The 230,686-nt window shown below is 67.4% G+C and carries 204 protein-coding genes, 7 tRNA genes and 1 other RNA gene (1 of these 212 running past the window's edge); 97 read left to right on the forward strand and 115 right to left on the reverse strand.

The features are described 5' to 3' along the window. The 9 genes from AC5RWG_RS02855 to mptB all read right to left on the reverse strand — a co-directional run. A protein-coding gene (locus AC5RWG_RS02855) for a hypothetical protein (protein WP_494073826.1) crosses the window boundary here: on the reverse strand, positions 1-63 show its start. It extends 1,608 nt beyond the left edge of the window; only the first 63 of its 1,671 coding nucleotides appear in the window; its start codon is at positions 61-63; its stop codon lies beyond the left edge, outside the window. Positions 64-69: 6 nt separating this feature from the next. Then, complete coding sequence (locus AC5RWG_RS02860; protein WP_494022958.1) at positions 70-1,854, reverse strand: accessory Sec system protein Asp2; 1,785 nt, start codon at positions 1,852-1,854, stop codon at positions 70-72. Positions 1,855-1,951: 97 nt separating this feature from the next. Beyond that, entirely contained in the window at positions 1,952-2,851 is a 900-nt protein-coding gene (locus tag AC5RWG_RS02865) for a glycosyltransferase family 2 protein (RefSeq protein WP_494023301.1), read from the reverse strand. Positions 2,852-2,856: 5 nt separating this feature from the next. Continuing rightward, positions 2,857-3,681, reverse strand: coding sequence for a CDP-alcohol phosphatidyltransferase family protein (locus AC5RWG_RS02870; protein WP_494022957.1), 825 nt, complete (start codon positions 3,679-3,681; stop codon positions 2,857-2,859). Further along, entirely contained in the window at positions 3,678-4,751 is a 1,074-nt protein-coding gene (locus AC5RWG_RS02875) for a glycosyltransferase family 2 protein (RefSeq protein WP_494022956.1), read from the reverse strand. The genes AC5RWG_RS02870 and AC5RWG_RS02875 overlap by 4 nt, the downstream gene beginning before the upstream one ends. Continuing rightward, positions 4,751-5,542, reverse strand: coding sequence for an ABC transporter ATP-binding protein (locus AC5RWG_RS02880; RefSeq protein ID WP_493999919.1), 792 nt, complete (start codon positions 5,540-5,542; stop codon positions 4,751-4,753). Before AC5RWG_RS02880 ends, AC5RWG_RS02875 begins: the two co-directional genes overlap by 1 nt. Further along, positions 5,526-6,374 (reverse strand): ABC transporter permease, encoded by an 849-nt coding sequence (locus tag AC5RWG_RS02885; RefSeq protein WP_494022955.1) that lies wholly within the window; start codon positions 6,372-6,374, stop codon positions 5,526-5,528. The genes AC5RWG_RS02880 and AC5RWG_RS02885 overlap by 17 nt, the downstream gene beginning before the upstream one ends. 85 nt (positions 6,375-6,459) lie before the next feature. Beyond that, positions 6,460-6,888: a DUF3224 domain-containing protein gene (locus AC5RWG_RS02890; protein ID WP_493999921.1), complete on the reverse strand. Its 429-nt coding sequence runs from the start codon at positions 6,886-6,888 to the stop codon at positions 6,460-6,462. Between the two features lie 36 nt (positions 6,889-6,924). Continuing rightward, positions 6,925-8,457, reverse strand: coding sequence for a polyprenol phosphomannose-dependent alpha 1,6 mannosyltransferase MptB (gene mptB / locus AC5RWG_RS02895; RefSeq protein ID WP_494022954.1), 1,533 nt, complete (start codon positions 8,455-8,457; stop codon positions 6,925-6,927). 210 nt (positions 8,458-8,667) lie between these two features. Between mptB and orn the strand changes: the two genes are divergently transcribed. The 3 genes from orn to def all read left to right on the forward strand — a co-directional run bounded on the left by orn (position 8,668) and on the right by def (position 10,192). Next, positions 8,668-9,282, forward strand: a complete 615-nt coding sequence (orn, locus tag AC5RWG_RS02900; protein WP_493999923.1) for an oligoribonuclease — start codon at positions 8,668-8,670, stop codon at positions 9,280-9,282. Between the two features lie 151 nt (positions 9,283-9,433). Further along, a tRNA-His gene (locus AC5RWG_RS02905) sits at positions 9,434-9,506 on the forward strand. Positions 9,507-9,619: 113 nt separating this feature from the next. Continuing rightward, entirely contained in the window at positions 9,620-10,192 is a 573-nt protein-coding gene (gene def / locus AC5RWG_RS02910) for a peptide deformylase (RefSeq protein WP_494022953.1), read from the forward strand. A gap of 68 nt (positions 10,193-10,260) precedes the next feature. Here the strand turns inward: def and AC5RWG_RS02915 are convergent, their stop codons facing one another. From AC5RWG_RS02915 to AC5RWG_RS02925, 3 genes are all read right to left on the reverse strand, one after another. After that, positions 10,261-10,461, reverse strand: coding sequence for a hypothetical protein (locus AC5RWG_RS02915; protein ID WP_493999925.1), 201 nt, complete (start codon positions 10,459-10,461; stop codon positions 10,261-10,263). A gap of 188 nt (positions 10,462-10,649) precedes the next feature. Then, on the reverse strand, positions 10,650-12,110 hold the full coding sequence (locus tag AC5RWG_RS02920; protein WP_494001266.1) for a glyceraldehyde-3-phosphate dehydrogenase: 1,461 nt from the start codon (positions 12,108-12,110) through the stop codon (positions 10,650-10,652). A 356-nt stretch (positions 12,111-12,466) separates the two neighbouring features. Further along, the gene (locus AC5RWG_RS02925; RefSeq protein ID WP_494022952.1) at positions 12,467-13,897 is read right to left on the reverse strand and encodes a L,D-transpeptidase family protein; all 1,431 of its coding nucleotides are present in this window, start codon (positions 13,895-13,897) and stop codon (positions 12,467-12,469) included. 656 nt (positions 13,898-14,553) lie between these two features. On the opposite strand from AC5RWG_RS02925, the gene AC5RWG_RS02930 reads away from it, so the two are divergent. Next, positions 14,554-15,315 carry a glycerophosphodiester phosphodiesterase gene (locus AC5RWG_RS02930; protein WP_494022951.1) on the forward strand — a complete coding sequence of 254 codons (762 nt, stop codon included), beginning with the start codon at positions 14,554-14,556 and terminating at the stop codon, positions 15,313-15,315. Between the two features lie 845 nt (positions 15,316-16,160). Here AC5RWG_RS02930 and rnpB read toward each other — a convergent pair. After that, positions 16,161-16,550, reverse strand: an RNA gene (gene rnpB / locus AC5RWG_RS02935) — RNase P RNA component class A. Between the two features lie 128 nt (positions 16,551-16,678). Between rnpB and AC5RWG_RS02940 the strand changes: the two genes are divergently transcribed. Continuing rightward, the gene (locus AC5RWG_RS02940; RefSeq protein WP_494022950.1) at positions 16,679-17,443 is read left to right on the forward strand and encodes a YaaA family protein; all 765 of its coding nucleotides are present in this window, start codon (positions 16,679-16,681) and stop codon (positions 17,441-17,443) included. A 146-nt stretch (positions 17,444-17,589) separates the two neighbouring features. After that, positions 17,590-19,353 (forward strand): hypothetical protein, encoded by a 1,764-nt coding sequence (locus tag AC5RWG_RS02945; RefSeq protein WP_494022949.1) that lies wholly within the window; start codon positions 17,590-17,592, stop codon positions 19,351-19,353. 111 nt (positions 19,354-19,464) lie between these two features. On the opposite strand, the gene AC5RWG_RS02950 is transcribed toward AC5RWG_RS02945, so the two are convergent. After that, complete coding sequence (locus tag AC5RWG_RS02950; protein WP_494022948.1) at positions 19,465-20,205, reverse strand: zinc ribbon domain-containing protein; 741 nt, start codon at positions 20,203-20,205, stop codon at positions 19,465-19,467. 74 nt (positions 20,206-20,279) lie between these two features. Further along, positions 20,280-21,335 (reverse strand): Nif3-like dinuclear metal center hexameric protein, encoded by a 1,056-nt coding sequence (locus AC5RWG_RS02955; protein ID WP_494022947.1) that lies wholly within the window; start codon positions 21,333-21,335, stop codon positions 20,280-20,282. A gap of 97 nt (positions 21,336-21,432) precedes the next feature. Here AC5RWG_RS02955 and msrA point away from each other — a divergent pair, with 97 nt between their 5' ends. The 7 genes from msrA to AC5RWG_RS02990 all read left to right on the forward strand — a co-directional run bounded on the left by msrA (position 21,433) and on the right by AC5RWG_RS02990 (position 27,924). Continuing rightward, complete coding sequence (msrA, locus tag AC5RWG_RS02960) at positions 21,433-21,957, forward strand: peptide-methionine (S)-S-oxide reductase MsrA (protein WP_494022946.1); 525 nt, start codon at positions 21,433-21,435, stop codon at positions 21,955-21,957. An 85-nt stretch (positions 21,958-22,042) separates the two neighbouring features. Further along, positions 22,043-22,978, forward strand: coding sequence for a cysteine synthase A (gene cysK / locus AC5RWG_RS02965; RefSeq protein ID WP_493977396.1), 936 nt, complete (start codon positions 22,043-22,045; stop codon positions 22,976-22,978). Between the two features lie 47 nt (positions 22,979-23,025). Continuing rightward, positions 23,026-23,613, forward strand: a complete 588-nt coding sequence (gene epsC / locus AC5RWG_RS02970) for a serine O-acetyltransferase EpsC (RefSeq protein WP_493977395.1) — start codon at positions 23,026-23,028, stop codon at positions 23,611-23,613. Between the two features lie 47 nt (positions 23,614-23,660). Beyond that, on the forward strand, positions 23,661-24,647 hold the full coding sequence (locus tag AC5RWG_RS02975; protein WP_494166384.1) for a diaminopimelate dehydrogenase: 987 nt from the start codon (positions 23,661-23,663) through the stop codon (positions 24,645-24,647). Between the two features lie 255 nt (positions 24,648-24,902). After that, positions 24,903-26,225: a hypothetical protein gene (locus AC5RWG_RS02980; protein WP_494022943.1), complete on the forward strand. Its 1,323-nt coding sequence runs from the start codon at positions 24,903-24,905 to the stop codon at positions 26,223-26,225. Between the two features lie 243 nt (positions 26,226-26,468). After that, positions 26,469-27,218, forward strand: a complete 750-nt coding sequence (locus tag AC5RWG_RS02985; RefSeq protein ID WP_493999935.1) for a sunset domain-containing protein — start codon at positions 26,469-26,471, stop codon at positions 27,216-27,218. A gap of 181 nt (positions 27,219-27,399) precedes the next feature. Beyond that, the gene (locus AC5RWG_RS02990; protein ID WP_494022942.1) at positions 27,400-27,924 is read left to right on the forward strand and encodes a DUF1360 domain-containing protein; all 525 of its coding nucleotides are present in this window, start codon (positions 27,400-27,402) and stop codon (positions 27,922-27,924) included. A gap of 95 nt (positions 27,925-28,019) precedes the next feature. On the opposite strand, the gene gnd is transcribed toward AC5RWG_RS02990, so the two are convergent. The 6 genes from gnd to AC5RWG_RS03020 form a co-directional block, all read right to left on the reverse strand. After that, positions 28,020-29,456 (reverse strand): NADP-dependent phosphogluconate dehydrogenase, encoded by a 1,437-nt coding sequence (gene gnd / locus AC5RWG_RS02995; protein WP_494022941.1) that lies wholly within the window; start codon positions 29,454-29,456, stop codon positions 28,020-28,022. Between the two features lie 126 nt (positions 29,457-29,582). Next, positions 29,583-29,888: a hypothetical protein gene (locus AC5RWG_RS03000; RefSeq protein ID WP_494166385.1), complete on the reverse strand. Its 306-nt coding sequence runs from the start codon at positions 29,886-29,888 to the stop codon at positions 29,583-29,585. Positions 29,889-30,810: 922 nt separating this feature from the next. Then, a tRNA-Val gene (locus AC5RWG_RS03005) sits at positions 30,811-30,883 on the reverse strand. A gap of 194 nt (positions 30,884-31,077) precedes the next feature. After that, entirely contained in the window at positions 31,078-31,911 is an 834-nt protein-coding gene (locus AC5RWG_RS03010; RefSeq protein WP_494166386.1) for an NAD-dependent protein deacetylase, read from the reverse strand. Between the two features lie 5 nt (positions 31,912-31,916). Continuing rightward, entirely contained in the window at positions 31,917-32,381 is a 465-nt protein-coding gene (locus AC5RWG_RS03015; RefSeq protein ID WP_493999940.1) for a peroxiredoxin, read from the reverse strand. Next, on the reverse strand, positions 32,378-32,800 hold the full coding sequence (locus AC5RWG_RS03020) for a DUF3052 domain-containing protein (RefSeq protein WP_493986977.1): 423 nt from the start codon (positions 32,798-32,800) through the stop codon (positions 32,378-32,380). The genes AC5RWG_RS03015 and AC5RWG_RS03020 overlap by 4 nt, the downstream gene beginning before the upstream one ends. Positions 32,801-33,185: 385 nt before the next feature. Here AC5RWG_RS03020 and aceE point away from each other — a divergent pair, with 385 nt between their 5' ends. From aceE to fabF, 6 genes are all read left to right on the forward strand, one after another. Next, on the forward strand, positions 33,186-35,927 hold the full coding sequence (aceE, locus tag AC5RWG_RS03025) for a pyruvate dehydrogenase (acetyl-transferring), homodimeric type (RefSeq protein ID WP_493999941.1): 2,742 nt from the start codon (positions 33,186-33,188) through the stop codon (positions 35,925-35,927). A 128-nt stretch (positions 35,928-36,055) separates the two neighbouring features. Continuing rightward, positions 36,056-37,387 carry a PucR family transcriptional regulator gene (locus AC5RWG_RS03030; RefSeq protein WP_494022938.1) on the forward strand — a complete coding sequence of 444 codons (1,332 nt, stop codon included), beginning with the start codon at positions 36,056-36,058 and terminating at the stop codon, positions 37,385-37,387. A gap of 95 nt (positions 37,388-37,482) precedes the next feature. Then, positions 37,483-38,448, forward strand: coding sequence for an ACP S-malonyltransferase (locus tag AC5RWG_RS03035; protein WP_494166387.1), 966 nt, complete (start codon positions 37,483-37,485; stop codon positions 38,446-38,448). Continuing rightward, a complete protein-coding gene (locus tag AC5RWG_RS03040; RefSeq protein WP_494012291.1) occupies positions 38,445-39,512 on the forward strand; it encodes a beta-ketoacyl-ACP synthase III in 1,068 nt (355 codons plus the stop codon). Before AC5RWG_RS03035 ends, AC5RWG_RS03040 begins: the two co-directional genes overlap by 4 nt. Positions 39,513-39,623: 111 nt before the next feature. Further along, positions 39,624-39,869, forward strand: coding sequence for an acyl carrier protein (locus AC5RWG_RS03045; RefSeq protein WP_136786952.1), 246 nt, complete (start codon positions 39,624-39,626; stop codon positions 39,867-39,869). A gap of 106 nt (positions 39,870-39,975) precedes the next feature. Further along, positions 39,976-41,211, forward strand: coding sequence for a beta-ketoacyl-ACP synthase II (gene fabF, locus AC5RWG_RS03050; RefSeq protein ID WP_493999945.1), 1,236 nt, complete (start codon positions 39,976-39,978; stop codon positions 41,209-41,211). Between the two features lie 108 nt (positions 41,212-41,319). Here the strand turns inward: fabF and AC5RWG_RS03055 are convergent, their stop codons facing one another. The 5 genes from AC5RWG_RS03055 to AC5RWG_RS03075 form a co-directional block, all read right to left on the reverse strand. Then, positions 41,320-41,823: a DUF3145 domain-containing protein gene (locus AC5RWG_RS03055; protein ID WP_493977382.1), complete on the reverse strand. Its 504-nt coding sequence runs from the start codon at positions 41,821-41,823 to the stop codon at positions 41,320-41,322. A gap of 249 nt (positions 41,824-42,072) precedes the next feature. After that, positions 42,073-43,026: a tyrosine recombinase XerC gene (locus AC5RWG_RS03060; protein WP_494012292.1), complete on the reverse strand. Its 954-nt coding sequence runs from the start codon at positions 43,024-43,026 to the stop codon at positions 42,073-42,075. A 90-nt stretch (positions 43,027-43,116) separates the two neighbouring features. Beyond that, the gene (dprA, locus tag AC5RWG_RS03065) at positions 43,117-44,322 is read right to left on the reverse strand and encodes a DNA-processing protein DprA (RefSeq protein WP_494166388.1); all 1,206 of its coding nucleotides are present in this window, start codon (positions 44,320-44,322) and stop codon (positions 43,117-43,119) included. Between the two features lie 38 nt (positions 44,323-44,360). Then, positions 44,361-45,899, reverse strand: a complete 1,539-nt coding sequence (locus AC5RWG_RS03070; protein WP_494166389.1) for a YifB family Mg chelatase-like AAA ATPase — start codon at positions 45,897-45,899, stop codon at positions 44,361-44,363. Next, positions 45,899-46,255, reverse strand: coding sequence for a YraN family protein (locus tag AC5RWG_RS03075; protein WP_494166390.1), 357 nt, complete (start codon positions 46,253-46,255; stop codon positions 45,899-45,901). The genes AC5RWG_RS03070 and AC5RWG_RS03075 overlap by 1 nt, the downstream gene beginning before the upstream one ends. A gap of 51 nt (positions 46,256-46,306) precedes the next feature. Here AC5RWG_RS03075 and AC5RWG_RS03080 point away from each other — a divergent pair, with 51 nt between their 5' ends. Further along, the gene (locus tag AC5RWG_RS03080; protein WP_494167092.1) at positions 46,307-47,641 is read left to right on the forward strand and encodes an NAD(P)/FAD-dependent oxidoreductase; all 1,335 of its coding nucleotides are present in this window, start codon (positions 46,307-46,309) and stop codon (positions 47,639-47,641) included. A gap of 62 nt (positions 47,642-47,703) precedes the next feature. Here the strand turns inward: AC5RWG_RS03080 and AC5RWG_RS03085 are convergent, their stop codons facing one another. Beyond that, positions 47,704-50,178, reverse strand: a complete 2,475-nt coding sequence (locus AC5RWG_RS03085) for a GcvT family protein (protein ID WP_494073811.1) — start codon at positions 50,176-50,178, stop codon at positions 47,704-47,706. Between the two features lie 143 nt (positions 50,179-50,321). Here AC5RWG_RS03085 and AC5RWG_RS03090 point away from each other — a divergent pair, with 143 nt between their 5' ends. From AC5RWG_RS03090 to AC5RWG_RS03125, 8 genes are all read left to right on the forward strand, one after another. After that, positions 50,322-50,942, forward strand: coding sequence for a TetR/AcrR family transcriptional regulator (locus tag AC5RWG_RS03090; RefSeq protein ID WP_494012296.1), 621 nt, complete (start codon positions 50,322-50,324; stop codon positions 50,940-50,942). 163 nt (positions 50,943-51,105) lie between these two features. Further along, positions 51,106-51,669: a helix-turn-helix domain-containing protein gene (locus AC5RWG_RS03095; protein ID WP_493999953.1), complete on the forward strand. Its 564-nt coding sequence runs from the start codon at positions 51,106-51,108 to the stop codon at positions 51,667-51,669. Between the two features lie 69 nt (positions 51,670-51,738). After that, positions 51,739-52,860: an ABC transporter substrate-binding protein gene (locus tag AC5RWG_RS03100; RefSeq protein ID WP_494166391.1), complete on the forward strand. Its 1,122-nt coding sequence runs from the start codon at positions 51,739-51,741 to the stop codon at positions 52,858-52,860. After that, on the forward strand, positions 52,860-53,789 hold the full coding sequence (locus AC5RWG_RS03105; protein ID WP_494025726.1) for an ABC transporter permease: 930 nt from the start codon (positions 52,860-52,862) through the stop codon (positions 53,787-53,789). Before AC5RWG_RS03100 ends, AC5RWG_RS03105 begins: the two co-directional genes overlap by 1 nt. Further along, positions 53,786-54,583 carry an ABC transporter permease gene (locus AC5RWG_RS03110; RefSeq protein WP_494073808.1) on the forward strand — a complete coding sequence of 266 codons (798 nt, stop codon included), beginning with the start codon at positions 53,786-53,788 and terminating at the stop codon, positions 54,581-54,583. The genes AC5RWG_RS03105 and AC5RWG_RS03110 overlap by 4 nt, the downstream gene beginning before the upstream one ends. Beyond that, positions 54,573-55,685: an ABC transporter ATP-binding protein gene (locus AC5RWG_RS03115; RefSeq protein ID WP_493999957.1), complete on the forward strand. Its 1,113-nt coding sequence runs from the start codon at positions 54,573-54,575 to the stop codon at positions 55,683-55,685. Before AC5RWG_RS03110 ends, AC5RWG_RS03115 begins: the two co-directional genes overlap by 11 nt. An 11-nt stretch (positions 55,686-55,696) precedes the next feature. After that, positions 55,697-57,100, forward strand: coding sequence for an NAD(P)/FAD-dependent oxidoreductase (locus AC5RWG_RS03120; RefSeq protein ID WP_494073807.1), 1,404 nt, complete (start codon positions 55,697-55,699; stop codon positions 57,098-57,100). A gap of 76 nt (positions 57,101-57,176) precedes the next feature. Beyond that, positions 57,177-57,539, forward strand: a complete 363-nt coding sequence (locus AC5RWG_RS03125) for a cupin domain-containing protein (protein ID WP_493999959.1) — start codon at positions 57,177-57,179, stop codon at positions 57,537-57,539. Positions 57,540-57,543: 4 nt separating this feature from the next. Here AC5RWG_RS03125 and AC5RWG_RS03130 read toward each other — a convergent pair whose 3' ends face one another. From AC5RWG_RS03130 to ffh, 15 genes are all read right to left on the reverse strand, one after another. Continuing rightward, positions 57,544-57,867 (reverse strand): DUF2469 domain-containing protein, encoded by a 324-nt coding sequence (locus AC5RWG_RS03130; RefSeq protein WP_493999960.1) that lies wholly within the window; start codon positions 57,865-57,867, stop codon positions 57,544-57,546. A gap of 33 nt (positions 57,868-57,900) precedes the next feature. Continuing rightward, the gene (rnhB, locus tag AC5RWG_RS03135) at positions 57,901-58,599 is read right to left on the reverse strand and encodes a ribonuclease HII (RefSeq protein ID WP_494022923.1); all 699 of its coding nucleotides are present in this window, start codon (positions 58,597-58,599) and stop codon (positions 57,901-57,903) included. Next, complete coding sequence (gene lepB / locus AC5RWG_RS03140) at positions 58,596-59,405, reverse strand: signal peptidase I (protein ID WP_494128255.1); 810 nt, start codon at positions 59,403-59,405, stop codon at positions 58,596-58,598. The genes rnhB and lepB (AC5RWG_RS03140) overlap by 4 nt, the downstream gene beginning before the upstream one ends. Before the next feature lie 5 nt (positions 59,406-59,410). Then, entirely contained in the window at positions 59,411-60,121 is a 711-nt protein-coding gene (lepB, locus tag AC5RWG_RS03145) for a signal peptidase I (protein WP_493999963.1), read from the reverse strand. A 32-nt stretch (positions 60,122-60,153) separates the two neighbouring features. After that, positions 60,154-60,513, reverse strand: a complete 360-nt coding sequence (gene rplS / locus AC5RWG_RS03150) for a 50S ribosomal protein L19 (RefSeq protein ID WP_493941266.1) — start codon at positions 60,511-60,513, stop codon at positions 60,154-60,156. Between the two features lie 248 nt (positions 60,514-60,761). Further along, positions 60,762-61,631 carry a tRNA (guanosine(37)-N1)-methyltransferase TrmD gene (trmD, locus tag AC5RWG_RS03155; protein WP_494128256.1) on the reverse strand — a complete coding sequence of 290 codons (870 nt, stop codon included), beginning with the start codon at positions 61,629-61,631 and terminating at the stop codon, positions 60,762-60,764. Further along, entirely contained in the window at positions 61,632-62,180 is a 549-nt protein-coding gene (gene rimM / locus AC5RWG_RS03160) for a ribosome maturation factor RimM (protein ID WP_494128257.1), read from the reverse strand. 110 nt (positions 62,181-62,290) lie between these two features. Then, the gene (locus AC5RWG_RS03165; protein ID WP_493977361.1) at positions 62,291-62,530 is read right to left on the reverse strand and encodes an RNA-binding protein; all 240 of its coding nucleotides are present in this window, start codon (positions 62,528-62,530) and stop codon (positions 62,291-62,293) included. Next, positions 62,530-62,958, reverse strand: a complete 429-nt coding sequence (rpsP, locus tag AC5RWG_RS03170; RefSeq protein ID WP_493977360.1) for a 30S ribosomal protein S16 — start codon at positions 62,956-62,958, stop codon at positions 62,530-62,532. Before rpsP ends, AC5RWG_RS03165 begins: the two co-directional genes overlap by 1 nt. A 229-nt stretch (positions 62,959-63,187) precedes the next feature. Continuing rightward, the gene (locus tag AC5RWG_RS03175; RefSeq protein ID WP_493999966.1) at positions 63,188-63,673 is read right to left on the reverse strand and encodes a hypothetical protein; all 486 of its coding nucleotides are present in this window, start codon (positions 63,671-63,673) and stop codon (positions 63,188-63,190) included. A gap of 69 nt (positions 63,674-63,742) precedes the next feature. Then, complete coding sequence (locus AC5RWG_RS03180; RefSeq protein ID WP_494128258.1) at positions 63,743-64,630, reverse strand: VOC family protein; 888 nt, start codon at positions 64,628-64,630, stop codon at positions 63,743-63,745. A gap of 64 nt (positions 64,631-64,694) precedes the next feature. Further along, positions 64,695-65,954, reverse strand: a complete 1,260-nt coding sequence (locus AC5RWG_RS03185; protein WP_494166392.1) for an eL24 family ribosomal protein — start codon at positions 65,952-65,954, stop codon at positions 64,695-64,697. Beyond that, on the reverse strand, positions 65,951-66,691 hold the full coding sequence (locus AC5RWG_RS03190) for an alpha/beta hydrolase (protein ID WP_494129099.1): 741 nt from the start codon (positions 66,689-66,691) through the stop codon (positions 65,951-65,953). Before AC5RWG_RS03190 ends, AC5RWG_RS03185 begins: the two co-directional genes overlap by 4 nt. Positions 66,692-66,701: 10 nt before the next feature. Then, positions 66,702-67,259 carry an NUDIX hydrolase gene (locus AC5RWG_RS03195; RefSeq protein ID WP_494129100.1) on the reverse strand — a complete coding sequence of 186 codons (558 nt, stop codon included), beginning with the start codon at positions 67,257-67,259 and terminating at the stop codon, positions 66,702-66,704. A 294-nt stretch (positions 67,260-67,553) separates the two neighbouring features. Beyond that, positions 67,554-69,140, reverse strand: coding sequence for a signal recognition particle protein (gene ffh, locus AC5RWG_RS03200; protein ID WP_493999971.1), 1,587 nt, complete (start codon positions 69,138-69,140; stop codon positions 67,554-67,556). A 311-nt stretch (positions 69,141-69,451) separates the two neighbouring features. Here ffh and AC5RWG_RS03205 point away from each other — a divergent pair, with 311 nt between their 5' ends. Then, positions 69,452-70,846, forward strand: coding sequence for a glucose-6-phosphate dehydrogenase (locus AC5RWG_RS03205; RefSeq protein WP_494129102.1), 1,395 nt, complete (start codon positions 69,452-69,454; stop codon positions 70,844-70,846). 42 nt (positions 70,847-70,888) lie between these two features. Here the strand turns inward: AC5RWG_RS03205 and AC5RWG_RS03210 are convergent, their stop codons facing one another. The 3 genes from AC5RWG_RS03210 to AC5RWG_RS03220 form a co-directional block, all read right to left on the reverse strand. After that, positions 70,889-72,745 carry an HNH endonuclease signature motif containing protein gene (locus AC5RWG_RS03210; protein ID WP_494166393.1) on the reverse strand — a complete coding sequence of 619 codons (1,857 nt, stop codon included), beginning with the start codon at positions 72,743-72,745 and terminating at the stop codon, positions 70,889-70,891. Positions 72,746-73,144: 399 nt separating this feature from the next. Continuing rightward, entirely contained in the window at positions 73,145-73,483 is a 339-nt protein-coding gene (locus tag AC5RWG_RS03215) for a P-II family nitrogen regulator (RefSeq protein WP_493977352.1), read from the reverse strand. Beyond that, positions 73,480-74,784, reverse strand: a complete 1,305-nt coding sequence (locus tag AC5RWG_RS03220; RefSeq protein WP_494166394.1) for an ammonium transporter — start codon at positions 74,782-74,784, stop codon at positions 73,480-73,482. Before AC5RWG_RS03220 ends, AC5RWG_RS03215 begins: the two co-directional genes overlap by 4 nt. A gap of 271 nt (positions 74,785-75,055) precedes the next feature. On the opposite strand from AC5RWG_RS03220, the gene AC5RWG_RS03225 reads away from it, so the two are divergent. Beyond that, a complete protein-coding gene (locus tag AC5RWG_RS03225) occupies positions 75,056-76,321 on the forward strand; it encodes an MFS transporter (RefSeq protein WP_494012313.1) in 1,266 nt (421 codons plus the stop codon). Between the two features lie 91 nt (positions 76,322-76,412). Next, on the forward strand, positions 76,413-77,225 hold the full coding sequence (locus AC5RWG_RS03230; protein ID WP_494166395.1) for a hypothetical protein: 813 nt from the start codon (positions 76,413-76,415) through the stop codon (positions 77,223-77,225). An 82-nt stretch (positions 77,226-77,307) separates the two neighbouring features. Here the strand turns inward: AC5RWG_RS03230 and ftsY are convergent, their stop codons facing one another. Then, a complete protein-coding gene (ftsY, locus tag AC5RWG_RS03235; protein ID WP_494012982.1) occupies positions 77,308-78,516 on the reverse strand; it encodes a signal recognition particle-docking protein FtsY in 1,209 nt (402 codons plus the stop codon). 112 nt (positions 78,517-78,628) lie between these two features. On the opposite strand from ftsY, the gene AC5RWG_RS03240 reads away from it, so the two are divergent. Together AC5RWG_RS03240 and AC5RWG_RS03245 are read left to right on the forward strand one after the other, a co-directional pair. Beyond that, positions 78,629-79,405: a glutamine amidotransferase gene (locus AC5RWG_RS03240; RefSeq protein ID WP_494166396.1), complete on the forward strand. Its 777-nt coding sequence runs from the start codon at positions 78,629-78,631 to the stop codon at positions 79,403-79,405. Beyond that, a complete protein-coding gene (locus tag AC5RWG_RS03245) occupies positions 79,402-79,869 on the forward strand; it encodes a GatB/YqeY domain-containing protein (protein WP_494166397.1) in 468 nt (155 codons plus the stop codon). Before AC5RWG_RS03240 ends, AC5RWG_RS03245 begins: the two co-directional genes overlap by 4 nt. Before the next feature lie 16 nt (positions 79,870-79,885). On the opposite strand, the gene AC5RWG_RS03250 is transcribed toward AC5RWG_RS03245, so the two are convergent. Further along, positions 79,886-80,386: an ASCH domain-containing protein gene (locus AC5RWG_RS03250; protein WP_494012317.1), complete on the reverse strand. Its 501-nt coding sequence runs from the start codon at positions 80,384-80,386 to the stop codon at positions 79,886-79,888. A gap of 65 nt (positions 80,387-80,451) precedes the next feature. Continuing rightward, positions 80,452-80,958: a flavin reductase family protein gene (locus AC5RWG_RS03255; RefSeq protein WP_494166398.1), complete on the reverse strand. Its 507-nt coding sequence runs from the start codon at positions 80,956-80,958 to the stop codon at positions 80,452-80,454. 193 nt (positions 80,959-81,151) lie between these two features. Here AC5RWG_RS03255 and AC5RWG_RS03260 point away from each other — a divergent pair, with 193 nt between their 5' ends. Together AC5RWG_RS03260 and AC5RWG_RS03265 are read left to right on the forward strand one after the other, a co-directional pair. Further along, the gene (locus AC5RWG_RS03260; RefSeq protein ID WP_494025712.1) at positions 81,152-82,447 is read left to right on the forward strand and encodes an ATP-grasp domain-containing protein; all 1,296 of its coding nucleotides are present in this window, start codon (positions 81,152-81,154) and stop codon (positions 82,445-82,447) included. Between the two features lie 196 nt (positions 82,448-82,643). Continuing rightward, positions 82,644-84,680, forward strand: coding sequence for a CocE/NonD family hydrolase (locus AC5RWG_RS03265; RefSeq protein WP_494166399.1), 2,037 nt, complete (start codon positions 82,644-82,646; stop codon positions 84,678-84,680). Positions 84,681-84,771: 91 nt separating this feature from the next. Here the strand turns inward: AC5RWG_RS03265 and surE are convergent, their stop codons facing one another. Together surE and AC5RWG_RS03275 are read right to left on the reverse strand one after the other, a co-directional pair. Beyond that, entirely contained in the window at positions 84,772-85,554 is a 783-nt protein-coding gene (gene surE / locus AC5RWG_RS03270; RefSeq protein ID WP_494166400.1) for a 5'/3'-nucleotidase SurE, read from the reverse strand. Beyond that, positions 85,551-86,534 (reverse strand): PfkB family carbohydrate kinase, encoded by a 984-nt coding sequence (locus tag AC5RWG_RS03275; RefSeq protein ID WP_493999984.1) that lies wholly within the window; start codon positions 86,532-86,534, stop codon positions 85,551-85,553. The genes surE and AC5RWG_RS03275 overlap by 4 nt, the downstream gene beginning before the upstream one ends. Positions 86,535-86,917: 383 nt before the next feature. Here AC5RWG_RS03275 and AC5RWG_RS03280 point away from each other — a divergent pair, with 383 nt between their 5' ends. Further along, entirely contained in the window at positions 86,918-87,367 is a 450-nt protein-coding gene (locus tag AC5RWG_RS03280) for a hypothetical protein (RefSeq protein ID WP_493999985.1), read from the forward strand. Positions 87,368-87,391: 24 nt separating this feature from the next. Here AC5RWG_RS03280 and AC5RWG_RS03285 read toward each other — a convergent pair whose 3' ends face one another. Genes AC5RWG_RS03285 through smc form a run of 3 tightly spaced genes read right to left on the reverse strand, consistent with a single transcriptional unit; the run spans position 87,392 to position 92,495 of the window. Next, on the reverse strand, positions 87,392-88,093 hold the full coding sequence (locus AC5RWG_RS03285; protein ID WP_494073791.1) for an esterase/lipase family protein: 702 nt from the start codon (positions 88,091-88,093) through the stop codon (positions 87,392-87,394). After that, complete coding sequence (locus AC5RWG_RS03290) at positions 88,090-88,866, reverse strand: alpha/beta fold hydrolase (protein ID WP_494166401.1); 777 nt, start codon at positions 88,864-88,866, stop codon at positions 88,090-88,092. The genes AC5RWG_RS03285 and AC5RWG_RS03290 overlap by 4 nt, the downstream gene beginning before the upstream one ends. Before the next feature lie 17 nt (positions 88,867-88,883). After that, positions 88,884-92,495, reverse strand: a complete 3,612-nt coding sequence (gene smc, locus AC5RWG_RS03295; protein WP_494166402.1) for a chromosome segregation protein SMC — start codon at positions 92,493-92,495, stop codon at positions 88,884-88,886. Positions 92,496-92,710: 215 nt separating this feature from the next. Here smc and AC5RWG_RS03300 point away from each other — a divergent pair, with 215 nt between their 5' ends. The 6 genes from AC5RWG_RS03300 (at position 92,711) to AC5RWG_RS03325 (ending at position 100,899) form a co-directional block, all read left to right on the forward strand. Further along, positions 92,711-93,721: a glycosyltransferase gene (locus tag AC5RWG_RS03300; RefSeq protein WP_494166403.1), complete on the forward strand. Its 1,011-nt coding sequence runs from the start codon at positions 92,711-92,713 to the stop codon at positions 93,719-93,721. Positions 93,722-93,876: 155 nt separating this feature from the next. Further along, positions 93,877-95,223 carry a hypothetical protein gene (locus tag AC5RWG_RS03305; protein ID WP_494166404.1) on the forward strand — a complete coding sequence of 449 codons (1,347 nt, stop codon included), beginning with the start codon at positions 93,877-93,879 and terminating at the stop codon, positions 95,221-95,223. 179 nt (positions 95,224-95,402) lie between these two features. Continuing rightward, on the forward strand, positions 95,403-96,428 hold the full coding sequence (locus AC5RWG_RS03310) for a 3-oxoacyl-ACP synthase III (protein ID WP_493999991.1): 1,026 nt from the start codon (positions 95,403-95,405) through the stop codon (positions 96,426-96,428). Continuing rightward, a complete protein-coding gene (locus tag AC5RWG_RS03315) occupies positions 96,422-99,064 on the forward strand; it encodes an alpha/beta fold hydrolase (protein ID WP_494166405.1) in 2,643 nt (880 codons plus the stop codon). The genes AC5RWG_RS03310 and AC5RWG_RS03315 overlap by 7 nt, the downstream gene beginning before the upstream one ends. A 44-nt stretch (positions 99,065-99,108) precedes the next feature. Next, a complete protein-coding gene (locus tag AC5RWG_RS03320) occupies positions 99,109-100,074 on the forward strand; it encodes an NAD-dependent epimerase/dehydratase family protein (protein ID WP_494167093.1) in 966 nt (321 codons plus the stop codon). Positions 100,075-100,083: 9 nt separating this feature from the next. Further along, positions 100,084-100,899, forward strand: coding sequence for a serine hydrolase domain-containing protein (locus AC5RWG_RS03325; RefSeq protein ID WP_494025706.1), 816 nt, complete (start codon positions 100,084-100,086; stop codon positions 100,897-100,899). Between the two features lie 4 nt (positions 100,900-100,903). On the opposite strand, the gene mutM is transcribed toward AC5RWG_RS03325, so the two are convergent. The 6 genes from mutM to coaD form a co-directional block, all read right to left on the reverse strand. Beyond that, positions 100,904-101,899: a bifunctional DNA-formamidopyrimidine glycosylase/DNA-(apurinic or apyrimidinic site) lyase gene (mutM, locus tag AC5RWG_RS03330; protein ID WP_494166406.1), complete on the reverse strand. Its 996-nt coding sequence runs from the start codon at positions 101,897-101,899 to the stop codon at positions 100,904-100,906. Next, on the reverse strand, positions 101,892-102,611 hold the full coding sequence (gene rnc / locus AC5RWG_RS03335; protein ID WP_493999996.1) for a ribonuclease III: 720 nt from the start codon (positions 102,609-102,611) through the stop codon (positions 101,892-101,894). Before rnc ends, mutM begins: the two co-directional genes overlap by 8 nt. Positions 102,612-102,622: 11 nt before the next feature. Further along, positions 102,623-102,826, reverse strand: a complete 204-nt coding sequence (gene rpmF / locus AC5RWG_RS03340; protein WP_127511582.1) for a 50S ribosomal protein L32 — start codon at positions 102,824-102,826, stop codon at positions 102,623-102,625. Positions 102,827-102,828: 2 nt separating this feature from the next. Beyond that, positions 102,829-103,392: a YceD family protein gene (locus AC5RWG_RS03345; RefSeq protein WP_494012331.1), complete on the reverse strand. Its 564-nt coding sequence runs from the start codon at positions 103,390-103,392 to the stop codon at positions 102,829-102,831. Between the two features lie 119 nt (positions 103,393-103,511). Beyond that, the gene (galU, locus tag AC5RWG_RS03350; RefSeq protein ID WP_494166407.1) at positions 103,512-104,444 is read right to left on the reverse strand and encodes a UTP--glucose-1-phosphate uridylyltransferase GalU; all 933 of its coding nucleotides are present in this window, start codon (positions 104,442-104,444) and stop codon (positions 103,512-103,514) included. Between the two features lie 58 nt (positions 104,445-104,502). After that, a complete protein-coding gene (gene coaD, locus AC5RWG_RS03355; protein WP_493999999.1) occupies positions 104,503-104,985 on the reverse strand; it encodes a pantetheine-phosphate adenylyltransferase in 483 nt (160 codons plus the stop codon). Between the two features lie 63 nt (positions 104,986-105,048). Here coaD and AC5RWG_RS03360 point away from each other — a divergent pair, with 63 nt between their 5' ends. Both AC5RWG_RS03360 and AC5RWG_RS03365 read left to right on the forward strand, forming a co-directional pair. Next, the gene (locus AC5RWG_RS03360) at positions 105,049-106,290 is read left to right on the forward strand and encodes an aminotransferase class I/II-fold pyridoxal phosphate-dependent enzyme (RefSeq protein WP_494166408.1); all 1,242 of its coding nucleotides are present in this window, start codon (positions 105,049-105,051) and stop codon (positions 106,288-106,290) included. Between the two features lie 3 nt (positions 106,291-106,293). Further along, positions 106,294-107,064 carry a spermidine synthase gene (locus tag AC5RWG_RS03365; protein WP_494049797.1) on the forward strand — a complete coding sequence of 257 codons (771 nt, stop codon included), beginning with the start codon at positions 106,294-106,296 and terminating at the stop codon, positions 107,062-107,064. Here the strand turns inward: AC5RWG_RS03365 and rsmD are convergent. The 4 genes from rsmD to AC5RWG_RS03385 all read right to left on the reverse strand — a co-directional run bounded on the left by rsmD (position 107,047) and on the right by AC5RWG_RS03385 (position 111,956). After that, complete coding sequence (gene rsmD, locus AC5RWG_RS03370; RefSeq protein WP_494166409.1) at positions 107,047-107,637, reverse strand: 16S rRNA (guanine(966)-N(2))-methyltransferase RsmD; 591 nt, start codon at positions 107,635-107,637, stop codon at positions 107,047-107,049. The genes AC5RWG_RS03365 and rsmD overlap by 18 nt on opposite strands. A gap of 3 nt (positions 107,638-107,640) precedes the next feature. Beyond that, complete coding sequence (locus AC5RWG_RS03375; RefSeq protein WP_494166410.1) at positions 107,641-109,836, reverse strand: ATP-dependent DNA helicase RecG; 2,196 nt, start codon at positions 109,834-109,836, stop codon at positions 107,641-107,643. Next, positions 109,826-110,764, reverse strand: a complete 939-nt coding sequence (locus AC5RWG_RS03380) for a DAK2 domain-containing protein (protein WP_494025787.1) — start codon at positions 110,762-110,764, stop codon at positions 109,826-109,828. The genes AC5RWG_RS03375 and AC5RWG_RS03380 overlap by 11 nt, the downstream gene beginning before the upstream one ends. A 148-nt stretch (positions 110,765-110,912) precedes the next feature. Continuing rightward, positions 110,913-111,956 carry an LCP family protein gene (locus tag AC5RWG_RS03385; protein ID WP_494166411.1) on the reverse strand — a complete coding sequence of 348 codons (1,044 nt, stop codon included), beginning with the start codon at positions 111,954-111,956 and terminating at the stop codon, positions 110,913-110,915. Positions 111,957-112,081: 125 nt separating this feature from the next. On the opposite strand from AC5RWG_RS03385, the gene AC5RWG_RS03390 reads away from it, so the two are divergent. After that, a complete protein-coding gene (locus tag AC5RWG_RS03390) occupies positions 112,082-112,561 on the forward strand; it encodes a DUF3515 domain-containing protein (protein WP_494000005.1) in 480 nt (159 codons plus the stop codon). A gap of 36 nt (positions 112,562-112,597) precedes the next feature. Here AC5RWG_RS03390 and AC5RWG_RS03395 read toward each other — a convergent pair whose 3' ends face one another. The 6 genes from AC5RWG_RS03395 to leuC all read right to left on the reverse strand — a co-directional run bounded on the left by AC5RWG_RS03395 (position 112,598) and on the right by leuC (position 119,191). Further along, positions 112,598-113,734, reverse strand: a complete 1,137-nt coding sequence (locus AC5RWG_RS03395) for a D-alanine--D-alanine ligase family protein (RefSeq protein WP_494167094.1) — start codon at positions 113,732-113,734, stop codon at positions 112,598-112,600. Between the two features lie 11 nt (positions 113,735-113,745). Continuing rightward, positions 113,746-114,780 (reverse strand): NAD(P)H-dependent glycerol-3-phosphate dehydrogenase, encoded by a 1,035-nt coding sequence (locus AC5RWG_RS03400; protein WP_494022893.1) that lies wholly within the window; start codon positions 114,778-114,780, stop codon positions 113,746-113,748. Continuing rightward, positions 114,777-115,562, reverse strand: a complete 786-nt coding sequence (locus tag AC5RWG_RS03405) for a lysophospholipid acyltransferase family protein (protein ID WP_494022892.1) — start codon at positions 115,560-115,562, stop codon at positions 114,777-114,779. The genes AC5RWG_RS03400 and AC5RWG_RS03405 overlap by 4 nt, the downstream gene beginning before the upstream one ends. A gap of 6 nt (positions 115,563-115,568) precedes the next feature. Beyond that, a complete protein-coding gene (gene murA / locus AC5RWG_RS03410) occupies positions 115,569-116,885 on the reverse strand; it encodes a UDP-N-acetylglucosamine 1-carboxyvinyltransferase (protein WP_494000008.1) in 1,317 nt (438 codons plus the stop codon). A gap of 224 nt (positions 116,886-117,109) precedes the next feature. Next, the gene (gene leuD / locus AC5RWG_RS03415) at positions 117,110-117,709 is read right to left on the reverse strand and encodes a 3-isopropylmalate dehydratase small subunit (RefSeq protein WP_494166412.1); all 600 of its coding nucleotides are present in this window, start codon (positions 117,707-117,709) and stop codon (positions 117,110-117,112) included. Positions 117,710-117,724: 15 nt separating this feature from the next. Further along, complete coding sequence (leuC, locus tag AC5RWG_RS03420) at positions 117,725-119,191, reverse strand: 3-isopropylmalate dehydratase large subunit (RefSeq protein ID WP_493986902.1); 1,467 nt, start codon at positions 119,189-119,191, stop codon at positions 117,725-117,727. Positions 119,192-119,339: 148 nt separating this feature from the next. Here leuC and AC5RWG_RS03425 point away from each other — a divergent pair, with 148 nt between their 5' ends. Beyond that, on the forward strand, positions 119,340-120,059 hold the full coding sequence (locus AC5RWG_RS03425; protein ID WP_493977303.1) for an IclR family transcriptional regulator: 720 nt from the start codon (positions 119,340-119,342) through the stop codon (positions 120,057-120,059). Positions 120,060-120,066: 7 nt separating this feature from the next. Here AC5RWG_RS03425 and AC5RWG_RS03430 read toward each other — a convergent pair whose 3' ends face one another. The 10 genes from AC5RWG_RS03430 to AC5RWG_RS03475 all read right to left on the reverse strand — a co-directional run bounded on the left by AC5RWG_RS03430 (position 120,067) and on the right by AC5RWG_RS03475 (position 128,481). Beyond that, positions 120,067-121,098 (reverse strand): thiamine-phosphate kinase, encoded by a 1,032-nt coding sequence (locus tag AC5RWG_RS03430; RefSeq protein WP_494166413.1) that lies wholly within the window; start codon positions 121,096-121,098, stop codon positions 120,067-120,069. A gap of 21 nt (positions 121,099-121,119) precedes the next feature. Beyond that, positions 121,120-122,730 carry a GTPase gene (locus AC5RWG_RS03435; RefSeq protein ID WP_494000012.1) on the reverse strand — a complete coding sequence of 537 codons (1,611 nt, stop codon included), beginning with the start codon at positions 122,728-122,730 and terminating at the stop codon, positions 121,120-121,122. Further along, positions 122,727-124,517 (reverse strand): dynamin family protein, encoded by a 1,791-nt coding sequence (locus tag AC5RWG_RS03440; protein WP_494166414.1) that lies wholly within the window; start codon positions 124,515-124,517, stop codon positions 122,727-122,729. Before AC5RWG_RS03440 ends, AC5RWG_RS03435 begins: the two co-directional genes overlap by 4 nt. Positions 124,518-124,616: 99 nt before the next feature. Then, positions 124,617-124,692, reverse strand: a tRNA-Glu gene (locus AC5RWG_RS03445). Between the two features lie 49 nt (positions 124,693-124,741). Then, positions 124,742-124,814, reverse strand: a tRNA-Glu gene (locus tag AC5RWG_RS03450). A 63-nt stretch (positions 124,815-124,877) separates the two neighbouring features. Further along, positions 124,878-124,949 (reverse strand) — tRNA-Gln (locus tag AC5RWG_RS03455). A 142-nt stretch (positions 124,950-125,091) separates the two neighbouring features. Beyond that, entirely contained in the window at positions 125,092-126,591 is a 1,500-nt protein-coding gene (gene gltX / locus AC5RWG_RS03460) for a glutamate--tRNA ligase (RefSeq protein WP_494166415.1), read from the reverse strand. Positions 126,592-126,647: 56 nt separating this feature from the next. After that, positions 126,648-126,848 carry a hypothetical protein gene (locus AC5RWG_RS03465; protein WP_494166416.1) on the reverse strand — a complete coding sequence of 67 codons (201 nt, stop codon included), beginning with the start codon at positions 126,846-126,848 and terminating at the stop codon, positions 126,648-126,650. A gap of 4 nt (positions 126,849-126,852) precedes the next feature. Beyond that, on the reverse strand, positions 126,853-127,626 hold the full coding sequence (locus tag AC5RWG_RS03470; RefSeq protein WP_494166417.1) for a fumarylacetoacetate hydrolase family protein: 774 nt from the start codon (positions 127,624-127,626) through the stop codon (positions 126,853-126,855). 63 nt (positions 127,627-127,689) lie between these two features. Continuing rightward, the gene (locus AC5RWG_RS03475) at positions 127,690-128,481 is read right to left on the reverse strand and encodes an MBL fold metallo-hydrolase (RefSeq protein WP_494166418.1); all 792 of its coding nucleotides are present in this window, start codon (positions 128,479-128,481) and stop codon (positions 127,690-127,692) included. Between the two features lie 215 nt (positions 128,482-128,696). Between AC5RWG_RS03475 and AC5RWG_RS03480 the strand changes: the two genes are divergently transcribed. Beyond that, positions 128,697-129,128 (forward strand): DUF7793 family protein, encoded by a 432-nt coding sequence (locus AC5RWG_RS03480; RefSeq protein ID WP_494166419.1) that lies wholly within the window; start codon positions 128,697-128,699, stop codon positions 129,126-129,128. A 63-nt stretch (positions 129,129-129,191) separates the two neighbouring features. After that, positions 129,192-129,812 (forward strand): hypothetical protein, encoded by a 621-nt coding sequence (locus AC5RWG_RS03485; protein ID WP_494025693.1) that lies wholly within the window; start codon positions 129,192-129,194, stop codon positions 129,810-129,812. A gap of 105 nt (positions 129,813-129,917) precedes the next feature. Here AC5RWG_RS03485 and AC5RWG_RS03490 read toward each other — a convergent pair whose 3' ends face one another. The 3 genes from AC5RWG_RS03490 to AC5RWG_RS03500 form a co-directional block, all read right to left on the reverse strand. Next, positions 129,918-130,292, reverse strand: a complete 375-nt coding sequence (locus AC5RWG_RS03490) for a DUF1304 family protein (protein WP_494166420.1) — start codon at positions 130,290-130,292, stop codon at positions 129,918-129,920. 64 nt (positions 130,293-130,356) lie between these two features. Beyond that, the gene (locus tag AC5RWG_RS03495; RefSeq protein ID WP_494022884.1) at positions 130,357-131,460 is read right to left on the reverse strand and encodes a branched-chain amino acid aminotransferase; all 1,104 of its coding nucleotides are present in this window, start codon (positions 131,458-131,460) and stop codon (positions 130,357-130,359) included. Positions 131,461-131,524: 64 nt separating this feature from the next. Next, on the reverse strand, positions 131,525-132,589 hold the full coding sequence (locus AC5RWG_RS03500) for a 3-isopropylmalate dehydrogenase (protein WP_494166421.1): 1,065 nt from the start codon (positions 132,587-132,589) through the stop codon (positions 131,525-131,527). 332 nt (positions 132,590-132,921) lie between these two features. Here AC5RWG_RS03500 and AC5RWG_RS03505 point away from each other — a divergent pair, with 332 nt between their 5' ends. Continuing rightward, positions 132,922-133,782: a DUF2382 domain-containing protein gene (locus AC5RWG_RS03505; protein ID WP_494166422.1), complete on the forward strand. Its 861-nt coding sequence runs from the start codon at positions 132,922-132,924 to the stop codon at positions 133,780-133,782. A gap of 89 nt (positions 133,783-133,871) precedes the next feature. Here AC5RWG_RS03505 and AC5RWG_RS03510 read toward each other — a convergent pair whose 3' ends face one another. Then, on the reverse strand, positions 133,872-134,993 hold the full coding sequence (locus tag AC5RWG_RS03510; protein ID WP_494166423.1) for an LCP family protein: 1,122 nt from the start codon (positions 134,991-134,993) through the stop codon (positions 133,872-133,874). Between the two features lie 236 nt (positions 134,994-135,229). Further along, a complete protein-coding gene (locus AC5RWG_RS03515) occupies positions 135,230-135,556 on the reverse strand; it encodes a cupin domain-containing protein (RefSeq protein ID WP_494000025.1) in 327 nt (108 codons plus the stop codon). A gap of 182 nt (positions 135,557-135,738) precedes the next feature. Here AC5RWG_RS03515 and AC5RWG_RS03520 point away from each other — a divergent pair, with 182 nt between their 5' ends. Both AC5RWG_RS03520 and AC5RWG_RS03525 read left to right on the forward strand, forming a co-directional pair. Next, positions 135,739-137,145, forward strand: coding sequence for an APC family permease (locus AC5RWG_RS03520; protein ID WP_494049787.1), 1,407 nt, complete (start codon positions 135,739-135,741; stop codon positions 137,143-137,145). 209 nt (positions 137,146-137,354) lie between these two features. Beyond that, on the forward strand, positions 137,355-137,873 hold the full coding sequence (locus AC5RWG_RS03525; RefSeq protein WP_494166424.1) for a hypothetical protein: 519 nt from the start codon (positions 137,355-137,357) through the stop codon (positions 137,871-137,873). A gap of 156 nt (positions 137,874-138,029) precedes the next feature. On the opposite strand, the gene metG is transcribed toward AC5RWG_RS03525, so the two are convergent. Beyond that, positions 138,030-139,589 carry a methionine--tRNA ligase gene (gene metG / locus AC5RWG_RS03530; RefSeq protein ID WP_494166425.1) on the reverse strand — a complete coding sequence of 520 codons (1,560 nt, stop codon included), beginning with the start codon at positions 139,587-139,589 and terminating at the stop codon, positions 138,030-138,032. 224 nt (positions 139,590-139,813) lie between these two features. Here metG and AC5RWG_RS03535 point away from each other — a divergent pair, with 224 nt between their 5' ends. After that, positions 139,814-140,770 carry a type IV toxin-antitoxin system AbiEi family antitoxin domain-containing protein gene (locus AC5RWG_RS03535; protein WP_494166426.1) on the forward strand — a complete coding sequence of 319 codons (957 nt, stop codon included), beginning with the start codon at positions 139,814-139,816 and terminating at the stop codon, positions 140,768-140,770. Positions 140,771-140,929: 159 nt separating this feature from the next. Here AC5RWG_RS03535 and AC5RWG_RS03540 read toward each other — a convergent pair whose 3' ends face one another. The 8 genes from AC5RWG_RS03540 to AC5RWG_RS03575 all read right to left on the reverse strand — a co-directional run bounded on the left by AC5RWG_RS03540 (position 140,930) and on the right by AC5RWG_RS03575 (position 153,104). Continuing rightward, positions 140,930-141,631 (reverse strand): ABC transporter ATP-binding protein, encoded by a 702-nt coding sequence (locus AC5RWG_RS03540; protein ID WP_494000030.1) that lies wholly within the window; start codon positions 141,629-141,631, stop codon positions 140,930-140,932. Continuing rightward, positions 141,628-144,441, reverse strand: coding sequence for an ABC transporter permease (locus tag AC5RWG_RS03545; protein ID WP_494166427.1), 2,814 nt, complete (start codon positions 144,439-144,441; stop codon positions 141,628-141,630). Before AC5RWG_RS03545 ends, AC5RWG_RS03540 begins: the two co-directional genes overlap by 4 nt. A gap of 165 nt (positions 144,442-144,606) precedes the next feature. Then, complete coding sequence (serA, locus tag AC5RWG_RS03550; protein ID WP_494000032.1) at positions 144,607-146,196, reverse strand: phosphoglycerate dehydrogenase; 1,590 nt, start codon at positions 146,194-146,196, stop codon at positions 144,607-144,609. 281 nt (positions 146,197-146,477) lie between these two features. Beyond that, positions 146,478-147,503 (reverse strand): ketol-acid reductoisomerase, encoded by a 1,026-nt coding sequence (gene ilvC, locus AC5RWG_RS03555; protein ID WP_494025684.1) that lies wholly within the window; start codon positions 147,501-147,503, stop codon positions 146,478-146,480. A 35-nt stretch (positions 147,504-147,538) separates the two neighbouring features. Next, entirely contained in the window at positions 147,539-148,051 is a 513-nt protein-coding gene (gene ilvN, locus AC5RWG_RS03560; RefSeq protein WP_493979937.1) for an acetolactate synthase small subunit, read from the reverse strand. Between the two features lie 2 nt (positions 148,052-148,053). Next, on the reverse strand, positions 148,054-149,955 hold the full coding sequence (locus AC5RWG_RS03565; protein ID WP_494166428.1) for an acetolactate synthase large subunit: 1,902 nt from the start codon (positions 149,953-149,955) through the stop codon (positions 148,054-148,056). A gap of 352 nt (positions 149,956-150,307) precedes the next feature. Further along, positions 150,308-152,011, reverse strand: a complete 1,704-nt coding sequence (gene ilvD / locus AC5RWG_RS03570; protein ID WP_494139464.1) for a dihydroxy-acid dehydratase — start codon at positions 152,009-152,011, stop codon at positions 150,308-150,310. A 175-nt stretch (positions 152,012-152,186) separates the two neighbouring features. Beyond that, positions 152,187-153,104, reverse strand: a complete 918-nt coding sequence (locus AC5RWG_RS03575; protein ID WP_494166429.1) for a LysR family transcriptional regulator — start codon at positions 153,102-153,104, stop codon at positions 152,187-152,189. 72 nt (positions 153,105-153,176) lie between these two features. On the opposite strand from AC5RWG_RS03575, the gene AC5RWG_RS03580 reads away from it, so the two are divergent. The 5 genes from AC5RWG_RS03580 (at position 153,177) to AC5RWG_RS03600 (ending at position 155,941) form a co-directional block, all read left to right on the forward strand. Beyond that, positions 153,177-153,332, forward strand: a complete 156-nt coding sequence (locus AC5RWG_RS03580) for a hypothetical protein (protein ID WP_494166430.1) — start codon at positions 153,177-153,179, stop codon at positions 153,330-153,332. Positions 153,333-153,480: 148 nt separating this feature from the next. Next, positions 153,481-153,906, forward strand: coding sequence for a hypothetical protein (locus tag AC5RWG_RS03585; RefSeq protein WP_494012359.1), 426 nt, complete (start codon positions 153,481-153,483; stop codon positions 153,904-153,906). Between the two features lie 156 nt (positions 153,907-154,062). Beyond that, on the forward strand, positions 154,063-154,674 hold the full coding sequence (locus AC5RWG_RS03590; RefSeq protein ID WP_494166431.1) for a hypothetical protein: 612 nt from the start codon (positions 154,063-154,065) through the stop codon (positions 154,672-154,674). Between the two features lie 3 nt (positions 154,675-154,677). Then, a complete protein-coding gene (locus AC5RWG_RS03595; RefSeq protein ID WP_494000039.1) occupies positions 154,678-155,757 on the forward strand; it encodes a PQQ-dependent sugar dehydrogenase in 1,080 nt (359 codons plus the stop codon). A 111-nt stretch (positions 155,758-155,868) separates the two neighbouring features. Continuing rightward, a tRNA-Lys gene (locus tag AC5RWG_RS03600) sits at positions 155,869-155,941 on the forward strand. A gap of 106 nt (positions 155,942-156,047) precedes the next feature. Here the strand turns inward: AC5RWG_RS03600 and AC5RWG_RS03605 are convergent. After that, positions 156,048-157,115: a Gfo/Idh/MocA family protein gene (locus tag AC5RWG_RS03605; RefSeq protein WP_494166432.1), complete on the reverse strand. Its 1,068-nt coding sequence runs from the start codon at positions 157,113-157,115 to the stop codon at positions 156,048-156,050. Positions 157,116-157,244: 129 nt separating this feature from the next. Here AC5RWG_RS03605 and AC5RWG_RS03610 point away from each other — a divergent pair, with 129 nt between their 5' ends. Continuing rightward, entirely contained in the window at positions 157,245-158,465 is a 1,221-nt protein-coding gene (locus tag AC5RWG_RS03610; RefSeq protein ID WP_494012363.1) for an ROK family protein, read from the forward strand. A gap of 47 nt (positions 158,466-158,512) precedes the next feature. Here AC5RWG_RS03610 and AC5RWG_RS03615 read toward each other — a convergent pair whose 3' ends face one another. From AC5RWG_RS03615 to xylA, 3 genes are all read right to left on the reverse strand, one after another. After that, positions 158,513-159,556 (reverse strand): aldose epimerase family protein, encoded by a 1,044-nt coding sequence (locus AC5RWG_RS03615; RefSeq protein WP_494166433.1) that lies wholly within the window; start codon positions 159,554-159,556, stop codon positions 158,513-158,515. Further along, on the reverse strand, positions 159,553-160,992 hold the full coding sequence (locus AC5RWG_RS03620; protein ID WP_494166434.1) for an FGGY family carbohydrate kinase: 1,440 nt from the start codon (positions 160,990-160,992) through the stop codon (positions 159,553-159,555). Before AC5RWG_RS03620 ends, AC5RWG_RS03615 begins: the two co-directional genes overlap by 4 nt. 89 nt (positions 160,993-161,081) lie before the next feature. After that, the gene (xylA, locus tag AC5RWG_RS03625; RefSeq protein ID WP_494025678.1) at positions 161,082-162,269 is read right to left on the reverse strand and encodes a xylose isomerase; all 1,188 of its coding nucleotides are present in this window, start codon (positions 162,267-162,269) and stop codon (positions 161,082-161,084) included. Here xylA and AC5RWG_RS03630 point away from each other — a divergent pair. From AC5RWG_RS03630 to AC5RWG_RS03670, 9 genes are all read left to right on the forward strand, one after another. Further along, positions 162,244-164,145: a sugar ABC transporter ATP-binding protein gene (locus tag AC5RWG_RS03630; RefSeq protein WP_494025677.1), complete on the forward strand. Its 1,902-nt coding sequence runs from the start codon at positions 162,244-162,246 to the stop codon at positions 164,143-164,145. The genes xylA and AC5RWG_RS03630 overlap by 26 nt on opposite strands. Further along, complete coding sequence (locus tag AC5RWG_RS03635; protein ID WP_494025676.1) at positions 164,145-165,236, forward strand: ABC transporter permease; 1,092 nt, start codon at positions 164,145-164,147, stop codon at positions 165,234-165,236. The genes AC5RWG_RS03630 and AC5RWG_RS03635 overlap by 1 nt, the downstream gene beginning before the upstream one ends. A gap of 2 nt (positions 165,237-165,238) precedes the next feature. Further along, positions 165,239-166,276 (forward strand): ABC transporter permease, encoded by a 1,038-nt coding sequence (locus tag AC5RWG_RS03640; RefSeq protein ID WP_494166435.1) that lies wholly within the window; start codon positions 165,239-165,241, stop codon positions 166,274-166,276. A 63-nt stretch (positions 166,277-166,339) separates the two neighbouring features. Beyond that, the gene (locus AC5RWG_RS03645; protein ID WP_494000048.1) at positions 166,340-167,524 is read left to right on the forward strand and encodes a sugar ABC transporter substrate-binding protein; all 1,185 of its coding nucleotides are present in this window, start codon (positions 166,340-166,342) and stop codon (positions 167,522-167,524) included. Between the two features lie 37 nt (positions 167,525-167,561). Beyond that, positions 167,562-169,217 carry a GMC family oxidoreductase gene (locus tag AC5RWG_RS03650; protein ID WP_494025674.1) on the forward strand — a complete coding sequence of 552 codons (1,656 nt, stop codon included), beginning with the start codon at positions 167,562-167,564 and terminating at the stop codon, positions 169,215-169,217. A 46-nt stretch (positions 169,218-169,263) separates the two neighbouring features. Further along, a complete protein-coding gene (locus AC5RWG_RS03655) occupies positions 169,264-170,058 on the forward strand; it encodes a gluconate 2-dehydrogenase subunit 3 family protein (RefSeq protein ID WP_494012370.1) in 795 nt (264 codons plus the stop codon). Between the two features lie 10 nt (positions 170,059-170,068). Then, the gene (locus AC5RWG_RS03660) at positions 170,069-170,842 is read left to right on the forward strand and encodes a cysteine hydrolase family protein (protein WP_494012371.1); all 774 of its coding nucleotides are present in this window, start codon (positions 170,069-170,071) and stop codon (positions 170,840-170,842) included. Positions 170,843-170,974: 132 nt separating this feature from the next. Then, entirely contained in the window at positions 170,975-172,009 is a 1,035-nt protein-coding gene (locus AC5RWG_RS03665; protein ID WP_494166436.1) for an aldo/keto reductase, read from the forward strand. Between the two features lie 36 nt (positions 172,010-172,045). Next, entirely contained in the window at positions 172,046-172,450 is a 405-nt protein-coding gene (locus tag AC5RWG_RS03670) for a GlcG/HbpS family heme-binding protein (protein WP_494128156.1), read from the forward strand. A 147-nt stretch (positions 172,451-172,597) separates the two neighbouring features. Here AC5RWG_RS03670 and AC5RWG_RS03675 read toward each other — a convergent pair whose 3' ends face one another. Further along, positions 172,598-173,056: a MarR family winged helix-turn-helix transcriptional regulator gene (locus tag AC5RWG_RS03675; protein WP_494000054.1), complete on the reverse strand. Its 459-nt coding sequence runs from the start codon at positions 173,054-173,056 to the stop codon at positions 172,598-172,600. A gap of 113 nt (positions 173,057-173,169) precedes the next feature. Between AC5RWG_RS03675 and bcp the strand changes: the two genes are divergently transcribed. The 5 genes from bcp (at position 173,170) to AC5RWG_RS03700 (ending at position 177,894) form a co-directional block, all read left to right on the forward strand. After that, entirely contained in the window at positions 173,170-173,643 is a 474-nt protein-coding gene (gene bcp / locus AC5RWG_RS03680; RefSeq protein WP_494166437.1) for a thioredoxin-dependent thiol peroxidase, read from the forward strand. An 85-nt stretch (positions 173,644-173,728) separates the two neighbouring features. Continuing rightward, positions 173,729-173,813 (forward strand) — tRNA-Leu (locus tag AC5RWG_RS03685). Between the two features lie 275 nt (positions 173,814-174,088). Then, the gene (locus AC5RWG_RS03690) at positions 174,089-175,780 is read left to right on the forward strand and encodes an ABC transporter substrate-binding protein (protein ID WP_494000056.1); all 1,692 of its coding nucleotides are present in this window, start codon (positions 174,089-174,091) and stop codon (positions 175,778-175,780) included. Positions 175,781-175,926: 146 nt separating this feature from the next. Next, entirely contained in the window at positions 175,927-176,928 is a 1,002-nt protein-coding gene (locus AC5RWG_RS03695; RefSeq protein WP_493979914.1) for an ABC transporter permease, read from the forward strand. Next, entirely contained in the window at positions 176,929-177,894 is a 966-nt protein-coding gene (locus AC5RWG_RS03700; RefSeq protein ID WP_494012376.1) for an ABC transporter permease, read from the forward strand. It begins immediately after the preceding gene. 13 nt (positions 177,895-177,907) lie between these two features. On the opposite strand, the gene AC5RWG_RS03705 is transcribed toward AC5RWG_RS03700, so the two are convergent. Continuing rightward, a complete protein-coding gene (locus AC5RWG_RS03705) occupies positions 177,908-178,219 on the reverse strand; it encodes a hypothetical protein (RefSeq protein ID WP_494166438.1) in 312 nt (103 codons plus the stop codon). Next, positions 178,209-179,939, reverse strand: coding sequence for an ABC transporter ATP-binding protein (locus AC5RWG_RS03710; protein WP_494022862.1), 1,731 nt, complete (start codon positions 179,937-179,939; stop codon positions 178,209-178,211). Before AC5RWG_RS03710 ends, AC5RWG_RS03705 begins: the two co-directional genes overlap by 11 nt. Before the next feature lie 127 nt (positions 179,940-180,066). On the opposite strand from AC5RWG_RS03710, the gene AC5RWG_RS03715 reads away from it, so the two are divergent. The 9 genes from AC5RWG_RS03715 (at position 180,067) to AC5RWG_RS03755 (ending at position 193,890) form a co-directional block, all read left to right on the forward strand. Beyond that, positions 180,067-181,746, forward strand: a complete 1,680-nt coding sequence (locus AC5RWG_RS03715) for an ABC transporter substrate-binding protein (protein ID WP_494166439.1) — start codon at positions 180,067-180,069, stop codon at positions 181,744-181,746. Positions 181,747-181,921: 175 nt separating this feature from the next. Next, complete coding sequence (locus AC5RWG_RS03720; protein ID WP_494139453.1) at positions 181,922-183,415, forward strand: malate:quinone oxidoreductase; 1,494 nt, start codon at positions 181,922-181,924, stop codon at positions 183,413-183,415. Positions 183,416-183,457: 42 nt separating this feature from the next. Further along, complete coding sequence (locus AC5RWG_RS03725) at positions 183,458-186,760, forward strand: efflux RND transporter permease subunit (RefSeq protein ID WP_494166440.1); 3,303 nt, start codon at positions 183,458-183,460, stop codon at positions 186,758-186,760. Between the two features lie 33 nt (positions 186,761-186,793). Beyond that, positions 186,794-187,933 (forward strand): FUSC family protein, encoded by a 1,140-nt coding sequence (locus AC5RWG_RS03730; RefSeq protein WP_494000063.1) that lies wholly within the window; start codon positions 186,794-186,796, stop codon positions 187,931-187,933. 341 nt (positions 187,934-188,274) lie between these two features. Further along, positions 188,275-190,677 carry a family 1 glycosylhydrolase gene (locus tag AC5RWG_RS03735; protein ID WP_494166441.1) on the forward strand — a complete coding sequence of 801 codons (2,403 nt, stop codon included), beginning with the start codon at positions 188,275-188,277 and terminating at the stop codon, positions 190,675-190,677. Then, positions 190,674-190,982, forward strand: coding sequence for a hypothetical protein (locus AC5RWG_RS03740; RefSeq protein WP_494000065.1), 309 nt, complete (start codon positions 190,674-190,676; stop codon positions 190,980-190,982). The genes AC5RWG_RS03735 and AC5RWG_RS03740 overlap by 4 nt, the downstream gene beginning before the upstream one ends. After that, positions 190,976-192,142: a UDP-galactopyranose mutase gene (gene glf / locus AC5RWG_RS03745; protein WP_494166442.1), complete on the forward strand. Its 1,167-nt coding sequence runs from the start codon at positions 190,976-190,978 to the stop codon at positions 192,140-192,142. Before AC5RWG_RS03740 ends, glf begins: the two co-directional genes overlap by 7 nt. Positions 192,143-192,329: 187 nt before the next feature. Next, on the forward strand, positions 192,330-193,439 hold the full coding sequence (locus AC5RWG_RS03750; RefSeq protein WP_494000067.1) for an LLM class flavin-dependent oxidoreductase: 1,110 nt from the start codon (positions 192,330-192,332) through the stop codon (positions 193,437-193,439). Then, a complete protein-coding gene (locus tag AC5RWG_RS03755) occupies positions 193,432-193,890 on the forward strand; it encodes a MarR family winged helix-turn-helix transcriptional regulator (protein ID WP_494166443.1) in 459 nt (152 codons plus the stop codon). Before AC5RWG_RS03750 ends, AC5RWG_RS03755 begins: the two co-directional genes overlap by 8 nt. Positions 193,891-193,915: 25 nt before the next feature. Here the strand turns inward: AC5RWG_RS03755 and AC5RWG_RS03760 are convergent, their stop codons facing one another. The 6 genes from AC5RWG_RS03760 to AC5RWG_RS03785 all read right to left on the reverse strand — a co-directional run bounded on the left by AC5RWG_RS03760 (position 193,916) and on the right by AC5RWG_RS03785 (position 200,703). Then, on the reverse strand, positions 193,916-194,692 hold the full coding sequence (locus AC5RWG_RS03760; protein ID WP_494166444.1) for a hypothetical protein: 777 nt from the start codon (positions 194,690-194,692) through the stop codon (positions 193,916-193,918). 98 nt (positions 194,693-194,790) lie between these two features. Continuing rightward, a complete protein-coding gene (locus AC5RWG_RS03765) occupies positions 194,791-195,933 on the reverse strand; it encodes a cysteine desulfurase family protein (protein ID WP_494166445.1) in 1,143 nt (380 codons plus the stop codon). Then, positions 195,930-196,832, reverse strand: coding sequence for a carboxylating nicotinate-nucleotide diphosphorylase (nadC, locus tag AC5RWG_RS03770; RefSeq protein WP_494166446.1), 903 nt, complete (start codon positions 196,830-196,832; stop codon positions 195,930-195,932). Before nadC ends, AC5RWG_RS03765 begins: the two co-directional genes overlap by 4 nt. Continuing rightward, complete coding sequence (gene nadB, locus AC5RWG_RS03775) at positions 196,829-198,535, reverse strand: L-aspartate oxidase (RefSeq protein WP_494166447.1); 1,707 nt, start codon at positions 198,533-198,535, stop codon at positions 196,829-196,831. Before nadB ends, nadC begins: the two co-directional genes overlap by 4 nt. Continuing rightward, on the reverse strand, positions 198,532-199,860 hold the full coding sequence (nadA, locus tag AC5RWG_RS03780) for a quinolinate synthase NadA (protein WP_494166448.1): 1,329 nt from the start codon (positions 199,858-199,860) through the stop codon (positions 198,532-198,534). Before nadA ends, nadB begins: the two co-directional genes overlap by 4 nt. A 135-nt stretch (positions 199,861-199,995) precedes the next feature. Further along, entirely contained in the window at positions 199,996-200,703 is a 708-nt protein-coding gene (locus tag AC5RWG_RS03785) for an NUDIX hydrolase (protein ID WP_494000074.1), read from the reverse strand. A 263-nt stretch (positions 200,704-200,966) separates the two neighbouring features. Between AC5RWG_RS03785 and AC5RWG_RS03790 the strand changes: the two genes are divergently transcribed. Next, on the forward strand, positions 200,967-201,542 hold the full coding sequence (locus AC5RWG_RS03790; protein ID WP_494166449.1) for a hypothetical protein: 576 nt from the start codon (positions 200,967-200,969) through the stop codon (positions 201,540-201,542). Here AC5RWG_RS03790 and AC5RWG_RS03795 read toward each other — a convergent pair. Then, entirely contained in the window at positions 201,481-201,954 is a 474-nt protein-coding gene (locus AC5RWG_RS03795; RefSeq protein WP_493979767.1) for an Lrp/AsnC family transcriptional regulator, read from the reverse strand. The genes AC5RWG_RS03790 and AC5RWG_RS03795 overlap by 62 nt on opposite strands. A gap of 100 nt (positions 201,955-202,054) precedes the next feature. On the opposite strand from AC5RWG_RS03795, the gene AC5RWG_RS03800 reads away from it, so the two are divergent. The 6 genes from AC5RWG_RS03800 (at position 202,055) to AC5RWG_RS03825 (ending at position 208,012) form a co-directional block, all read left to right on the forward strand. After that, the gene (locus tag AC5RWG_RS03800; protein ID WP_494139443.1) at positions 202,055-203,461 is read left to right on the forward strand and encodes an amino acid permease; all 1,407 of its coding nucleotides are present in this window, start codon (positions 202,055-202,057) and stop codon (positions 203,459-203,461) included. Between the two features lie 182 nt (positions 203,462-203,643). After that, positions 203,644-204,690, forward strand: coding sequence for a thiamine pyrophosphate-dependent enzyme (locus AC5RWG_RS03805; protein WP_494139442.1), 1,047 nt, complete (start codon positions 203,644-203,646; stop codon positions 204,688-204,690). A gap of 118 nt (positions 204,691-204,808) precedes the next feature. Further along, positions 204,809-205,783 carry an alpha-ketoacid dehydrogenase subunit beta gene (locus AC5RWG_RS03810; RefSeq protein WP_494001271.1) on the forward strand — a complete coding sequence of 325 codons (975 nt, stop codon included), beginning with the start codon at positions 204,809-204,811 and terminating at the stop codon, positions 205,781-205,783. Beyond that, the gene (locus AC5RWG_RS03815) at positions 205,776-206,108 is read left to right on the forward strand and encodes a biotin/lipoyl-containing protein (RefSeq protein WP_494000078.1); all 333 of its coding nucleotides are present in this window, start codon (positions 205,776-205,778) and stop codon (positions 206,106-206,108) included. Before AC5RWG_RS03810 ends, AC5RWG_RS03815 begins: the two co-directional genes overlap by 8 nt. A 2-nt stretch (positions 206,109-206,110) precedes the next feature. Next, entirely contained in the window at positions 206,111-206,917 is an 807-nt protein-coding gene (locus AC5RWG_RS03820) for an alpha/beta fold hydrolase (protein WP_494000079.1), read from the forward strand. 87 nt (positions 206,918-207,004) lie between these two features. Then, positions 207,005-208,012: a serine/threonine-protein kinase gene (locus tag AC5RWG_RS03825; protein WP_494000080.1), complete on the forward strand. Its 1,008-nt coding sequence runs from the start codon at positions 207,005-207,007 to the stop codon at positions 208,010-208,012. 88 nt (positions 208,013-208,100) lie between these two features. On the opposite strand, the gene AC5RWG_RS03830 is transcribed toward AC5RWG_RS03825, so the two are convergent. Continuing rightward, positions 208,101-209,069 carry a zinc-binding dehydrogenase gene (locus AC5RWG_RS03830; RefSeq protein WP_494000081.1) on the reverse strand — a complete coding sequence of 323 codons (969 nt, stop codon included), beginning with the start codon at positions 209,067-209,069 and terminating at the stop codon, positions 208,101-208,103. A gap of 299 nt (positions 209,070-209,368) precedes the next feature. On the opposite strand from AC5RWG_RS03830, the gene AC5RWG_RS03835 reads away from it, so the two are divergent. From AC5RWG_RS03835 to AC5RWG_RS03855, 5 genes are all read left to right on the forward strand, one after another. After that, positions 209,369-210,841 (forward strand): fumarylacetoacetate hydrolase family protein, encoded by a 1,473-nt coding sequence (locus AC5RWG_RS03835; RefSeq protein ID WP_494001272.1) that lies wholly within the window; start codon positions 209,369-209,371, stop codon positions 210,839-210,841. Then, complete coding sequence (locus tag AC5RWG_RS03840; protein WP_494000082.1) at positions 210,817-211,506, forward strand: GntR family transcriptional regulator; 690 nt, start codon at positions 210,817-210,819, stop codon at positions 211,504-211,506. Before AC5RWG_RS03835 ends, AC5RWG_RS03840 begins: the two co-directional genes overlap by 25 nt. A 110-nt stretch (positions 211,507-211,616) precedes the next feature. Beyond that, complete coding sequence (hpaE, locus tag AC5RWG_RS03845) at positions 211,617-213,146, forward strand: 5-carboxymethyl-2-hydroxymuconate semialdehyde dehydrogenase (protein ID WP_494000083.1); 1,530 nt, start codon at positions 211,617-211,619, stop codon at positions 213,144-213,146. Between the two features lie 31 nt (positions 213,147-213,177). After that, positions 213,178-214,275, forward strand: a complete 1,098-nt coding sequence (gene hpaD, locus AC5RWG_RS03850; protein WP_494000084.1) for a 3,4-dihydroxyphenylacetate 2,3-dioxygenase — start codon at positions 213,178-213,180, stop codon at positions 214,273-214,275. Between the two features lie 181 nt (positions 214,276-214,456). Further along, entirely contained in the window at positions 214,457-215,305 is an 849-nt protein-coding gene (locus tag AC5RWG_RS03855; RefSeq protein ID WP_494075436.1) for a Rieske (2Fe-2S) protein, read from the forward strand. A gap of 5 nt (positions 215,306-215,310) precedes the next feature. Here AC5RWG_RS03855 and AC5RWG_RS03860 read toward each other — a convergent pair whose 3' ends face one another. After that, positions 215,311-216,855 (reverse strand): MFS transporter, encoded by a 1,545-nt coding sequence (locus AC5RWG_RS03860; RefSeq protein WP_494000086.1) that lies wholly within the window; start codon positions 216,853-216,855, stop codon positions 215,311-215,313. Between the two features lie 369 nt (positions 216,856-217,224). Between AC5RWG_RS03860 and AC5RWG_RS03865 the strand changes: the two genes are divergently transcribed. Further along, the gene (locus AC5RWG_RS03865; RefSeq protein WP_494000087.1) at positions 217,225-217,893 is read left to right on the forward strand and encodes a phosphoribosyltransferase; all 669 of its coding nucleotides are present in this window, start codon (positions 217,225-217,227) and stop codon (positions 217,891-217,893) included. 117 nt (positions 217,894-218,010) lie between these two features. Here the strand turns inward: AC5RWG_RS03865 and AC5RWG_RS03870 are convergent, their stop codons facing one another. After that, positions 218,011-219,402 (reverse strand): MFS transporter, encoded by a 1,392-nt coding sequence (locus AC5RWG_RS03870; RefSeq protein WP_494000088.1) that lies wholly within the window; start codon positions 219,400-219,402, stop codon positions 218,011-218,013. Positions 219,403-219,734: 332 nt separating this feature from the next. On the opposite strand from AC5RWG_RS03870, the gene AC5RWG_RS03875 reads away from it, so the two are divergent. Beyond that, complete coding sequence (locus tag AC5RWG_RS03875; protein WP_494000089.1) at positions 219,735-220,448, forward strand: IclR family transcriptional regulator; 714 nt, start codon at positions 219,735-219,737, stop codon at positions 220,446-220,448. A 72-nt stretch (positions 220,449-220,520) separates the two neighbouring features. Here AC5RWG_RS03875 and AC5RWG_RS03880 read toward each other — a convergent pair whose 3' ends face one another. The 4 genes from AC5RWG_RS03880 to AC5RWG_RS03895 all read right to left on the reverse strand — a co-directional run bounded on the left by AC5RWG_RS03880 (position 220,521) and on the right by AC5RWG_RS03895 (position 227,256). Beyond that, a complete protein-coding gene (locus AC5RWG_RS03880; protein WP_494000090.1) occupies positions 220,521-221,837 on the reverse strand; it encodes an MFS transporter in 1,317 nt (438 codons plus the stop codon). Between the two features lie 82 nt (positions 221,838-221,919). After that, a complete protein-coding gene (locus tag AC5RWG_RS03885; protein ID WP_494166450.1) occupies positions 221,920-224,958 on the reverse strand; it encodes an AAA family ATPase in 3,039 nt (1,012 codons plus the stop codon). Next, positions 224,955-226,115, reverse strand: coding sequence for an exonuclease SbcCD subunit D (locus AC5RWG_RS03890; protein WP_494166451.1), 1,161 nt, complete (start codon positions 226,113-226,115; stop codon positions 224,955-224,957). Before AC5RWG_RS03890 ends, AC5RWG_RS03885 begins: the two co-directional genes overlap by 4 nt. A 91-nt stretch (positions 226,116-226,206) precedes the next feature. After that, a complete protein-coding gene (locus AC5RWG_RS03895) occupies positions 226,207-227,256 on the reverse strand; it encodes an MIP/aquaporin family protein (protein WP_494166452.1) in 1,050 nt (349 codons plus the stop codon). A 146-nt stretch (positions 227,257-227,402) separates the two neighbouring features. Between AC5RWG_RS03895 and AC5RWG_RS03900 the strand changes: the two genes are divergently transcribed. After that, positions 227,403-228,620, forward strand: a complete 1,218-nt coding sequence (locus AC5RWG_RS03900; RefSeq protein WP_494166453.1) for an ADP-ribosylglycohydrolase family protein — start codon at positions 227,403-227,405, stop codon at positions 228,618-228,620. Positions 228,621-228,624: 4 nt separating this feature from the next. After that, positions 228,625-229,551 (forward strand): SDR family NAD(P)-dependent oxidoreductase, encoded by a 927-nt coding sequence (locus AC5RWG_RS03905; protein WP_494166454.1) that lies wholly within the window; start codon positions 228,625-228,627, stop codon positions 229,549-229,551. Between the two features lie 27 nt (positions 229,552-229,578). Here the strand turns inward: AC5RWG_RS03905 and AC5RWG_RS03910 are convergent, their stop codons facing one another. After that, on the reverse strand, positions 229,579-230,595 hold the full coding sequence (locus tag AC5RWG_RS03910) for a 3'-5' exonuclease (RefSeq protein WP_494166455.1): 1,017 nt from the start codon (positions 230,593-230,595) through the stop codon (positions 229,579-229,581). Between the last annotated feature and the right edge of the window lie 91 nt (positions 230,596-230,686).

The following is a 230,686-nucleotide window of genomic DNA, read 5'->3' on the forward strand; positions in this document are numbered from 1 at the left end:
TCGAAACTTATATTTGATGTCATAACCGGCGTGTGAATAGATCATCTGCTGAATGTCGGTCATTGCGGCCTAGCTCGTTCCACCGATGGGCCCACTAGTATGAAAATCAGTTCGACTGCCCGTAGAAACTTTGACAGCGGAAGACGACAGTGTCGGCTCTGGCATAGTAAAAGCTTCGTGGTCTGCGACCCTTTCACCAAGCAGCCCGTCCGTTGCTGCTAGCCATATATCGGCGTCTTTCTTCATGAAGGTCGATGAGACTTCAACCGAGTAGACGGAACTTCCATGAACTAGGGTTACTCGTACACGGTACGATCCCGACGGCAAGGCACTGAGGTCAACCCCCGAAAAGCCTGGAGTGGCGTAGTAGGCTCGGGTATAATCTGCGATTCCGTCCGCAAAAAGCCCTCTTTGATCGCTTCGCCGAGCAGTCCCTAGCTGATAAGAGTACGTCCCTTGTTCGGTTTCAAATACAAGAAAGTAGTAAGCAGCCCTGGGGTGATGGATTTCGTGACCTTTGACGGCGAAGACGCCCTCGAGATGCATTGAGGTATTTTCAATCCAGGCTCTTCTAACCGAGAAAACTGAGTCCGTGGGCGAGGCACCGATGATTGAACGCTTCTCGAAGTAAGCGCCGGCCGAAGATGCGCGGACACGATATAGATATTCGCCCTCAGCCGAGGCTTCGTCCAAAGTACTAGACGCGCGCAATCGCGTCTGCTTTGTTTCACCCGCGACGGTCTGCGAAATTAGTACTTCATAAGTACCCGCGGGAATTTCCCTGAGATCGACGCCCCGATGTTTGCGCGACGCGAATCCTGCATACCGATAATCACAATAGACAGTGTCATAGAATTTGGAAGTCGCCCATTTGCTGAGGACAGCTCCAAGCTTGTGACGTACCTTGATACTTTCGCTTCGAAAGACAATACTCCGGGACACAGACTCGAACGACGAAAGCTCGTACCCTGGACGAAAAGCCACCCCTGCCGGAAATGCCAAGGCCCCCGAGAGCCTAAAAGCGCTCAAACTTGCATGATCCGTTCGCGGTGCTGTGGAGGGCTCCAGGGCCGTTAAGCCATACTGGCGCTCTATTGCCGGTCCGCCATTGATAGCTTTCCCGTACTTCGGAACAATCATATCCGTGAGCAGGAAGATGACTCCGAGAATCGAAGGAAGATTATATTTGATTACTTCGTTATGAGCGTCGACGATAGGAGACTCAGTTAAGACGAGGTTCATATTCGAGTACTTGTCAAACAAAGAAACAAAAGGCTGAATTTGGCTGGCGTATTCCTTGTCCTGAGGCGACGACCAAATATAGATATTGCGCTGCAGGTTAGCGTCGTTGACAATGAGTGACGGGATCAGTGCGTCCAAGTAGGCGACTTCCGCCTCCGATTTCGATTTCGTCATATGCTCGAATATCGCAGGGCGTGTATCGCGAATGTACGAACCGATAGCGATCTGCGGGACGCCGGCTACTATGTTCTTGAATCCGTATTTGATTCCGAAATAGAGGGCCGCTGATCCCCCTTTGGAGAAGCCGACTAGCGTACATTGATCCTTTGAGAGTCCAAGTCTATGAACTTGCTCCTCGATAAGATCGATTACAGCATTTTCGATGCTAAAGTCAAAGTTTTCACACAGATAGTATGCATGCTCGCCATGAAAGTCATCTCGAATCCACAACCACGAGGCTTGGCTTTCGCTTGATGCCGCGCCATCAAACTCATACTCTCTATTAGGCCTGATGCCCGAAAACATGACAACCAAGTGCCTGCGGTCCTTCTTTGAGGGGCGGGTCTTATAGCGGACCTCCACACCATGCTTATGGAAAACTTTTTCTTCCATTTCGCCTCTTCCGGCTCACGAGTGATACTGATGCCGCAACTTTTTCTAGTAAATACGTTTGAATAGGCCGCGGCTTTTACCTTACGCTCCATAATTATCATATTACGGGCGGGCGCCCTCCGGCGGTCATTCTCAGCAGCGTTATCCACTTGAGTTTCTTAGACACTTCTCCGTGAGCCCAAGGAGACTTCACCCAGCCCGCACTCCATCCTTGGAACCACGTGGAAAGTGCCTTTGGTTGGCGGATGGACCGCGCAATTTGCACCCCAGTCCAAGAGGATATATAGAGTAGTGAAATCGGCATCGGCAAGTTACGCCGAGCGAGCCAAACGCGGTTGCGGGCGTTGAGCCGGTAGAACTCTTCGTGACGGCGGGGATCGATGACCGGATGACCTGCGCGGAGGTTTCCCGCATACCAAGTGCGGAATCCTGTGTCCCATACGCGCCAGGCAAACTCGATGCCTTCGTGGGCGTACCAGAAGGTCGACGGCCACCCGGGAGTCTTATCGAACACGTCTCGACGCATGGCAATCGCCATCTCCACCACCGAGAAGACGTTGCTTGAGTGGTAAGGGCTCCCTTTGCGCAGCCTGGGAATCCAGCGCAGCGGCGCATCAGGATTGTCGGGATCCTCGATCCGCGGTTGGACCATACCGATGTCCGGTTGCTCCTTGAACAGCTTTGCGCATTGGGCAAGGAAATCGTCATCAAGGAGCCAGGCGTCGTCGTCGAGGAAGAAGAGGTACTCTCCCTTGACGTGGGGAACGCCAGCGTTCCGCCCAGCGGGGATGCCTATGTTCTCCTCGATATGCAGCGTTTTGAAACCGGCCGGGACGTCTTCCGGATCCCAGCCATTGCCGACGACTACGACATCCAGCTTCACCCCTTGCTGGCGTTGCAACGTTTCATATCCTCGTTGCAGTTCGACAGGGCGTGTGCCTTGGGTAAGAATGACCACCCCGAAGGTCGGTTCCTGGGCGCTCATGTCATGTTGCATGTCGCTCACTTCCGCAGCCTAGGCGAGGCCATGATGGCGACGAAATGGCCGATATTTACGAACAGGACGGCGGGCACCAGGACGAAGAGCAGCCAACGCTCCCCCGTTACCTGCTGGCCGGCTACCACCGACACTATGGAGGCAGCCAGGACCAGCAGACTCATCTCCACGGAATGCAACACCCGGTGGAAGGGCAGGAACCGGGCAAGCCGACGGAGCCTGCCGACGAAGGACGTGGCGGGAACGGCTTTCGCCTCTGCCGTATCTGGGAGCTTGTCCATCCCTGCCAACGCCCGGGAGGCGTGCACCATCTCGTTTTGGGCCTTGTTGAGGACGATCAGGAACGCCAACAGCGCACCGAGGAACAGATAGAGGTAGGCCTGCTCCGGATCGCGGCTCAGCAGGCCCAACTCTCCCAGGCACCGCAGCCCGAGTGCGATGGGAATCAGCCCCTCGGTGGTGTAGTGGCCGATCTTGTCCAGGAAGATGCCTTTGGGGCTTTGAGTGCCGCGCCACCGCGCGACTTCCCCATCGCTGCAGTCGAAGTACAACTGCAGTTGCGAGAAGAAGACCGCGAGCAACGGTCCCCAGATTCCCGGAACCAGCAGCGACGCGGAAATTGCCCACCCCGACAGAATCATGAGGCCTGTGACGCCGTTCGCGGAGATCGGGGTGCGGACCAGGACGCTGGTGAGGTAGATGGAGATGTGCCGGAGATAAAGCTCGGCGGTCCAGTGCTCAGCGTTTTTTCTACTTCGAACCTCTGGCGGCTGGGCCACGGAGCGGAGCTGCTCCAGAGTGGGGCGCGCCGGCCGCTGAACGGCTGTCACGACTTCCTCCGGCTGGTATCTACGGTGCCTGCCGCTCCGAACAGTCGTCCGCGGAGATACCCCAGCCCCCAGCTGATGTGGATTCCTGGCAGCACCGCCAGCAGCCGCAGTCGTTCGGGTCGGCCAAGGTCGCCTGGCATGCTCGCCGAGGCGTACATGACCCCCGCACCGTAAAACGCGGGGACGGCAGCCACTGCACCCGCCAGAAGCCGCAGGCTTGCCGGCCACGTCTTGGCCGTGCCGGTGGCGAGCACGCCGGCGGAGGCAACGCCGACGCCCAAAGCGGCCACCAGTACTGGCGGCAGGAAGTGCCTGACGGACTTTCCTTCCTTGTGCCGGTTAGCCAGCTCTGCCCGCCAGATGCCCGCGGCGTAGAACTGCCGCACCAGTTTTCCCCACTGTGCGCGCGGCCAATAGACGACCTTCAGCTCCGGGTCGAACCAGACCGTGTAGCCGGCTTGGCGCAGGCGCAGGCACATGTCCCAGTCCTGGCCCCGCCACAGCGTCTCCTCGAAAAATCCGACCTCGTCGAAGACCTCGCGTCGGAAGACGCCGAGATAAGCGGATTCCGCCGGGCCCTCCGGTGCGCCACTGTGATACGCCGCACCGCCGAGCCCCAAGGGCGATACATAGGCGGCAGCGACTGCCCGTTGAAAGGGAGTCTTGCCTCGGGCGTCCATAAGCCCCCCGACATCAGCCGCACCGGTCCGTCGCAGCGTTGCCACCCCGCGCTTCGTGTAGTGAGGCTCTAGTTCCGTGTGTGCGTCCACCCTGACAACGACCGGATGACTAGAGGCTTGAAGGGCAAGATTCAGTCCGGCCGGGGTACGGCCGGTGGGGCTGTTGACGCTGCGTAAGCGCGGTTCCCGCGCCTGCAGGTCCGCCACGATCCCGTTAGTCTCATCCGTTGAAGGCCCCAGGGCCAGAACCACTTCCTTTGGCCCGGGGTATTCCTGGTTTAGGATGCTGCGGACCGCGTCCTCGATATGCGCCGCCTCATTGAGGACGGGCATGATGTAGGACACGCCAGGGTACTCCTCCAGCGGAGGCAAGACGGATGCCGAAGTCACTATTTCCTGGACTCCTTGTAGGCGTCCACGACTTCTCTCGGGTCGCCGTCCATTTCCAGCACGCCTTTATTGATCCAGATGACCCTGCTGCAGGTATCCAGTATCGATTTCATCGAGTGCGAGACAAGGAAAACGGTACCGGCGTTCTCGCGTATCTCACGGATGCGGGCCTCGCTTCTCTGCCGGAATCGTTGGTCACCGACCGCAAGTGCTTCATCCACGATGAGGATCTCGTGCTGCTTGGAGGCGGCGATGGCGAATTTCAGCCGCGCCTGCATGCCGGATGAATAGGTCCGCATGGGAAGGTCGATGAACTCTTCCAACTCGGCAAACTCGACGATGTCGTCCCGGAGCCCGTTGATCTCCTGCTTGGAGAACCCCAGCGCGAGTCCGCCCAATTGGATGTTCTTCTCCCCCGAGAGGTCCGGGATCAAGGCCGCCCCCACGCCCAGCATGTTCGGACGGGAGGAGGCGTAGACGGCACCCTGTGCTGGAGGCGTCAGCCCGACGAGCGTGCGCATCAGCGTGGATTTGCCGGATCCGTTCGAGCCAATGACCCCGATGGATTCATTTTCGTAGGCGGTGAAGGAGATTCCCTTCAGGGCGTGGACTGTACGGAGCCTGCCGGCTCCCCGCTGCAGCAGCGATCGCCCGGTGCCCTTGACCGGCTTTCCGCCGGCATGGACGTAGTACTTCACATGCAGATCATCGACGACGACCACGGGTTTACGGGCGGCGCCGGCCGCATCTGTGCCCATCAACGCTTCTCCAGTCTTAGTCGACTCGGCCATACCGCTCCTCAGCTACCCAAAAGAACAAGACTCCGGCAACGAAGACCGCTACGGACCAGACGGAAAAGTAGAGCCAGTAGATCGGATCGTAGTCCATAGCCGGCATGAGAATCCCCCGGGCGATGGAAAGGATTTCATGCAGCGGGTGGAAGTCGAACAGCGCGATGGCCCAAGGATGCGATGCCAGGATGCGGTCGATGGAAAACAGAACGCCCGAGGTGTAAAAGAGGATCCGGGTGACGAGCGGGAGTAACTGGGTCAGGTCCCTGACGTGGACCGTGAGTCTGGCGCCGATCAAAGCTACGCCCAGGTTGAACACCGTGAAGATAGCAACCAGCGGAATGATCAGCAGCCATTCCACACTGATCGGCGCACCCAAGATCAGGATGTACACGAACATCACGGCGAGCATTGGCACGAGTGTCATCAGCTGCTGGATCACGGTGGAGACGGGCAGCGTTATCCGTGGGAAGGCCAGGGACTGCACCAGGGCGCCGTTTCCTGTGATCGATTTGGCGCCGTTGTTCATGGAGGTGGAAAAGAACTCGAAGAGGAACACGCCGATCACCACATACATCGGGAAGTTCTCCGGCCGGCTGGCCCCCTGCAAGATACCGAAGATCGCGCCGTACAGGAGAGCGTTCAGTGTGGGTTTGATGAACACCCAGAGCATGCCCAGTCGGTTGCGCTGGTTTGACGCCTCGATCTTGTACCTCGCCATGGCGATGGCGAAGTCACGACGGGTCCATGCTTCCGCGAGATAGCGGAAAAGCGAAGGGCGGGCACCGACTCGGTGGAGGCGGTTCTCGCTCGCATATTCGGCAAGGCTCATGCCAGGTAGTTTCCCTTACTTGCAGGTGAACGGTGGCGTCGCCACCCCTGAGGGACCGGCGGTGCACCTACCGAGTTTAGATGATTCAGCCCCGAACCGCGGATTCGCCCTCCCGGAAGAACACGCGCAGTTCAAGGCTGTGCTGGCCCGCGGCGTCCTGGACGTAGATGGCTTTCCCCCCAATTCCCTCCAGCGCTCCCGTGCCCGAGCCCGGAATGATGTGCCCGTCGCTCGCGGCAGCCTCGCCCTCCGCGAGGCCCCAGTGCTGGATCACCATCGTGCCTTCGCGGCCATCGACGGAGCCGGTGAAAACTTCGGAGGCAACGTATCCGGCTCCGGTGCTGTTGCCGGCCATCAGCAGTTCTGCGCGGCTGGTGCCTGTGATCAACCCGTCAAATACTTTGGTCACGCGGACCCGGCTCAGGTCCGAGCTTGTTCCCTCGACTTCATAGGGTTCCGGCACCCAATCGGTGACGTCGAAGTCGGCGGCGATGATGTGTTCGGCGTCGGTCATGATGCCCTGTTTCTCCTAGATCGGTTGCCGAGCGCGTCAGAAGAGTCGCTGGTCATGGGAGTCGGCGTATTTCTTGCGGAAGAGCTTGCGGGTTTTCGGATCCAGAAACACCAGATACAGCGCAAAGGCGACGGCAACGATGCAGGCGAGGAGCCGCGCCATGTCGAGGTCGAATTCGATGTAGGGGAAGATGTCCAGCTGATCGGTGATCGCGTAGATCATGAGGAAGGACGTCACGGCGTAGACGGTCTGTACCTGCCAGTCGTTCCGGATCCCGGTGGCCGCAAACAGCGGCAGCAGCCACACGATGTACCAAGGCTGGATCATCGGACCAAGCAACACCACGGCGGCCAGCGCCAGCGCGAGCCGACGAACAATCCGGTCGTAACTGCCGCGGAACATGGTGTAGAGGACAATCAGCACGGCCACGATCCGGCCGCCCGTGTAGACGGCGGACTGCACCATCGCGCCGTCGAATCCCAAGCCGCCGGAGATCAGTCCCAGGAAAATCCCCAGCAGCCCGACCGGGGCGTACCAGATCATCAGGCCGGCTCCCTGCTGGCTGAGGGCCCCGACCCAGCCGAATCCCAGTCCGTTGATCATCCCGAGTATCGCCAGCAGCCCGAAGGAAATCCCGGCGGTCAGGGCCCAGTAGCCGAATTTGCGCGGCCAACTGGCCGCCTTGCCCGCCCACAACAGGCCGACAAACGGCAGGAAGATCAGGGTGATCGGTTTGATGCCAATGGAGAGGGTCACCAGCAGGATGCCCAGCAGGACCCGTCGGTTCGCCGCGTAGTAGAGACCTGCAAGTGCCAGCCCCAGCATCAGGGCGTCGTTGTGGATGCTGGCGATGAAGGTGGTCAGGAACAACGGATTCGCGCAGGCCAGCCACAACGCCCGGTTGGGATTGATGCCGTGCAGTTCGGCGAGTTTCGGTCCGTAGTAGACGCACATTGCGGCACCGGCGATGGCGAGGATCCGGAACATGATGATGGAGTATTCCGGGTGGCCGCCGGTGAGCCAGACGATAAATTCTTCCATCCAGAGAAAGATCGGCCCGTAAGGCGTGGGGCTGCGTGCCCAGAGGTCGTCGGCTCCGGTCTGCAGATAGTTCTGCAGCTGGTCGTACCCGTCCACGTACGGATTGAGGTTGTTGACCATGACTTTGCCTTGGGCAATATAGGCGTAGACGTCACGGCTGAACAGCGGGATACACAGTGCCAGCGGGGTGCCCCAGGCAACGATGGCGGTGAGCGTTGCCCGCCGCGCGGACTCGCCCCAGACGGTGAACTGCTGGCCGAGCCGCAGCCAGGCCCTGACCAGGATCATGCCTCCGAGGGCGAGCAGGATTACCGAGAGGATCACACCGACCAGTTCCACCCGCAGGAAGATCAGCAGCGGCCAGCGCCGCAGTTCGGACACCGAGGCCAGCCACCCCACGCCCAGCGACCCGAGGAACATCATGATCGAGCCGATGGCGCCCTCGAGGATGCTCCGGGTAGACCGTTCCTTGACTACGCCTCCGCTGCGTGAGCTGGAAGGTTCAGTCGCGGGTCTTTGGGCAGTCATCTTCTCGGCGGTCCAATCACTCCGGGGTCAGTACACCTGGTCCGGTGCGGCGCGTGCCGCGGGGGTGGTCTGCACGCCTCGGAACGGTCAGTCGAAGGCAGCGTGGGAGGCACGCCTGCTTGAGGTGCTCTCTGCATGTTAGCACCGGGCCGGCGGCATTCCCTGCCGCCTGTCCCGCGCGCCAGCACGCCGACGCGATACATTTATCGGGTGCCAATCTCTAATGAACATATTGTCTGGATCGACTGCGAAATGACCGGACTGGATCTCGAAGCCGACGCGCTCATCGAGGTCGCCGTCCTGGTCACCGACTCGGAACTCAACATCCTTGGGGAGGGAGTCGACGTCGTCATCAAGCCCACAGCTGAGGCCCTCGCCCAGATGAACGACTTCGTCCGCACCATGCACACCACCTCCAAACTGCTGGACGAACTCCCGCACGGCATGACGATGGCCGAGGCCGAAGACAAAGTGATGGAATACATCACCGAGTGGGTTCCCGAACCCCGCAAGGCGCAGTTGGCGGGCAACTCCGTTGGCACGGACCGGACCTTCCTGGCCCGCGACATGCCCCGCGTCATTGATCACCTGCACTACCGGATCATCGACGTTTCCACGATCAAGGAACTCTCGCGCCGCTGGTTCACCCGGGCCTACTTCCAAGCGCCGGCCAAGAGCGGCGGACACCGGGCATTGGGCGACATCAAGGACTCCATCAATGAGCTCCGTTACTACCGGCAGGCCGTCTTCGTCCCCTCCCCCGGCCCGGATTCGGCCACCGCGAAGAAGATCGCCGCAAGCATCGGCGCCACGTCCGGGGACTAGGATGTTAGCTGCGCCACTTTCGCTGCGGGAATCGCCTAAAGTGGCAAAAGCCAGATGAAAAGCATGTAAACTAGTCTGCGTTGCCTTACTGGTTGGAGACCGGCAGGAACCGCTGGAGCGGGGCCCGTCGGGAGGAACAAGAGGGCACGTGGTGGGTATAGCTCAGCTGGCAGAGCGCCTGGTTGTGGTCCAGGAGGTCGCGGGTTCAATCCCCGTTACTCACCCCGAAGGTCCGGCAGCAGCCGGCAGGCAGAGCCGTCCCGACGCCGGGGCGGCTCTTCGCATGTCCGGCCGCGACGGCGGCGCCTCGCGCCGACATCCTGAGCGAAGGAGAGAAATGACCGTCCGCCCCGTCACTATCACCGGCGAGCCCGTGCTGCACCGCCGTGCAGCCGAGGTCGAAAATTTCGACGACGAGCTCCACGCGATCATCGCAGACATGTTCGAGACGATGGACGAGGCCCACGGCGTAGGACTGGCGGCTCCGCAGATCGGGGTGGGACTGCGGATCTTCACCTATGAATTCGCGAACGACGACGACGTCCCGCCGCGCGGCGTCCTGGTCAATCCCACACTGGTTCTCGGCAAGGTCTCGGGTGCGGAACCCGACCCCGACGAGGAAAACGAGGGCTGCCTGTCCGTGCCCGGGCACAGCTATCCCCTGAAGCGGGCCGAGTGGGCCCGCGTCCGGGGGTTCAACGCAGACGGCAGCCCGGTGGATTTCGAGGCGACCGGCTGGTTCGCCCGGGTGATGCAGCACGAGTACGACCATTTGGACGGCAAGCTGTACATCGACCGGCTCAACGACCGGTGGGGCAAGCGCGCCCGCAAGAACATCAGGAAGGAATGCTGGGGTGTCCCCGGCAATACGTGGTTGCCGGGAGTCGATCCGGACCCGTTCGGCCACTAGCGTCCGCGTTGTGGGGAAGCGAGATCTTTTTCCTTCGAGGTCTCAAGTCCCCAGCGGCACGATTCGGGTCAGCTGTCCGTGAGACTGGACCGGTGATCCTTTTCGCAGCGGTGCAGGTCTTCCAGCGCGATGTCCCGAAGCCGTTTGAGTTCGTCGACTCGCTTCGACGTCACATTGCCGCGGGCGTAGGCGTCGTGCGCCGCGTCCAGCAGCCGCTGGGCCTCCTTGTAATTGACCTGCGCCCGTTCCCAACGCGTCATCTCTACCATGCGGCCATTGTAGGAACGGCGTCCCCGCAAAGCCATAGCGGCGGCGGCAGTGCGGGCGCCCGCAGCCGGCATGGCCATTCCGATCGCTAACTTAGAAGCGTTCCCGAACCCACCGGCCGGTTAACGACGGAAGCCGGCGGCATTCGCATGCCGCCGGCCCCGCCGTCGTTATTGCCGTCTGAGGGCGATCAGACCGTCTCGGCCACCGGTTCCAGAACGGCCGGGAAGATCTTCGGGTTGACGCCGGCAATCTCCTCAAGCACGCGGACCACCTGGCAGCTGTAGCCGAACTCGTTGTCGTACCAGACGTAGAGCACGGCGTTCTTGCCGCTGGCAATCGTGGCCAGGCCGTCCACGATCCCCGCACGGCGGGAGCCGACGAAGTCGGTGGAGACGACCTCGGGAGAGTCGATGTAGTCGATCTGCTTCCGCAGGTCCGAGTTCAGCGACATGCCGCGCAGGTACTCGTTCAGGCTTTCCTTGGTGGCCTCCTGTTCCAGGTTCAGGTTCAGGATGGCCATGGAAACATCCGGGGTGGGGACGCGGATGGCGTTGCCGGTGAGCTTGCCTTCCAGCTCCGGCAGGGCCTTGGCCACGGCCTTGGCCGCGCCGGTCTCGGTCAACACCATGTTCAGCGCGGCGGAGCGGCCGCGGCGGGAACCCTTGTGGAAGTTGTCGATCAGGTTCTGGTCATTGGTGTAGGAGTGCACCGTTTCCACGTGGCCGTGGGCAATGCCGAACTTGTCGTTCAGCGCCTTGAGGACCGGGGTGATGGCGTTGGTAGTGCAGGAGGCAGCGGAGACGATCTTGTCCTCGTCGGTGATGTCTGCATGGTTCACGCCGTGCACGATGTTCTTCAGACCGCCCTTGCCGGGAGCGGTGAGGAGCACGCGGGAGACGCCGGGGCACTGCAGGTGCTGGGACAGCCCGGCCTCGTCGCGCCACTTGCCCGTGTTGTCCACCACGATGGCGTCCTTGATGCCGTACTGGGTGTAGTCGACGGACGCCGGGTCGTTGGAGTAGATGAACTGGATCAGGGTGCCGTTGGCCTGGATGGTGTTGTTTTCTTCATCCACGGAGATCGTGCCCTCGAAGGGGCCGTGCACCGAGTCGCGGCGGAGCAGGCTGGCGCGCTTGACCAGGTCGTCGTCGCTGCCCTTGCGGACGACGACGGCGCGCAGGCGCAGGCCGTGGCCCCCGCCGGCGTGGCCCACCAGGATCCGGGCCAGCAGCCGGCCGATGCGGCCGAAGCCGTAGAGCACCACGTCCGTGCTGGTGCGCTCATCGGCGCCGCGCTTGCCGACGATGTCCGCGAGCTCAGTGCGCACGAAGTCCTTCAGCTCGGCGCCGTCACCCTCGTTCTTGAACTTCACCAGCAGGCGGGCCAAATCCACGGAACCCGCGCCGAGGTCCAGCTCGCTCATGGCCTGCAGCACGGGGAAGGTCTCTTCCAGCGGCAGCTCGGCGTCGTCAATCTGGCGGGCGAAGCGGTGCGCCTTCAGGATGCCCACCACGGACTGGTTGATCAGGCTGCGCCCGTGGATGGAGGTGACTACGTTGTTTTCGCGGTACAAGCGCCCGATCATGGGGATCATCGCTTCGGCAAGTGCCTCGCGGTTGGTCCACGTATCCAGGGCCGACTCTGACATCTGGTTCACAGAATTACCTTCCTACATCAGCCGGGTTCTCCCTCGAGCCCGGTTGTCACCGCCGTGGATTTTCACGACGACGCCGGTTGGCTAGACAGTCTGTCCGGCCACACGGCACGCCACCGCCAAGTGCCGGCGGGAAGCTTGCGGATCGGCCCGTTCCTGTCGCCGACCCTCGATCGGCGGCGGCTTACGCCAATCCGTTATCCATTCTAGAGACTACGCGGAGCAGGGACGCACCGTTACAGGTGAACTGCCTCACAGGGATGGGGATTGGCGGCAGGCCGGTCTGCTGCCTGGCGCCGACGGCGGTGCTCCCCCGCTCAGGGAAGCACCGCCGTCGGCGGTTCAACGGATCAGGCTTTGAAGATGTCCTGCCGGACGCCCATGATGATTCTGTCGCCAGGATCCGCGGTCTTGAGGTAACGGACCACGTTCTGGAGGTCCAGTGCGATGCAACCCGCCGTCGGTACGGGATTGGCGTGCAGGAAGATGGCGAACCCCGCGCCCTGCTTGATGGTTTGCCCCGGCCCGCGGTTGTAGTCGATCACCGCGCCCTGGCGGTAGTCACCGGTGGGCAGGCGCATGTAAAACCACATGTTCTCGTCCGGCCACCGTTCGTAGCCCACGGAACCGGCTTCGTAGTACTTGTTGTAGGAGGAGCCGAGCGTACCGGACCATCTGGACCGCTTGTTCAGCTTCTTGTACTTGAGGTCCGTGCCGGGGTTACCCTCACCGAATGCCTCATGGACTGTGAAACTGCCCTGCGGGGACCACCGGTACTGGGTGTGCCCGGATGCCACTCCAGGGCGCTTGAACCCCTGGAGTCCCACGGTCGCCTTGCCCGTTTTCCATTCCTGCTTGTAGACGGAGCCAACCCGCACGCAGTTGATAAAGCTGGCCTTGGAGGTTCCGTACGTCTCCGCGATGGTGAAGGAGATCCGGTTGGCCCAGTTGTGAGCGTAGCGGGTCTTGTGCGCGCCGATGGCCCAGCACTCATTCTTCGGGTACATCACGGCGCCCACCCGGGCCGCCACCAGGGAGCCACCCTGGAAAACCTGCGTGGTCTTGCCGCTGCGCTTCACGGCGTCCTGCAAGGGGTAGCCCAACGTGCCGTTCTGGCTGCCGCGGGCCGTCCAGCTGTAATTCATCTGTGCAGTCAGGATCCTGGCGCCAGTAGAGGGCGAGTACGCGACCGTCCCCTTCTGGAAGAACTGGACACATCCCCGGGACTTGAGGCCGCACTTCAGGTCCGCCGTCGGGTAGCCCATGGTCCCGTGTTCATATCCTGCGGCCGCGAACTTCTTGTAGATCGGGTGCTGGAGGTCGGTGCTACGTGCACCGGTTTTCGCCGTCCAGTAGATGCCGATGCGCTTGGTGCTCTTGGAGGACGGCTTGTAGGTACGGACGCACCCGTTGTCCACCAGGCGGCAGTTGAAGTCGTTGACGGCCACCAGGTTGTGCAGCTTAGCCTTCGCCTCGATGGCCTTCTTGCCGGCGACGATGTGCGGGGGCGTGTAGCTGATGGTGCCGCCCTGGAATTGCTGCGAGGCGCTCTTGTCGGGGGCAGTCTTCATGTCTGCGATGGGATAGCCGTACTTGCCGTTTTCGTACTTGGCCGCTTGGAATGCCTTGTAGATGGGGTGCTTAAGGTCCACGGCGTAAGCGCCCGTCGCCGTAGACCAGTAGATACCGATCCGCGCCGTCCCGCCGCTATCCGTGTAGGTACGGACGCAGCCGTTGTCCCTGAGCGTGCAACGGAAGTCGTTGACCGGGCTGAGCTTCAAGGCCGTGGCCTTCGCGGCGATAGCCTTCTGCCCTGCTGCAATATGTGTCGGCTCTTCTGTTGCGGGAGTTTCCTGCGGGGTGCTCTGTTGCCCGAGCGCCTTAGAAGGCTCCCCCGGTGTTTTCCCCGGTTCTGCGGGCGGCACCGACGGCGTCGGGGTCGCGGGAACGGCTTGCTCCTCCGACGCGCCGCTGGATGGATCCGCCGGAGTCGAAGGCGAAGAAACAACGTTGGTTGGTGTCGGCTGCGGTTCCGAACTCGTTTCCCCGACTGGGCCCTCGGTCGGAACGGGGCTTTCGCCGTCGTTCGGCAAGGTGTCCGCTGTTGGATCAACGGGAGCGGGCGCTTGGGAAGACTGGACGGCCGGTGCCGCCTCCCCGGAAGCGAAGGCTGGCAGCGTCGAGGCAAGCAGCGTCGTGAGGACTGCTGTTGTCAGGCCAACGCGCAGCATGGAGCGCAGCGAAGCAGGCGACAGCGAAGGGCGGTTCATAGTTCCCCCGGCGATAGATGCAGGCTGGCGATGGAACCAGCTGAGACTGTACCGACCACTGTCGTCCTCGGCGCTTGGAATGTTAGGGGGTCTCTCTGGTCTCGCCCACTCCCGCGGCGGCGAGGCTGTTTCATTGGGTTTAGTCGAGCGGACCTTAGACTCAGTGGGTGAAACGAGCAATTCTATGTCTGGCAACTATCTTGCTAGTGCTGACGGCCTGCGCTGCTCCTGAAAGACCCACGATGGTGGCCCATCGCGGCGGGGCTATGGTTTACCCGGAATCCTCCTCCGAAGCGTTCAAAGCCGTGGCGGAGTCCGACTTTCCTATCGAAATGGACTTGAGGGCTCTCGGTGATGGGACTCTTGTCCCCCTGCACGATAAAACGGTGGATAGGACCATGAGCGGCATTGCGGGAGAACCGGGGAGCATCAGACTCGCTGAGTGGCGCCAAGCCGCCATCCGGCATCCGGCAGGGGGTGCACCCGGCACGCCCACTACTTGGGAGCAAATTGCGGACGAGTACGGCGAGAACCACGTTCTGGTTCCGGAAATCAAGGATTCGGGCATTGATGTGGACAGCTTTGTCGAATCGATAACCCGTCGCGGCATAGAAGAGAATGTTATCGTTCAGTCTTTTGACTACGACCTAGCGGCGCGTTTGGCGAACGAAGGCCTGAACGTTCTATTCCTCGTTGGCGCCAACGAGGAGATCGACCCTGAAATAGTGACTAAAGACGGAATCTCCTACATCGGCCCGCATAAGGATGTCGACAGTACGAGCATCGCTGCCATGAAGGAAGCCGGATTAACAGTGTGGCCCTGGATTGTGAACGATCCGAAACAAGCGGCTTCGCTGCTGGAGGCAGGGGCGGACGGCGTCTTTACTGATGATCCGTGGATGTTGACTGAGGCACTTGCGGCCGAGTGATTCCGCAGATGATGCAAGATGATAAAGGGACGGGTGGGCCTGTGTGGCCGTCCCGGTCGCCCGGCGCGCTGGTGGTGTTGATGGGTCCGCCGGAGTCGAAGGTGAAGAAACCACATTCGTTGGCGCCGGCTGGGGTTTCGGAGCCATTTCGCCGACCGTGCTTCAGCGGCACAGCGCTTCCGCCATTGTTCGGCATGCTGTCCGGTGTCGAATCGGCGGGAGGGGCGTTGGGAAGCCTGGCGGCCGGTCTGTGACACCTGCCCGAGCGGCGTTCCGAGGTCCTAGGCGAGTAGGAGGTGGAACTCGGCACGACAGCCACAAAACTCTGGCCATCCGGACGGGTTCTCGCCACCGTCGCTCTGATAACAGCGGCTGGGTGCGGGCAGCCGGAAGACGCGGTACAGGAATGTGCCTGACGGCTCCGAGGCTTCGTGCCCACAATCCGGGCATACGCCGTCACCCATAGCTTTCCCCCTGCAAAAACGTTTATCCGATTACAGGCAGTCTAGTTCAGCATCGAGACAATCAATAGACATTGAATGCATGACGCAGATACGGGACGAAAGCTGATCCAACACTGGGCTCCGCAATTGGCCCAAATCCTGGCATTCCAGGGCGTCCTCAGTATCCACTGAGGGGACAGTAGGCGCTTTCCAAGGGCAGGAAGCAACTCTGCGCTCTGGGCTGAGATTAGTTTGCGCGCCATAAAGCGCCTGCCAACGCCATACGCCAACTTTGAATAAGCGCATACCGCCACTCCTGGCGGCCCTCCAACCGGACGGATTCACCACACGGAGTCTCCCCCCCAAGTCCTCGAGCCCGCGACGAATAGCAGGGCGAAAGGTGGGACGGGTTGGTCTGTAAGCCGGGTTCTGTCACCTGCGGCAGTTGCCCGCCGCCGGGTGGCGATCATCCATCTAGGAGCACCGTTGCCGGTACCCTCAAGCGGCCTACCCGGACACTCGGGCGAGCAGCCCTCGAACGTGCCCTGTCTGGCCTTGCTCCGGGTGGGGTTTACCTAGCCGTCCCGGTCGCCCGGGTCGCTGGTGGTCTCTTACACCGCCGTTTCACCCTTACCAGGCCCTGCCAAGCAGTCCTGGCGGTCTGTTTTCTGTGGCACTTGCCTGCGGGTTTCCCCGAGTGGGCGTTACCCACCACCCTGCCCTGTGGAGCCCGGACTTTCCTCGGCGGACTCGTCCTCGCGGACAGCCCGACGCGATCGCCCAGCCAACCCGTCCCGCCTTCAGGATACGGCCTGCCCGCCCGTGACCCGTAATCCTCCCGCTTCTGCCGCTTTCCATCGGGAACGACGGCGGCGGACCGCCTTTCGTTCGGCAGCGCCATCCGACGGTAGGCTCTTACGGTGCTGATTCTTCTTCCGCCTTCCGAAGGGAAAACCGCCGCCGCGAAGGGACACCCGTTCGAGCTGCAGGACCTGCGGTTTCCGCAGCTGAACCCGGCCCGCGAGGAAGTGCTGGCGGCCCTGGCCCACGTCAGCCGGAGCCCTGAGGCGCTCACCCACCTGGGCGTCGGCGCCTCGCTGGCTGCGGAGGTGGAACGCAACACGCGGCTGCGCGACGAACCCTCCGCCCCGGCGCACACCGTCTACTCCGGTGTGCTCTACGACGCCCTCGGCTACCGATCCATGACCGCGGCTCAGAAACGCAAGGCGGACGCCGCCGTCGTCGTTATCTCGGCGCTGTGGGGCGCGATAGGTTTTGCCGACAGCATTCCGGCCTACCGGCTGTCCATGTCCGTGGGCCTGCCGGAAACAGGGAAGCTCGCCTCCTATTGGAAGAAGCTGCTCCCCCAGGCGCTGGACGCCCACGCGGAGGGCCACCTGCTGGTGGACTGCCGCTCGAGCACCTACGCCGCCGCGTGGACTCCCGACCCCGCCCGGACGGTCGTGGTCAACGTTTTCCAGGAGCGCAACGGCAAGCGCACCGTGGTCTCGCACTTCGCCAAGCACACCCGTGGCGAACTCGCCCGGCACTTGGTCACGAGGCGCGGCAAGGCGCCCGAGACGCCGGCCGCGCTGTTGAAGGCGGCGCAGGAAGTCTGGCAGGCGGAACTTGTCGAAGGCACGGCCCGGAAGGCGCACGCGCTGAATATCGTTTTGGCCGCCTAGGGATGCGGACCGGTCCGCCCTGAAGGACGGGCCCCACCGCCGGGTTTCGACTCCGGTGTGTGCGATAGTTTGCCCGACGTTCACTCAGGCCACGTAGCTTCGGTCAGTCCGAGAACGTGAAGCATTAATGGAGGCGTTGGAGTCGCATGTCCGAACGGGAATTAGATTTTGTCCACGGCGGTGTGCTGGTCCAGTACAAACGGCGAGCGGCGAAGCTCGACCGGCGCCACCTGATCGTCATGTTCGCCGGGGTGGGGGCGCTCGACAGCTACGAGTTTGACGGCCGAGCTTCACAGGACAGTCAGGCACACTGGCTGTGGATCAAGGACAAGTTCGATGGGCAGCACGCGTACTACTTGTGCCGGAATATGGACTTTTCCATTGAGCAGGCAGTGGTCGCCTTAATCGATGCAGAGCTGGATCGGTTGGGGCTGAGCCGGAATGAATGCACGCTGGCGGGTTTTTCCAAGGGCGGGTTCGCTGCGCTGTACCTGGGCATCAAATACGACTTCGGCAATATCCTCGCGAGCGCCCCCCAGGTGTACGTCGGCACCCATACGCGCGCCAACCGGCCAAAGATCTTCGCGCACCTGACGGGGGGCGGCGGGCAGGCCGAGATGCAGAACCTGGACCGGCTGCTGCCCGACGCGGTCGCTGCCGACGTACAGACGGAGAGGAACATCTATGTGCTCAGCTCTCCGCAGGACCAGTTCCATCTGGCGCAGATTGTGCCCGCGCTGCCGCTGTTCGCCAAGTACTCAAACTTCAACTACATCGAGACCGACTCGGACCTGGTGAACGAGCACACGGATGTGACGCGCTATAACGTACCGCTGATCCTGGCCACGCTCTATGCACTCGCAGAGAACGCGCCACCGCGCTACGGCACGGTGCGCAACGGCAACCGGCTGGAACCGCAGCTGCGCGCGGACCTGCTGTCGCGGCAGCGGGAGGCGGGCGACGGCGTCGCCAACTTCAGCGGCGCCCGTCTGGCCGGGTCGGTGTTTTTTCCGGAGGGCGTGGGGTTCCTGCGCGGTCATGCCACCGGTCAGTGGACGGACCTGACCAGCACGCTGGTGCTCGCGGGGAAAGGCTCCCGACACGAGTTTGCCCTGGGTGGGAACGAGGACGCGGGCGTCTCCTTCAGCTACTTCCAACAGGCCTATTGCGATTACCGACTGGGTAGGTTTTCCTCACGCAAGCACCGGGGCATTGATCTGGGAGGGCTGCCGACGGGGACGTACGAGGTGCGGCTGCGGCTCGCGGTTCCAGGCCGGGAGGTGGAGCTGCCGCTGGCCTCCGGCACACCGTTGGCGGCCGAATCGCAGCTGGACGGGCGGCTGTACCGCTTCCGGACGCGGCCCGACGGCGCCGTGCTGGATGTGCGGTCCGTGCTCGGCACCGCTCCGGCGCAGGCCTACTTCCGGCTGCGCACCAGCTGGGCACGCGGGCCGCGGGTGCATCTGGACGGGGACTACGCCGTGCGCGGTGTGGAAATCCCTCACAATGAAGCCGCTCGCTACTACCTCGTGCTGCACGGGCCCGCCGGCACCCACGCCTTCCCCCTCGCCGCCGGGGGCTTCCGAGGGACCACGGACGTCTTCGGCGACGCGCTCAGCGACTACTCCGGCGCCCACTTCGGCACCCCCAAGGGCACCGGCGTCGACATCTCGGCACTGCCGCCGGGAACGTACGAAGTCGACGTCAGCCTCAGCAGCGCCGGCGGGCTTTACACCATCCCGACCGGCAAAACCGTACAGATCCGGACCGCCGACGCCACCGGCACGACCGCCACGATGCACGACACCGTACCCGGACCGGCGTCATTCCGGAGCGGAATTGTCCGCCTCGCGCCGCTGGCACTCAGGCGGAAAATCAAGCGGAGGCTGTCCCGCCTGATCGTGCGCTGACGAGCCCGACATGCCGGCCTGCACATCGTTCTACCCTGAGGTTTTTCCCGCCGGAACCGCTCTTATGCTGTTTGGGAGCTGGCCTCTGGAACGAGTGGGCGTTGCCAGTGGTTAGCTGCCCCACTCCTCCGAGCGGATCAGGATGCAGCCGGAGTCGGGGCAGAATACGATGTCGTCAGGTGCTGCCTTGCGGATGTCGGCCAGGTCGCCGGGGCTGAGCTGCATGCCCGAGCCCTCCGACTTGCCGTGGAACAACCGGGCGGCGCCGATGCCTCGGTGGGCAAGGGTCTTTTCGTACACGGCCAGCAGGGAGGCCTCGAAGCTGCCGGCCACTTCCTGGCGCTCAGCGGCTGCGGCGGCACGTTCGCTTTCAATCCCGGCGAGCTCTTCGTCGCGGGCGCGCTCCAAGCCGGACAGTTCTTCGCGCAACTGGTCGTTGGCCTGCTGGTGCTGGGCCTGGCGGGTGCGGAGCCCCTCGAGGCGCTCCATCATTTCCAGCTCCACGTCTTCCAAATCGCTGCGGCGCTTGTTCAGCGACACCAGTTCGTGCTGCAGCGCGGTCAGGTCCTTGGGCGAACCCGCTCCACTGTCCAAGCGCTTTTGGTCGCGTTCCATCCGCGACTGGACGGTTTCGACGTCGCCTTCGGCGCGCTTCAGCTCGCGTTCGGTGTCCGCAATCTCCGTGTTCAGGGCGACCAGCGACGAGTCGGCGGCGGCCAGCTTTTCCACCAGCGCGTCGATGTCGGCATTCTTGGCGGTGGCTGCAGCGCGGCGGCTCAGTTGGGTGAGCTTGCCGTCCAGTGCCTGCAGGTCGAGCAACCTCAGTTGCTCGGAAGCCGGTGCCTTCGCCATGTACGTCCTTTCAAAACGCTGCGGAACCACTGCGGTTCAGCCTCGTCCAAGCCTACAGTCCGGACGAAGCGCTGCTACCCCGGAGTCAGGACGAAATCCCACGGATCGGTGTTGGTGACGCTGACCTTGACTTCCACCGAGTAGCCCTGGTCGGCCAGGACATTGTCCAGCGCCACGGACGCCGGCGTCAGCCACAACCATTCACTGCCGAAATGAGAGACGTCGATGAGATACGGCCGGCCGTCCACGGCCCCCTCTCGCGCTTCGGACGCCGGGTGGTGGCGCAGGTCGGCCGTGACATAAACGTCCGCCCGCGATGCGCGGACCTGATCGAGCAGCGAGTCGCCGGCACCGCCGCACACGGCCACACTGCGGATAATCCCGTTGCGGTCGCCGGCCACCCTCACTCCCCCGGCGACGGCCGGCAGGATGCTGAATACCTGCTCGGCGAACTCGCCCAGCGTCTTGGCCTCGGCCAGCTCCCCCACCCGCCCGATGCCTTCTTCCGGCAAGCCGTTGTCGGCCGGCGAGAGCGGCCGCACGTCCCGCAGCCCGAGCGCGTCGGCGAGCACGTCGGATACGCCTCCGACGGCACTGTCAGCGTTGGTGTGAACCGTGACCAAGGCGCAGCCGCTTTCGATCAGCCGGTGCACGGCGTCTCCCTTGAAGCTGGTGGTTGCGACCGAGTTGACCGGCTTCAGCAGCAGCGGGTGATGCGTGAGCAGCAGGTCGGCGCCCCACTCGATGGCCTCGGTGATCACTTCGGTTGTCGGATCCACGGCGAACATGATCTTCTGCACGGCGGAGGAGGGCCGGCCGACGACGGGGCCCACTGCATCCCATTGCTCAGCGAGCGATTCGGGCCAGAGCTCTTCGATGGCCAGGAGCACATCGCCCAGCACCGGCGTAGTCGGCCGCGCTTCGTCCCGCACCGAGGCTTCGGTTCCCTCGGCGGCTTCGGTCCCTGCGGGGACTACGTTTCCTTCGGGGGTTGCGCTTCCCTCGGGGGCGTTGGCGCCGTCGGGCGTTGCGTTTGCCTCGGCAGCCTGGGTTCCCACGGGGCCTTCGGGGCCTGCGGGGCCTGCGGGGGCTTCGGCGTCCCCTGTGCGGAGCTGTTCGTCGTCGACCATGAATCCTTTTCTACCCCATCCGCGGTGGTCAGCCCACCAGCCGCCGCCCGCGTTCGCGGCCCGGGAACATTCGAGGGGTCCGTGACATTGTTAAGCCATGAAGACTTTTGTGCTTGGCGGTGGCTGCTTTTGGTGCCTCGACGCGGTCTACAATAGGACGCGCGGTGTCACGGAGGTGGTTTCCGGCTACACCGGCGGCCACGTGAAGAGTCCCTCCTACGAGGCGGTCTGCTCCGGAACGACGGGGCACGCAGAGGTGGTGGCCGTGACGTTCGACGAAACGGTGGTGCCCGAGGACGTCATTTTGGGGATGTTCTTCGCCTCGCACAACCCCACCACCCTGAACCGTCAGGGCTACGACGTCGGGACGCAGTATCGCTCGTCGATGTTCTACGTCGACGACGAACAGAAGCGGACCTTCGAGGCTGCCATCGAGCGCGCACAGTCCGACTGGCAGGACCCCATCGTGACCGAGGTCGAGCGGCTGCCCGATTTCTATCCGGCGGAGGAATACCACCAGAACTTCTACGCCAAGCATCCCGATGCCGGCTACTGCCAGGTGATCATCAATCCGAAGCTGGCCAAGGCCCGAAAATATTACGCCGAATGGCTCACCGCTTAGCTCACGGCTCGCCGCGCTGACTAGTGTGGAAGAAGTTTTGTTACCCCCATCTGTAACGGCCCGAACGGCCAGAAGGCAGGAAAACATGGCCCCGATTTACGACGACGTCACCCAGGTTGTGGGGCGCACCCCGCTGGTGCGCCTGAACCGGCTCACCGAGGGCCTGCCGGCCCAGATCGCCGTGAAGCTGGAGTTCTACAACCCCGCCAACTCGGTCAAGGACCGGATTGGCGTGGCCATCGTCGACGCCGCCGAGAAGGCAGGTGCGCTGAAGCCCGGCGGCACCATCGTGGAGGGCACCTCCGGCAACACCGGCATCGCGCTGGCCATGGTAGGGGCAGCCCGCGGCTACAAGGTGATCCTGACCATGCCGGAGACCATGTCCACCGAGCGCCGGGTCATGCTGCGCGCCTTCGGTGCCGAAATCGTGCTGACCCCCGGTTCCGAGGGCATGCGCGGCGCTGTGGAGAAGGCCAAGGAGATCGTGGCCAACACGGAAAACTCCATCTGGGCGCAGCAGTTCGCCAATGAGGCCAACCCGCTGATCCACCGCACCACCACCGGCGAGGAAATCTGGGCCGACACCGATGGCCAGGTGGACATCCTGGTGGCCGGCATCGGCACCGGCGGCACCATCACCGGCGCCGGTGGCCTTCTGAAGGAGCGCAAGCCCGGCGTCCAGATCATCGCCGTCGAGCCGGAAGACTCCCCCATTCTCACCGGCGGCAGCCCCGGCCCGCACAAGATCCAGGGCCTCGGCGCCAACTTCGTGCCGGAGGTGCTGAACACCAGCGTCTACGACGAGGTGCTGGACGCGCCGACGTCCGCCTCGGTCGCCGTCGCCCGCGATCTGGGCATCAAGGAAGGCATCCTCGGCGGCATCTCCTCGGGTGCGGCCGTGTGGGCGGCGCTGGAAGTCGCGAAGCGCCCGGAGAACGCCGGTAAGCTGATCGTGGCCGTGGTGCCCGACTTCGGTGAGCGCTACATTTCCACGATCCTGTACGACGACATCCGCGGCTAACCAGCTTCCCCTGCCGCCGAGCGGCGCTGTTCAAGCAGAAAGAGCACATGGGTTTCCTAGCGCGACTGCGTGAAGACCTCGAGGCCGCCCGGTCGCACGACCCGGCGGCCCGGGGCCACGTGGAGAATTTCCTGGCCTACTCTGGCCTGCACGCCATCTGGATCCACCGGCTGACCCACAGGCTGTGGGCCAAACCGTCGCTGCGGCTGCCGGCCCGGCTGATTTCGCAGGCGGGACGCTTCCTGACCGGCATCGAAATCCATCCCGGCGCGACCATCGGCCGCCGGTTCTTCATTGACCACGGCATGGGCGTGGTGATCGGCGAGACGGCCGAAATCGGCGACGACGTGATGCTCTACCACGGCGTCACGCTCGGCGGCCGTTCGCTGGACAAGGTCAAGCGTCACCCCACCATCGGCGACCGGGTGGTCATCGGTGCCGGGGCCAAAGTGCTGGGCCCCGTGGTCATCGGGGCCGACAGCGCCGTCGGAGCGAACGCCGTGGTGGTCAAGGACGCTCCGCCGGAATCGATCATCACCGGCATTCCGGCCACCTTCCGGCACCGCGATCCGCAGCGCGAAACCAAGCCGGCCGTCGACCCGGCCGAATACATCGACCCGGCGATGTGGATCTAACGTCCACTGCTGCCCGATAAACGTTGAACCTGACGAGAGGACAAGCCGTGGGCGAATCGATCCGCATCGGCATAGCCGGCTACGGAAACCTGGGCCGCGGCGTGGAGGCCGCGGTAGCCAAGAACCCAGACATGGAACTGGCCGGGGTCTTCAGCCGCCGGTCCCCCGGGGACCTTGCCACGCTGCGCGAGGAGACTGCCGTATATGCCATGGACGACCTGGCCGCCCACGAAGACAGCATCGACGTGCTGATCCTGTGCGGCGGTTCCAAGGAGGACCTCCCGCAGCAGGGTCCGGTCATGGCGGCCCGCTTTAACACGGTGGACAGCTTCGACACGCACGCCCGCATTCCCGAATACTTCGACGCCGTCGACGCGCCGGCGCGGGCCGCCGGGAAGACAGCGCTGATTTCCGCCGGCTGGGACCCGGGCATGTTTTCCATCAACCGGGTGTACGGCGAGGCCCTCCTGCCCGACGGCGACACCTACACCTTCTGGGGCCGCGGGCTGAGCCAAGGACATTCCGACGCCGTCCGCCGGGTACCCGGTGTCGCAGCCGGGGTGCAGTACACACTGCCGTCGGAAGCCGCCATCGCGCAGGTGCGCGACGGCAGCCGCCCGCAGCTGGAAACGCGGCAGAAACACACCCGTGAATGCTTCGTGGTGCTCGCCGACGGCGCCGACCCCGCAGCGGTCAAGGAAGCCATCGTGACCATGCCGCATTACTTCGACCAGTACGACACCGAGGTCCACTTCATCACCGCCGAAGAGCTGGCCCGCGACCACAGCGCCATGCCGCACGGCGGGATGACCATCCGCAGCGGCAACACCAGTGACGAACACGCCCAAGTCATCGAGTACGGACTCTCGCTGGAGAGCAACCCGGAGTTCACCGCCAGCGTCTTGGTGGCCTACGCCCGGGCCGTGCACCGCCTGCACCAGCAGGGCCGGTTCGGCGCCGTCACCGTCTTCGACGTACCGCCCGGCCTGCTCTCCCCCAAATCTGCGGCGGAACTGCGCGCTGAGTTGCTGTAGCAACTCGTCGCGGTCTACCGGTAGGCTCGACCATCGATCCTAAGAGGCCCCTCTGCGCGGAGCAGAGGGGCCTCTCGCTGTCTGTCAGGGTTTCTCGGGCTCCGATGACGCCGTTGACTGCTTATGCCGAATGATTGAGTATTATTCGGATAACTCCTCAACCTGACGAGGAGCTTTCTCTTCCGTCTGCTCTGTTGTCATTCCTGTTGGGGGAAATTCTTGAAAAGACTACTTCAGCGCGCCGTTACAGTTTCAATGGCCACTCTTTTATTTACTGCACCAATAACACTCGCTCAGGCTCAGGCGAACCCAGTCGGCGTTACCGTCGCTTCAACGACAGCGGTCTCCACGGCAGTCGTGAAGGCAACGATCACGGGTGCCCCGAAGTCCTCAACTGTGGCCAGCGGCAAGACCCATAGCTTCAACGTCAAGGCAGTCGGCAGCAAACTCAGGTATCAATGGCAGGTCAAAAAACCTAAGTCCTACAACTGGGTCAAAGCCACCGGAGCTTCTGCCAAAACCCACACTCTCAAGGTCAAGGCCACGGCCAGCCTTAATGGAGCGCAGTACCGCGTGATCGTCTCCAACTCCCGCTCAAAGATCACGTCGAGGAGCGCCACGCTCACCGTTGTCACCTCACCCAGGATCACAACCGAGCCCAAGAACGTGACCACTCCGGCACGATCGAAGGTAACGCTTTCAGTCAAAGCGAGTGGCGGAGCCATGTCATACCAGTGGCAGCGTAAGGCAGGATCCAAATGGGCGAACATTTCCTCGGCCACCAGGTCAACCCACACCTTCACAACTTTCTTCGGACAGTCAGTAACCGAGTACCGGGCCGTAGCGGGCAACAAGGCGGGAAAGGCAACTTCCAACAGCGTGAAGGTCACGACCGTCGTCAAACCGACGGTTAAGATCCCGCGTTCGATTGAGACCACCACTGGCCAATCCATCACTATCAAGAGCCAAGCCACGGGCGGATCCCTGTCCTACGCGTGGGAACGTGGGGTCGAAGGAACCGACGGAAAGGTCTCGTGGAAGAGGATTTCGGGAGCAACAAGCGCGAACTACACGTTTACCGCACGGTCGAAGAACGAACTGGATACCTACCGGGTCGTAGTAACGAACAAGGCCGGAAAAGCGACCTCAGCAGAAATGGTGCTGTTTGTACGATCGTCGAGGCAAGACCCCTTCGCTATCGACAAAATATTCACTTTGCCTGACTGGAACGTGCTGTTCTTCGAACCACGTCAATACCCAAGCAACACAGAGTCAGGAAAAGCGGATCTTTACGTGGAATTGCTCTTGGGTAACAGCAGCGATTCCACCATGGATCCGGCCGACTGGATCGTCGTGGAATACATCGGTGCAGACGGGAACACCTACGACGACTCCGGGTATACGGTAATAGATTCCTATCTCGACATGGGGCCGCTGCTTCCGCCGACGGTGGACGTTGATTCCTCCATTGGTTACGGAGTGGTTTTTGCCGATGTCCCGGCCGCTGCAGTCAAGGGCGGAGTCTGGCGCATCACCGATTGGTACGACGACTCCGTTGAGTACGTCCAAGGATTCTAGGTGCCTGAGCATTATTGCTCGTACGATTAACCAGTAAATCATTTTGGTTCCGGGCTGCGCCCGGGAAAGTTGGGGAAATTGAAACTCGCACCTTACGTGCGTGGCGCCGCTGCGTTCGCAGCCGCTGCCTCGCTCCTTCTAGGCTCCGTCACTGCCGCAACCGCGGCTCCCGTCCAGGCCGCCACCGCGGTGACTGGTCCCGCCGTCGGGGCGACGGTCCCGACGCCTGCGCCCGAAACGAGCGTGGCGATCAAAAATATCGGCAGCCCGGTTGCCCCCGTCAACGGCACTGCAACGGTGAAGCCCACGGTTGCCGCCACCGGCTGGGTCACCGTGACAGCCAAGACCATCACGGTTAAGCAAGGCAGCAAGACCGTGCTCAGGAACAAGAAGAGCGCGAAGCTCAAGGCCGGGACCTACTCGGTTGCCACAACCGTGAAGTACAAGACGTACGCAGAAGTGGACGGCCAGCGCGTCTACTCGAACCTCAAGACGACGTCGAAGACGCAGAAGCTCGTGGTCCGCACTGCAGTTGCGCTGAAGACCATTGCGGGAAAGAAGGCTCCTTACAACGGCACGGCAACCATCAAGCCGAATGTTTCGTCTGCCAAGGGCGTGAAAGTCGTGTCCAAGACGCTGACGGTGAAAGCCGGCAGTAAGACCGTAACCAAGAACAAGAAGTCGGTTTCCCTGCGGGCCGGCAGGTACAAGGTCACCACGACGGTGAAGTACCGGTTGCCGTCCTCGACCTACACGCGCACCGCGACGAAGACGCAGGCTCTCACGATCACGGCCGGAAAGAAGCCCACCCGAAGTGCCCCCAACGGACACTATTGCCCGGCCGGATACCCCATCAAAGGCAATCAAAGCTCCTCGGGCGAGTGGATTTATCACGTCCCAGGCGGTGGCTTCTACTCGCGCACCAGCCCCGAAGAGTGCTTTGCCACCGAAAGTGCAGCTCGGGCTGCCGGCTACCGCGCTTCGAAGCGATAGCCGGACTCAAACCTGAGACAATCGGCCCCTCCTCAACTCTCCGAGGAGGGGCCGATTTCCGCTTAACGGTGGGGTTTTGGCCCGTCGGTCGTGCGGTTCCACGGGTGTCCTGCCCTGTTGCGTCGCCCATGGCGCCGATAAACTCGCCCCCAGGGCACCAGACCGGGAGGGCAAGCACCACATGTATCAGGAAACAGCTCAGAGATTACGGGCCCGGTTACGGCGCGAGAAGGACGAATACAGCCACGGAGAGCACCTGCCGCTGGGCTCTTTCCTGATCTTGATGGGCGTCCACGGCACAGGACTGGCACTGGGGACAGCCGCCGTTCGCCGCTCCGGCCGCACCGTGCCGGACGCGCCCCGGTGGAGCGACCTGGCGCTGATCGCCGTCGCGACACACAAGCTCTCCCGACTGCTGACCAAGGCCCCGGTCACCAGCCCGCTGCGGGCTCCGTTCACTTCCTTCGAAGGACAAAGCGGAGCAGCCGAACTGGCCGAAGACGTGCGCGGCACCGGACCGCGGAAAGCCATCGGCGAACTGCTGACGTGCCCGTTCTGCCTGGGCCAATGGGTGGCCAGCGGCTTCATCTTCGGGCTGTTGCTGGTTCCGAAGCCAACCCGCTGGGCGGCCGCCCTGCTCACCGCGGAATTCGGATCCGACCTTCTCCAGTTCTTCTACTCGAAGGTACAGAAGTCGGCGGCGTAGTTTCCGACGAAAGCGGTGGCAGCCGACGAAGCCCCCAACCGCAAGAGTCGGTTGGGGGCTCCGGAAGCTCCTCAGGCGGCTGTCCGCCGTCCGAGTCAGTGCGTGTCGACGGCGGAGACCTCCGACTTGTCGCCGCTCCACAGGGTGTGGAAGGTGCCTTCCGCGTCCGTCCGGCCGTAGGTGTGCGCGCCGAAGAGGTCGCGCAGGCCCTGGGTCAGGGCGGCCGGCAGGCGCTTGCGGCGCAGCCCGTCGTAGTAGGCCAGCGAGGAGGCAAATACCGGTACCGGGATGCCGAGCTGGACGGCGGTGGCCACGACGCGGCGCCAGGCCGGGACTGCCGCGCCGATCGCCTCGGCGAAGGCCGGGGCGAAGAGCAGGTTTTCCGGCTTTGAGTCGCCGGCGTAGGCCTTCATGATGTCGTCCAGCAGCTCGGCTCGGATGATGCAGCCGGCGCGCCAGAGCGAGGCGATCTCATCCAGCTTCAGATCCCAGCCGTACTCGCCCGCTGCGGAACCGAGCATGTCGATGCCCTGGGCGTAGCTGACCAGCTTGGAGGCGAACAGCGCCTGGCGGACGTCCTCGACGAAGCTCTGCGGGACCTTGACGTCTTCTTCGTGTCCTGCCAGCACGTCCTGGGCTATGGCGCGCTGGCCGCGCTGCGAGGAAAGGCCGCGCGCGAAAACCGACTCGGCAATGCCGGAGACCGGCGACCCGAGTTCGAGCGCGGAGACGACGGTCCAGCGCCCGGTGCCCTTCTGCCCGGCCGAGTCCACCACCACGTCGACGAACGGCTTGCCGGTCTTGACGTCCGTGTGGGCAAGCACCTCGGCGGTGATCTCAATCAGGAAGGACGAGAGCTCGGTCTTGTTCCACGCGGTGAAGATCTCGGCCTGCTGCTGCGGTTCCAGGCCTGCACCGGTGCGGAGCAGGTCGTAGGCCTCGCCGATGACCTGCATGTCCGCGTACTCGATGCCGTTGTGCACCATCTTTACGAAATGGCCCGCGCCATCCGTGCCCACCCAGCTGCAGCAGGGTTCGCCGTCGTACTTGGCGGAGATCTTTTCCAGCATGGGGCCGAGCGAGTCGTAGGACTGCCGGGAGCCGCCGGGCATGATGGATGGGCCGAGGAGCGCCCCTTCCTCGCCGCCCGAGACCCCGATGCCGACGAAGTGCAGCCCCTTCTCGGCCAAGGCGGCCTCGCGGCGCCGGGTGTCCTCGTAGTGCGAGTTGCCGGCGTCAATGACGATGTCGCCCTCTTCCAGCAACGGCACCAACTGCTCGATGACGGAGTCGACCGGCTTGCCGGCCTTGACCATGATGAGCACGCGGCGGGGCTTCTGCAGGTTCTCCACCAGCTCCTGCAGCGACTCGGTGCGGATGAAGTCGCCCTCGTCGCCGTGGGCGGACAGCAGGGCGTCCGTCTTTTCCACCGAGCGGTTGTGCAGGGCGACCGTGTAGCCGTTGCGGGCGAAGTTCCGTGCCAGGTTGGCGCCCATGACGGCCAGACCTGTCACACCGATGTGTGCGCTCATTGAGTCTCCATGTGTGCGGTCCCCGCGGTCAGGGACGTCAGCGTACAGCCCGAGCGGGCCGTGGTTCCTCCTCAAGCCTAATCCCGACCGGCGGCACCGGCTAAGCGGGCTGACGTTAGCTATGACTCATTCGCCAGGGGCAGCCGAGGGTCGGAAGCGCAGCCAGGCGTCGATTGCGTCATCGTCCGCGTCGTCCTCGCCGGGAAAGCCCCTGCCGGCGATGGCGTCCGTGCCGGGGTCCGGGCGGGGAGTCAACGCTCGAGGCGAGGCCGCGGGCAGCCCGATTTCATCCAGCGGGTCCTGCGCCGGTATCAGGCCGACGTCCTGTTCGGAGCACGGCCGGCGGTGCGTTCCAGAACAGGCACAACGCCGTGCCGAGACGGTGCATGCAGGGACGAACGTGTGGCCGGCAGTCCGGCAGAACTTCTCCATTGGTGCCCCTCGTGAAAACCAGCATGATCGGTCAAGCGTTGCAGACCGGAGGCCGGTTGTAGAGAGCTTAAGGGCGCCGTTGCTTAACCGTTATTGCACGACGCAGCAGCCGCTCTGTCTTGGCATAAGATCGGCACAATAAGTACTCGGCAGCACCTTCGGCGGCTCGCGGATGGTAAGGGCGTGTGCCGTGTTTTGACCCGTATTTGCCTATAACGAGCGACACGCTTAACTGATCAATCATGGTGGTTGAGAAATGCCCACGGGTCATGGCAGACTGTGGCTTGGCGGTGGCATTGAACGCCCGGGAGCCCCCATCTCCCCGGTTGCTGCACCGCTTATCCCCTGGCAGTTCCGTTGATCCCCCATCTAACGGCTGCCCCGAAAGGCACTGTCCCTCACGGGACAGTGCCTTTCCCTTTGGACCTGTGTGCCGGCTGTGATCCCCGAGACGAGATTTCTCGCGAGCGACGAGTATGGCTGACAAGTTTTTCACGTGCCCGGTAGATGTCCCGCACGAGACCATGCGGCGGCACGGCAGGACGGCGTGTCCTTGCCGGGCAGTGCGGAAGATAGGGCCGCCGGGCCGGGTGTCGGATTCGCGGGAAAGGGGCTTCGACGCGGTCGAATGCTGCGCGCGGACGATCACCTTATCCGGCATCTGCAACGCTGAGGGACAGCCCCGCCCATCCCCCAACAGCGGGCGGGGCCGTTACCTCATCCATCCGGTTCCACTGCCCCCTGCAGCGGCCACCGGGAGCCCCACGTTACACCGGCAGGCGCCTGCTGGACCTCAAGATTCACTTAGGAATCGAAGCCTGAACCCAGAAACCGGAGACTGCGGCTCAGCCCGGCCAGTGGAGCTGGGCACGAAAAAACCCCGCATTCCCAGCGTCTTGCCTGACAGTGCGGGGTTTGTCCGTGGGTCCTACCGGGATCGAACCGATGACATCCACGGTGTAAACGTGGCGCTCTACCAGCTGAGCTAAAGACCCGTTGTAATGTCGAAAGCGGGACCGCGGAGCGTTATCCGCCGCAACATCACGAGGATTTACTCTACCGGATAAACCGGCGTGAACGCCAACCAAATTTACGTGCGGATCAACACGATGCAACCTGTAACCTGAGACCTCCCTCAGGGGCAACAGCCGACGCATCGAAGGGGCGGCACGGTCCTCCTGGCCGCGTCTCAGGCCGGCTTCTGGAGCCGGCCCGGCAACTCCGCCGCCAGGTGGCCAAGAGCCTCGGAGACGCCCGTTTCCAGCTTCAGGTCGGCCAAGTCGTCGCCACGGGTAGGGCCGCGGTTGATGATCACCACGGGTTTGCACTGTTTGGCGGCGTGCCGGACGAACCGCAGGCCGCTCATCACGGTGAGCGAGGACCCGGCAACCAGCAGCGCCTCGCCGTCGTCCACCATGGCGTAGGCAGCCGCCACCCGGTCCTTGGGGACATTCTCGCCGAAGTAGACGAAGTCCGGCTTGAGCATGCCGCCGCAGACCAGGCAGTCGGCCACGACGAAACGGGAGGTGTCGGCGACGTCGGCGTCGGCATCCGGAGCAACGTCGCCGGCATCGCCGGCGGCGGCGTAAGCGGGGTTGAGTTCCTCCAGCCGCACCGCCAGCGAGGAGCGGCTGGTCACGTCACCGCAGTCCAGGCAGATCACCCGGTCGAAACGCCCGTGCAGGTCGATCACGTTCACGCTGCCGGCGTCCTCATGCAGCCGGTCCACGTTCTGCGTGATCAGGCCGCTGAGCAGGCCGTTCTGCTCCATCGCTGCCAGCGCGTAGTGGCCAAGGTTGGGCGCGGCGTGGTGCATGTGCCGCCAGCCGATGTGGTTGCGGGCCCAGTAGCGGCGGCGCAGGTCCTCGTCGCCGACGAACTGCTGGTAGGTCATCGGTGCGCGCGGGACGGAGGTGGGGCCGCGGTAGTCCGGGATGCCGGAATCGGTGCTGAGGCCCGCGCCGGTCAACACGGCCAGACGGTGTCCAGCCAGGATCTCGAGCGCCGGCCGCAGCAACTCCATGGCGGCTAGAGCTCTTTCAGCACGCGGTGGTATTCCTGGATGTCGCGGGCCTGGCTGCGGGGATTGCGGATCACGTGCCGCAGGATGCCTTCGGCGTCGATGATGAAGGTGCCGCGCAGCGCCATGCCGGAGTCGTCGTCGAACACGCCGTAGGCCTTGGCCACGTCGCCGTGCGGCCAGAAGTCGGCCAGCAGGTCGAACTCGTAGCCCTCCTGCTCCGCGAACGCGCGCAGGGCGAACTTATGGTCAACGGACACGGCCAGCACGCGGGCATTCTCGCTGCGGAAGAGGCCCAGGTCGTCGCGCAGCTCGCACAGCTCGCCGGTGCAGATGCCGGAAAAGGCGAACGGGTAGAAGACCAGCACGACGTTCTCACCGCGCAGGGCGGAGAGCCTAACGGGTTCGCCGAACTGGTTCGCCAGCTCGAAATCGGGTGCGGGCAGCCCGGTCCGGGGTGCGTCCGCGGTCACTTGTTGGTCCGCTTGCTGACCAGCCGGGTGGCGGCCCAATCGCCGGAGACGCCGGCGGAAGTGGTCACGTGCAGGCCGGCGGTAGGCGCCGCTTCCTGGACGTCGGCCGGCGGCACGTAACCGTCCCGGCCGGACTTCGGCGTCAGCACCCAGACCACTCCGCCCGGCCCGAGGGTTGTCTGCGTGTCGACCAGCGCGTCCACCAGGTCGCCGTCGCCGTCGCGCCACCACAGGATCACCGCGTCCACCACGTCGTGGTCGTCCTCGGTGAGCAGTTCGGAGCCGGTGAGGTCCTCGATGTCGTCACGCAGATCGAAGTCCACGTCCTCGTCATAGCCGAATTCCTGGATCAGGTCCCCGTCTTTGAAACCCAAATTGCCTGCCACATTCTCTACCGCGGCGGCTTCGGCCTCGCCCACTGTGCTCCTCCTGTATGGAACGTATTGATTCACCCCGCCGACGGCGATGGGCGTGTTGCTAGTTACAAGCCAACACCCTAATCGCCGTCGCTTCAAGCCACCCGCAGGACGCTGCCGTTTTTTGCCGCGCCGCGGCGCCGCTTTACGCCTCTTTCTTAAGGGACGACGGCGGGCGCCCGCGGGGACCGGCGCCGGTGGGTCCGACGACGGCGACGGCGCGGCGGCCTCCGACGTCGTCGTAACAACTGGCACGGCCGGCTCCGGCTGCGTTGTAATGCCGTGAACAGTTAGAGTGGCACTGAAGAATATCTCCCGGCCGAACCATGCGCCGGGTCGCTATGCCACGTAAGGCGCAGACACAATCTGCACATATGAGAGGTTGGACGTGAGCGCAGGAGAAGATACCTCGCACATCCTGAGCGGGCTGACAAGCCAGCTGCCGGATCGCGATCCCGAAGAAACCGCCGAATGGATTGAGTCCTTCGACGGTCTGGTGGAGAGCCAGGGCACCGAACGGGCCCAGTTTATTGTCCGCTCCATCCTGCAGCGTGCGGGTGCGCAGAGCGTCGGCGTGCCGATGGTGACCACCACGGACTATGTCAATACCATTCCGGTCGACCAGGAACCGGAGTTCCCGGGCGACGAAGAGATTGAGCGCCGCTACCGCGCCTGGATGCGCTGGAACGCGGCCATGCTGGTGCACCGGGCCCAGCGACCGGACATCGGCGTGGGCGGACACATCTCCACCTACGCCGGCGCGGCCACCCTCTATGAAGTGGGCTTCAACCATTTCTTCCGCGGCAAGGACCACCCCGGCGGCGGCGACCAGGTCTTCTTCCAGGGCCACGCCTCCCCCGGCATGTACGCGCGTGCCTTCCTCGAAGGCCGGCTGTCCGAGGAGGACCTGGACGGTTTCCGGCAGGAAAAGTCCCGCGAAGGCCACGCCCTGCCCTCCTACCCGCACCCGCGCTCCATGCCCGAGTTCTGGGAATTCCCCACCGTTTCCATGGGCATCGGCCCGGCCAACGCCATCTACCAGGCGCAGCTGAACCGCTACCTGCAGAACCGCGGGATCAAGGACACCTCCGACCAGCACGTCTGGGCCTTCCTGGGCGACGGCGAGATGGACGAACCGGAGTCGCGCGGCTTCCTGCAGCTGGCAGCCAACGAAAAGCTGGACAACCTCACCTTCGTGATCAACTGCAACCTGCAGCGCCTCGACGGGCCGGTGCGCGGCAACGGCAAGATCATGCAGGAGCTCGAGGCCTTCTTCCGCGGCGCCGGCTGGCATGTCATCAAGGTGACCTGGGGCCGGGAGTGGGACGAACTGCTCGCCAAGGACCATGACGGCGCGCTGGTGGACATCATGAACTCCACCCTCGACGGCGACTACCAGACCTACAAGGCCGAATCCGGCGGGTTCGTCCGCGAGCACTTCTTTGGCAAGACCCCGCAGACCAAGGAAATGGTCGCGGACATGACCGACGAGCAGATCTGGAACCTCAAGCGCGGCGGCCACGACTACCACAAGGTCTACGCCGCCTACCGCGCCGCCACCGAATTCAAGGGCAAGCCCACGGTGGTCCTCGCCCAGACGGTCAAGGGTTACGGCCTGGGCACGCACTTCGAGGGCCGCAACGCAACCCACCAGATGAAGAAGCTGACCCTGCAGGACCTGAAGGACTTCCGCGACCACCTGCGCATCCCGATCTCCGACGAGCAGCTCGAGGCCGATCCGTACCGGCCGCCGTACTACCGGCCGGGACCGGACACCCCGGAGATCAAGTACATGATGGAGCGCCGTGCCGCGCTCGGCGGCGCCGTGCCGGAACGCCGGACCGCGCACCAGCAGCTGCACCTGCCCGAGGACAAGGCCTACGAGGTTGCCAAGCGCGGCTCCGGGAAACAGCAGGCGGCCACCACCATGGCATTCGTGCGCCTGCTGAAGGACCTGATGCGGGACAAGGAATTCGGTGCCCGCGTGGTCCCGATCATTCCGGACGAGGCGCGGACCTTCGGCATGGACTCGTTCTTCCCGACCGCCAAGATCTATAACCCCAAGGGCCAGAACTACCTGTCCGTGGACCGCGACCTGGTCCTGGCGTACAAGGAATCCCCGCAGGGCCAGATCCTGCACACCGGCATCAACGAATCCGGCTCCACCGCCGCGTTCACCGCCGTCGGTACCTCCTACGCCACCCACGGCGAGCCGTTGGTGCCGATCTACATCTTCTACTCGATGTTCGGCTTCCAGCGCACCGGTGACTTCTTCTGGGCCGCCGCCGACCAGATGGCCCGCGGCTTCGTGATCGGCGCCACCGCGGGACGAACCACCCTGACCGGCGAGGGCCTGCAGCACGCGGACGGGCATTCCCCGGTCCTCGCCTCCACCAACCCGGCGGTCGTCACCTATGACCCGGCCTACGGGTACGAGATCGGACACATCATGCGCGCCGGCCTGGAGCGCATGTACGGCGGGAACCATCCGGATCCCAACGTGATGTACTACCTGACCGTGTACAACGAGCCGATCCTCCAGCCCGCCGAACCGGAGGAACTGGACGTCGAGGGCCTGGTCAAGGGCATCTACCTGCTGGCTCCGGCCAAGGTCGACGGGCCCCGCACCCAGCTGTTGGCCTCCGGCGTGGCCGTGCCGTGGGCGCTGGAGGCCCAGCAGCTGCTGGCCGATGACTGGGGCGTCTCCGCCGATGTCTGGTCGGTGACCAGCTGGAACGAACTCCGCCGCGACGGCCTGGCCGCCGAGGAGGAGGCGTTCCTGAACCCCGGCGCCGAGCCGCGCAAGCCCTTTGTGGCCCAGCAGCTCGAAGGGGCGACCGGCCCGATCGTGGCGGTCAGCGACTACATGGCGGCCGTGCCGGACCAGATCCGGCAGTACCTGCCCAACGAGTTCGCGACCTTGGGTGCCGACGGCTTCGGGTTCTCCGACACGCGGGCCGCGGCCCGGCGCTTCTTCAAGATCGACAGCCACTCGATCGTGGTCCGGGCACTGCAGATGCTGGCCCGCCGCGGCGAAGTCGACCAGAATGTGCCACGGGACGCGTTCGACAAGTACCGCCTGATGGACGTCAATGCCGGCACCTCGGGCAACGCCGGGGGCGACTCCTAAACCGCGGCAACGCGCCACCCGACGGGCGGCGGACCCGGCCCTTTGCGGCCGGGTCCGCCGCCTGTTTTAGTAGGAACCACACAAAAGCCGGAATGGAGCTTGCCCGGCCAAGTGCGTATGCTCGTTGCATGCCCCACGCCCGGACCGAACCTGCCAAGACGGCTGCCCCACCGGGCACGACGGCCGCCAAGAAAACCGCGGCACCGCAGGCGCCGCCGTCGACATCCGGCGCGGGCGGGCGACGCGCCGGCGCCGGGCGGAAGGGCGACCGGGCCGCGACCGGCAATCCGGCGACGTTGGAGCGGCTGCGGACCAAGGTCGGCGCGCTGGCGACCGTGACCCTGAAGCGGCTGGATTCGGACCTGCCCTGGTACCGCGGGTTGCGGCCGGACGAACGCTCCGCTCTCGGCCTGGTCGCACAGAAGGGCATCGCGTCCTTCGTGACATGGTACGAACGCCCCACGTCCCCGGCCTGGGTGATGAACGACGTCTTCGGCACCGCCCCCACCGAGCTGACCCGCTCCATCAGCCTGCAACGCGCCCTGCAGCTGATCCGCGTGGTGGTCGAAGCCGTGGAAGACGAAGTGCCGGACCTTGCCGGCGAAAGCGACGAGGCCCAACTACGCGAAGCAGTGCTGCGCTACTCCCGCGAGGTCGCCTTCGCCGCCGCCGACGTGTACGCACGCGCCGCCGAAACGCGCGGCTCCTGGGACACCCGGCTCGAGGCGCTGGTCGTGGACGCGATCCTGCGCGGCGAAAGCTCCGACGCGCTGCGCTCCCGGATCGCCGCGGTCGGCTGGAAGACCACCGGCCCCATCACGGTGATGGTGGGCGGCTCCCCCGGTGAACCGGGCCCCAGCTTCGTGACCGAACTGCGCCGCGCCAGCTCCCGCTACGCCGCCGACACCCTGGTGGGCATCCAGGGTGAGCGGCTGATCCTGGTGCTGGGCGGCCTGTCGGACCAGGACACCGCCTTCGTGCGGCTGGCCGAACTCTTCGGGCCCGGGCCGGTGGTCTACGGCCCGGAGGCCCGCTCGCTGGTGGACGCCAGCACCTCGGCCCAGGCCGCCTTCGCCGGGCTCAACGCGGCCAAGGCCTGGCCGGCCGCGCCGCGTCCCGTCGCCGCCAACGACCTGTGGCCCGAGCGGGTGATGTCCGGCGACGACGCCGCACGACGCGACCTCTACAAGTACATCTACGTGCCGCTGCTCAACGCGGGCAACGGGTTGGTCGAAACGCTCTCCAGCTACCTGTCGCTGGGGCATTCGCTGGAGGCCACGGCGCGGGAACTGTTCGTCCACGCCAACACGGTGCGCTACCGGCTGCGCCGGGTGTGCGATGTGACCGGCTGGGATCCGCTGCTGCCGCGGGAGGCCTTCGTGCTGCAGACCGCCCTCGGCGTGGGACGCCTGGTGGCTCCCGCGCGGAGCCCGAAGGACCGCGCGGCGGCTCGGCAGTAGTTGCACCACCTTGTAGACTTCCTACAAAGCGGTTCGGCGAGCTTCGTGTGCCGAAACACCGTGGAAACCGCCTCCTCTTTGGAAAGCTTGAATACGTGCTTGCAATAGTCTGCCCGGGCCAGGGTTCCCAAACGCCCGGATTCCTCAATCCCTGGCTCGAGGTCCCCGGTGTGCCCGAACACCTCGGGCTGCTCAGCGACATCGCCCAGCTGGACCTTCTCACGCACGGCACCGTGTCGGATGAGGAGACCATCAAGGACACCGCCGTCGCCCAGCCGCTGATCGTGGCCGCGGGCCTGCTGGCCGCCCGCGCCCTGACCGCCGAGGAGCCCCTCGACCTGTCCACCGTCGTCGCCGGCCACTCGGTGGGTGAGATTACGGCGTCCGCCATCGCCGGCGCGCTGACCGAGAACGATGCCATGAACTTCGTGCGTGAGCGGGCCAACGCCATGGCGCGCGCCGCCGCCCAGACCCCGACCGGCATGAGCGCGGTGCTCGGCGGCGATCCGGACGAAGTGCTCGCCGCGATCGAAGCGGCCGGACTCACCCCCGCCAACGCCAATGGCGGCGGCCAGACGGTCGCCGCCGGCACGCTCGAACAACTGCAGGCGTTCGCCGCGAATCCGCCGGCCAAGGCGCGGGTGATCCCGCTGAAGGTCGCCGGCGCCTTCCACACCGAACACATGGCCCCGGCGGTCAGCGCCCTGGAAACCCTGCGTCCCCAGCTGAAGCCGGCCCTGCCGTCGCTGACCCTGCTCTCCAATTACGACGGCGAACCGGTCTTCGGCGGCGACGAGAACCTGGACAGCCTGATCGCCCAGGTGTCGCGCCCGGTCCGCTGGGACAAGTGCATGGAGAAGCTCATGTCCGTCGGCGTCACCGGACTGCTGGAACTGCCGCCGGCCGGTACGCTGGCCGGGCTGGCGAAGCGCGGCATGAAGGGCGTGGCAACCATGGCCCTGAAGTCGCCGGAAGACCTGGAAGCGGCCCGCGCCTTCATCGCCGAGCACACCGAACAGACCCCCGTCCTGAACAGCACGTCTGGAGAATCCGAGCAGTGAGCACACCCGTCATCCAGCAGACCCCGCTACGCGACTTCACGCGCATCCTGGGCATCGGAGCGTACCGTCCGGACGTCATCGTCACCAACGACGACGTCTGCCAGTGGATCGACTCCTCCGACGAATGGATTCGCCAGCGGACCGGGATCGTCACCCGTCACCGGGCGGACGCCAACACGTCCGTGCTGGACATGGCCGAAGGCGCCGCCAAGGAAGCGATGGCTCAGGCCGGCATCACCGGCGACCAGCTCGGGGCCGTCCTCGTCTCTACCGTCTCCCATCCCTACGCCACGCCGTCGGCCGCCGCGGCCCTGGCCGACCGGATCGGCGCCACCCCGGCTCCCGCCTTCGACATCTCCGCCGCCTGCGCCGGATACTGCTACGGCATCGCGCAGGCCGACGCCCTGGTGCGTTCCGGCACCGCCGACTACGTGCTGGTGGTCGGCGCGGAAAAGCTCTCCGACGTCATCGACAACACCGAGCGGACGATCTCCTTCCTGCTGGGCGACGGCGCCGGCGCCGTCATCGTGGGCCCGTCCGACACCCCGGGCATCAGCAAGCCGGTCTGGGGCTCCGACGGCAGCAAGTGGGACACCATCAGCATGACCCACTCGCTCAGCCACGTCCGCGAGCTCTCGCTGGCCGCAGAGGCCGCCGGCTCGCTCTCGGCCGTCTCGGACACCTTCGACGAGACGGACAGCAAGCTCTGGCCCACGCTGCGCCAGGACGGGCCGTCCGTGTTCCGCTGGGCGGTCTGGGAAATGGCGAAGGTAGCCAAGCAGGCGCTCGAGGCGGCCGGCCTGCAGCCCGAGGACCTCGCCGCCTTCGTGCCGCACCAGGCGAACATGCGCATCATCGACGAGATGGTCAAGCAGCTGAAGCTGCCCGAGAGCGTGGTCGTGGCGCGCGACATCGCCGATGCCGGCAACACCTCGGCGGCGTCCATCCCCTTGGCCACGCACCGCCTGTTGCAGGAGAACCCCGCGCTCTCCGGCGGGTTCGCCCTGCAGATCGGCTTCGGCGCCGGGCTGGTCTTCGGCGCGCAGGTCATCGTCCTGCCGTAGACTGCCTTGCGGTAGTCGGGCCTCCCCTACAATCCCACCAGAACCAGGCCGCAGACCGCGGTTTGACACCCCGTCCGGACACCGTCCGGCAGCACAAGAAAAGGAGCCAACATGGCTAGCAACGAAGAAATCCTGGCCGGACTGGCCGAGATCGTCAACGAAGAGACCGGCCTGGCCCCGGAGGCTGTCGAGCTGGACAAGTCCTTCACCGATGACCTGGACATTGATTCCATCTCGATGATGACCATCGTGGTCAACGCCGAGGAAAAGTTCGGCGTGCGCATCCCGGACGAAGAGGTCAAGAACCTCAAGACCGTCGGCGACGCCGTCAACTTCATCGTCAACGCCCAGGCTTAGTTCCGCGCCACCCGGGGGCTTCCCGGGACTCGGCGGCCGGCGGGTGACCCCCGGTCCGGCCGCCGCACCGGATTTATTGCCCAATCACTATTGAGAGAATGAATCAATGGCACGCAAAGTAGTCATCACCGGCCTCGGCGCCACCACCCCGATCGGCGGCGACGTCCCCACGATGTGGCGGAATGCGCTCAAGGGCGTTTCCGGGGCCCGTACCCTCGAAGATGATTGGGTAGCCCAGTACGAACTGCCGGTGACGTTCGCCGCCCAGGCCAGCAACCGCCCGGACGAAGTACTGACCCGGGTCGAAGCCAAGCGGATGGACCCCTCCACCCAGTTCGCCGTGGTGGCGGCGCGTGAGGCCTGGAAAGACTCCGGCATCGAAGAGGTTGACCACGACCGCCTGGCCGTGGCTTTCGCCACCGGTATCGGCGGCGTGTGGACGCTGCTGGACGCGTGGGACACGCTGCGCGACCGCGGGCCGCGGCGGGTGCTGCCGATGACGGTGCCGATGCTGATGCCGAACGGCCCGGCCGCGGCCGTGAGCATGGACCTGGGTGCCCGCGCGGGCGCCCACACCCCGGTCTCCGCCTGCGCTTCCGGCACCGAAGCCATGGCCTTGGGCATCGACCTGATCCGCGCCGGCAAGGCCGACGTGGTCATGACCGGCGGCGCCGAGGCCGCGATCCACCCCATGCCGATCGCGGCGTTCAGCGCGATGCAGGCCCTGTCCAGGCGCAATGACGACCCCGAACGTGCCTCGCGCCCGTACGACCTGGACCGGGACGGCTTCGTGATGGGCGAAGGCGCCGGCGCGCTGGTGCTCGAGGCCGAGGAACATGCCCTGGCCCGCGGTGCCCGCATCTATGCCGAGCTTGCCGGCTCCGGCGTCACCGCCGATGCCTACCACATCACCGCCCCCGATCCCGAGGGACTGGGCGCCACCCGCGCGCTGAAGGCCGCGATGTTCGACGCCCGGGCACAGGCGACCGACGTGGTGCACGTCAACGCCCACGCCACGTCCACCCCTGTCGGCGACAAGCCGGAATACACTGCTCTGAAGGCCGCGCTCGGAGACCATGTCGACAACGTTGCGGTCTCCGCGACCAAGTCGCAGACCGGCCACCTGCTCGGCGCGTCGGGTGCCGTGGAGTCCGTGATGACCGTATTGGCCGTCTACGAACGCCGCGCTCCGGCCACGATCAACCTGGAGAACCAGGACCCGGAGATTCCGCTGGACGTGGTCACCTCGTCCCGCGACCTGCCGCAGGGCGACATCGTCGCGTTGAACAACTCCTTCGGGTTCGGCGGCCACAACGCCGTCGTCGTGTTCCGCAACGTCTGACGGTTCACTCCGGTGCTTGCCTGCGGGCAGCACGAAAGGGAGGGCGGCCGGTTTTCACCGGCCGCCCTCCCTTTTTGCGTGGATGGAGGAGGGAGGGAAGAGCCGGCGTCAGCCGACCTGGTGCAGCCAGCGGACGGGGGCGCCTTCGGCGGCGTGGCGGAAAGGCTCGAGTTCTTCGTCCCATGCCTCGCCCAGGGCGAGGGACAGTTCGTGGTAGACGGCTGCGGGATCGCCGGCACCGGCTTCGTAGGCGTAGCGGATGCGGTCCTCGCTCACCATGATGTTTCCGTGGACGTCGGTCATGGCGTGGAAAATGCCGAGTTCGGGCGTGTGCGACCAGCGGCCGCCGTCCACCCCGGCGCTCGGCTCTTCGGCGACTTCATAGCGCAAATGGGCCCAGCCGCGCAGGGCAGAGGCCAGCATGGCGCCGGTCCCCTGCGCGCCGACCCACGACAGCTCGGCCCGGTACATTCCGGGCGCGGCAGGCTGCGGGGTCCACTCGAGATCCGTTCGCTTGTCCACGACGGATCCGACGGCCCACTCGATATGCGGGCACAGTGCCGAAGGTGCTGAATGCACAAACAGCACTCCACGCGTCATCACAACAGACATCCCATCCTCCATTTGCTGTAGGTACGTCTTCCCCAACGACCTTCAGCCTGTCAACGGATGGAACTTGTCAGTACTGCTGTTTCCGACGCTTCGTTCCTCATTGTGCCGTACGGCATCGAATTGCGCCAGTGTAACTACCAATGTGTTATGGCGTGTCGCCGGTTCCGCCAGTGCAGCCGGTCCGGGGGCTCCCCGGGGCGGCCGCGTTCCGGGCGGGCGGCCGGTCCCGCCCGCCGCTGCTGTCCGCGATCAGGCCCGCGGGTGCGCCTGCTGGTAGCTGCGGCGCAGCCGGTCCACGGAGACGTGGGTGTAGAGCTGGGTGGTCGCCAAAGTGCTGTGGCCGAGGATCTCCTGGACGGCCCGCAGGTCCGCTCCCCCATCCAACAGGTGCGTGGCGGCGCTGTGCCGGAGGGCGTGCGGCCCGGTGGCCGAGGTGTCGCCGAGCAGGCCGAAGAGCCTCGCCGCGACGGAGCGCACCTGGCGCGGGTCCACGCGCCTGCCGCGTTGGCCGAGGAACAGGGCCGGACCGCTTTCCGCGGTGGCGAGCCTGGGCCTGCCGCGGCGCAGCCAGTCGTCCATGGCGACGGCGGCCGGCAGTCCAAACGGAACGGTGCGTTCCTTGTTGCCCTTGCCGAGCACTCGGATGGTCCGGCGTTCGTTATCCACTTCGTCGATGTCCAGGCCCGCGAGTTCGCTGACGCGGATTCCGGTGGCATAGAGCAGTTCGATCATCGCCCGGTCCCGCAGGGGCATCGGCTCCCCCTCGGCGGCTTCCTCGGCGAGCGTTCGGAACAGCTCGTCGACCTGGGCCGGGCGCAGCACGGTGGGCAGCGAGCCGGTGCGTTTGGGCGCCTTCAGCCGGAGCGACGGATCGGTGTGTATGAGCTCTTCCCGCAACGCCCAGCCCATAAACGTGCGGGCGGTGGCCGTGCGCCGCGCCAGCGTGGATCGGGCCATGCCGGCTCCGTTCATCGCGCCCAGCCAGGACCGCAGGGTCCCGAGGGTGATGTCCGGCAGCTCCCGGGCACCGGTTTCCGCTGCGTAGCCGAGCAGGTGCCGGACGTCGGTCACATAGGCGCGGATGGTATGTTCCGAGCGCGCCCGTTCCGCCTTCAGATAGCGGGCGAAGCCATCGAGGGCCGCGTCGAAGGCCTGCGGGAGCGGCTCGGTGCCCTGCGGTTCGGGTTGGTCTGCAGAGCTCATCCCCTCACTTTGCTGGTCCGGCCAGCCGAACTCAAGGAGGCGCACGGGGGCACGGCTGAATTGCCGCCGCGCTCCTTCCCTGTGTCCTACTCAGTCCCGCCGCCCCCGGCGCCAGCCGGTGGCGTCCTGGACGGCCAGTCCTGCCGCTTCCAACCGGCCGAGCCCCGCGAGGACGGTGCGGACCGGGATGCCCGCAACCGTGGCGAGCTTGTCCACGGTGCTTCCCCGGCGAACCGGCAGGGCGTCGAGCAGCAGCAGGTCGTCCACGCCGAGTCCGTCGTGGTCGGCGAGCACCTCTTGGCCCCCGGCGGGCACTGTTCCCAGCGGTCCCGCGAGCTCGGCTGCCTCTGCGGCATCCGTGACGGCAGTTGCGCTCCCGTCGCGCAGCAGCCGATGGGTACCGGCCGAGTTCGCGCTGTAGACGGATCCGGGGACGGCGCCCACGCCGCGGCCCAGCCCCGCGGCGTGATGGGCAGTATTCAGTGCCCCGGAGCGCCAGCGGGCCTCCACCACAATGGTTGCGGCGGCCAACGCCGCGATGAGCCGGTTTCGTTGCAGGAATCTCCAACGTGTTGGTGCGGCGCCGGGCGGCACTTCGGCCAGCAGGATCCCCCGGTTGGCGATGGCGCGGAGCAGTTCTTCGTTTCCGGCCGGGTAGTACCGGTCCAGGCCGCCGGCCATGGCCGCCATGGTGGCGACATGTTCGGTCTCCGCCGCCAGGGCCGAACGATGGGCCTGCGCGTCGATCCCGTAGGCCCCGCCGGAAATCACGCAATAGCCCCGCTGCGCGAGTCCGCTGCTGATGTCGCCGGTCACCTGGTTGCCGTAATTCGTGCTGTCCCGGGAACCGACAACGGCGACCGTTGTCCGGACGTCCGGGATGCCGTCCGTGAACCTTCCCCGCGCCCAGAGGCAGAGCGGTTCGCCCAGCCCGAGGTCTTTCAACGCGGCCGGCCACACGGCGTCTCCGGGTATGAGCACGGTGCCGCCTAGCCTGCCGATCACGGCCAGGTCGCGTTCGGGCGCAAGGTCCTTGATGCGCGGTGCCCACCGCTCGAGGGCGTCGCTGAGCGGCTGGGCGTTGCCGGCAGAGGGTACGCGGTCGAGGGCGCGCAGCAATTCCGCCTGCAGACCGTGCCCGGCCTTGATCTGGCCGGTGGCGACCCTGAGGGCGTCGTGGGCGCCGGCAGCAGCGACCAGAGCCTGGCCGATCCAGTCAGACGGCTCCATGAGCCGGGACAGCGCCGCCCTGTCAAGGCGTTCGTCGGTGGACGGCAGTTGCGTCATTCTGGTCATCTCCTCCTGGCCTGCGGCCGCAGATGGGGACGGCATGGTCACGCCGCCTTGACCTGTTGGCGGAAGGCCAGCGCCGTGCCGACGCAGTCCCGGTCCGGTCGGTCCAGGCCGGACAGGTCGGCGAGCGTCCAGGCAACGCGCAGGACCCGCGAGTAGCCACGGCCGGTCAGCACTCCGCATTCCATGGCCCGGTCCAGGTCCCTGGTGATAGCGGCCGGAAGCCGCAGCTTCCCGGTCAACAGTTCGCCGCTGATCTCCGCGTTCAACCCGATGCCCCACGGCTGCAGCCTCGCCCGCTGTGCCGTCCGTGCCACCGCTACCCGGGCGGCGACGGCCGCGCTGTCTTCCCGCTGCGCACCCATGGCCATCATCCCCACCGTCAGCCGTGGCAGAGTCAACTGCAGATCGATGCGGTCGGTCAGGGGGTTGGAGAGCTTGCCAAAGTAGCGGCGCCTCTGGTCGGGCGTGCAGGTGCATTCCAAACCCTTGCCGCCGGAGAGCCCGCACGGGCAGGGGTTCGCCGCCATGACGAGCTGGAAACGGGCCGGGTAGGCGGCGCTGCCCGCCGCCCGGTGTACCACCAGCCGCCCGCTCTCCAGCGGCTGGCGCAACGCGTCGAGCACCTGCCGGTCGTATTCGGGTGCCTCGTCCATGAACAGCACCCCGCGGTGTGCCCGCGAGGCCGCTCCCGGGCGGGGCATGCCGGAGCCGCCCCCGATGATGGAGACCGCCGTTGCCGTGTGGTGCGGGCTCTCGTACGGCGGCCGCCGCACCAGCTCGGTCAGCGGGGCGGCCGTGGCGCTCAGGGAGTGGATGGCGGTGACCTCCATGGCATGGTGGTCGGAAAGATCGGGCAGGATGCCCGGCAACCGTTCGGCGAGCATCGTCTTGCCGGCACCGGGCGGACCGACGAGCAGCAAATGGTGGCCGCCCGCAGCGGCTACTTCCAGCGCCTCCCGGGCTTCATGCTGCCCCGCCACGTCCGCCAGGTCGGGGGCGGGCGCAGGAGGTGCTGCGGCCGGGACGGACGGGCCCAGCCGCTCCGGCGGGGCGGGATTCAGCCGGTTCGCGTCGGCGCCGAAGGCCATCAAGACCTCAACCAGATTGCTGAAGCTGCGCACCCGGGCGCCCGGCACCAGCGCGGCCTCGGCGGCGTTGGCGTCGGCAACGACAACATGCGGATACCCGGCTTCGACGGCCGCCATCACCGCCGGGAGTACACCCCTGACCGGCCGGAGCCTTCCGTCGAGTCCCAGCTCGGCCAGGAAGATGTTGCGGCCGCTGGGCCGGACGTCTCCCGCCGCCTGGAGCGAGGCCATCAGGATGGCCAGGTCAAAGCCGGAGCCCTTCTTGGGCAGCGAAGCGGGGACAAGGTTGACGGTGATCTTCCGCCTGCTGAGCGGGACCCCGGCGTTCTTCGCCGCGGCCTTGATCCGTTCCTTGGCCTCGGTCAGGGCCGCGTCCGGCAGCCCCAGGAGAATGAAGGCCGGGAGGGTTTGTCCGATGTCCGCTTCTACCTCGACGATGTGCCCGTTCAGGCCCACCAGCGCCACCGAGAATGTGCGTCCGAGCCTCATCAGCCGACGCCCTTCAGGTACTCGATCACGGGCCAGCGCCCCTGCCCGTAGAGCACCGCGACGGCATCCACCCTCATTGCCGTGCCGGCCATGCCGTGGTCGCGCAGCCACTGGTGCCCGAGAAAGTGGAGACGGCGGACCTTGGCGTCGGTGATGGCTTCGAAGGGGTGGCCGTAGTCGGTGCTGCGCCGGGTCTTGACCTCGGAGACCACGATGGTCGCCCCGTCCACGGAGACGATGTCCAGTTCGCCGTCGGGGCTGCGCCAGTTTCGGTCGATGACACGCTGGCCGGCGCCGGAAAGATAGGACGCGGCCATCTCCTCACCGCGTCGGCCCAGGTCGTCTTTCGCTCTCATGCCCTCCAGCGTGGCGGGGGCGGCGGAGGGCAGCTTCACATGACCCCCGGGATGTGGAAATCCCGCCCCGTGCGGCGGCCTGTGCAGGGCAGGGCGGCAGCCTCCGTTACGCTGAGAAGTGATGCGCAGCACACCCCGGCCTGCGCTCCATGTCAGCCACCGGTTCAGCCTCTCGTCGCGCGCAAGCGGGCGCCGGCCTGCTGCACGGACAGGAACGGTCCGGGGCGCAGGAAGGACATTGCAGTGAGGATAACTGTCGTCGGAGCCGGTGCATGGGGTTTGCCGGCAGCGGCCGAGCTGGCCGGCCGGGGTCATCACGTCACCCTGATTGACCGCTTCGGCGTATCGAACCCCCTGTCGTCCTCTTATGGACCGACGCGCATGTGGCGCATTGCCGACCCGGACCCCGGCCGGGTCCGGCTGTCCAGGTTGGGGCTGGAGGCCATGAAGCGGCTCTCGAGCAGGGCCGGGCAACCCGTTTACCACCAAAAGGGCCTGCTGTGGCGCGACACGTTGTCGCTGCCGCGCCTGCGGTCGACCCTCCTGGCCGAAGATGTGCCCTTCGAGGAGGTCGACGCGGACAACGTTGCAGCGTTCCTGCCCGGCCTGAGGCCGGACGGCCGGGATGCCATTTGGCAGCGGGACGCCGGCGTGGTGCTGGCCGATGCGAGCCTGCAGGCCCAGTTCCGGCTGTTTTCCGCGGCCGGCGGCACCTTCCTGCACGGGGCCACGGTGTCGGAGGTTTCGGCGGCTTCGGGAACCGTCAGCGCTTCCCTTTCCGATAGCCGGCGCGTCGATGCGGACGTGTTGGTGATTGCGGCCGGTCCGGGGAGCGGCACCTTGCTCGCACAGCTTGGCTTGCCTGCGCCGCTTCGGCCGTACCTGGAGCAGGTGGTCCACTTCGGCGGCGCGCGGGGCGCCACCGACGACTATTCTTGCTTTTTCGACGGCCCAACTGACGAAGCACCGGGCATCTACGCCATGAGCAGCCCCGGCATAGGCTACAAGGTCGGCCTGGACAGTCCGCTGCGGCACTACATCGAGGGGGACGCCGACAGGTCCCCGGATGAGGTGCGCACCGGCATCATCCGCGAACGGGTGCGCCGCGACTTGCTGTCGCTGCAACCTGATGTGCTCGACGCGCAGGTCTGCGTGTGGACCGACACCCCCGACGGCAGGTTCGTCGTCGATTCGCCGGTCCCCGGCGTCGTTGTCGCCTGCGGGGATGCCGGCGAGGGCTTCAAGTATTCGGCGCTGATGGGCATCATTGTCGCCGACCTGGCCGAGGACAAGCAGCCTGAGGCTGACATCAGCCCCTACCGGCTGGGTCGCTTCGAGGCCGCGGATAGCGCCGACTGGGGTGTTCCGACCGCGCTGGGCCGCTGATCGGCCGCGGAACACCCCGCCGCACCGAGGTGCAGGTCAGGCCTCGACCGGCAGGCCGGCTGCTAACCGCGCAGCCGTTCCCCTTTCGGATCGTAGAACGGGCGCCGTGAGACTGTGGCCGCGACGAGCCGGCCCCGGCATTCGACCGTGAACGTTCCGGAGAGGTCCGTATCCGCGGCGACCGAGGCGAGCCCGACGGCGCGTCCCAGCGTGTAGCCGTAGCTGCCGCTGGTCATGCGGCCCACCGGCACGCCGTCGCAGAACACGGTCTCGTCGTGCACGAACAATGCCTCCGGGTCCTCCAGCGCCAGGTAGACGGTCCGGTGGGCGGGCGCCGCCGGGTCCAGCTTGGCCACCGCGTCCCGGCCCACGAAGCCGCCCGGCTTGTCCAGCGCCACGGTGAAGCCGAGTCCTGCGGAGTACGGGTCGTCGGCGGGCCCGATGTCGTGCCCGAGATGGCGGAAACCCTTCTCGCTGCGCAGCGAGTCGAGGGCGTGGTAGCCGGCCAGCCGCACGCCGAGGTCCTGGCCGGCCTCCCACAACGCGTCGAACACGTTGAGGGCCGTGTCCGTGCCCGGGTACAGCTCGTAGCCGAGTTCGCCGACGAAGCTCACCCGCAGGGCATAGGCGAAGCCGTCGGCAACCTCCACGGTCCGTCCCTCGGTGTAGGCCTGGGCGGCGTCCGACCAGTCCTCGGGCGAGACCCGGCCGAGCAGTTCCCGGCTCTTCGGTCCCATGACCCCGATCGTCGCCAGACCGGCCGTCGCATCGAAGACCGCGGCCGCCTTGCCTTGCGCCAGCCGCCGCAGGTACCCCAGCGTCTTGTCCTGGCTGAAGGCGGGCGTCACCACAAGGAACCGGTCTTCCCCGAGCCTGGTGACGGTGCCGTCCAGCTCGATCCCCCCGGCCTCGTTGAGCATCAGGGTGTAGACGGCCTTGCCGACGCGGACGTCGACGTCTGCCGTGCAGGCCTGCTGACAGACCGCCAGCGCGTCCGGACCTGCCACTTCGATCTTCGCGAAGGAGCTCAGGTCGAACAGCACCACCCCTTCCCGTGCGCCACGGTGCTCCTCGCCGACTCGGTCGAACCAGTTCTGCCGGCCGTAGCTGTACTCATACTGCGGCGCGGTCCCGGGGTCGCCGTACCAGTTGGCCCGTTCCCAGCCGTTGAGCTCCCCGAAGCAGGCGCCGAGTTCGGCGAGCCGGGCGTGCAGCGGCGAGCGCCGCACGTTCCGTGCCGTGGTCGGCTGCAGCTGCGGCCAGTGCATGGCGTAGAGGCGTCCGAGCCCCTCCCGGGTCCGGGCATGGAGGTAGCGCCGGTTGTTCTGGTGCCGCGAGAACCGCTGGACGTCCACCGCGGCCGCGTCGAAGCCCGGCGATCCGGAGATCACCCACTCGGCCAGTTCCCGACCGGCGCCGGGGGCGAAAATGATGCCCTGGGAGTTGAAGCCGGCCGCGACAAAGAGGTTGCGCACCTCGGACGTTTCCCCGAGGACGAAGTTGGAATCCGGGGTGAAGCTTTCCGGGGCATTGAGGAAGCGGTCGTAACGGCTCTGCGCCAGTGCCGGCACCGCCGCCTCCGCCTTGCCGCGGATCGTCGCGAAGTGTTCCCAGTCGGCCTCGAACTCCGCGAAACCGCTTCTGCCGATCCCGCTCACCGGCCGCGGCAACCCGTCGGGCTCGAAGGCGCCGACCAGCAGCCGCCCCGACTCGTGTCGGATGTAGTAGCTGTTGTCCAGATCCCGGAAGACCGGCAGCTCGGGCACGGCGCCGTCGATCTCCCCGCTCCGCACGTGCACGTGCTCGGCGGCATACAGCGGCACATGCGCCCCGGCGGTCGCGGCCAGGTCGCGCGTCCACAGCCCGCAGGCGAGGATCGCCCGTTCGGCCTCTATGGTCCCCTGATCCGTGACGACGCCCGTCACCCCGCCCCGGCCGTGGCGGATGCCGGTGACGGACACGTTTTCGCGCAGGGCGACGCCGAGCCCGTGGGCAAGTTTGGCGAAGGACAGCGCCGCATACCCGGGGTTGATGTGCCCGTCGTCGGGCAGGTAGAGCGCGCCGAGTACTCCGTCGGTCCGGGCCAGCGGCCACAGCCGGCCCAGGCCGGCCGCATCCAGGATCTCCGCCTCCGTGCCGTTCTGGCGGGCCACGTCGCAGGCGTAGTGCATTTCATCCACCCGGCCGGCGGTCCGCGCCACCATCACCGAGCCGGATTGCTGGAACGAGACGTCGAGCCCGGAGCGTTCTTCGAGCGTGCCGTAGGTCTCGAGGCCGTACCTTGCCAGCTTGGTCATCGCCGTCGTCGTCCTCCCGCCGGTCACCAGGCCTGCCGCGTGCCACGTGGTGCCGCTGCCCAGGACGTTGGCTTCGAGCAGGACGACGTCCGTCTCCCCCGAGGCCGCCAGGTGATAGGCAATGCTGGCCCCGATGATTCCCCCGCCGACGACGACGGTGCGCGCGCGGGCGGGCAGCGGCCCGCGGGCCTCATCGGTGAAGGCTGCCGCGCTGATGGTGCGGTCTACGAGCCGGTCCATGGTTTTCCTCGCTTCTGTCGGCAGCAGGTCAGGGGCCCGCCGTGCGGTCCACGGGCCCGCCGCGGATGGGGCACTCGGGCCGCTGTCGTTCCCGTTAATAATGAATTATTGTGAACGGTATCACAGCACATCGAAGGGAAAACATGAGCCCCGTTGCCGCCCCGGGCCGCGCGCTGACGGTCGAGGATCAGCCGCGGCGCCGCCTCATCCTCGAGGCGGCGGAACGCCTGCTGGCGGCCCGCGGATTCGACGGAATCCGCCTGCGGGACATCTCCACGGAAGCGGGAATCTCCATTGGAATGATCCAGCACTACTTCCCCAGCCGGGACGCCGTGGTCCGCGAAATGCTGGTCACCGCGTGTGAGCGCAGGGCGACGGAATGGCAGCTGCCCGCGCAGCGGCAGGAGGACCCGGCCGCGAAAATCCGGGCGCTCCTCGCCGGCGCGGTCACGGATCCGGAGCACTGCACCGTCTGGCTGGAATCCTGCGCGGCGGCCAGCAGGCACGGGGAGGTGCAACCCGTTGTGCTGCACACCAACACCCTGTGGCGGAAGGCGCTGGCCGCAGCAATTGCCGAAGGCACGGATGCCGGCCGCTTCACCCCCGCGATCCCGGTGGAACAGATCGTGGACACCCTGGTCGCACTCATCGACGGCCTGATCATGGCCGTGGCCACGAAGGACCCGAAAATCACGCCGGACTACACCAAGTCGCTGCTGCTGGCGGCGGCGCGCCTTCAGCTCGGCGCCGACCTCGGCGAGTGAGGCCCTAGGGAAGCGGACGGTTTTTTGGCCCGAGCCCCGAGACGCGGCTCACAAAAAAATCGGTGAAACGCTTGTTTTCGGCTGAACACCCGGGCTAGGGTCTACTAAACGCGGTGATAAGTGACATAAATCACCGCGTTAGGAAGACTAAAGGAGGTGTTCGATGAGCGGTACGGCGGACAACGAGCAGCCGATCGGCCAGCGCATTCGTGCGGCACGGGAACTGCGGAGCATCTCGCTGCGCAGCCTGGCCCAGCTGACCGGCGTCAGCTCGGGTTTCCTGAGCCAGCTGGAAAACGCGCACTCGAACGCCAGCGTCGCCACGCTCAAGAAGATCGCGGAAGCCCTCGGAACGACGACGGCGGAGCTGATCGACGGCACCAGGCCCGAGGGCCGGGTACTGCGCAAGGCCGACCGGCCGGTTTTCCATGCCGGCGACGGCCTCAACAAGTACCTGCTCACCGGCTCCCCGCAGCGGAACCTGGAGGTCTACGCCGGCGAACTCGACATGCACGGCGGGACCGGCGAGGAACTGTACGCCCACGGGAATGCGCAGGAGGTCCTCGTCTGCCTGAAGGGGCGGGTGGAGGTCCGCTTCTCCGGCGAGTCCCATGTCCTGGAAGGCGGGGACAGCGTCGAATACCTCTCGTCCGCGCCGCACGGCCTTCGGAACCTGGCCCACGGCACGTCCGAGGTCATGTGGATCATCAGCCCTCCAACCATCTAAAGCAGCGGGCCGGACGGTTCGACAGCCGGCGCTTCCGCACTCAGCGTTCCACACGAAAGAGGAGAAACAATGTCAGCACTTAGCACATCCCGCCGCCGGCGGGCCCTGCCGGTTGGAATAGCGGCAGCAGTCGCGCTGCTCGTGTCGGCCTGTGGCGGTGGGGGCAGTGCCGCCTCGGCCGACATCGACCTGGGCACCGGTCCCGCGGAGGCCGGAACGGTCAAAGCCGGCGCCTTGGAGGGCCTGAACATGACCTTTGCCTCCTACGGCGGCATCTACCAGGACGGACAGATGGCGGCGGCAGTGACGCCGTTCGCCGAGGAGTCCGGGGCGAACGTCTTGTCCGATGGGCCGATGGAGTATGCGAAGATCCAGGCGCAGGTGGAGTCGAACAACGTGACGTGGGACGTCGTCGACACCGATTCGAACTGGGCGGCCGGCCAATGCGGAAAGCTCCTGCAGAAGCTGGACTACTCGATCATCGATAAGTCCAAAATCCCCGAGGGCCTGGCCAGCGAGTGCTACGTGCCGGCCATGCAGTACGCGGCGGTCGTCGTGTACAACACCGAGAAGTACAGCGAGGCGCCCCAGGGCTGGGCCGATTTCTTCGATACCAAGAAGTTCCCCGGCAAGCGGGCCGTCCAGGGCGCCGACGTCGGAGGCGGCCTCCTCGAGGGCGCCCTGATCGCCGACGGGGTGGCAGAGGAAGACCTCTACCCGCTCGATGTCGAGCGGGCGCTGAAGAAGGTGGACACCATCAAGGACAGCCTCGTGTATTGGACCACGGGAGCCCAGTCGCAGCAGATGCTTGAGGCGGAGGAAGTGGACATGGCCATCGTCTGGTCCGGCCGCGCCTACGGAGCCGTGGAAAACGGAGCCCCGTTCGAGCCGGTCTGGGAGACCGGCGTCGTGGTCATGGACGTCCTGGCCGTTCCCACGAACGCCAAGAACCCGAAGGCCTCGATGGCCCTGATCAACTACGCACTCGGCAAGGAACAGCAGGAGAAGCTCACCGAGGAAACGTCGTATTCCCCGGTCCACCTGGACGCCAAGCCGGCGGTGAATGAGAACGGCAAGAAGTTCCTGATCACCGAACCGGAGATCGCCGACAAGGTCCTGGTCTCCGACTTCGAATGGTGGGGCGAGAACTACGCCTCGACCCTGGAACGCTGGACGGCCTGGGTCTCCTAATGAGCAATGCAGTCAAAGACCCCGTGCGGCCGGCAGCCCCGGCCGGCCGGACGGGGAATGGCGAGGGCGGCGCAGCGCCGTCGGCCGGAAGGCGCCCGCGGCTGAGTCCGCTGCTGTTGTTGCTCCCGGCGCTGGCGCTGATGGCCGGCGTGTTCGCCTACCCGCTGGCCGAGGCGATGTGGCGCAGCGTGGCGGACCCGGTGCCCGGCACGCAGAACTACGAGTGGTTTGCCGCCAACGCCGGCAACTGGGCCGTGCTCGGGCGGACCCTGTGGGTCGCGCTGCTGTCCGCAGCCATCTGCCTGGTGCTGGCTTATCCGTACGCGTACTTCATGGTGATTTCGGGCCCCAAGATGCGTGCGGCGTTGGTGGTCATAGTCCTCATACCGTTCTGGACGTCGCTGATGATCCGCAGCTTCGCGTGGATCATCCTGCTGCAGGACAACGGCCTGATCAACGGCATGCTCGGGTTCCTGGGGCTGGGGCCGTTCGAGCTGATCCGCAACACCACGGGCGTCCTGATCGGCATGGTCCAGGTGCTGCTGCCGTTCATGGTGCTGCCGCTGTACGCGTCGATGCGGAACGTGGACCTGCGGCTGCTGCAGGCTTCCAGCAGCCTGGGCGCCGCTCCCTTCGTCTCCTTCACCCGGATCTTCATGCCGCTGGCCATGCCCGGCGTGGTGTCCGGCTCCCTGCTGGTCTTCATCCAGGCGCTGGGCTTCTACATCACCCCGGCGCTGCTCGGCTCGCCATCCGAGATGCTGATCTCGCAATACATCTACGTGCAGGTCAACGGCCAACTCCAGTGGGGTCGCGGCAGCGTACTGGGCGTCATCCTGCTCCTTGCCACGCTGCTGCTGCTGGGCCTGTTGGCGCTGCTGCTGCGCAAGAGCAAACGTGCCGCCGGCGATGAAGGAGGACTGCTGTGAAACATTCCGTGCTGACCCGGTCCCTGCTGCTGGTCTATGCGGGCCTGGTGGCCGCCATCTTGATCGCGCCGACCTCGATCGTCATTCCGCTCAGTTTTACGGACAAGGCCTCGCTGAGTTTCCCGCCGTCGGGCTGGTCGCTGCGCTGGTATGAGAATTTCTTCACCGACCGGGCGTGGATGTCCGCCCTCGGCAATTCGATACTGATCGCCGTCATCGTTGCCGTCGCGGCGACCGTCATAGGCACCGCGGCGTCGATGGGCCTGCAAAAGTTCGTCCGGCGCCGGGCTGCCAAGACGCTGCAGGCGCTGCTGCTGGCCCCGATCGTGGTGCCGGCGATCATCCTCGCCATCGGCATCTATGCGATCTTCCTGCGGCTGCAGATGCTGGGCACCCTGACCGGCTTCGTGCTCGCCCACACGGTCCTGGCCGTGCCGTTTGTGGTGGTCTCCGTCACGGCGGCCCTCAGCGGTTTCGATCAGCGGCTGGCGACGGCGGCGGCGAGCCTGGGCGCGAACCGGTGGTCCACGTTCCTTCAGGTCATCCTGCCATCCATTCTGCCCGGAGTCGTTTCGGGCGCACTCTTCGCCTTCGTGACCTCGTTCGACGAGGTCGTGCTGTCGATCTTCATTAAAAGTCCGTACTTGGAAACGCTGCCCGTCAAGATGTATTCGTCCGTCACCAGGGACACGGACCCAACCATCGCGGCCGCAGCAACCTTGATCATGCTCTTGACGACAATCATCATTGCCGTCGGGCTGCTCAGTATGCGTAGGAGGAAACGTGTCCAGTAAGCTCACCGGGGCCGGCACTCGGATCGACATCCAGAATGTCACCAAGCGCTATGCCAAATCCACCGCCGTGGACGACGTCTCGCTGACCATCGAGCCGGGTGAATTCATCACCCTGCTGGGCCCGTCCGGCAGCGGCAAGACGACCACGCTGAACCTCGTTGCCGGCTTCACGGACCTGACCAGCGGCTCGATCGAGATCGACGGCCAGCGCGTGGACAACGTGCCGGCGCACAAGCGCGGGCTCGGCGTCGTTTTCCAGCACTACGCCCTGTTCCCGCACATGAGCGTCGCCGAGAACATTGCGTTTCCGCTGCAGCAGCGCAAGACCCCTAAGTCCGAACAGCAAACGCTGATTGCCGAGGCACTCAAGACCGTCGGACTGTCCGGCTATGAGGACCGCTACCCGCGCGAACTCTCCGGCGGCCAGCAGCAGCGCGTCGCCTTCGCCCGCGCCATGGTCTTCAACCCCCGGGCGCTGCTCATGGACGAGCCGCTGGGCGCGCTGGACAAGAACCTGCGCGAGAAGCTGCAGCTGGAGATCAAGCGGATCCACCAGGAAGTCGGCCGCACCTTCGTCTTCGTCACCCATGACCAGGAAGAAGCCCTGATCCTCAGCGACCGCATCGCCATCTTCAACAACGGCAGGATCGAGCAGGTCGGTACGAGTGCCGAGCTTTACGAGCGCCCCTCCAGCCTGTTCGTGGCCAAGTTCATGGGCGAGTCCACCATTTTCCGTGCCGACGTCGATGCGGCCGGCCCGGAGTGGTCCATGGACTTCCACGGGGCCAAACTCCGCGGCCCCGCCGGCCGGAGCGTCTCGGGCAAGGGTGCCCTGGTCCTGCGGCCCGAGCAGCTGCGCGTCGCCCCGAAGGCGGAGGAAGTCCCTGGCGGCGCCGTCACCGTCCCGGTCAAGGTGGTCCAGAACATCTATCTGGGCTCCGGCCACAAGTATGAACTGCAGCTGCCCGACGGCTCCACCGGCATCGTCCGCACCCCGCTGTCCGAAAGCAACGGCCTGCGGCCCGGAGACGATGCGGTCGTCTACTGGTCCGCCCGGGACGGCGTGCTGCTCGAAGACTCCGACCTCGTCTCCACGACCTAGGAAACCCCACCATGAGCAAAAAACTGATCACCGAGACGGCCTCGACGGTTAACGGCAACGTCTCCTTCTGGTTTGCCGAGGACGGGCTGCCCGCGCCCCGGCCGGCCCTGGCCGGCGACACGACGGCCGATGTCGCCATCGTCGGCGCCGGCTACACCGGGCTGTGGACGGCGTACTACCTCAAGAAGGCCCGGCCGGAGCTGGATATCGTCGTGCTGGAGAGCCGCTTCGCCGGCTTCGGCGCCTCGGGCCGCAACGGCGGCTGGCTGACCAACAGCATCACCGGCGGCCGCGGCCAGTACGTCAAGGCGCACGGCCGTGCGCTGGTGGGCCGCTTCCAGACGCTGCTGAACGAGACGGTGGACGAGGTTATCGCGGTCGCCGGTGCGGAGGGCATCGACGCCGGTGTCCGCAAGGGCGGCGAGCTGAATGTGGCCCGCAATCCGGCCCAGCTGGAACGGCTCAAGGCCCTGGCCGCAGCCGAGGCCGAGTGGCCCGAGGCCGGCGTCCGCCTGCTGAGCGCGGCCGAAAGCAGCGAGCGGGTCCGGATTGCCGGCACGCTCGGCGCCGTCCACCAGCCGCACTGTGCCCGGATCCATCCGGCCAAGCTGGTGCGCGGCCTGGCGGAAAGGGTGGAAGCTTTGGGCGTGCGCATCTACGAAGACACCACCGTCACCGAAATCAGCCCCCGGCTGGCGTGGACGGAGAGGGGTGATGTCCGGGCCGAGTACATTCTGCGGGCGACGGAGGGCTTCACCGCGAACCTGAAGGGCTCGCACCGCGAATGGCTCCCGATGAATTCGTCGATGATCGCCACCGAGCCCCTCGGAGACGACGCCTGGGCGGCGATCGGGTGGAATGAGTTCGACACCGTGGGCGACATGGCGCACGCCTACATGTACGCCCAGCGCACGGCCGATAACCGGATTGCGCTCGGCGGGCGCGGCGTGCCCTACCGGTTTGGCTCCAAAACGGACACGGACGGGGCCACCCAGCCCGAGACCATCCAGAACCTGGCCGCGATCCTGCACGACATGTTCCCGGCCACCCGCGGCGCACGGATCGACCATGCCTGGGCCGGTGTGCTGGGCGTCCCGCGCGACTGGAAGGCCACCGTCGGCCTGGATCGGGAGACCGGCATCGGCTGGGCCGGCGGGTATGTCGGCACCGGCGTGACCGCGACGAACCTGGCCGGCCGCACACTGCGGGACCTGGTGCTGGATACGGAGAGCGAACTGACCACCATGCCGTGGGTGAACCGCCGGGTGCGCACCTGGGAAGTGGAACCCCTGCGCTGGATTGCCGTCCAGGCCATGTACGCGGCGTACTACGCCGCGGACAAGTCGGAGAACTCCGGCCGCACCTCAACCTCCCCGATTGCCAAGGCCGCAGACCTCATCTCCGGCCGCGCCTGAAGTACTTCGCGCTGGTCGGGCGGCGCGAGCATGCCCTGCCCGACCAGCGCGGCCCACCCCTTGGAAAGGATCAACCATGTCCATTGACACCATTCACCTCCCGGCGGCGCCCCACGCCGCGCTCGGAGCGCCCGGGCCCAAGCCCACGGCGGTCACAGAGGGGCAGCAGGAGGCATCGCGCGAAATCTGGAGCGCGGACAGCCTCAACGTGGGCATCTGGGAGTGCTCCCCCGGTTTGTTCACCGCGGTGCGGGACGGCTACCACGAGGTCTGCCAGATCCTGGCCGGGCGGGTCACCATCACCGCCGAGGGGCAGAAGCCGGTGGAAGCCGGCGCGGGCGACACCGTCGTCATGCCCGCCGGCTGGAAGGGCACGTGGGAAGTCCACGACACCGTCCGCAAGACGTACATCACCCTGGACGGGGTCGGCGGCCGGTAGCCGCTCAGCCGCCGAGCCCGCCCTTGGGCAGGGTCAGGTCGTCGTTCTTTGCCAGTTCCTCGACGTTGACGTCCTTGAACGTGATCACGCGCACGGATTTCACGAACCGGGCGGAACGGTAGACGTCCCAGACCCACGCGTCCTGCAGGGTCAGGTCGAAGTAGATCTCGCCGTCGGCAGAGCGCGCCTGCAGGTCCACGTGGTTGGCCAGATAGAAGCGGCGCTCGGTTTCCACGACGTAGCTGAACAGGCCGGCGACATCGCGGTACTCCCGGTAGAGCTGCAGCTCCATGTCGGTCTCGTAGTTCTCAAGGTCTTCGGCGCTCATGTATCCATCCTGCCCCAGATTGCCCCGCGGCGTTTACTCCGCGAGTTCGACGGCGGGCATCAGCGGTTCCTCGGGGGTCAGCCGCCAACTTCGGCGGTGCAGCTCCGAGGGACCGATGCCCAGCAAGGCGGCGCGGTGCGCGGCGGTGGCGTAGCCCTTGTTGATGTCCCAGGCGTAGTCCGGATAGTCCGCGGCGTAGCCGGTCATCATCGCGTCGCGCTCCACCTTCGCCAGCACGCTGGCCGCGGCCACGCTGAGGCACTGCAGGTCCGCCTTGATCCTGGTCCGGACCGGCGCGTCGCAGCCGGGCTGCGCGACGTCGTCGAAGAGCGACGGCTCCCCCGCCGACAGCCAGTCGTGGTTGCCGTCGAGGATCACGATGTCCGGGCGCGCGGTGGCCAGCACCTGGCCCCAGGCCCGCGCGCCGGCCAGCCGCAGGGCCGCCATCAGGCCCAGCGCATCGATTTCGGCCGCGCTGGCATGCCCCACGCCGTAGGCCGTCGCCCACTTGTGGATCTTGGGCACCAGGGCCACCCGGTCCGCCGGGCTGAGCAGTTTGCTGTCGCGGACGCCGCGGATCTGCTTGGCCGAGGTCGCGTCGATGGCCACCATCCCTACGCTGACCGGTCCGGCCAGGGCCCCGCGGCCCACTTCGTCCGCACCGGCGACCAGCCGGTGGCCCGCCTCCGCGAAGGACCGCTCGAAGCGCAGCGTGGGGTTCCTGCCGGTCACGGTGCCTCGTCCTGCCGGGCCAGGGCCGGCTTCCCGCCGCCGGACGCTTCGGACGGTTCCGGGACGCCGTCGAAGACCTCGGGGTAATTGCCCAGGAAGCCCAGCCGGTCCAGCGGCCAGGCGATGACGCTGGCCTTGCCCTCGACGGACTCGAGGTCCACGAAGCCCCTCGACGCCTCGTCCTGGTGTTCGCGCGAGTCCGCGGAATGGTTCCGGTTATCGCCCATGACCCAGATTTTACCCTCGGGCACCGTCACGTCGAAGGGAATCCGGGCGTTGTCCGAGCCCGGCGCCAGGTAGGGATCCTCGTCCAGCGGCTCCCCATTGACCGAGATGCGGCCATCGGCGTCGCAACAGACCACCTGGTCGCCGCCCAGGCCAATGACGCGCTTGACCAGGTGCTGCTGGGATGCGTCCGGCATCAGCCCGACGAAGGTGAGGATTTGCTGGAACCAGTTGCCTTCATCCGCCCCGTTCGGCGGCAGCCAGTTGAGCTTGTCCTGGAAAACCACCACGTCGCCGCGGCTGAGCTCAAACGGCTGCGGGACCAGCAGGTTCACGAAGATCCGGTCGTCGACCTCGAGCGTGTCCTCCATCGAGGTGGACGGGATGAAGAAGGCGCGGAAGAGGAAGGTCTTGATCAGGAAAGAAAGGACGACGGCGACCGCGACAATCGTGGCGATCTCCTTCAGCCACGACAACAGGGAGTTCCGTCCGGCGTTCTTGTGTTCGCGCTGGCGTTCGCGCTTCCGCGGCCCGGAGGCATCCGGCTGGTACCCGCCAGTGTCCTTCGGGTCCTGGTCCATACTCACTATCCTCGATTCTCCGCTGGCTGGGCATCCAACTGTATCCGCTCCAGCCCGGACACCCGGTCGAGCGGCCAGATGATGCTCAGCGGGCGGCCAATGACGCGCTCGACGGGGACCATGCCCCCGCCGGGCGCGCCGAGGAGGGCCCGCGAATCGGCCGAGGCCGACCGGTGGTCCCCCATTAACCACAATCTATCCTTGGGCACCTGGACCGAGAACTCCACCTCGCTGGGCGCGTCGCCGGGAAAGAGGTAATCCTCCTCGACGGGCTCGCCATTGACCAGCAGCCGCCCGTCCGGGCCGCAGCACTCGACCGAGTCCCCCGGCAGGCCGATCACGCGCTTCACGTAGATGGTGTCGCTGCCGGCAATGCCCAGCCACTGGCCGGCCTGCTGCGCGGCGTCCACGAACGGGGACTTGCCGCTATTAAAGGGCGCGAACGAGCCCCGCCCGTCGAAGACCACCAGGTCGCCCCGCCGGATCCCGCCGAAGTGGTAGTCGGTGCGGGAAACCAGGACACGGTCGCCGGTCTCCAGCAGCGGCTCCATCGAGCCGGACGGGATGTAGTACACGTCCAGCAGCGTGGCGCGCACGACGGCGCTGAGCACCACGGCGCAGGCGACGACGGCCAACACAAAACGCCAGCCCGGAAGTCCGGGCCGGCGTCTTGGTTGTTCCCCCGAGGCTTCGGGGGAACCAGGGAGGTGCTGCACTGGTTAGGTCAAGAAGTTGCCGGTGGGCAACTTTACTTGGCGGTGCCGAAGTCGCGCTTCTCCTTGATGCGGGCTGCCTTGCCGTGGCGCTTGCGCATGTAGTACAGCTTGGCGCGGCGCACGTCGCCCTTGGTGACGACCTCGATGTGGTCGATGATCGGGGAGTGTACCGGGAAGGTACGCTCCACGCCCACGCCGAAGGAAACCTTGCGGACGGTGAAGGTCTCGCGGACACCATGGCCCTGGCGGCCCATGACGAAACCCTGGAAAACCTGGATACGGGCGGTCTTGCCTTCGATGATGTTCACGTGCACCTTAACGGTGTCGCCGGCGCGGAACTCGGGAACGTCGCTGCGCAGCGATGCTGCGTCAACAGAGTCGAGGATATGCATTTCTCACTCCTGGTGAACGCCACAGGTCATTCACTTTGGTCACGGCAGGACGGTCAGGCGGTGCCTGCAACGGTTGCTGCCGAAATTCAGGAAACCGGCCATCCGGGAATCGGCGGCCGGAGAGTCCGGCTGTTGGCGACGCTCCCCCTGTGGCAGGAACGTGCCCAGCGGACACAATCCTCTATTTTGCCACACGGCAGGGCCCAAGCTCTAATTCCGCCGCCCAAGCCCTACATGCCGCCCCAGCCCTACATGCGGCGTGGCTGAAGCTCCGGGTGCGCCGAATCCGGCACGACCCGCTCGGGCGTGACGGTGTAGCCGAGTCCGGCCAGGGTAGCGCGGTCCTGCTTGTCCAGGGTTTCCGGATCCAGGGCCAGGACCAGGTCCGGGCGGCGCGCGGCGGTGCGGCGCAGCTGTTCGTCGCGGCGGTGCCGGGCAATCTTGGCGTGGTTTCCGCTGAGCAGCACGTCCGGGATACCGCGGCCGCGCCACTCGGAGGGTTTGGTGTAGACCGGATACTCCAGCAGCCCGTCCGAGTGGGACTCCTCCACCAGCGAGTCGGGGTTGCCGACGACGCCGGGAACCAGCCGGCCCACGGCCTCGACCATCGCCAGCACGGCCACCTCTCCCCCGTTCAGCACGTAGTCGCCGAGGCTGACCGGGCGGACCCGGAAATGCCCGCCCGCCCAGTCGAGGACGCGCTCGTCGATGCCTTCGTAGCGGCCGCAGGCGAACACCAGATGGTCCTCGGCGGCGAGCTCGTAGGCGAGGGCCTGGTTGAAGACCTCGCCGGCCGGGGACGGGACGATCAGGACCGGCCGGGCGGCGGCCGGTTCGGGGACCGTGTCCGCGGCGGGCTCCGGGCGGGCCGGCACGTCCCCGCGGGGGCTCGCGGCAACGACCGATTCGAGCGCCTGCGCCCAGGGTTCGGGCTTCATGACCATGCCCGCGCCGCCGCCGTACGGGGTGTCGTCGACGGTGCGGTGGCGGTCGGTAGTGAAGTCGCGCAGGTCGTGGACCTGCAGCTGCAGCAGCCCGTCCTGGCGCGCCTTGCCGATCAGCGACAGGTCCAGCGCGGCCAGGTACTCCGGAAAGATGCTGACGACGTCGATGCGCACCTAGCGCTCCCCCTCGCCGTCGTCGGGGGCCTCCTGCGCATCCGGCGAGTTCAGCTCGAACAGCCCGGCCGGCGGGGTGAGCCGGACAAAGCCCGCCTCCACGTTTACCTCCGGCACGATCTCCTCGACGAACGGCACGAGGACTTCCCCGCCGTCCAGGTCCTCCACGACCAGCAGGTCCTGGGCGGGCATGGTGTTCAGGCCGGAGACCTTGCCGACCGCGTCTTCCCCTATGCGCACCTCGAGGCCGACGAGCTCGTGCTCGTACCACGCGTCGTCGTCGTCCTCGACGTCCTCGGTGTCGACGAAGAGCCTGGCGCCGCGGAGTTCTTCGGCGCCGTTGCGGTCGGCGACTTCATGGAAACCCAGCAGCAGGATGTCCTTGTTCCAGCGGGCACTGCGCACCGTCAGCGGCCCCAAACCGGCCGGCTCCACGGTCAGCTCGACGTCGGGGACGAAGCGATCGGCCGGAGCGTCGGTCAGCACCTGCACCGTGACCTCGCCCCGGATGCCGTGCGGCTTGCCGATCCGGGCAACTTGTACCTGCATGCAGACTCCTTTGGAAGAAAAACGTCCGGCCCCTGGACCATTATCTGGTACAGGGGCCGGAGGTTATGGAATGGGTGCCCGGCTCGATGCCGGGCAGGCGCCGATCCGGATCAGCGGCGGCGGTCGGTATCGACCACATCCACGCGGACCTGGTCATCGGCCAAGGCGTTCACCACGGTGCGCAGTGCGCGGGCGGTGCGGCCCTGGCGGCCGATGACGCGGCCCAGATCCTCCGGATGAACACGCACCTCGATGATGTCACCGCGGCGGTTGCTCTTCTGCGTTACCTTGACGTCGTCAGGACTGTCAACGATCCCGCGGACCAGATGATCGAGCGCTTCGGCCAGCATTACTCAGCCTTTTCGGCTTCGTCTGCGGCTGCTTCCTCGGCCGGAGCCTCGGCAGCTTCTTCCTTCTTGGCCTTCGGGGTGATGGCCTCGGGGACGATCACGGAGTCCTTTTCGGGAGCCACGAAGGCTTCCTTGGCAGCCTTGGTCTTGAGGGTGCCTTCCTGGCCCTCAATGCCCTTGAACTTTTGCCAGTCGCCCGTGATCTTGAGCAGAACTTCGGCCTGCTCGGTCGGCTGGGCGCCGACGCCGAGCCAGTACTGGGCACGCTCGGAGTTGATCTCGATGAACGAGGGCTCTTCGGTCGGGTGGTACTGCCCGATCTCCTCGATGGCACGGCCGTCGCGCTTGGCGCGGGCATCCATGACAACGACGCGGTAGTGGGCAGAGAACTTCTTACCGAAGCGCTTAAGGCGAATCTTTACGGCCACTGTTGTGGTCACTCCTGGTTCTGAAAATGGGCGAACCCGTATGTCTGCTCCCGTGGGGCGGGCCATGGTTGGGGTTCAAAGGACAAGATACACACGCGGAGAGAGGGGCCGCGCAGATCGAGTACCTGTCTATTGTGCCAGATGGGAACCAATCCGCGCGACTTGGCGACGGCGGCGCGTTGCCACCGGTTCGGCGGCAGGCACTTCAGGCCGCTCGACCCGGGAAACGTCAGGCTTCGGCGGTCGTGGACCAGACGTAGAGCTGCTGGCGTTCGGCCTGCTCCGCCAGCGACGCCAGCTGTGCAATCCGGCGCACGTTGTCTTCGGCGATGGCCCCGCTGAACGGCATGTCCTCTTCCGCGGCCCACCGCGAGGCAACCTCCGGGATCAGGGAGGCACCGTCGTCGTCGGTGTAGGTCAGCAGTTCGGCCAGCGACTGGACCATGGCATCCGGGGCGACCATCAGGTAGTCGCTGGAGACGTCGGCCATGTCCAGGGCCTCGCCGCCGGCGGCGCCGACGGCCTTCGCGGCCAGGCCGCCGAGGATCTCGACCTCAAGGTCGGTGACCCCGTTGAGGCGAAGGCTGGGCGCATCCTCGACCTCGGCCATCGGCCCGTCGGTTTCCCCGCGGGAGTCGACGCTGGCCTCAAGCTCGGCGGCGCGCCGGACGGCGACATCGTGGGTGGCGACGAAGATTTCGGTGGTTCCGGACATCTGCAGGTCCTTCCGCGGCTAGACCGAGTGGTACCTCTTCAGCCTAGCCGCACCGGGCGGGATTCCGCCTCAGCCGACGGCGACGCGCAACTGGTTGCGCCACGGGTCCTCGAAGCGCAGCTCGGCCCCGGTGTGGTGGTGGGCGATGCCGGCGCTGGTGAGGCGTTCGGTCAGGGCGCCGACCTCGTCCTCGGTCGGCACGTGGATCAGCACCTCGCCCAGACCCAGGGTGTCCTTGCGCGGCCCGGCGCCGCGGCTGTTCCAGACGTTCATGGCCATGTGGTGGTGGTAGCCGCCGGCGGCGACGAACAGTGCCTGGCCGTGCCAGCCGGCGGTGCGTTCGAAGCCGAGGGTCTTCACGTAGAATTCCTCGGCGACGTTGGTGTCGCCGACCTGCAGGTGCACGTGGCCGATCCCGGCGCCGGCCTCGCGCTGGGTGGACAGCGACTCCTCGGTCAGGTGGCTCTGCAGGTAGGTCTGGGGGTTCAGGGCCAGGCTGTCCATGTGGACCTCCTTGCCGTCGGCGGTCTCGTTCCAGGACCACTGGTCGCGGGGGCGGTCCCAGTAGAGCTCGATGCCGTTGCCCTCCGGGTCGGTGAAGTAGAACGCCTCGCTGACCAGGTGGTCGGCGCTGCCGGCGAACCGGGAGGGGTCGGTCTGCGCCGCGGTGGCCACGGTGGCGGCCAGGTCCGACTGGTTCTCGAACAGGAAGGCGGTGTGGAAGAGGCCGGCTTCGCCGCGCGACGGCAGCTGCAGCCCGTTGGCCGGGGCCAGGTGGAGCAGCGGCGTGGTGCCGCGGCCCAGGTAAACCCCGCCGAGTCCCTCGGAGACCGGGTCCAGTCCCAGCGCCCGCTGGTAGTAGTTGGTCATGTTCTTCATGTCGCCGACCTTGAGCATCACGGTGCCCATGCTGAGGTCGGCCGAGAGCAGGTCCTGGGGGTTTACTTGAATGTTCATGCAATTAACAATACTTGAAGCTTCACGTTTATTCCAGTCCGAACGCCTGCCGGTGTATCAGTGGTCAGCGGCGGCGCCGGTACGCCAGGTAGCTGCCCAGGGCCACGTCTCCGGCCGCCTGCAGCACCAGCCCCAGCGCGCCCGCGCGCAGGAACCGGGAGCTTGCGGGCCGGCGTCCGGCGGCGCGCAACAGCAGGGCGGCGCCGGTGGCGGCCGCTGCGGCGCTGCCGGCCAGCAGGGCCGGGCGCGCGACGACGGCGCGCTGCCACGCCGCCAACGGGCCCCTGCCCTCGGCCGGAGTGCTGGCCAGTTCCAGCAGCGCCTTGCCGATGGACTGGACGGGAATCGATTCCATCCCGGGGACCCGGTCGGGCTGCAGCGACCCTTCGGCGAGCCGGGCGGCGATCGGCGGCAGTTGCAGCAACTGGCCGGCGCGGGCCAGGATTCCGGGCTCGTCCGGGGAGGACAGCAGGTCCTGCAGCCCCTCGACGGCGCCCGGTTCCAGGCCCAGCACATCGCTGAGCCGTTGCGTGTCGGGGCCTTCCGGATGCACGATCCGGCCGAGCAGCCGCAGCGCCTCGGCGTCGGCCCGGGACGCGGAAGGGAACGGCTTGGCCGGCGCCTCCCAGGCGTGCCAGAAGCTGGTGTCCGGGTCGCTCCGCGTGCCCGGCAGCCATGCCTCGACGGCGCGGAAGCCGTCCAGGTCCATCAGCGCCACGATCGGTTTGGCCGAGGCCGGCCAGTTGTAGAGCCCGGGCGCGGCCTCCCCGTAGACCAAGACGATCCGCTGGCCGGGTGCGGCCCGGTCCGGCGTGCCCTGCGTGCCCGGCGTGCCCGCATCGGGCTCCAGGACGTGGAGTTCCACGCCGTTGAGGGCGCCGAACATCATCAGGTCCTCGCGCCGGAACCGGCCCACCAGCACGGTGCGCAGCTCGGCGGCGTCCGGCGCTTCGAGCTCCTCGGCCTCGTCCGGTTCCGGCATCTCCTCCACTTCCAAAGCCGCGTCCGGTGCCGGTGCCTCGTATTCGATGCCGTCAATCTCCACGGCCGCCCCCAGGTCGGCAGAGAGCCCGCGGACCAGGGCCGCGACGTCGGGCCCGGGCACTGCCCGGCCGGCCGGATCCAGGACGGCGGCGCGCTGTTCCCCGTTCACGGCCAGGAGCACGGAGACAACGCTGTCGCCGGCCTGGGGGGCGCCGCCCGCGAAGGCACCGAGCAGCGAACGGTCGGTGAGCTGCTGCTGCAGGGCGGCCACGCCCGCTTCGTCCAGCGGCCACGGCCACCACAGCTGTCCTGACGCCGGTTCCCAGGCTGATTCATTCATAGCTCCACGCTAGCAACCTCTGATGAGTCCGGCAGTGTTGCCCCGGCCAGGAAGGCCGCCAGCAGGGCATGGCCCCGGTCCGTGTCCTGCGGGCGGTGGTGCCCGCCGGCGTGGCGGTGGACGGCGCCGGTGGCGGCCAGGTATTCGGCCACTTCCTCGTACAGCGGTTCCCAGCCGCCGGTGACCACCAGGGTGGGCAGGCCCGGGACGATGTGCAGCGGCGCCTGCCAGGGCGGCGCCTGCAGGCGGACCCGCATCGCCTGTGCCCGGTCCGCCACGGTGGCCAGCGGCAGCGCTTCTGCGCCGACTACCAGCCGGACGAAGGCGCGCTGGTATTCCTCGTCGGTCAGCTCCCGCCGCGCGTCGAACAACGGCTCCAGCCGCTCGCGGTAGGCACGGGTGGCCGGCAGGTCCGCGGTCAAGGACAGGCAGGCGGGTTCGAACAGCGTGAGCGAGTGCACCCTGCCGGGGTGTTCGACCGCGGCCATCATCGCCGCGACGGCACCCTGGGCGTGAGCGACGACGTGGGCACCCGGGCCGAGGTGCCGGCCGACGATCCGGGCGTCCTCGTCAAAGTCGGTCGGCCGGGGCTCAGCCTGCGGATCAAACCCGTGGCGGCGCAGGAACAGGCAGTCGTAGCGTCCGGCCAGGCGGTGCTGGCGCGGCCAGGCGGCGGCCCCGAAGCTGTCGGTGCCGTGGACAAAGACCACCCGCTCCCCGCTGCCACTGACTGCCATGGGAGAAATACTAAACGCCGGAACCCACGGTTCCCTTGGAGTCGCCGGCGGCCTCCGCCGCCCAGACGTGGGGCACCAGTTCTCGTTCCGGGACGCGCAACTGCCCTGTCCGCAGCGGCTGCCCGTGGCGCAGTTCAACCACGGTGAGCAGTTCGTGGGCCCGGAGCCCAGCGGTCAGCTGGGCGGAGTGCGCCGGGTCCAGGACAGCTTCGGCCTGCTCGACGGGCAGGAAGACCGCCTGTCCCCCGGCACCGGCGGCGAGCTCACCGCCGTCGTACGTTCCGCCGTCGTACACGAAGGTAATGGCTTCCGCGGCTTCGCCGTCCAGCGGCTGGTAATCCAGTGCGAGGATGCGCCCGGGCGGTACGAGCAGGGAGGACTCGGCGAGCACCCGGGCCGCTGCCGCGCGCGGGTCTTCGCCGGGCCGGACCGGCGCCGCCGGTAGCCGGGGCCCGCCGGGATTGTCCACCAGCACCACGGAGCCGCCGACACTGCGCACGATCACCGCGACGGTGTCCCGCCGCTTTCCGGGCTGGCCGTCGTCGTCGCCGCGTGCCTGCTCTGCCACAAAACTCCTTCGCTGCGCTGCCGCCGGTGGCCGGTTGTCGCCGAGCGAATGGGCCGCCCGTGCAGAGAAGCCGCGTAATCCGCCGGTCCGTGTCCCCCCGTTGAAACGATTCGACAACCAGCTTACCTTCCGGAGGATGGAAAGCGCGGCGCGGCGTGGATAAGCGCCCCCGCCGGCGGAATGGCAAATGCCCCGCCGAGAATCGACGGGGCATTTATCTGCAGCGGTACAGCCTTCGCGGTAGGCCTTCGCGGTAGGCCTTCGCGGTAGGCCTTGGCGGCTACAGCTTCGGGGCTACTTGCCGAGGAACTTTTCGAATCCCTTGGGCAGGTTCAGCGCCGACGGGTCGAAGTCCTGCCCGTCCTGCGGGACGCCGAAGGCGCTTCCGGCGGGAACGGAGGCCTTGTTCTTCCGGCGTTCCTCGGCCTCGCGCAGCTCCTGTGCCGCCTTGGCCGGGTTGCCGGAGCGGGCCTTCTTCTTGCCCTTCGCGGTTTGCTGCTTCTTCCGGGCGCCACCGAAGCCACCCGGCCCGGCCACGCCCGGCATACCCGGGATGCCGCCGCCCTGGGCCATCTTCTTCATCATCTTCTGGGCCTGGCCGAAACGCTCCAGCAGGCCGTTGACCTCGGACACGTGCACGCCGGAGCCCTTGGCGATGCGGGCTCGGCGGGAGCCGTTGATGATCTTCGGGGCAACGCGCTCGTGCGGGGTCATCGACCGGACGATGGCCTCCACGCGGTCGATTTCCCGTTCATCGAAGTTCTCCAGCTGCTGGCGCATGTTGGCGGCGCCGGGCATCATCATGAGCATCTTCTTCATCGAGCCCATTTTTCGGATCTGCTGCATCTGGGCGAGGAAGTCGTCCAGGGTGAAGTCTTCCTGGTCGGCGAACTTCTGCGCCATCCGCTCGGCTTCGCCCTTGTCCCAGGACTTCTCCGCCTGCTCGATCAGGGTGAGCATGTCGCCCATGTCGAGGATGCGGTTGGCCATCCGGTCCGGGTGGAAGATCTCGAAGTCGTCCAGGTTTTCGCCGGTGGAAGCGAACATCACCGGTTTGCCGGTCACCGACGCGACGGAGAGCGCCGCGCCGCCGCGCGCATCGCCGTCGAGCTTGGAGAGGACAACGCCGGTGAAATTGACGCCTTCGTTGAACGCCTGCGCGGTTTTGACCGCGTCCTGGCCGATCATCGCGTCGATCACGAAGAGGACTTCGTCCGGGTTGACGGCGGCGCGGATGTCAGCTGCCTGCTGCATCATCTCGGCATCGACGCCGAGTCGGCCGGCGGTGTCCACGATGACGACGTCGTACAGCTTTTGCCGCGCCTCGGCCACGCCGTCGCGGGCCACGGCCACCGGATCGCCGGTAACGGCGTCGAACTCGGACTGCACGCCCGGGTGCGGGGCGTAGACCGGCACGCCGGCGCGCTGGCCGTTAACCTGGAGCTGGGTCACGGCATTGGGCCGCTGCAGGTCGGCCGCCACCAGCAGCGGGCTGTGGCCCTGGCCCTTGAGCCACTTGGACAGCTTGCCCGCCAGGGTGGTCTTGCCGGCACCCTGCAGGCCGGCAAGCATGATCACCGTCGGCGGGGTCTTGGCCAGCTTGATGCGCCGGGTCTCCCCGCCGAGGATCTTGACCAGCTCGTCGTTGACGATCTTGACGACCTGCTGCGCCGGGTTCAGGGCCGCGGAGACCTCTTCGCTGAGCGCGCGTTCCTTCACGTGGGCCGCGAACTCGCGCACCACGGGCACCGCGACGTCGGCGTCGAGCAGGGCTCGCCGGATTTCGCGAACGGTGGCGTCGACGTCGGCCTCAGACAGCCGTCCCTTGCCGCGCAGATTCTTGAAGGTCGAGGCCAACCGGTCAGAGAGTGAATTGAACACGCGCCGTGTCTACTTTCGTCGATCTGGTTCACAGTCCCCGGGCCGCGCCGGAGTTCAGCACTTAAGGGTATCAACTGGCGGTGGCAGCAGTCGCGCCGGAAATCGCGACGATGCAGCCGTCGGCTCATATCCCGCTGAGGCACCGCGGCAAGGAGGAACGCCGGTGGGGTCCGAAGCTCGCCGGCCCATGGACCGTTCCCCCTGCCGTACAGCCGTGGCAAGGTGGGAACGTGAGCGTTGAACAGACCCAGACACAGGAAAAGACCCAGCCCGAGGACGTGTCCGCCCCCGCAGCCGAGGGGCCGCTGCAGATCCGGACGTTGCTGATTTTGGGAGCTTCCGGCGATCTGACCGGCCGGCTGCTGCTGCCCGGGCTGGGCAAATTGATCGCGCAAGGCAGGACCAGCGGACTGAAAGTAGTGGGCGCCGGCTCGGATGACTGGGACGAGGGCAGGTGGCAGGAACGCGTCCGCGGCGCCTTTGATTCCTGCGCGGTGGACGCGAACGACGACGGACGGCGGCAACTGCGCGACGTCCAGGAAAACACGCGGTACCACTCGGTGGACGTGACGGCGGAGGGCGCACTGGCGGAATTGCTGGCCGCGCTGGATGGCCCGGTGGCCGTGTTCTTTGCCCTGCCGCCCGCGGTCAGCCAGAAAGCCTGCGAGCTTCTCCGGCCCGAGGACGTGCCGGAGGGAACACGGCTGGTGTTGGAAAAGCCGTTCGGCTCCAGCCGTGAATCGGCCGCATCGCTGAACAAGACGCTGTTGAAGCTGGTGCCGGAGGACCATATCCATCGGGTGGACCACTTCCTGGGCAAGGCAACGGTCTTCAACATCCTCGGCCTGCGCTTCGCCAACCGCCTGCTGGAGCCGCTGCTCAGCAATGAACATGTGGCGAAAGTCGAGATCTTCTACGATGAGGGGCTGGCCTTGGAGGGTCGTGCCCGTTACTACGACGGGGCCGGCGCGCTGCGTGACATGATCCAAAGCCACTTGTTGCAGGTGATGGCGCTGACCGCCCTCAACGCCCCGGCCACCATCCATGAGCGGGACCTGCGCGACCATATCGGCAGCGTCCTGCGCGCAAGCAGCGTCAACCCGGATTTCGGCAAGAGCACTCGACGTGCCCGCTACACCGCCGGCAGGATCGGCGACCGCGACATCCCGGACTACGCCGACGAACAGGGCGTGGACCCGGCCAAGAAGACCGAAACCCTGGCCGAGGTTGAAGTCTCGATCAACAACTCCCGGTGGTCCGGCGTGCCGTTCATCCTCCGCTCGGGCAAGGCTTTGGGCAAGCCGCAGAAGGAAGTAATCATCACCTTTAGGCCGGTCAACCACCTGCCGACGGGCTTTAAGGGCATCGACGCCCCGACGCGGCTGCGGATCGGGCTCGGACCCGAAACCCTTCAACTTGAGATCGATGTGAACGGTCCCGGGGACATCTTCACTCTGGACCGGGCGGTCATGAGCGCCGACCTGCACTCGGCCGATCTGTTGCCCTACGGCGAAGTGTTGGAAGGCGTGCTGCGCGGCGACCCGCTCCTGTCCGTCCGCGGGGATACCGCCGAGGAGTGCTGGCGGATAGTCGAGCCCGTGCTGAAGGCCTGGGAAAAAGACGAAGTGCCGCTGGAAGAGTACGAAGCGGGCAGCAACGGTCCGGCCGGTTGGTCAACTTCCCGGAGCGACAGGCCGCTCCCCTAGCGTAAATAAGGCCGCCAATTACCTGGAACGGTGGCGGGGCGTCTAGAACGGTGGCGAGGTGTTGTCCCATGGGCCGTCCCTGGCTTCGTCGCCGCCGGTGTCGCCCTCGCCGCGGGTACAGTCCCGGGGACTTTTGGCCCCGTTAACTCCGTTTTCCGTGGCTTCTTCTGCGCCGGGTGTTGCGGGGAGCGTGAGTGTCCAGCCTAGGTCGGGGTTGGTGGTGTGGGTGTGGCCGGAGCGGGTGGTGAAGTGGAGGGTCCCGTCGGGGTCTTGGGTGACGGTTCCGCCGCCGTGGTGTTTGGTTTTGTGCCCGGGTTTGCATCTGGCGCTGAGATTTTCCATGACTGTTGTGCCGCCGTCTTCCCAGGCGATGGTGTGGTCGATGTCGCAGTGGTCGGCGGGGACGGTGCAGCCGTAGTCGCGGCAGTGGCGGTCGCGTAGCCGGACGAGGCGTTTGAGCCATTCGGGCGGGGTGCGCAGGTCTTTGGCGACGGCGGCTGCCTTGCCATAGTCATCGGTGAGCACGATCAACCAGGATTTGGCGAGCGCGGCAAGGTCGCGGGTCATGCCCGGCGGGATCGGCCCGTAGCCGGTGAGGTCGCCGGGGTCTTCGGCGAGCCGGAGCAGGGTGTGCAGGGGCGCGGTGACGGCGACGGAGGCGGTCACGTTCCCGCCCCCGCAGGTGCAGGGACCCTGCCCTGCCGTCCCTCCGGCTGCCGTGTTTCGGGCGGTGCACGCCGCAACGTCCGCGTCCGGGATTTCTGGGCCGGTTTTCTCGGGGGCGCCAGGTGGAGCGGCTGCCGTTGTCATTGCCGTTGCGTTCGTTACAGAGCCGAGCACGGTCCCGGATCCGGCAGCAGTTCCGGAACGGCTTGCTGCTCTCGGTCCGGCTGATGCTTGGGTGGCCGCTGTTCCGCAGTTGTCGGTGGCCGTCTGGGTGGCGGCTGTGTCGCCGGCGGCGGTTCCGGCGGCTGTTTCGTCGGCGGCGGTTCCTCTGGTTGTGGCGGGCTGGTAGGCGTGGCCGGGGTAGCGCAGGAGCATGTCGGTGAACACGTCGGCGCGGAGTTGGCCCAGGGTGCGGGTTTCGTCGACGGTTTGGAGTTTGCGGGCGTGGGCCTGCATCAGGTTGTAGGCGAGCAGGGCTTTGTCGGCGCTGGTGCGGATGTAGAGTTCGGCCATCCCGTCGTCCTGGGGCTGGTAGTGGACGGTGCGGCGTTCCATCGCGGCCCGGTGCCGGGTCTCGAGGGGTTCGGGGTGCAGCCGGTCGCGGACTGTGCGGGCCCGGGCCTGCACGGATTCCAGGGTGATGGTCCCGGCGCCGGGAACAACGCGGGCTTCGTAGCCGGCCAGGGCCTCGGGCGGCAGGCCGGCGCCTTTGCGGGCGATGGCGGTGGCGCGGGGCAGGTCGAGGTCGCCGTTGTCCAGGGCCGCGAGGGTGGCGGGCAGGCAGGTGGCGATCTGGTGTGCGTCGGCCAGTTCCGCTGCCGCGCGTTGGCGGGGCACGGCCAGGATGGGTGCCAGCTCGGCGGCGGCGTGCCGGCAGATCCCGTCCGGTGCCCCGGCGTCGGGCCCGGTTGCCGGGCGGAGCACGGCCAGGCGGTGCAGGGCCCGCAGCCTGCGGGACTGGGTCCAGGCCTCGTGTTTGCGCACCGCCTGGAGGTAGTCGAGGGTCGACCAGTCGTCCAGGGCCGCGGGGTCGGTGCCGGCGAGCAGGCCTGCCAGTTCCGCCGGTCCCAGCTCCTGCCAGTCGTCCGCCCACCCCCGCGGGACCGGTACCGGTTCGGCGGCACCATTGTCGGGCGCGGCACCGTCGTCGGGCCCGGCACCGTCGTCGGACGCGGCAGGGGAGCCGGAGGATTCCTCCGGCTCCTGTGCCTCGTCCAACGGTTCCGCTGCCATACTTCAACGCTACGCAGCCCACGCCCCGGGTAGAACGGGTCTTCGAGGAAAGTGCATAACCTGCCCCCGACACCTGCCTGTGTAGGACAACTCAGCCGGCGAATGGCTGAACGGGAAACCGTCATTCCCTGTGTAGGACAACTCAGCCAGCCAATGGCTGAACGGGGAACCGTCCTTCCCTGTGTAGGACAACTCAGCAGGCTAACGGCTAAACGCGAAGCCGACGGGTGCGTCTCGAGGGGAAACCAGCCCACCGTCATGCGACGAAACCGCGGCACCGCCGCGGTTTCCGGGCCGCCGCAGACACCGCGAGTGCACCCGCGCACAGGAAGACCCGGTTGCTCCGGACGCCGCAGGGGCGGCCGGAACAACCGGGCCAGGGAACCGAAGGTTCCAGTCCTAGATGGCAGCCTCGCCGCGTTCGCCCGTTCGGACGCGGACCGCTTCCTGCACATCCACCAGCCAGACCTTGCCGTCGCCCGCGCGGCCGGTGTTGGCGGTGGCCACGAGGACGTCGACGATGTCGTCGGCCAAATCGTCCGCCACCAGCACCTCGACGCGGACCTTGGGCAGCAGGTCCACCGTGTACTCGGCGCCGCGGTAGACCTCCGTGTGGCCGCGCTGCCGCCCGTACCCGCTGGCCTCACTGACGGTCAGCCCTTGGACCCCGTAGCTTTCCAAGCTGTTGCGGACTGCCTCCAGCTTTTCCGGCCGGATGATTGCGGTAACCAGTTTCATGCGTTGACCTCTTCCTTGATCGTGCTGCGGGCGCTGGGGTCGGTTGCCGGGTGCGGGATGAATGTTCCGCCGGTGCCCAGGCCGCCGAATTCGTAGGCGGATTCGGCGTGCTGGGCGAGGTCCACGCCGGTGACCTCATCCTCTGCAGTCACCCGGAAGCCAAGGGTCTTGTGGATCGCCAAGCCGATGATCAGGGTCAGCACGCCAGAGAACACCATGGAGACCAGCGCCGCCACGGCCTGCGCCCCCAGTTGGGCGACGCCGCCGCCGTAGAAGAGACCACCGCCTGCACCCTCGACCGGAAGGGCGATGAAGCCCAGGGCCAGCGTTCCGACCAGGCCGGCAACCAGGTGGACGCCCACCACATCCAGCGAGTCGTCGTAGCCCAGCCTGTACTTCAACCCCACCGCCAGCGCGGCCAGCACGCCCGCCACCAGGCCCAGACCCACCGCCCCCAGGGGGGATACGTTGGCGCAGGCCGGGGTGATGGCCACCAGACCCGCGACCACACCCGAGGCCGCCCCGAGGGACGTGGGACGGCCGTCGCGAAGGCGCTCGGTCACCAGCCAGCCCACGATGGCGGCTGCCGGGGCGGCCATGGTGTTGACCCAGATCAGCCCGGCTTCCTCCGCCGTGCCCGCCGCTCCCCCGTTGAATCCAAACCAGCCGAACCACAGCATCGCTGCGCCGATCATCACCAGCGGGATGTTGTGCGGGCGCTGTGCAGGGTCCTTGCCGAAGCCTCTGCGCTTGCCCAGAATCAGGGCCAGGACCAGGCCCGCTACACCGGCATTGATGTGCACCACCGTGCCGCCGGCGAAATCGATCGCCTCCCCGGCCCAGGCGCCGATGGCTCCCTCCGCCCCCAGCAAGCCGCCGCCCCAGACCATGAAGGCCAGCGGGCAGTAAACCAGCGTGACCCAGACCGGCACGAAGACCGCCCAGGCGCTGAATTTTGCCCGGTCGGCGATGGCGCCGGAGATGAGTGCCACCGTGATGATCGCGAACGTGGCACCGTACCCGGCGCTGATCAGGTCAGGGGTGCCAAGCAGCCCTTCCAGGCCGAACGCGGCGAACGGATTGCCGAAGAGCTGGGCCACGCCCTCGCCCCCGCTCATCGAGTAACCCCACAGCACCCAGACCACCGCCACCAGCGCGACGGCGGAAAAGCTCATCATCATCATGTTCAGGGCCGATTTGGCCCGCGTCATCCCGCCGTAGAAGAATGCCAGTCCCGGCGTCATGAGCAGCACCAAGGCCGCCGAAATCATTACCCAGACGTGACCTGCCGACAGATCCATGTTTCACGTCCCCTCGTTCGTTGGCGGGTAATTTCCCACCGATGAACCAAGACTGACGACGGCGTGTTTCGGCCAGCAAGATGCTTCATTGCGGCCGCGTTACAAGAAGCCCGCGCAGGTAAAACCGGTGCAACCGGCGTGTTTCGGCAGTGTTTCGCGCGGCACCGAGAGCGGCACAGAGCGGCGGCACAGAGTGGCATAGAGGACGACGGCGGTGCGCGGCCCGGCGTTGACACCGAGCCGGCGCGCGGGTCGGGCTACGCTGGTTGGCATGCCAGTTTTCCGCCGCACGGCGCGTCAGTTTCGCCTGTCCGGCCACCAGCGACCGGGCAAGCCGGCACCCACTCCGATTCCGCGCGACATCAAGGTCCTCGTTGCCGCTGCCTTCGTCATCGCGCTGGGATACGGACTGGTGGCTCCGGTCCTGCCTCAGTTCGCCGCGAGTTTCGACGTCGGTGTCGCGGCTGCCAGCATCATCGTCAGCGTGTTCGCCCTCGCCCGGCTGGTCTTCGCGCCGGCGGGCGGCGCCCTGGTGGGCCGCTGGGGTGAACGCCGGGTCTACCTGACCGGGCTGCTGATAGTCGCCGCTTCGACCGGCGCCTGCGCGCTGGCGCAGGACTACTGGCAGCTGCTCATCTTCCGGGGCCTGGGCGGCCTCGGCTCCACCATGTTCACGGTGTCGGCCATGGCGCTGATCCTGCGGCTGGCCCCGCCGGACGGCCGCGGCCGGGTTTCCAGCCTGTATGCCGGCACGTTCCTGATGGGCGGCATCCTCGGCCCGGTGGCCGGCGGCCTGCTGGCAGGATTCGGGCTGCGGATGCCGTTCGTGGTCTATGCCCTCGCGCTGCTCGTGGCGGCCGCCGTCGTCGCCGTCATGCTCAAGAAACCCGCCGCCCGCACGGCCAACGACGCTCCGGCTCCCGAGGCGATGGATCTGCGCGAGGCGCTCTCGGACCCGGGGTACCGGGCCGCCGTCGTGTCCGCCTTCGCCAACGGCTGGGCCACGTTCGGGGTCCGCATGGCGCTGATTCCGCTCTTCGCCGCGGCTGTGCTGGGCGCTGGCCCGGAGACCGCCGGGCTGGCGTTGGCCGTCTTCGCGGTCGGCAACGCGCTGGCGCTGACCTTCTCCGGCCGCCTCTCGGACACCGCCGGACGCCGCCCCCTGGTGGTCGCCGGGCTGACCGTGGCCGGGCTCGCGATCGCAGCCATCGGGTTCACCGAGTCAGTTCCGGTGTTCGTCGCAGCTTCGGTCATCGCCGGTTTCGGGTCCGGACTGCTCGGACCGGCGCAGCAGGCCGCCGTCGCGGACATCATCGGCAACGACCGCAGCGGCGGCAAGGTGCTGGCCGTCTTCCAGATGGGCACCGACGCGGGCGCGATCATCGGCCCGGTCTTGGCCGGAGCGCTCGCCGACCGGCTCAACTACGCCTGGGCCTTCGGGGTCACCGGCGCGATCATGCTGGCGGCGGCGCTCCTGTGGCTGCTCTTCGGCCGCGAGACGCTGGTGAAGCCCCAGGAGGAACCTGCGGCGGGCTGATCCCGGCAGCGAACAACCCTGGAAACAGCTGTTAGCCCCACCTGGATTCCAGCGGTAGCCAGGCGCCGCGTTCGCCGCTAGTCTCTGATCCATGACCGTTGGGGGACGCGTTGTGGCGGCGGTGGCCGTCGTGTTTTGGGCCGTACTGCCCGGGTTCGGACTGACCGACTTGTCGACCATGTTCGTCGAAGATTCCTATTTCGCCGAGGTTGCGGCGCTGGAAACCAGCTGGGGCGTGCTCACCACCTTCGCCGTCGCACTGGCTTTCGGCTGGGCGGCGTTCCGGCCAAGGGACATCGCGCCGGTGCTCGCCCTGCTGTGGCTGACGACGGCGGCGCTCCTCTTGGGTGCCCTGCTCGGCGCGAGCCCCGGACCCGTGGTGATGGCCGCGGCACTCGGCATCATGTCCTGGGGCCTGTGGTGGTCGTCCCGGCGCGCCGGGACGCGCTTTTCGGCGCCGCGGATGGCGGCGGACTGGCCGCTGATGGTGCTGGCCGTGCTGGCCCTGCCGTTCTGGGCCGCCTACGCCTGGTACGCCGTCGGGGTCTCGCGTGCCGCGGGCTCGAAACCCGAGTACTGGACCATGGGCATAGACCACTGGCCGGTCCAAGGCGCCCTGGGCATCACGCTGGCCGCCGCCGGCCTGCTGCACGCGCTCTGGCCGCCCGCGCGCGCATTGCTGCGCACCGTGCTGGCCTTCAGTGCCGTCTCGCTGGGCACCAGCTGGCTATTGGGGCCGGAAACAGGAGGCAGCGTCGACGTCACAGTGCTGGCCGTCGCGGCACTTGTCTGGGGGCTGCTCATCGCGCTGCGTGTCGCGGGCCCGGAGTCGGCCGCCGGTGAAAAACCCGTCACGGCGGCCGGGGCGGTCAGCGACGGGCACACGACCGAGAGTGACGCATGACTGGCAGCGACGGGCACCGGCCGGACAGCGACCGGCGCCCGTCCGGCAGCAACGCCCGTTTGGCGGACCAGGCCAGCTGGCGCTAGTTCAGCAGAGCGTCCACGAAGTCCTCGGTCTCGAACGGCGCCAGGTCGTCGGCGCCTTCGCCCAGGCCCACCAGTTTCACCGGCACGCCGAGGCTGCGCTGGATGGCCACGACGATGCCGCCCTTGGCGGTGCCGTCCAGCTTGGTCAGCACGATGCCGGTGATGTTGACGACGTCGGCGAACACCTTGGCCTGGTTCAGGCCGTTCTGGCCGGTGGTCGCGTCCAGCACCAGCAGCACCTCGTCCACCGTGGCCTGCTTCTCGATCACGCGCTTGACCTTGCCCAGTTCGTCCATCAGGCCCACCTTGTTCTGCAGGCGCCCGGCGGTATCCACCATGACCACATCGACTTCCTGCTCGATACCGGCCTTCACCGCCTCGAAGGCGACGGACGCGGGATCCGCGCCATCGACGTCGGACTTCACGGTGGGCACGCCCACGCGCGATCCCCAGGTGGCCAGCTGCTCGGCCGCGGCCGCACGGAAGGTGTCCGCGGCGCCGAGGATCACGTCCTTGTCCTCGGCCACCAGCACGCGGGCCAGCTTGCCCACCGTGGTGGTCTTGCCGACGCCGTTGACGCCCACCACCATCATCACCGCGGGGCGGTCGGCATGGCGCATCACGGCCAGCGATCGGTCCATGGACGGGTCCACAAGCTTGATCAGTTCCTCGCGCAGCATGGCCTTGACCTGCTCCGGGCTGCGGCTGCCCTCCACCTTCACGCGGTCCTTGAGCGCGTCCACGAGTTCCATCGTCGGCTCGGTGCCCAGGTCGGCCAGCAGGAGCGTCTCTTCGATTTCGTCCCAGACGTCGTCGTCGATCTTGTCGCTGGCGAGCAGCGCCAGGAGCCCCTTGCCCAGGGCGTTGTTGGACTTGACCAACCGGGCGCGCAGCCGGGACAGGCGGCCCTGCACCGGCGCCGGCGTCTCCACCGGGATGGTCTCCAGCGCGGCGGCGTCCTCCGGAATTTCGACGTCGGCCGGCGGCAGTTCCTCCTCGGTCGGTGCGCCGAGGGGCGGTGCGGGGGCCGTCTGTCCGCGGGGCGCTTCCAGGGTGCCGGTACCGCCCCCGGTCGGCGGCATGGCCGGGTCGTTCGCGTCCCGGGTGGTGGTGTATGTGCCGGGCGGGGTCCTGCGGCCCCGCAGCAGCAGCGTTGCCACCAAACCGATGACGACAATGGCGATAACTACGTAAATGATGATCATGGTTGCGTCCACGGTTCCTAGCCTAGCCGCTGACCGTTCCGCGTCACGGGTCGGGCGGCGCGGCCGGACATCCACGTTCCAAGGCCCGGCGCAGCGACTGTACGATCAACGCATGAAGCCGTTCCTGCTCCTGGCCACGCGTGCCGAAGACACCGCAGCCGATGAGGAGTACGCGGCCTTCGCCCGTTTTGGCGGCCTGGAACCGGGCCAGTTGCAGCGCGTGCGGCTGGAGGCCGGACCAATGCCGGCCATCGATCTGGACGATTACAGCGGGATCATCCTCGGCGGCAGCCCGTACACCTCCAGCGACGACGACGCGTTCAAGTCCGCCGCCCAGCTGCGCGTCGAGGCCGAGCTGGAGCAGCTGCTGGACACCGTCGTCGCCCACGATTTCCCGTTTCTGGGCGCCTGCTACGGCGTCGGCACCCTGGGCCGGTACGGCGGCGGCGTGGTGGACCGGCAGTACGGCGAGCCGATCGGCGAGGCGCAGATCGTGCTGACCGACGACGGCGCCGCCGATCCCCTGCTGGCCGGCCTGCCCCGCGAGTTCGGCGCTTTCGTCGGCCACAAGGAGGCATGCTCGGTGTTGCCCGCGGGCGCAGTGCGCCTGGCCGGGTCCGAGCACTGCCCCAACCAGATGTTCCGGCTGCAGGACAACCTCTACGCCACCCAGTTCCACGCCGAGTTGGACGTCGACGGCCTGCTGACCCGGATCTGGATCTACCGCGACGCCGGCTATTTCCCGCCGGACCAGGCGGATGCCGTCATGGAACGGGTGCGCGGACGCACCGTGACGATCCCGCAGCGGATACTTCGCAACTTCGTCACCCGCTACGCCACCGACCGACACAGCACCCACCGAACCCCACCGGAACGAGGAACCGAATGAGTTTGAAAGAGCAACTGCAGGCCGACGTCGTCGCCCACATGAAGGCAGGGAACAAGACGGCCCTGACCACGGTGCGCAACGTTTTGGGCGAGATAGCAACCAAGGAAAAGTCCGGCAAGACGCCGGTGGAGCTGGACGATGCCCAGACCACCGCGCTGCTGCAGAAGGAAGCCGCCAAGCGCCGCGACACTGCCCGCATCTACGCGGAAGCCGGAGAGCCGGAGCGGGCCGCCGCGGAAACCGCGGAAGCCGAGGTCATCGAGGCGTACCTGCCCCAGCCGCTCACCGAGGCCCAAATCGCCGAGATCATCGATGAAACGATCGCTGGACTTAAGGCCGCCGGCGTGGAGCTGTCCATGCGGCAGATGGGAGCGGTGATGAAGCCGGTCACCGAGAAGGTGGCTGGCCGCTTCGACGGCAAGGCCGTCAGCGAGATGGTCCGGGGGCGGCTGGCGGGGCAGTAACCAAAGCGGTGAAAGGTCAGTCCGCCAACTCCGGCGGCCAGACGATCCGGAAGCGCTCGAACACGACTTCGTTGTCTCCGCGCCACTCGATCCCCTGCGCGGCACAGACCCGCTTCCAGTAGATCAAGTGCTGCTCCAGCCAGGTCGAGCGCTGCCGGTCGTCTTCGGCCTCATCCCAGGCGAACGCGTCGTCCACGCTGTCCGGCGGCCCCAGCCGAAGCTCGGTGGAGCGCAAAATGACCCGGGGCTTGCCCGAGCCGTCGCAGGCCACCCAGTGGTCCCCGATCCGCGGAAGCCGTTCCCCCTGCCGGTGGAATTCGGCCACCAGCGCGGCCGTGGCGCGCTTCGGGCCGGCGATGACCAGCCCCAGCAGCGCGTCCGCGAGCGCGGCACTGTCGCCGAAATGGTCGACGACGGCTTCCTCACCGGGGCTGATGGCTTCCGGCCGCGCGGCTGCGTACTCGCTCCACATCTGCAGGGCGGCATCACGGTCGGGGCTGGCGCACGGTGTAGTCACCGTCGAATCCTAGCGGGATGGCCGCCCCCGAAGGATCCTGGGCGGGTGGTTGGCGCCGGAAATCCCTAGGCGGGGTGGCCGGCGTCGAGATCCTGGACGTCGCTGAACGACAAAAGGTTGGTGATGTCGCCGCCACGGGTCTCAAGCGGGGACAGCAGGAAACCGGTGTGGTCGCCGAGATCGACTTTCTTCACGACGCGCCCGACCATGACGCGGGCGGCGTCCGCCAGCAGCGGAACATCCTCCGGTCCGGGCAGCCAGTCACAATGCGCGAACTTGTCCACGTCGTCGCCCGTCGCGGTGCCGAACAGTTCTGCGAGCGCCCGCTGGCCGCGCCCGAGCACGTGGACCGCCAGCACGCCTGCCTCCAGCGCCACGGGATGGGTGCGGTTCTGCTGCGAGATGCACACCAGGAACAGGGCCGGCTTCAGGCTGCATTGCGTGGCGAAACCGACCAGGCAGCCGGACCGCTCGCCTCCGGCCCCCGCTGCCGTGACGATGTACATCGGATAGTCGAAGCCCCGCACGAAGTCGTCCATCAGCTGCCCGGTTGTTGCCTGTTTCTGCGCCATGCCCACATCATGCCGTACTGGACGCCGATGCCGCCGCCGGACGCCCTGTTGGTCCGGATGCCGCCTTGACGGCCTATCCGGTGCATGGTTGTGTCGAAGTTGTCCCCCCAACCAATCAACCAGCGCGTCCCCATGACCTTTCGCCCCTCGCACCGGCCGATGAGGTTCATCACCAAGAACGGGAGGCACTAATTTGAAGAACGTATTTATCCTCGGACTGACCGATTTCCAAGCCGGCGAGTTGCAGACCGTCCGCGGCGCCGAGAACTACACCTTCCACAGCCTGCTCGACTACGACCGGCTGGTCCGCGAGAAGGACATCGACTTCACCGCCTTGCTGGACGCGGCGCGGCAGCAACTGCGCGAGTTTGACGGCAGTGTGGACGCCATCGTCTCCCACTGGGACTTCCCCACCAGCGTGATCGGGCCGATCCTGGCCAAGGAATACGGAATCGCCGCTCCCTCCCTGGAGAGCGTGCTCAAGTGCGAGCACAAGTACTGGAGCCGGCTGCAACAGCGGGAATCCATCCCCGAGTGTGTCCCGCAGTTCGCCTCCTTCGACCCGTTCGACGACGATGCGCTGCAGCAGATCGACATTCCGTTCCCCTTCTGGGTCAAGCCGGTGAAGGCGCACTCGTCCAACCTCGGGTTCCAGATCCGGAACGAGGAGGACTTCGACGAGGCCATCCGCGCGATCCGCGCGGAAATTGCGCAGGTCGGCGACGCCTTCAACGAGGTCCTGCAGATGGTGGACCTGCCGCCCGAACTGCAGGACGCCGGCGGCAACACCTGCCTGGCCGAACAGTTCGTCACCGGCACCCAGGCCGCCCCCGAGGGAACCATGTTCCGCGGAAAATACAACGCCCACGGTGTGTTCGACATGCACAAGGACGCCGCCGGCACCAGCTTCGAGCGGCTGGACTACCCCGCCAACAGCGTGCCGGAGTCCGTCCAGCAGCGCATGATCGACCTGTCCGAGCGGTACCTGCGCCATGTGGGCTTCGACAATGGCTGCTTCAACGCCGAGTTCATGTGGGACGAGGCGGAGGACCAGCTCTGGCTGATCGAGGTCAACACCCGCATCTCCCAGTCCCACAGCGACTTGTTTGCGAAGGTGGACGGCGTCTCCAACCACGAGGTCGCCATCGACATCGCGTTGGGTGTCGAGCCGTCGATGCCGCACCGCAAGGGCGAATTTGCCGTCGCTTCCCAGTGCATGGTCTTCCACGACGAGGACGCCATCGTGACCCGCGTGCCGGACGAGCAGGACACGGCGCGGCTGGCAAAGCAGATCCCGCACGCCAACTTCACGCCGCAGGTGAATGTGGGCGACCGGCTCTCCGAACTGCCCAACCAGGACAGCTACCGCTACGTCATCGGCATCCTGTACCTCGGCGCCGACGACCGGGAGCAGCTGGTGCAGCGCTACGACGCCGCCTTGGAAGCGCTGCCCTTCGAGTTCGAACCCGTCGCCGCCGCCTCCCGATAAGCCTGTGCCGACCCGGGCAGACTCCCGTCATCCCGCCCGCCTCCGGCCGCCGTCACGCCGCCTGGAGCCGCCGCGGTCTGCGAGTCTCCCCGGGTCCCCGGGTCGTGGGAGCCCGTGCGGCTTGCCCCCGCGGCCGCCCTGCAGGCGATCACCAACCGCCGCCGCGGCGGCGGCAGAAAGGAGCAATGAGCACTGCATGAACATTGTTGAAAGCTTTCCGCACGACGTCCGTTCGATCGAAAATGTCTTCATTCCCATGCGCGACGGCGCCCGGCTGGCCGCGCGGATCTGGATGCCGACCGATGCCGAGGATCGGCCGGTGCCGGCCATCCTCGAGTACATCCCCTACCGCAAGCGGGACAACTCGCGGGGCCGCGACCAGCTGAACCACCCCTACACGGCCGGCCACGGCTACGTCAGCGTCCGGGTGGACATGCGGGGCAGCGGCGACTCCGACGGCGTGCTGGTGGACGAATACCGGCCGCAGGAACACGAAGACGCCGAAGACGTCATCGCCTGGCTGGCGGACCAGCCCTGGTGCGACGGCAACGTGGGCATGATGGGCCTCTCCTGGGGCGGATTCAACAGCCTGCAGATGGCAGCCCGGCAGCCGCCGGCGCTGAAGGCGATCATCAGCGCCTCGGCCACCGACGACCTGTACGTGGACAACATGCACTACATGGGCGGCTGCCTGCTGGCGGACAACCTCTCCGAGGCCACCGTCATGTTCGCGTTTAACAGCCTGCCGCCGGACCCGGAAATCGTCGGCGAGAAGTGGCGCGAGATGTGGCACGAGCGGCTCTCCGGCAGCGGACTCTGGCTGGAGACCTGGCTGGAGCACCAGACCCGCGGCGACTATTGGAAGCCGGCGTCGGTCTGCGAAGACTATTCGCAGATCAAGATCCCGGTCATGGCGGTCGGCGGCTGGGCCGACGGCTACACCAACGCCATCTTCCGGCTGATGGAGAACCTGGAGGTACCGCGCAAGGGACTGATCGGACCGTGGGGGCACAAGTACCCGCATCTGGGCGTGCCCGGCCCGGCCATCGGGTTCCTGCAGGAAACGGTGCGCTGGTGGGACCACTGGCTGAAGGGCAAGGACACCGGCCTGATGGAGGAACCGATGGTCCGGGCCTGGATGCAGGACGCGGTCTCCCCCGAACCGTCCTATGAGGACAGGCCCGGCCACTGGGTCGCCGAACCGTCCTGGCCGTCGCCGAACATCGAGAACCAGCGGTGGCAGCTGGGCCGCTACGGGCTGTTCCCGGAGGGCTCGCCGGTGGAGCCCGGCGGCAGCGTCGACCTGCTTTCGCCGCTGAGCGTCGGCATGTTCGCCGGCAAGTGGGCGTCCTACGCGGCGCTGCCGGACCTGCCGTCCGACCAGCGCGAGGAGGACGGCGGCGCGCTCGTCTACGAGACCGACCCGCTGGAGGGCGACGTGGAGGTCTTCGGCCGCCCCGTCGCCGCCTTCGAGGTTGCCGCGGACAAGCCGGTCGCCCAGCTGGTGGTCCGGCTCTCCGACGTCGCACCGAACGGCGAGGCAACGCGGGTCACCTACGGCCTGCTCAACCTGACGCACCGCGACGGCAGCGAGCATCCGGAGCCGCTGGAACCCGGCGAGCGCTACCGGGTCGAGATACCGCTCAACGGCCTGGCCCAGTCGTTCCCGGCCGGGCACCGTCTGCGGCTCTCGGTGTCGACGTCGTACTGGCCGCTGGTCTGGCCGTCGCCGGAACCGGTGACGGTCACCGTCTTCGCCGGCGGCACCCTCGACCTTCCGGTGCGCAAGCCGCGGGCGGACGACGGCGAACTGCGTCCCTTCGCGGAGCCGGAGACCGCCCCGGAGCTGGAGACCACGCTGCTGAACCCCGGCAACCACCACTGGCGCACGATCCGCGACCTGGAGGCCGGCACATCAACGGTGGAGATCATCAACGACCAGGGCCGGTTCCGGATCGACGAAACGGGCACCGACATCCGGCGCGTCACCAATGAGTGGTACACCTCCCGCGGGAACGACGTGAACTCCGTCCGCGGCGAAACCCAGACGGTGCGCCGCTACGAACGCGGCGATTGGCGGGTCGAGGTGCAGACCAGGACGGTGCTGACGTCGACGCCGACCGACTTCGTGGTGAACGCGCAGCTGGATGCGTACGAGCTGGACGAGGTAAGCGGCAACCCCCGCGTTTACTCGCAGAACTGGCAGCGCAGCATCCCCCGGCAGCTCGTCTGACCAGGGGGCCGGACATGCAGCCGGCGGCGCACTAAGAAAAGGGAGGCCAGGATCCATCCGGACCCTGGCCTCCCTCATGGGGTTTTCGCGACTACCACTGAACCCTGGCCATGGTGGCCGACAGCTCCGGGATCTTGCTCTCGGTGACCGGCTGGATTCCGGTGACCGTGGCGAAGCCGGCGGCCAGCAGCGCGAAATCGCTCTCCGGCGGGGCTTCCTCCTGGCTGTCCGCGATGGCCAGGCGCAGGTCCTCGTCGCCGCGTTCGGCCAGCGTGGTCTGCACGATGCCGAATTCGGCCAGCGTCGCGGACCGGTATTCGGGCAGCCGGGTGCCGTCCACGTTGGGCACGTTGAGGTTCAGCACGGTTCCGGTCTGCTGGTCCATCAGGTACGGCAGCAGCCCGGTCGCCAGCCGCGCCGCGGTGTCCCAGTTCAGCTGTTCCGGCTCCAGCCCGGTGTCCAGCGACACGGCCATCCCGCGGCCGCCGTTCACGCCCGCGGTCAGCGCGGCGCCGACCGTGCCGGAGTGCAGGATCACCCGGCCCACGTTCGCGCCGCGGTTCACGCCGGAGAGCACCACGTCCGGGCCGTCCCCGAAGGCACCGTGCGGCGCGATCATGGCAATGAAGCCCGGCGTGCCGTGCACGGCAAACGCCGCCACGGACTCCAGGCCCTTCAACGTGCGCCGCTCGATCCGGATGCGGCCCTCGTCCTCCCGGGCCGTAATGGACGCGCTGCTGCCGCTGGCTTCCGCAACCGGCGCCGCGATCGTCACGTTCAGGCCGGCCTCCAGGACTCCCGCTGCCAGGGCGTGCAGGCCCGGGGAGTCGATGCCGTCGTCGTTGGTGATCAGGACCATCTTCGGCTTGCTCATTGTTCTTGAACCTTCCGCGCCAACTCGTCGGGGCTGATTTGCCGTCCTGCTGCCTTCCCGCCGCCGTCGTAGGGCGAGACCGTCACCAGCTTGGTCAGGTTCCGAATGGCGCCCTCTTCGCCGGTGCCCAGGCCGTGGCGGGTCACGTTCAGCGCGCCGGCGGCCGTGCCCAGCACCACCGCCTCGTGGATGGTGCCGCCGTCGGCCAGGGTCGCGGCGACCCCGGCGGTCAGCGAGTCTCCCGCCCCATGGGTGTCCACGCTCTGCATCTCGGGGACCCGGATCTCGCTCAGGGCGCCGTCGTGCAGCATCAGGGATGGAAGGTGTGCGCGGGTGACAATCACCGTGCCGGCCCCCTCGTCGTGCATGCCGCGCATCGCCTCGATGATCGCCTCGGGTTCGTCCGAGGCGGCCCGCCCGCTCTCGGTCAGTTCGTCGTCGGCGATTTTGGCCACGCTTACGCCTCCGGCGAGCGCGGCGGTGAGCCGGTCGCCGGTGAGGTCGGTGATCACCCGGCAGCCGGCGGTGCGCAGGTCGGCGGCAAGCCTCCGGTAGACGTCGTGCGGCACGGCGTCTTCGCGGACCGCGCCGCTGAGGATCGCCGTGCCCGCCTCGATCCCGGCCTGCAGGGTCAGGCCGTAAAGTTCGTCGAGCTCATGCCGCGTCAGTTTTTCCCCGGGGCTCTCGGCGATGACCTCCCGGTCGCCGCCGCGCCGGTCATGGACGTACGCCGCGCTGCTGCCCTCGCCCTTTACCGGGAGGACCTTGACCCCCTCGTCGGCGATCAGATGCCGGATCACGCCGCCGGCTTCGCCCGAGAACGCGGCGCACATCGTGACGGACGCGCCGAGTGCGGTCAGCATCCGCGCCTGCCAGACGCCCTGGCCACCGGCGTGCAGGTGGATATCGGCGGTGCCCTCGACGTCCTCCACCGTCACGGTGAGCACGGGCGAGGGAGCGAAAATAACTACGGAGCCCATCGCGTGCCTCCCTCGAACGATCCAGCCATGTTGCCTCCTTTTTTGTTGCCCCGGGGCAGCCGTCACGGCTGGGCGGCTGCCCGCTCGCATCGGTAGCCGACCACACTCCCAGCCTCCTGACCCAGGGCGTGCGCACCTGCGCTTCGCCCGGCCGTTTGCCTGCAGCCCGGGAGGGGTCGATTCTGGTTTCGACACTAACGCCCAACCGGGGCACGGACAATGGGCGCTCGGGCGGTAGCGGTCCGCCCGTGGTTCCCGTTAGGGTGGCTCGGAGCCGGTCCCCGCGGCAATCTTCCGGCACCGGATAAGTCCCGGCACACCGGAGCACCGGTGTGCACGGACAGATGGCCCGGGGAGCCGACGGGCTGAAAGGAAGAGAAGAAGTGCCTGCCTCCACTCCCGCAGCATGCAAAGCCCGCGTTGCCGCCGTCGCGTTGCTCACACTGCTGGGCCTGGGACTGGCCGGCTGCAGCGCGCCGGACTATGAGGGGCCTTACGACCGCGGCTTCGTCAACACGCTGGACTCGCTCGAGGGAAAGTCGGTCACTGTGACCGGGGCGGTGGAAGAAGTGGTCGCGCCCGAAGCCTTCACCATCGCAGACCCGGCGGACCCCGCCGTTGAACCGCTGCTGATCATTTACGACACCGACCTCGACGACCTGTCGCCGGGAGAGCCAATTCGAATCACCGGGATCCTCCATACGGTCCTCAATCTTCCGTATCTGGACGACGAAACCGGCACCGGCCCGGACGACGCGGTTCTTGCCCCATGGGATCGGAAGCCGTATATCAAGGCTTCCGTCGTCACCGCTCCGCCCTCCGCTGGCGACTAGGCGCCGCAGCTTGCATCGGGCCGGTTATTCCGGCGTCGCGCCGTCCAACACCCGGTCGATGATGTCCCGGACGCGGTCCTCGGCAATGATCGTGAAGTGCCCGCTGGTCTCGAGCCGGATGTTGGTTGCGCCCTCGATCCGGCAGCCGCCGGGAATGTGCGGGTCGAAGGCGCTGTAGACGGACACGATCCGGTGGTTGACAGCCAGGTTGGCCAGCAGCCGCCGCAGGACGCGGTTGTTCGGCGCGAACGCCCGGACCATCGGCGTCACCGCGAAGGACGCGTAGCGGGAGCCGGAAAACGGCGTTCCGATCGCCACCATGCGCTTCACCCGCGCCCCGGACTCCGCGCCCGTCATCACGTATTTGCCGATCAGTCCGCCCTTGCTGTGCGCGATGATGGTCACGTTGTCCAGGTCCTGCCCGCGCAGGTAGTCGGCGACCAGCCCGGCCATCCGTTCGACGCTGCCCACGTTGAAGCCCAGCGGCTCGATCACGTGCACCGGATGCCCGCGCCCGTGGACGTGCTCGATCAGCGGGCGCATGAACTTCCAGGACTCGTAGATGCCCGGAAGTACGACGACGGGGTCCGCCGCGCGGGTTCCGGCCTCCCGGTACCGCGCCGGGCCGGTCCGGTCGAAGAGTCCGCGGACCTGCCGGCGGCCGATGTAGGCGTAGTCCAGCAGCCAGGCCCGGCCCAGCCGCAGTGCCGGGAGCAGACGGTTCATTGCCGGTCTATGACGGCAGCATCGTCGAAGCCGGCCGTGGCCAGGCACAGGCGGGCCACCGGGCCGGGTGAACGGAACATCAAGACGTGCGCCTCGCCCGGGATGCTGTCCACGATCGTGCCCGGGCAGGCAGCGGCCAGTTCGCGGCACCAGTCCAGCGGCACGATCGGGTCCCGGTCGCCGCGGACGATGCGCACCGGCACCTGCACCCCGGCGATCCGCTGCTCCAGCTTTTGGTCGAGCATGGCCGGCAGTGTCTTCAGGAACCAGCGCGGCCCGCAGCGCAGGTAGTCGGTGGCCTCGATCATGTCCACGGTCAGCGGTTCCCGGAACCCGTCCTGGAGCAGCCGGAGGCCGTGCTGCCAGGCCGTGCGCTCGCGGCGGTTCGCCGTCGGCGCCAGCAGCACCAGCGCGGCGGCGGTGTGCGGGTGGTGCAGCGCCATCTCGACGACGATCTGGCAGCCCATCGAGTGGCCCACCAGCACGGCGGGGCCGATGTCCAGCCAGCCCATGGCCGCGTCGACCAGCCCGGCGAAGTCCACCAGCGAAAGTGCCCGGTCGGGTTTGGCGGTTCCGCCGTGGCCGGGCAGATCGACCAGATGTACCGTTCCGTGCCGGGTCAGTTCAGCCGCGAGGGGTTCGAAGTAACGTCCGGAGACGCCGATGCCGTGTACCAGCACGAAGTCCGTGGGCCCGGAGCCGACGGTCCGGATACGGACCTCGCATCCGTCGATGGTCAGCAACTGGGCTGTCTCGCCCGGTATTCCCGCCAATTCGCCTGCCTTTCTGCTCAGTCGACCAGGGCCTTTGCGTGTTCCAGCCGCTGCGAGATGACGGTGGTCACGCCGTCGCCGCGCATCGTTACACCGTACAGCGCGTCGGCCACTTCCATGGTGCGCTTCTGGTGGGTGATGACGATCAGCTGGCTGGATTCGCGCAGCTCCTCGAAAATGGTGATCAGCCGGCCCAGGTTGGTGTCGTCCAGCGCCGCTTCCACCTCGTCCATCACATAGAACGGGGACGGCCGGGCCTTGAAGATCGCCACCAGCAGGGCCACCGCGGTCAGCGAGCGCTCGCCGCCGGAGAGCAGGGACAGGCGCTTGATTTTCTTGCCGGCGGGCCGGGCTTCCACGTCGATGCCCGTGGTGAGCATGTCCTCCGGGTCGGTCAGCACCAGCCGGCCCTCGCCGCCCGGGAAAAGCCGGCCGAACACGCGCTCGAACTGCACGGCGGTGTCGCGGTAGGCCTCGGTGAAGACCTGTTCCACCCGCTCGTCGACTTCCTTGATGATCTCCAGCAGGTCCTTGCGCGTGGCCTTGAGGTCCTCCAGCTGGGTGCTCAGGAACTGGTGGCGTTCCTCCAGCGCCGCGAACTCCTCGAGCGCCAGCGGGTTGACCTTGCCCAGCGCGGCCAGGTCGCGCTCCGCTTTCTTGAGCCGCTTCTGTTGCTCCTCGCGCACGAACGGGACACCCTCGGCGACGGCGTTGCCGTCCTCGTCCACCGGCGCCCGCAGGGCGGCCCACTTGTCGTTCGACGCCGCGGTGGCGACCGGCACCGGCTGGTCCGGCCCGTATTCGGCGATCAGGTGGTCGGGGGTCAGGCCCAGCTCCTCGATGGACCGGGTCTGCAGGGCCTCGATCTTCAGCCGCTGCTGGGCCCGTGCCAGCTCGTCGCGGTGCACCGTGTCCGTCAGCTCGCGCAGTTCGGCGGCGAGCGCGTCGGTCGACGAGCGGACCGTGGACAGCTCCGCCTCCCACGCCGCGCGCACCTCTTCGGCCTCGTCCCGTTCCCGCTCGGCGAGGTCCACCGAGACGTCCAGCCAGGCCAGTGCCTCCCGGGCGCCCTGTGCGACGGCGGCGGCCTTGGCGGCCTGGAGCCGGCGCTTGCGGGCGCGCTCGGCGGCCTGCGCCCGGGCGTGCCGTTCGGTGGCGGCGGCCCGTTCCAGCGAGGCCGCCCGGTTGCCGATGGCCGTCAGCTGTTCCTCGCCCGAGCGCAGCGCCAGCCGCGCCTCCATTTCGACCTGGCGTGCCCGGGCGGCCGCCGCGGCGAGCGCGTCCCGCTGTTCGGTGGACGGTTCGGCGTCGGCCGGGGCATCCTCGGCGGCCTGTGCCGCGGCCAGCCGCGCGGTGATGTCGGCCAGCTTCTGCTGTTCGGTGACGATGTTGGCCTCGGCGGCCTGCACCAGTTTGGCCAGCCGTTCGCTCTCCCCGGTGGCGGAGCGCAGCGCCGAGCCCAGCTGCCCCAGGCGTTCGGCGACCGCGGCCAGCCGGGCGTCGGACTCGTGCAGCTGCTCAAGGGCGGCCTCTGCCCGCAGCCTGGCCTCGTCGCGGCGCGAGGTGGCGCCGGCGATCGCGAACTTGGCCCGCTCGGCCCGGGCCGTGGCGGCTTCGAGCCTGTGCATGGTCTCGTCCACCGCTGCCTGGACCTCCAGCAGGCTGGGGCCGCCGGCGGACCCGCCGCGCGCCGAGCAGGCGGTAAAAATATCCCCGTCCCGGGTGACGGCGGTCAGCGCCGGGTCGGCCGCGATGACCCCTGCCGCCATCGGGAGGTCCGCCACGACGACGGCGGAGCCCAGCAGCGTGCGCACCGTTCCTTCGACGCCCCGCTTGGCCTGGACCAGGCCGGCCGCGGGGATCGCCCCGTCCGGGAGTTCCGCCCTGCCGCCGGCGCTTCCGCCCGCCGGCACCGGGGCGCCGGCGATGAGGAGGTCCACCTGGCCGGCGTCGTCGGCCTTCATCAGTTCCAGCGCCCGGACGGCGGCGTCGGGGTCCGCGACGGCGACGGCTTCGGCCAGCGGCCCCAAGGCTGCCGCAATCGCCGCCTCATAGCCGGGCTCCACCGTGATCAGGTCCGCCAGCGGGGCCAGCACGCCCTCGGTTCCGGAGGCCAGCAGCAGCTCGCTGCCGTCCCGCCGGTTCAGCCCGACTTCCAGCGCCTCCTTGCGCGCGGCGAGGGCGTCGCGTTCGCGTTCGGCCTCGCGTTCGTCGGCCCGCAGCTGCTCCAGCTCCGCCTCAATGACGGCGAGCTCGTCGCTGGCGTCCTCGTACGCGGCGTCCAGGCCCTCTTCGCCCTGTTCCACCCCGGCCACCTGCGACTCCAGCGCGGCGAATTCGGCCTGCGCCTGGCGCCGGCGTTCCTCGCCCTCGCCGATCGAGGCGCGGAGCCGGCCCAGCTCGGCCTCGGCGGACTCCACCCGGGACCTGGCTGCCCCCACCTGGCCGGCCAGCCTGGCCAGTCCCTCGCGCCGGTCCGCGGCGGCGCGCAGGATGCCGGTCAGCCGCTTTTCCTCGTCCTCGGCAGCCCGTTCGGCGGCGGCGCGGCCTTCGATCGCGTCGTCGAGTGCGGCCCGGCGGTCCTCGAGCTCGAACTCCAGCTCGGCCTGCTCCTCGCGGACCTCGGCCGCCTGCTGTTCCAGGACCTCCGGGTCCCGCCCGCCCTCCGGTTCCCGGTCCGCGGAACCGAGCAGCCGCCGTCGTTCATTGGCCAGGCCGGCGAGGGCGCGGAAGCGTTCGCGGGTGGACGAGAGCTGGTACCAGCGCTCGCGCGCGGCATTGAGCTCCGGGGTGGCTTCGGCCGCCAGCCGCTCCAGCTCGGCCAGGCGCCGGCGCCCGGACTCCAGGGTCTTCTCCACCTCGGCCTGCCGGGTCTTCAGCGCGGCCTCGTCCGCCACTTCCTGGGCCAGGGAGGTGCTCAGCTCCACCAGCTCGTCGGCGAGCAGCCGGGCCCGGGCATCGCGGACCTCGAACTGGACCTGCTGGGCCCGGCGGGCCACCTCGGCCTGCTTGCCCAGCGGCGTCAGCTGCCGGCGGATCTCGCCGGTGAGATCGGTCAGCCGCTGCAGGTTGGCCTGCATGGACTCCAGCTTCCGCACCGTTTTTTCCTTGCGGCGCCGGTGCTTGAGAATGCCGGCGGCTTCCTCCACGAAGCCCCGGCGGTCCTCCGGCGTCGCGTGCAGCACCTTGTCCAGCTGGCCCTGGCCGACGATCACGTGCATCTCCCGGCCCAGCCCGGAGTCCGAGAGCAGTTCCTGGATGTCCAGCAGCCGGCAGCTGCTGCCGTTGATGGCGTATTCGGAGCCGCCCGTGCGGAACAGGGTGCGGGAGATGGTGACTTCGGAGTATTCGATCGGCAGGGCGCCGTCGGCATTGTCGATGGTCAGCGACACGTGCGCCCGGCCCAGCGGCGGGCGGCCCGCCGTGCCGGCAAAGATGACGTCCTCCATCTTGCCGCCGCGCAGCGTCTTGGCGCCCTGCTCCCCCATCACCCAGGCGAGGGCGTCCACCACGTTGGACTTTCCCGACCCGTTCGGACCGACCACGGCGGTGACGCCGGGCTCGAAGTCGAAGGTCGTCGCCGACGCAAAAGACTTAAAGCCCCGCACAGTCAGAGATTTAAGATGCACGTTGTGTCTCCCGCGGCGGACGTTTTCCTTGCCTCAATCTACCGTGCCCGCCGCGAATACACGGGCACGACGGGCTTGTCGCGGTGGACAAACGTGTGGAGCGGCCGGCGTGTGCAGGTGCGCGCATCCCGGCGGGCGGGGTGGCAACCTTGTGTAAGGGCCACGGAGAACTACCCTGAAGGCCAGTCCACGTCCGGTGAGGAGTGCTTTCGCCAGTGTCAGATCCAGCCCGTCATCCAGGGCAGCGCATTGCCGCCATTGTCCCCTGCCACAACGAAGAACAGACAGTCGCCACCGTCATCCGGGATCTGGAGCTCGCCGTCCCGGGGATAACGGTCTATGTCTACGACAACAACAGTTCCGACCGGACCGCCGAGCTGGCGCGGGCCGCCGGCGCCATCGTCCGGACGGAAACGCGCAAGGGCAAGGGCAACGTCATCCGGCGGGCGTTTGCCGATATTGACGCCGATATCTACGTCACGATCGACGGCGACGACACGTACGAGGCAGCGGACCTGCCACGCCTGATCGACGCCCTGTTGGACGGACCCTACGATCATGTGCTCGGCGTTCGTGCCGACACGTCGGAAACCGGGTCGTACCGCCCGGGGCACGCCATGGGGAACCGGATGTTCAACCGGGTCGTCAGCGTCCTCTTCCGATCCCAGGTTTCGGACATGATGTCGGGATATCGCGTCTTTTCGCGCCGCTTCGTTAAGTCATTCCCCGCCGTGTCCAAGGAATTCGAAATCGAGACCGAATTCACGGTGCACGTCACGTCACTGCGGCTGCCGCAGGCCGAGGTCGAGGTCGGATTCCGCCAACGGCCCGAGGGGAGCGAAAGCAAGCTCAATACCTATTCGGACGGCTTCAAAATCCTGTCCCTCATCTTCGAGCTCGTCCGGCATGAACGGCCGGCCCTCTTCCACGGCATCATCGCCGCGGTGCTGGCACTGGCTTCGCTGGGGTTGGGGGTGCCCGTGATCGTCGAGTTTTTCGAGACCGGCCTGGTGCCCCGCTTCCCGACGGCGATCCTGGCTGCTGCCGTGATGGGCCTGGCGGTACTGGTGGGTTGTATCGGCATCATCCTCGACGGCCTAAAGCGGGGACGGCATGAAGCAGCGCGCCTGGCATACCTGCGCCTGGAGCCGCCGCAGCACCGGCAGGATGCAGGCGGGGCGTGGGCGGACCCGGCCCACGCGCGTCTGGACGGGACGAACACGTGAGCGATGCATCGGCACGTTCCCCCCGTGCCCGGGCCGGCGGCCCGAGGGGTGTGCGCACCGCTTGGACTGCGGCGGACTACGGGTGGCTTACAGTCTTGGGCGCCTCCGCTTTCCTGGCCACGGCTTTTCTGTGGGTGGCGAACCACCCCGGGCGGATGACGAATGATTCCGCCCATCAGCTCAAGCAGGTTCTCGGCCTGATTCCGCTGGACGACTGGCACCCCGCCGTCATGACCGTCGGCTGGACAGGTTTGTACAGGCTGACCGGCGACGTCGGCTCGCTGGTGCTGGTGCAGGTCGCGGTGACGTTCAGTGCCGCGCTGCTCTTGGCCATCTATCTTCACGATCTCACCCGCAGCCGGCTCATGTCCTCGCTCGCCCTCGCGATTCCGTTGCTGCCGTTCACCATCACGTTCCTGGGCGTGTTGTGGAAGGACGTGCACATGATGATCGCGTTCTTCAGCGGCACCGTCCTCATCCTGCTCGCCGAGCGCTTCCCGAGGCTCCGGTATCCGTTGCTCGCCCTGTCGCTGTTGTTCCTGCTGTACGGAGCGATGGTCCGGAAAAACGCGTTCTTTGCGATCCTTCCCCTCGTCTTCCTCCTCTACCGGGCCTGGCGGAACGCATCCCCCAAGCGGCGCAGGCGGCTGACAGCCAACCGGCGACGCGTGCGGGGCGGATATGTCGTGGCCGCCGCGACGTTCCTGGTGTTGATACTGGGCACGGGCGCGGCGTTCAACGCCGCATTCCAGCCCAAACCCACCGGCCAGCTATCCCAAGTCTTCCTCGACGACATCATCTTCACCGTGCCCGCCGAAGAGATAAGGGACGCGGATATCCCCCAGGAACTGGAAGACAAACTGCTTGCCGCGGGCGAAAAATGCCGGGCCGAAGAAGCTATTTGGGATGCCTATTGGAAGTGCTACGGCCGTGGGGCAACCGGCAAATCCTTTGAACCGATCGCTTATCAGTCGGAGGTCCGGGACCTGTGGATTGATGAAGTGGTGACGCATCCGGCCCGCTACCTGTACTACCGCGCCGAGACGTACGCCCGGTTCCTCTTCACCAGCAAGCTGGAATTCGTCGGTACCGGCGCAGAGGTTGTCCCCGCTGAGTACCGCGTGGAGCCGTCGAAGGCGGACAACATCCTCTACGACTACGTGGTTGAGTTCGGCCTGAAGACTTTTCCCTGGTTTTTTAAAGCCTGGTTTTGGCTCGCCGCCTCGATAGCGCTGATCGTGGCCCTCCCCAAGGCACGGCACCTGCGGCCGCAGGTCGCGGCCCTGGGCTGGTCGGCGCTCCTCTACCTGGCGGGATACTTCCCCATTGTGCCGGCAGCCGACTACCGCTACAGCTATTGGCCAGCCGTCGCCTGCACACTTGCAGGGGTGCTCTTTCTGGCGGACCGCCGCTTAAACAACAAGGGAATTCCAAAAGATTCCAGCCCGCATCCAGGTGGATCCGAACGCCCCCTCGAATCACGCTCCGGGGCCCCCGAGTAACGTCTGCAAGGCGATCCGAGGCACGGGCAAAGGCAGCCGGAGAGACAATGACCACACACGCATGCCATTCTCTGCATGTGCGGAACGCTGGTTCGGGGTGCATAGTTAAGAGTTCGGGTACCAATGGGGGATTCTCCGTGTACAGGTGAACGTCCCCGAAGACGAATAAAGGCTGGATATTGATCGGTAACGCGACGTTTCGACATGACAACACGGCGCTGCTGGCCGTCTCGAGCGTGGAGGCCCCGGTAGCCGTCACTTCCGCCGACTTCGACGACCGGCTGGCACCCAGCCTGAAGCGCCTGAAGCTCTCCCGGAAGCTGCTGGAACGTGTTGCCGGCGTGACCGAACGCCGCTGGTGGTCGCCCGGTTCATCATTCGACGACGCCGCCATCGAAGCCGGCGCCAAGGCCCTCGCCGAGGCCGGCGTGGAGCCGGGCCAGATCGGCCTGCTGATCAACACCTCCGTCACCCGCAAGAACCTTGAGCCGTCCGTCGCGGTGAAGATCCACCACGGGCTGGGGCTGCCGTCGTCGGCCATGAACTTCGACCTGGCCAACGCCTGCCTGGGCTTCGTCAACGGAATAACGCTGGCCGCCAACATGATCGATGCCGGGCAGATCAAGTACGCGCTGATCGTCGCCGGCGAGGACGCGCAGCCGACCCAGGAAACCACCTTCGAGCGGCTGAACCACCCGGATTCCACCCGCGCCGACTACCTGCGCGAATTCGCCACGCTGACCCTGGGGTCCGGGGCCGCCGCGGCCGTGATCGGCCCCGCCGACGCCCACCCCGGCTCGCACCGGATCCTCGGCGGCGTCTCCCGCGCGGGCACCGAACACCACGAACTGTGCGTCGGCGGGCCCGCCGGCATGTTCACGGACACCAAGGGCCTGCTGGAGAACGGGCTGGAACTGGTGGTCAACGCCTGGCACGAGGCCCACCGCGACGGCTGGAACTGGACGGCCATGGACCGGTACGTCACGCACCAGGTCTCCACCTCGTATACCAACGCGATCATCAAGGCCGTCAACCTGGTCCGCGAGCGTGTGCCGATCACCTTCCCGAAGTGGGGCAACGTGGGGCCTGCCTCGCTGCCGATGACCCTCGCCCAGGAGGCCCAGACGCTGGGCACCGGCGACCGCGTGCTCTGCATGGGCGTGGGCTCCGGCCTGAACACCACCATGATGGAGATTGCGTGGTAGACACCCCCCTCTGGCCCGGCGTCGACCCGGCCTGGTCCCGCCGCGTCCGCGTTCGCTCCACCGCCGCCGTAGACCAGGCCGGCAGCGCCCACACCTGGCACCTCCTGGACAACGGCCCGCAGTTGGCCGAACGCGGCATCGAACCAGCCGGCACCCTGCTGTGCGTGCACGGCAACCCCACCTGGTCCTACCTGTGGCGCAGCCTGCTGGCCGCCGCCGGTGACGCCGCGGCCCCGTGGCGCGTGGTCGCCGTCGACCAGCTGGACATGGGCTTCTCCGAACGCACCGGAAGCTTCCGCAGGCTCGAGGGCCGGATCACCGACCTGGGCGACCTGACCGCAGAACTGGGCATCACCGGCCCCGTCGTCACCGTCGGACACGACTGGGGCGGCGTGATCTCGCTGGGCTGGGCCACCCGGCACCGCGACCAGCTCGCCGGCGTCGTCCTGACCAACACCGCCGTCCACCCCGCCGGGTTCGGGCTGCCCGCCCCGCTCAAACTGGCGCTGCACCCCGCCGTGCATCGCTGGGGAACGACGACGTCGGCCGCCTTCCTGCGCGTCACGCACGCCTTGGCGCATCCTCCGTTGGCGAAGGACGTCAGGGCCGCGTTCATGGCCCCGTACCGGTACCCGGCCCGCCGCACCGGGGTGGGCAACTTCGTGGCCGACATACCGGCCGACGAGGCCGCGCCCAGCTGGGACGCGTTGAACGGGGTGGCCGAGGGCATCCGCAGCCTGGACGTTCCGGCGCTGATCCTGTGGGGCCCCAGGGACCCGGTGTTCTCCGACCGCTACCTGCGCGACCTGCTGGACCGGCTGCCGCAGGCCGATGTGCACCGCTTCGAAGGCGCCGGGCACCTGCTCCCCGAAGACCGCGACATCGCCGGCCCCGTGTTCACCTGGCTCGACGCCGCCGTGGCCGGCGGCGGGCACGCGGCCGCCGCCCAAGGGCCGCGGGTTGCGGCCCCCTTCCGCTCCATGCTCGCCGAACTGGACGAACGCCGGACCGACGACTCCCCCGCCGTCGTCGACATGGCCCCGCTGGGCGCGGCGGCGGCAGGAAAGCGGACGCTGTCCTGGGCCGAGCTCGCCGGCCAGGTGGACCTGCTCGCCGACGGCCTGGCCGGGATCGGCGTGAAAGCAGGCGACCGCGTCAACCTGCTGGTGCCGCCCGGCATCGAACTGACCAGCCTGATCTACGCCTGCCTGAAGCTCGGCGCCGTTATCGTGGTGGCGGACGCCGGGCTGGGACCCGCCGGCCTGAGCCGTGCCATCAAGGGGGCCGGCCCCCGGTTCATCATCGGCATCGAACGTGCCTTCGCGGCCGCGCGGCTGTTCGACTGGCCGGGCGAGCGGATCAGCGTGACCGAAATGGGCGGGGCCAAGCGCCGGCTCTACGGGGTCGCTTACACCGTGCCCGAACTGCTCGAATCCGCCGCCGCTGCTGCGGCTGGCCCGGCCGGCGGCCGCGCCGGGCGCACCGCCCCCGAGCCCGACGACGACGCCGCCATCCTCTTCACCTCCGGCTCCACCGGGCCGGCCAAGGGCGTCGTCTATACGCACCGCCGGCTGGCCGCCATGCGGGACACCCTTAAGGAGACCTACGGGCTGGAAGCCGGCACCTCGCTGGTGGCCGGCTTTGCGCCGTTCGCCCTGCTGGGCCCGGCGCTGGGGGCCACCTCGGTGACCCCGGACATGGACGTCACCGCGCCCAAGACGCTCACCGCCGCGGCCCTGGCCGATGCTGCCGCGGCGGTCAGCGCCACCGCCGTCTTCGCCTCGCCGGCCGCCCTCGCGAACGTGCTCGCCACCGCCGACGGCCTCAGGGACGAACACCGGGTGGCCCTGGCCGACGTGAAGCTGCTGCTCTCGGCCGGCGCGCCGATCCCCGAGCCGCTGCTGGCCAAGGTGCAGTCGCTGATGCCGTCCGCCCAGCTGCACACCCCCTACGGCATGACCGAAGCGCTGCCGGTGACGGACATCAGCCTGGCGGAAATCCGCGCGGTCGGTTTCGGGAACGGCGTCTGCGTCGGCACCCCGGTGGCGGGGGCCACGGTGGCCATCGCTGCGGTGGCCCCGGACGGCAGCGTGGCGGAACTGCCGACGACCGACCCCAACGTCACCGGGGAGATCCTCGTGAGCGCCCCGCACGTCAAGGACCGGTACGACCGGCTCTGGATCACGCAACGGCACAGCGCGTCCGTGCCCGGCTGGCACCGCACCGGCGATGTGGGCCATCTCGACGCCCACGGGCGCCTGTGGGTCGAGGGCCGGCTGGCGCACATCATCACGACGGCGAACGGCGTCGCCACCCCGGTGGCCGCCGAGCAGGCCGCGGAAACGCACGACGGCGTCCGGCTTGCCGCCGTCGTCGGCGTCGGTCCCGCGGGCGCCCAGGTCCCGGTCGCGGTGCTGGAGACCGCGCCGCCGTCCTCGAAGCCGGACACCGCGCCGTACGCCCTCGGCGCCGAGGTGCGCACCGCCGTCGCCCGCGCCACGGGTCTGGAGCTGGCCGCCGTCCTGGTGCTGCCCGAGCTGCCCACCGACATCCGGCACAACTCCAAGATCGACCGCGCCGGGCTGGCCGTGTGGGCCGGCAAGGCGCTGGCCGGCGGACGGATCACCGCACCGTGAGCGCAGCCGAAACCCGGACCGTCCTCGTCACGGGTGCCAGCGGGATGCTCGGCGCCGCCGTGGCCCGGCTGCTGCTGGCCGAGGGCCACGGCGTCCGCACCTTCCAGCGCCGCCCCGCCGCCGGCGTGGGCTCCGCCGTCGGGACCGTCCTAGGTTCGCTGACGGACGCCGGCGCCGTCGCCCGGGCCGTCGAGGGGGTCGACGCCGTGATCCACCTGGCGGCGAAAGTTTCGTTCACCGGCCAGTGGAGCGAGTTCGTGGCCACCAACATCGACGGCACGCGCACCCTGTTGGACGCGGCGAGGTCGGCGGGCGTGCGCGACGTGGTGTTCGTGTCCTCCCCCTCGGTCGCCCATGTCGGCGAGGCCATCGCCGGCGCCGGCGCGGGGACGGCGGACCCGGACCGTGCCCGCGGCAACTACGCCCGGTCCAAGGCCGCCGCCGAGCTGCTCGCGCTGGCCGCGGACTCCCCCGGCTTCCGGGTCGCGGCCGTGCGCCCCCACATCGTCTGGGGCCCCGGCGACACCCAGCTGGTGGAACGCGTCATTGCGCGGGCCAGGGCCGGCCGGCTGCCGCTGCTGGACGACGGCGCCGCGCTGATCGACACCACCTATATCGACAACGCCGCGGCAGCCATTGTCCGTGCGCTCGAACGGATGGACCAGGCGCACGGCCAGGCCCTGGTGGTCACCAACGGCCAGCCCCGGCCGGTCGGCGAACTGATCGCCGGCATCTGCCGGGCCGCCGGCGTGATGGCGCCCGCTTGGTCGGTTCCCGGCTGGCTGGCCCGCGGCGCCGGCTCGGTTATCGAACGGGCCTGGACGGCCGCCGGAGCGCGCGGGCTGGTCCGCGACGAACCGCCCATGACGCGCTTCCTCGCCGAGCAGCTGTCGACCGCGCACTGGTTCGACCAGCGCCGCACCCGCGAGGTGCTGGACTGGGTGCCCGAGGTCAGCATCGAAGAAGGGCTGCGACGGTTGGCAGCCCACTACGGCGGAACGACGAGGTAGGAGCAAGCATTGGAAAGCGTGAAGCTGATCGATTCCTGGCCGGTGGACAACGCGGCCACCGCCGTCGTCGCGGCCGACGGCGCCGTCGTTGCCTCCCATGGCGACCAGCAGCGGCGCTTCCCGCTGGCGTCCGTGACCAAGCTGCTCAGCGCCTATGCGGTGCTGCTGGCCGTCGAGGAAGGCGCGCTGGAACTGGACCAGGCGGCGGGCCCCGAGGGCGCCACCGTCCGCCACCTGCTGGCGCACAGCGCCGGCTACGACTTCGGCGAGCGCACCGTCAGGTTCTCCCCCGGCGACCGGCGGCTCTACTCCAACGCCGGCTTTGAGGTGCTGGGCGAGACGCTTGAGGCCGCGGCGGGCATGGCCTTCGCGGACTACCTGCGCGAGGGCGTGCTCGTTCCCCTCGGCATGAAGGACACCAGCCTGGACGGCTCCCCCGCGGCCGGGGCGACCTCCACGTCCGCCGACCTGTCCCGTTTCGCAGCGGAACTGCAGCGGCCGTCGCTGCTGGCCGCCGCCACGGTCCAGGAGGCGACGCAGGTGGCCTACCCGGGGCTGGCGGGTGTGCTGCCGGGGTTCGGCCGCCAGCAGAACAACGACTGGGGCCTGGGTTTCGAGATCCGCGGCCACAAGGAGCCGCACTGGACCGGCAGCAAGAGCTCGCCGAAAACGTTCGGCCACTTCGGCCAGTCCGGCACCTTCCTCTGGGTGGATCCGGAGGCCGGCGCCGCCTGCATCGCGCTCACCGACCGCGACTTCGGGCCCTGGGCCGCAGACGCGTGGCCCGATTACACGGACGCGGTGCTGGCGGAGCTGGGAAGGTAGCCCGTTACCAGCGGCCGTTCCGGGGCCTCGGCTGGCAGGCCGGGCAGGTGTAGGACGACCGGTTCATGAAGGTGTCCCGGCGGATCTTCGTGGACAGGCCCAGGGCGCTGCAGCGGTGGCAGGGCCCGCCCTCCCGGCCGTAGGCGTTCAGCGACCGTTCGAAGTATCCGGAGGCGCCGTTGACGTTCACGTAGAGGGAATCGAAGCTGGTGCCGCCGGCCTCGAGCGCTCTGCTCATGACGTCCCGGCACGCGCTGAGCAGCCGCTCCGCTTCCTTGCGGCGCAGGGTGTCGGTCGGGCGGGCGTAGTGCAGTTTCGCGGCCCAGAGGGCTTCGTCGGCGTAGATGTTGCCGATGCCGGAGACCAAGGCCTGGTCCAGGATGGCGCGCTTGATGCCGGTCTTGCGGGCACGCAGGCGCTGGTAGAACGCCTCGAAGGAGAAGGCGGGGTCGAGCGGGTCGCGGGCGATGTGGGCGGCCTCGACCGGGATCAGCGGCAGGCCGGTCTCGGACATCCCGCCGGCATGGCCGTCGGGAGTGGGCATCAGGTCGGCCAGGAACATGCCGCCGAATATCCGCTGGTCCACGAACCGCAGCTCGGCCGGCATCGGCGGGCCGTCGGGTTCGCCGGCCGGACTGAGCGTCAACCGGACCTTCAGGTGCTTCTCGTCGGGCTGCCCGCTGTCTTCGACCAGCAGTTGGCCGCTCATGCCGAGGTGCGCCATCAGGGCGAGTTTGGGCTCGTCGGGCACGGCGTTAACGTCGCCGGGGTGCGGCGAAGGGTCCGGCGTGGTCTCCAGCAGCGGCATCCAGAGGAATTTCCCGCGCCGGGCGACGTCGGCCACGTGGGCGCCGATGAGGTTGCCGCGCAGGTCGTCGGCTCCGAGGGCGTGGCGCCGGATGGAACGCTCGTCCAGGACGTCCACTCCGGTGATCGTCCGCCCGCGGACCCACTGGGCGAGCCCGCGGCGGACAACCTCCACCTCAGGCAGTTCAGGCATCGGAGTCGGCGGTCTCCGTCACCGATACGGGCAGCGAGGCACGCAGCGCCCGCCACGTGGTGGCGGCCGCTTCCTGCTCGGCTTCCTTCTTGGAATGTCCGGTGCCGCGGCCGTATTCGGTGGTGCCGATCAGCAGCGTGGCCACGAAGGTCCGGGCGTGGTCCGGGCCCGATCCGTCCACCCGGTAGGTCACGGTGCCCATCTTCCGGGCGGCGGCCAGCTCCTGGATGCTGGTCTTCCAGTCCGTGCCCGCGCCCAGGGCGTCGGCGTCCGCCAGGAGCGGCCCGACGAGGCGCATCACCAGCTGGCGCGCCGTTTCGATGCCCTGGCACAGGTAGGCGGCGCCGAAGAGGGCCTCCATCGTGTCGGCCAGGATGGAGGACTTGTCGGCCCCGTTGGTGAGCTTTTCGCCCTGCCCGAGCAGCACATGCCGGCCGACGTCCAGGCTGCGCGCGATGCCGGCCAGCGCCCGGGTGGAGACGACGGCGGAGCGCCGCTTGGCCAGTTCGCCCTCGGGCAGGTCCGGGTTGTCCCGGTACAGCGCGTCGGTCACGGAAAAGCCCAGGATCGAGTCGCCGAGGAATTCCAGGCGCTCGTTGGTCGGCAGTCCGCCGTGCTCGTAGGCGTAGGAACGGTGGGTTAAAGCAAGACGGAGCGTCTCGGCGTCGATATCAACGCCGAGACGCTCCAAAAGCTCTTCAGTTGAAGGCATGCCGGACGTTGTTACGCGTCGGCTACCTTGCGGCCCTTGTACTCAAGGAACAGCGCGGTGCCTGCCGAGTCGGTGACAACCTTGGCCTGGTGCGGCAGGCTGTAGGTGACACGGCCGTTCTCAACGGTCTTGACCAGGTTGGGCGCAGTGGCCTTCCACTGGGACCGGCGTGCGCGCGTATTCGAGCGGGACATCTTCCGCTTGGGAACAGCCACGGCTAACTCTCTTCTCTCTCGTCTGACTCTTTACTTTCGGGCGCCTCATCGGCGGCCGTACCGGCCAACCCGGCAAGGGCTGCCCAGCGAGGATCCACGACCTCATGGTGGTGACCCGGATCCTCTTCAAGGCGCATCCCGCATTCCGGGCACAAGCCTTGGCAGTCTTCCCGGCACACCGGCTGGAACGGCAGGGCGGTCACCACTGCGTCCCGCAGCGCCGGTTCGAGATCGATCAGATCGCGCTCAACCCGCCGCTGTTCGTCCTGTTCTTCTTCCTCGAGGAGTTCAGCTTCCTCGTAGTAGAAGAGTTCCTGCACATTGACGTCGAGGTCGTACGCGATGGGATCCAGGCAACGCCCGCACTCGCCCGTGACAGCCACGGAAACGGTGCCGGAAACCAGGATTCCCTCGTGCACGGCCTCAAGCTTCAGGTCCAGCTCCATGTCGGAGCCTTCCTGAACGCCAATGAGTGCTGCACCGAAATCCTTCGGCGCAGCGATACGTTCTTCAAGAGTCCGCATGGTGCCCGGGCTGCGCCCGAGGTCCTTGACCGCAAGGGTCAAGGCCGAACTTTGATCATGGTTCAAGACCACAGTACTGAGAACTCCTAAAGAACATACGACCGACGTATCATCTTAGCCCGGATCTCCCGCGGGCCCAAACCGGCGGCGCTGCGGGGGTGTCAGTCCCGTCCGGCGGGCTCCAACGGCCTCTCGGCCTGGATCTGTGATGCCAGGTCGACGATCCAGGAACGCAGCTCGGGTCCCAGGTCCTCGCGCTCCGTGGCCAGGGAGACGACGGCCTTGAGATAGCTGAGCTTGTCGCCGGTGTCGTAGCGGCGCCCTTTGAAGACCACGGCATAAACACCGCCGCCGGCCTCCCCGGAGCCGGCCAGCACCTGCAGCGCGTCCGTCAGCTGTATTTCTCCGCCGCGGCCCGGCGGGGTCTCCTCCAGGACGTCGAAGACCGCGGGGTGCAGGACATAACGTCCGATCACGGCCAGGTTCGACGGCGCCTCGGCGGCGTCGGGCTTCTCCACCAGGCCGTTCACCTTCACGTGCGCCGCGCCGTCGATGCGGCTTATGTCCGCGCACCCGTAGGCGCTGATCGCTTCCGGATCGACCTCCATCAGGGCAATGACGGAGCCGCCGGTCGCCTGCTGGACCGCGATCATCTCCGTGAGCAGTTCGTCGCGCTCGTCGATCAGGTCATCGCCCAGCAAGACGGCGAAGGGCTCGTTGCCCACATGCTGCCTGGCGCAGAGAACGGCGTGGCCGAGCCCCTTGGGGTCGCCCTGGCGCAGGTAGTGAATGTCGGCCAGCTGGGAAGATTCCCGGACCGCGGCCAGCTTGTCGGCGTCGCCCTTGTCCTCCAGGGTTTGCTCGATAAACGGGACCCGGTCGAAGTGGTCCTCCAGGGAACGCTTGTTGCGCCCGGTGATCATCAGCACGTCGTCCAGGCCGGCGCGCGTCGCTTCTTCGACGACATATTGGATGGCCGGCTTGTCGACGACGGGCAGCATTTCCTTCGGCATGGCCTTGGTGGCCGGCAGGAACCTGGTCCCCAGCCCGGCGGCGGGCAGAACGGCTTTTCGTACGGATTGAGCTTGAGGCATGGTCAAACGTTAGCAAACGCGGGCTCCGCCGCAACCGCCGGAAGCGATCCGGGCCGGGCTACCGGGGCTGCTCTGCGGCGCGGAAACCGGCGAGCACGGCCTTCGGCACGAACTCCGAGATATCCCCGCCCAGCGAGGCAATCTCCTTGATCAAGGTCGACGACAGGTGCGTGTAGCTGCTCTCCGCGGCGAGGAAAACCGTCTCGATGCCGGCCAGATGCCGGTTCATGTGTGCCATCGGCAGCTCGTAGTGGTAGTCCTGCGACGAGCGCAGGCCCTTGACGATGACGCCGGCGCCGTGGCTGCGGCAGTATTCGGCCAGCAGGCCTTCACCCATCGCTTCAACGCTCACGCCGCGGAGGTAGGAGAGCGTCTCGCGGGCCATGGTCAGCCGCTCGTCCAGGCTGAAGCGGTATTTCTTGGCATAGTTTGTCGAGACGGCGACGATGACCTCGTCGTACATGCTGGCGGCACGGGCAATGATTTCCACGTGGCCTTTGTGGAGCGGGTCATAGGATCCTGGGCAGACGGCACGGCGCATAGAGTCGAATCTAGTCGATCCGGGCGGGCGGTGCACCACGCTTCGGTGGTAATACTGGGAGTCATGAGCACAGCTATGCGGCAACTCGTTCACGGCCGGCGGGCCGGCGTTCCGGCTCCGTGGCAGCGGACCGCGGCCGGATCGAACCTCCTCGGCGACGACGGCGGCCTCGGCCTCACCATTTTCGAGGAGATGACGACCCTCGCCGCGCGGACCGGCGCCATCAATCTGGGGCAGGGGTTTCCCGACGAGGACGGCCCGGCGGAAATCGCCGCCGCCGCCATTGACGCCATCCGCGGCGGAGCCAACCAGTATGCGCCGGGCAAGGGAACACTCACGCTGCGCAGCGCCGTGGCAGCCCACCAGCAGCGGTTCTACGGCCTGTCACCGGACCCGGAAACCGAGATCATCGTGACGACCGGCGCCACCGAGGCGCTGGCAGCGACGTTGTTGGCCCTGAGCGGACCGGGCGACGACGTGCTGACGTTCGAGCCCTTCTATGACGCGTACGGGGCGATCATCGGCCTGGCCGGAGCCCGGCACACCACGGCCCCGCTCCTCGCCCCCGATTTCCAGCCGGACCTCGACTCACTCGAAGCGGCCTTCTCGGAGCGCACCCGCATCGTCCTGGTCAACAACCCGCACAATCCGATGGGCAGCGTTTTCTCCCGCGAGGCCCTGTTGCGCATCGTCGAACTGGCTGAGCGCTACGACGCGCTGATCGTCACCGACGAAGTCTACGAGCACCTGACCTTCGATGCACCGCACATCCCCATCGCCACCCTGCCGGGAGCCGCCGGGCGGACGCTCACCATTTCGTCGGCCGGCAAGACGTTTTCGTTCACCGGTTGGAAGGTCGGCTGGCTCTCCGGCCCGGCGGACCTCGTCGCAGCCGTCCGCACGGTCAAGCAATTCCTCACGTACAGCTCGGGCGCACCGTTCCAGGATGCGGTGGCGGCGGGGCTGGGGCTGCCGGACTCGTTCTACGGCGGGATCGCAGCCGGCCTGAAGGCCAAGCGGGACCTGCTCAGCGACGGATTGCGGCAGGCCGGCTTCGATGTCTTCACGCCGCAGGGCACCTACTTCGTCAACGTGGACACGGCACCGCTGGGTATCACCGACGCACTCGACCTGGCTCGCCGGATGCCCGGGCTGATCGGCGTGGCCGCCATCCCGGTGCCGGTCTTCTGCCACCCCGACGGCGCCGAGCGGACCCGCTCGCTGCTGCGCTTCGCGTTCTGCAAGCGGACCGAGGTCCTGCAGGACGCCGCGCAACGCCTCGCCTCCCTGCCGGACAGGATCTGAGCCGTGGCCGAACGCTACCTGCGCGGCACCGGCCTCCACGCCGGCATCGACAAGGACGACCGGGTACCGGGATCCTACGTCCTGAGCATTGGCGGCGCGGAGCAATCGCACGTCAACCTGCGTCATCCCGGCGACGTGTTCTACGAATACCTGCGCCGGATCGCCAACGTCGTCGACCTGGCGGGCCCGGCAGGGGTCCCGCTGCGTTGCCTCCACCTGGGTGCCGGCGCCCTGACGCTGGCCCGGTACGTGCAGGCCACCCGGCCCGGTTCCCGGCAGGTCGCCGTCGAGCTGGAGCGGGAGCTGCTGGACTTCGTCCTCGAGCACCTTCCCATGCCCGACGGCACGGACCTGACGGTCCACTTCGGCGATGCCCGGCATGAACTGGCCTTCGGGGACATCGAGGGCACCTTCGATGTGATCGTGCTGGATGTTTTCGCCGGCGACGACGCCCCGGAGCACCTGACCACGGCGGACTTCTACGCGGAGATGCTGGAGGCCCTGGAACCGGACGGGGTGCTGCTGGTCAACGTCGGAGACGACCCGCCGCTGGCGTTCGCCAAGCGGCAGATCGCCGAGCTCGCGTCCGTCGCCGGTTCGGTGGCGGCGTTGGGCGAGGCCGGCATGTTCGGCAGCCGGAGGGCGGGCAACATCGTCCTGGCCGCCCGCGGCGGTTCGTGGCCGCCGGAATGGTCGGCCGCCCTGCTGGCGGCGGGCCCGCACCCGGCGGCGGTCCTCAGCGGCCCGGAGCTCGATTCATTCGCCCGCAGCTGACGGGTCCACGGCGGGTTCGGCGAACCAGAGACGGGTCTCGCCGTACTTCCGGACGGCGAACCGGACGAGGCCTTCGGGCCATTCCGGTTCGGGTGACCGCGAAGAGCGTTCGACGACGACGAGGGCGCCGTCGGCGAGGAATCCGGACAAGGAGGCGAGGATGCCGGCGAGCGCGTCCTCGGCCAGCGGGTACGGCGGGTCCATCAGCACCAGGTCCCAATGGTGTCCCGGCGGAAGGTCCTTGAGGAACCGTTCCGCCTTCATGCGGTGCACCGTGGCCGTCTTCCGGCCCAGCTTGCCGTTGACCAGCTCGGCGTTGCGGCGGCAGACCCCCGCGGCTTTGTCGGCCGCTTCGACCAGGTCCACCGTGGCGGCGCCGCGGCTGGCGGTCTCGACTCCCAGGGCCCCGGAGCCGGCGAAAAGGTCGAGTACCCGGGCGCCGGCGACGACATCGTAGGACTCCAGCCGGGAAAACAGCGCCTCCTTGACCCGGTCCGTCGTCGGCCGGGTGTTCTCCCCCGGCACGCTGGCCAGGGTCAGTCCGCCGGCCACGCCGGCCACGATGCGGCTCACCGGCTACCCGCGCTCAAGGAAGGCCTCCCGCTCGGGGTTCAGGTACAGCTCGATGGCGGCTGCCAGCTCGGGATACCGGGCCAGGGTAGAGTCCCGCTGCAGGATGGCCGTGGCGTCTTCCCGGGCACGGGCGATAACGGCCTCGTCCTTGATCACGCGCAGCAGCTTCAGGGTGGATTTGCCGCCGGACTGGGACGCCCCGAGGATGTCGCCTTCGCGACGCAGCTGGAGGTCTGCCTGCGAGAGTTCAAACCCGTCGGTGGTCGCGGCGACCGCCTGCAGCCGCTCCCGGCTGGGGTGCCCGGGCTCCAGCTGCGTGACCAGCAGGCAGGTGCCGGGGAGGCCGCCGCGGCCCACCCGTCCGCGGAGCTGGTGGAGCTGCGAAATGCCGAAGCGGTCGGCGTCCAGGATCACCATCATGGTGGCGTTGTGCACGTCGACGCCGACCTCGATGACCGTAGTGGACACCAGGATGTCCAGCGTGGCGTCGTTGAACGCCGCCATGGCAGCGGCCTTTTGGTCCGGCTCCATCCGGCCGTGCAGCATGCCGATCCGGACGCCGTCCAGGACCGGCAGCCCGCCCAGGTGCTCGATTAGGGCGGCCACCGATGCCATGGGCCGCTGTTGCTCCGGCTGCCCTGACAACTCGTCCGGCGGATCGGCCTCTTCGAGCTCGTCATCCCCGATCTTGGGGCACACGACGTAGACCTGCCGGCCGGCGGCGACCTCCTCGCGGGCACGTTCCCAGATCCGGTCCTCCCAGGCAGGATGTTCCTGGAGGGCCACCAGATGGGTGGTGATCGGAGCGCGGCCCGCGGGCAGCTCCGTCAGCACGGACGTTTCCAGGTCCCCGAAGACGGTCATCGCCACCGTCCGGGGAATGGGCGTGGCAGTCATGACCAGCAGGTGCGGTGGCGTGGCCGAGCGGCTCCGGAGGCGGTCGCGCTGTTCCACGCCGAAGCGGTGCTGTTCATCCACCACCACGAGGCCGAGGTCAAAAAACTGCACCGTGTCGGACAGCAGGGCATGCGTGCCGACGACGATGCCCGCCTCGCCTGCCGCCACATCGAGCAAGGCCCTGCGCTTGGCCGTTCCGGTCATCGAGCCGGTCAGCAGCACGACTTTAGTGCCGTCGGGGTCGCCGCCCAACATGCCGCCCTGCGCCAACGGGCCAAGCGTCCGGGTGATCGATGCGAAATGCTGGCCCGCCAGGACCTCGGTCGGCGCGAGCAGGACGGCCTGGCCGCCCGAGTCGACCACTTGCAGCATGGCCCGAAGGGCGACCAGGGTCTTCCCCGACCCGACTTCCCCCTGCAGCAACCGGTTCATGGGTGAATCTCCGGCCAGCTCCGCCGCGATCGTCGCGCCGACCTCGCGCTGTCCCGAGGTCAGGTCGAAGGGCAGGCGGGCGTCGAACTTGTCGGCAATACCGCCCTTCCGGCCCGGGCGTGCGGTCGCCTGTTCGGCCGCGGCGATGGCCCGCTTCCGCCCGAGGGCCGCCTGCAGGACCAGCGCTTCCTGATAGCGGAAGCGGTCGCGGGCCGCGCTGGCGGCTTCCATCGTCGAGGGCCGGTGGATCTGTTCGTAGGCCTCAGCCAGTGAGAGCATTCCGTCCCGTACGGCGATGTCGGTTGGGATGGGGTCCCCCAGGCGCCCGAAGTCCACGGCGTCGAGCAACAGGTCAACGGCCGCCTTGATGCGCCAGCTGCCCAGTTTTGCCGTCGCCGAATACATGGGCACCGGGCGCAGGGCCTCCTCGGCGTCGAAGTCGAAGGCGTCTTCGAGCAACTGGTAGTCGGGGTTGGTCAAGGTGAGGTTTCCGCGGTAGGACGTCACCTTGCCGGAGAACATGGCGATGGTCCCCGGCCGCAGTTCCCGTTCAGCCTGATAGCCGTTGAAGAAGGTGAGGCTGATGTCCGAGGAATTGTCGGTCACGACGACCTCGGTCAGCGAACCGCGGCGGGCCCGCATCTTGCGTGAACTGGAGCTCAGCACCCGGGCCACCAGGGTTGCGTCCTGGTCGATCGGCAGCTCGGCGATCATGGTCAGTTCTCCGCGCTTCATGTATCGCCGCGGGAAGTAGTTGAGCAGTTCCCCGGTCACCGTCATGCCCAGGTGCTTTTCGAGTGCCGAGGCCGAGCGCTTGCCCAGCCGCCGCTCCAGCGGGACGCTCAGCTCGTCAGCAGGGTCAACCGCCATGGTTCTGCTCCGGCGGGCCGGCCAGTTCCGTCATGCTGACGTTCATCGGTTCACCCAGCTCCCGGATAACCTTCAGGGCCGCTTCGCCGTCCGGCACGTGCGCGTGGACGCGCCAACGGTACCCGCCCTCTATTTCAGTCACGGCGCTCATGATGACCGAGTCGCCCAGCTCGTCCAGTTTCAGGCGCAGCGTCGCGGCGTCGAGGGGGCTGAGGTTGACGGTGCACATGACCTCGACACCTTCGTGCACGTGGTCCAGGTGCAGGTGCGGATCCTGCACGTTGTAGCCGTGCAGGCCGTCCAGCAGTTCCGGCTGCAGTTCCACGCCCAGGGCGCTGGCCCGCAGGGTGTCCATGATGAGCAGGAACCCGACGGCGCCGGCGTCGACGATGTGCGCCGATTCGAGTGCCCCGAGCTGTGTCTCGGTCCTGACGACCGCGGCCACCGCCTCTTCCACGACCGATTCCAGCGTTGCCGCCAGGCCGTGGTTGCTGTCGTCGCCGTTCTTCGCCGCATGTACCGCCGATGCCGCCCGCGAGACCGACGCGATGACGGAGAGCATGGTGCCCTCCACGGGCTCGCTCAACGCGGACCAGCACCGGATTTCGGCACGCTGGAGGGCCGCGGCCAGCAGCGGCCCCGTCAACCGGGTCGTGCCCCGCAAGGGTTCGGCCAGGGCGGCCAGGAAAACGGACAGCAGGGTGCCCGAGTTCCCGCGCGCTTCTTCCATCGCCGCCTGGCCTGCTCCGGCCAGGAGTTCGCCGATGTCCGCCGTCCGGTTTTCGGCGGCCGACTTCGCCGCCGCCCTGACGGTCAGATAGAGGTTGGTCCCCGTGTCGCCGTCGGCCACCGGAAAGATGTTGATGGCGTTCAGGCGGTCGCTGTGGTTGCCGAGGACGACCTCGGCCCTGGACAGCCAGCGGCGCAGCGCTTCGGCATTGGCAGCAATTTTCGTCTGCAAAGGGGTCCCATCTGCATGCGCCGGCGATGCCCGCCAACGATCGATCTCAGTCCTCCGGCGTTACCTGAGCCTACCGCAGCCGGCTCCGCTCACCGGCATACGGCCGCGTCGCGGCTCACTCGAGGTCCGCAGTACTCAGATATTCGTCGAGGCTGTCGTTCTGCAGCGCGTCGGCTATCTCGGCGATGGCCGCCTCGTCCGGCACGACGATCGACTGGCCGTCCGCGGAAGTGCCGGTGCCCAGGGTCGGAAGGGTGAACATCTGAACGTCGCTTGACCGTACATCCCGAAGCGAGACGCCCAGGGAGCCTGCGGTCATGGCGTCGAATTCGCTGTCAACGCTCACGAACGGGGAAAATTCGTCGACTACCTCGTTAATGCGCACGGGGTTTGTCAGTGTCTCGGCCGTCAGGAACTCGGACATCAGAGCCTTGACGAAGAGCTGTTGGTTGCGCACGCGCTGATAGTCGCCGTCGCTGAAGGCCTTGCGCTCGCGCACGAAGGACAGGGCAGACTCGCCGTCCAGAGTCTGGGTGCCCGCAGGGAAGAACTCGCCGGTCGACCCGGTTGCCGAGAAGGCCGCCGGATTGTTGATCTCCACCCCGCCCAAGGCGTCGGTCAGTTCCTTGAACCCCGAGAAGTCGATGATGGCGACGTGGTCGACGCGGGTCTCAAACAGCCCTTCGATGGTTTCGACGACAAGCGGTACCCCGCCGAACGCCATGGCGGCGTTGATCTTGTGCTCGCCCTGGCCCGGTATGTCCACCCAGGTGTCGCGCATGATCGACATGACGTAGACGTTCTCCCGATTCTCCGGAATGTGCATCAGCATCATGGTGTCGGAGCGGCTGCCGTCCGAGACCTCGGTCAGATTCTGCGTACCCGTGGCGCGGCTGTCGGAGCCCATCAGAAGAATGTTGACCGTCTTGTCGTTCGGGTCCTTCTCGGCCCGATTGTCCGGGAAGGCCGATTCGATCGTTTGGGACTTGCTGTTGAAGGAGTTGGCCAAGTTGAACAAGTAGCCACCTCCGACGATTGCAGCGACGACAACGATGCCCACGAGGGTGAAGAAGATGGTGCGAATGGGATCTTTCTTCCGCTGGCGGCGCTGCCGCCGCGGGCGGTATTCGTTGTCGTGGTCAGCAGTCAATGGGGTCACTTCCTAGGGGTGAGGCTACCTAAAAGGATAAACCCCGCGGCCGACTCCTTACCGCAGGGCCGGTCTGGCGTGGCTGCGGTCACTGTCGCTCCGGCGGGCCGCGATGGTCGGGATACGCTGGCTGTATGACCCGCGCCTTCCCCCGACGCCGCCGTTTTGCCGTCCTTTTGTCGCTAGGAGCCCTGGGCAGCCTCACGGCGTGTTCGCCTGTTGTCGACGTTGACGCCGCTCCGGACGCGGCAAACCCCGGATGCGCCCCGATGATGGTCATCCTCCCCCAGTACGTCGCCGATTTCCCGCGCCGTGAAACGAGCAGCCAGGCGACCGCCGCCTGGGGGGACCCTTCCCAGGTCATCCTGCGGTGCGGTGTGCCGGTTCCCGGCCCGACGACGGACCAATGCGTCTCGGTCGACGGCGTCGACTGGGTACTGCGCGAAGGCGAGAACGGCTACTGGACGGCCACGACCTACGGGCGCACCCCGGCCACGGAACTGCTGTTCAAGCCCGATGACGTGGCAGAGAGCTCCGTGTTGATGGACATCTCGGCGGCGGCGTCGGAGATCCCGCAGGAACGCGAATGCCTGAGCATTTCCGACGTCCTGTAGGCGGCACGGCCGGCGACACCGCGCCGGCCGGCATGGTCAGCGGAGGCCGGTCTTGCGGTTGAGGGCCAGGTACAGCAGCTCGTCGATCAACTCGGTGTAAGGCAGTCCGGATTTCGCCCACATCTGCGGATACATGCTGATGGGCGTAAACCCGGGCATGGTGTTGATCTCATTGATAATGAGCTCGCCGTCCGGCGTGTAGAAGAAGTCGACCCGGGAGAGTCCCTCTCCCCCGAGCGCGTCGAACGCCTGTGCGGCGAGTTCGCGCACTCTTTCCGTGGCGTCGGCGGGCAAATCCGCCGGGCAGCTGAGGGCGGCGGCCGTACCGTCCAGGTATTTCGCTTCGAAATCGTAAAACTGATGCTCGCCGGGCTGGACGGCGATTTCCCCGGGCAGGCTGGTGCGCGTCGGTTCTGTTCCCCTGCCCTGCAGCACCGCTACTTCGATCTCGCGGCCGATGATGCCGGCTTCGACAACAACCTTGGGATCGTGTTCGCGGGCGGCCTCCACGGCGGCGCGGAGGCCGCCGGGCTCGGCCACCCGGGTGATTCCCATGGAGGAGCCCGCACGGGCCGGCTTGACGAAGACCGGGAACTGGAGCGTGCCCAGCCGTTCGAGCACCGCGTCCGGGTCCTGCTGCCACTGACGGTCGGTGATGACCTGGTAGGGGCCGACGTGGAGGCCGGCCGATTCGAAGACCACCTTCATATAGTGCTTGTCCATGCCGACGGCAGAGGCGAGTACGCCGGCGCCGACGTAGCGGACGTCGGCCATTTCCAGCAGCCCCTGAAGCGTTCCGTCCTCGCCGAACGGCCCGTGCAGGAGCGGCAGCACCACGTCCACGTTGCCCAGGCTCTGCGGAACCTGCGCGGCCGGCGCGACCATGAGTTCCGGCGTGTCCCGCCTGCTGGCCAGCACGACGGGTTCGGCGGACGTACTGATCTCCGGCATTTTCCCCGAGGCGAGCGACCACTGGGCCGGATCATCGGCGACCTGGACCCACTGGCCGTTGCGCGCAATTCCGATGGGCACGACGTCGTACTTGTCCTTGTCGATGGCCCCGAGCACCCCGGCCGCGGTGACGCAGCTGACGGAATGTTCGCTGGACCGCCCGCCGAAAAGGACGGCAACGCGGGGTTTGCGGCCCGACGACGGGGCGTTCGCGGCGGGAATGGTCTCGTCGTTCACTGGAGTTCACCTTCGGATTTGAGTTCACGGGTCAACAGGCGTGGCGCCAGCGCCTCTACGGATACCTGTCCCTCCAGGACGGCAACCACTGCCTCGGTAATCGGCATGTCGACGCCCACCTTGGTGGCCAGATCCAGCACGGCGCGGCCGGACTTGATGCCTTCGGCCGTTTGGGTCATTCGTTCCGTCACCTGGTCCAGGGTCAGGCCTTCGCCCAAGAGCCGTCCGGCTGTGTGGTTGCGCGACAGCGGCGACGCGCAGGTGGCGACCAGGTCGCCGAGCCCGGCCAGCCCGGCCATCGTCTGGACCTCTCCCCCGAGGGCAAGGGTGAGCCTGGTGGTCTCGGCCAGTCCGCGGGTGATGACCGTCGCCTTGGTGTTGTCTCCCATGCCCTTGCCGTCGCAGATTCCCACGCACAGGGCAATGATGTTCTTCACGATGCCGCCGATCTCCACCCCCGTGACGTCCGAGTTTGTGTACGGACGGAAATAGCTGGCGGTGCACAACCGCGCAATCCACTGCGCGGTGTCGTCGTCCGTGCAGGCCACCACCGAGGCGGTCGGTTCCTTGCGCGCAATCTCGAGCGCCAGGTTGGGACCGGAAATGACGGCCACGTGGGAGTCTGACAGGCCGAGCTCTTCCTTGATGACTTCGCTCATGCGCGCATCGGTCCCGCGCTCCAGCCCCTTCATGAGCGAGACGACCACCGCCTCCGGATCGAGCAGCGGCTTCCAGGACGCCAGCTGCGGCCGGAGGGTCTGGGCGGGAACAGCGAGCACCACCAGCGGCGCGCCGCGGAGGACTTCGGCGACGTCCTCCGAAGCGACGATGTTCTCCGGCAGCGCGATGTCCCGGAGGTACTTCGCATTCCGGTGCCGGGAATTGATTTCCTCCGCCACTTCGGCGCGCCGGGCCCAGAGCCTGACCTCGACCTCGGGGTGGGCGTCCGCGACGACCTTGGCAAAGGTAGTGCCCCAGCTTCCTGCTCCCAGAACGGCGATGTTGGCAGGCAGGTCGGGGCGTGCTGTCACAACTTCTCCTCGGGCGGTAGCTCTTCTGTATGCACCGGTTCGCCGGAACCAAAGTCCCGGCCCATGGCGCTTTGACCGTGAGCAGAAGGATCCCAGCGGACGGCGGGCGCTGCCTCGCCGCGTACTTCGGCCAGCAGCGCCGTGATGCTGTCCATAATCCTATTCGTTGCGGCCTCCAGAACGGTCCTGGTGATCGGCAAGCCGCTGAATTCGCTCAGGTCCACCGGCGGTCCGGCCGTGACGTGTGCCGTCTTGCGCGGAAAAAGGCTGGGCCTTTTCGCATAACGGGGCAACAGCTCGTTGGCACCCCAGTGCGCCACCGGAATGACCGGTGCGCCGGTCTGCAGCGCGAGCCTTGCCGCCCCGGTGCGCCCGCGCATCGGCCACAGGGCCGGGTCCCGGGTCAGCGTCCCCTCCGGGTAGATGATCACGGCACCGCCTTCATCGAGCACCTCGCGTGAGACGTCAAGGGAACGGTTTGCGCCCGAACTGCTCCGCTCCACCGGTATCTGCCGGGCCGCCGTCAACAGTTGCCCGACCACCGGGATCTTGAACAGCGAGGCCTTCGCCAGGAAGTGCGGAAGGGCACCCTGGTTGTAGACGTAATGGCCGACCACGAGCGGATCGATTTCCGTGTTGTGGTTCGGACAGACGATGAATCCCCGGTCCTTGGGAAAATTCTCCGTTCCCGTCCAGTTGCGCCGGAGGACCAGGTTCAGGACTGGCCGGACAACGCCGGCGAGGACACCAATGACCACCCGCTCTTTGGAGTCTGCTCCCATGTCCGCCTACTCGACGTCGAAGTCCGCGCCGAGGCCCTCCAGCTTTGACTGGAAGCGTTCGTAGCCACGGTTGATGAGTTCGATGCCGGTCACGCGGGAGGTTCCGGCCGCCGCCAACGCGGCGATCAGGTGGCTGAAGCCGCCGCGGAGGTCGGGGATGTCTATCTCCGCCCCGGAGAGCTGTGTGGGTCCGGAAATCACGGCGGAATGCAGGAAATTCCGCTGCCCGAAGCGGCACGGAATGCTGCCGAGGCATTCGCGGTGCACCTGGATGTTCGCACCCATGCGAATCAGCGCCTCGGTGAAGCCGAACCGGTTCTCGTACACGGTCTCGTGCACGATCGAGACGCCTTCGGCCTGCGTCAGGGCGACGACGAGGGGCTGCTGCCAATCCGTCATGAAGCCCGGGTGCACGTCGGTCTCGAGCACCAGCGGCGACAGGCTGCCGCCCGGGTGGTAGAAGCGGATGCCGTCGTCGTCGATGTCGAACGCCCCGCCGATCTTGCGGTAGGTGTTCAGGAAGGCGGTGAGGTCGCCCTGATGGGCACCTTCGACGTAAATGTCTCCCTGCGTCACGAGCGCCGCGGATGCCCAGGACGCGGCCTCGTTGCGGTCGGGCAGCGCGCGATGGTTGAAGCCGGACAGTTCGGTGACGCCCTCGATACGGATCACACGGTCGGTCTGGACCGTGATGATGGCACCCATCTTCTGCAGCACGGCGATCAGGTCCATGATCTCCGGCTCGATGGCGGCGCCGCTCAATTCCGTGATGCCCTCGGCGCGGGTTGCCGTCAGGAGAACCTGCTCGGTGGCGCCCACGCTGGGATACGGCAGCGTGAGTTTCGCGCCCTTCAGTCCCCTGGGTGCGGAGATGGCTATGCCACCGGGCCGCTTGTCCACGATCGCGCCGAACTGCCGCAGCACGTCGAGGTGGTAGTCGATGGGCCGGTCGCCGATCCGGCAGCCGCCCAGGTCGGGGATGAAGGCCTCGCCGATCGCGTGGATCAGGGGCCCGCAGAAAAGGATCGGAATGCGGGAATCGCCGGCGTGGGCGTCGATGTCCTTCATGTGGGCGGTCTTGACCTTGGTGGGGTCAAGCGTCAGGTCACCGGTCACCGCGTCCTTGGACACCTCGACGCCGTGCAGGCGGAGCAGGCTCGTGACGATCTCCACGTCCCTGATTTCGGGCACATTCCGCAGGACCGAGGCATTGCTGCCGAGCAAGGACGCGACCATCGCTTTGGGAACCAGGTTCTTGGCGCCGCGGACGGATACCTTCCCCGCCAACGGAACGCCACCACGAATGGTCAAAACACTTGCCATGAATACCTGTTTCCTCAAGCTAGTTTAGCGCCGAACTGCGCCAGGGCCTCAGCTAAGCATATTGGCAATCCGAGACCACTCTGAAATAAACGGGCAGCGAGTCCGGCGCTTTCCGTCCCGCCGGCCGGTGCCTTGCATGAGGCAGTCGCAGGTGCAAATCGGCGCCGCCGACGGAGCCGGAACGGCTCCCTCGACGGCGCCGATTCGCGCCAGGGCGCGTGTCCTCAGACTTTTGCCGGCAGGGTCTTCGGCTTCCAGGACGGGCGGGTGGCCTCGTAGGTGGTGATTTCCGCCTCATGCTTCAGGGTCAGCCCGATATCGTCCAGGCCTTCGAGCAGCCGCCAGCGGGTGTAGTCGTCGATCTCGAACGGCGCGGTGATGGTTCCGCAGGTGACGGTCTTCGACTCCAGGTCCACCGTGATTTCGGTGCCCGGGTGGTTCTCCAGTTCCTTCCAAATCAGCTCGATGTCATCCTGGCCGACCTCGGCGGCCAACAGCCCCTGCTTGCCGGAGTTCCCGCGGAAGATGTCGGCGAACCGGGAGGAGAGGACGACGCGGAACCCGTAGTCCTTCAACGCCCAGACAGCGTGTTCGCGCGAGGAACCGGTCCCGAAATCCGGGCCGGCCACGAGAACGGACCCGCGGCTGAACGGCTCCTGGTTGAGGATAAAGTCCTCGTGCTTGCGCCAGGCCGCGAACAGGGCATCTTCGAAGCCTGTCCGGGTGATCCGCTTGAGGTATACCGCCGGGATGATCTGGTCGGTGTCCACGTTGGACTGCCGCAGCGGGACCCCGATGCCGGTATGGGTGGTGAACTTCTCCATGATTCTTCAGGCTCCTTAGGCGGCAGGCCGCGAGACGGCGTCGTTGTTGACCGGGTCCAGGTCCGAGGGCGAACTCAGCGTGCCCCTGACTGCGGTGGCGGCCGCCACTACCGGCGATACCAGGTGCGTCCGCCCGCCCTTGCCCTGCCGGCCCTCGAAGTTCCGGTTGGACGTGGACGCGCAGCGCTCGCCCGGGGCCAGCTGGTCCGGGTTCATGCCCAGGCACATGGAGCAGCCGGCGAACCGCCACTCGGCGCCGAACTCCTTGAACACCTTGTCCAGGCCTTCGGCCTCTGCTTCCAGGCGGACACGGGCAGACCCGGGCACCACCATCATGCGCACGTTCGGCGCCTTGGCCCGGCCGCGGATGATGTCCGCCGCGATGCGCAGGTCCTCGATCCGGCTGTTGGTGCAGGAGCCCAGGAAGACGGTGTCGACCGGGATGTCCTTCATGCGGGTGCCGGCTTCGAGACCCATGTAGGCCAGCGCACGTTCCGCGGCTGCCTTGGCGTTCTCGTCGGCGAAGTCGTCGGGCGACGGCACGGCTTCCGACAGGGAAACGCCCTGTCCGGGGTTGGTCCCCCACGTGACGAACGGCTCCAGCGTATCGGCGTCCAGGAAGACCTCGGCGTCGAACACCGCGTCGTCGTCGGTACGCAGGGTCTGCCAATTTTCGACGGCGGCGTCCCAGTCGGCGCCCTCCGGGGCGTGCGGCCGGCCCTTGAGGTAGTCGAAGGTGGTCTGGTCCGGCGCGACCATGCCGGCGCGGGCGCCCGCCTCGATGGACATGTTGCAGATGGTCATCCGGGCTTCCATGCTCAGGGCCCGGATGGCGGAGCCACGGTACTCCAGCACGTAGCCCTGGCCGCCGCCGGTTCCGATCTTGGCGATGACCGCCAGGATGATGTCCTTGGCGGTCACCCCCGGGCGCAGCGTTCCCTCGACGTTGATGGCCATGGTCTTGAACGGCTTCAGCGACAGCGTCTGGGTCGCCATGACGTGCTCAACTTCGGAGGTCCCGATGCCGAATGCCAGGGCACCGAAGGCACCGTGGGTGGAGGTATGCGAGTCGCCGCACACCACCGTCATGCCGGGCTGGGTGAGTCCCAACTGGGGACCCACCACGTGCACGATCCCCTGCTCGGCGTCCCCGAGCGAGTGCAGCCTGACCCCGAATTCACGGCAGTTGGTGCGCAGCGTCTCGATCTGGGTGCGGCTGGTCGGGTCGGCGATCGGCTTGTCGATATCCAGCGTGGGAGTGTTGTGGTCCTCGGTCGCGATGGTCAGGTCCGGGCGGCGCAGCCCGCGCCCCGCCAGGCGCAGGCCCTCGAAGGCCTGCGGCGACGTGACCTCGTGTACCAGGTGAAGGTCGATGTAGAGGAGGTCGGGCTGGCGCGCCGCGCCTTCACCGTCGCCGTGGCGCACCACGTGTGCATCCCAGACTTTTTCGGCGAGCGTCTTGCCCGCAGTGTTACCGGCCATGGCCAGATCTCCTCCATCAATACCAACGCAGGCTTTTTCTCCCGCCGGGAGGCCCGCACCAAGTGTGTGCTTTAACTCTTCCAGCGCGGCTGCCCGCCCGCCAGTCAATCGACTTGCATCTCATATATTGAGATGAGAGTATCAGCTTATGGACAATCCTAGCGGGGTCGGCGTCATCGACAAGGCGGCCATGGTGCTGGACACCTTGGAGGCCGGACCCACGTCCCTGGCCCAACTGGTGGCCGCCACCGGCCTGGCCCGGCCCACCGTCCACCGGCTCGCTTTGGCGCTGGTCCACCACCGGCTGGTCAGCCGGGACATGCAGGGCAGGTTTGTCCTGGGCAGCAGGCTGGTCGAACTGGCCGCGGCCGCCGGCGAAGACCGGCTCATAGCCGCCGCCGGCCCGGTGCTCATGAACCTCCGCGATGCCACGGGTGAGAGCGCCCAGGTCTTCCGCCGGCAGGGCGATTCGCGGGTATGCGTCGCCTCGGCCGAGCGGCCGATCGGATTGCGGGACACCATTCCGGTGGGGACACAGCTTTCGATGAAGGCCGGCTCCGCCGCGCAGGTGCTGTTGGCCTGGGAAGACCACGAGCGGCTGCTCGAAGGACTCCATGGGGCGCGTTTCACCCCGACGGTCCTCGCCGGCGTGCGTCGCCGCGGCTGGGGCCAGAGCCTGGGCGAACGCGAACCTGGCGTGGCGTCGGTTTCCGCCCCGGTCCGCGGTCCGTCCGGGCGGGTCATCGCCGCGGTTTCCATTTCCGGGCCGATCGAGCGGCTCACGCGGCAACCCGGCCGGCTGCATGCCGAGGTGGTCTGCAACGCGGCCGCCCAACTGACCGAAGCCCTGCGAAAGACCAACGACTAGCAGCGCTTCAGCCCCTGAAATGGTCCCATCCCCGAACCTGGACGGGGACGCCGTCGAGGGTCACCGTATCCTTCCCGCCGCCGACCACTCCGATGGCGGCGAACCCCGCCGGCAGGGTTTGTGCTGCGGGGAAGGTACACAGCAGGCCATGGTCTTCGCCGCCACCGAGGACCCAGTCGCTGGGCTCCGCCCCCACCAGGGCCGCTGCCTCGTCCAAGGGTGCGGCAAAGTGCCGCAACTGCGCCGACGCCAGGTCCACCGCGACACTGCTGGCGCGGGCCAACCGCGCCGCATCGCGGAGCAGGCCATCCGAGATGTCCATCATGGCGGTCGCGCCGGATTCGGCCGCAGCCGGGCCGGCGCTCAGCGGAGGCAGCGGCCGGGACTGGATTCCGGCGAGCTCCTGCAGCGGAGCCGGGGCCCCGTCGAAAACCGGGCTTTCGAGCAGCGCCAGTCCGGCCGCCGCGCGCCCCAGCGTGCCGGCCACCGCGACGGTGTCGCCGGGACGCGCGCCGCTGCGCAGGACCGGACTGCGGCCTTCGAGGTCCCCGGTAACGGCAGCCGTGACCACGATCGACTCGCCGCGGCCAAGATCACCGCCCACGACGGAGCACCGGCCCGCCCCCAGTTTCCGCAGGGCATCGGCCACGCCGTCGGCCAGGCTCTCGACCCATGCCACCGGCGTCGCACCGGGCAGGGTCAGGCTGATGACCAGTGACGTCGGCACGGCTCCCATGGCATTGATGTCCGAGAGGTTCTGCGCCACGGACTTCCATCCGACGTCGTAACCCGTCGTCCGGTACCCGGAGGGCCACACAAGCCGGAAGTCCTGATCCTGGACCAACGTATCGATGGAGATGACGGTGCGGGCATCGGGTGCCTCGATCACGGCAGCGTCATCGCCCGGCCCGACCGGGACGCGGGCGGGGCCGAGACGCGGGAAAATCCTTTCCAGAAGCGAGCCTTCGTCCAGATCGTTGACAGTCAGTTCAGCGGCCAATCTTTTGCGTTCTCCTTGTATCTCGTCTGCCGGGTCCATGGCCCCGCGGCTCCCGGGACGTCATTCGCCGGACGCCCTCAGCACTGCCTGCCTGAATGCCCGGTGCCGGGCCACCGCCTCTTCGACCGGCCGTACCACCCGCTCTTCCGCGACCCGCGCAACAGCGTCCCGGAGCCGCCGCCGCGCATTTGCGGCCCGGGCACGGGCCACGAACCGCGCGATCACGCCCGATGCCAGCGCCAGCACCACCCCGGCGAGGATCCCGGCGGCCAGCAACAAGGTCGGCACCGGGAAGCCTTCGACCGTTGGTGTCTCAGGGACCGCAAACTGCAGGTAGCCCAGCGCGGCGATGCCAAGGAGCCAGAGCGCTCCGGCCAAGGCGGCTGCGAGGGCGAGCCACTGGAGCAGGCCGAAAACCGGCCACCACCACGACGCACGGTCGGAGCGCAGGTCCGTGCCCACCAGGGCCTGGTCCAAGTCGTCCGGAAGCGTTTCCTCCGCGGATCGTGCCGCCCGGCGGATGGCCGCGCGCCAGGGGGCGGCGGCGCCTTCACCGGCGCGGTCGGCGAACTGACGGATGGCCTTGTCGGCCTGCGCCCGCTGGGCGGGGCCCGGGGCCGGCATGGACGAGCGGTTCAGCAGCGGATTCACGTCCTTGCGGTCGAGGTTGAGCCGCTTGAGCGGGTCGCGGCGCAGCTTTCCGAGCCAGCGGACCGCCGGCCATCCGGTCCGGGCATGCGCCCGCCGCCGGTAGGAGGCCCCCACGGCGTCGCTGATCGCTTCCACACCTGCCGCCTGCGCCAACTGCTCGGCCAACGTGTTCCTGGCCGCCTTGCTGACGCCTGCCGGCTCCGCCCCGGGTTCAACGGCCAGCGCCTGGGCCGCCTTCCTGACGTCGGCGAGCAGCCGCTCGGCCGCGGCCTGCCGCTTGTCGGCAAAGGCCGTGATGGCTGCCGTCAGCTCGGCAAGGCCGGTCCCAGTCGTCGCGGAGACGGGGTAGACATCCACCCGGGCGAGCCCGTCCCGCAGCAAAATCTCCCTCAGCGACCCCAGGACCGGTTGCAGCTGTCCCTCGGCCAGCCGGTCCACCTGGTTCAGCACCACCAGCGTCACCGCATCGTGGGAGGCCAACGGGCGCAAAAATCCCTGGTGCACGGCGGCATCGGCGTACTTCTGCGGATCGAGCACCCAGACCAGTACGTCGACCTGGCCGGCGAACCGTTGCACGATGGCGCGATGCTCGACCGCGGTGGAATCAAAGTCCGGCAGGTCCAGCAGGATCAGGCCGCCGTGCCCGGCGAACGATCCGTCGTCCACCACGTGCCGATTGGCTACCTGCAGCCAGTCCAGCAGCGGTTCGCTGCCGGCCGTTCCCCAAATTCCCGCCATTGCTTCGGACGTGGTGGGGCGGCGTGCCGCCACGGTGGCGTGGCGGGTGCCGGATACGGCGTTGAAGAGGGAGGACTTTCCGCTGCCGGTCGCACCGAAAAAGCCAACCACGGTGTGCTCGGCGGACAGGGAGCGGCGGGTGCTGGCCCGTTCCAGGACTTCGGTGACGGGTGCGAGTTCCGCTTCCGGCAGCACCCCGGCGGCGAGCTCGGCGGCCGTGTTCAAGGCATCCAGCCGTGTCTGCAGCAGGGAGGTCTCGGGCTGGCCCCGGTGGCGGCTCAATCCGGGGCTCCCGTGTCCGTCTTTGCCCCCAGCGCGTGCAGCCGCCCTTCCAGTGCGCGCATGGTCCCTGCATCCTCCACCTCGGGGATCCGCGCCAGGAAGCGCTCCGCTTCGGCGCGCATGAGCCTGCGCGTTCGCTCCTGCAGCTCGGCGCGGGCCTTGCGCGCCAGCCTGCGTACGGCGTCCTCGCCGAAGACCGCTTCCAGCAGCTTCTGGCCCACCACGGCCGTTCCGCCCGCCACGCCGATTTCCAAGCCGGTCAGCCCTCCGGTGGCCGCGAATATCACCACCATCAGCGCTACCCCGAGGCCGTTGACTCCGAAGGAGAGCATGCGCGCGGTGAAGCGCTTGCTCTCACCCTCGCTGCGGATCAGGTCCAGCAGGTCTGCCTGCCACGCCCGGATTTCGCGGGCTACCTCGTCCGCAAAGCCCGCGCTGGGAGTCGACAGGTCTTCGTGTCCGAGCAGGCCCTGCCCGGCCGGGTCTGTCCGCCAGCGCGCGTCGGCCTCCTCCGCGCCGGCGGCCGCCGCCTCGACGACGACGGCCTGCAGCCCGGACTCGATGGCTTCCTCGACTTCGACGGAGGGAGCGGGTTTGCCGGAAAAGAACGCGCCGATCCGGTCCCGCAGCAGGCCTATGCCGCTCTCGATACCCCGGAAGAATTCTCCGGTGCCGACAAAGTCCTGCCAGCGCGCCAACACCTCGCCCCGGAGGAGCGTTCCGTCCTCCGTGGCCGAGAGAGCCCGCGTGGTCGCCGCCTCGTAGGCGTCTTCCACGACCTTTCGCAGCCGCTGGCCGGCGGCATGCTGGTCGTTCGCGGCATCGGCGACCGAGCCGACCGTCGCGGCCAGTGAGCGCACTGCCCCGCCGAGGGTGCGCCGGGCGATGTCTGCGCGGCCGGAGGCGTCGGCGGCGAGTTCCTGGAGCCACTCCCGGAGGGGATCGACGGCGCCGGCCGGGAGCATGCCCCGTTCGTCCAGCCGGGACTCGAGGATGACAAACAGGCGGGCCGCGGCGAGACCCTGCCGCTGCAGCAGACCGGCCAGGTCGGCGCGGACTTCACGCTCAACTTCTTCCGGCACCCGGTCCAGGACGATCGCCACTTCGATGTCCCGCTGTGCGGCGTCCAGGAGCAGCGCCCACGGCACGGCGTCGGCGTACCGGTTGGCGGTGGTAACGAAAATCCACAGGTCGGCGGCGGCCAGCAGTTGTCCCGCCAGCCGCCGGTTCTCGTCGGCAATCGAATCGATATCCGGTGCATCGAGCAGCGCTATGCCCGCGGGAATGCTGTTGTGGGCGAGCAACACCAGCGAGGTTCCGGCAGGTTCGCCGGCCGGTTCCGGATTGGGGGCCTGCCTGTCGGCGGTGTCCGGCGCCGGCGTTCCGGTGATTCGGCTGAGGCCGGGCAGGATCCGCCGATCCGAAAACCATGCCGCGTCGCCCGGATGATGCAGCAGGACGGGTTGGCGTGTGGTGGGCCGGATCGCCCCGGCACGGGTGGCCGGAAAGCCCGCCACCGCGTTGACGAGCGTCGATTTCCCGGCGCCGGTGGATCCCCCCACGACGGCCAGCAGCGGGGCTTCCAGCGTGCGGTAGCGGGGCAGGATGTAGTCGTTCAACTGGGCAATGGCGGCGGCGACGGCTCCGCGGGCTGCGGCGGCACCGGGAACGTTTAGCGGCAACTGGACCGCTTCAAGCGCGCCCCGGCTTTGTTCCAGGAGCACGACGGCGTCCGCCGCTCCCCTGTCCTGGCCCTCGGGCAACCTGCTTGTCACGGTTCCTATCATGCCAGCAGGAGCCGCCAACCCTGCCACGGCGGGCCGTAGGCCTGGTTCTTCGGGGCATACAAAAAGCCGGTCCGGGACGGGATGTCCGGGACCGGCTGTTGGTGACCCCAGCGGGATTCGAACCCGCGTTACCGCCGTGAGAGGGCGGCGTACTAGGCCGCTATACGATGGGGCCGCATAGCTTGCACAGTTGAAGGCCTGCACTGCCTTGTCCTTGCGGACCGTGACCCCAGCGGGATTCGAACCCGCGTTACCGCCGTGAGAGGGCGGCGTACTAGGCCGCTATACGATGGGGCCGTAGGTTTGCGCGGAGTTTTCGCTCCACACAATCCAGTCCCCGCCGGAGCGGAGACTGTAGCGCTGGGATACCAGGACTCGAACCTAGAATGACGGTACCAGAAACCGTTGTGTTGCCAATTACACCATATCCCACTGGCACTTTCGGAGCCGGTGGAAACGGGCTTTTACCCATTCCCTGGCGCCTCAGCACGAGTAATTACTTTACCGGATGCCTGCTCGAAAGTGCAAAACGAGCAACGCGCGGCAGCCGGGCCGCGCGTCGCCCGGGGCACGCTCAGCCGCGGAAGGCTTTGATCCGCGCCAGGGAGGAGTCCTTGCCCAGGATCACCATGGACTCGAAAAGCGGCGGCGAAATCCGACGCCCGGAGACCGCGGTGCGCACCGGCCCGAAGGCCAGCCGGGGCTTCAGCCCCAGGCCCTCGACCAGGGCCGACCGCAGGGCCGCCTGGATGTTCTCTGCCGTCCACTCCTCGAGCGGCTCCAGCGCCGCCAGCGCGGCGTCCAGGGCTTCCGTCAGGTTCTCGGGCAGGCCCTTGCGCGCGTCGTCGGCGACCTCGATCTCGTCGTCGTTCTTGAAGAGGAATGCCACCATCTCCGGCGCCTCGCCCAGCAGGGTGATGCGCTCCTGGATCAGCGGTGCGGCGTCGGCCAGGATCATCTGCTCGCGTTCCGTCAACGACTCCCCGACCAGGCCGGCATGCTGCAGGTAGGGGATCAGCCGGAGCTTGAAGTCGCCGGGTTCAAGCAGTCGCACATGGGTCCCGTTGATCGCCTCGGCCTTCTTCAGGTCGAAGCGCGCCGGGTTCGCCAGCACATCGTGGATGTCGAAGGCCTCCACCATCTGGTCGATGGTGAAGATGTCCTCGTCGGCGGACAGCGACCAGCCCAGCAGCGAGAGGTAGTTGAGCAGGCCCTCCCGGATGAAACCGCGCTCCCGGTGCAGGAACAGGTTGGACTCGGGATCGCGCTTGGAAAGCTTCTTGTTGCCCTGGCCCATCACGTACGGGAGATGGCCGAACAACGGCATGTAGCGGGCCACGCCGATGTCCACCAGGGCCCGGTAGAGCGCGATCTGGCGAGGAGTCGAGGACAGCAGGTCCTCGCCGCGCAGAACGTGGGTGATGCCCATCAGTGCGTCGTCCACGGGGTTGACCAGGGTGTAGAGCGGCTTGCCGTTGGCGCGGACGACGGCGAAGTCCGGCACGCTGCCGGCCTTGAAGGTGATCTCCCCGCGCACCAGGTCCGTGAAGGTGATGTCCTCGTCCGGCATCCGCACGCGCAGCACCAGTTCGCGTCCCTCGGCCTTGAACGCGGCGATCTGGTCCTGCGTCAGGTCCCGGTCGAAGTTGTCGTAGCCCAGCTTGACGTCGCGGCCGGCGGCCTTGTGCCGGGCCTCGACTTCTTCCGGGGTGGAGTAGGACTCGTAGAGGTGGCCGGCCTCCTTCAGCTTCGCGATGACGCCCTGGTAGATGTCGCCGCGCTGGGACTGGCGGTACGGCTCATGCGGCCCGCCGACCTCCACGCCCTCGTCCCACGTGATGCCCAGCCACTTCAGCGCTTCCAGCAGCTGCTGATAGCTTTCCTCGCTGTCGCGGGCGGCGTCCGTGTCCTCGATCCGGAACACCATGGTGCCGCCCGTGTGCCGGGCGTAGGCCCAGTTGAACAGGGCGGTGCGGATCAGTCCGACGTGCGGCGTGCCCGTGGGAGACGGGCAGAAGCGCACACGGACGGGAGTTTCGTCGTCAACAGTGGGGATGGCAGCAGCAGTAGTCATGATGTGCTCCAGTTTAGTCTGCCAAGCGACTGCCGCTGGCCGGGCCGGAGGCCCGGCTACTTCTTGCGCGGCGTCTTCCGGCGCGAACCGGCGGTGTATCGGTAGAGGTAATAGAGCGCCAGCAGGATGCCGACCGCCAGGAACGTCCCCGCCAGCCAGTCCGGGCCGCCCCAGTAGTGGGTGGCCCGGGCCGCCACGGAAAACGTGGCCAGCGATCCGAGCGCAAAGACTCCGAAGGAGCGGCGGCGTGCCGGCATGGGATCAGCGGCGGGCGGTGTTGGACAGGGTGCCGATGCCCTCGATCTCGACCTCGTAGCGCTGGCCGGATTCGATGGTGCCGACGCCGGAGGGCGTGCCGGTCATGATGACGTCGCCGGGGAGCAGGGTGAAGGCCTGGGAGGCGTAGGACACCAGTTCCTTGACGCCCCAGATCATCTGGGAGGTATTGCCGTCCTGCTTCAGCTCGCCGTCGAGCCGGCCGCGGATGGCCAGGTCTTCGGTGTCCAGTTCGGTCTCGATCCACGGGCCGAGCGGGGCGGAGCCGTCGAATCCCTTGGCGCGGGCCCACTGGTTGTCGGTGCGCTGCGCGTCCCGGGCGGTCAGGTCGTTGCCGCAGGTGTAGCCGAAGACGACCTCGTCCACGCGCTCTACCGGGACGTCCTTGCAGATCCGGCCGATGATCACGCAGAGTTCGGCCTCGTAGGAGACTTCGTCGGAGAATTCGGGCAGGACCAGCGGCTCGTTCGGGCCGATGACGGAGGTGTTGGGCTTGAGGAACATCAGCGGGGCGGCCGGCGTTTCGTTGCCCATTTCCTGGATGTGGTCGGCGTAGTTGCGGCCGATGCCGATCACCTTGCTGCGCGGAATAATCGGGGCGAGCAGCCGCACGTCCTCGAGCTTGTGTTGGGCGCCGGTGGGCTGGATGCCGTTGAAGAACGGGTCGCCGGCGATGACGGTGATCTGTTCACTCCCCTCCTCGCCTTCGACGATGCCGTACTGGGGGTCGGATTCAAGGACAAACCGGGCTATGCGCATGGGTTTAGCCTACTGGTTTCCGGCCCGCGGATTTCAAACGGGACGAGCCCGAACCCGCACCGCTCAGCCGCGCAGGTACTCGAGCTGGGCGGCGACGGAGGATTCGGCGGCGAAGCGGACGGCGGGGTCGACGTCGGCGTAGACATAGTCGGTCACCGCGCCGATGGTCGCGTCGGCGCCGAGGTGCTCCAGGGCGGCGCGGATCTGGTCCAGGCGGAGCCGGCGGTGGCCCGCGTACTCGCGGCAGATGGCCGACAGGTCCGGGAGCGTGCCGCCGTGCGCGGGCAAGACCTTCGCCGGACCGAGGAGTTCCAGCCGGGCCAGCGAATCCAGGTACGGGCCGAGCCTGCCGTCGGGGTAGGCGATGATGGTGGTGCCGCGGCCCAGGATCGTGTCGCCGGTGAGCACCGAGCCGTGGGGGCCGTCGTCGGGAAGATGGAAGCTCACCGAATCCGCCGTGTGGCCCGGCGTGGCCAGCACCCGGATCTCGACGCCGGCCGCCCGAATCACCTCGCCGTCCCGCAGCGGTTCCGCGGCATAACAGAGCGCTTCGTCCAGGGCACGCACGGGGGCGCCGGTCAGTTCATGGAAGCGTTCGCTCGCCTCGGTGTGGTCGATGTGGTGGTGGGTGATCAGCACCAGTTCCACCTCCCCCGCCGCCGCCAGCTCAGCCAAGTGCTCCTCGTCCAGCGGCCCGGGATCGACTACTGCCACTCCCCCGTTCCCCGGGGCGGCGATCAGGTAGGACTGGGTGCCGTCCAGGCTCATCGGCCCCGGGTTGGGGGCCAGCCGGTACCGGGTCAGTTCACTGCTGCGGACAAGGGAGAGATTCTGTTCAGCGGTCACAGGATTCATCCTCGCACTCCCCGCCGCGCGCCGCAGGCCGGCGCCCCAAGAGGCATCCGCCGGAGTCCGCCGCCGCCGTCGTCATTCCCGCCGGGCCGGACGGCATCCGTCACACTCGCCCACACCGTCCGTCACACGTGCCGGGCCCGTACCGGTGGCTTGACCATGTTCGCTACGCTAGGCACCTGCAGTCCCGCCAACGGCGGCCGGACGAAGGCTGGGCGATGCGCGCATCTTCCCGGCCGGATGGGGGATCAGTGCTCGCGGAAGTCCACTCAGAGTACGACGTGCAGCTCGGCCGGGATGGGCTCCTGGTGCTGACTGTCCGGCGCGGCCTCACCGTCGGTGCCGAGCTCGCGCAGCACGTCGTCGACCACCTCTTCGACGTCGCCGGGGACCGGCAGGTAGCGGTGCTGCTGAAAATGGCCGGCGTGCGCTGGGTGACTCCGGAGGCGCGGCTGATCGCCGATACCTTCACGCCGTGCGTTGCCCTCGCGGTGCTCGGCAACGGGGCGGTCGATCGGGTGCTCGCCAGCTTCTTCGTACGGATTTTCGCGAAGGATGACTTCCCGACGGGATATTTCGACGACGAGGCCGAGGCGCGTCAGTGGCTGGCGACGCACGCCGGACGCCTTGCCGGGGTGGAGACGGAATAAGTCCGGGCTGCGGCCGGGTTGCCCTTGATGGAACCATTTGCAGCTGCAGGATAGGAAAACTTCATGGCGGATACCCAGAACACCACGTCCCTGGCCGATTTGCTGGCCGAATATGACGTGGCCGAGCACGACCATGCGGTGGCCGAGCGCAACAGCGGGATGCAGCACATCCATAACCACGCCAACGGGGACATTGTGTGGTTCCCCACCTGGCAGAAAAACCGCGAAACGACCGACTGGGAAACCGCCGTCCAGGAGTTCTCCGCCGAGCTCGAGGCCGCCGCCGCGGGCGGCGCGGATGCCGCCGAAGCCGCAGCCGCCCTGGCGTCCTCCCGGCTGCAGGCCCTGCTGGAACAGGCTGCCGAGGCCCCGGACGCCAATGTGTTTATCCGCGAGAACCTGGCCCGCTTCCTGTCTGAGACCTGGGCCCTCGGCGACGCCTACGCGCTGAAGAGCGGGAAGAAACTCCCGGGGACGGCGGCGCCGGCCGGCATTTTCGCTTCGTTCCCGTACGAGGTCTACGCGCGGGACGGCGGCAGCTTCGCCACCGCCCTGTGGAACGACCTGGTGGATGCCCGCAAGAACCGGATCGCCGCCGAAGAGGCCGAGCGCAAAGCGCTCAAGCCCGTCTCCAAGAAGGCTCGGAAGGCCGCAGAGCGCAAGGCAGCCGCCCGGAAGGGTTAGCCGCAGCACCTTCCGGCGCTCCCCGGGGGTACGCCGGAAGGTGGGCGGGCCCGGAAGGAAGGGGGGCGGGCGCCGGAAGGCGTGCCCCGCCGTCGTGGTCCTGCGTCAGAGGAACAACAGGATCAGGACCACCAGCGGCAGGACCGACTGGGCCAGCGCACTCTGCCACAGGCGGCGTTCCGAAAACCAGAGCACGGCCCCGAGGATCACGTGGGCGATGCAGGTGAAGACGATGATGGTCTCGCCGGTGGCCGGGCGGCCGCCGGCGGCGATGATCACGCCCGCGAGGGCGCCCAGCCCCCAGACCATGTTGTAGAAGCCCACGTTAATGGTCCACAGCCGCACGGCGCCCACGTCCTCCGGTCGGATGAGGAACAACCGGTGGAAGCGCTGGTCGCGGTAGAAGTAGGCCTCCGCCGCGCCAACGGCAATCAGCATCACTCCGAAGAGCGCCGCCAGGACGTACGCCGCCACCGTCATGGACCCAGTGTGGCCCGGCCGGGGCCCGAACGGAAGCGGCGGTCAGGCCAGGCCGGCGGTCAGGTCAGGCCAGGCGGGTGAGCCAGCCCCGCGAGTCCTCCACGGCGCCTGTCTGGATGCCCAGCAACTCCTGGCGGATGGACATGGACACGTCGCCGGACCCGGCGCTCGGCGAGGCGATGCTCCAGCCGTCGGCCTTCAATTCGCCGATCGGGGTGATCACCGCGGCGGTGCCGCAGGCGAAGGCTTCGGTGATGTCCCCCGCCGCCACGCCGTCGCGCCATTCGTCGATGGTGATCTTGCGCTCCTGCACGTCCAGGCCGCGGTCCTTGGCCAGCTCGATCACCGAGGAACGGGTGACGCCGTGCAGGATGTGGCCGTTCAGCTCCGGAGTGACCAGGCTGCCGTCCTTGAACACGAAGAACACGTTCATCCCGCCGAGTTCTTCGATGGCATTGTCGTTGAATTTGTCCAGGAACAGCACCTGCTGGCAGCCGTTGGCTTCGGCTTCCAGCTGCGCGGCCAGGGACGCGGCGTAGTTGCCGCCGCACTTGGCCTCCCCGGTGCCGCCCTCGCCGGCGCGGGAGTAGCGCTCGGAGAGCCAGATGGACACCGGCTTGAGCTCGCCGCCGAAGTAGTTCCCGGCCGGCGAGGCGATCACGCGGTAGGACACTTCGTGGGCGGGGCGCACGCCCAGGAACGCCTCGGTGGCGATCATGAACGGACGCAGGTACAGCGCTTCGCCGTCGCCGGAGGGCACCCACGCCTTGTCGGTGGTGACCAGCTGGCGCAGGGACTCGATGAAGGTTTCCTCCGGCAGCTCAGGAAGGGCCAGCCGGCGCGCCGAGGTGTTCAGGCGGGCGGCGTTGGCCTCGGCCCGGAAGGTCCAGACGGACCCGTCGTCGTGCTGGTAGGCCTTCAGACCCTCGAAGATCTCCTGGCCGTAGTGCAGCACCGCGGCGGCAGGATCCATCATGATGGGTCCGTACGGCTCGATCCGCGCATTCGACCAGCTGCCCGTGCCGTCGGCGTCGACCTTGTAGTCGACGACGGCCGTGTGGTCCGTGAAGTGCTTGCCGAAGCCCGGGTTCGCCAAGATGGCGGCGCGCTCCTCGGCGCTCTTCGGACGCTCCGAGAGCTGCTGGGTGAATTCGAGGGGTTCAGTCATGGTTCCTCCGCGGTGAGGGCACGCCCTTGTGCGTCAAATAATGATTCTGGTTAGTAACCGTTAACTACCCTACTGCCAAAGCGGCGGTGATCGCATCGCCGATTTCCGCAGTGGTGCGGGAGGCACTCCCCCGGGTTGCGACGTCGTGCTCCACCGCCTGCTGCACGCGGGCGGCCGCGTCGGCGAGGCCCAGGTGCTCCAGCAGCAGGGCCACGGACAGGATGGCCGCCGTGGGGTCGGCCTTCTGCTGGCCGGCGATGTCCGGCGCGGAGCCGTGAACCGGCTCGAACATGGACGGAGCGGTGCGGTCCATGTTGATATTCCCGGACGCCGCCAGGCCGATGCCGCCGGTGATGGCGGCGGCCAGGTCGGTGATGATGTCGCCGAACAGGTTGTCTGTGACGATCACGTCGAAGCGGGCCGGGTCCGTGACCATGAAGATGGTGGCCGCGTCGATGTGCAGGTAGTCGGCGGCAACGTCCGGGAACTCGGCGCCGACCGTCTCCACGGTGCGCCGCCACAGGTGCCCGGCGTGGACCAGCACGTTGTGCTTGTGCACCAGGGTGAGCTTCTTGCGGCGGCCGGACGCGCGGCGGAAGGCATCGCGGACCACGCGCTCCACGCCGTGGGCGGTGTTGACCGAGACCTCGGTGGCGATTTCATGCGGGGTGCCCACGCGCAGCGCGCCGCCGTTGCCCACGTAGGGCCCTTCGGTTCCTTCGCGGACGACGACGAAGTCCACCTCGCCCGGGTTTGCCAGCGGGCTGGGGACGCCGGGCAGCAGCTTCGCCGGGCGCAGGTTCACGTAGTGGTCGAGGGAGAAGCGCAGCTTGAGCAGCATCTCCCGCTCGATGACGCCGGACGGAATCCGGGTGTCGCCGGGGGCGGCGCCGACGGCGCCGAAGAGGATCGCGTCATGCTTGCGGAGCCGCTCCAGCGTCTCCTCGGGCAGGGTCTCGCCGGTGGCCAGCCAGTGCTCGGCGCCCAGCGGGTACTCGGTCAGGTCGAAGGTGGCGCCGCCGTCGGCAGTGGCCGCCGTGAGGACCTTTACCGCCTCCGCCACGACCTCCGGTCCGATGCCATCGCCGGGAATGACTGCCAGGGAGAATGCCTTTGCTGCTGCGCTCATGGCTTCAAGTTTAGGAAACCATTCCACATTCTGGGCAAACCGTCCCAAAATGTGAACACCTGAGGGTTTTATGCAGCAAGGGTGGCGACTCAAAGGTGGAACTGCGCGATGGCAACCTTTCGGCTCCGCCCTCGGCCGCGGCCGACCGGAGGGCGCCTTTCCCATCAACTGCCATGCCAGGACAAGCACCACCGGCACATGCTGCTGCGCCCTCTCCGGGCCTTGCCAAAGATTAATAAGCATGCTTAGGTTAAATCGTTAAGGGCCGCACGGATCACGCTCAACACGGGCGTCCGTACCCTCCAAAAGACATCGATCGAGAAGGAGATACCATGCTCGCCCAAGAACAACTCAACAACCTGCTCAGCCGCGGCGGAAACGTCGTTTCGACTGACGGAGACAAAATCGGCTCCATCGGCCAGGTCTACGCCGATGATGACAGCGGCCGCCCCACGTGGGTGACGGCCAAGACCGGCCTGTTCGGCTCCTCCGAAACCTTCGTCCCGCTCGAAGCGGCCCGCGTGGAGGGTGACGACATTGTGGTCCCCTACACCAAGGACCAGATCAAGGACGCCCCGCGGGTCGACGTGGACGGCTACCTGGAGCCCGCAGAGGAGGACCGGCTCTACGCGCACTATCAGCTGGGCGGCGGCGGACGGACTTACACCGACGCCACGACCGGCCGGGATACCGACTACACCGCTGCCGGCACGGGCACCGGCACTACCGGGCAGTACGGCACCGACGATACCCGCGGCACGTACACCGGGGACGCCCCGGGCACGGTGGGCCGGGACACCTCCGGTCCCACTACCGACGACGCCATGACCCGCTCCGAGGAGCGCCTGCATGTCGGTACCGAGAAGCAGGCGACGGGCCGGGCCAGGCTGCGCAAGTACGTCACCACCGAGAATGTCACCCAGACCGTGCCGGTCCAGCGCGAGGAAGTCCGCATCGAACGCGAACCGATCACCGATGCCAACCGCGGCGACGCCATGTCCGGCCCGGACCTGAGCGACGAGGAACACGAGGTCACGCTCCACGAGGAACGGCCCGTCGTGGAGAAGGAGACCGTCCCGGTCGAACGGGTCCGGCTTGAGAAGGACACCGTCACCGACGAGGTCAGGGTCGACGAAGAAGTGCGTAAGGAACGCATCGAGACCGACGGCACAGACACCGACACCCGCCGCTAGCGGGGGCTGGCCGACGCGAAAGGCCGGGGCAGGGAGCATTCCCGCCCCGGCCTTTCGCTCGCCCCGGCATGGCGGGTGGCCAGGGCCGCCTAAAGATCGCCGTCAGCGAAGGAATCGAAGATTTTGCGCGTCTTGGCATCCATGGGCAGCATGTACTGACCGTCCGCGCTGTAGCCGAAGCCGGGCTCGGGGACTTGGTGCCCGACCTTGGCCGGCTTGGTCTTGTAGACCCAGGCACCGAGCGTCAGCGCCTGCTCCGCGCTCAGGTTGGTCTCTACCAGCGGATCGGCGGCGGTGAGCAGGTCGACCAGCCCGGCCGGTCCGCTCATCTTGGCCATGGCGGCGAATCCGAGCAACAGCACCCCCTGGTGCGCGGAGCGGCCGAAGTCGCCGTTGCGCAGGGTTTTCCGCTCCCGGGCGTAGTCCAGCGCCGTCTCACCGTCGAGCTTGCTCTTTCCCGCCTTGACGTCCAGCACCGGGATCGGGGCGTCAATGGTGACGCCGCCGATTTCATCCACCAGGTCCTCGAACTGCCTGAAACCGGTGAGGATGTAGCCCTCCACCTTCAGGCCGGTCACGTCCGCCACGACCTTCTGCTGCGCCTTGGGTCCGCCCCGCATCATGGCCGCGTTGATCTTCGCCTGGCCGCCGCCTGGCATGTCCACCCAGAGATCCCGCGGGATGCCCAGGATGCCGCCTCCGCCCTTGCCGTCCACGCCGATTACCTGGAGGGCGTCGGCGCGGGCTTCGCGAACCTTCTCGCCCTTGCTCTTCTGGGCGTCGGAGCCTATGAGCAGGACGTGGCGCTTGCCGCCCAGAACCGTCTTGTTCACGTCGAGCGAGGGCCACCAGCCGCCCACCGCCGTCCACGTTCCGTCCTTGTCTACGGCAAGGGTCACGTCGTCGCCGGAGGTCAGGACGGCCATGTCCTGCCCGTTCCATTCACCGGTCGCGGCCTTGACGGTGGTTTTGGCTTCGACCGGAGTCCGGCCGGCGAGCGCACCGGCAGCCAGCTTGTTGGCAGCCACGTCGCCGCCCTCGTAGATGGCCGTCGCCAGCTCCGCCAGGGGTTCGGGCATCTCGCCGGTCTCCACCATGCTGGGGCTGGGAGTTGCCGAATGCAGCGGACGGGGCTGCTCGGCCTTCGGCGCGCAGCCGGTCAGCAGGAGAAGGGATACGAGCGGGAGCGCTGCGAGGCGGGCAAGTTTCATGGCTTTATGTTCCCGCTTACCCGGCCGCTGTGCAAAGGTTTCACCGCGGGACGTCTGTGCGCCGGCCGAGACAGCCCTTCCCGTCGGACCGATGTTCTCCTCAAGGGGGGCGTCAGCGGGTGCCCTTCCCACCGCCGCGGCTCGCCCGTGGGAGGGTACCTGCCCGCTGCCATCGGGCCCCGGCCCGTGGCGGGACCAGCCCGGGCGCCCCCTTCTCCGGCATGCGCCGGCGGGCACTACCTGGCCCATTCGGTCTGCATTTCCGCGACGGGGTGGATGTTCACCATCCTGACGCCGTCCCCGGTGGTGGCCGTGAACTCGTGCCAGGCGTACGCCGGGATGACGATCACCGTTTCCGCGCCCGCATGGCCGGACTGGCCGTCGATCGTGAAGTCGATCTCGCCGTCGAGCAGTACGAAGATTTCCTCATAGGGATGGCGGTGGCGTTCGGCACCGCGCGAGTTCACGAAGAAGGATGCGTGGGCGCCGTGTTCGCTGCCACGGAAGACGGCGGCTCCCGAGGCGGGACGCAGGCTGGCAAGGGACAGGGCTTTGTAGGTCATCGGAGCGGCCTTCCGGTCAGCGGGTAGCCGACACTCTACCGACTGCCCGCCGGCGGTCCCAGGGGAACGGCGATCCAGCCGTTCGCTTCCCCGGCGGCCGCCACGGCGGAGACATCGGCAGGGCCTGATGCTACGTTGGCGGGACAGAGCAGTGCAGAGCGCCGTGTGGACGGAGGAAAGGCATGAGCGGTTCCACCACAACCGAAAAACAACCGGAGCTGAAACGGGCCATAGGACCCAAACTCCTGCTCCTGTTCATCGTGGGTGACATCCTGGGCACGGGCGTCTACGCGCTGACCGGACAGGTGGCCGGCGAGGTGGGCGGCGCGGCGTGGGCCCCGCTGCTGCTCGCGTTCGTCGTGGCCACCATCACCGCGTTCTCCTACCTGGAGCTCGTCACCAAGTACCCGCAGGCAGCCGGGGCCGCACTGTACACGCACAAGGCCTTCGGCGTCCATTTCCTCACCTTCCTGGTGACGTTCGCCGTGCTCAGTTCCGGCATCACCTCCGCCTCCACCGCCGCCAAGTTCCTGGGTGAGAACTTCATCGCCGGGTTCAACCTGGACTGGAACCAGACCGGCGTGACCTGGGTGGCGATCGTCTTCATGGCGGTCCTGGCGGGAATCAACTTCCGCGGCGTCAGCGAGTCGGTGAAGTTCAACGTGGTCCTGACGGTAGTGGAGTTCACCGGCCTGCTGATCGTGATCTTCATCGGCTTCTGGGCCATGAGCCAGGGCAATGTCGACTTCAGCCGGGTCATGGTGTTCGAGACCTCGGAGGACAAGGGCGTCTTCCTGGCCATCACCGCCGCCACCTCCCTGGCGTTCTTCTCCTTCGTGGGCTTCGAGGACTCGGTGAACATGGCCGAAGAGACCAAGGACCCGGTCACCACCTTCCCCAAGGTCATGCTCACGGGCCTGGGCATCACCGTGATCGTGTACGTGTTGGTGTCCATCACCGCGGTGGCCATCGTGCCGATCGGGCAGCTGTCGGAAAGCCCGACGCCGCTGCTGGAAGTCGTGTCGGTCGGCGCGCCGGGGTTCCCGGTGGACGTCATCTATCCGTTCCTGTCCATGTTCGCCGTGGCGAACACCGCGCTGATCAACATGCTGATGGCCAGCCGCCTGCTCTACGGCATGGCCCGCCAGGACGTGCTGCCGCGGTTCCTGGGCAAGGTCCACCCCAACCGCCGCTCGCCCTGGGCCTCCATCATCTTCACCACGCTCATTGCGTTCGTCTTGATCTTCGTGGTCACCAACCTGATGGGCACCGACACCGTCGCCGCGCTGGGCGGCACCACTGCCCTGCTGCTGCTGGGCGTCTTCACGATCGTGAACCTGGCGGTGCTGGTCCTGCGCCGCAAACCGGTCGACCGCAAACATTTCCGGACCCCCACCGTGCTGCCCTACCTCGGGATGGCCACCTGCCTCTTCCTGGTGGGCCCGTGGGCGCAGGATCCGATCGAATACCAGATTGCCGGCCTGCTGATCGGCCTCGGCCTAGTGCTGTGGCTGCTCACCTGGCTCTGGAACCGCGGCGCGTACGGCAGGAAGACGAGGTTCCGCAGCCCGGAGGAACTGGGCGGTTGACGGGACCGGGCGTACGGAGCGAACCGGGTGACTCATCGCACCGGCGATCGTCCGAAGCCGCCGATTGACGGAGCCCGGGCGATTGACCCGGGGCATGGGTGGGTAAGGACAGTGAAACAACGACGGCGGAGGCCGTCCGCGTGACGACGACGCCGGCAGCCTTCTTTGAACGGCCGCGGGCGTGAAGAGTGCCAGCAGGAAGGAAGACCATGGCCGCCAAAAAACACCGGACCGGGACACTGGACCAGGAGAACCTCGCCGCCTATCTGGACTACCACCTGCTGGGTTCGGCTGCGGGCGTGCAGCTGTTCGACGCCGTCCGCCAGTCGTGGGCGGGAACACCGGAGGAGGCCGAGTTCCGGAAGCTGCGCGACGAGGTGTCCGCGGAGCGCAAGGAATTGAAGGCCCTGCACCGCAGCTTCGGTTACCGGCGCAACAAGCTCAAGCAGCTCGGCTCGATGGCCGGCGCCATTGCCAGCAAGGTGAACCCGCTCAACCCCACGCGCGCTTCGGGCGGGGTGGGCGCCCAACTGGAACTCGAATCACTGATGTCCGCCCTGCGCGGCAAGCAGTGCATGTGGCAGGTCCTGACCGTTCTGGCGCCCAGGGACCACCGGCTGGACGCCACCCGCTTCCAGGAACTCGAGGCCCAGGCTGCGGACCAGCAGAGACGGGTGGAGCGGATCATGGCCGCGACCGCGGCCCGGCGCTTCCAGCCGGGCGGGTAGGGCCAACCGGCCGGGGGCCGGACAGCCGGGCGGCTAGGCTACCCGGCAGCCGCTTCCAGCCGCGCGGGAAGGGCTACCCAGCAGGCCACCCGGCAGGCGCTTCCTGCCTAGCGGCTAGGGCTACCCGCCAGGCGCTTCCTGCGGCACGACGATCAGCTAGCCGGCCGGTTCTTCGTACTTCGGGAAGATCGGCGTGGGCGCCGGCAGCGGGGTGCCCGGCACCAAAGCCGTGCCGATGGCAGCGAAGTCGCGGGCGCCGCCGTCGTCCTGTCCCAGCACGTCCAGCAGCTTGCCGGCCGCGGCGGGCATGACCGGCTGGACCAGGATGGAGACGATGCGCAGCACCTCGAGCGTCACGTAGAGCACGGTGTTCATCCGCTCCACATCCGTCTTGCGCAGCACCCACGGAGCCTGCTCCGCGAAGTACGCGTTGGTGTCGCCGAGCACGGTCCAGATGGCTTCGAGCGACCCGTGGAAATCCTGGACCTCATAGGCCGCCCGGGACTTCTCGAGGAGGCGCTCGGCGCGGGCCAGCAGTTCATGGTCCTCGGCGGCGAGCGTCGCGGGCTGCGGGACCTTGCCCTCGCAGTTCTTCGCCACCATGGACAGCGACCGCTGGGCGAGGTTGCCCAGGTTGTTGGCCAGGTCCGCGTTCATCCGGCCGACCACGGCATCGTGGTTGTAGGAGCCGTCGGCGCCGAAAGGAACCTCGCGCAGCAGGAAGAAGCGCACCTGGTCCAGGCCGTACTGCGCCACCCATTCGGCGGGAGCGACCACGTTGCCCAGCGACTTGGACATCTTCACGCCGTTGTTGTTCAGGAAGCCGTGGATCATGACGCGCTTGGGCAGTTCCAGGCCGGCCGACATCAGGAAGGCGGGCCAGTAGACGGCGTGGAAGCGGGAGATGTCCTTGCCGATCACGTGGACGTCGGCCGGCCAGAACTTCTTGAACGACTCCGACTCCGTGTCCGGGTAGCCGACGCCGGTGAGGTAGTTGGTCAGGGCGTCGACCCAGACGTACATGACGTGCTTGTCGTTGCCCGGCACCGGCACGCCCCAGTCGAAGGTGGTCCGGGAAATCGACAGGTCCTCCAGGCCGCCCTTGACGAAGCTGATGACCTCGTTGAAGCGGCTGCGCGGGGCACCGAAATCGGGGTGGTCTTCGTAGAGCTTGAGCAGTTTGTCCTGGTAGTTGGAGAGCCGGAAGAAGTAGCTCTCCTCCTCGGTCCAGGTCAGTTCGGTGTCGGTCTGGACGGAGTAGCGCTTGCCGTCGTCGCGGAGCTCGGTCTCGTCCTCGGCGTAGTAGGCCTCGTCGCGGACCGAGTACCAGCCCTCGTACTTGCCCAGGTAGATGTCCCCGGCCTCTTCCATCTTCTTCCAGATGGCCTGGGAAGCGGCGTAGTGGTCGGCGTCGGTGGTGCGGATGAACCGGTCGTAGGAGATCTCCAGGACCTGGTGGGCCGACTTGTAGGCCGCGGTGTTCCGGTCCACCAATTCCTTCGGGGTCATGCCCTCCTTGGCGGCGGTCTGGGCAATCTTCATGCCGTGCTCGTCCGTGCCCGTCAGGAACATGACGTCGTAGCCGTCCAGGCGCTTGAAGCGGGCCATCGCGTCGGTCGCAATGTACTCGTAGGCATGGCCGATATGCGGCACGCCGTTGGGATACGTGATGGCCGTGGTGATGTAGAACGGTGGCTTGGGCTCGGATGCGGTCACCCTATGAAATTACCCTCTGCGTTCGGCGGTGTCGAAATGTGCCGGGAAGGATGGCGGTATGCAGCGCGGGCAGGGTGGTTAGGACACCGGTACGTCGTGATCACCGCCGGCGTTGCCGCCGACACCGGAAGAGCCGCCCCGGGAAGGAGCGCCGCCGTCGTGCTTTGTCCACAGATAAGGCCGCCGGGATCGACGGCGGGCGGGACGTGGGACACGTTGGTTCGATGGACGAACTCATCGGCAGTCTCGGGCAGACATGCCGCATTGACCGAATCGTCACCTACCGGGAACTGCGCGAACTCGGGATCGAGGAACGCCAGATCACTGCCGCCGTGCGCCGCAGGATCCTGCGCCGCCTGCGGCGCGGCATCTACGTCTCGGAGGAATACTGGCGGGCGCAGAAACCGTGGGACCAGCAGGTGCTGATGATTAAAGCCCACCACGCGGCTTCCGACGGCAACCTTGTTTACAGCCATGCTTCGGCCGCACGGCTGTGGGGCCTGCACATCTGGAACGCGCCGCCTGAAATCCATGTGATCCAGCGCGGCCGCCGTGGCGAGAAGTCCGCTGGCACCGGGGTGGTGCGGCACACCCATCAGGTGCCGGACCGAGACGTGCGGATTCTGGACGGGGGCATCCGCGTAACATCCCGTGAGCGGACGGTACTGGACTGCGCGCGGGCGCTGCCGTTCGAACCGGCCGTGGTCATCGCCGATTCGGCCCTCCAGCTCGGTACGAGCCTCGAACGGATGCATGAATTGGCAGACGCTGCCCCCAGATCACGCTTCCTGACACGCGTCCGGCAAGTGCTCGACACCGTCGATGGGCGGTCCGAATCGCCGGGTGAGACCAGATTGCGGCTGAAACTGCGCAGTTGGAACTTCCCGCCGCCGGTACTTCAACACGAGATCAGGACGGCGGAGGGCACTTACCGCGCTGACTTCGCTTGGCCGGGACTGAAGCTCATCTTCGAGTTCGACGGCGACAGCAAGTACCGCGCCTATCACCCCACGGACCAAGTGATTCTGGACGAGCGGAAGCGGGAGACTCGTTTGATGGAAGACGGCTGGACGATCGTCCGTGTCCGATGGAGCCATCTCGACGACGATGATGCGCTCAGGCAGCGTTTGGTCCGGAAGTACAACGAGGCGTTTCGCAAGGCCTCAGGCCAGACGGCGTGAGCGGACGCCATCCACCAGATCCCCCTTTGACTGCCAGATCAGGGGCTATAACCGGTGATCTGGACGCTGACCCCTGACCTCGTTTCCAGATCAGGGGCTATAACCGGTGATCTGGACGCTGACCCCTGACCTCGTCTCCAGATCAGGGGCCGTGAGCGCCTAGTTCATCCGGGTGCTGCTGTCCGCGGCCTTGATCAGTTCCTGGTCGTGGGACGCCACGAGCACGGCAATGCCGTCCTTGGTCGTGTCCTTCAGGATGTGGATGATCTTGTTGGCCTGTTCGCGGTCCAGGTTGGCGGTGGGCTCGTCCACGACCAGGACCTTGGTGCCCAGGATCAGCGCCCGGGCGATGGCCACCCGCTGGCGTTCACCGCCGGAGAGCTGGCCCGGACGGTGGCGCATGCGGCGGCCCAGCCCGACCAGGTCCAGCAGGTCCTTGGCCATCTCGGTGCGCTCTTCCACCTTGCCGTCGGGCACGGCCGGCAGCAGGACGTTCTCCAGCGCGCTCATGCCGTCGATCAGCGCGCCGCCCTGGTCCACGTAGCCGATCAGGGCCCGGCGGCGGTCGGAGATCTCGTCGTCGTCCATGGCGCTGAGGGCATCGCCCTGCCAGAACACCTCGCCAGCCGTGGGCTGCTGCAGCCCGGCGGCCACGGTGAGGATGCTGGTCTTGCCGGAGCCGCTGCGGCCGGCCAGGCAGTGCATGGTGCCGGCTTCCAGGCCGAGGTCGAAGTCGTCGGCAATCACGAGCGGCTCGGCACCGCCGTCGTATCGGATGGTGATGCCTCGCAGCTCCACCGGCATGGCATGGTCGGCGGTGCGCTCCTTGGTGGCGGCGCGGGTCAGGGGTTCTTCGATCATTTCCGGGTCCTTGTCATCAAAACAAACCAGAGGAGCACGGCCGCGATGCCAGCGGCAGCGGCCCACACCGCGGTATGCGGTGCAATAAACAGGGCGGTCACGACGGCGCCGATGACGGCCAGCGGCAGGGCGACGGCGGCGGTTATGCCGGCCTCGCCGCGGCGGGCCTGCAGCAGCAGCGTGGGCGTCCAGCCCATGGCGCCGAGGATGGCAAACTGTTCGCGCTTGCGGCGCGCCTCGAACCGGGTGGTCATCAGCGCCAGCAGCAGCGCCGTGACCACGCCGAGCAGCGCCAGCGCGATGTTCAGGCCGCTCAGCTGTGCGGCGGCCAGCGAACCGAGCGCCGTGCTGCCGGCTGCCCGCGGAATGTCGGCCAGCACCGCCATCAGGGCTCCGGCCGCGGCGCCGAGCACCGCGACGCCCAACGCGATGGCCACGGTGTTGAACCGGTTGGTGCTCAGCTGGCGGGCGGCGAACTGCAGCGGGGTCTTCACCGACGGCACGCCGGCCGCCCCGGACGGTTCGACGTCCTTCGCCGGATGCGGCTTGAGCATGGCGGCGGAGATGAAGGCGGAGGCACCGTAGACGACCAGCGCGATCAGCGACACCCACAGCGTCACGGCGCTGCGGCTGATGGCGCTGGCCACGACGGCCACCACCAGCACGGCGACGCCGCCGACCAGCAGCTCGTTCAGGAACCAGGAGCGGATGCGCCGCCGGTTCCAGCCCATCGCCCGCAGCGTCACGGCTTCGGTCCGGCGGGAGCGGGTGAAGGCGACGGCGCTGGCGGCGGTCAACAGGGCCGCGCCGCCGACGGTCAGGGCCAGCAGCGCCGCGCTGGAGGCACTCAGGGCGCCCTGCACCTCGCCGGCCGCGCCCTGGCGGACCCAGGACTGCTGCACGGTGCCGAGGTCGCTGACCGTGCCGGAGGCGTCCTTGTAGTAGTCCGGCACGTAGATGGACACGTCTTCGCGGGCCGAGCCGGCCACCACCTGGGTCTGCAGGCCGAGGTCCTCGATCGCGGCGGCCACGGCGTTGATCTGGTCTTCCGCGTCGGCCCACGAGCCGGCGGCGTCGACGCGGACTCGGACCGCGTCGATGACCGGCTCCTCGGCGCTCGTGCCGCGGACGGCGGCCAGTCCGGCGAAGTCGGTGATCGCGCCCGCGGACTGCACGGACAGGCCGGCGCCGCTGAGGCCCGGCTTCATCACGGTGTCGTCGACGTTGTTGCCCTCGGCGTCTTTGGTGATGGTCACCGGCGTCGGGTCGTACCCGCCCAACGGCAGGTAGTTCACGTCGCCGGCGGCCTCGCGCACGGCGGACGCGTCGAAGGTGCCGTAGACGAAGGGCAGCGGAGTGGCGGATTCGCCGCCGGAATCCACGGTGCTGCGGTAGGACTGCTCTTCCACCGGTTCCCGCTGGCTCTGGTCCGGTTCCAGCTGCCACTGGAGGGTCTTCTCCGGCAGCTTGTTGACCTGGATCCAACCCTGCGGCGTGGCGGTCTGCTCCGCGCTCCCGTCGCTGGCGGCGTCCCCGGCGGTGAACTCCGGGTTGGACATGAAGTCCGTGGTCCACACCGGCGGCTGGTGCAGGCCGGCGACCATCTGGACGCCGCCGGAGCCCAGCAGGTAGTTGTAGTCCTCGCCGCCGGGCCAGCGCAGCTGGAAGGGCTTGCTGGAGGCGAAGGGCAGGTAGCCCTCCCCCAGCTCCTTGCTGACGGTGCCGACCTCCGAAACGGTGTTGCCGGCGTCGTCCAGTTCTTCGATGGTGACCGAGTAGGTCAGGTCGAGATCGGTGCCGGAGCGGACCACCATGGGGATGACCTGGGATTCCTCGTCCAGCGTGCCGGCTTCCACCGCGTTCTGGTACTGGACGAAGAACGGGCTCCAGAACTCGAACGGGTGCCCGTCGATGGCGGCGCCTTCGCCGCCCTCGGAGAACATGCCCATGCCGAACTGCGAGGAGAAGTGCTGGCCCAGTTCCTGGGCGTTGCGGTCGGTCGGTTCCGGTGCCTGCTTGAGCGGGGCCAGGAAGTCGCCGGCCTCGCCGAGCAGCGCGGATTCGGCCGCCGGGTCCACGGCAACCACCGTCTCGGTGATCTGCGGGAGCATGGGCAGCGCGATGGTGGTGTCGAAATCGCCGTGCATGCTGCCGCCGGCCGGGTCCGGGAACTTGATGCCGGTTTCGCCCTTGGGGGCCACGGTGCGCAGGCTGGTGCCGCCGGGAACTTTCAGCTCCTCCAGCTTCGCCTGGCCCAGGGAACCCTCGGCGGCTGTTTCAAAGAGGACGGTGTCCGTCAGGCCGTCGGAGCTGACGGCCTTGGCGGTGATGCGGTAGTTCGTCGGTTCTTCGTTGAAGACGGAATCCGGCGCCGGCCACTCTTCCTTCGGCACGGCGTCCTTGATGCCCTGGCCCTTGAGGTACTGCTCGATGTTCGGGTTGTAGCCGACGTAATCGGTGGCCTTCAGCTGCGGGAACTCGATGTCCTGGACCACCTTGGACACGAGCGAAATCGGGGCGGCGACGGAGACGCCGTCGATCCCCCGGACCTGCTCCAGATCCGACGCGGCGATGCCGCCGTTGCCGCTGAGGAAGTCCGGCTGGCGCAGTTCGTCGCCCGCGGTGCCCTCGGGCAGGACCAGGATGTCGTACACGCCGCGGGTGTTGGCGTCGACGATCCGGGTCAGCGATGCCTGTGCCCGGCCCTGGACGAAAATGGAAAGGACCATTGCCGCGATCAGGACGGCGACCGTCACCACGAGCGAACGGCTGCGCATGAAGCGTGACGCAGCGTTGAACCGGATTTCCACAGAATCACTCCATACGGCAGCAAAAAGGCCAGAGGTCGAATTGACCCGACGTTAAGGTTCTCACGAGGTGAGCGCAGGCGAGGAATCGACCCGCGGGTCTGCGTAAAGCCCGCCCGGCCCCGGGGGAACAGCAGGGACCGGGCGCGCTTTACCGCGCGGCGAGGGTCAGTCCTGCAGGTCGACTTCGCGGGCCACGACGGCGCCGATCTCCGCACTGAGCCTTTCCAGCAGGTCCTGCGGCAGGGCGCTGTCCACGGTCAGCACGGCCAGCGCCTGCTTGCTGGCGTCGTTCCGGGCCACCTGCATGCCGGCGATGTTGATGTCCTGCTCGCCCAGCAGCCGGCCCAGGGTGCCGATGACGCCCGGACGGTCCTCGTAGAGGAAGACGATCACGTGTTCGCTGATCGGCATTTCCACCTCGTAGCCATTGATGGCCACGATCTTCTGGATCTGCTTGGGGCCGGTCAGCGTGCCGGAGACGGAGATCTGCGAACCGTCCGACAGGGCGCCGCGGATGGTGAGCACGTTGCGGTACTCTTCGGACTCCGTGGTGGTGATCAGGCGGGTGTTGATGCCGCGCTGCTCGGCCAGCACGGGGGCGTTGACGTAGGAGACCTGCTCGGAGACGACGTCCCGGAAGACGCCCTTGAGCGCGGCCAGTTCCAGCGCCTTCACGTCCAGCTCGGCGATTTCGCCGGCCACTTCGACGTCGATCTGGGTCACCGAGTCGTGGGTCAGCGCGGTGAAGATCCGGCCGAGCTTTTCGATCAGCGGGATGCCCGGGCGGACGTCCGGGGCGATCACGCCGCCGGCCACGTTCACGGCGTCGGGCACCAGTTCCCCGGCCAGCGCCAGGCGCACGGACTTGGCCACGGAGATGCCGGCCTTCTCCTGCGCTTCCTCGGTGGAGGCGCCCAGGTGCGGGGTGACCACCACGTTCTCCAGTTCGAAGAACGGCAGGTCGGTGCTCGGCTCGGTGACGAAGACGTCGATGGCGGCGCCGGCGATCTTGCCTTCCTTCAGCGCGTCGTAGAGCGCGGCTTCGTCGATCAGGCCGCCGCGGGCCACGTTGACCACGCAGGCGGTGGGCTTCATCTTCTCGAAGGCGGCGGCACCGATCATGCCCACCGTCTCCGGGGTCTTCGGCATGTGGATGGTGATGAAGTCGGACTGCTCCAGCAGCTCGTCCAGGCTGACCAGCTGCACGCCCAGCTGGGCGGCGCGGGCGCTGGTCACGTACGGGTCGTAGGCGAGGATCTGGGTCTCGAACGCCTGCATGCGCGCGGCGATCAGGGCGCCGATGCGGCCCAGGCCGATGATGCCGATCTTCTTCTCGTAGATCTCGGTGCCGGTGTACTTGGAGCGCTTCCACTCGCCGCCCTTGAGCGAGGCGTTCGCGGCGGGGATGTGGCGGGCCAGGGCCAGGATGTGGCCGACGGTCAGTTCAGCGGCGGAGACGATGTTGGAGGTCGGAGCGTTCACGACCATGACGCCGGCCTGGGTGGCGGCCTTGATGTCCACGTTGTCCAGGCCCACGCCGGCGCGGGCGATGACCTTCAGGTTCTTGGCCGCGGCAATGGCCTCGGCGTCCACCTTGGTGGCGGAGCGGACCAGGATGGCGTCGACGTCGGCAATCGCGGCCAGCAGCTGGGACCTGTCGGCTCCATCGGTCTGCCGGATCTCGAAGTCGGGCCCAAGGGCTTCGATGGTCGCCGGGGAGAGTTCCTCCGCCAGCAGGACTACTGGTTTTTCCACAGGGGTGTTCCTTCGCTGCAAGCATGGTGATGGCCGTGCGTATAGATGGGGGTGACTCCAGTCTAGAACGGCTGCGGCCCTGTCCCCCAGTTGTTACCGGTACCGGCCGGCCGGCACCGGCCCGGCGAAACGGCGGGCCATGGGAATCGTGACGACGACGGCGGGCGCCACGGAAACATGACGACGACGACGGCGCGCCTCGGGAGCCGTGACGACGACGGCGGGGCCTTCCGGAAACGCGACGGCCGGCGCCCGCAGTGGGCGCCGGCCGTCGGACTGACCTAGCGGGCTGCTACGCCCTCGGTGTAGTCGTCGTCGGACTTGATCCAGGAGAACAGCTTGCGCAGTTCGCGGCCGGTGGCCTCGATCGGGTGGTCTTCGCCCTTCTGGCGCAGCTCCAGGAACTCCTTGGCGCCGTTGGCCTGGTCGTCCATGAAGCGCTTGGCGAAGGAGCCGTTCTGGATGTCGGCCAGGACTGCCTTCATGTTCTCCTTCACCTCCGGGGTGATCACGCGGGGGCCGGAGACGTAGTCGCCGAACTCGGCGGTGTCGGAGACAGACCAGCGCTGCTTGGCGATGCCGCCTTCGACCATCAGGTCGACGATCAGCTTGAGCTCGTGCAGCACCTCGAAGTAGGCGATCTCCGGCTTGTAGCCGGCCTCGGTCAGGGTCTCGAAGCCGTACTGCACCAGCTGCGAGGCGCCGCCGCAGAGCACTGCCTGCTCGCCGAACAGGTCGGTCTCGGTCTCTTCGGTGAAGGTGGTCTCGATGACGCCGGCGCGGGTGCCGCCGATGCCCTTGGCGTAGGAGAGCGCCAGGGCCTTGGCGCTGCCGGTGAAGTCCTGCTCGATGGCGATCAGGTCCGGGACACCGCGGCCGGCCTCGAACTCGCGGCGCACGATGTGGCCCGGGCCCTTCGGGGCGACCAGGGCGACGTCGACGTTGGCCGGCGGCTGGATGAAGCCGTAGCGGATGTTGAAGCCGTGGCCGAAGAACAGCGCGTTGCCCTCTTCGAGCTTGTCGGCGATGGACTCGGCGTAGACCTTCGCCTGGACCTGGTCCGGGGTCAGGATCATGATGACGTCGGCCTCGGCGGCAGCGTCGGCGACGGAGAGGACCTTCAGGCCCTCGGCCTCGGCCTTGGCGCGGGACTTGGATCCCTCGGCCAGGCCGACGCGGACGTCGACGCCGGAGTCGCGCAGGCTCAGGGCATGGGCATGGCCCTGGCTGCCGTAGCCAATGACAGCGACCTTGCGGCCCTGGATGATCGAAAGGTCGGCGTCGTCGTCGTAATACAGCTCAGTCACTTAGGTTTCTCCTGTTGGGATTGCGTGGAAAGGAATCAGGCGGAACGCAGCGCGCGGTCGCTCATGGAGCGGGAGCCGCGGCCAATGGCCAGCGTTCCGGATTGGACTATTTCGCGGATGCCAAACGGCTCCAGCACTGCAAGCAGGGCCTCGAGCTTATCGGCGGTGCCGGTGGCCTCCAGGACCAACGAGTCGGTGGACACGTCGACCACGGAGGCGCGGAACAAGTCTGCTGCCTGGGTTACCTGCAGCCGTGTTGCGGCATCCGCGCGGACCTTGACCAGGATATGGTCGCGTTGCACGGAAGTTTCGGGAACCAGCTCGACAATCTTGATGACGTTGATGAGCTTGTTCAGTTGTTTGGTGACCTGCTCCAGCAGGTCGCCCTCGGCCTCGACCACCACGGTAATGCGGGAGAACCCGTCTGCTTCCGTGGGGCCGACGGCCAGAGAATGGATGTTGAACGCCCGGCGGGCGAAGAGGCTGGCGACGCGGGTCAGCACGCCCGGGACGTCCTCCACCAGCACTGAAAGGGTATGGCGGGACATTCCTAGTCCTCCTCTTCCCACTCGGGGGTCATGTCGCGGGCAATCTGGATCAGGTCGTTGCTCACGCCGGAGGGGACCATCGGCCACACCATGGCGTTGGGGCTGACCACGAAGTCGATCACCACGGGGCGGTCGTTGATCGCCAGCGCCTGCTGGATGGTGGCGTCGATGTCCTCCGGACGTTCGCAGCGCAGGCCCACGCAGTCGTAGGCGTCGGCCATCTTCACGAAGTCCGGCACGCGCACGGTGTCGTGGCCGGTGTTCAGGTCGGTGTTGGAGTACCGGCCGTCGTAGAACAGGGTCTGCCACTGGCGGACCATGCCCAGCGAGGAGTTGTTGATCACCGCGACCTTGATGGGGATGTTGTTCAGCCGGCAGGTGGCCAGTTCCTGGTTGGTCATCTGGAAGCAGCCGTCGCCGTCGATGGCCCAGACCACGCGGTCCGGGTTGCCCACCTTGGCGCCCATCGCGGCCGGCACCGAGTAGCCCATGGTGCCCAGGCCGCCGGAGTTCAACCAGGCGTGCGGGCGCTCGTACTTGATGAACTGCGCGCTCCACATCTGGTGCTGGCCCACGCCGGCGACGTAGACGCCCTCCGGACCGGTCAGCTCGCCGATCCGCTGGATCACCTGCTGCGGGGCCATAAGGCCGTCGTCGGGCTCGGCGAAGCCCAGGGGGTAGGTCTCGCGCAGCCGCTCCAGCGTGGCCCACCAGGCGGAGAGGTCCGGGGTTCCCTCGGCGGCGAACCGCTCGCGGCAGGCCTCGGCCAGTTCCGGAATGATCTCCTTGACCGAACCGACGATCGGCACGTCGGCGGTGCGGTTCTTGGAGATCTCCGCCGGGTCGATGTCGGCGTGGATCACCTTGGCGCCCGGGGCGAAGCTGCTCAGCACGCCGGTGACGCGGTCGTCGAAGCGGGCGCCGAGCGTGATCAGCAGGTCGGCCTGCTGCAGCGCGGTCACCGCCGAGACGGAGCCGTGCATGCCCGGCATCCCCACGTGCTGCGGGTGCGAGTCCGGGAATACGCCGCGGGCCATCAGCGTGGTGGCCACCGGGGCGCCCACCAGTTCGGCCAGCTCGCGCAGCTCCTGCGACGCGTGGGCCTTGATCACGCCGCCGCCCACGTAGAACGCCGGGCGCTCCGCCGCGGCGATCAGCTTGGCGGCCTCGCGGACCTGCTTGGAGTGCCCGCGGACCACGGTGCGGTAGCCGGGGATGTCGATCTTCGGCGGCCAGGAGAAGTTCATCGTGGACTGCTGGGCGTCCTTGGTGATGTCCACCAGCACCGGGCCGGGGCGGCCGGTGGTGGCGATATGGAACGCCTCGGCCAGGGCGCGGGGAATGTCCTGCGCCTTGGTGACCAGGTAGGAGTGCTTGGTGATCGGCATGGTGATGCCGACGATGTCCGCTTCCTGGAACGCGTCCGAGCCGATCACGGCCGAGGAGACCTGCCCGGTGATCGCCACCATCGGCACCGAGTCCATGTGCGCGTCGGCAATGGCGGTGACCAGGTTGGTGGCCCCCGGGCCGGAGGTGACAATGCAGACACCGGGGCGGCCGGTGACCATGGCATAACCCTGTGCGGCGTGGCCTGCACCCTGTTCATGACGGACCAAGACGTGGTTGATCTTGGCCGAATCCATGAGCGGGTCGTAGGTGGGGAGGATGGCCCCGCCCGGCAACCCGAAGACGTCATCGACGCCCAGTTCTTCCAGCGAACGGACAACGGCTTGTGAGCCGGTCATTTCCGTGGGCGGCACGATGTTGTTCGGCCCGACTACCGGGCTGAGGCCGTCCACGACGGAAGAGACAGAGGCAGCTACATCTTTGGTTTTGACAGCGTCGGGCGAGGCCGGCGCCTTATTGGCCATCAGCGAGGGGCTGATTGGCGATCCCTTAGTCATCGGATTTCCTTTGCGGATCTTGATGTTCTCTGATGTGCTTGCCGTCCTCCGCGAGCGGGGAACGGCCCTGTTCTCTTCTGCAAATAAAAAACCCCGTCGAGCCGGTTGGCTCCGATGGGGTTCGCGCGTGACGTGGTCGTGCCAGACGGGCGGTTACGCCACGCGCTTGGTAAGGACGACCACGGATACGCTTTGCATGGCTTCAGTCTCGTGCCACGCGGATATCAGTGTCAACCTGAGACATCGCCGTCTCACTATTTGGGCACCCGAGTCCACAAGATGGACCCTTCACCCGGGGAGGGGCACGACGGCGGGCGCCCGCCTCGCGGAGGGAGGCGCCCGCCGTCGTGGTTCAGCTGCAGTACGCGCCGGTGGAGGCGGAGTTCACCAGCTTGACGTACTTGGCCAGCACGCCGGTGGTGAACTTCGGCGCCAGCGGTTCCCAGCCCACCCGGCGCGCTTCCAGCTCGGCCTCGTCGACCAGCAGGTCGAAGCTGCGGGCGGCTATGTCCACGCGGATCAGGTCGCCGTCGCGCACGAACGCGATCGGGCCGCCGTCTACCGCTTCCGGCGCCACGTGTCCGATGCACAGGCCGGTGGTGCCGCCGGAGAACCGGCCGTCGGTGAGCAGCAGCACGTCCTTGCCGAGCCCGGCGCCCTTGATGGCGCCCGTGATGGCCAGCATCTCGCGCATGCCCGGGCCGCCCTTGGGGCCCTCGTAGCGGATGACCACCACGTCGCCGGCCTTGATCTGCCCGTTGTCCAGCGCGTCCAGGGCGCCCTGCTCGCGTTCGAACACGCGGGCGGTGCCCTCGAAGACGTCGGCGTCGAAGCCCGCGGACTTAACCACGGCGCCCTCGGGAGCCAGCGAACCGTGCAGGATGGTCACGCCGCCGGTCTTGTGGATGGGGTTGTCCAGGGCGCGCAGGATCTTGCCGTCCGGGTCCGGCGGGTTGATGGCCGCCAGGTTCTCGGCCACGGTCTTGCCGGTCACGGTCAGGCAGTCGCCGTGCAGCAGGCCCGCATCCAGCAGCGCCTTCATGACCACCGGGACGCCGCCGATCTTGTCCAGGTCGAACATCACGTGGCGGCCGAAGGGCTTCATGTCGGCCAGGTGCGGGACCTTGTCGCCGATCCGGTTGAAGTCGTCCAGCGTCAGGTCCACCTCCGCCTCGCGGGCGATCGCCAGCAGGTGCAGCACGGCGTTGGTGGAGCCGCCGAAGGCCATGGTCACCGCGATGGCGTTCTCGAAGGCCTTCTTGGTCATGATGTCGCGGGCGCGGATGCCCTGGCGCAGCAGGTTCACCACGGCCTCGCCGGACTTGTGCGCGAAGTTGTCGCGGCGGCGGTCCGCGGACGGCGGCGCGGCCGAACCCGGCAGCGACATGCCCATCGCCTCGCCGATGGAGGCCATGGTGTTGGCCGTGTACATGCCGCCGCAGGCGCCTTCGCCCGGGCAGATGGCGCGTTCGATCGAGTCCAGGTCCTTGCGGCTCATCTTGCCGGCGGCGCAGGCACCCACGGCCTCGAAGGCGTCGATCAGGGTGACTTCCTTCTCCGAGCCGTCCTCCATCTTCGCGAAGCCGGGCATGATCGTGCCGGCGTAGAGGAACACCGAGGAGAGGTTCAGGCGGGCGGCGGCCATCAGCATGCCCGGCAGCGACTTGTCGCAGCCGGCCAGCAGCACGGAACCGTCGAGGCGCTCGGCCATCATGACCGTTTCCACCGAGTCGGCGATGACTTCGCGGGAGACCAGCGAGAAGTGCATGCCCTCGTGCCCCATGGAAATGCCGTCGGAGACGGAGATGGTGCCGAACTGCATCGGGAAACCGCCGCCGGCATGGACGCCTTCCTTGGCGCCCTGGGCCAGCCGGTTCAGCGACAGGTTGCAGGGGGTGATTTCGTTCCAGGAGCTCGCGATGCCGATCTGCGGCTTGGCGAAGTCCTCGTCGCCCATCCCTACGGCTCGGAGCATGCCGCGCGCCGGAGCGGCGTGGATGCCATCGGTTACTACCCGGCTACGGGGTTTGATGTCTGGGGTTGCGTCCGCACTCATGGCATCGATTCTATGACCCGCGCCGCCATGGCAGGGCCATATTACGACGGCGGTGCCTCGGCTGGCCCGGCGCCCCCCGGCCCGGGCCGCCCGGATCCGGCCGCCCTGCACCGCGCCGGGCTGCCCGGATGCGGCCGCCCTGCCGCGCGCCGGGGCTGCCCGGATCCGGCCGCCCTCAGCCCTGCTGGCTGGCGATCGCCGCCGCCTCCTGCTGCAGCATTCCGATCACGCGGTGCACGCTGCTGCGCTCGGCCACGTCGCTGCGGGCCAGCACCACGATGGTCCGGCGGGCGCGGATCCCCTCCAGCGGGCGCATCACGAAGCCGCGGGTGGACTGCGCCTTCCGGGAGGTAAAGCGCGGGACCACGGCGAGCCCGTGCCCGGCGGCCACCATGGCCTCCATCACGCGCAGGTCGGCGTAGCGTGTGGTGCGCTTGGCGAGCCTGCCGGTGCGCGCTTCGATCTGGCGCAGCACCTGCTCGAAGGGAAAGCCCTGCGGGACGCCGATCCACGGGTGGTCCACCACGTCCTCGGGCCGGAGGACGTCCAGTGCCGCCAGCGGATGGCCGGCGGGCATGGCCACGTCCAGTGGTTCGTCCAGCAACGGCAGCACGGTGATGCCGTTGCGGGCGAAGGCCTCAACGCCCTGCTGGCTGTGGGCCAGCACCAGGTCGTAGTCGGCCGCCAGCGGCAGGAACCCCTCGACGGACGGGTCTTCCAGGCAGGGGTCGAAGTGCAGCCCCTCGATGTCCTGCAGCCGGTACATCAGGCCCGGCAGGAACATTTCCGCCGCACTGGGAAAGAACGCGGCACGGATTTGGTTTTGCCAGCCGCTGCGGTAGCCGTCCACGGTGGCCTGCGCCCGCTCCATCGCCGCGGAGACGTCCGCGGCGGCTGCTGCCATGGCCAGCCCGGCCTTGGTCAGCCGCACTCCCCTGCCGGCTTTCTCCACCAGCGTGACGCCCACCTCCCGCTGCAGCGCCTTCAGCTGCTGGGAGACGGCCGAGGCTGTGATCTTCATCGCAGCGGCGGTGGCGACGACTGACCCGCGGTCGCCCAGTTCCCGCAAAATCTGCAGCCGCCTCATGTCCATAAAGAGATACTACATAGTGAGGTAAGTAACGTTAGCTTGAACTTGACGGTTGCCCCGGTTGACAATAGCGGCATGACAGTCTCAGTAGCCCTGACCGCAGTAGGGATGGCCGCCGTCTTGGCGCGCCTCGCCGTCGTTGTCCGCCGCGACCATGGCCCGGTTCCCCGCAGCCACACGTGGGAGACCGACCATTCGGCCATGCCGGTGAAAGCGGTCGAGGCCGTCTGACTTCCACCTTTACAATCAAGCGCCGGGCACCACATGGGCCAGGCGCTTTTTTGTGGGTCCGGTTCCTTAGGCTGACGGCAGCGCCCCGCGCTTCCGGCGCCGCAGGCGCCCAGCACTCCCGCCCGATTACGCACCTTCCGAAGGCCACATGCCCACCAGCGACGAACTCAAGGACGCGCTTAGCGCCATCTTTGACTCCCAGATTCCCAACTACGGCGACTACAACCTCGTCTTCGCCAGCGGCCGCCAGGACGATGCGCACCGGACGCAGGGCGGGACCGAAGACTTTTACGTGATCGGTTACCGCTGGCGGCCGCAGGAACTGGTCATCGCGCCGTTCGACGGCTCCGCGCTGACGGCCGGCGGCACCCCCGTCGCGATCAACATGACCAACATGTCCCACGCAGTCCAGCTCGGCGGCGGGGAATACGAAGTGGGCACCAGCACCGGCAGGACGTTCCGGTTCGGCGTCCAGGCCGAAGGCAGGCTGCCCGCCGAGGGCCACACGATCGACCAGTCCGAAGACCAGCCCGACTTCCACAGCTTCATGGCGGAGCTGATCTTCCGGGCCTAGCGGCCCGCCCCGGGCCTGCAAAGCATCGCCTCAACCTGCCGGTCCACCTCACGTTTGCGGAGACGGAACCGGCCACGGGAGGCTATGGACACTGCCGTGTCCCGCACGTAACGTCGGGACCGGATGCAGCACAACCATCAACCGAAGGTGAAGGCCATGGACCGGAGATGGGGAATCAGGACCGCCGTCGCAGCCACCCTCGCGACCGCCCTGCTGTGCCGGTTGTTCAGCCGCAAGTCCCGCTCCACGAAGGCCGGATCCCTGGCCGCCTCCGCGCCGGCGAATCCGGCGCACGCCCCCTCCGGACCCGCCCCCGCGCCGGCGAATCCGGCGCACGCCCCCTCCGGACCCGCCCCCACGCCGTCGAACCTGGCGCACGCGCCCTCCGAGACCGCCCCCACGCCGTCGAACCTGATGCACGCCCCCTCCGAGGCCGCCCCCACGCCGTCGAACCTGATGCACGCCCCCTCCGGCACTGCCAGCGGGAACCCAACGACCGGCCGCACGCCGCGGGCATTCGACGAGGACCTGATGGTGGAGGAGACCATGCCGGAGTCCCCGGGCGACACCGGCACGTCGGCTGCCGGCGGCTTCGGCGCGGACGAGCCGGTGCCGGCCGATGTCGAGGACGCGGCAGCGGAGCAGGCGGCGGTCACGGAGAAACCGCTCTACGATGAGACCGAATGGCTCGGTTACGTGGGCGAGGCGGTCATCGAACCGTCCGTGGAGGCCGAGGATGGGAACGGAGCGGACCGGAAACGAGGCTGACGGATGGACGACCAAGCGGATCGGCGCATCCTGCCGCTTCGGTTTGCCCCCTTGGCCCTGGCCGTGGCGCTGGCGGCCGTCCTGGCCGGTTGCAGCGTCGGCGGCAGCGGCCGGCCGGACAGTAGCGGCGGCGCCGCTACCAGCCCGGACGTGGAAGCGGCAGCCTCGGGCCTGGCCGAACCGTGGTCCATAGCCGTACTGCCCGACGGCAGTGCCCTCATTTCCGAGAACGACACCGGCCTGATCAAACACGTGGTCGACGGCGAAACGGTTGCCGCCGTGCCCGTGGACTCCGCGCTGGAAACCACAGGCGAGGCCGGCCTGCTGGGGCTGGAGCCCAGCCCCGATTTCGACGCCGACGCCCGGCTCTACGTCTACCTCACCTCGCCGGAGGACAACAGGGTTCTCAGCTACCGCTGGGACGACGGCCGGCTCAGCGACGGGCAGGAAATCGTCACGGGCATTCCCAAAGCCGGGATCCACAACGGCGGGCGGCTCAAGTTCGGCCCGGACGGCTACTTGTACATCGCCACCGGCGACGCCGCCGATTCCTCCCGCTCCCAGGATCTCTCCTCCCTGGGCGGCAAGATCCTACGGGTCACGCCCGACGGCGACCCTGCCCCCGGCAACCCCTTCGGCGACAGCCCGGTCTACAGCTTCGGCCACCGCAATGTGCAGGGGCTGGCGTGGGACGCCGACGGCAGGCTCTGGATTACGGAGTTTGGCCCCGACCGGGACGACGAGCTGAACCTGATCGAGCCCGGCGGCAACTACGGCTGGCCGGACGTTACCGGAGCCCCCGGCGACGAGCGGTTCATCGACGCCAAGGTGGTCTGGCCGTCCACGGCCGAGGCCTCCCCCAGCGGCATGGCCCTGGTGGACGGGACGGCGTGGATCGCCGCGCTGCGCGGCCAGCGGCTCTGGCGGGTGGAGCTCGACGGCACCGAGGCCGGAGAGCCCGAGGCCTTTTACGAAGGAGAATACGGCCGGCTGCGCGACGTGGCCGCTGCCCCGGACGGCCGGCTCTGGGTACTCACCAACGGCACCGACGAGGACCGGATGCTGGCGGTTTCTGTGAAGTAGGCGACAAAGGCCGCCTCAATTTCACATTCGCGGAAAAGTCCTGCTAGAGTTACATGTCGTTGCGAGGGAGAAAGCGCCCAGGAAACCGGCGCCGGCCCCTCACCGACAGCTGCACCTCTAGCTCAACTGGCAGAGCAATTGACTCTTAATCAATGGGTTCCGGGTTCGAGTCCCGGGGGGTGCACAAGCAAAACCCCGTCTGACCGGCGCAAGCCCGGACAGGCGGGGTTTTTTGTTGTTCCGGCGACGGGACAAGGTCTCCGGAGAAGACACAGGCGCCTGCAGCATCCCTAGCCGGGCTTCGCCAACTGATGGATTCGTTCGATCACCCGGACGACCTCCAAAGCCTCCCGGGGATCAACCGGGATGGGCCCGCTTCCCCGGACCGCCAGAGCCGCAGCCCGGTAAAACCCAAGGTAGTCGCCTCGTTCGGTCGGCACCGCAATGGGGGCGGGATGGCCCGGCGCCCGGATGCCGAGCGTGCCCCACGTGCTTTCGGGCTCGGCGCCGAACCCTGAATCAGTTGGGACTGCCCCCGCCGCCAAGGCCGGTTCCTGGCCGTCCAGACCATAGCTGACATAGGCGCTTTCGGTCCCCAGAACGCGGAAGCGGGGTCCGGCTTGCGCCGCCACCCGGCTCATCCAGAGCCGCGAATGCACGCCGTTCGAGTGGAATAGCTCAATGAGGCTGACGTCGTCGTTGCCGCCGCCATCACGAACGGTGCGCACGTCGGCACGGACCTCTTCAACCGGACCGAACAGCACCAGGGCCTGGTCTATGAGGTGGCTGCCCAGATCAAACGTGATCCCGCCGGCCAGGTGCGGAGGCGTCGTATCCTGCCAGCGGTCAACGACCTTGGGCGCCCAGTGCTCAAAGCTCGATTCAAACTGATAGACCCGTCCCAGGTGCCCCTCGGCCAGCATCTTCCGCACCGTTCGGAAGTCCCCGTCCCACCTCCGGTTCTGGAACACGATCAGGGGTTTCCCGACGCGTTCTGCCCGTTCGATCAGTTGCTCGCCGTCGCCGACCGTTGGCACGAAGGGCTTGTCCACGATCACCGCCAAGCCCGCGTCCAGTGCTGCCAGTGCTTGATCCACATGGGTGTGGGGAGGGCCGGCTAGCACCACCAATTCCAGATCCACACTCCCCCCCAGCATTTCGTTGGCGTCTGCAACAATCTCTGCAGCGGGATGGTCCTTGGCGGCCTGCAGCCTCCGTTCCGGGTGGGCCGTCGCGATGACGTCCAGGGAGAACTCCGGAAGGGCGCCGAGGAAGGGCCCATGAAAGACTTTGCCGGCCAGCCCGTAGCCCACCAACCCGGTGCGGACAGGCCGCGGAGGGCCTTGGGCGTTCAACATACCGGAAGATTACTCTTGTGCCATAATTTGTTCAAGGAATTAACAATTGAGAGCAACGGGGATGGAGTAGCCTGCGGTTGAACGATAAGTTACGCAGTTGTTTCTTGTCCACAATCCAGGGAGGCTTGGTTGAATTCATCAGACGCGCCAGTTGGCACCAGCCACGGGCGGCCGCTGCCGGCCCCGCGGGCGGGGAACAACCTCGACAGCATTCGACGGCATAACCTCTCCACCATTCTTCAGTTCGTGCATCACGCCGGCCCCGTCCCCCGCTCCGAGCTGACCCGGAAAACAGGGCTGAACAGGTCGACAATCGGTGCCTTGGTCGGCGAGCTTGCCGAGCTCGGACTGGTCTTGGAAACGAGCCCCGACTCAAGTAACGGTGTCGGGAGGCCGAGTGCCGTGGTGCGCCCCAACCCGGCGACAGTGGCGATCGCGGTCAATCCCGAGATCGACGCGGTGACCGTCGGTGCCGTCTGCCTGGGCGGCGTTGTCCAGAAACGGGTCCGCTATGAAACGGACAGGGCCCCCAGCGTCCGGGAAGCGGTCAACATCAGTGCGGCGATCATCGAAGGAATGAAGACGGACGGGACCCGGATCGCAGGGATCGGCGTCGCGGTCCCGGGTTTGGTGAGGACACAGGACGGGCTCGTGCGGCTGGCCCCGCACCTGGAGTGGACCGATGAACCGATTGCCGAAATGCTGGCCGCTGCCACCGGGTATCCCGTGAAAGCCGCCAACGATGCGAGCCTTGGTGCTCTCGCCGAAAGGACGTTTGGGTCCGCCCGACGGGTCAGCGACATGATTTACCTCAACGGCGGGGCCAGCGGCATCGGCGGCGGCATCATCAGCGGAGGCCACGCCGTGACAGGCGTCGCCGGTCATGCCGGGGAGCTGGGCCACACCCGGATCAGAAGCGGCGGAGGGCTTGACACCGCGCACGCCCGAGGCACCTTGGAATCCGAAGTTACCCGCGATGCCCTGCTTGCCGCCCTCGGATTGGCATCCGCGGACGTGGACGAACTGGAGGAGGCGCTGCTTTCATCCACTTCTGCCGAGGTTCGGGCTGTTGTGGACCGGCAGCAGGAATACCTCGCCATTGCCCTGGGCAATGCAATCAACATCCTGAATCCGGAGTTGATCATTCTGGGCGGCTTCCTGGGCTCCTTGCATGCAGCCGATCCGGAGCGGCTGGAGCACCTCGTCTCCCGGGAATCGCTGCCGGTTTCACGCCAGAGTGTTCACATTTCCCGACCGCAGCTGGGCGCCAATCTTCTCATGGTCGGCGCGGCTGAACTGGTATTTGCAGACCTCCTGGCCGACCCCGCTGCCTACTCCTTCGTCGCCTGACAGGGGCGTCGCGTATCCCGACGAGGGGCCGCTTCTGCTTGATCGGCTCACGCTGTCGAGAAACGGTATCGGCTGAGATGCCGGTACTCCGTTCCGGCCGGAAGGACCACGGACGGAAAGTCGGGGAAACGGCTGGTATCGGTGATCTTTTGGGGTTCGAGGCATATGCCGCTGCCGGGCCCGTACAAGGTTCCCCCGCGGCCGACCAGCGGAGGCAGCCGGTTCGCTGTATAGACCTGAAGACAGAACTCCGTGGTGTAGAGCTCCATGAGACGTCCGGTTTCCGGAGAATAAAGTACTGCCGCGGGCTTGGTGTTGTCCCTGCCCGGATTGAACAGGAACGTGTTGTCGATGCCCGGCCACGGCTCGGTGCCCGACTTCGGCAGGAAGGCTCCGATCCGCCTTAGCTTGCGGAAGTCGAAGGGCGACCCGGCGACAGGCAGGTGGCTGCCTGTCGGAATGCGTTCCCAGTCCGTCGCCAGGATGTAATCCGCGTCAACCATCAGCTGCTGATCGGTGACAGGCCTCGCCCCGTCCCCGTCCATATTCCAGTAAGCGTGATTGGTCATATTGACCGGGGTGTCCGCATCGGCCCTGGCCGTGAAAAGAATCGACAGCTCATTGGCTTCGGAGAGTGAGTAGCGGACCCGCGCGGAGAGGTTTCCCGGATAGCCTTCTTCGCCTTCGGGGCTGCGGTAGTCCAGACTGACAAAGTCGTCCTGCGCCGGTTCCGGGGACGTATCCGAACGGGACCACAGGACGCGGTCGAAACTTCGGCTGGGACCTCCATGAAGGTGGTTCCGTCCCTCGTTCGCGGCAACGGGAAAGGTGACCCCTGCCGAGGAAAACCGGCCGCCCGGGATGCGGCCCGCTGTTCGGCCGATCGTGGCGCCTATGTAGCAGTCCGCGTGGCGGCGATAGTCATCCACAGAGTCGAACCCAAGCACCACGTTTTCGAGCTTGCCGCCCCTGTCCGGCAGGAGCAGTTCAACAATCCTGGCACCGTAGGGGTCGAGCGTCAGGCGCGTGCTGCGCGCATTGGCGAGGACCAGTCCCGTCTCCTGTCTGCCGGCGCCTGCCTGCTTCTTCACGCCGCGCCTTCGTTGTGACGGCGGAACCACGACTCCTGCGCTTCGGCATGGCTGCGATACTGATCCCGGATAAGAGGCCGCGGATCGGGTCGCAGCTCCGCACCGAAGTGCGGCGGCCAGTCAGGGCGTACTCCGCCCAGGACCCAGGCGGCCTGCACCGCGGCCCCCTCGGCCACGTACTCGCCGGGTACCGGAACCGAGACCGGCATATCGAAGACCTGCGCGGCAATCGACCGCACGGCCCGGTTCTGCGCGCCCCCGCCGATCAGAAGGACCCGCTGGGGAAGGGCACCGGCCTTCCGCAGCGCATCAAGCCCGCCGGCGAGACTGCACAGCATCCCTTCAACGGCAGCGCGCGCAAGGTTGGGCCTTGTCATTGCGGCCAGCGACAGCCCGTGAAGACTGCCCGTCGCAGCGGGCAGGTTTGGGGTGCGTTCCCCTTCGAACCACGGGATCAAGACGGCTCCCCCGGCCCCGGCGGGAGCCTCCAGGGCGAGACGCGAGAGCTCGTCATTGTCGACGCCCAGCACCTCGGCGACCGACGTCAGGATGCGGGCTGCATTGAGCGTGGTCGCAATCGGGAGGAAGGCGCCGGCAGCATCCGCGAAGCCGGCCACGGAACCCGTCCTGTCCCGGTGCAGTTCGGCGGACGAGGCGAACACGGTTCCGCTGGTCCCGATCGAAACGATGGCCTCCTGGCCGGAAGCATTGAGGCCCAGCGCCGCAGCGGCATTGTCTCCGGCTCCCGCGCCCAGAAGGACTCCCCCGGGCGTCTTTCCCGCCGGCTCATGGGGGCGAAGGACACGGGGCACGATGGCAGCATGTCCGAGGGCCACGGTGAACAGATCCATGTCGTACCTGTTCGCCTCCGGATCCCAATAGCCGGTACCGCTGGCATCCGACCGGTCTGTCGTGAGTTCTTCAAGGACCGGCCCAAGCGGGCTGGAAGCGGCCGGTCCGTACCCGCGCAGCCGCCAGGTCAGCCAGTCGTGGGGAAGAGCGACCGCGGCTACCTTTGCTGCATTGGCGGGCTCGGCGTCACGCAACCACCGCAGTTTGCTCGCGGTGAAAGACGCCACCGGAATCAATCCCGTCCTTTGCACGTATTCATCGGCGCCCACTTCGCCCACCAGTGCAGCCGCAGCACCCGCGCTGCGGGTGTCGTTCCAGAGCAAAGCCGGCCGGATCACCCGGCCCTCCTGATCGAGGGCCACCATGCCGTGCTGCTGTGCCGCTACGGAAAGGCAGCCGACCGAGCCAAGGCCTCCCGCCTCTGCGAGCGCCGCCTGCAGCGCACTCCACCAGGCCTCCGGATCAACTTCGGTGCCCGCCGGATGGGCGGCCCGTCCAGCAGACACCACCCGACCGGAGCGGGCATCCCGGAAGACCACTTTGCAGCTTTGGGTCGAAGAATCAACACCCGCGACAAGTGTCATGATGCCTCCAGATACGTCGGCCGAGCCTGGACCTCAACGGTTCCGCAGATCAGGACCGCAACGGTTCCGAGCCTCACCGGTTCCGCAGATCAGCGCGCGTTAAGCAGATGTTCCATAGCCAACTGCTGAAGCCTGACGAACCCGAACCCGGAGCCGTCAAAGTACCCCTCCGGGGCAAAATCCTCGTACGAGGAACGGTCTTGGAGCAGTTCGGCGTAGGACTCTCCATCGGCAAGGGTCGGCTGCTCCAGTTCGGTGACGCGGGAGGCGCGCATCGCTTCCTGTACCTCCGGGTCCGAGCGGAAGGCGGCGGCCCGTTCTTTCAGCAACAGGTACATCCGCATATTCGCCGCAGCCGAATCCCACACTCCCCCGGCGTCCTCGGTCCGCGACGGCTTGTAGTCGAAGTGGCGCGGACCGTCGTAAGCCCGGCCACCGTTCGGGCCGCCGTTTTCCAACAGGTCCACCAGAGAGAAAGCGTTTTGCAGGTCGCCATGGCCGAAGACCAGATCCTGGTCGTACTTAACCCCCCGCTGGCCGTTGAGGTCAACATGGAACAGCTTGCCGTGGTACAGCGCCTGGGCAACGCCGGCGGTGAAATTCAGGCCCGCCATCTGTTCATGTCCGACCTCGGGGTTGACACCGAAAAGTTCGGACCGCTCCAGGGTTTCGATGAACGCCAGCGCGTGGCCCACCGTCGGCAGCAAGATGTCGCCGCGGGGCTCGTTCGGCTTGGGCTCAATGGCGAACTGCAGGTCGTACCCCTGATCGGTCACGTAGGCCGCCAAAACGTCCAGTGCCTCGCGGTACCGTTCAAGGGCTGTCCGGACGTCCTTGGCAGCGTCGTACTCAGCGCCCTCGCGGCCTCCCCACATGACGAAAGTCCGGGCCCCGAGCTCTGCGGCCAACTCAATGTTCCGCAGGACCTTTCGAAGGGCGAACCGCCGGACGGCCCTGTCGTTGGAGGTAAACCCACCGTCCTTGAAAACCGGGGGGCCGAAAAGGTTCGTCGTGACCATCGGAACCTGAAGGCCCGTGTCCTCGAGTGCACCTTTCAGGCGGTCGATCTGCTTCTGCCGCTCCCCCTCGCTGCTGCCGAAGGCGAAGAGGTCATCATCGTGGAACGTCAATCCGTAGGCGCCGAGACCCGTCAGCCGTTCCACCACTTCTACGACATCCACGTGCGACCGGGTAGGGCCGCCGAAGGGGTCGGCCCCCGTGTACCCCACCGTCCATAGGCCGAAGGAAAACTTGTCTTCGCGGCTCGGTTGCCTCATTGCCTTCTCCCATCAGGAAGCAATAGTAGTGAGCAACAACATATTAGCCGCGGCGGCCCAAGTCAACGGCCAGCGCCCACCAAGGCCGCACACACCCTGCCGAGTCGCTGACACCTTGCGGCCCCACACCCGCGGCGGTGCCTGCGCTGGCCTGCGGACTGAAGCCGTGCCCCGCCCTCAAGCGAAAAAGGCTATTGCATTTGTTGTGACTGATTACTATATTGAGTTTTCACATGATGTTGCTCACACACCGAGCGTCACCTGCCGCCAAACCTCCAAGAACAGGAGCGATCCCATGGCGCATCCCACCGAACCTGCCGGCCATTCGCCGCTGCTCAAAGTTGAGGGCGTGGTGAAGCAGTACCAAGGCGTGACCGCCCTGCGCGGGGTGAGCCTGGACATCCGCCCCGACGAGATCCATGCCCTGCTGGGAGGCAACGGGGCCGGCAAATCCACGCTGATCAATGTGCTGTCCGGCGTGGTCTCGCCGGACGCGGGCACAGTTACCCTGGCCGGGGAAGAAGTGCAGTTCCGCCATCCCAGCGACGCCCTCAACGCAGGCATCACGACCATCCATCAGGAGCTGTCGCTCGTTCCGGCGCTCACGGCACTCGACAACATCTTCCTGGGCCGCGAGGTCAATGCCCGATTCCTCGGCCTGAAGGTCCGGCTTGACCGCAAGGGGATGGAAGAGCGCGTTTTGCAACTCGCCGCCGACTTCGGGCTCACCCCTGAGGACTTGAAGCTTCCCGTTGGGGAGTTCGGTGCTTTGAAAAAGCGTGTGGTGGAGATCGTCAAGGCACTGGCCTTCGACCCCCGCGTCCTGATTTTGGACGAGCCGACGTCCGGGCTCGAAGAAGAAGAAAAGCGGCACCTATTCGAACACATGCGCAAGCTCAGGGCGCGGGGCGTGCCACTGCTGTGGGTAACCCACCACCTGGAGGAACTGTTCGGTCTGGCGGACACCGCCACCGTCTTCCGCGACGGGGCCAACGCCGGGACTGCCGCCATCGCAGAGACGGACGTCGATGAACTGCTTGGCATGATGTTTGGAATCGCCGCCGGCGAATTCGGTGCGGCCAGCGGCACGCCGCCGCACGCCGCGGCCGACACCGGCGAGGAAGTGCTGCGGCTGGAGAATGTGCACCGCAGCCACGTCTTGAAGGACATTTCGCTGTCGGTTCGCAAGGGCGAAATCCTGGGCATAGCGGGCCTGGCCGGTGCCGGGCGCACGGAGTTGGCCAGGGTCATCATGGGCTTGGACAAGATGAGCAGCGGCACAATGCACCTCAACGGGCAACCCCTGCGCCTCCGCGATTCGAGCTCGGCATACCGTCACGGCTTGGCCATGCTGCCGGAAGACCGCAAGCAGCTGGGCATTCTGCCGGAGTTTTCCGTTGCCGAAAACATCTCCATCTCCAGCTTGGGCGGCGTCACGCAGCTTGGTTTTTTGGTCAAAAACCGCGAGGAAATGGACCAGGCCGAGAGCTACCGGCAGCGCTTGGCAATCCGTGCCCCAAGCGTCAGGGAGAAGATTCGAAACCTGAGCGGCGGAAATCAGCAGAAGGCCATCGTGGCCCGCTGCCTGAACACCAAGCCCTCGCTGCTGATCTTCGACGAACCGACCCAGGGTATCGACGTCTCGGCCAAGGTGGAGGTTCACAACCTCATCCGCGATTTCGTCGCCGCCGGCGGGGCCGCCATCGTAATTGCCTCGGAAATCGCCGAACTGCTGGAACTCAGCCACCGTGTCCTGATCCTGAAAAAAGGCCGGCTGGTGGGTTCGGTGACCTCGCTGCAACAGGAACTGGCCGCCGGAAACTTTGAGGGCGTGAAGAACAGAATTCTGGCGCTATCCGCCGGCAGGAGCGAATGATGAACTTTCAACGGGCCGTATCCCGCACACTTTCGACCAGCGGCGTTCCAATCGCGGTCGCCCTGATCGTCCTGGTCATCGTGTTCCAACTGATGTCGCCGGTCTTCCTGCAGCCGGAGAGCCTCACCGATTACATTAACAACGCCATCCCCGTCTTGCTGATTACCGTCGGGGTGGCAATCGTCATCGTGGCCGGCGGCATCGACCTGTCCGTCGGCACGGTAGCCGGGCTGAGTGCCGGAACGACCATGTGGGCTTTGCTCAGCGGGGCGCCGACACTGGTGGGCGTCCTCGTGGGCGTCGCCACCGGCACGGCCTTCGGCCTGTTCAACGGATGGCTCATTACGAAGTTCGGTATCAACGACTTCATCGTCACGCTGGCCACGCTGAACATCGCCAGCGGGCTGCTCATCGTCCTGACAGAACAGGTACCTCTCCAAGGCGTGACGACGCCGGGCTTTTCAGACATCGTCTACGGCAGTTTCCTGGGCATCCCGAGCGCCTTTTGGATCGCCGCAATCCTGCTGGTCATCATGCAGCTTTTCCTGGCCAAGACGGTGTTCGGCCGGCGCATTTATGCCATCGGCATCGGCGCCGACGCGGCGAACGTCGCCGGCGTCAACGTCCTCCGCGTCAGGATGGGCACCTTCATCGTCTCCGGCATGCTCGCCGGAGCAGCCGGCGTCCTCATTGCCTCCCGCCTCGGCGCCGTACAGGCCTTCCTGGGCGGCGGCTACGAATTCATTGCCATCGCCGGCGCCGTTCTGGGAGGCGTGAGCCTTGCCGGCGGCCGCGGTTCGGTCTGGGCCGCCGTCGTCGGAGGACTTTTGCTGGCAACCCTGCAGCAGGGCCTGCGCCTCAACGGCGTCGACCCCGTCTACTTCAGCATCGTTACCGGCCTTTGCATCGTCGCCGGGGTGGTCTTCGACCGCCGCGTCCAGCAATACGCACTCAATATGGGCAAACGCTCCCGTCTTGACGCGCCCCCCAAGCACGACACTCCGCACGACACTCCCCCGGCCCCGGCCCAGCAGCAGGCACAGAAGCCGGCCGCGGGTTCCCGTCCGTTCGCGACCGAACAGCAGGACTGACCATGAGCACTTCAACCCCTGGACGCAACACCGGCCTGGTCGGCCGCATCGTCGACCGGATCCTGCTGGACCCCACCCTCGGCGTCCTGGCCATGCTGGTACTGGCCTGCTTGATCGCGGCGTTCACGTTGCCGGTGTTCCTGGCTCCGTCAAACCTGTTCAACATCCTCAACAGCAGCATCACGGTCATGATCCTGGCCATGGGCATGACCGTCGTCCTGATCGCGGGAGGCATCGACCTCTCGATCGGCGCGGCCATGGCACTCTGCGCGGGGGTGGCAGCCGAGACGATGAAATCCGGAATGCCGCTGTTCGCCGCGATCCTCGCAGCGCTGCTTGCCGGGGCCTTGATCGGGATCGGCAACGGCCTGCTCGTCACCCGGGTCGGGCTGCCCGACTTCATTGCCACGCTCGCAATGCTCGGCTTCGCCGGCGGCATCCTCTACATCTGGACCCAGGGCGTTCCCATCATCGGCTACATGGTCCCCGAGTTCTATGTCATCGGCGGCCTGAGCCCGCTGGCCGGAGCCCTCACCCTGCCCATGGTGATATCCCTGATCGTGGCGCTGCTCCTTGGCGGGATTTTGGGATCCTCCCGCCTGGGGACACACCTCTTCGCGGTCGGCAGCAGCCGGACCGGCGCCGTACAGTCCGGCGTGCGGGTGGACCGGGTCCGTATCATCGCCTACGTCATCAGCGGGCTATGCGCCGCGATCGCCGGCGTCATCCTGGCGGGCCGTAATACCAACGTCCCGGCCGACCTCGGTGTCGGTTACGAGATCCAGGCCATCGCTGCCGCCGTCATCGGCGGTGCGGCGCTCAGTGGCGGCAGGGGCCGCATCCTGGGAGCCGTGCTCGGCGCCATCACGCTGGCCGCAACCATCAACATCATCAACCTCGCGGGCGTTCCGTCCAGCTATCAAAAGATCGTCATTGGCTCGATTCTGATCATCGCCGTCCTCGCGAACCGGATCAGCGCCATCATCAACGCCCGGGTCCGGCAACGGCGGGCCGTTGTGCTCGACGTCGCCCCCGTGTAGCCGAAACCAGCTTCCCCGGTCTCCCCGTTGCTGCGGGGACCATCAAAAATGAAAGGCAAGACAATGTCCACAACTGACACCACCGGGCCCGCAGGCCGCCGTCGGTACGCCCGGACCCGCAGCGCCCTCGCCTCCGGAGCAGTCGCGGCAGCCCTCATCCTGACCGGCTGCACCACGGTCGAGACGCCGACCGGCACCGGTGGAGGCGGGGGCGGAGGCGCCGGTGCCGCGGTCAACCCGGACTCGGCCGCCGATGCCGCCATCCGCGAAATAGTGGACGGCCGTGAAATCAAAGTCGGCTTTGCTCCCCCGATCCTCTCCGAGTTCTACACCCAGGTCGAAAAAGCGGCCTTCAACAAGATGAAGGAATACGAGGACCGGTTCGGTGTGAAATGGACCTGGGAGCGGCAGGGCGCCCTCAACGACGCCCATTCAGGCACGGAAACCCTTGGCATTGTCCAGGGGTATATCGCCCGGGACTTCGATGCGGTCTTCGTCTGCTCTGCCGCCAACGCCGCGACCATGCAGGAACTGTACGGCCGCGGACAGGAAGAGGGCGTCGACTTCTACCAGTTCAACTCCACTGAAGAACTGGCCAATCCTTCCCAAGCCGAGGACCCCACCGGAGGTCTTAACACCGTCTCGAACATCGGTTATGACGACCGCTGGCAGTCCGGCTACATCGCCGGGCAATACATCGGCGACCAACTCAAGGGCAAAGGCAAGGTCATCCAGATCATGGGGCCCTCCGGATCGGACTGGACCAAGCTGCGCCAGCAGGGCTTTAAGAAAGCCATCTCGGAGTACCCCGGCATCGAGATCGTCGGACAGGCAGACGGCGGCTACGTGCGGGACAAGGGTCTCCGGGCCGCACAGGACCTGCTGACCAAAAACCCCGATGTCAACGCGATCTACGGTGAAAACGAAGACATGGCGCTCGGCGCGTCCCAGGCCATCGACGCACGCGGCCTCAAGCATTGGGACGGGCAGGAAGGCATCATCACCATCGGTGCTGACGGCCTGATTTCGGGGATGGACTCCATCAAGGCCGGCAAACTCACCGCCACCGTCGATGTGAACAGCGTCGAAATGGGCCACAGCATGATCGAAACCCTTTTCGCGCATGAGCTTCTGGGCATGGAAGTCAACCAGTTCGTCCGCATCCCGACCGATGTCGTCGACAAGACGAACGTCGAGTGGCACCAAGCCGTCCTGCAGGAAAGCCAGCAGGGCGAGGGAAGCTACTAGGCCTTCCCGAACAACGACCTAACTGAGAGGTTCTACTGTGAGCAGCAATCGAAAAATGGACCCGGTGGACGTCGTCGTCGTCGGATTGGGAGCGGGGGGTGGGCCCGCCGTCAAGGTTCTCAGCGAAGCCGGCTACACAGTTGTCGGATTCGACAAGGGCCCGTGGCTGCGCCCGGAGGAACACTACTCCGGCGACGAACTGAAGTTCCAGAACCGCAGCTACCTGTGGCCAGACGTGAAGCTGATGCCCAGGACGGTGCGCCGGGACGAAAACTCCGAAGCCCGGATCTTCAATTTCTCCCCCGTGCCCTCGAACGTCGGCGGCGGAACGAGCCACATGGCCGGCTGGATGCCCCGGCCGAGGGAATCGGACTTCATTTTCCACTCCCTCCACGGGGATCTGGAAGGCGCGAGCCTGGCCGACTGGCCCTACCGCTACGAGGACCTGGAACCATACCTCACCAAGGTTGAATGGAGCTACGGTATCTCGGGCCTTACCGGTGCCGACCGGGGGGAAGGCTTCCGCAGCAAGCCGTACCCCAGCGGGCCGTTGCCTCCGACCCGGTTTGGCAAGAAATTCTATGAGGGCTCCAACAAGCTGGGCATCAATTCCTTCCCGCTGCCGATGTCCCACCTGACCGAAGGCAACGCCCTGGGCAGGGCGGCGGTGAACCGGACCAGTTTCTGGAACCAGTACGGTGACCCCACCCAAACCCGGTCCAGCGTGGCGACGACGTACATCCCCGAAGCCCTCGCCACCGGCAACCTGGAAGTACGGGCCGACAGTTACGTCAGGGAAGTCAAACTGGGCAAGGACGGCCGGGCCACCGGCGTCGTCTACATCGACCCCGAGGGCCGTGAGGTGGAACAGGACGCCGCCGTAGTTGTCTTGGCGCTCGGCGCCATCGAGTCGGCGCGGCTCATGCTGCTGTCCACATCGAACCGGTTCCCCGAAGGTCTCGCGAACGATTCCGGCCTTGTCGGCAAGAACGCTACCTTCCACGAATACATTTTCGCGGTCGGACTGTTCGACAAGGACATCGAGGAACCGCTGCGCGGCTGGACGGGAAACTACCAAAGCGGCGGCTCCACGCATTTTTACGAGACGGACGAAAGCAGGGGCCACATCGGCGGCGGCATCATCGCCACCACGCAGATTGGACAGGCCATCAACGCGATCATGCCCGGCCGCCCGACCTGGGGCCAGGCCATGAAGGACGCCGACCGAAATTACTTCGACTACTCCATGAAGATTGGGTTCATCCTCCAGGACATGCCCCAGGAGACCAACCGGGTCGACCTCGACCCCAACATCAAGGATGCTTGGGGCCTGCCCGTAGCGCGGATCACGAACAAGCCCCACGCCAACGACATTGCCATGAGCAAATGGCAGATCGACAAAAACGTGGAAATCCTCCAGGCGGCCGGGGCAACGAAAACTACCCCCGTTTACCTGGGAGATGAATTCACCGGCAACGCCTGCCACCAGCAGGGCACGGTCCGAATGGGAACCGACCCCGGCAAGTCGGTGCTGAACGGATGGGGCCAGGCACACTCGGTGGACAACGTCTTCGTGCTTGACGGCGCCGGCTTCCCCACCGCCATGGGCGTCAACCCCACGCTCACGATCATGGCCCACTCCTGGCGCTGCGCAGACTACATCGCCGGCACCTACCTCAAGGGCCGCAGCTAGCGGCTGTAACTGCCGCGCGTCAGAGAATCGCAGAAAGGAAGACACGATGGTTTCGAAAGCCGACTGGGAAATTGTCCCGATCCACATCGACCCCGACTCGGACGAAAAACTGTTCTTCACCGACCACGAGTGGGAAACGATAGAAGCCGCCGGCGCACGCGTCATGCCCACCGACCATGACCCAGGGGCGCGCGAGGCGAGGGTGATCGTCTTCATCGACCGCTACCTCTCAGGCATCGACTACCTCTATGCGGCGGCTGACGGTACCGGCTTCCTGGCCCTGGCCGGTCCGGAAGCACGATCCGCCCGGGCACGCATCGCCGACCTGCAGCGGCTCTACCGCGAAGGGGTCCGTGAACTCGACCGCCGGTCGCGCGAGTTGCGGGCGGAGTCCTTCAAGGACGCGACCGAAGAAATCCAAGACCAGGTGCTGGAACAGGTCAGCGGCGCTCCCAAACCGGTGCCGGTCTCGCTGACCTCGATGGAGGTGTACTACTCGCGGCTTCAGGGAAACACCGATGAAGACAAAAGTTTCTTCGACACCCTGTGCCTGCATGTCCGCCAAGGTTTCTATGCCGACCCGGTTTACGGCGGAAACAAGGACCAGATGGGTTGGAAAATGGTCGGTTTCGACGGGCCAAAAAACCTGCGCGACACCATGGACGGCACCTACAGCACGGCCGAGTACTTCATCCAGGAGTACGACTGGGAGGAACTGGTCCCGGGCTTCAAGCACGGCCCGGAACAAGACGTGACTGACGGTGGCGAAGACCCTGCCGGTAGCCAAGCCGCCGAGGCGGCTTCAGCATCATCGGACCGTACCGAGGAATCCAGTAAGTAAAGGAAAGACAATGACCGCCTACGAAGACAAGCTCAACAAATACGTCGACCGTTCCTACACCTTCATCCCCGAGACCATAGATCTGAGCAAGACCGTGGTCCATGCGCTCGACATCCAGAATCTCTGCCTCGATCCGGAGGGGGCAGACTACATTCAGAGCGTCGGTGGAGCGCCCTCCGGGCAGGAGTCCCTCGGGCCGGCCAAGAGAATGATCGAACTCGCGCGCGAAAAGGGAATCAAGGTCGTCTGGTCCATGTGGGGCATGCACCCCGAAGGCTACGACATCGGCATCTGGGGGCTGAAGTACCCGTCCTGGAGAGAGTCCGATTCGCCCTTCAACCACGGGACGTGGAACGGCGCACTCTGCGAAGGTTTCGAACCGCAAAAGGGCGAACCCGTCTTCCAGAAGCACCGCAACAGCAGCTTCTACGGAACGGCCTTCAACGAGTACCTCCAGCAGGACGGCGCCGAGTACCTCGTGATCGTCGGCTCCTCGACCGCCAACTGCGTACCGACCACGGCGCGCGACGGTTTCGACCGGGGATACAAGGTGATCGTCGTGGCCGATTCCGGCACGGCCATTCCCCTCAACACCCACGGCCGCAACCCCGAGTTCGACCACGAAACACCCGAAGGATACGGGCAGTACTGGGAATCCCTGCGCAACATCCAAGCTCAGTACGCGGACGTGATGTCCAGCGATGAGTTCGCGGCCCTCGTGGAACGCTCATCGCGGGCGGCGGGACAGGAAGCCTCAGTGAGTGCAGACGCCTCAGCCCGCTAAACCGCGGTACAGGGGAGGTGGGGCCGTTATGAATGCGCCGCCGAAGGAACCGGTAAAGGTTCCCCACGACCAACAACGCGGCACCACCTCCCCGGGCACCCAGCACGTTGATCCACCTTGAGGAAGACACCCATGGCACCGTACGCTCCCACGCAACGGCGCAGGTTCGGGCGGCTCGACTGGTCTTGCACACTTGCCGGATTCGGGTCAGTGGCTCTTGGAAACATGCGCACCCCCATACCTACAGAGGATGCCCGGGCACTGGTACGTCATGCCTGGGACGCGGGCGTCCGGTTCTTCGATACTGCACCCATGTACGGCCATGGCCTTGCCGAATACCGGCTGGCCGATGTCCTCGCCGATGAGGACAGAGAAACGTTCGTCTTGGCCACAAAAGTCGGGCGAACCCTAAAACCCGCAAGCCCGGGGACCTTCAGTACCGCCCCCTGGTGCAACACCCCGCCGTTCCGCATCGAATACGACTACTCCTACGACGGTGTGATGCGCCAGGTCGAAGACAGCATGCAGCGGATGGGGACGGATTACTTCGACGTACTCCTGGTTCACGACACGGACCGTTGGACTCACGGCGCCGACCAACCCCGCCGATTTCAGGAAGCCCTAAACGGCGCGTTCAAAGCCTTGTTATCCCTGCGGGACCAAAAGGTAGTGCGGGCCGTGGGCATAGGCGTCAACGAGGTCGATGTCTGCATGGCAGCGGCAGAAGCAGCCGACATTGACTGCATTCTGATCGCCGGTACTTACAACCTACTGAACACCGAGGCGCAGGACGAGCTTCTCCCACTCTGCCTGCGACGCGGGATCGCCGTCATCAACGGCAGAATCTTTGGATCGGGCATCTTAGCCACCGGCCCTAAACCCGGAGCCCGCATGGACTACGCGCCGGCAACGCGTGAAACCCTCAGCGAGATCCGTCCTTACCAAGAGGTAGCCGACCGCCACGGAGTGCCTCTGGGCGCGGTGGCATTGCAATTTGGCGCCGCCCACCCTGCCGTCACCAACGTCTGCCTCGGCGCCCGCACCATCACTCAACAAGAGCAGAACTACCAATGGCTGAGTCAGCGGATCCCCGTCGAGGTGTGGCAGGAACTGAAGCACCTGCAACTCATTAGCTCCGCCTCCCCCACACCCGGAACCTCCCCATGAGGACAACTAAGGATCAGCAAATCCAGGAAGGCCCCCATGATGCTGCAGGAAGTCATCAAGATCGCCGCCATCGCGGAAGAAGCAGCCGAACAACTGGCAATCCGCATCGTCGTCAGTGTCGTTGACATCCACGGCAACCCGGTGCTTCTCCATCGCATGGACGGCGCACCCCTCCACTCTTTGGACATGGCCTTCCGCAAGGCCTACACAGCCGCCTCGTTCAACGTGGAAACAGAAGAACTCACGTCGCAAGTACAGCCAGGGCAGCCCCTTTACGGCCTGGCCGTGAACTCGGGCAGCAAACTCATCGCCTTCGGCGGTGGAGCACCTGTACAGCTCCAACGAGGCGAAAGAGTCGGTGTCGGGATCTCGGGAGGAACGACTGAACAAGACATTCATATCCTCAAGACCGCTCTCACTTCACCCCGCACCGTTCCCTAAACCCGCTGCGACTCTCCTCTGCCGAAGGGGGCAGTGTTTTCCATGGCCCTACGCTGCCGCGTCCGGTGGGCAGCATGGGAGCGCCTAGTGCAGCGCCGGCTGCGCCTTGAGGATGCCGGGTTCCGGCATCGCCGGGACGCCGGCGGGTCAGTCGCCGTCCTCGTAGCCGTCGATCTCGGCGATGTCGATGGTTTCCACCGCGCCGATACCGAAGCGGCTGTTGCCCAGCCTGCGGATGATCACCGTCAGCCGCTCCTTGAGCTCATCCATCTGGTCGCCGCTGCCGCTGCTGAGCAGCCGCTCCAGTTCAGCGGCATGCTTGAGGGCCCGCTTGCCCTCGTCGGTTATCTGCACGATCTGCCGCCGGCGGTCCACATCGCTGCGGGCACGGATGATGTGCCCGTGGACCTCCAGCCTGCCCAGGGTCTTGCCCATGGTCTGTGCCTGCACCCGGACGCGGGTCGCCAACTGCGCCTGCGTCATTTCCCCTTCGGCGGCCAGCACCTCAAGGGCAATGACGCCGGCGTGGGTCAGGCCAAGGCCGGCCAGTTTGTCGTTCCATTCGTGCTCGACGAGCCGGGCGGCGGTGGAGAGCAACCGTGGCATCGGCCAATTCTTCAAATCCGGCATGCACTCAAGTATACGTACGTAGCCGGAACGGCCGGAGGACTGTCTTGGCTATGCTGGTGTGAAACCCCGGATCCCTAAGGAGCTGCCCCATGGCCGAACGACTGTCGACCGGCGACACCGCGCCGGATTTCACGCTGCAGGACTCGGCGGGCAACACCGTCTCGCTGGCCGATTATCGTGGCCAAAACGTTGTGGTTTACTTCTATCCCGCAGCTTCGACACCGGGCTGCACCAAGCAGGCCTGCGACTTCCGCGACAGCCTCGACTCGTTGAAGGGCGCCGGATACGCGGTGCTGGGAGTCTCCCCCGATCCGCTGCCGAAGCTGCTGAAGTTCGCGGAGACGGAACAACTGAACTTCCCGTTGCTCTCAGACGAAGACCATGCCGTAGCCGAGGCGTACGCGGCCTGGGGCGAAAAGAAGAACTACGGCAAGGTCTACGAGGGCCTGATCCGTTCCACGGTCGTGGTGGATCCCGAGGGCAAGGTGGCGCTGGCCCAGTACAACGTCCGGGCCACCGGCCACGTGGCCAAGCTGCGCCGCGACCTCGGCCTGGACAATTAGGCGTCTGCACGAGGCATCAGTCCCCGCCAGACGAGTGCCGCCGTGCCGGTAGACTGATTCCTGTTCCGGCATGCCCGGAACGAATGCGCGAGTGGCGGAATTGGTAGACGCGCTGGATTTAGGTTCCAGTGTCCTCGGACGTGCGGGTTCAAGTCCCGCCTTGCGCACCATCACCAGGAGCCCCGCAGCGTCAGTTGCGGGGCTCCTGGCGTTCCACGGCCCGCTCCGGGCCCTGGGGCCCGGAGGCCTCCACCGCCGTCGTCGCGCCATCAGGCGCGGGACTCGTCACCAAATTGTGATGGTTTTGGCCCAACCGCCGAACCTGAAACCGATGCTTTCAATCAGACATGTGACTAAGCTCTCATCAAGCGGACGCGCCACCGCGCCTCCGCCGGCTGCCGTACACAAAGTCGGCGTCACACCTCTCGTCCCCGAGGAGCAGTCCATGTCATTTACTGACATCTTTTCCGGAGGCCAGCGAAGCGGCCGGCGCGCCGGAGCGGTCATTGCCGGCTTGGCCGCCGGCGCACTCGTCCTGTCCGGCTGTGCCGAGAGCGAGCGCGGCGGCGGAGCGCAGGGCGAGACGGAGGGAGTCAATCCGACCTTCGTGTTCGCCGCGTCGTCGGATCCCAAGTCGCTGGATCCGGCCTTCGCCAGCGACGGCGAGTCCTTCCGCGTCAGCCGCCAGATCTTCGAGGGTTTGGTCGGCGTCAAGGAAGGAACGCCGGACCCTGAACCCTTGTTGGCTGAATCCTGGGAGATGTCCGACGACGGGCTCTCCTACACCTTCCAGCTCAAGGAGGGCGTGAAGTTCCACGACGACACCGACTTCAATGCCGATGCCGTCTGCTTCAACTTCGACCGCTGGTACAACTTCGAGGGGATCCAGCAGTCCCAGTCGGTGAGTTACTACTACGGCTCGCTGTTCCGCGGCTACTCGGATTCCCCCGAGACCGCAGTCTACGACTCCTGCGAGGCGGTCAGTGACACCGAGGTGACGGTGAACCTGGCCCAGCCCTTCGCCGGTTTCATTCCGGCGCTGTCGCTGCCGGCTTTCGCGATGCAGAGCCCCACCGCCCTGGAGAAGTTCAAAGCCGACGACGTCGGAGGTTCGGAGGAGGCTCCGGAGCTGAGCGAATACGCCATGGGCCACCCGGTGGGGACCGGCCCGTTCAAGTTCGACAGCTGGTCGGTCGGCGAGTCCCTGCAGCTGTCCGCCTTCGACGGCTACTGGGGCGAACAGGGCCAGGTCCAGGAGATCATCTTCCGCATTATCGAAGACCCCAATGCCCGCCGGCAGGCGCTGGAGGCCGGGGACATCGACGGCTACGACCTGGTGGCGCCGGCCGACACGCAGTCGCTGGCCGACGCCGGATTCAACGTCATTGCGCGCGATCCGTTCACCATTCTGTACCTGGGCATGAACCAGGAGCAGGAGGCGCTGAAGGACCTCAAGGTCCGGCAGGCGATCGCCCACGCGATCGACAAGGACGCGCTGGTCCGCCAGACGCTGCCCGAGGGCACCAAGGTCGCCACGCAGTTCGTTCCGGACACGGTCAACGGCTACAACGACGACGTCACCACCTACGAGTACGACCCGGAGAAGGCGCGGGCGCTGCTCAAAGAGGCCGGCTACGGCGATGGCCTGGAGCTAATGTTCAACTACCCGACCGGGGTGTCCCGGCCGTACATGCCGACGCCGGAACAGGTGTTCACCAACCTGAGCGCCCAGCTCGAGGAGGTCGGCATCACCATCGAGGCCCAGCCGGACAAGTGGTCCCCGGACTACCTGGACCGCATCCAGGCCAGCGCCGACCACGACATCCACCTGCTCGGCTGGACCGGCGACTACAACGACACCGACAACTTCGTCGGGGTTTTCTTCGGCCAGGAGAAGCCGGAGTTCGGCTTCAACAACAAGGAGCTGTTCGGCAAGCTGTCCAAGGCACGTGAGACCAGCAGCATCGAAGAGGCGACGCCGCTGTACGAGGAGATCAACGAGGACATCGCGCAGTACCTCCCGGCGATCCCGCTGGCACACCCGGCGCCGTCGCTCGCGTTCGCCCCGCGGGTGACCTCCTACCCGGCCAGCCCGGTGAACGACGAGGTGTTCAACGCCATCGAGCTCAGCGAGTAGCCCCTCCTGCCGGGATCCGCATACCGCGGATCCCGGCAGGCAGGCCCCCGGCCCGAACAAACCGCGGGCGGCGCCGGGCCTGCCGCCGAAGAGGCAATTTCCACCGCATCCGGCGCAACGCCGGGACCGGGATCCGGAAGGACGCTGTGCTCAGAGTCATTATCAAGCGCATCGCGCTGCTCATCCCGACGCTCTTCGGGCTTTCCCTGCTGCTGTTCCTGTGGGTCCGCAGCCTGCCCGGCGGGCCCGCCACGGCGCTGCTCGGCGACCGTGCCACGCCCGAGGCGGTGGCACGGATCAACGAACTCTACGGCTTCGACCGGCCGCTGATCGAGCAGTACTTCGTCTACATGGGCAAGCTGCTCCAGGGCGATTTCGGCACGTCGATCCTCACCGGCCGGCCCGTGCTGACGGAGTTCGCAACCCGTTTCCCGGCGACGGTGGAGCTGACGATCGTCGCCCTCATCATCGCCGTCGGCATCGGCATTCCGCTGGGCTACCAGGCCGCGAGGTACTACGGCAAGTGGCCCGACCACTCCTCCGTCGTGCTGTCGCTGGTGGGGATCACCGTCCCGGTCTTCTTCCTGGCCTTCATCCTCAAGTGGTTGTTCGCCATCCAGTTGCCCTGGTTCCCTACCGACGGCCGGCAGAACCCCAGGATCAACGCCACGCACGTCACCGACTTCTATGTGCTCGACGGTTTGCTCACCCGCGAATGGGATGCCGCCTGGGATGCGCTGCTGCACCTGGCGCTGCCCGGGATCGCGCTGGGCACCATCCCGCTGGCCATCATCGTGCGCATCACCCGGGCGTCTGTCCTCGAGGTGCAGAATGCTGACTACGTGCGCACCGCCCGCGCCAAGGGCCTGCTGCAGAAGACCATCCGCAACCGGTTCATCCTGCGCAACGCGATGCTGCCGGTCACCACCACCATCGGCCTGCAGCTGGGGCTGCTGATTTCCGGGGCCGTGCTGACCGAGACGGTCTTCGCCTTCAACGGCATCGGGCGGTTCCTGCGCGACGCCATTTTCAACTTGGACTACCCCGTCCTGCAGGGGTTCATCATCTTCATCGCCGTGCTGTATTCGCTGATCAACCTGGTCGTGGACGTTTCCTACAGCATCATCGACCCGAGGGTGCGTGTTTAAATGAGCACAACGCTTCCGCCGCAGTCAGGCGGCGACATCCGCACCACCCCGGAGCCACCGGGGGCACCCGGCGCCCCCGCCGGCGCCGGGCCCGGCGGCACCAGCCTGTGGAAGGACGCGTTCCGGCGGCTCCGCCGGAATCCGCAGGCCATCACCGGCGCCGTCATCGTGGGCCTGTTCGTGCTGACCGCCGTGCTGGCGCCGGTGCTGGCACCTTATGGCGGCCAGGATCTGCCCGGCCGCACGTACATCACGCCCACGCACATTCCCGGCTTCGGCGAGGTGGAAGGATTTCCGCTGGGGCTGGACCGTTTCGGCGGGGACCTGTTCAGCAAACTCATCTGGGGCGCGCAGGCCTCGCTGCTGATCGGCGTCGTCTCGACCGCGATGGGGCTGGCCGGGGGCATGCTGCTGGGCATCCTCGCCGGCGGCTTCGGCGGCTGGATCGACAGCGTGATCATGCGCGGCGTCGACATCCTGCTCTCCGTGCCGAACCTGCTGCTGGCGGTATCCATCGCGGCCATCCTGGGGCAGGGGGCGTACGCGGTGATGATCGCCATCGGCGTGGCCCAGCTGCCGATCTTCGCGCGGCTGCTGCGGTCGTCGATGATCTCGCAACGCAGCGCGGACTACATGCTGGCGGCGCAGACGCTGGGGCTGAGCCGGGGCACCATCATCATGAGCCACCAGCTGCCCAACAGCGTGGGTCCGGTCATCGTGCAGGCCACGCTGACGCTGGCCACCGCCGTCATCGACGCCGCGGCGCTCTCCTTCCTCGGCCTGGGCGGCGGGCGCCCGCAGACCGCCGAGTGGGGCCGCATGCTCACCTACGCGCAGGCAGAACTGGGCATCGCGCCGCAGCTGGCGTTCCTGCCCGGCCTGTGCATCGCCGTCACCGCGTTGGGCTTCACGCTGCTGGGCGAGTCCCTGCGGGAAGCGCTGGATCCCAAGACGCGGGCCAAGTAGCGGCAGCTGCGGGTCAGTTGGCCAGGGTGGCCGGCGGGGCTCCGCCGTCCTGGCGCCGTCGCTGGCGGGCCATGTGCATCATGGCGGCGAAGCCAGCGATGAACAGCACTTCCAGCGCCGCCAGCCACCAGAGGGCGCCCCACCTGCCCTCGCCGATGAAGATGACGGCCCCGACCGCCAGCAGCACCGTGCCGATCACCAGCACGAAGACCGCGAAGCCGATGGCCACCGCGGCGCTGCGCACCCCGGTCCGGAAGCCGAAGCCTTCCGGCCGGTGGTCGTCGGGCTCCGGGACGGCTCCGGGCCCGGTATCCTCAGGACGCAATCTCCGGATCCTCCGCCTGGATGTCCAGTTCGTTGCCAGGTATGGACGCCAGCAGGCGCCGGGTGTAGGGGTGCCGCGGGTTGGTGAACACTTCCTCCGAGCTGGCGGCCTCCACCAGTTCGCCGTCCTTCATCACACAGACGTAGTCCGAGATCAGCCGCACCACGGCCAGGTCATGGGAGATGAAGAGGTAGCTCAGGCCCAGCTCCGCCTGCAGGTCGCCCAGCAGCTTCAGGATCTGCGCCTGCACCAGCACATCCAGCGCGGAGACGGGCTCGTCGCAGATGATCAGTTCGGGCTTCAGGGCCAGGGCGCGGGCAATCGCCACGCGTTGGCGCTGGCCGCCGGAGAGTTCGGACGGGTAGCGCCGCAGCATGTTCTGCGGCAGCGCCACCTCGTCCATCAGCTCGCGCACGCGGACCGAGCGCTCCCTCGCGCTGCCGCGGTTGTAGGTGGACAGCGGCTCCTCGACAATCCGCTCAATGGTGAACATCGGGTTCAGGGACGAATACGGATCCTGGAACACCGGCTGCACCCGCTGGCGGAAGTCCCGCAGCTGCGCCTTGGTCAGGTTGGCCACATCCATTCCGTCGAAGGTCATGGTGCCGCTGGTTGGTTCGATCAGCTTCAGCAGCATCCGGGCGGTAGTGGTCTTGCCGGAGCCCGATTCACCGACGATGGCGACCGTGTGTCCGCGCGGGATGTCCAGCGTCACGTTCTTCGCCGCGTAAAAGTCCTCGGCCTGGCCGCGGATCTTGTACACCTTGGTCAGGTCGCGCAGTTCCACGATGTTGTCCGTCTTCTGCGCCTCGGCGGCCGCGGGAGCCTCGGTGACGTGTTCCTGGAAGACCTGCTCCGCCCGTTCGGCCCGCACCGCCGCGTTGCCGGTAAACGCCCCCGGCATCAGGCGCACGGCGGCGACGCTGGGCGCCGCCTTCACCAGCGCCCGGGTGTAGGGATGCTGCGGATCCTCCAGCAGCTGCCGTGCCGGCCCGGTCTCCACCACCTTGCCGCGGTGCATCACCACCAGTTCCGACGCCCGTTCGGCCGCCAGCCCCAGGTCGTGGGTAATGAGCAGCACCGCCGTCCCCAATTCATGGGTCATCGACTCGATCTGGTCCAGGATGGTGCGCTGCACCGTCACATCCAGCGCCGACGTCGGCTCGTCGGCGATCAACAGCCGCGGCTGGCAGGCCAGGCCGATGGCGATCAGGGCGCGCTGGCGCATCCCGCCGGAAAACTCATGCGGGTACTGCTTGGCGCGTTCCCTGGCGTTGGGCAGTCCGGCAGCCTCCAGGACCTCCACAACCTTCCGGTCCACGTCCCGCCTGGTCGCCATGCCGTGAACCAGCAGGGTCTCCGCCACCTGCGAGCCGATCCTGGTGACCGGATTCAGGTTGGACATCGGGTCCTGCGGGACCAGGCCGATCTGGCGGCCCCGGATGGTGCGCATCCGATGCTCCGGCATCCCCACGAGCTCCTGGCCGTCGAAGCGGATGCTCCCGGCGGTCACCCGTCCGTTATCCGGCAGCAGCCCGATCACGGCCATCGCCGTGGTGGACTTCCCGGATCCGGATTCACCCACGATCGCCAGGGTCTTGCCCGGTTCCAGGCGCAGCGAGGCGCCCTCCACCGCAGAGACTTGCCCGTAGGTGGTGCGGAAAGCAACGGCCAGGTCCCGTACCTCGAGCAGGGCCGCGTCGTCGGCATGTTCGGTCATGGTCCCATCCTGCCCCAAAGACGCGCGGATGTGGCCTATCTCTCATCGGGAATTCGCCGCGCGGGGTCGAGGACGGGAGTCGATTAGACTTGAGGATCATCCCCGCCTGCCCCGAGGAGCCTGAAGCGTGACACCACCCACCGCGCGCCGCACCGTGCTGAAGGCAGGCGCAGCGGCAGCGGCTGTGTTGCTCACCGGCTGCACCCCCGAACCGGGCAGGCCCGCCCCGTCAACCGCCCCGGCCAGCGAGCCGCCGACGGCCTCGCCCGCGGACACCACCTTCACCATGGGCATTGCCGCCGCCCCGGTGACCCTTGATCCGGCGCTGGCACTGGACACCGAGTCCTACCGGGTGACCCGGCAGATCCTCGAAACACTCGTCGGGGTGGACCCGGCGACCGGCGTTCCGGCGCCGCGGCTGGCCTCCGAATGGACCGAAGCGGACGACGGCCGTTCCTACCGCTTCCGGCTGCGCCCGGGTGTCACCTTCCATGACGGAACGGCGTTCGATGCCGAAGCGGTCCGCGCCAATTTCGAACGCTGGTACCGGCTCCCCGGCGACGCCCGGCCGGTGGAAGGCGGGCTGGCCTTCCGGTCGGTCTTCGGCGCGTTCGCCGAGGACGAGGACGAATCGCTCTACCACAGCTGCGAGGTGCTGGGCCCGCTGGAAGTGCAGCTGAACCTGACCCGCCGGTTCACCGGCCTGGTCGCCTCGCTGGCCATGCCGGCCTTTGCCATCTCCTCTCCGGCGGCGCTGAAGGCCGGGGCGGCCGACCGGCTGACGGAGGACCGCGGCGGCCACAAGGTATCCCGCTACGGCTTGGCCCCGGTGGGGACCGGCCCGTTCACGTTCGCCAACTGGGAACGGGACCGCGTGGTGCTCTCCGCCTACCCGGGCTACTGGGGTGCCGCCGGCGACGTGCGCACCGTGGTGTTCAAGGCGCTCCCGCATCCGATGACGCGGTTGCGCGCCTTGGAAGCCGGGGACATCGACGGCTACGACCTGGTCACTCCGGCCACGTACGCGGATCTGGCGCGGGCCGGCATGCAGGTGTTGCAGCGTGACCCGTTCTCCGTGGTCTACCTCGGCATGAACCAGGCGGCCGACGGGCTGGACGACATCACCATGCGCCAGGCCATCGCCCACGCGATCGACCGGCAGGCGCTGATCGACAGCTTCTTCCTGCAGGGCACCAAGGAGGCCATGCAGTTCATCCCGCGCAGCCTGGGCGTGACCAATGAGACCATCCCCTACTACGCATACAATCCGGAGCGTTCGCGCGAACTGTTGGCCGACGCCCGGTACGATGGCGCCGAACTCACCTTCTACTATCCCCTGGGCGTCACGCGGGCCTACCTGCCGACCCCCGAAAAGGTGTACGCGGAGCTGAGCCGCCAGCTCACCGCCGTCGGAATCAATATCAAGCCGATGCCCATTCCCTGGGACGAGGGCTACCTCGACACGATCCAGGGCTCCACCGGCCATGCCCTCCACCTGTCCGGCATGAGCGGCAGCTACCGCGACCCGGACAACTTCGTGGGCCCGCTCTTCGGCAGCAAGTCGATGGAGTTCGGCTACGACAGCGCGCAGATCCGCAGCAAGATAGCCCGTGCCAAGACCCTCCCCGAGGGCGAAGACCGCGTGCAGGCCTACCACAGCATCAACGAGCAGCTGGCGCGGGCGGTCCCCGCGGTGCCGCTCGCGTTCCCCATCTCCGCCCTGGCCATGGGGCCCCGGGTCGTGAGCTACCCGGCCAGCCCGATGCTCGACGAGGTCTACAACAAGATCGAGCTGGGGCAGGATTGACGCCGGCGGCGGCGCCCGGCGCATGGGTGACGTGCCGCGTCGGGCGGAAAATTGTAACGTTGGAGATCCCGCCGCGTCTGTCTACTGGGTCACATCGAAGACGGCAGATTTTAGTCTCGCTGGCGCAGGGCGCTAGGCTTCTAATTGCTGGCACAGCTGCTATTGGAGATTGAAGTTGACTGCAAACATTCCCTCGGGATCATCCCAGAACGTCGACGTCGCGCTGATTGGCGGCGGCATCATGAGCACCACCCTCGGCTCCTTCATCAAGCAGCTGCAGCCGGACTGGAGCATCAGCCTGTTCGAGAACCTGGACGAGGTCGGCCTTGAAGCCTCGGACCCGTGGAACAACGCCGGCACCGGACACGCCGCGCTCTGCGAGCTGAACTACACGCCCGCCTCGGCGGACGGTTCGGTTCCCACCGCCAAGGCCGTGGGCATCAACGAGAAGTTCAACGTCTCGCGCCAGTTCTGGTCGCACATGATCCGCGAGGGCCACATCTCGTCGCCCCGGGAATTCGTCAACCCGCTGCCGCACATGAGCTTTGTCTGGGGCGATGACCACGCGGACTACCTCAAGCGCCGCCACGAGGCGCTGAAGCAGGAACCGCTGTTCGAGCAGATCGAATTCTCCGAAGACCACGCCGTCATCAACGAGTGGGCGCCGCTGATCATGCGGGGCCGCGATCCGCAGCAGCGCGTGGCCGCATCCCGCGTCGCCGGCGGCACCGACGTGGACTTCGGCTCCCTGTCCCGGAAGCTCGCGGGCTACCTGACCGCCCATGGCGTGGAACTGAACTACGGCCACCGGGTGCTGGACGTCTCCCGCAATACCGACGGCCGCTGGACCCTGGAAATCAGGAACAACGCCACCGGCGAAAAAACCAAGGTCAACGCGCGCTTCGTGTTCATCGGAGCCGGCGGCGGCGCCCTGCACCTGCTGCAGCGCTCCGGCATCCCCGAGTCCAAGGGCTACGGCGGTTTCCCGGTGTCCGGACAGTTCCTCCGCTGCACCGACGAGGCCGTCATCAACGCCCACCACGCCAAGGTCTACGGCCAGGCCTCCGTGGGCGCCCCGCCCATGTCGGTGCCCCACCTGGACACCCGCTTCGTCAACGGCAAGCGCTCCCTGCTCTTCGGCCCGTACGGCGGCTTTTCGCCGAAGTTCCTCAAGACCGGCTCGCTGCTGGACCTGCCCACGTCCGTGCGCCCGAGCAACCTGGTGCCCATGCTGGCCGTGGCCAAGGACAACTTCGGCCTGGTCAAGTACCTGGTCACCGAGGTGCTCAAGACCCGCGAAGGAAAGAACGAGGCCCTGCGCGCCTTCCACCCGGAGGTCGCCGGCGACCAGTGGGAGCTGATCACCGCCGGCCAGCGTGTCCAGGTGATCAAGAAGGACCCGAAGCGGGGCGGCGCCCTGCAGTTCGGCACCGAGGTCATCGCGTCCGCCGACGGCAGCATCTCCGCCCTGCTCGGCGCCTCCCCCGGGGCATCCACCGCAGCGCCGATCATGATCAGCCTGCTGGAACGCTGCTTCCCGCTGGAGTTCAAGAGCTGGGAACCCAAGCTGAAGGACATGCTCCCCGGCTACGGCGTGAACCTGAACGAGAACCCCTCGCTGTTGGCCGAAATCACCGCCGACACCGACCGGGTACTCGAACTGGCATGATCCCCGTCCGCCCCGTACGACCGCTGAACTAAGCTTCAAGCCATGCACAAGCTGGCAACGCTATCCCTGGCGAATCGTGCGTTGATCGCGCTGATTACGGTCTTCGTGGCCGTCTTCGGCGTGATCACCATGGGTTCGCTGAAGCAGGAACTCATCCCCTCGCTCGAGTTCCCGCGGATTACCGTTGTCAGTTCCATGCCCGGCGCGTCGCCGGAGGTAGTGGACAAGCAGGTCAGCGAACCGCTCGAACGCGCGCTCACCGCCGTCGAGGGCCTCGAGTCTTCCTCGGCGGTGTCGCGCAACGGGTTCTCCACCGTCAACCTGACGTTCGTCTACGGCACCAACCTGGACCGGGCACGCAGCCAGGTGGACCGTGCCATCTCCAACGTCCGCCAGCAACTGCCCGACGACGTCTCGCCGCTGTCGCTCGCCGGCAGCATCGATGACTTCCCCATCGTCTTCATGGCGGTGTCCTCCGACCTGACCCTGAGCGAGCTGAGCACCGAGCTGAACCGCCTCACGGTGCCCCGGCTGCAGAACATCCCCGGAGTGCGCGGGGCCGAGGTCTCCGGCGGCCCCGGCCGGCACATCGCCATCGTGCCTGACGACGATGCCATGGCGGAGGCCGGCGTCGGCGTTTCCGCCATTGTGGACAGCCTGGCCAACAGCGGCGGCCTGGTCCCCGCCGGCGCCGTGCAACAGGACGGCCAGAGCCTCTCCGTGCAGATCGGCAGCCCGCTGGACAGCTTGGCGGCCATCGAAAACCTGCCGCTCTCCCCCGCTGAAACGACGACGGCGGAGCAGCCCTCGGCGCCCTCCGCACCGGAGGCGGGGCGGGCACCCGGGCAGTTCCCCGGCCAAGGCCAGCCCGCCCCGCCGGGCAGCGGGACAGGGCAGGGCCAGGTACCCGTGCCCGACACCGTGCCCGCACCGGACCAGCCCGGCCAGGCGCCGGACCCTGTGCCGGCCGACCCTGCCACCATCGGCGAGGTGGCCGACGTCGACATCGCCGACGACGAGCAGACCTCGATCACCCGGACCAACGGCGAGCTGACGCTTGCCCTGGCCGTCACCAAGACGCCGGAGGGCGACACGGTGGCCATCTCCCACGCCATCGGCGAGTTGCTGCCCGAACTGGAGGCCGAACTGGGCGACGGCGCGCAGATCACCACGGTGTTCGACCAGGCCCCGTTCATCGAGACGTCCATCAAAGACCTGACCACCGAGGGCCTGCTGGGGTTGGGCTTCGCGGTGCTGATCATCCTGGTCTTCCTGCTCTCCGTACGCTCCACGCTGATCACGGCGATCTCCATCCCGCTGTCGCTGCTGGCCACGTTCATCGGCCTCAATGCGCTGGGCTACTCGCTGAACATCCTCACCCTCGGCGCGCTGACCATCGCCATCGGGCGCGTTGTGGACGACTCGATCGTGGTGGTCGAGAACATCAAACGGCACCTGAACTACGGCGAACCCAAGGGCGACGCCATCCTGGCGGCGGTCCGGGAGGTCGCCGGGGCCATCACCGCGTCCACCCTGACGACCGTTGCGGTGTTCCTGCCGATCGCGTTCGTCGGGAATCTGGCCGGCGAACTGTTCCGGCCGTTCGCCATCACTACCGCGCTGGCCCTGCTCGCGTCCCTGGCGGTGTCGCTGACCATCGTGCCGGTGCTGGCCTACTGGTTCGTCAAATCCCCCGCGGCGGAGCAGCACTATGACACGTCCGCAGTGCGTGCGGCGGCCTCCGAGAAGGAACGCCGCTCGCTGCTGCAGCGCGGCTACCTGCCGGTGCTCGCCGGCACCCAGCGGCACCCGGTGATCACCACCGTGGCCGCCCTGCTGGTGCTGGCCGGCACCGCCGCCATGGTGCCGCTGCTGCAGACCAACCTGCTCGGCGACAGCGGACAGAACAGCTTCAGCCTGCGCCAGCAGATGCCGGCCGGGACCAGCCTGGAGACCACCGACGAGGCGGCTGCCCCGGTCGAGGAGCTGCTGGCCGGGATGGACGGGATCGAGGCGGTCCAGGTCACCATGGGCAACGCCGGCGGCGGCCTGGGGACGTTCCTCTCCGCGGGTGCCTCGGTGGCCCAGTACACCGTCATCACCGAGGAAGGCATTGACCAGGCGGCGCTGCGCGACCGGGTCCGCTCCGCCGTCGAAAAGCTGCCCGGCGAGGCGACGTTCACGCTGGGCACTCAGGGCGGGGGCTTCGGCACCTCCAGCACCGTGGACGTGGAGATCTCCGCGAACGGCCCGGAGGAGCTGAGGGACGCCTCCGACCGGCTGGTGGAGCTGCTGCGGGAGGTGCCGGGGGCCGCAGAGGTGTCCAGCAACCTCTCGGCGGCCGAGCCGGTGGTCCAGGTGTCCGTGGACCGGGCCAAGGCCGTGGCCGCCGGGCTGGACGAGGAGCAGGTCGCGGGCCTGCTGGCGTCTTCAATCAGCCCGCTGCCCGGCGGCACCGTGCGGATCGGCACCACCGACTTCCCGGTGCTGATCGGGGAAGGCAGCGACTTCTCCAGCGTCGAGGAACTGCGCGGCGTCGAAGTGCCCACGGCGGCCGGGCCGGTGCCGCTGACGGACCTGGCCACTGTCGAGGAAACCGACGTGCCGACGTCGATCAGCGCCAGCGGCGGCGAACGCACGGCCGTCGTCTCCGTGACCCCGGAGGGAGAGAACCTGGGTGCCCTCAGCAGCGAGGTGGCGGCCGCACTGGACGGCACCGACCTGCCGGCCGGGGTCACAGCGGAATTGGGCGGCGCGGCCACCCAGCAGGCCGAGTCCTTTGAACAGCTGGGCTGGGCGCTGCTGGCCGCCGTCGCCATTGTCTACGTGATCATGGTGGCCGCGTTCAAGTCCTTGGTGCAGCCGCTGATCCTGCTCGTCTCCATTCCGTTTGCGGCCACGGGGGCCATCGGGCTGCTGGTCATCACGCGGATCCCGTTGGGGCTGCCGTCGCTGATCGGCATGCTGATGCTGGTGGGCATCGTGGTGACGAATGCGATCGTGCTGATCGACCTCATCAACCAGTACCGGCGCCCCCACGACGGCCGGCCCGGCATGAACGTGGCGGACGCGATCACGCACGGCGCACGGCGCCGGCTGCGGCCCATCTTGATGACGGCGCTCGCCACGGTCTTTGCGCTCACGCCGATGGCGCTGGGACTGACCGGTGAGGGCGGTTTCATTTCGCAGCCGCTGGCAGTGGTGGTGATCGGCGGCCTGGTGTCCTCCACCGCGCTGACGCTGGTGCTGGTGCCGGTGCTGTACCGGCTGATCGAAGGCCGGCGCGAGCGTCGGGCATACCAGCGCAATACACTCGAGGCAGAGCTGGTTCCGGCCGGACGCTGATCCGGCTAACCCGGAACCGTGGAGGTGCTGAACATGCCAGAACCGGAAACCATGCCCGCCGGGCCGGGCCGCCTGGACCGGCTTACCGACCGGCTCCCCGCCCCGCTGCGCAAGTACGGCCAGCAGATGGGCGGGTGGCGCCGGGTCCAGCTGGCGTTCAAGACCGCGTTGGCGTGCGCCATCGCCTGGTTCATCGCCCTGCGGCTGCCCGGCGAGGTGGACCAGTACCCCTATTACGCGCCGCTGGGCGCGCTGATCAGCATGTATTCCACCGTCGCCGACTCCGTCAAGACCTCCGCGGAGACGCTGGCCGGGCTGCTGCTGGGCATCGGCCTGGCCATGCTCCTGCTCCTGACGGTCGGCCCGCATTTCGTCACCGTGGGCCTGCTGGTGTTCCTGGGCGTGCTGGTTGCGGGGCTGCCGCGGCTCGGGGCGGGCCGGGAATGGGTTCCCATGGCCGCGCTGTTCGTCCTGCTGGTGGGCGGGTCCAATGCCGGCGACTACTCGCTCGGCTATGCGGTGCAGATGGCGGTGGGGGTGGCCGTCGGCATCGCTGTGAACTTCCTGCTGTTCCCGCCGTTGAATTTCAACGCGGTGGGACGCAGCCTGCAGCAGCTGCAGTCCGACCTCGCCCGGCAGCTGGAGGACATGGCCGAGGCGCTCCGGGAGAACTGGCCGCCGGAACACAAGGATTGGGCGACGAACGGCGAGAGCATCACCCGCTTGGGCAACCAGGTGCGGCAGGCCGTGCAGGCCGCCGACCGCAGCCGCAAGGCCAATCCGCGGCGCAAGTTCCACGACCGGGACCTGGACACCGATTGGCGGAATCTACGCACGCTGGAGCGTGCCGCCTTCCATACCCAGGACATGACCGAGGTGCTCGCCGCCGTGATTTGGGACGAAACACTGCATCTTCCCGACCCCGTGCTGGCACCGATGGCCAACGCCCTGGACGCCACGGCCGAGGCCATCAGGAGCATGACCGCCGAGGACCTGCCGGACAAGCTGGCCGCCGCGCGCGACGCACAGCACCGCCTCACCGGAGTCGTCGCGGGCTCGGTGTCCGCGGAGTCCCCCGCCACGGCGGCAGGATCCGTGGCGGTCAGCCTGGAACGCATACTGGCCGCGCTTGGCCGGCACGTGAAGGACCGCTCCGGCGGCCAGGCCCCGTAGCGGCGCGGGTACCTCCCCTCTCAAGCCGGAGGGTGCCGGCCCGCCGAGACGCCCCCAGCGGCGCGGGTACTTCCCCTCTCTCTACCCCGAGGGTATCGGCCTGCCCGGCCGGCCAATCCCATTCGATGAAACGTTGAACCGGCTGCAAGGGGTTCCTCTTGCCGGGAAATTCGAGTTTTATGTACCTACTCGTGTCGAGCAGCTGGCACTAAGATCCTCCGGACCGGGAGAATGATGTGTCGGATCTGGGCGAGAGCCTCCCTTCCGTGCCTGGCAGCGTTGCCGCTGTTCCCTTTGTCGGCGCATTTGAGAGTACTTACCTACCGGTACACCGCCGGGACGTGGCGGAGCTGACCGGAAGCTACGCCCACTGGGGCCGCCACCTGGACCACATGCGCGCAGCAGGCGTAGGCAGGGTGCGGTTTCCGATTCGCTGGCACCGCGTGGAAACAGAGCCAGGCGTGTTCGATTGGTCCGAGACTGACCGGCAGCTCCAGTTCCTGCGGGTCCGCGGCATGGAGCCAATCGTCGACCTGGTGCACCACACGAGCTACCCGCAGTGGCTCGACGACGGTTTCAGGGACCGGAGGTTTGCGCCCGCTTTCCTGCGCTATGCAGAGGCCGTGGCCCGGCGCTATCCCTGGCTGACGTCCTACACGCTGTTCAATGAGCCCTTCGCCACCCTTTTCCTCTGCGGCCATGAGGCCTTGTGGCCGCCCTACGACAGGGGAATCAACGGTTTTGTGCGCCTCGTTCGCAACGTCCTGCCGGCCATCGCGGAGGCGGCCAGGTGCTGGTCGGAGCTGCTGCCCGAAGCCCGCCACGTCTGGGTGGATACCTGCGAACACCATGACGGAACTGCGCGTGGCCCGGCGGAGTACGCGGCTCTCGCCAACGACCGGCGCCACGTGCTGCTGGATCTGGTGCTCGGACACGATCTGACCGAGGGCCGCCCCTTCCTGAGGGAGATCGTCAAGCACGGCGGCGAAGACTTGCTTCACCTGGACCCCGTTCGGGTGGACGTTCTCGGCCTCGACTATTATTGCCACTCCGAATGGTGGTATGAGGAGTCCCGCGCCCATGCGCCATCGCCCCACCCGCTGGGTTTTGCGGCCGTGGCCGAGCACTACGGCTCCCGCTACGGGCTGCCGATGCTCCTGAGCGAGACCAACATCCGGGGAACGGCCTCCGACCGCGCGTCCTGGTTGCGATACACCCTTGAACAGTACGAACTGGCTCTCTCCCGCGGGATCCGGCTCGAGGGGTACTGCTGGTTTCCCTTCGTGGACTCCTGCGACTGGGACTCCATGCTCGCCCGCGCCGCCCGCCGCCCGGACCCGGTCGGCGTCGTGGGCGCCGCCGCGTGGGGAAGCCGGACGGCCACCACCTGCTTCACGGACGCCTGGATGGCTGCGGCATCCGGAACCCCCAGCCGCGACCTGCCCGCGTACCGATTTCAACCGCCGTGCGACAGCCAGCTCCGGGGGCTGCTGCCCCAGATGAGCCACTGGCCCTGGCGCGATCCTCCCGAAGAGGAGATCGTCCCGCCCGCCCGCAACGCCGACGAAGAGGAACACAGGATGAACCCCTTGGAAGACCCTGACTTGGTCGTGCTGTCCCACCTGAGGTGGACCTGGGTCTGGCAGCGCCCGCAACATCTTGTCTCCCGGTTTGCCGCCGCCCGCACCCGGACCGGGGCCCGCACATGGTTTCTGGAGGAACCACTGCCGGCCAAGGTCGAACAACCGGTCCTGCGGCACCAGGACGTGGACGGCATCACCAGGGTATGGCTTGAAATTCCCTCGGTTGACGGGCAATTGGCCGCCCCGGGATTCGACGCACCCGGCGCGGAAGAATACGGCGCATTGTTCCGCCACTTGCTGGCGACCCACGCACGGCCGGCCTCGCCCGACGTCTTGATCTATACGCCGATGGCGCTGGAGATAGCGCGCGCGCTCGAGCCCGGGGCCCTCTGTTATGACGTCATGGATGATTTGGCGTCGTTTCGCCATGCCCCCAAAGCCATGCAGACCCGGCAACGCCAGGCGCTGGCGGAATCCGATGTGGTCTTTGCGGGAGGCGCCTCCTTGCACCGCAGCGTCAGCCGCTACGTGGGCGATTCCTGCCATCTCTTTCCCAGCGGTGTGGACGCCGCGCACTATGAAACCTCCCGGCTGCTCCGCGAGGAGCGGGCGCCCGGCCTCCGGAAGGTGGCGGGCTACGTGGGCGTCATCGACGAGCGGCTCGATCTTGGCCTGCTGGAGGAGCTCGCCGCGATGCTTCCCGACTGGTTGTTTCGGATCGTGGGACCGGTCGCCAAGATCGATCCGGCCACGCTGCCGCAGGCTCCAAACATCGAGTACACCGGAATGGCGGAATACGCCGAGTTGCCCGCTGTCATGGCCGAATTCGACGTTGCCTTGATGCCCTTCGCCATGAACGAGGCGACACGGTCGATCAGCCCGACGAAGACCCTCGAGTATCTGGCCGCCGGCCTTCCCGTGGTGTCGACGCCCGTTCCGGATGTGGTCGCCGGGTACCGGGGGCTCGTCCACATCCAGGAGGACGCCGCAGGCTTCGCCGATGCCATCCAGACCGCGCCGGGTGATTCCCCGGCCGAACGGGACCGGCGAATGCGGCCCTTGCAGAGACTCCTCGGCTGGGATGCGATTGCCGGACAAATGCACCGTTTGATCTCTCAGGGAGCCGCGGCAGGAGAACTGGCGGAAGAAGAAACGGCATGAGCTCGGGGGCCGAGCGCCAACGCTCCGACGTGGAGGATTTGGAACGCGCCCACGAACGCGGAGTCGGCGCGGCAATAGCCGGCCTGCAGGACGCCGCGCTGGGCAGGAGACGCCTGACCGGCCCTGCCGTTCCGGCGCTCGCCGAGGCAGCCGTTAGTTCGGCCACGCCGTACCTTCGGGCACCGTTGCTGGCGAGGATTTCCGCCGGCCTCATGCTTCATCCGCCGGCCGGCGACGAACAGGGAGAATGCGCAACCTGCGGCACCCCGGCCCCGTGCCTGACCGCCGAGGCGCTGAAATGGTAGCGGCCGGAGACCACGGTCCCGACCTCATTGTCGTCGGCGCAGGCCTCTTCGGACTGACCGTTGCCGAAACCGCCGCACGTGAGTACGGGGCCCGCGTGCTGATACTTGAACGCCGTTCCCACCCGGGCGGCAACGCCTGGTCCGAGGAGGAACCGGAGACCGGGATCGAAGTCCACCGGTACGGGGCGCACCTGTTCCACACGTCGAATGAACGGGTCTGGAACTACGTCAACCGGTTCACTTCGTTCACCGGCTACCAGCACCGCGTGTTTACGGTCTTTAAGGGCAATGTATATCCGATGCCCATCAACCTGGGCACGATCTGCGCCTATTTCGGCCGCCACCTCTCGCCGGACCAGGCCAGGGAGTTGATCCGCCACCAGGCGCAGGAAGTACCGGCCTCGGCGGCCGGCAACCTGGAAGAGAAGGCCGTCTCGTTGATCGGCCGACCGCTGTACGAGGCCCTGGTGCGCGGCTACACGGCCAAGCAATGGCAGACCGACCCGCGGGAACTGAGCCCCGACATCATCACGCGGCTGCCCGTGCGCTACACCTTCGACAACCGCTACTTCACCGACACCTACGAGGGCCTGCCGACGGAGGGCTACGGCACCTTCCTTGGCGGCTTTCTCCGGTCGCCCTTGATCGACCTGCAACTGAACACCGATTTTTTCCACGTCCGTCCGCACCTCCCGCCCGACGTGCCCGTCGTGTACACGGGGCCGCTGGACCGCTACTTCGGATACTCGACCGGGGCCTTGTCCTGGCGCACCCTGGACTTCGAGCAGGAAGTCCTGCCGATCGCGGATTTTCAGGGCACGCCCGTGATGAATTACGCCGACGAAGACGTCCCGTGGACCCGCATCCACGAATTCCGCCATTTCCATCCCGAACGGCAGTACCCCGATGACCGCACCGTGATCGTCCGCGAATACTCCCGGACGGCGGGCGCGAACGACGAACCGTACTACCCGATCAACACCAGCCAGGACCGGGACAAGCTCAGGACGTACCGTCGCCTCGCTGGGCAGGAACCGAACGTGTTCTTCGGGGGCCGCCTCGGCACCTACAAGTACCTGGACATGCACATGGCCATAGCGTCGGCGCTGGGTTTGGTCGACAACTCGATCGGCCCCCTGCTCGGTCGCTCGTCGGCCTAACCCGGGCCCCGCTCCTTGCCGCATCAAGCCGGCGGTGCGCATGCCGGGAAAGCCTTTCCGGGACCACCCGCGGCACGGTGACCGGTCCGACAACCTGTCCCGGAATTTTTCCGCGTGCCTGCCGTTAACCACAGTGAATGCAAATGCATGTAAACTGATGCGTAGCAAGCACCACGAAAGGTACATCATGGAACTCGGCGTATTCAGCGTCAGCGACGTCACCCTGGACCCGACCACCAACCGCATGCCCACCGAGCGCGAGCGGATCAAGGCGTCGGTCGCCATTGCCAAGAAGGTCGAAGACATCGGCATGGATGTCTACGCCATCGGCGAGCACCACAACCCGCCGTTCTTCTCCAGCTCCCCCACCACGCTGCTGGCCTACATCGCCGCGCAGACCGAGCGGATCACACTGTCCACCGCCACCACGCTGATCACCACCAACGATCCCGTGAAGATCGCCGAGGACTTCGCCATGCTCCAGCAGCTGGCCGACGGCCGCGTGGATCTGGTGCTGGGCCGCGGCAACACCGCCCCGGTCTATCCCTGGTTCGGCAAGAACATCCAGGACTCGCTGGAGCTGACGGTGGAGAACTACGCCCTGCTGCGCAAGCTCTGGGACGAAGAGGTCGTCAACTGGCAGGGCAAGCACCGCACCCCGCTGCACAACTACACCTCCACGCCCCAACCCCTGGACGGCGTTGCACCCTTCGTCTGGCACGGCTCGATCCGCACGCCCCAGATCGCGGAGCTGGCGGCCTACTACGGCGACGGCTTCTTCGCCAACAACATCTTCTGGCCGAAGGAGCACTACATGCAGCTCATCGGCCTGTACCGCGAGCGCTACGAGCACTACGGCCACGGCACCGCCGACCAGGCCATCGTGGGCCTGGGCGGACAGTTCTTCATGCGCAAGAACTCGCAGGACGCGGTCAACGAATTCCGCCCCTACTTCGACAACGCACCCGTCTACGGCCACGGACCGTCGCTGGAGGACTTCACCGCGCAGACCCCGCTCACCGTCGGCAGCCCGGAGCAGGTGATCGAGAAGACCCTGGCCTTCGCCGACTACTTCGGCGACTACCAGCGCCAGTTGTTCTTGATCGACCACGCAGGACTGCCCCTAAAGACCGTGCTGGAACAGCTGGACCTGTTCGGCGAAGAGGTGCTCCCGGTGCTGAAGAAGGAGTTCGCCGCCCGCAAGCCGGCGCATGTTCCGGAAGCCCCGACCCACGCCAGCCGCAAGGCCGCCCGCGACGCCAAGGAAGCGCCCGCCGAGTCGGTGTCCCATGGCTGATTCATCCGGTCCTGAGATCAGGACGACGGCGGCTGCTTGGGAATCGCTGTTCCGCACCCAGGTGGCGGTAATGCGCCGGATGCAGCAGCTGCCCGAGTTCAGGAAACTCGCCATGCGCGAGTACGACGTCCTGTTCAACCTGAGCCGGTGCCCGGGCGGCTGGAGCCGGCTGAACGAGCTGAACGAGGCACTGTTGATCAGCCAGCCGAGCCTCAGCCGGATGGTCGACCGCTTGGAGAAGAAGGGCCTGGTCCTCCGGCGCACGGCCCGCAACGACCAGCGGGGCATCGAGATCTCGCTGACAGACGAGGGCCGCGCGTTGCAGAAGGAGATCGGCCGGCAGCACGTCAAGCACCTGCATTCGATGCTCGCCCCGCTGCTGTCCGAGGAGGAATTCGGACAGCTCCAGGAGCTGACCAACAAGCTTCGGGCCGGCCTGGCGAACGATTGAAGTTATCCGGCGGGGTGCCGGCGGCTCAGGCGGGCGGATCTTCAGCGACCTGCAGGGTCATGATGACCTGCCGCAGCGTCTTGAAGTGCTTGCCGGAGACGTAGCTCTCCGCCTCCGCGATGAGGCCGTAGGCATCCAGCAGCCCGGTCTCGTCGCCGGGCGCCGGAGTGCCGTGGCGGACGGCCGTGCCGAAGGAGTAGGTGCCGACCGGGTCCGGACCGTTGACGGTGTTTTCCACCAGGCAGGCCTGGAAGCCGTCGCCGGCCGTTTTGTCGGTCAGCCCCATCGACCCGAAGTACCGGTGGCCCAGCAGCGTCCGGTAGACGAACAGCGGCTCGACCGTGTCGTCGGACGGCACGGCGGGCACCTTCGCCGGCTCGCTGACCACCACGCGCAGTTCGGTGACGGCGCCCTCGCAGGCGGCCTTGGGCAGCTTGAGCCGGGTGTGCAGTTCGGCGGCCAGCTTGCCGGAAGAGTCCCGGATGTCCAGGTGCAGCCCGTCGTCCGAGGGCTGGGTGGGCTTGACCTGCCGCTGCACCACCCACTCGCCCGGAACCTCGAAACTGATCACTCGGTCCGGATCGGTGTAGACCTTCCAGCCGTCGATCGTCGCTTTCCGCACGGGCTCCTTGCCGGGCGGCGCCGCGGGTTGTCCGGCTGCGTCCCCGCCGGCCGCACCCGACGGCGACGCACTCGCTCCGGCCGACGCGCCGCCGTCGTCGGGCAGCAGGCCGCAGCCGGACACGAGCGCCACGCACAGCGCCGCGGCGGCACCCCGGCCCGGCATCCTTCGCCTGATCATGCTGCGCTCCCCTCCGGTCCGTGAGGACTCCACCGTACCCAGCGGGAGGACCGGTCCGGTATAGGACCGCGCCGTGTCCCGGGGCGTCGTCGGGAACCTTAGCGCCGCAGCGCCTGGACCTCTTGGACGGCGGCGACGACGGAGCGGGCCGCCAGGGCGATCTCGGCTTCCTTCACGCCGGCCGTGAAGGTCAGCCGCACCGCGGTCTGCGCCACGGCCGGTTCGATTCCCATGGCCAGCAGCACCGCGGACGGCTCGTCGGAGCCGGCGGCGCAGGCCGACCCGCTGGAGCAGACCACCCCGCGGCGTTCCAGTTCCAGCAGCACCGCCTCGCCGGAGGTTCCCGGGAAGCAGAAGGAGGCGCTGGCGGGCAGCCGTTCGGTGCGATGACCGGTCAACATGGTGCCGGGCAGTTCCCGCAGGACGGTGTCGATCAGGTAGTCGCGGTAGCGCGTGAGCCGGTCGGCGTCGGCCGCCCGCTCGCCCCCGGCCAGCGACAGCGCGGTGGCGACGGCGACCGCGCCGGCGACGTTCTCGGTGCCGGACCGCCTGCCGCGCTCCTGCCCGCCGCCGTGCAGCACCGGCTCCAGCGGGACCCGGCCGGAGACATACAGCAGCCCGCAGCCCTTGGGCGCGCCCAGCTTGTGGCCGGACACGCTGAGCGCGTCCACCCCGAGCTCTGCGACGTCCAGGTCCAGCCAGCCGGCCGCCTGCACGGCGTCGGTGTGGAACGGGATACCGGCCGCCCGGCAGAGCCTGCCGATGCGCCCGACCGGCTGGATGGTGCCCACCTCGTTGTTCGCGTACATCACCGTGCACAGCGTGGTGTCGTCGCGCAGCGCGGCCTCCAGTTCGTCCACGCGGACCATGCCCGTGGCATCGACCGGCACCCGGGTGACCTCGAAGTCATGGAACCGGGCCAGGTAGTCGACCGCCTCCAGCACCGAGGGGTGTTCCACGGCGCTGGTGACGACGTGCCTGCCCCGCGGGGAGGCGAGCGCAATGCCCTTGACCGCCAGGTTGTTGGACTCGGTGCCGCCGGACGTGAAGATGATTTCGCCGGGGCGGCAGCCCAGCACCCCGGCGGCCGTGCCCCGGGCATAGTCGAGTGCCCGCAGCGCCGCCTCTCCCACGGTGTGATGGCTCGAGGGGTTGCCGAAGTCCTGCGTCAGGGCAGGCCACATGGCCTCCAGCACCTCACGGCGCACCGGGGCGGTCGCCGCAGCGTCCAGATAGATCACGACGACGATGCACCTCCGGCCGCCTGCCCCGCGGCAATGCGGATGTCCAGGCCCAGGTCCAGCGACCGCACGCTGTGGGTGAGCGCGCCGGACGAGATGACGTCAACCCCGGTCCGGGCAATTTGGCCGACGGTCTCCAACCGCACGTTGCCGCTGGCCTCGACGATCGCACGTCCGGCCACCCGGGCAACGCCGGCGCGGAGTTCGTCCACGCTGAAGTTGTCCAGCATGATGGTGTCCACGCCCGCGGCCAGCACCGGCTCGATCTGCTCGGCCCTGTCCACCTCCACCTCGAAGTGGACGGTGTGCGGGAGCCTGGCCTTCGCCTCCAGCAGCGCCTCGGTCAGGTCCCGGCTGCCGTCGGCGGTGAGCACGGCCAGGTGGTTGTCCTTGGCCATCACTGCGTCGGAGAGCGAATAGCGGTGGTTGTGTCCGCCGCCGCAGCGCACGGCATAGCGCTCCAGCGCCCGCAGGCCGGGGGTGGTCTTGCGGGTATCCACCACCCGGGCCGCCGTACCGGCCACTTCCCGGACGAAGGCCGCGGTCTGCGTGGCGATGCCGCTCATCCGCTGCAGCAGGTTCAAAGCCACCCGTTCACCCAGCAGGATGGAGCGGGCGTTTCCGGTCAGGACGGCCAGCACCTCGCCGGCCCCGAAGGCGGCGCCGTCGCCGGTTTTCAGCTCCACCCGCACGTCGGGATCCACCTGGCGGAAGACCTCGGCCAGCACCGGACCGCCGGAGAACACGCCGGGCTCGCGGGCCGCCAGCTCCGCCGTGGCGGTGGCGTCGGCCGGAATCAGCGTAGCCGAGGTGACGTCGCCCCACGGCGCGTCCTCGGCGAGCGCCCCGGCGACGATTCGCTCCATGGCGGTCCGGTCGATCGGCTGGATATGGTTCATGGCTGCTCCTGCAGGACTGGCTGGGACGTGGGGGAAGACATTGGGGAAAAGGTGGCGGGGGCGGGGACCGCGGCGTCGTTCACATAGGCCAGGTGCCGGCGGTGCGCCGGGGCCCGGGTGTGATCGCTGCGGTAGTGGGCGCCGATACTGTCGCGCCGCGCGGCGGCGGCTGCCACCACCAGCCGGGCCACGGTCAGCAGTGCGGCATCCTCGGCCGAGGCGGCGTCGGTGACGGACACATGCCACCGCGCCAGCTGGCGGGCGGCCCCCCGCAGCGTCGGCTCGTCGCGGACCACGCCGGCGGCGGCCGCCATCACGGCCTGGATCTGTTGCCGGGTGCACGCAGTGGTTCCGGCCGGTGCGTCCTGTCGGTCGGCGCGGGCCCCTGCACGCAGCGGGCGGCCCGGCGGGGCGCCGACGTCCAGCGGGACGGCACCGAACACCGGCACGGCCTCCGGCAGGTCCAGCGCCCGCACGGCACGGCGGGCGAAAACCAGGCCTTCCAGCAGCGAGTTCGAGGCCAGCCGGTTGGCCCCGTGCACTCCGGTGCAGGCGACCTCGCCCACGGCCAGCAGCCCGGGCACCGAGGTCCTGCCGTCGTGGTCGGTCCGCACGCCGCCCATCCAGTAGTGCGAGGCCGGACGCACCGGCAGCGGTTGCCGCGTCCAGTCGAAGCCCAGCGAACGGACCGTGGCGTCGATCATCGGGAACCTGGCCGCCAGGAAACCGGCGCCCTTCTCCCGCTCGAGTCCGGTGGCGTCCAGGAAGACCTGCGGCAGCAGCCCGTTGTCTTCCTGCAGCCGGAGCTGAGTGTGGATGCAGCGCGAGGTCACGTCACGGGGCGCCAGCTCGGCGTCCGGATGCAGCGCCGGCATGAACCGCTCCCCCGCAGCGTCCACCAGCACGGCGCCTTCGCCGCGTACCGCCTCGGAAATCATGAAGGCCCTGCCGCCGGTCGCCGCCGGGTCCAGCAGGGTGGGGTGGAACTGGATGAACTCCAGGTCAGCCAGGACCGCACCGGCTTCCCAGGCCAGCGCCACGCCGTCGCCGGTGGCGGCGGCGGGGTTGGTGGTGGCCGGGTACAGCTGCCCGGCACCGCCGGTCGCGAGGATCACGACGTCGGTGTCCAGCCGCGCGGGCACCGCGCCTGCTCCCATGGGCATCAGCTCCAGGCCAGCCACGCGCGCGCCGGCCGTGAGCAGCCGCCGCACCATCGTGTGCTCGAGGATCTCCAGCCGGCCCGCCTCCGCCAGGCCGCGGACCACGCGGATCAGCCCTTCGGCGATGCCGGCCCCGGTGCGGTCGCCGCCGGCATGCAGGATCCGCGGGGCCGAGTGGGCCCCTTCCAACCCGAGCGAGAATGCGCCGCCGTGCCGGTCGAAGGCCACGCCCCAGTCTTCCAAGGTGGCGATCTCCCGCGCCGCGCCTTCGCACAATAGCCGGACGGCGCCGTCGTCGTTCATGAAGGCGCCGGCGGCGAGGGTGTCGGCGATGTGCGCCGCCACGGAATCGCCGGCCGCGGTGCCCTGCGCTGTGACCGCGGTGATCCCGCCCTGGGCGTGCCAGGTGTTGGACTCGGCCAGCCCGCCCTTGGTGATCAGGGTGACGGCGGTGTCCGGACGTTCCGCGGCGAGCGCGGCGGCGTAGAGCCCGGCGATGCCGGACCCCACCACCGCCACGCGCCGGGCCGGTTCGCGGTTCACGGCCTGGCTGCCAGCATCCGTTCCAGCGCCACGCGGGCGGGGACGGCCACCGAATCGGGCACGGTGATCCGGTTGAGGACTTCGCCGCCGGGCAGCTGGCCGGTTCCGGCGTAGGCTTCCAGCACCCAGGCCAGGTAGCCCGGGTGGATCCGGTACATCGTGGAGCACGGGCAGATCACCGGGTCGAGGCAGAAGATGGTGTGCTGCGGGTACTCGGCGGCCAGCCGGTTGACCATGTTGATCTCGGTGCCGATCGCGAAGACGGTCGGCTCGGCGGCGGCGGCCACGGCCTTGCGGATGTAGTCGGTGGAACCGGACTCATCCGCGGCGTCCACCACCGGCATGGGGCATTCGGGGTGCACGATCACCCGGACGCCCGGGTAGTCGGCGCGTGCCTTCTCGATCTGGTCCACGTTGAAGCGCTTGTGCACGGAGCAGAAGCCGTGCCAGAGGATCACGCGGGATTCCCGCAGCGCCGCCTCGTCGTTGCCGCCCAGGGACTGGCGCGGATTCCACATGGGCATCCGTTCCAGCGGCACGCCCATGGCCTTGGCCGTGTTGCGGCCCAGGTGTTGGTCGGGGAAGAAGAGCACCCGGTGGGCGCGCTCGAAGGCCCACTCCAGCACGGTTTCGGCGTTCGAGGACGTGCAGACGATCCCGCCGTTCTCTCCGCAGAAGCCCTTGAGCGCGGCCGACGAGTTCATGTAGGTGACCGGGATGACTGGGACCTTGCCGTCGGCGTCCGGACCGCTGCCGAGCACGCCGGCGAGCTGGTCCCAGCAGGCCTGCACCGAGTCGATGTCCGCCATGTCCGCCATGGAGCAGCCGGCGGCCAGGTTCGGCAGGATCACGGCCTGGTCTTCGCCGGAGAGCATGTCGGCGGTTTCCGCCATGAAGTGCACGCCGCAGAAGACGATGACTTCGGCCTCCGGCTTTTCCTTGGCGGCCCGCGCCAGCTGGAACGAGTCGCCCACGAAATCGGCGTATTTGACCACTTCGTCGCGCTGGTAGAAGTGGCCGAGGATGACCAGCTTGTCGCCCAGCTTGGCCTTGGCGGCCAAGATCCGCTCCTCGAGCTCCGCATCGCCGGCCAGCCGGTATTCTGCCGGGATTTCGCCCTGCCGCGGGGTGGCGGCCGGCGCCGGATCGGCCATCGACGCGCCCGGCCCGTAGGAGGGCGCCCAGGCACCGCTGCCCGCGGCGGTGTCGAAGGCCCACGGACCCTTGGCCAGATCGGGCGTGCAGGTGGAGGCGGCGGGCGCGCGGGAGCCGGCAAGCGCTTCCTCGCGGGTGATCAGCTGGATGGTGCTGTTGACCGATGACATGGTGTTCTCCGTTGTTGGGCAGGGGGCCAGGGAAATCCGTGGCGGACTGCGGGTATGGGTGGCGGGTGCGGGGGCCTTGCCGGCCTGCGGGGCGGTTGCCGCGGGACTATTGCCACGGGTGCGCCGGGGAACTGGCTAGGCGGGCGGGCTGCCCCTGAGCTGCGCGGCGCTGCCGGTGTAGCGGTAGAGCCGGGGCGGCCGGTGCCGGCCGCCCTGCAGGTACTCGTCGGTCGGTTCGATGTCCGGGGTCGCCCGCAGCTGGCGGCGGAAGTTGGCGGGATCCAACTGCTTGCCCAGCACGGCCTCGTACACTTCGCGGACCTGGGCCAGTGTGAAAGTGGATCCCAGGAAGGCATACGCGATGGAGCTGTATTCCACCTTGTTCCGCAGCCGCCACAGCGCGTAGTCCACGATCTGGTTGTGGTCAAACGCCAGTTGGCCAAGTTCATCGGCGCGGACCCAGCGCACGTTCTCGGTTTCGCGGGCCAGTGCCGCCTCGTCCGGCTTCACCAGCGCCCAATAGACGATGGAGACCACCCGCTGCGCCGGTGAGCGGTCCAAGCCGCCGAACGCATACAACTGCTCCAGGTAGCTCGGCTGCAGGCCGGTGGTCTCCTCAAGGTTCCGGGCCGCGGCGTCCTGGAGGGATTCGGCCGCACTCAACGGACCGCCGGGCAGCGCCCACAGGTCCCGGAAGGGCTGGCGGGTACGGCGGACCAACGGCAGCCACAAGGTGGGGCGACCCGCCTCCTGGTCCGGACGGAGGGCGAAGATGACCGTGGAGATGGCCAGTTCAGGGGGCTGCTGCGCCCGCTCCGACACATTGGCCGCGTGAATCGGCATGGCCGCCTCCTCCCCGGTTTCGAGTAAAAGTCATAGTGACTAGAACTCATTCTAGCCGGTTATGGTCATGTTGACCCAATCACACCCCAACGCCGGCGATTTGTGACGGCGCCGGGATCATGGCGGACCGGGCAGGCCTCCCGCCCTCCTCTCGCCGCAAGCCGGAGCCGACAACCTCCGACTGACACGAGGGAATGGACGCACAGCGGCATTCCGGCGTGGCCGCCCGCGTGGCGCCGGACTCCCCGGGCTAGGCTTCAGCCATGCACCCACGGGGACGGCGGCGGTTCGTACCACCGGACAACAACGAAATCCTCAGGCGCAGGTATGGCAGGAAGGAACGCCCGCCGCACCATCGCGTCATCCTTGGCCGCTACGCCTTCATCAAGGGCTGGCTGGTCGCCGTCGGGGCGTGGTTCGTCATCTCGCTGGTCCTGAGCATCATCGACGAGCTGTCGTCGCCGCACTCCGCTGCCCTCAGCTTCTGGGGCCTGGTGCTGACGATCAGCTTTTTCTTCGCCGCCCTGCTGGGCGCCCCCTTCGCGCTGCTGCTGGGCCTGCTGCTGCGCCCGGTTCGCCGGCAGTGGGTGCATGTGCTGGTATTTGCAGCAGGGCTGGCCGCACTCACGTGGGGAACCGTCGCCCTGCTGGCTCCGGGCACGGCTCCGCTGCCTGCCATTTGCGCGGTGATTGCCGGAACCGCCGCGGGGCTCGGCCGTGTGGCGGTCATCCGGGACGTCGACGTCGACGACGGCGGCGCCGCCCTTTCCTCCGGGGTCAGCGGGGATCGGCGGCGGCCTGAACCAACGGAAGGGTCCGCTCCCGGAAGTGGCTGTTAAGCACGATCACGGACGACGAACGCAGCACCGTATTGGTCGCCATGACCTGGTCGAGCACGCGCTGCAAATCCGCGTTCGACCGGGCGACGACACAAGCCAGCAGGTCGCTTTCACCGGAGACGGTGTGCAGCTCCAGCACCTCGGGAATGTCGGCGAGCGCGGCGGCCACGGCGTCGTGCCCGGACTCCTGCCGGATCACGAACGAACAGTAGGCTCGCACCACGTACCCCAGTGCCTCGGGCGAAAGCCGCGGCCCCCAGCCCGCCGTCACGCCTGCGCGTTGCATCTTGTCCAGCCGGGCCTGTACTGTGGCACGCGCTACTTTCAGCACCCGGGACGCTTCCAGAACGGACATCCGCGGGTCCTCCGTGAACAGCGTGACGATGTCGGCATCGAGAGAGTCGATCTGCATGACGCTGTGCGTCCTTTCGGGTTCGGTGCCGCCAGTTGTGGGACACTGCTAGACAAATTGTCAGCTTACGGGCTGCTTTCGCCAAACGACAGGACAGTCGATGCCGCGTTTTACCGCCACTCACCACCGTGACCCGAGCGCCCGACCGCCCGCCGGGCTCGGCCACGGGATGAAGCAGCGCCAGCTGATCATGATGGGACTGGGCAGCGCGATCGGTGCCGGGCTCTTCCTGGGCTCCGGAGCGGGCATCCAAGCCGCCGGTCCGGCCGTGTTGATCTCGTACCTGCTCGCGGGCACGTTGGTGATCATCGTGATGTGGGCGCTGGGCGAGATGGCCGCCGCCAACCCCAGCAGCGGTGCCTTCTCGACGTACGCCGAGAAGGCGCTGGGCCGCACCGCCGGCGCCACCATCGGCTGGCTCTGGTGGCTGCAGTTAGTGGTGGTGATCGCGGCCGAGGCAGTGGGCGCCGCGGGCTTGCTGGCCACGGTCTGGCCGGCGCTGCCCGTCTGGCTGCTCGCGCTGGTGTTCATGGTGGTCTTCACCGCGGTCAACCTGTTCGGGGTGCGCAACTACGGAGAATTCGAGTTCTGGTTCGCCATCTTTAAGGTCATCGCCATCCTGGCGTTCCTCGCCATCGGCGCCGCCTTGCTGTTCGGCTGGCTGCCCAATGTCCCGTCGCCCGGGTTGGGCGTCATCTTCGGCGAGGACGGCTTCGCCCCCAACGGCATCGCCGGCATCGGTGCCGGGCTGCTGGTGGTGATCTTCGCCTTTGGCGGGACCGAGATCGTCGCCGTTGCCGCCGCGGAAACGGAAAACCCGGGAGTTAGCGTGGCGAAGGCCATCCGGACCGTCGTCTGGCGCATTCTGGTGTTCTACTTCGGCTCGGTGCTGGTGATCGCGCTGACGGTGCCCTGGGATTCGGAGGCACTGGCCTCACCCTTTGCCGCGGTGCTCTCGATCGCCCAGATCCCCGGTGCGGATGTGGCCATCACCCTGGTCGCCGCGGTAGCGCTGCTCTCGGCGCTCAACGCCAACCTGTACGGCGCATCCAGGATGATCTTTTCCCTCTCGGAACGGAACGAGGCGCCCGCTTCCCTCGGGAGGCTCAGCACCCGGCGGGTTCCCGTCAGGGCGGTCATGGCGTCCGTGGCGTTTGGTTTTGTGGCGGCCGTACTCGAGCTGTTGTTCCCCGAGCGCGTCTTGCCGGTTTTGCTAAACGTCGTCGGGTCCACGTGCCTGGTGGTCTGGGGAATGGTCCTGCTGTCCCAACTGGTGCTGCGCCGCCGGGCCGACCGCGAAGGCACGGAACTGCCGTTCCGGATGCGCGGCTTCCCGGCGATGACGTACGCGGGCCTTGCCCTGCTGGCCGCAATCCTGGTGCTGGGCTTCTTCTCCCCGACAACGGGAATCCAGCTGCTCTCGACCCTGGTGCTGATCGCCGCGATAGCTGCAGCTGCAAAAATTGCCGCGCGCCGAACACCAGCCGAAAGTTCACCTCGCCGTTAGCGGTATGCAACCTGTTTATAGCTTTTGCCATCAGGGGCAGCTAACTGTGCACACTGTTTGGTGATCGCATGGCAGATTGCGCACTCCACGTCGGGTGATTAGTGTCACCGTAAGCAAGTGAAGCCGTCGCGCTCCTCCCCCGCGGGGAGGCGGCGGCACCATAACTACGTGGAGGAGCAGGCATGAGCAGCGTTCTTTCCCTGGACCCGTCGGCCCGGCCCGACCTGTCCGCAGAGGACCTCAAGGAGCTCTACCGGCTGATGGTGTCGGTCCGCCACCTGGACGAATCGGCCATTCGGTGGCAGCGCCAGGGCCTGATTCCCGGCTACGCACCGGAACTCGGACAGGAAGCCGCCCAAGTGGGCAGCGGGTATGCGCTGGACATGTCCCGCGACTTCGTCTTCCCGACCTACCGCGAGATGGGCGTGGCCCGGACGGTGGGCGTGGACATGGTCGAGTACATGTCCACCCACAAGGCGACCTGGCACGGCGGGCTCTACGATCCCCAGGCCACCCGTTTCGCCCCGATCCAAGCCGTCGTGGCAGGCTCCGTGCTGCACGCCGTCGGCTGGGCGCACGGGCAGACGCTTTCCGGCGCCCCGGCCGGAGAACTCGGCGTGGCCATCACCTACTTCGGCGACGGCGCCAGCTCGCAGGGCGACGTCCACGAAGCCATGAACTTCGCCGCGGTCATGAAGGCTCCCGTGGTCTTTTTCATCCAGAACAACGGCTTTGCAATCTCGGTGCCGACGGAGCGCCAGGTGGCCGGGGGCTCGGTTGCCGCCCGGGCGGCCGGCTACGCCATGCCGTCACTCCAGGTGGATGGCAACGACGCCGTGGCTGTCCACCAGGCGACGGCCGCCGCCCTCGCCCATGCCCGGGCGGGCAACGGGCCGGCCGTCGTGGAAGCCATGACGTACCGGCGGGGCCCGCACTCCACCAGCGACGACCCCGGCCGCTACCGCACCCTGGCCGAGGAACGCGCCGACGGCGGCGAGGATCCGCTGCTGCGTATGCGGGCCCGGCTGGAAGCCGAGGGCATCGCCGGCGAGGACTTCTTCGCCGAGGTGCTCGCGGCCGCCAAGGCGGAAGAAGAACAGATCCGGGAAGGCGTGGCGGCACTTGGTTCCCGTCCCGGCACGGAGATGTTCGATTTCGTCTACCAGGAACCCACACACGCGCTGAAGGCCCAGGCACGCGCCTGGCGGGAGGAGTCCGAGCATGTCTGAGCACAAGACCCTGAGCGACCTTGAAGCCGCCTTCGACAACACCACAGAAACCAGCGCCCAGCAGGAATCCGCGGATGTGGTGGAACCCGGCCACGTCACCGCCGTCGAACAGCTCTCCATGCAGCAGGCACTGAACCGCGCGCTGGCAGAGGTGCTGGAGGACAACCCCAAGGCACTGGTTTTGGGCGAAGACGTCGGACAGCTCGGCGGCGTCTTCCGCATCACCGATGGCCTGCAAAAGACGTTCGGCGAAGCTCGGGTTTTCGACACCCCGCTGGCCGAATCCGGCATTCTCGGCATGTCGGTGGGCCTGGCCATGGCCGGCTACCACCCGATCCCCGAGGTGCAGTTCGACGGGTTCGCCTACCCGGCGATCAACCAGATTGTCTGCCAGGTGGGCCGAATGAACTACCGCAGCCGCGGCACCATGCCGATGCCCATCACGCTGCGGGTACCCAGCTTCGGCGGCATCCGCGCTCCCGAACACCACGGCGAGTCGCTGGAATCGCTGTTCGCCCACGTACCCGGCCTGAAGGTGGTCTCCCCGTCCAGCCCGAACGAGGCGTACCACCTGCTCAAGCACGCGGCCACGCGGCCCGACCCGGTGATCTTCATGGAGCCGAAGTCCCGCTACTGGCAGAAGGGGCCGGTGGACACCTCCCCCGAGCCGGACGGCTACTCCCCCGAAGGCTCGCGGATCGTCCGCGAAGGCAGGCACCTGACCCTGGTGGCCTGGGGCGCCATGGTGGCCCGCTGCCTGCAGGTCGCCGAGCTCGCCGCCGAGGACGGCATCGAGATCGAGGTGCTGGACCTGCGCTGGCTGAAGCCAATCGATGCCGAAGGACTGGCCGCTTCCGTGGCCAAGACGCGCCGCGCCGTCGTCGTGCACGAGGCACCGCTGACCTCCGGCCTGGGTGCGGAAGTAGCCGCGCTGATTACCGAGCGCTGCTTCAACACCCTGCGGGCACCTGTTGAGCGCGTGACCGGATTCGACGTACCGTACCCTTCGGGAGACCTGGAAGACGAGTACGTACCCAACATTGACCGCATCCTGTTCGGGATCCAGCGAGTATTGGAGTATCGCCGTGGCTGAAATTACGTTCCCCCTGCCGGATCTTGGTGAGGGCCTGATCGAGGCAACCGTGCTGGAATGGCTCGTCTCCGAGGGCGAGCAGGTCGAGCGCAACCACCCGCTGGTCGAGGTGGAGACCACCAAGTCCGCCGTTGAACTGCCCTCCCCGCAGGCGGGCAAAGTGGTGAAAATCCATGGGGAACCCGGCGACATCATCAAGGTGGGCGAACCGTTGATCGTTTTCGAGGTTCCCGATGACACCGCCGGTATTGTGGGCACCGTACCGAAGGAAGAAGCGCCCAAGCGCCGCGTCCGCCTGACGGCGGCGCTCGACGACGAGGACTGAGCATGGGAAACACCCCGCAGCACACCGTTGAAGGCCTCGATCCGCGCCTGCACGTCCAGGTGCACGAGGCCGCCGAAAGGACCGAGGGCCCGCGCCGCCCGGTGATCCTGCTGCACGGTTTCGCTTCCTCCAGCAAACTCAACTGGGAGGACGCCGGCTGGATTACGGCGCTGACCCAGGCCGGCCGGCGCGTGGTCACGGTGGACCTTCCCGGCCACGGCGAAAGCGCCGCTCCCGAAGAAATGGACGCCTACGCCCCCAGCCGGATCCGCGCCGACCTGCTGCAGTTGGTCCAGGACGCCAAGGTCCGTCCGCTGAAAGAGAACGACGCCGACACCGGGGTTGACCTGATCGGCTACTCCCTGGGAGCGCGGCTGGCGTGGGAGTTCGGCGCCACCCAGCCGGAACTCGTCCGGCGGATGGTGCTCGGCGGACCCGGCAGCAGCGACCCCTTGGCGGACTTCGACCTGCGCGCTGCCCAGCGCTTCCTGGCGGACGGGACGCCCATCGAGGACGTCAACACCGCCGAGCTTTTGCGGATGGCCAAGCTGGTGCCGTCGAACGACATCTTCGCGCTGATGACCATGATCGAGGCGATCAAAACCGAACCCTTCGTCCCGACCGAGGCCGTGCCGAGGATGCCGGTGCTCCTGGTGGCCGGCGACAAGGACGATCTGGCGGTCACCGCACCGGAGCTGGCTGCACTCTCCGACGCGGCGGAGCTGATGTGGCTGCCCGCACGTACGCACGCCAATGCCGTGACCTCCCGGGCCTTCAAGACCGCCGCCATCGAATTCCTCGCTGGTTAACCGTTCGCGCATTTTTCGGTGCCGCCAACGGAGCTTTTGGTCGGTACAATTCTCGATGAACGTAAATTCCTGGGGCGTGGAGGCTTGATGGAGGTATTCCTGGGCGGGCGCTACAGGACACGGGAGCTCATAGGCACCGGCGGGGCAGCGTCCGTGTATCGGGCCGTGGACGAATCTTTGGGCCGCGACGTGGCGGTCAAGATGTTCGCACCGACGACGCCGGACGATGACGAGTACCGGCGGCAGCACACCGAAACCCTGCTGCTGGCCACGCTGAACCACCCCGGTTTGGTGACTTTGCTGGATGCCGGACTGCACACAGCCGACGATGGCGCGACCACCAGTTACCTGGTGATGGAACTGATTGAAGGGTCCGACCTGCGGCGGCGGCTGAAAGGCGGGCCTCTCTCCGAGGTGGAGACCGCGCAGATCGGGGCAGATTTGGCCGACGCGCTGAACTACATCCATAGTCAGGGTGTCGTGCACCGGGACGTGAAGCCGGCCAATATTCTGCTGGCCAACGGCCACACAGAAGATACGCGGCACCACCCCAAGCTCACCGACTTCGGCATCGCCCGGATGGTGGAAGCCACCATGGCCACCGCCCAGGGTGCGACCATCGGATCCGCGAACTACCTCAGCCCCGAACAGGCCTTGGGCAACCCCGTCACCGCGGCCAGTGACGTGTACTCGCTGGCGTTGGTCCTGCTCGAATGCCTTACCTGCGAAAAGGCATTCTCCGGCACACCGATGGAAGCGGCCCTTGCCCGGCTCTTGCGCGACCCCGAGATTCCGGACGCCCTCCCCGCCGCTTGGGCGGACCTGCTGACCCGGATGACCCGCCGCGACCCGGAGGCTCGTCCGACCGCGCACGAAGTGGCCCTGAGTTTGCGGAACCTGGCGGAGGCGCCGCTGCCGGAGCAGATCGTAGCGACGGCACCCGTGTTGTCATCCCCTGCGTTGGCGTCACCTGCGCTGTTGAACGGTACGACCGGCTCGGACTCGGCCGGGGCGATCGAAGAGCGTACCGGCGGGCACATCACGGGGAACGTGGCTATCCCCGCACCGCCGAACCGCGCTCCCAGCGTGGGTTAAACGAGGCATTGAACGCAACACAAGGCACCTCCAACTTGGGCTGGAGGTGCCTTGTGTTGTGTGTCCAGGAACCGCGGACTTCGCTGGATCAGTCGATCAAAGCGACCAGCCGGCCAATAACCTCGCCGCGAGCCAACTTGCCGATGCCTTCTCCGATTTCGTCGAAGGAAATCTGGCTGATGTGGGCCGACAGTTTTCCATCCGCCATCAGCTGAAGCACGTCGGCGCAGTCCTGCAGTGTTCCTGCCTGGGAACCGACCAGCTCGACTTCGTTCAGCGTGAGCTGCTGGAGGTTGATGGTGCCTTCGCTCCGTCCGAGCCCCACCTGGACGACGCGGCCACCGCGACGAACGATGTCGACGGCACCGGCGGTTGTAGTGCCGAAGCCTGCAAAGTCGACTACCAGGTCCAGTTCCTTGTCGGCAAAATCCCGAATGTCCTTGGCTACTGCTGTGGCACCGATCTCGAGTGCCATCGGGTGCACCTTCTCATTGACTTCGGCCACGTAAAGTTCTGCGCCGTTGGCTATCGCCGTCTGCGCTCCGAGTGATCCCAGACCACCCAGGCCGATAACCCCGACCTTCATCCCCGGCTTGAGTCTGCCCTGAACCATCATGGCGTGGTAGGAAGTCATACCGGCATCCGTCGCGGCCGCCGCCTGATCAAACGGGACGCCGTCCGGCAACGGTGCCACCAACCGTGCGGGGGCCTTCACCTTTTCTGCGAAGCCCCCGTTAAGCGAGGTGCCGGGGCCTTCGATCGCGGCGGGAATAACGGCTCGGTCCCCCACCGAGAAGGTCGTGACATCCGCACCGACCGCTGAGACGATACCGGCGATCTCATGGCCGAGCGTGATAGGCCGGAACGGAAGCAGCGACGTCAAGGTGCCGTCAATGAACCCAACATCGCTGTGGCACAGCCCGGCGGCCTTGATGTCCAGGACAACTTCATCCGCAGCAGGTTCCGGTGCGGCAACTTCATTGAGCGAGAGAGGTGCGTCGATTTCTGTAAACTGCCAAGCCTTCATTACACAATCACTTCCTTGAGCGGTACGCACGCAAATCCATGCATATGCATTCACTCTAGGCGGTTTACCGGGAGATGCAAGATATGCGAACGTTGACTCGCCTTACGCCACGGTGGAAGCGGGTTGGCATTTCTGACGGGTATCTGCTCCCACCGCGACCTTCGCAGACAGGCATGCAGCTCATCGGGTCGGCCGACCGACCGTTCAAGAAAAGGTTCGCGATGTTCTTGACGTGGCACTCGCCACAGGCCATGATGGATCATATACGATTTCGTACTTCACAGGAGGATGCCTTGTCCGAAGCCAACGTCACCCAGTCCGCGGGCACGCTGCAAACGGTGGATACCCAGATCCTGGAGGACGCCGGCAAGGTGCTGGCCGTACACCTGTCCTACAACTCCCGGGCCGCACAGCGCGGACGGGTTCCGGCGCACCCCTCCTACTTCATGAAGGCCTCCTCCTCGCTGGCCCTCTCGGGCGGCACCGTGGAGCGCCCCGCGGGCACCGAGCTACTGGCCTTCGAGGGCGAGATTGCCCTGATCATCGGCAAGCCTGCCCGCCGCATCAGCATCGACGAGGCCTGGGACCATGTGAGCCACGTGACCGCCAGCAACGACCTGGGCGTCTACGACATCAAGTACGCCGATAAGGGCTCCAACGTCCGCTCCAAGTCCGGCGACGGCTTCACCCCGATCGGCCCGGCCCTGCTGCCCGCGGCGTCGGTCAACCCGGACGCCCTCCGGATCCGCACCTGGGTCAACGGCGAGGTCGTCCAGGACGACACCACCGCGGGCCTGATCTTCTCCTTCGCCCGGATCGTCGCCGACCTGTCGCAGCTGATGACGCTGCATCCGGGGGACATCATCCTTACGGGGACCCCGGCCGGCTCCTCCGTGATCGTGCCGGGCGACGTCGTCGAGGTCGAGGTCTCCGACGAAGCCGCAGGGCTGAGCACCGGCCGCCTGTCGACCACCGTCACCCAGGGCGAGGCGGAATTCGCGTCCTTCGGCAACACTCCCAGGATCACCGACGCCGACCGGATCGATGCCTTCGGCAGCGAGGAAGCGGCCGGGCTGGCGCCGGCAATCACCGGCAAGTCCGCGCTGACCGAGGACGTCAAGGGCAAGCTGCTGTCGGTCGCCACCGCCACCATCTCCGGCGCGCTGCGGAAGCGCGGGCTGAACAACGTCAGCGTCGACGGCCTGTTGGCCACCAAGCCCGGCCAGAAGGTCATCGGCACCGCCCGTACCCTGCGCTACGTGCCCAACCGCGAGGACCTGTTCAAGTCGCACGGCGGCGGTTACAACGCGCAGAAGCGCATCATCGACGCGCTCGGTCCGGGCGAGATCCTGGTCATGGAGGCCCGCGGCGAGAAGGGCTCCGGAACCCTCGGCGACATCCTCGCCCTGCGCTCCCAGGTGCGCGGCGCGGAGGCCATCATTACCGACGGCGGCGTCCGCGACCTTTCCGAGGTGGCGGCGCTGGACATCCCGACGTTCTACAACGGTGCCCACCCGGCGGTGCTGGGACGCAAGCACGTGCCCTGGGACACCGACGTGACGGTCGCCTGCGGCGGCACCACCATCCAGCCCGGCGACATCATCGTGGCCGACGACAACGGCATCCTGGTGATCCCGCCGGCCCTGGCCGCCGAGATCGCGGACGAGGTCGTCGAACAGGAACGCCAGGACAGCTTCGTCTTCGAGATGGTCAAGGAAGGCCACAAGATCGAGGGCCTGTTCCCCCTGAACGCCGAATGGCGCGCACGCTACGAGGCATGGGTCGCGGAGCAGCCGAAGTGACCACCCTGGCCCCCAGCAAGTCGGAACAGGCCTACGAGCTGCTGCACGAGCGGATCGCCAAGGGCGAGCTGGTGCCCGGCTACCGGCTGGTCCTCGGGACCATCGCCGCGGAGCTTGGCTGCAGCACCGTACCGGTGCGCGAGGCAATCCGCCGGCTGGAGGCCGAGGGCCTGGTGACGTTCGAGCGCAACATCGGGGCGACGGTCGCGGCCGTCGACGCCGAGTTGTACCTGCACACCATGCAGACGCTGGCCGTGATCGAGGGCGCGGCGACGGCCCTGGCCGCGCCGCTGCTCTCCGCCGCGGACCTGGCCGAGGCGCGAGCGGTCAACGCCGAGCTGCGCCGCTGCCTGGAAGACTTCGATCCGCGCCGCTTCACCCAGCTCAACGACCGGTTCCACGCCGGGTTGTACGAACGCTGCCCCAACCCGCACATCCTGGACCTGGTGCACCGCGGCTGGAACCGGCTCAACGCCATGCGGGCCTCCAGCTTCAGCCACATCCCCGGCCGTGCCCGCTCCTCCGTCGAGGAACACGAGCAACTGCTGGATCTGATCGACGCCGGTGCCAGCGCCGGCGAAGTGGAGAAGGCGGCCCGGGCACACCGGACCAACACGCTCAACGCCTACCTGGCCGCGGACGGCTTGCCGCCCTCGCCCCTGTAGGCCGCGACCGCTGCCGACGGCGACACCCCGCCGTCGTCAGCGGCCGAGCACCACACACAGCCCAGACCTCACCGACTACCGACCATTCAACCCCCATGGAAAGGACCATCATGGCCGAGCACTTTGTCCCGGACAACCTGCCCACCCACCTGCAGCACTACATCGGCGGCAAGCTTGTCGACTCCATCGACGGCGACACCTTCGACGTGCTGGACCCGGTCACCAACAAGCCGTACATCAAGGCTGCCTCCGGCAAGGTAGCCGACGTTGCCGCGGCCGTTGCCGCCGCCAAGGACGCCTTCGAGAACGGCCCCTGGCCCACCATGCTGCCGCGCCAGCGCTCCCGCGTGCTGCACAAGGTCGCCGACATCGTCGAGTCCCGCGGCCAGGAACTGGCCGAGATGGAGTGCTTCGACACCGGGCTGCCCATCAAGCAGGCCCTGGGGCAGGCCCAGCGCGCGGCGGAGAACTTCCGTTTCTTCGCCGACCTCATCGTCGCCCAGCACGACGACGCCTTCAAGGTTCCCGGCCGCCAGGCCAACTACGTCAACCGCAAGCCGATCGGCGTCGCGGGCCTGATCACGCCGTGGAACACCCCGTTCATGCTGGAGTCCTGGAAGCTGGGTCCGGCGCTGGCCACCGGCAACACCGTGGTCCTGAAGCCAGCCGAGTTCACCCCGCTCTCCGCGTCCCTGTGGCCGGGAATCTTCGAAGAGGCCGGCCTGCCCGAGGGCGTCTTCAACATCGTCCACGGCTACGGCGAGGAAGGCTACGCCGGGGACTCCCTGGTCAAGCACCCGGACGTCCCGCTGATCTCCTTCACGGGCGAATCCCGCACGGGCCAGATCATCTTCGCGAACGCGGCGCCGTACCTGAAGGGCCTCTCCATGGAGCTGGGCGGCAAGTCCCCCGCCGTCGTCTTCGAGGATGCCGATCTGGAGGCGGCCATCGACGCAACGATCTTCGGCGTCTTCTCGCTCAACGGCGAACGCTGCACCGCGGGCTCGCGCATCCTGGTCCAGCGGAGCATCTACGACGAATTCGTCGAGCGCTACTCCGCCCAGGCAAAGCGGGTCAAGGTCGGACTCCCCCACGAGGAGACGACGGAGGTCGGCGCCCTGGTCCACCCGGAGCACTTCGAGAAGGTCATGTCCTACGTGGAGATCGGCAAGCAGGAGGCCCGCCTGACCGCCGGCGGCGGCCGTCCCGCGGAGTTCCCGGAGGGCAACTTCATCCAGCCGACCGTCTTCGCCGACGTGGCACCGGACGCCCGGATCTTCCAGGAGGAGATCTTCGGTCCGGTCGTGGCCATCACCCCGTTTGATACGGACGAGGAGGCCCTCGAACTGGCCAACAACACCAAGTACGGACTGGCCGCCTACATCTGGACGAACGACCTGAAGCGGTCCCACAACTTCGCCCAGAATGTCGAGGCCGGGATGGTGTGGCTGAACTCCAACAACGTCCGCGACCTGCGCACCCCGTTCGGCGGCGTGAAGGCGTCCGGCCTGGGCCACGAGGGCGGCTACCGTTCCATCGACTTCTACACCGACCAGCAGGCCGTGCACATCAACCTCGGCGAGGTGCACAACCCGGTCTTCGGCAAGGCCGAAGACGCTGCCGCCATCCCGGACGCCTGACACCTACCCCTACCGCTCGAAGGAGAGAATTATGAGCAACGAAATCCCCAAGCCCTCGGTTCCGGCCCCGGACATCCTGCGCTGCGCCTACATGGAGATTGTGGTCACCGACCTGGCCAAGTCCCGCGCCTTCTACGTGGACCTGCTGGGCCTGCACGTGACCCACGAAGACGACGAGGCAATCTACCTGCGCTCGTTCGAAGAGTTCATCCACCACAACCTGGTGCTGCGCAAGGGCCCGATCGCCGCGGTGGCGGCCTTCGCCTACCGCGTGCGGTCCCCGGAGGACGTGGACCGCGCCGAGGCCTACTACCAGGAGCTGGGCTGCCGCACCGAGCGCCGCAAGGAAGGCTTCGTCAAGGGCATCGGCGACTCCGTCCGCGTGGAGGACCCGCTGGGCTTCCCGTACGAGTTCTTCCACGAGGTGGACCACGTGGAGCGCCTGCACATGCGCTACGACCTCTACTCGGCCGGCGAGCTGGTGCGCCTGGACCACTTCAACCAGGTCACCCCGGACGTCCCGCGCGGCCGCAAGTACCTGGAGGACCTGGGCTTCCGCGTCACCGAGGACATCAAGGACTCCGACGGCGTAACCTACGCGGCCTGGATGCACCGCAAGGGCACGGTGCACGACACCGCCCTCACCGGCGGCAACGGTCCGCGGATGCACCACGTTGCCTTCTCCACCCACGAGAAGCACAACATCATCCAGATCTGCGACAAGATGGGCGCCCTGCGCATGTCCGACCGGATCGAACGCGGTCCCGGCCGCCACGGCGTGTCCAACGCCTTCTACCTGTACATCCTGGATCCCGATGGCCACCGCGTGGAGATCTACACCCAGGACTACTACACCGGCGACCCGGACAACCCCGTCATCACCTGGGATGTCCACGACAACCAGCGCCGCGACTGGTGGGGCAACCCGGTGGTCCCGTCCTGGTACACCGAGGCGTCCCTGGTGCTCGACCTCGACGGCAACCCGCAGGAGGTCATCGAGCGCACCGACAACTCGGAGATGGAGGTGACCATCGGCGCCGACGGGTTCTCCTTCACCCGGGCGGACGACGAGGACGGCACCTTCCGCGGCCAGGCGTCGAAGGGTTTTAAGATCGGCAACCAGGTCTAGTCCCGGTCTTCGACCGCATGACGACGCCGCTGGGCGGCTTCCGCAGGGAAGCCGCCCAGCGGCGTCTGTGGCCTTGCCCGCCCCGCCGCCGGATGCCACACTGGCACCTACACGCGGTGCCGGCGCCCGGCCGACGGGGCGGTCCGGGGTGCCGACCGTTCTAGGGGATGGGGGAAACGGCGTGAGTATTCTGCGTACCGTCGTTGCACGGATAGAACGTACCGAGGCTCTGGACAAGGTCGCCGAACCGGTGGCCGGGCTGGTGGGCAGGATCGTCAGACCCCGGCCGATCAGGAACGTCCTCAGCGGCAGCTTCGTGGGCCACCCGCTGCATCCGCTGTTGACCGACTTTCCCATCGGTGCCTGGACCATGTCCACGCTGCTGGACACGGTGGGCGGCCGCCGTGCCGAGCCCGCGGCCGACCTCCTGGTCGCCGCCGGAATCCTCACGGCCGTACCCACGGCGTGGGCCGGGCTCAACGACTGGTCGGATACGCAGGGCGAGGACCGCCGGCTCGGCATCGTGCACGCCGCATCCAACTCGGCGGCGTTGGTGTGCTTCGCCGCTTCCTTCCTGGCCCGCCGCGGCGAGCGCCGGGGGCTGGCCAAGGTGCTCGCGCTGGGCGGCTTCGGGCTGGTGATGTCCGGCGGCTACCTGGGCGGCCACCTGAGCTACGCCCGCGGCGTCAACGTCAACCACACGGCGTGGCGGAAAGGTCCCGTCGAGTGGACCCCCGTCCTGGCGGAAAGCGAACTGCCCGAGGGCCGGCCGCAGCTGGCGCACGCCGGCGACGTGTCGCTGGTCCTGTTTCGCAGCGATGGCACCGTCCGGGCGCTGGACAGCGTCTGCAGCCACATGGGCGGGCCGCTGGCAGAAGGACAGGTCGACGACGGGTGCATCACCTGCCCCTGGCACGGCAGCCGCTTCCGCCTGGCGGACGGCAGCATCGTCAGGGGCCCCGCCAGCTCCGAGCAGCCAGCCTACGAAACACGCGTCCGCGAGGGGCAGGTCGAGGTCCGGCTGAGCTGACCGGCTCAGCCCCGCCGCGGCCTGGACCTGCGGGAGGCGCGGCGGGCGTCGGTTCCGGCGATGACGAGCGTGGCGACAACGGACGCGGCGGTGACGGCCAGTCCTGCGGTGATCGCCTCGGTCCAGCCCGACCGGGCCTGGACGGAAAAGGCGACGGCGGTGATGACCGCGATGCCCACGGCGGTGCCGATGCGCTGGGCCGTCTGCAGCACTCCCCCGGCGCTCCCCGCGTACTCCAACGACACGTCGGCCAAAGTCAGCGTCTGGTTGGGGGTGATAATGAGGCCCTGCGCCATGCCGATGAACGACAGCGTCAGCAGCATCCACCAGATGCTGAGCAACCCGGCTGCCTCCAGTTGGATGACGGCGATGGTCGACGCCAGCCCCAGCAACGCGCAGAGGATCCCGGCGACGATCATTTGCCGCCCCCGCTCCAGCACCCGCTTGCCGGACCAGTGCGACGAATAGGCGCCGAGCAGCGCGGCAGGCAGCCCGATCAACCCCGCCTCCAGAGCGCTGCCGCCCAGCCCCTGCTGGATGTAGAGCGCCACCAGCACCCAGACGCTGGTCACGCCCATGAAGTACAGGCCGGCGATCAGCGAGCCGGCGGAGAAGCTGTGGGTGCGGAAGATCCGCAGGTCGACCATCGGGCTGCGCCCGCGGTGGCGGTAAGTATGTTCCCACCACGCCCACAGCGCCAGCAGTCCCGCGCCGCCGGGAAGCAGCAGCCAGATCCATGCACCGGCCCCGCGTTCGACGAAGGGCAGCAGCAGCGCCAGCACCGACAGGCCCAGCAGCACGGCCCCGACGGGATCGAGGTCGCGTTCGGGCTTGGCTACCGGGGGCTGTCCGGGGGCGCCTTCGCGGTCTGCTTCCCCTGGAGGGTCAACGGCAGTGTGCCGCGGCTTGAACCACATCAGCGCCAGCACGATGGCCAGGATCCCGACCGGTACATTCACGAGGAAGGTCCAGCGCCACCCGTCCTGGACACCGGCGAACTCAATGATCGTTCCGCCCAACAGGGGCCCGACGGCCACCGACACGCCAATCACGCTGCCGAGCGCCCCGTAGGCACGGCCGCGTTCCGCACCGCGGAAATACTGCTGGATCATCCCCACGGCCTGCGGATTCAGCAGCCCCGACCCCAGGCCCTGCACGAAGCGGGTGATGTTCAGGCTGAGCGGATCCGGAGCGAGTCCGGCGGCCACCGAGGAGAGCGTGAAGAGCGCGACGCCGGCGATGAACAGCGGGCCGCGGCCCAGAATATCGCCCGCCCGTCCGGCGGCCACCAGCACCACACCAAAAGTCAGCGCATAGCCGGAGAGCACCCACTGGAGGTCCGAGTCCGACGCGCCCAGTCCGGTTTGGATGGACGGCAGCACCACGTTGACGATGCTCACGCTCACCAGCGACATGAAGATGGCCACCAGCAGCACGGCCAGGATCCGCCACCGGCCGGGGTCGGGGACGAAGCCGGCCTCGGCGCCGTCGGGGCTGGCCGGTCGGGGCGCTGATCGGTTCTCGGGAGCGGGGTCGGAGGCTTGGGTCACCTACCATTCATACGCCGGGACGGCTCCGCTGCCAAACCGCGCGCCTGCGGCGACAGCCGCGTTAAACGAAAGAGCCGGAGCGGCAGGCGTTGGGGGAATCCTGCGGGTCCGGCTCTTCCACGGCCGGACCCAAGTCCAGCCGACGCGATGCGGGCCCCCGTTCCGAGCCCCACCGTTGTCACGAGCATATCCCGCGGGCATCCGACCCGCGATGGGGAGAACTACCCATGCAGGTTAAGCGGTCTATCAGGCGGTCGAGCAATAGCCGCTACGTTGGGCCGGCCGAACGCCCCCCACGTCACATTCCGCCGCCGCGGAGGGCGTTCGCTCCCCCTCGCGACCCGGGAAACGCAAGAGGATACTGAAACCGTGGGACTGTTGAGCGGAGCACCTGCCCCTTTCGCCGATCGACCCGATGCCGCCCGGCAACTGGCGGCCGAACTGGCAGCATACCGCGGCCGCGACGACGTCACCGTGCTTGGCCTGGCGCGCGGCGGCGTCCCAGTGGCCGCGGTGTTGGCGAAAGAACTGGCCGCCGACTTCGACGCGCTCATCGTCCGCAAACTAGGCATTCCGGGCCAGCCGGAGGTCGCCTTCGGTGCCTTGGCCGCCCATGGCGGGCACACCGCCGTCGTCATGGTGGAACCGATAGTGGCAGAACTGCGCCGCCGCAATTACAGCGAACAGCGGCTGCAGGAGGTCCAGGACAGGGAACGGGCCGAACTGAAGCGGCGGCAGGAAGCGTATCTCCAGGGCCGGACGGCAGAGGTGCGCGGCCGGACCACGATCCTCTGCGATGACGGGTTGGCCACCGGCGCCACCATGAAGGCTGCGATCAACGCCGTACGGCAGAGCGACCCCCGCGAGATCGTCGTCGCGGTGCCGGTGGGCCCGCCGCAGGCCTGTGCCGAGCTACAGAAACTGGCCGATGCCGTGATCTGCCTGCGCCAGCCACGCAATTTCAGAGCCGTAGGCGAGGCCTACCAATACTTTGGCCAGGTCAGCGACGACGAGGTCATGGCAGCGCTGCCCCGGTAGCGGCTGCCGCCGCCAGGTTAAAGAACAGCGGACCGCCGCCGGCATCACTGCCGGCGGCGGTCCGTCTCTGCAGTCCCGCGGAGGCCTTAGCTGGTGGCCTCTGGTGACTGGCGCGACTTAGCGGTTCTCGCGCGCTTCGGGGTGCTGCTGCAGGTACTCCTGGTGTGCTTCCTCCACGCGCAGGTTCTTGCCCTTGGTTTCCTTGACCACGGAGACCGCCACGAGCGAGATGACGCACAGCACCATGATGTAGATCCCGATGGAGATCGTGCTTCCGGTCCGGCCCAACAACAACTCAGCGATCAACGGAGCGAAGGCACCGCCAAGGATGGCACCAATGGCGTAGCCAATGGAAACGCCGGAGTATCGGACGTTGGCCGGGAACATTTCGGCATAGAGGGCCGACTGCGGGCCGTAGGACAGGCCCAGGCCGATGGTCAGCACGAACATCGCGATGCCCATCAGGAGGATGCTCGCGGTGTCGATGAGCATGAACATGGGAATCTGCCACAGCAGGACCCACACGTAGCCAATCTGGAAGGTGCGGATGCGGCCGATCTTGTCGGAGAGGATTCCGCCGTACATGGTAAAGATCAACCAGCCGAAAGCAGCAAGCGTGGTGGCCAGCAGGACCGATGGGCGGTCCATCCCCAGGCCTCCGGCGTCCGCCGGCTTGGTGGCGTAGGAAGCGAAGAACGCGATCAGCAGGTATCCGGCGGCATTGTTGGCAATGAAGATCAGCGCGGTGAGGATGACCTCTTTCCAGTTGTGCTTGAACAGCTGGCCCAGCGGAGCGGCCGATTCCTTCTTGCGCTCCTGCATCTCCTTGAAGACCGGGGACTCGGACACGGAGCGGCGGATGAAGTAGCCGACCAGGATCAGCACGACCGAGAACAGGAACGGTACGCGCCAGCCCCACGCAAGGAAGGCATCCTCGCTGAGGATAGTGGTCATCAGCCACATCACACCGGTGGCAAGGATCATGCCGATGGGAACACCGATTTGCGGGTAGGCACCGAAGAAGCCGCGCTTGTTGACCGGCGCGTGCTCCACGGACATCAGCGCGGCGCCGCCCCATTCGCCGCCGGCCGAGAATCCCTGCAGGATGCGCAGGAACACCAACAGGATCGGGGCCGTGATCCCGATGTCCCCATAGGTCGGCAGCACGCCGATCAGGAATGTCGCGGCGCCCATGAGCACCAGCGTGAAGACCAGCATCATCTTCCGGCCCAAACGGTCGCCCAAGTGGCCGGCGACGATGGCGCCGAGCGGGCGGAACAGGAAGCTGATACCCAGCGAGGCCCAGGAAACGATCTGCGCCAGGCCGGCGCTCTCCTGGGACAGCGGCGCGAAGTACAACGTAGCCAGCACCAGGCCGGCGGCTTGCGCGTAAATGAAGAAGTCGTACCACTCGATGGTGGTACCGACCAAGGTGCCCGCGAGCACCTTGCGCTCTTCACGGCGGGCTGCTGGGCTGAGGTTGCCTGCCAGCTCTTCTGACGTTGACATATTTTCTCCGTTGAATTCACAGAACGGTTACCGAACGGTCGGTAATGTGACTGGAGCCATATTACCGGACAGTGACGGGCCACACATAGCGCCGCCATATCATTTCCATAACGCCCAAACGCTGCCGTGGTGCGCCACGACGTCGCTCTCCTGTGGGAACGACCGGAGCCCGTGAGCGCCCACACCCCAAAGAAGCGGCCGAGCACGGCGCTGCGTTCTATAGTTGGACGCTTTGTCCCGATATAGAACAATGGGACCTGTGAGGGCCGGCACAAGCACTGTGACCGGTTCCCGCCGCATTTCCCGTGCAGGACTTTCCAGAGGATGTACCGATGAGCCAGACCCCCATCAAACCCGCCCCGGCGCACTCGCAGACCCTGTCGCGCGGCATCAGGGCCCTGGAGATCCTGGCGGAGGCGCCGTCGCCGATGACGATCGCCGAGTTGTCCGAGGCGTTGGGGGTGCACCGCTCGGTCGCCTACCGGATCCTGCGCACGCTCGAGGACCATTCGCTGCTGATGCGCGATTCGGCTGGCAGGGTGCAGGCGGGGCCCGGCCTGGCCGCGCTGGCCCGGGGTGTTTCGCGGGACCTGCAGTCGGCGGCGCTTCCGGAGCTGACAGCACTCGCCAACGACCTGATGATGACGGCCTTTGTCGCGGTCTGGGACCAGCACGACTGCGTGACGCTGCTGACCGTGGAGCCGCGGCATACGACGGCACTGGTGCAGCGTCCGGGCACCCGGCATTCCTTTGCCGCGGGAGCCCCGGGCATCGCCATCCAATCGGCCCTGACCCGGGACCAGTGGGAGCAGCATGCTCCGGGCCAGCCGATCCGTCCGGAGGCCCGGCTCGCCAAGGCCTCCGGGTATGCCATCAGCCATGACGAGGTCATCCCCGGCGTCTCGTCGGTCGCCGTGCCGGTCACCGTCCCGGGGCAGCTCCCGGCTGCCGTGGCCGTGGTCTACATCCGGACCGACACTCCAGATGAACAAATTGCCGAGGCCTTGAAGCGCTCAGCCGCAGTCATCGAGGCGGAGCTACACTAAGCCCGGCCGCGGCCGGCGGACGGCGGTCAGGCGTCCCCGCGGCGCCGGACGACGGCGGCAGGCGGGCGGCGGTCAGGCGTCCCCGCGGCGCCGGACGACGGCGGCAGCGACCAGGCCCAGCACCAGCAGCATGGCTGAGGCGGCAATCGACACCAGGAACGCACCGGAGTGTCCCAGGTTCTCGGCCAGCGCCCCGGCTACCGCCGAGCCAATGGCAGAGCCGAGGACGACGCCGCTGGCGAGCAGCGTCATCACCGTGCCGAGCCGCTCGTCCGGAGCGACCAGGCTTCCGATGCCGTAGATGGTGACCATGGTGGGTCCGACGGGCACGCCGACCACCAGCAGCACGAAAATCATCGGCAGCACTTCGGCGGGCAGCAGCAGCAGGACGCAGAACGCCGTCATCGCCGCCGCGCACACGACCCAGCGGCTGGAATGCTTCCACCGTGCGGGCCAGTAGGCCACGGACAGGGCACCGAAGGCCGACGTCAGGCCCAGCAGCGCATACAGCAGGCCCGCGGTGTCGGCCGCGCCGAAGCTGCCGCCGAAGGCACTCAGGGCGTTCTGGGTTGCGCCGAAGAACACGCCCATGGCCACCATCCCCAGCACGGGGATGGCGACGAGCGGCCAGTTGATCCGCACCGGCGAGGCAGCCGCGGCGGCTCCGGGATGCGCCTTGACCAGTCCTGGCGTCACCGGGACGACCGCACGGTAGGTGGGGTGGACGGCAAAGGCAGTCACCATCGTCACGGTCAGGGCGGCGGCCAGCACGAAGGGCAGCCACGGGGCAATCAGCGCCGCGAGCAGCCCGACCAGGGCCGGTCCGAGCACGAACGTCAGTTCGTCGGCGGTGCTCTCGTAGGACAGCGCCGTGTCCAATACCGGCTTGTCCTTGCGGGTCATCGCCATCCAGCGCACCCTGGCCAGCGGGCCGACCTGCGGACAGGTGGCGCCGACGGCGAAGGACGCCGCAAGCACGGCCACGGGGCCGGCTCCACTGCCTCCGATGTAGACGCAGGTCAGCAGCACGGCGATGGCGCAGGTGTGTGCGGCAGCCGCGACCAGCAGCACGGGCCGCTGACCGACCCGGTCGGCAAGGTAGCCGAAGAGCGGCGCACCGGCGGCCGAGCCGATGCCTACGGCACCTGCGGCGAAACCGCCTGAGGCGTAGGATCCGGTGCTGACGGTGACCAGTGTCAGGGCGCCGACCGTGAGCATCGCCAGCGGCAGCCGGGCAAGGAATCCGATGGCCAGAAAAGAGGCTCCGGCCATCCGCGCCAGCCGCGCGTAGCGGCCGAAGGGGTTTCGGGTCTTGCGACGTCGGCGGCCGGAGGTGTCGTTGCCGGGGGCTTGTTGCTGGGCGGGCGCGCCGGAATCAGAAGCAGTCATCGGTTTTTCCGTTGGTTCGAACCGCGCATCGTCCCGCCTCCCGATGCGCACAACCCGGATAACACAACCATCATACCGGTGGTCAGGCGGCCCCGGTAAGCACGGTGCGGACGGAGGAGCCGTGGCGCCCCTTCGTGACTTGGAGCTGGGCGCCGATGCGCTGCTTCATCTCCGCTACGTGGCTGACCAAGCCGATGACCCGGCCCCCGTCGCGCAGTCCCTCCAACGCATCCATGACCTGCTCCAACGCCTGCTCATCCAGGCTGCCGAATCCCTCATCGACGAACAGCGTCTCGATGTCCACGCCGCCTGCCTCTGCCTGCACTACGTCGGCCAGGCCGAGTGCCAGCGCGAGCGAGGCCATGAAGGATTCGCCGCCGGACAGGGTGGAGGTGTCGCGCCGCTGCCCCGTCCATTCGTCGCTGACGTGCAATCCCAGGCCCGACTTCTTGTTGCCGGACTTCGAGTCGTCGTGGACCAGGGTGTACCGCCCGTCGGTCATGGCGATGAGGCGTTCGGAAGCCGCCGCCGCAATCTGCTCCAGCCGCGCGGCCAGGACGTAGGTGGTGAGCGTCATCTTGCGTTCGTTCTCGCCCAGTCCCCTGACCGTGTCCGCCACCGATTGCAGGAGCTCGTGCCGTTCCGCGATCGGGGCCAAGCGGACTTGTTCCTCGTCGAAACGCCGGCGGTAGCTGGCAAGTTGTTGCTGCGACGCAGTCAGCACCCCGTGCCGCACGTGGTGCTCCTGCACCAGCCCGTCCAAAACCGCGGCTTCTCCGCGTGCCGCGTCCAGTTCCGCGGTCCCCGGCAGTGTTTCGCCCTTCTCGAGCGCGGTGCGGGCACGGACGACGGCTTCGGAGGACTCCAGCACCTGCAGCCGCTGGCCTGCTTCGGTGTAGGCAGTGTGGCGCCGCTGCAGTTCTTGCAGCTGTGCCGGTGCCAGCAGGGACACCCGGATTTCGTCTTCGGAGGCGAAGCTGGACTGCCCGATGGCCGAGGCCAGATCGGCCTCTGCCTGCTCCAACGCGTTGCCACAGTGGCGGTGCTGTCCCAGGACGTCCAGGGCAGCGGCCAGCAGTTGGTCCAGGCGGGATAGCGAGGCCGCGTGTTCGTGCAGGCTGCCTCCGTCCGGACGGGCCTCGCGCAGCTTCTGCTCGAGTTCCTGCACGCGTTCCCTCCCGGCCTTGAGGTCGGAATCGGCGGAGGCCTTGGCCACGGCCAGGGCCGACAGCTGCCGGCCGTTCTCGTCGAGCTGCTCGGTCGTGGCGGCCGCCCGTTCCTGCAGTTTTGTGCGCCGTTCCCGCACCGCGACGGCCTCGTCCAAACGGGCACGGGCGGCGACGACGGCGGCGGCCGCTGCGGCGGCGTCGGTCGCGCCACCGCGGGAGGCCAAGGCCGAGAGTTGCTGTTCCAGTGCCGCGCACGCCTCGCGGGCCTTGGAGTACGTGGCTTCCGCCGCCGCGTGGTCCTCCCGGGCTGCTGTTTCCTGTTCACGGGTGACCAGGTGTCCGCCGGCGGCCGCGGCCGGTTGCGGATGTTCTGTTCCGCCACACACCGGACAGGGGTCTCCCTCTGCAAGGTTGGCGGCGAGCTCCGCTGCGGCCTGATCGAGTCGCTGTTCCAACAGCGACAGCCAGGCTTCCTTGCGCCGAAGTTGCCTGGCGTGCGCCGCATCGCGGTTCCGGCGGGCCTCGTCGGTCTTGGCCAGGCAGGCGCCGTAGTCGGCCACGGTGTCCCGAAGCTGTCGGGCTTGTTCCAGCCGCTCGGTGAGCAGGCCGACGTCGTCGGAGGCTGCCGCCAGCGTGGCCAATTCCTCCTGCAGCCCGCGGCCGGTTTCAGCCAGCCGTTCCCGGGTTGTTTCCGCGGCACCGATGTCCTTGGCCAATCGGCCCGCGTGCTGTTCCAACCGCCGCACGTCGGCAGCCGCCGCCTGCAACCGCTGCTCTTCCGGCAGCAGGGCGCGGATTCGTCCGAGCTCGGCGGAGAGCTGTGCCGCCGCCTCCTCGAGCAGCGCCTGTCCCGCCGCATCGGGGTCGGGGCGGCGGGAAACGAATGTTGGGAAGAGCGGATGGGCTTCGGCCTCGTCGATCCGGTCCAAAAACTCTTTCCCGGCCCGTTCCACAGCGAGTGCCGCCTGATCCCGGTGCCGGATGGGCGACGCCAGCAGTTCCGCGGCCCGGTGCGATGCCAGGGTTTCGGTCAGCGCTGCGTGGCCGTCGGCGCCGTTGCGGTGCTCGGCTGCCAGTTTCTCCAGCGCCGCCAATTCCGCGTGGTCGGCCAGCGCCCGCTCGTGCCGGGCGATCGCCTCCCGCAGCCGGCCCAGCTCATCTTGTCCGCGCTCGGCCACGTCGCGGACGGAGCCGGCCGCGGACGCCATCGAGGACTCAAGTGCGGCGAGCAGGTCCGCGGCAGGCATTGACTGGTCCGGCATGTCCTCGGCGGCCAGATGCCGGGCTGCTTCCTCTGTTGCCCGCGCGAGCAGGTGGTCGGATCCTGCCACCGCGGCCAGGTAGTCCGAGCGGGCCTTGGCCGCTTCGTCCGCCAGGACCTGCTCCACCGCCTCGTAGCGGTCGGTCGCGAACAGGCGCTGCAGCAACGGCCGGCGTTCCCTGGCGTCGGCGCGCAGGAACGCCGCGAAGTCGCCTTGGGGCAACAGGACTACCTTGGTGAACTGTTCCAGGCTCATGCCCAGGACGGCCAGCAGCTCGGCCGCGGCCTCGTCGTTGCGGCCGCTTTTCTGGACCCAGGCCCCGTTGATCTTCTCGCGCAGCAGCGTGCGCGCCTGCTCCGTCACCGATCCGGACCTGGCCCGGGACGAGGGCCGTTCCCACTGCGGGTTGCGGGTCACTTCGAACCGTCTGCCGCGGGCGGAGAACTCGCACACGACTTCCGGCTCTGTCCCGGGTTCGGCGTGGTCGCTGCGCAGCCGCTTCCCCTGCTGGCGTGCGCCGGGAACGGACCCGTACAGCGCAAAACAGATGGCGTCCAGGATGCTGGTCTTGCCGGCCCCGGTAGGCCCGTTGAGCAGGAACAGCCCCTGCTCTCCCAGCTCGTCGAAGTCAATAATTTCCCGCGCAGCGAACGGCCCGAAGGCCTGCATTTGAAGCCGGTGGATCCTCATGCCGCGGCCTCAGCTGCCTGCACGGCGGCCAACGCATCGGCCAACAGTGCGCGTTCGGCTTCGTCGGCCGGCCGGGAGCGGACGTGGTCCAGGAAGCCGCAGCAGACCTCCAGGTCGTCCTGGGCCTTCGCGATGCGCTGGCTGTAGCTCATGGTGTCCCGGCGCGGCCCGGAGGCGGGTTCGAAGTTGAGCACCAGCGTGTCGGGAAAGCGCGCCCGCAGCCGTTCCATCGCCTTCGCCGGGCGTTCGTCGTCGGTGACCGTGATTTGGCAATAGGCGTCCTGCGCCCAGGCGTGGTCCGCCGATTCGAGCAGGTCCTGCATGGTCCCCTTGAGCACGGCGAGCCTGCGCGGGGAGGGCCAGCTGACGTTTTCCACCGACGCGAGCCCGTCCGCGGTGAATTCGAGGATGATGCCGCCCTTCTCGTGTCCGGCCTCGGAGAACGAATAAGGCAGCGGTGAGCCGGAATAGCGCACCGTTTCGCTCAGCGCCTGGCGCCCGTGCAGGTGGCCCAGCGCCACATAGTCGAGGCCGTCGAACAAATCCAGCGGGACCGCTCCCACTCCCCCGATGCTCAGGTCCCGTTCGCTGTCCGAGGTGACGCCGCCGCTGGCAAAGGTATGCGCCATGACCAGGGAATGCACGGCGCCGCCGGCCCGCCTCTGCTCAAGGTCGGCACGGACGAGGTCCAGCGCCGACCGCGTGACGGCGGTGTGGCTGGGAGCCTCCGCTCCCAGCTCCTCCGCGCACAGCCGCGGCTCGAGGTACGGGATCCCGTACACGGCCAGGGTCGCACCGTCCAGGTCCAAATCCACCGGGTCCGCAAGCTGGTCCAGCCGGGCGCGGATATGGACCCCGCCGTGGGCCAGGATGCCGGAGCCGAAGCCCAACCGGGTGGCCGAATCGTGGTTGCCGCTGGTCAAGATCACCGTTGCCCCGGCATCGCGGATGCGCGACAAGGCATCGGAAAAGAGGTTGACCACATCTACACCGGGAAGCGCGCGGTCGTACACATCGCCCGCGATGAGCACCACGTCGATGCTCTCCTCGCGCACTGTCTGCAGGAGTTGCTCCACAAAAGCTTGCTGCGCCTGCAGCATCCCGACGCCGTGGAAAGAACGGCCCAGGTGCCAGTCCGACGTGTGCAGTAACCTCATATTTCCAAACTATCCGGCGGCTAGGACAGTTTCGGACAAGCGCAACGGCACGTCCCGAAATCGGGACGTGCCGTTGCGCGGGGCCTTGTGGTTATTCGCCGTCCGGGCGTGTCCGGTTCGGCTTGCGGTCAAAGAAGTCGCGGGCTTCGGCGGCGCCCTGATCGTCCGCCGGCGCCGGCTCGTCCGGCTGGTCCTCCACCGCGACGTCGGGAACCTCACGTTCGGCGGCGGACCCGGCGGGCACCGAGCCGTCCACGGATCCGGCGGCCGCGCCTCCGGCGGACACCGTGCCGGCCGAAACGCCGCCGCCAGCGGCAGTCTTCCCCTCCACAGGCTTGCCGGAAGATGCAGCCGGTGCATCGCCGTCGTTGGTTGCCTGGCGCGGCCCGGGCACCAGTTCGGCACTGCGGTAGAGCAGCCCGGCGATCACCGCACCGAGCAGCGGGGCCGCCCAGAACAGCCACAGTTCGCCCAGCGGGCTGCCGTCCGCGAAATACACCGCGGCCGTGGAGCGGGCCGGGTTCAGTCCGGCGTTGGAAATCGGGAGCATCACGGCGGTCAGCACGCCGAACGCAAGCCCCACCGCGTACGGGGCGCTGCGGAGCCGGTCCAGGGACGAGGTGGCACCGAGGTAGACCGCCACGAGCAGCCCGGTGGCGACGGTTTCGGCCAGGAAAACCCCCGCCATCGAGAAGCCCAGTTCGTCGCCGCCGGCGTAACCGTTGGAGATGGACGTGAACACGCCGGCCGACTGGGCGCTGACCGGGTGGCTGCCCATGATCACCCAGAGCACGACGGCGGCCAGCGAGGTGCCGGCCAACTGCGCCAGGACGTAGGGCAGCACCGACTTCCAGGAGGTCCGGCCCGCGAGCGCGCTGCCCAGCGTGATGGCCGGGTTGAAGTGGCCGCCGGAGACGTGGCCGAACGCAAGCATGCCGGCAACGACCGCCAGGCCGAAGCCGAAGGGGACGCTGAAGCCGCCCTGCGGATTGAACATGCCAATCCCCAGGGCGCCGAAAAAGAGCAGGAACGAACCTGCCGCTTCGGCGCCGATGCGGGCCGAGTAGCTGCGCCCCTCGCCTAGCCGGGGCGGGGCGGCGTGGACGGCCGGAGCCGGTGACGCGGGGTGGGCTGCTGCCATGGATACTGTCCTTCTGCAGGGCCGGCCAGCAGCCGGCGGGTTACTCAAAACTACTCCACTCTGGCATCGGGGTCTGTGAGAAAGCTGGGTGCTGCCCGGGAAGGATGCCCGGCGAAAGGTCCGGTCCCGCGCCTAAGCTGGTAGTCGTGACTAACGATGCCCCGCTCCCCGGTTCCCCCTCCGCCGACGCGCCGGACTTCGCCGGCAGCGCGCCGCCCCCTCCCGGCACCATGCGGCCCGCTCCCGGCGCCGCCCAGCCCACACCGGTTCCCGCCGCCGTGCCGCCGCCCGTGACCCAGCCGGAGACCACGGCCCACGCGGTGCCGGACTTCGCCTCGCGGGTGCGCGGTTGCCTGCTCGGAGGCGCCCTGGCGGACCAGTTGGGGGCCGGCGTCGAATTCGACTCCTTCGACGCGATCGCCGGGCGCTTCGGGGCGGACGGGCTGCGGGACTTCTCCCAGCTGGCGGAGCCCGGCCACTTCTCCGACGACACGCAGTTGACGCTTTATACCCTCGACGGGCTGACCGAGGCGCTGGAATGGGCCAATGCCGGTACCGCCGCCGACGAAGCCGCCTGCCTCTGGCTGGCTTACCTGCGCTGGTACGCCACCCAGGAGGGCCGCTTTCCGGACAATGCGCCGGAGCCCCAGCCGCGCTGGATCGACGAACAGGACGTGCTGCACGCACGCCGCGCCCCCGGCGCCGCCTGCCTGTCCGGCCTGGCCACCGGGGAAATGGGAACGCGGGCGCGCCCGGTCAACCGGGACTCGAAGGACTCCGGCACGGTGGTCCGGTCGGCTCCGTTCGGGCTGCTGCCGTTCGTCGACGACCAGACGGTCCAGCGGCTGGCCACGGACGGTTCGTCGCTCACCCACGGCCATCCGACGGCGCACCAGAGCGCGGCAACGTTCGCCACGCTGATCCGGCTGCTGGTGCACGAACAGGCCACGCTGCCCGGCGCCGCCGTGGCCCTGCTGGCCCGCACCGAGCAGGACCCGGCCGCCGCCGAGTTGGCAGGGAGGCTGCGCGCCGCCATTGAGCTGTCGGCAGGCGGCCCCGTGCAGCCGGCCGTGCTGACCGCCACGCTTGGCCTGGGCCGGGTGGCCGAGGAAGCCCTGGCCATCGCCCTCTACGCCGTCTTGGCGACGGCGGACAGCACGACGCCGGAGCACCACTTCCGCCGGGCGGTCGCCGCGGCCATCAATCACGACGGCGACAGCGACTCGGCCGGCAGCCTCGCCGGGAACCTCCTGGGCGCCCATTACGGCGAGGCGGCGCTCCCCGCCGAATGGCTGGGCGCGCTGGAGGCCCCCGACGTCATCCTCGGCATGGCGGAGCGCTTCCTGGCTCAAACCCAGGGCTGAGCCCGTGGACCACGACCGCACTGCCCCCGCGCTGCCCCGCCAGGACGGGAAGACGATCCTCGTGACCGGTGCCAGCGCCGGCCTCGGCTACTTCGCCAGTGAACAGCTGGCCGCGGCGGGAGCCACGGTGGTCATGGCTGCCCGTGATGCGGCACGCGCCCGGGCAGCCATGGAAGCCGTCCGCCGCACTGTGCCCGGCGCGGACGTGCACTTTCAGGAGCTGGATCTTGCCAATCTGGCCTCGGTCCGGCAAGCGGCAGGCGAACTTGCCGAGCGGGGGCGGATCGATGCCCTGCTGGCCAACGCCGGGGTGATCGGTTCCCGGGAACTGCAGTTCACCGCCGACGGCTTCGAACTGCAGTTCGGCACCAACCACCTGGGCCACTTCGCGCTCGTCGCCGGGCTGATGCCTGTACTGCGCCGCAGCCGCGGCCGCGTGGTGCATGTGGGCAGCATCAGCCATCGCTGGGTCCGGCCGGACTTCCGCCGGGCCGCTCTGCCGGCCCGGTACAACAGCTACCGGTCCTACGCGCTGTCCAAACTGGCGGTGATGAGTTTCGGATTCGAGCTGGCGAACCGGCTTCACGCGGTGGGCTCGCCGGTCGCTTCCGTGGTGGCCCATCCCGGGTACGCGCGCAAATACTTCACCCCGGACCGGCCGGGCCTGCAGCTGTCGCGTCCGGCGGCGGGCTGGCAACGGGTGCTTTTCGGGCTGGTGGCGCAGGGCAAGGACGCCGGCGCCCGGCCGCTGGTGCACGCGGCAGCCGCCGAGGAGGTCCGCAACGGCGACTACTGGGGACCGGACGGGCCGTTCCAGCTGACCGGACGCCCCGCCGTCGTCGCGCCCCGGCGGCACGCCCGCGAGCGCAACGCCGCCTCGCGGCTGATCGACCTGTCCGAGGAACTTACCGGGGTAGGCCTCCGGCTCTGACTCCGGCGGCGGGTCAGCGGCGGCGGGTCAGGCGCTGTGCGCGGGCCAGCGTCCCCCGATCATCTGCAAGAACTCGCCTTCGGACAGCACCTCGATCTGCTGGCCCCTGCTGTGCAGCTGCAGCACCTTGTGTGCCTTGGCCGTGACGCGGCCGCTCTTGAGGTCGGAGGCGACGAAACCGTCGCCGACGACGAGCACGGTGGTCTTCCGGGTGACGTTGCTGGCCGGCCGGGCCCCCAGCTCCGCCGCCCGGTTCTTCGCCTCCTGCCGCGACAGGCCCAGATTGCCGGTGAACACCACGGTCTGGCCGTACAGCGGGTGGGAGTCGTCGGCCGCCTGGTTGGGCTCGGGGTTCTCCCCCTCGTCCGGCCAGTAGGTCCAGGCCGACGACGGCGCCGCGCCCCCGGCCGCACCCAGCGCCTGCCGCTCGAGCGCGGTCCGGGTGGGTTTGGACACCGCCGCGCTGCCGTGGAGGTAGGCCTCTAGGCGCGAGGCACGCAACTGCAGGGCGGTCAGCAGCTCGGGAATGCTGCCGGCTGAGTTGCGGCCGGCGATGTCGATCATGATGCCGGCGCAGGCCCGCGCGTCCGCCACGGCGTCGTGGTGGTTGTGCAGCGGCACGCCTGCGGCCTCGGCGACGAACGGCAGGGAATAGGAGACGAGCGAATAGCTGCGCCGCGACAGGATGACGGTGCAGGCGTAGTCGTAGGCCGGCCCGGAGAGTTCCGAGACCTCCAGAGCTGATCGGATCACGCCCATGTCGAAGGCGGCGTTGTGGGCGACCAGCACGTCGGAGCCGATGAAGGCTGCCAGGTCGGCGAAGATCTCGCCGAAACGCGGCTTTCCCGCGACCATGCCCGCGGTGATGCCGTGGATCTGGACGTTGCGCCGGTCGAAGTGGTCGAAGCCCTCCGGCGGCCGCATCAGCCAGGAGGCTTCCTCGACGATCCGGCCGTCACGGACCTTGCTCAAGCCGACGGAGCATGGGGAGCCCCGGAACCCGTTTGCCGTCTCGAAATCGATCGCCGTGAAGTCAACTGCCACGCGTTCAACCCTAAGCGACGGCACCGACGGTTATGCGCCTGCAACACACCCGACGGCGGCCCCGGCACGCGCGCTGGGGCCGCGGTCCTGC

Source organism: Arthrobacter sp. Y3221160, assembly GCF_059092585.1.

Bases quoted from the DNA above. Each gene is read 5' to 3' on its own strand.
- AC5RWG_RS02860 (WP_494022958.1), bottom strand. From the start codon at position 1,854: ATGGAAGAAAAAGTTTTCCATAAGCATGGTGTGGAGGTCCGCTATAAG.
- AC5RWG_RS02865 (WP_494023301.1), bottom strand. From the start codon at position 2,851: ATGCAACATGACATGAGCGCCCAGGAACCGACCTTCGGGGTGGTCATT.
- AC5RWG_RS02880 (WP_493999919.1), bottom strand. From the start codon at position 5,542: ATGGCCGAGTCGACTAAGACTGGAGAAGCGTTGATGGGCACAGATGCG.
- AC5RWG_RS02885 (WP_494022955.1), bottom strand. From the start codon at position 6,374: ATGAGCCTTGCCGAATATGCGAGCGAGAACCGCCTCCACCGAGTCGGT.
- AC5RWG_RS02890 (WP_493999921.1), bottom strand. From the start codon at position 6,888: ATGACCGACGCCGAACACATCATCGCCGCCGACTTCGACGTCACCGAT.
- mptB (WP_494022954.1), bottom strand. From the start codon at position 8,457: ATGACTGCCCAAAGACCCGCGACTGAACCTTCCAGCTCACGCAGCGGA.
- def (WP_494022953.1), top strand. From the start codon at position 9,620: ATGACCGTCCGCCCCGTCACTATCACCGGCGAGCCCGTGCTGCACCGC.
- AC5RWG_RS02915 (WP_493999925.1), bottom strand. From the start codon at position 10,461: ATGGTAGAGATGACGCGTTGGGAACGGGCGCAGGTCAATTACAAGGAG.
- AC5RWG_RS02920 (WP_494001266.1), bottom strand. From the start codon at position 12,110: ATGTCAGAGTCGGCCCTGGATACGTGGACCAACCGCGAGGCACTTGCC.
- AC5RWG_RS02945 (WP_494022949.1), top strand. From the start codon at position 17,590: ATGTCCGAACGGGAATTAGATTTTGTCCACGGCGGTGTGCTGGTCCAG.
- AC5RWG_RS02950 (WP_494022948.1), bottom strand. From the start codon at position 20,205: ATGGCGAAGGCACCGGCTTCCGAGCAACTGAGGTTGCTCGACCTGCAG.
- AC5RWG_RS02955 (WP_494022947.1), bottom strand. From the start codon at position 21,335: ATGGTCGACGACGAACAGCTCCGCACAGGGGACGCCGAAGCCCCCGCA.
- msrA (WP_494022946.1), top strand. From the start codon at position 21,433: ATGAAGACTTTTGTGCTTGGCGGTGGCTGCTTTTGGTGCCTCGACGCG.
- cysK (WP_493977396.1), top strand. From the start codon at position 22,043: ATGGCCCCGATTTACGACGACGTCACCCAGGTTGTGGGGCGCACCCCG.
- epsC (WP_493977395.1), top strand. From the start codon at position 23,026: ATGGGTTTCCTAGCGCGACTGCGTGAAGACCTCGAGGCCGCCCGGTCG.
- AC5RWG_RS02980 (WP_494022943.1), top strand. From the start codon at position 24,903: ATGGCCACTCTTTTATTTACTGCACCAATAACACTCGCTCAGGCTCAG.
- AC5RWG_RS02990 (WP_494022942.1), top strand. From the start codon at position 27,400: ATGTATCAGGAAACAGCTCAGAGATTACGGGCCCGGTTACGGCGCGAG.
- gnd (WP_494022941.1), bottom strand. From the start codon at position 29,456: ATGAGCGCACACATCGGTGTGACAGGTCTGGCCGTCATGGGCGCCAAC.
- AC5RWG_RS03000 (WP_494166385.1), bottom strand. From the start codon at position 29,888: ATGGAGAAGTTCTGCCGGACTGCCGGCCACACGTTCGTCCCTGCATGC.
- AC5RWG_RS03010 (WP_494166386.1), bottom strand. From the start codon at position 31,911: ATGGAGTTGCTGCGGCCGGCGCTCGAGATCCTGGCTGGACACCGTCTG.
- AC5RWG_RS03030 (WP_494022938.1), top strand. From the start codon at position 36,056: ATGCCCCACGCCCGGACCGAACCTGCCAAGACGGCTGCCCCACCGGGC.
- AC5RWG_RS03045 (WP_136786952.1), top strand. From the start codon at position 39,624: ATGGCTAGCAACGAAGAAATCCTGGCCGGACTGGCCGAGATCGTCAAC.
- fabF (WP_493999945.1), top strand. From the start codon at position 39,976: ATGGCACGCAAAGTAGTCATCACCGGCCTCGGCGCCACCACCCCGATC.
- AC5RWG_RS03055 (WP_493977382.1), bottom strand. From the start codon at position 41,823: ATGTCTGTTGTGATGACGCGTGGAGTGCTGTTTGTGCATTCAGCACCT.
- AC5RWG_RS03060 (WP_494012292.1), bottom strand. From the start codon at position 43,026: ATGAGCTCTGCAGACCAACCCGAACCGCAGGGCACCGAGCCGCTCCCG.
- dprA (WP_494166388.1), bottom strand. From the start codon at position 44,322: ATGACCAGAATGACGCAACTGCCGTCCACCGACGAACGCCTTGACAGG.
- AC5RWG_RS03070 (WP_494166389.1), bottom strand. From the start codon at position 45,899: ATGAGGCTCGGACGCACATTCTCGGTGGCGCTGGTGGGCCTGAACGGG.
- AC5RWG_RS03075 (WP_494166390.1), bottom strand. From the start codon at position 46,255: ATGAGAGCGAAAGACGACCTGGGCCGACGCGGTGAGGAGATGGCCGCG.
- AC5RWG_RS03080 (WP_494167092.1), top strand. From the start codon at position 46,307: ATGTGGAAATCCCGCCCCGTGCGGCGGCCTGTGCAGGGCAGGGCGGCA.
- AC5RWG_RS03085 (WP_494073811.1), bottom strand. From the start codon at position 50,178: ATGGACCGGCTCGTAGACCGCACCATCAGCGCGGCAGCCTTCACCGAT.
- AC5RWG_RS03090 (WP_494012296.1), top strand. From the start codon at position 50,322: ATGAGCCCCGTTGCCGCCCCGGGCCGCGCGCTGACGGTCGAGGATCAG.
- AC5RWG_RS03095 (WP_493999953.1), top strand. From the start codon at position 51,106: ATGAGCGGTACGGCGGACAACGAGCAGCCGATCGGCCAGCGCATTCGT.
- AC5RWG_RS03100 (WP_494166391.1), top strand. From the start codon at position 51,739: ATGTCAGCACTTAGCACATCCCGCCGCCGGCGGGCCCTGCCGGTTGGA.
- AC5RWG_RS03105 (WP_494025726.1), top strand. From the start codon at position 52,860: ATGAGCAATGCAGTCAAAGACCCCGTGCGGCCGGCAGCCCCGGCCGGC.
- AC5RWG_RS03120 (WP_494073807.1), top strand. From the start codon at position 55,697: ATGAGCAAAAAACTGATCACCGAGACGGCCTCGACGGTTAACGGCAAC.
- AC5RWG_RS03125 (WP_493999959.1), top strand. From the start codon at position 57,177: ATGTCCATTGACACCATTCACCTCCCGGCGGCGCCCCACGCCGCGCTC.
- AC5RWG_RS03130 (WP_493999960.1), bottom strand. From the start codon at position 57,867: ATGAGCGCCGAAGACCTTGAGAACTACGAGACCGACATGGAGCTGCAG.
- lepB (WP_494128255.1), bottom strand. From the start codon at position 59,405: ATGGACCAGGACCCGAAGGACACTGGCGGGTACCAGCCGGATGCCTCC.
- rplS (WP_493941266.1), bottom strand. From the start codon at position 60,513: ATGCATATCCTCGACTCTGTTGACGCAGCATCGCTGCGCAGCGACGTT.
- rimM (WP_494128257.1), bottom strand. From the start codon at position 62,180: ATGCAGGTACAAGTTGCCCGGATCGGCAAGCCGCACGGCATCCGGGGC.
- AC5RWG_RS03165 (WP_493977361.1), bottom strand. From the start codon at position 62,530: ATGCTGGCCGAAGCGCTCGATCATCTGGTCCGCGGGATCGTTGACAGT.
- AC5RWG_RS03175 (WP_493999966.1), bottom strand. From the start codon at position 63,673: ATGTCCGGAACCACCGAAATCTTCGTCGCCACCCACGATGTCGCCGTC.
- AC5RWG_RS03180 (WP_494128258.1), bottom strand. From the start codon at position 64,630: ATGAACATTCAAGTAAACCCCCAGGACCTGCTCTCGGCCGACCTCAGC.
- AC5RWG_RS03185 (WP_494166392.1), bottom strand. From the start codon at position 65,954: ATGAATGAATCAGCCTGGGAACCGGCGTCAGGACAGCTGTGGTGGCCG.
- AC5RWG_RS03190 (WP_494129099.1), bottom strand. From the start codon at position 66,691: ATGGCAGTCAGTGGCAGCGGGGAGCGGGTGGTCTTTGTCCACGGCACC.
- AC5RWG_RS03210 (WP_494166393.1), bottom strand. From the start codon at position 72,745: ATGGCAGCGGAACCGTTGGACGAGGCACAGGAGCCGGAGGAATCCTCC.
- AC5RWG_RS03215 (WP_493977352.1), bottom strand. From the start codon at position 73,483: ATGAAACTGGTTACCGCAATCATCCGGCCGGAAAAGCTGGAGGCAGTC.
- AC5RWG_RS03220 (WP_494166394.1), bottom strand. From the start codon at position 74,784: ATGGATCTGTCGGCAGGTCACGTCTGGGTAATGATTTCGGCGGCCTTG.
- AC5RWG_RS03225 (WP_494012313.1), top strand. From the start codon at position 75,056: ATGCCAGTTTTCCGCCGCACGGCGCGTCAGTTTCGCCTGTCCGGCCAC.
- AC5RWG_RS03230 (WP_494166395.1), top strand. From the start codon at position 76,413: ATGACCGTTGGGGGACGCGTTGTGGCGGCGGTGGCCGTCGTGTTTTGG.
- ftsY (WP_494012982.1), bottom strand. From the start codon at position 78,516: ATGATCATCATTTACGTAGTTATCGCCATTGTCGTCATCGGTTTGGTG.
- AC5RWG_RS03240 (WP_494166396.1), top strand. From the start codon at position 78,629: ATGAAGCCGTTCCTGCTCCTGGCCACGCGTGCCGAAGACACCGCAGCC.
- AC5RWG_RS03245 (WP_494166397.1), top strand. From the start codon at position 79,402: ATGAGTTTGAAAGAGCAACTGCAGGCCGACGTCGTCGCCCACATGAAG.
- AC5RWG_RS03255 (WP_494166398.1), bottom strand. From the start codon at position 80,958: ATGGCGCAGAAACAGGCAACAACCGGGCAGCTGATGGACGACTTCGTG.
- AC5RWG_RS03265 (WP_494166399.1), top strand. From the start codon at position 82,644: ATGAACATTGTTGAAAGCTTTCCGCACGACGTCCGTTCGATCGAAAAT.
- surE (WP_494166400.1), bottom strand. From the start codon at position 85,554: ATGAGCAAGCCGAAGATGGTCCTGATCACCAACGACGACGGCATCGAC.
- AC5RWG_RS03275 (WP_493999984.1), bottom strand. From the start codon at position 86,534: ATGGGCTCCGTAGTTATTTTCGCTCCCTCGCCCGTGCTCACCGTGACG.
- AC5RWG_RS03285 (WP_494073791.1), bottom strand. From the start codon at position 88,093: ATGAACCGTCTGCTCCCGGCACTGCGGCTGGGCCGGGCCTGGCTGCTG.
- AC5RWG_RS03305 (WP_494166404.1), top strand. From the start codon at position 93,877: ATGACGAATGATTCCGCCCATCAGCTCAAGCAGGTTCTCGGCCTGATT.
- AC5RWG_RS03320 (WP_494167093.1), top strand. From the start codon at position 99,109: ATGCTCGGCGCCGCCGTGGCCCGGCTGCTGCTGGCCGAGGGCCACGGC.
- mutM (WP_494166406.1), bottom strand. From the start codon at position 101,899: ATGCCTGAACTGCCTGAGGTGGAGGTTGTCCGCCGCGGGCTCGCCCAG.
- rnc (WP_493999996.1), bottom strand. From the start codon at position 102,611: ATGCCTTCAACTGAAGAGCTTTTGGAGCGTCTCGGCGTTGATATCGAC.
- galU (WP_494166407.1), bottom strand. From the start codon at position 104,444: ATGCCTCAAGCTCAATCCGTACGAAAAGCCGTTCTGCCCGCCGCCGGG.
- coaD (WP_493999999.1), bottom strand. From the start codon at position 104,985: ATGCGCCGTGCCGTCTGCCCAGGATCCTATGACCCGCTCCACAAAGGC.
- AC5RWG_RS03360 (WP_494166408.1), top strand. From the start codon at position 105,049: ATGAGCACAGCTATGCGGCAACTCGTTCACGGCCGGCGGGCCGGCGTT.
- AC5RWG_RS03375 (WP_494166410.1), bottom strand. From the start codon at position 109,836: ATGGCGGTTGACCCTGCTGACGAGCTGAGCGTCCCGCTGGAGCGGCGG.
- AC5RWG_RS03390 (WP_494000005.1), top strand. From the start codon at position 112,082: ATGACCCGCGCCTTCCCCCGACGCCGCCGTTTTGCCGTCCTTTTGTCG.
- AC5RWG_RS03405 (WP_494022892.1), bottom strand. From the start codon at position 115,562: ATGGGAGCAGACTCCAAAGAGCGGGTGGTCATTGGTGTCCTCGCCGGC.
- murA (WP_494000008.1), bottom strand. From the start codon at position 116,885: ATGGCAAGTGTTTTGACCATTCGTGGTGGCGTTCCGTTGGCGGGGAAG.
- leuD (WP_494166412.1), bottom strand. From the start codon at position 117,709: ATGGAGAAGTTCACCACCCATACCGGCATCGGGGTCCCGCTGCGGCAG.
- leuC (WP_493986902.1), bottom strand. From the start codon at position 119,191: ATGGCCGGTAACACTGCGGGCAAGACGCTCGCCGAAAAAGTCTGGGAT.
- AC5RWG_RS03425 (WP_493977303.1), top strand. From the start codon at position 119,340: ATGGACAATCCTAGCGGGGTCGGCGTCATCGACAAGGCGGCCATGGTG.
- AC5RWG_RS03430 (WP_494166413.1), bottom strand. From the start codon at position 121,098: ATGGACCCGGCAGACGAGATACAAGGAGAACGCAAAAGATTGGCCGCT.
- AC5RWG_RS03440 (WP_494166414.1), bottom strand. From the start codon at position 124,517: ATGATAGGAACCGTGACAAGCAGGTTGCCCGAGGGCCAGGACAGGGGA.
- gltX (WP_494166415.1), bottom strand. From the start codon at position 126,591: ATGACTACTGCTGCTGCCATCCCCACTGTTGACGACGAAACTCCCGTC.
- AC5RWG_RS03465 (WP_494166416.1), bottom strand. From the start codon at position 126,848: ATGCCGGCACGCCGCCGCTCCTTCGGAGTCTTTGCGCTCGGATCGCTG.
- AC5RWG_RS03470 (WP_494166417.1), bottom strand. From the start codon at position 127,626: ATGCGCATAGCCCGGTTTGTCCTTGAATCCGACCCCCAGTACGGCATC.
- AC5RWG_RS03475 (WP_494166418.1), bottom strand. From the start codon at position 128,481: ATGAATCCTGTGACCGCTGAACAGAATCTCTCCCTTGTCCGCAGCAGT.
- AC5RWG_RS03480 (WP_494166419.1), top strand. From the start codon at position 128,697: ATGCGCGCATCTTCCCGGCCGGATGGGGGATCAGTGCTCGCGGAAGTC.
- AC5RWG_RS03485 (WP_494025693.1), top strand. From the start codon at position 129,192: ATGGCGGATACCCAGAACACCACGTCCCTGGCCGATTTGCTGGCCGAA.
- AC5RWG_RS03490 (WP_494166420.1), bottom strand. From the start codon at position 130,292: ATGACGGTGGCGGCGTACGTCCTGGCGGCGCTCTTCGGAGTGATGCTG.
- AC5RWG_RS03495 (WP_494022884.1), bottom strand. From the start codon at position 131,460: ATGACTGAACCCCTCGAATTCACCCAGCAGCTCTCGGAGCGTCCGAAG.
- AC5RWG_RS03500 (WP_494166421.1), bottom strand. From the start codon at position 132,589: ATGAGCGCAGCAGCAAAGGCATTCTCCCTGGCAGTCATTCCCGGCGAT.
- AC5RWG_RS03505 (WP_494166422.1), top strand. From the start codon at position 132,922: ATGCTCGCCCAAGAACAACTCAACAACCTGCTCAGCCGCGGCGGAAAC.
- AC5RWG_RS03510 (WP_494166423.1), bottom strand. From the start codon at position 134,993: ATGAAACTTGCCCGCCTCGCAGCGCTCCCGCTCGTATCCCTTCTCCTG.
- AC5RWG_RS03515 (WP_494000025.1), bottom strand. From the start codon at position 135,556: ATGACCTACAAAGCCCTGTCCCTTGCCAGCCTGCGTCCCGCCTCGGGA.
- AC5RWG_RS03520 (WP_494049787.1), top strand. From the start codon at position 135,739: ATGAGCGGTTCCACCACAACCGAAAAACAACCGGAGCTGAAACGGGCC.
- AC5RWG_RS03525 (WP_494166424.1), top strand. From the start codon at position 137,355: ATGGCCGCCAAAAAACACCGGACCGGGACACTGGACCAGGAGAACCTC.
- AC5RWG_RS03535 (WP_494166426.1), top strand. From the start codon at position 139,814: ATGGACGAACTCATCGGCAGTCTCGGGCAGACATGCCGCATTGACCGA.
- AC5RWG_RS03540 (WP_494000030.1), bottom strand. From the start codon at position 141,631: ATGATCGAAGAACCCCTGACCCGCGCCGCCACCAAGGAGCGCACCGCC.
- ilvN (WP_493979937.1), bottom strand. From the start codon at position 148,051: ATGTCCCGCCATACCCTTTCAGTGCTGGTGGAGGACGTCCCGGGCGTG.
- AC5RWG_RS03565 (WP_494166428.1), bottom strand. From the start codon at position 149,955: ATGACTAAGGGATCGCCAATCAGCCCCTCGCTGATGGCCAATAAGGCG.
- ilvD (WP_494139464.1), bottom strand. From the start codon at position 152,011: ATGAGTGCGGACGCAACCCCAGACATCAAACCCCGTAGCCGGGTAGTA.
- AC5RWG_RS03575 (WP_494166429.1), bottom strand. From the start codon at position 153,104: ATGGACATGAGGCGGCTGCAGATTTTGCGGGAACTGGGCGACCGCGGG.
- AC5RWG_RS03580 (WP_494166430.1), top strand. From the start codon at position 153,177: ATGACAGTCTCAGTAGCCCTGACCGCAGTAGGGATGGCCGCCGTCTTG.
- AC5RWG_RS03585 (WP_494012359.1), top strand. From the start codon at position 153,481: ATGCCCACCAGCGACGAACTCAAGGACGCGCTTAGCGCCATCTTTGAC.
- AC5RWG_RS03590 (WP_494166431.1), top strand. From the start codon at position 154,063: ATGGACCGGAGATGGGGAATCAGGACCGCCGTCGCAGCCACCCTCGCG.
- AC5RWG_RS03595 (WP_494000039.1), top strand. From the start codon at position 154,678: ATGGACGACCAAGCGGATCGGCGCATCCTGCCGCTTCGGTTTGCCCCC.
- AC5RWG_RS03605 (WP_494166432.1), bottom strand. From the start codon at position 157,115: ATGTTGAACGCCCAAGGCCCTCCGCGGCCTGTCCGCACCGGGTTGGTG.
- AC5RWG_RS03620 (WP_494166434.1), bottom strand. From the start codon at position 160,992: ATGACACTTGTCGCGGGTGTTGATTCTTCGACCCAAAGCTGCAAAGTG.
- xylA (WP_494025678.1), bottom strand. From the start codon at position 162,269: ATGAGGCAACCGAGCCGCGAAGACAAGTTTTCCTTCGGCCTATGGACG.
- AC5RWG_RS03635 (WP_494025676.1), top strand. From the start codon at position 164,145: ATGAACTTTCAACGGGCCGTATCCCGCACACTTTCGACCAGCGGCGTT.
- AC5RWG_RS03640 (WP_494166435.1), top strand. From the start codon at position 165,239: ATGAGCACTTCAACCCCTGGACGCAACACCGGCCTGGTCGGCCGCATC.
- AC5RWG_RS03645 (WP_494000048.1), top strand. From the start codon at position 166,340: ATGTCCACAACTGACACCACCGGGCCCGCAGGCCGCCGTCGGTACGCC.
- AC5RWG_RS03655 (WP_494012370.1), top strand. From the start codon at position 169,264: ATGGTTTCGAAAGCCGACTGGGAAATTGTCCCGATCCACATCGACCCC.
- AC5RWG_RS03660 (WP_494012371.1), top strand. From the start codon at position 170,069: ATGACCGCCTACGAAGACAAGCTCAACAAATACGTCGACCGTTCCTAC.
- AC5RWG_RS03665 (WP_494166436.1), top strand. From the start codon at position 170,975: ATGGCACCGTACGCTCCCACGCAACGGCGCAGGTTCGGGCGGCTCGAC.
- AC5RWG_RS03670 (WP_494128156.1), top strand. From the start codon at position 172,046: ATGATGCTGCAGGAAGTCATCAAGATCGCCGCCATCGCGGAAGAAGCA.
- AC5RWG_RS03675 (WP_494000054.1), bottom strand. From the start codon at position 173,056: ATGCCACGGTTGCTCTCCACCGCCGCCCGGCTCGTCGAGCACGAATGG.
- bcp (WP_494166437.1), top strand. From the start codon at position 173,170: ATGGCCGAACGACTGTCGACCGGCGACACCGCGCCGGATTTCACGCTG.
- AC5RWG_RS03690 (WP_494000056.1), top strand. From the start codon at position 174,089: ATGTCATTTACTGACATCTTTTCCGGAGGCCAGCGAAGCGGCCGGCGC.
- AC5RWG_RS03700 (WP_494012376.1), top strand. From the start codon at position 176,929: ATGAGCACAACGCTTCCGCCGCAGTCAGGCGGCGACATCCGCACCACC.
- AC5RWG_RS03710 (WP_494022862.1), bottom strand. From the start codon at position 179,939: ATGACCGAACATGCCGACGACGCGGCCCTGCTCGAGGTACGGGACCTG.
- AC5RWG_RS03725 (WP_494166440.1), top strand. From the start codon at position 183,458: ATGCACAAGCTGGCAACGCTATCCCTGGCGAATCGTGCGTTGATCGCG.
- AC5RWG_RS03730 (WP_494000063.1), top strand. From the start codon at position 186,794: ATGCCAGAACCGGAAACCATGCCCGCCGGGCCGGGCCGCCTGGACCGG.
- AC5RWG_RS03740 (WP_494000065.1), top strand. From the start codon at position 190,674: ATGAGCTCGGGGGCCGAGCGCCAACGCTCCGACGTGGAGGATTTGGAA.
- glf (WP_494166442.1), top strand. From the start codon at position 190,976: ATGGTAGCGGCCGGAGACCACGGTCCCGACCTCATTGTCGTCGGCGCA.
- AC5RWG_RS03750 (WP_494000067.1), top strand. From the start codon at position 192,330: ATGGAACTCGGCGTATTCAGCGTCAGCGACGTCACCCTGGACCCGACC.
- AC5RWG_RS03755 (WP_494166443.1), top strand. From the start codon at position 193,432: ATGGCTGATTCATCCGGTCCTGAGATCAGGACGACGGCGGCTGCTTGG.
- AC5RWG_RS03760 (WP_494166444.1), bottom strand. From the start codon at position 194,692: ATGATCAGGCGAAGGATGCCGGGCCGGGGTGCCGCCGCGGCGCTGTGC.
- nadC (WP_494166446.1), bottom strand. From the start codon at position 196,832: ATGAACCATATCCAGCCGATCGACCGGACCGCCATGGAGCGAATCGTC.
- nadA (WP_494166448.1), bottom strand. From the start codon at position 199,860: ATGTCATCGGTCAACAGCACCATCCAGCTGATCACCCGCGAGGAAGCG.
- AC5RWG_RS03785 (WP_494000074.1), bottom strand. From the start codon at position 200,703: ATGCCGATTCACGCGGCCAATGTGTCGGAGCGGGCGCAGCAGCCCCCT.
- AC5RWG_RS03790 (WP_494166449.1), top strand. From the start codon at position 200,967: ATGCACCCACGGGGACGGCGGCGGTTCGTACCACCGGACAACAACGAA.
- AC5RWG_RS03795 (WP_493979767.1), bottom strand. From the start codon at position 201,954: ATGCAGATCGACTCTCTCGATGCCGACATCGTCACGCTGTTCACGGAG.
- AC5RWG_RS03800 (WP_494139443.1), top strand. From the start codon at position 202,055: ATGCCGCGTTTTACCGCCACTCACCACCGTGACCCGAGCGCCCGACCG.
- AC5RWG_RS03805 (WP_494139442.1), top strand. From the start codon at position 203,644: ATGAGCAGCGTTCTTTCCCTGGACCCGTCGGCCCGGCCCGACCTGTCC.
- AC5RWG_RS03810 (WP_494001271.1), top strand. From the start codon at position 204,809: ATGCAGCAGGCACTGAACCGCGCGCTGGCAGAGGTGCTGGAGGACAAC.
- AC5RWG_RS03820 (WP_494000079.1), top strand. From the start codon at position 206,111: ATGGGAAACACCCCGCAGCACACCGTTGAAGGCCTCGATCCGCGCCTG.
- AC5RWG_RS03825 (WP_494000080.1), top strand. From the start codon at position 207,005: ATGGAGGTATTCCTGGGCGGGCGCTACAGGACACGGGAGCTCATAGGC.
- AC5RWG_RS03840 (WP_494000082.1), top strand. From the start codon at position 210,817: ATGGGTCGCGGAGCAGCCGAAGTGACCACCCTGGCCCCCAGCAAGTCG.
- hpaE (WP_494000083.1), top strand. From the start codon at position 211,617: ATGGCCGAGCACTTTGTCCCGGACAACCTGCCCACCCACCTGCAGCAC.
- hpaD (WP_494000084.1), top strand. From the start codon at position 213,178: ATGAGCAACGAAATCCCCAAGCCCTCGGTTCCGGCCCCGGACATCCTG.
- AC5RWG_RS03870 (WP_494000088.1), bottom strand. From the start codon at position 219,402: ATGTCAACGTCAGAAGAGCTGGCAGGCAACCTCAGCCCAGCAGCCCGC.
- AC5RWG_RS03875 (WP_494000089.1), top strand. From the start codon at position 219,735: ATGAGCCAGACCCCCATCAAACCCGCCCCGGCGCACTCGCAGACCCTG.
- AC5RWG_RS03880 (WP_494000090.1), bottom strand. From the start codon at position 221,837: ATGACTGCTTCTGATTCCGGCGCGCCCGCCCAGCAACAAGCCCCCGGC.
- AC5RWG_RS03885 (WP_494166450.1), bottom strand. From the start codon at position 224,958: ATGAGGATCCACCGGCTTCAAATGCAGGCCTTCGGGCCGTTCGCTGCG.
- AC5RWG_RS03890 (WP_494166451.1), bottom strand. From the start codon at position 226,115: ATGAGGTTACTGCACACGTCGGACTGGCACCTGGGCCGTTCTTTCCAC.
- AC5RWG_RS03895 (WP_494166452.1), bottom strand. From the start codon at position 227,256: ATGGCAGCAGCCCACCCCGCGTCACCGGCTCCGGCCGTCCACGCCGCC.